Here is a 229,540-nt window from a genome sequence, read left to right on the forward strand (position 1 = left end):
CCGGCGGTGACCACCACGTGGTCGATCCGGCCGGTGGCGTCGAAGGCCGTCTTCAGCGCGGCCTCGACGTCGTCGGCCCGCTCCACGTGGGTGCCGGTGGTCGAGCGGCTGAACGGGAAGACCCGGGCGCCGAAGCTCCGCGCCAGCTCGGTCAGCTCCTGCCCGATGCCGTAGCTGCCGCCGAACACGACGATCGTGCGGCCGGTCAGCTCCTCGGTGTAGCCCCGGTGGTCGGCCAGCCGGTGCGCCTTGGCGGCGGCGAGTTGGAACAGCTTGTCCGCGAGGTGTACGTCGACCGGGTGGGTGACCTTGATGTTCTCGTCCGCGCCGTCGATCACCTTGATCGGCGTGCCGGGCAGGTAGCGCAGCACCACACCGCAGTCGTCGGTCGCGGCGAAGTCCGGATCGCCCTCGGCCCGCCGGTACGCCTCCCGGATGGTGCCGGACCGGAACGCCTGCGGCGTCTGGCCCCGGCGCAGCCGCGAGCGGACCGGGATGTCGGTGATGCAGTCGTCCGCGTCGACCTGGACGATGGTGTCCGCCGACGGGATGGCCACGTCGACGGCCGAGTACGTCCAGAGGGCGTTCACGCACTCCCGGATGATCCGACCGCTGAGCAGCGGGCGGACCGCGTCGTGGAAGAGGATGTTGCAGTCGCCGGGGCCGATCACGTCCAGCGCGAGGCGGGTGGTCGCGTTACGGGTGTCCCCGCCCTCGACGATCGTGGTGACCTTGCGGAAGCCGGCCTGCTCGACGATCCGCTCGGCGTCGGGGACGTGCCCGGCGGCCATCATCACGACGATCTCGTCGATCTCCGGAGCGGCCTCGAAGACCGCGATGGTGTGCTCGATGATCGGCTTGCCGGCCACCTTGAGCAGCTGCTTGGGGATGCCGAGACCGAGCCGGGTGCCGGTGCCGCCGGCCAGGATCACCGCCACGGTCCGGGTGGGTCGCCACGGGCCTTGGTCCGGCACGGTGGCCGGGTGCTGGGTCATGCGGGGCCTCACTGCTGTCAGGGACATGCTCTTCCGCGGGGAGCAACCCACGCCTGCCGGCGGGGTGCCCGGTCCTTCCGACGGCCGGGCGCCCGGGTCGTACGACCATAGCGCCCGGCCGCGCCGGAACCGTGCGGGCGGACCCCCGGTCGGGGGTGTCCGGCCCGCGCTACTTGGCGTTCGTGAACTCCTCGTACTGGGCCACGACCTCGCTGGTCGGCCCGTCGGCGCGGATCACGCCGGACTCCAGCCAGATCGTCCGTTCGCAGGTGTCCCGGATCGTGCCGATCTGGTGGCTGACGAGGAAGACCGTGCCGGCGCCCTCGCGCAGCTCGCGGACCCGCTGCTCGCTGCGCCGGCGGAACTGCCGGTCACCGGTGGCGAGCGCCTCGTCGATCAGCAGGACGTCGTGGTTCTTGGCGGAGGAGATCGCGAAGCGCAGCCGGGCGGACATGCCGGAGGAGTAGGTGCGCATCGGCAGCGAGGCGAAGTCGCCGCGGTCGTTGATTCCGGAGAACTCGATGACCTCGGGGGCCTTCCGGCGTACCTCCTCGGGCGAGAAACCCATCGCCAGCAGGCCCAGCGCCACGTTCCGCTCGCCGGTGAGGTCGTTGAGCAGGGCGGCGTTGACGCCGAGCAGGGACGGCTGGCCCTGGGTGTAGACGGCGCCCCGGGTCACCGGCAGCAGACCGGCGATCGTCCGCAGCAGGGTGGACTTGCCCGAGCCGTTGCTGCCGATGAGGCCGATCGCCTCGCCGCGGTACGCGGTGAAGGTGACGCCCTTGACCGCGTGGACCTCCCGGATGGTCGGGGCCTTCGCCCGGGTGACCAGCCGTCGCAACGCGTTGACCGGGGAGTGGCTGCCGGGTGTGCCGGCGCCGTGCACCCGGTAGATCACGTGGGCGTCGTCGACCACGACGGTGGGGATGCGCCGCCCGTCGGCGGTGGTGGTCGCCGAGGGGGCGAAGGTGGTGGTGGGGTCAGCCACGGCCGTACTCCATTTCGCCGCGCCAGAAGTAGATGAAGCCACCGAGCCCGACGACGACGGTCCAGGCGGTCGCCATGGCCCACAGCTGGGGTGCCGCCCCGGTGAGCGGGACGCCCTCCATCAGCGCGTGCCGGACGAGCTCGATGAAGATCAGCAGGGGGTTCGCGTGGACGATCTCGACCAGCGCCGGAGGCAGGTTCCGGGCGAACAGCTCGACGCTGTAGAGCACCCCCGAGCCGTACATCCAGGTGCGCAGGACGAACGGCATGAGCTGCTTGAGGTCGGTGAGCTTGGCGCCCAGCCGGGCCATCCCCAGGGCCAGCCCGGCGTTGAAGATCGCCTGGAGCGCCACCGCGGGCACCACGAGCAGCCACTCGACGGTGAGCGGTTCGCCGTCGACCAGCACGATCACGAACAGCACCACCATGGCGGTGATCAGGTGCTGCAGCTGGGTGAGCGTGACCGCCAGCGGCAGGGCGGCGCGCGGGAAGTGCAGCGCCCGGACGAGGCCCAGGTTGCCGCTGATCGCCTGCACCCCGCCGGAGACCGCGGTCGAGGTGAAGGTGAAGATGAACAGGCCGATGCAGAGGTAGGCGATGAAATTCTCGATGCCTCGGCTGGTGCCGAGGATCACACCGAAGATGAGGAAGTAGACGGCCGCGTTGGTCAGCGGTGTCAGCACCTGCCAGATCCGGCCGAGCTGGGCCCTGCTGTACGACGCCACCACCTTGGCGTTCGCGTACGCCACGATGAAGTGTCGGTAGGACCACAGCTGCCGCGCGTACGCGGCCAGAGTGGGCCTCTCCCCGGCGAAGCTCAGGCCGTACCGCGCGGCGAGTTGCGCCTGCGTCAGTCCCGAGTCCGGGTCGGCCACCGCCATGTGGGCCATGGGTAGGCGCTCCGATCTTCTTGTGTCTGGTATGAGCACGACAACGGAGGGTGGACGAAACGGTCGCCCCGCCCGATCGCTGGACGCAAAGTAGTGCACTCCGACGTCGCGACGCAACCGTACCGTCGCTGCGGTACATTGTTCCACGTGACGACCGAGAAGAGGCGCGCTCCGGCGGGTGCGGCGGTGCTCCGTGGCGAGATCACCACGGCCATCCGTCGTGCCGTCATGCAGGAACTCGCCGCGGTCGGGTACGGCCGGCTCTCCATCGAGGCGGTCGCCCGGCGGGCCGGGGTCAGCAAGACGGCGATCTACCGCCGGTGGAGTTCGAAACTGGAGCTCGTCCTGGAGGTCGTGTCGGCGGCCGCCGGGCAGCGGTTCCCCCTCCCCGACACCGGCGACCTCCGGGGCGACCTGGAGCTGGTCTTCCTGATCATGACCCGGGCGCTCGGGCACCCGCTGGCCGCGCAGATCGTTCCCGACCTGCTCGCCGAGGCCGCCCGCAACCCGCAGCTGGCCCAGACCCTGCAGCGGGTGCTGCAGACCAACCAGCGTGACATCGGTGGCCAGGTGGTCGGCCGCGCGATCGCCCGGGGCGAGCTGCCCCCGGACATCGACCTCGACACCGCCGTCGACCTGATCGTCGGCCCGCTCTACTGGCGGCTCGCCGTCGCCCGGACGCCGCTCGCGGTCGAGGACCTGCCGCGCCTGGCTACCGCGGTGGCGGCCGCGTTGGGGGTAGCATCCCGACCGGTCCCGGACGAACCGGACGGCGCGGCCGAACCGGACGTCCAGCTGTCCGGCGTGACCATCGCCGCCGATCACGGTAAGTCATGAGCACCGGTTTCCGACCGGCCGTCCCGGTCACATCTGAACCCGTTAGCATCGCGTCCCGAACGGACTCCCTGTCGACAGGAGGAAGCCCATGTCTGGGCTGAACGGAGATTTCATCCCACCAGCGAAGCCGGTGATCGGCGAGGCCGAGATCGAAGCGGCCGTGCGGGTGTTGCGTAGCGGCCTCGTCGTGCAGGGCCCGGAGGTCAAGGCCTTCGAGGAGGAGTTCGGCGAGCTGGTGTCGGGTCGGCACTGCGTCGCGGTGAACTCCGGCACCTCGGCGCTGCACCTCACCCTGCTGGCGCTGGGCTTCGGTCCGGGCGACGAGATCATCGTCCCGTCGTTCTCCTTCGCCGCGAGCGGCAACGCCGTCCGGCTGGTCGGCGCCGAGCCGGTCTTCGTCGACATCGAGCCCGGCAGCTTCTGCCTCGACCCGGAGGCCGTGGCCGCCGCCGTCACCCCCCGCACCGTCGCCATCATGCCGGTGCACCTGTACGGGCACCCCGCCGCGATGGACAGGATCATGGCGATCGCCGAGAAGCACGGCCTCGCCGTGGTCGAGGACGCGGCCCAGGCGCACGGCGCCAGCCTGAACGGCAAGCCGGTGGGCGCCTTCGGCACGGCCGGCTGCTTCAGCTTCTACCCGACCAAGAACATGCACTCGCTCGAGGGCGGCATGATCACCACCGCCGACGCCGGGCTCGCGCGTACCCTGCGGCTGCTGCGCAACCAGGGCATGGAGCAGCGGTACGCCAACGAGATCGTCGGCGCGAACATGCGGATGACGGACGTGGCGGCGGCGATCGGCCGCGTGCAGCTGCGCCAGCTTCCGGAGTGGACGGCGCAGCGGCAGGCGAACGCCAAGTTCCTCGACTCGAAGATCACCGGCGTGGTGACGCCGCCGGTGGCCGACGGCGCGGTGCACGTCTACCACCAGTACACGGTCCGGGTCCGCGGTGACCGGGACGCCGCCCAGAAGCGCCTGACCGAGCTGGGCATCGGCAACGCGGTCTACTACCCGACGCCGATCCACCGGCTCAAGCCGTACCTGACCGAGGACGGCCGGCCCGGCCCCTGGGAGCTGCCGGAGACCGAGCGGGCCGCCGCCGAGGTGGTCTCGCTGCCGGTGCACCCGTCGCTGAGCCAGTCCGACCTGGAGCGCATCGCCGACGGCGCGAACCTGGCCGGGGGTGCCCGATGAGCAGGAACCTCCGTGCCGGCCTGATCGGCCTCGGCGCCATGGGCCGCAACCACGCCCGCGTCCTCTCCGGCCTCGACGGCGTCGAGCTGGTCGGCATCGTCGACCCGGCCGGTGACACCACCGGCACGCTGCGCGCCCCGGTCCTGCCCGACCTGGGCGAGCTGCTCAAGCTCGGCATCGACTACGCGGTGGTGGCCTGCCCGACGGCCCTGCACGAGCCGATCGGCCTGGAGCTGGCGGCCAACGGCGTGTCCGCGCTGATCGAGAAGCCGCTGGCCCAGTCGGTGGCGGCGGCGACCCGGCTGGTCGAGGCGTTCGAGACCGCCGGGCTGGTCGCCGGGGTCGGTCACATCGAGCGGTACAACCCCGCCCTGCAGAACCTGCGCCTCCGGCTGGAGGCCGGTGAGCTGGGCGAGGTGTTCCAGGTGGTCACCCGGCGCCAGGGCCCGTTCCCGCACCGGATCGCCGACGTCGGCGTGGTCATGGACCTCGCCACCCACGACATCGACCTGACCAGCTGGGTGACCGGCCAGGAGTACGCCTCGGTGGCGGCCCGCACGGTCTCGCGCAGCGGCCGGCTGCACGAGGACATGGTCGCGGTGGTCGGCCAGCTGGCCGACGGCACGATGGTCAACCACCTGGTCAACTGGCTGAGCCCGCTCAAGGAGCGGTCGACGGTCATCACCGGCGACAAGGGCTGCTTCGTCGCCGACACGCTCACCGCCGACCTGACCTTCTACGCCAACGCCGCGATCGACACCGAGTGGGAGGCGCTGCGCGCGTTCCGCGGCGTGGCGGAGGGCGACATGGTCCGGTACGCCATCCCGAAGCGCGAGCCGCTGCTGGTCGAGCACGAGCGCTTCCGGGACGCGGTGGAGGGCAAGGAGAGTGACATCGTCACCCTCCGGCAGGGCCTGCGGACCGTGCAGGTGGCCTCCGCGCTGCTCCAGTCGGCGGGGGACGGCAGCACGGTCGCGGTGGCGTCGCCGACCGGGGGTGCCCGCTCCGGCTCGGATCGGGAGCAGGCGCGAGCGTAGCCTCGCCCTTTCTCGACCTCCTGGCCGCGGAGCCGTAGCGCGGCCGCTGTCAGCGTCAGCCCTACCCCCGGAGGATCCAGCAGCATGCCACCCCGCGCTCGTCAACCAAGGCTCGCGGTGATCGTCGCCAACGGAATCACCGGCGACTCCCGGGTGCAGAAGATCGCCATCGCCGCGGCGCGTGACGGGTGGGACGTCACCCTGATCGGGGTCGGTGGGGACCGTGTCAAGCGGACCAAGATGGGCCCGATCGACGTGATCCGAGTCCCGGTCCGTACCCACATGCGGCAACAGCTCGCGCCGCACCGATTCCGCCGCCGGATCACCCAGTTCGGGATCGCGGACAAGCAGGCGTTGGCCCGGCGGCGCGCCGCGCACCAGGCGTGGGTGCGGCAGGTCTCCGCACGGATCGGGTGGTTGCGCAGCGAGCAGGACGGGTCGTCCGTCCGGCGGATGCTGGCGCTGCCACCGAGTCGGGCGCTGGGGGCGGTGGTCCGGCTCGGCCGGGCCGGCCACCGCCTCCGCGAGCGCGCGTTCGGTTGGGAGCAGGCACAGCGGGAGAAGGCCAAGCCGACCGGTGACTGGCGTCGGGACTGGCCGCACCTGCTGGATCTCGACCTCGCGGTCGGGCCGGTGCTCGAGGAGCTGAAGCCGGACCTGATCCACGCCAACGACGTCACGATGATCAACACTGCGGCGCTCAGCGTCGCCCGGCTGCGGGCCCGCGGCGAGCGGGTGTCCTGGATCTACGACGCCCACGAGTACGTGCCCGGCGTCGACTGGCCCAAGCCGGCCATGGACAGCGCGTTCCCCGCTGTGGAGCGGGCGTTCATCGGCCGGGCCGACGCGGTGGTGACGGTCTCGCCGGAGATCGCGGAGCGGCTGCGGCAGGACTACCGCCTGCCGGAGCCGCCGTTGGTCGTCCGCAACACGCCGATCCGCGAGTCGGTCGGCGCCTCCGCCGCCCCGCCGTCGGTCCGCGCGGCCTGCGGGCTCGGTCCGGAGGTCCCGCTCCTGGTCTACTCCGGGTGGCTGTCGGCCGAGCGGGGCCTCGGCACGGCGGTCAACGCGCTGCCGCAGCTCCCGGACCATCACCTCGCGATCGTCTCCGGCCGCACCAGCGCCGAACTCGAGCTCCTGCTGGCCCGCGCCGAGGAGCTCGGGGTGCGCAAGCGGATCCACGTGGTGCCGTACGTTCCGCAGCACGCGGTGCCGGACTACCTGTCCACGGCCGACCTCGGGCTGATCTGTTCGAAGCGCACCCTCAACTACGAGCTCTCCCTGCCGACCAAGCTCGCCGAGTACCTCCACGCCGGCTTGCCGGTCGTGGCCAGTGACGTCAAGACGCTCGGGGAGTATGTGTCGCGGCACGGTGTGGGGGAGGTGTTCCGATCCGACGAGGTGGTGACCTTCGTCGAGGCCGTCGAGCGGGCCACCGCGCGGCGCGCCGAGCTGGCGGCGCACATCACGGAGCCGATCCTGCGGGAGCTCTCCTGGGAGGAGCAGAGCGCCGGCCTGATGGCCCTCTACCGCACGGTGACGAAGCTGGCCCCCGCGGCGCCGCCCGTCGAGGTCCCCTGGACCGTCGAGGAGTACGCCAGCCCGGCGCCGGCGACGACGGCCGACACCCCGGTGCTGGACCGGTGGCGCCCGCTCGGGCAGACCCGGGTCCGGTTGGGTCTCGGCCCGGCCAACTACGCCGGGCAGGCGGCGGCGTTCGCGCAGGCCATCTGCCGGGACAACCCGGAGGTCTCGGCGGAGGTGGTGATGCGCCGTGGCCCGTCCACCTTCCAGTACCCCGCCGACGTGTACCTGGACGTCGACCGGCTGGGGGACCTCGCCCTGCAGGTCGAGCAGGTCGAGCGGGTGATCGGGCGGTACACCCACCTGATCGTGGATGCCTTCATGCCGGTGTTCGGCTTCCTCAACGGGGACACCATCGAGGGCGACCTTCCCGCCCTGCGGCGCGCCAAGATCAAGGTGGCGGTCCTGGCGCACGGCAGCGAGGTCCGTCACCCGCTCCGGCACCTGGAGCGGCACGAGTTCTCGCTCTTCCGCGACGCCCCTGAAGGGACGGTGGAGCGGTTGACGGCCCGCGTGGAGCGCAGCCACCGGATCGCGGAAGAGTCCGGGCTGCCGCTCTTCGTCACCACCCCGGACCTGTTGGAGGACCTCCCCGGCGCCACCTGGGTACCGCAGGTGGTCGACGTGCACGCGTGGGCGAGCGACGAGCCGGTGATGCAGCGTCGCCGCCCGGTCGTGGTGCACGCCCCGTCCAGCCGGTGGACCAAGGGCACCGACCGGATCCTGCCGGTCCTCACCGAGCTGGATCAGCAGGGTGCGATCGAGCTGCGGCTGATCGAGAGCACTCCGTGGGCCGAGGTTCGGGAGCTGGTGCGGAGCGCGGACCTCGTCCTCGACCAGTTCGCCACCGGCGCGTACGGCACCTTCGCCGTGGAGGCGATGGCGGCCGGCCGACCGGTGGTGGCGTACCTCAACGAGAGCCTGCACCGGCGTTTCGGTGCGAACCCGCCGATCGTCAACGCCACGCCCGGCACCCTGCGGGAGGCGATCGAGTCCCTGCTGGACGACCGCGAGCGAGCGGTCAAGATCGGTGCGGAGTCGGTCGCCTACGCCCGTGAGGTGCACGACGGCCGCCGGACGGCCGCCGCCTTCGCCGAGTTCCTGGCGTAGCCGCCAGCCGCCGTGGTGGGGCCGACCCCCACCACGGCGGCTCCTGCGGCAGGGCGCCGTCGCCACCGTGACCGCCCGGTGGCCGTGCGCGTGGTCAGCCGAGCGGCGCGTCGAGGTCGTAGGCGATCCGGTTGGCGACCGAGCGCCGCCGGGCCAGGCGAGCGGCCACGGGTATCGACTGCGGATCGCAGATCACCACCACGTCGAACGCCGTCTTGGCGAGCACGAGGCGCCGGATCAACCGGTGTCGGTTGTCGCCCCTCAGCCACTCGTAGGTGGGCAGAAAGAGGCGGGCGTGGATCACGTCCGCGATCCGCCGCTCGTACGCCTCGCCGACCGGGCGGGACCACGACATCAGCGGGAGCCGACCGCCGCGCCGGTAGACCCGGCGGGGCAGGCCGTACAGGGCCTTTCTCGCCACCACCGTGGGCAGCGCCGCCGCCTGCAGCGCGGGAAGCTCGAACACCTTCACCCGGTTGGCGATTCGCTTCAGGCCGGGCCAGGCGGTGAGATCGTCGACGATCACGACGGCCCGACCGCCGTCCTCGACGACCTGGGCCGAGTCCTGGATGACCAGGCGTTGCCGGTCGCCGCCGAGCGCGAGGAAGAGCACGGTTTTCGCGGTCATGGTACTGGCTGCTCCGTGCCCCGTTCGGTGCGTGCGACGGCCGCCGCGGTCGCCGGCTCGGCGAACCAGGCGCGGTGATGCGCCGCGGCCACGGCCGCGAAGCCGTAGCGGGCGGACAGCACGCGTCGGGCCGCGGCCAGTTCGAGCCCGGCGGTGAACCGGGCCCGGAGCCGGCGGAACCCCTCGGCGAGCGAGGACGGGTCGTCCTCGACGGCGACGAACTCGGCGGTGGCGTCCTCGATGCCGGCGAGGGTCTCCTGCGGACCGTGGCAGCGGGTCACCAGTACCGGCATGCCGGCGGCCACCGCCTCGACGACGGTCATGCCGAACGTCTCGAACTGGCTGGGGTGCACCAGCAGGTCGTGCTCCCGCATGAGCCGCAGCGCCCGGTCGGGAACGACGGCACCGGTGTAGTGGACCGCCGCCGACACGCCCAGCTGCTCGCTGCGCGCCCGGAGCTGTCTCAGCAGCGGGCCCTCGCCGACCAGGGTGAGGGTCAGGGTCGGGTCCTCCCGGTGACACTGCGCGAACGCCTCCAGCAGCCGGAGGACGCCCTTCCGCTCGATGAGCCCGCCGACGAAGAGCCACCGCCGCAGGTCGGCCACCGGCGTGGGCCGCGCGGTGTCGAAGGAGACCGGGTTCGGGATGATCGAGATCCGGTGCGCGTGGTGGGGAAAGGCCTCGACCAGCGGGTCGCGCACAGCGCGGCCGACGGCGAAGAAGCCGCTGCACCGGTGCAGCAGTTCGTCGTACATCCGGCGGGCCTCGGGCTGGGCGAGCACCGCGGCCAGGAAGGTGGCGTGTTCGGTCACGAAGACCCGCGCGTCGGGCCGGGCGTTGCGCAGCGCGGCCCAGCCGCCGGGCAACCCCACGTGGGCGTGGACGACCGGCGCGTCGATCGGGCCACCGAGCCCGGCCCGGAGGGTGTCCGCGTGCCGCTGGGCGATCTCGGCGTAGGTGAGACCGAGCGCCAGCGGGACCGGAAGGCGCAGGAGCCCGGCGGCATGCTCGACGGGCTGTGGGCGCAGGATCCGGGGAAGCAGCGCGTGATGCGCCCGGGTCAGCTCGGCTTCCTCCGCCGGCGGGTAGGGACCGGCCCACTCGTCGCAGTGGTACACCAGGGTGCGGTGCGCTCCGGCCGAGGTCGCCTGCACCATCGCCCGGACGAAGGCGCCGAGGAACGGGCGGTGGCGGCTGGGATACCAGGGCGTGACGACGGCGACGTCGCTGGAGGACACTGCGTTCACGTGCGTCTTTATCCCCTTGGAGCCGTTGGGCGGACAGACGCTACCACGCATTCCTGCCGTTGTCGGGCCCCTGTTTTCCCCACCGCCCGACCCCTCGGTCGGCCGACCGCCCCGGCCGAGGGCCGGGCCCGGGCACCGGACCCGGCCGACCGTCCGCCGGCTCCGTGCGGACCTGTGCCCGCCGGGCGGAGCGCCGCCCTCAGCCGAGGCGCTCGGCGAGGATCCGCACGACCCGCTCGGCCGCGTGGCCGTCGCCGTACGGGGTGCCCCGGTCGGTGTCCGGCGCGGTACGGGTGGCCGTGGCGATCCAACCGGCCGAACCCAGCGCCCCCGGATCCGGCACCAGGTGGTTCCAGCCGTTCGCGAGGGTCTCCACCCACTCGGTCTCCGAGCGCAGCGTGGTGCACGGCCGGCCCAGCAGGTAGGCCTCCTTCTGCAGACCGCCCGAGTCGGTCACCACGCCGGTCGACCCGAGAACGGCCGCGATCAGGCCCGCGTAGCCCAGCGGCTGCCCGACGTGCACCGCGCCCTGGCCCACCTTCAGGCCGTACTGGTCGGCGCGGGCCAGCAGGCGCGGGTGCGCCAGCAGGGCGACCGGCACGGGAAGCTCCGCGAGCGCCGCCAGCAGCCCGGCCAGCCGCGCCGGGTCGTCCGTGTTCTCCGCCCGGTGGAGCGTGGCGAGCAGGTACGGGGCGTCCGGGTCGATGCCCTCCGGGAGGGTGGGCCGGGGGTGTTGCCCGTCCAGGACGGCGTCGCGGATGCGCAGACAGACGTCGACCATCACGTCACCGGCGAGTACCGTGCGCTCGGCCAGCCCCTCGGCGGCGAGGTGGCGCACGGCCTCCTCGGTGGGGGCCAGCAGCAGGTCGGCGCAGTGGTCGGTCAGCACCCGGTTGTGCTCCTCGGGCATCCGCCGGTTGAACGACCGCAGCCCCGCCTCCAGGTGGGCCACCCGGATGTGCTGCTTCACGGCGGACAGGGCGCCGGCGATGGTGGAGTTGGTGTCGCCGTACACCAGCACCCAGTCGGGGGCGTGCTCGGCGAGGACCGGGTCGATGGCGGCCAGCACGCCACCGGTTTGCACGCCGTGCGAACCCGAGCCGATACCCAGGTGGACGTCCGGGTCGGGAATCCCCAGTCCGGAGAAGAACACGTCGGAGAGGTTGGCGTCATAGTGCTGGCCGGTGTGCACGATGACGTGTTCGTGATCGGTCCGGGCGAAGGCCGCCGCGATCGGCGCCAGTTTGACCAACTGCGGACGTGCTCCGACGACGCTGACTACCTTCACAGCTCTGACTCCTGCACTTTCGGACGCTCAACGAGTGGCATTCGCATGTATGGGCGGTTGGAGAAGGCCGACGGCGAAGATCATCGGGCCCGCCCGAGGCTCGGCGGAACACACGATACGTCACCTCGCCTCGCCTCCGGTGGTGACTCCGGTGGGTTCTGGCGGGTATCCGGAGGGGTGGCGGTCGATTCCTTCGGGCGCGGGCTACATTGGCTCAACCGGTGTGCGGCCAGTGCCCAGCCGCCCGCGCGCTCCCACATCACGGCCCGACGCGTCTTCCCGGCCATTCACCACATTGCCGTACACTCGCCGGGGTTTCCGGCAAGAGTGCCTGAACGAGAGGAAGTACGACCACATGAGCTTGGGCGACGCTGTCGGTTCACGCGGCGGACGGGGCCGGGTGGTGATGCTGGTGGACAACGCGGTCAAGGGCGACTCTCGGGTACAGAAGGCGGCATTCTCGGCGGCGGAGGCGGGCTGGGAGGTCATCCTGCTCGGTCGTGGTCGCGCCGGCCAGCCGGAAACCTGGCAGCTCGGTCAGGCCGAGGTGCGGCTGGTGCCGATGGTGGCGCCCATGGCGAAGCACCGGCGGGAGCTGCGGCGGGTGTGGCAGCGCGGCCCGCTGGCCTACCCCCCGAACGGCGTCGCACCCTACCGGCAGCAGCAGATGTCGGCCTGGCGGGCGGATCTGCGCGTCCGTGAGGACGAACTCCGGCTGGCCGCCGCGGCCGGCCGGGACGACCAGCGCCTCCGCCTGCAGCAGCAGATGCTGCGCGCCGAACGCGCCGCGGCCCGCGTCGCCCAGAAGTGGGTCTCGTTCCGCCACTGGCAGCTGACGCAGGGGCAGAAGGCCCGGCGCAGGAGCAGCGGCCCGGTGTCCCGCGCGTCGACGTGGTTCTGGGAGACGGTCAAGGGCGACGGGGCGTGGCGCCGGCTGGAGCCGGGACTGTGGGACTACGAGCTGGCCTACGGCCCGGTCATCGACCAGCTGCGCCCCGACCTGATCCACGCGAACGACTACAAGATGCTCGGGGTGGGCGCGCGTGCCACGATCCGGGCACGAGCCGCCGGCCGGGACGTCAAGCTCGTCTGGGACGCCCACGAGTTCCTCCCCGGCCTCAACCCGGCACTGGCCAAGGGGACGTGGCTGCGGGCGCAGTGCGCCCACGAGCGGGAGTACGCGCCGGTCGCGGACGCGGTGGTCACCGTCTCCGAGGCGCTGGCCGACCTGCTGGTACGGGAGCACGGGTTGACCGAGCGTCCCGCCGTGGTGATGAACGCCCCCAGCGTCAGCGGCACCGGCCCGGTCGACCCGAGCGGTGCGGCCCTGGACCTGCGGGCGCGGTGCGGGATCGACGCGGACACCCCGCTGCTCGTCTACTCGGGCGGGATCGCCCCGGTCCGGGGGGTGGACGTCATGGTCGACGGGCTGCCCCAGCTCCCGGGTGTGCACATCGCCCTGGTGTCGGTGCCGCCGGGACGCCCCACCACGCCGTACATCGACGAGCTGCTGGCCCGGGCCGGCAAGCTGGGCGTCGCCGACCGGGTGCACGTCCTGCCGTACGTCGCGCACGACCAGGTCGCGCGGTTCCTGTCGGCCGCCGACGCCGCGGTCAGCCCGCTGCACCACCTGCCCAACCACGAGATCGCGTTGAGCAACAAGTTCTTCGAGTACTCGCACGCCCGGCTGCCGATCGTGGTCAGCGACGTGAAGACGATGGCCGAGATGGTGCGGACCACGGGTCAGGGCGAGGTGTTCCGGGCCAAGGACGTCGACGACTACGTCCGGGCGGTGCGGGCGGTGCTCGCCGACCCGGCCCGCTACCGGGCGGCCTACGACCAGCCGGGGCTGCTCGACGAGTGGACCTGGGAGACGCAGGCGAAGGTGCTCGACCAGGTCTACCGCCGGCTGGTCCCGGGCAAGGCGCCCGCCCTGCCGAGCGACGACGAGGCCCGGATGCTGGAGGTCAGCGCCTGATCGCCCGGTCGCGGAGGGCGTAGGTTCCCGCCGGTGCAGAATTGGCGGTGCGGTTGCCGTAGGTTCGCTGGTTCTCGTCCCAGTGGGCCGGTGTAGCGGAGGGGCGGAGAATGAAGGGCGATGGTGCTGTCGTGGCGCCGGAGGCTGGTCGTCGGGTCGTCATGCTGGTCGACAACGGCGTGCACGGCGACTCGCGGGTGCAGAAGGCGGCCCGGTCGGCGGCGGAGGCCGGCTGGGAGGTCATCCTGCTGGGCCGCTCGCCGGGTGGGCCGCCGCAGACCTGGCGGCTCGGCGGGGCCGAGGTGCGCCTGATCCCCGTACCGGACCCGCTGCACCGCCGGCGGCACGAGTTCCGCCGGGCCTGGCTGCGCTGGCCGCTGGCCTACCCGCCGAGCGGTATCGCCGCGCACCGGCAGCAGAGCGTCAAGGCGTGGCGGGCGGACATCGCGGTCCGCGCCGCGCAACTCGCCGTGGCCGACCCGGCGACGCCCCGGCTCGCCCTGCGCCGTCGGGCGCTGCGCGCCGAGGAGCTGGCCGCCCGGGTGGCCGCGAAGTGGGTGTCGGGACGCTACTGGATGCTCACCCAGGCGCGCCGCCGGCGTCGGCTGCGCAACCCCTGGGACCGGGCGTACACACTGTTCTGGCAGGCGGTCAAGGGTGGCGGCGCCTGGCGGAAGCTGGAGCCCAGCCTGTGGGACTGGGAGCTCGCGTTCGGCCCGGTGCTCGACGAGCTGCGGCCGGACCTGATCCACGCCAACGACTTCCGGATGCTCGGCGTCGCCGCCCGCGCCAAGCTCCGCGCCGCCGCGCGCGGCCACGACGTCAAGGTCGTGTGGGACGCCCACGAGTACCTGCCGGGCCTGCGGCCCCGGATCGACAACGCGCGCTGGCTGCCGGCCAACGTGGCGCACGAGCGGGAGTACGCGCCGGTCGCGGACGCGGTGGTGACCGTGTCGGAGGCGTTGGCCGACCTGCTGGTGCGGGACCACGGGTTGACCGAGCGTCCCGCGGTGGTGATGAACGCCCCCAGCGTCGCGGACGCGGCCCAGGGCGATGCCGGTGAGGTTCCCGACCTGCGGGCGCGCTGCGGGATCGACGCGGGCACCCCGCTGCTGGCCTACTCCGGCGGCATCGCACCGGTGCGCGGCGTGGACGTGGTGATCGACGGGCTGCCGCAGCTTCCCGGGGTGCACGTGGCCCTGGTCTCCCTGCCGCCGGGGAAGTCGTCCACGCCCGCCATCGACGGGCTGCTGGCCCGGGCCCGGGAACTCGGTGTCGCCGACCGGGTGCACCTGCTGCCGTACGTGCCGCACGACCAGGTGGCGCGGTTCCTGTCGGCCGCCGACGCCGCGGTGAGCCCGTTGATCCACCTGCCGAACCACGAGATCGCGTTGAGCAACAAGTTCTTCGAGTACTCGCACGCCCGGCTGCCGATCGTGGTCAGCGACGTGAAGACGATGGCCGAGATGGTGCGGACCACGGGTCAGGGCGAGGTGTTCCGGGCCAAGGACGTCGACGACTACGTCCGGGCGGTGCGGGCGGTGCTCGCCGACCCGGCCCGCTACCGGGCCGCGTACGACCGCCCCGGCCTGCTGGAGAGCTGGACGTGGGAGGCCCAGGCGCAGGTCCTCGACGCCGTCTACCGCCGGCTGCTGCCGGGCAACCCGTCCGGGCCGGGCCGGGCCGGCGATCCCGCTCCGGGTGACCCGCGGCCCGCGCTCGCGGTCGGCACGTGACCGCGCCCGACGTCACGGTCGTCACCGCGGTCTACAACACGATGCCGTACCTGACCCGGTGCCTGACCTCCCTGGTCGAGCAGACCATCGGACGGGACCGGCTGGAGGTCGTCGCCGTCGACGACGGATCCACCGACGGCAGCGGCCGTGAGCTGGACCGGTTCGCCCGGCTGTACCCGGGCACGGTGAAGGTGGTGCACCAGCCCAACTCGGGCGGCCCGGCGGCGCCGAGCAACCGCGGGCTGGAGCTGGCCACCGGCCGCTACGTCTTCTTCATCGGCTCGGACGACTACCTGGGGCCGGAGGCGCTGGAGCGGCTGGTCGCCGCCGCCGACCGGTGGGACTCCGACGTGCTGCTGGGGCGCCTGGTCGGGGTGAACAGCCGCTACATCCACCCGGCCGTCTACGCCGAGACCAGGGCCGACATCGACCTGTTCGACTCGGCCCTGCCGTGGTCGCTGTCGAACACCAAGCTGTTCCGGCGCGAGCTGATCGACCGGTACGGGCTGCGCTACCCGGAGGACATGCCGGTCGGCAGCGACCAGCCGTTCACGATCGAGGCGTGCGTCCGCGCCCGCCGGGTGTCGGTGCTCGCCGACTACGACTACTACTACGCGGTGCGCCGGCTCAACGCCCGCAACATCACCTACAAGAGCCGGCACCTGGAGCGGCTGCGCTGCGCCGAGGAGCTGGTCACGTTCGTGGCCGGGCTGATCGAGGCCGGCCCGAAGCGGGACGCGGTGCTGCTGCGCCACTTCACGTGGGAGGTCGCCAAGCTGCTGGAGAACGACTTCCTCCAGCTGGAGCGCGACGTGCAGGACCGGGTGGTGGCCGGGGTGCGGGCCCTCGCCGAGGCGCACCTGACCGACCGCATCCGCGAGCGCCTGCCGGTCGAGGCGCGGGTGCGGCTCGCGGCCGCCCGGTACGGCGACACCGACCAGCTGCTCGCGGTGATCCGGCAGGACGCCGAGTTGGGCATCCCGCCGGCCGTGGTCGACGGCGACCGCTGGTACGCCGGCTACCCCGGCTTCCGGGACCCGCAGCTGCGGGTCCCGGACGTCTGGTACGAGATCACCGACACCGCCGCCGACTGGGTGGCCCGGCTGGACACCGTCTCGGCGGCCTTCGACGGGGCCCGGTCGCTGCTGGTGACCGCCCGCAGTCCCCGCCCGGACCTGGCGGAGCTGGCGTCCGACGTCCGGCTCGCCGCCGGCGACGTCACCGGCCAGACCGTCTCGGTGGTACCGGACGCCACGGGCACGACCGTACGGGCCCGGATACCGTTGGACCGGTTGCTGGCCGGCGCCGGCCCGGGTGGTGAGCTCCGCACCATCCAGGCGCAGGTGGACGCGTTCGGCACCGTCGGCGTGGCTGCGCTGCGCGGGGCCCGGCGACCGGTGCCCCAGCGGGCCGTGCTGCGCCGGGGCGCCCGGCTGCACGTCCTGACCACCACCACCAACCACAAGGGCCAGCTCGTCATCGCCGTAGCACCTGTCACGCCGCGCCGGTTGATGGCCCGCCTGCGGCGCAGGCTTCCACTAGGAGGAAAGTAGTAGTCATGAACATCTGCGTCGTAGCCCTCGGGAAGATCGGGCTGCCGCTGGCCGTCCAGTTCGCGACGAAGGGGCACCGGGTGATCGGTGCCGACGTGTCCGAGCGGGTCGTCAACCTCGTCAACGACGGCGCGGTGCCGTTCCCCGGCGAGACCGACCTGGACGTCAAGCTCAAGGAGGTCGTCGCCGCCGGTCTGCTGTCGGCCACCACCGACACCGCCGCCGCGGTCGCCGAGTCCGAGGCCGTCGTGGTCGTGGTCCCGCTGTTCGTCGACGCCGAGGGCGTGCCGGACTTCGGCTGGATGGACGACGCGACCCGGGCGATCGCCCGCGGGCTCAAGCCGGGCACGCTGGTCAGCTACGAGACCACCCTGCCGGTCGGCACCACCCGCAACCGCTGGGCGCCGATGCTGGCGGAGGGCTCCGGCCTGACCGCCGGCACCGACTTCCACCTGGTCTTCAGCCCGGAGCGGGTGCTCACCGGCCGGGTCTTCGCCGACCTGCGCCGCTACCCGAAGCTCGTCGGCGGCATCGACGAGGCCTCCGCCGCGCACGGCGTGGAGTTCTACCAGGCGGTGCTGGACTTCGACGAGCGCCCGGACCTGGGCAAGCCCAACGGCGTCTGGGACCTGGGCTCCGCCGAGGCGTCCGAGCTGGCCAAGCTCGCCGAGACCACGTACCGGGACGTCAACATCGGCCTCGCCAACCAGTTCGCCCGGTTCGCCGACAGCGTCGGTGTGGACGTCCTCAAGGTCATCGAGGCGTGCAACACCCAGCCGTACAGCCACATCCACAACCCGGGCATCGCCGTCGGCGGGCACTGCATCCCGATCTACCCGCGGATGTACCTGTGGAACGACCCGGCCGCCACGGTGGTCCGCTCGGCCCGCGAGGCGAACGCCGCGATGCCGCAGTACGCCGTCGACCTGCTCGCCGCCGCGTACGGCGACCTGACCGACGTCGAGGTGCTGGTGCTGGGCGCCAGCTACCGGGGCGGGGTCAAGGAGACCGCGTTCTCCGGCGTCTTCCCGACCGTCGAGGCGCTGCGCGCCCGGGGCGCCAAGCCGTACGTGTCGGACCCGATGTACACCGCCGAGGAGCTGGTCGCGCACGGCCTGCCGCCGTACGAGGGGCAGCGGGTCAGCGCGGCGGTGATCCAGGCCGACCACGCCGAGTACCGCAACCTGGCCGCGAGCGACCTGCCGTCGGTGCGCGTGCTGGTCGACGGTCGGCGGGTCACCGACCCGGCCCGCTGGGCGGACGTGCGCCGGGTCGTCATCGGCGGCTGACCGGCCCCGGTCCACGCGACGGGCCCCGACCGTGGCGGTCGGGGCCCGTTCACGTCTCGCGCTCAGCCCTGGCTCAGGCCCGGCGGCGGGTTGTCGACGTCGCGCGAGATCACCTCGCCCTTGGCGTCGACCCAGCCCTTCGGGCGCGCCGGGTTCCCAACCACCAACTGGTACGGCTTGACGTCCTTCGTCACCACCGACCCGGCGGCGATCATGGCGTACTCGCCGATCTCGATCCCGCAGACCAGGGTGGCGTTGGCGCCGATCGACGCGCCCCGGCGGACCAGCGTCGGGGTGATCGTCCAGTCCGGGTTCTGGGCGCGCGGCCGGAAGTCGTTGGTGAAGACCGCGCACGGCCCGACGAAGACCTCGTCCTCGATCGTCACGCCCTGGTAGACGGAGACGTTGTTCTGGATCTTGACCAGGTCACCGACCGTCACCCCGGCGTCGACGTACACGTTGCGGCCGATGACGCAGCCCGCGCCAACCTTGGCGGTGGACCGGATGTGGGCCAGGTGCCAGACCTTCGTGCCGTCGCCCACCTGGGCGCCGGCCTCCACGTCGGCGGTGGGGTGGACGAAGACCGGCGGCCGGTCGTTGCTGTCAGTCATCGGCGTAGCATATCGATCCGCTCAGCCGAGGAGCGCCGCGACCGCGTCGGCGACCGGCACGTCGGCCGGCACGTCCCACTCCGTGGTGGCGAGCAGCTTGTAGATCACCCCCGCAGCCTACGACCTGGTTGTCGGCCGACCGGCCCTCCCGTTGGTCGCGAGCGTCTGTCACCATTCGTGGTCGGCGGCAGAGGAAATGGGGGAGCCGGGGTGCGGATCCTGCTGGTCGAGGACGACCGCCGGGTGGCTGCTGCGCTCTCCGCCGCCCTCACCCGGCGCGGGTACCAGGTGGAGCACGCCGCGACGGTCGCCGCGGCCCTCTCCGCCGCGCCCTGCGACCTGGTGCTGCTGGACCTCACCCTGCCCGACGGCGACGGCACCGACCTGTGCCGGGAGCTGCGGCGGCGCAGCAGCCAGCTGGGAATCATCGCGGTGACCGCGCGGGGGGAGGAGCGGGACCGGGTGCTGGGGCTGCGGCTCGGCGCCGACGACTACGTGGTCAAGCCGTTCTCGATGGTCGAGTTGCAGGCCCGGATCGAGGCGGTGCTGCGCCGGGCCGCCCACGCCGCCCCGGAGCGCAACCTGATCGAGGTGGGCCCGGTCCGGGTCGACGTCGAGGGCCGCACCGTGCACGTCGACGGTCGGGAGGTGGCGCTGACCCGCAAGGAGTTCGACGTGCTGCTCTCCCTGGCCCGGCAGCCGGGGGTGGCCGTGCCCCGCGACCGGATCCTGCTCGACGCGTGGGGCACCACCTGGGCCGACCGGCACACCGTCGAGGTGCACGTCGGGTCCCTGCGCGGCAAGCTGGGCGATCCCCGGCTGGTGGAGACCGTACGCGGCGTCGGCTACCGGCTGCGCGGCGGGTGACGCGCGGTGCGCCGACGCCTGGTGATCAGCTACCTGCTGCTGATGGTGCTGGTCCTGTTCGCCCTGGAGACCCCGCTCGCGGCGACGCTGGCCAGAGGGGAGACCGAGCGGGTCCGCGCCGACCGGCTCGCCGACGCCAACCGCTTCGCGTCGCTGGCCGGCCCGGCCCTGCGCGGCGGCACCACCGGCTCGATCAACAGCGAGCTGGAGAGCTACGACGACCTGTACGGAATCGGCGCGGCCGTCGTCGACCGGGACCGGCGGACCGTGACGTCGTCGGCGAGCTGGCGGCCCGCCCCGGGCACCCGGAGCGCCCTCGACGTGGCCCTGTCCGGGCAGCAGGCCAGCGGCCCCGAGTCGGTCCTGCCGTGGGTGGACCGGCCGATCGTGGTGGCGGTGCCGATCAACGACGGCGGTGAGGTGCTCGGTGCGGTGGTCACCACCACCCCCGTCGACCGGGTCCGGCGGACCGTCACCACCTGGTGGCTGCTGCTCGCCGGCACCGGCCTGCTCGCGGTGCTGGCCTGCGTGCTCACCGCGTTCGGGCTGGCCGGGTGGGTCCTGCGCCCGGTCACCGAGCTGGACGCCGTCACCCATGAGATCGCCGAGGGGGACCGGGGCGCCCGGGTGCAGCACCGGATCGGCCCGCCCGAGCTGCGCCGGCTCGCGGAGAGCTTCAACCACATGGCCGACGTCGTCTCGGACGTGATGGACCGGCAGCGCGCGTTCGTCGCCCACGCCAGTCACCAGCTCCGCAACCCTCTGACCGCGCTGCGGCTGCGGGTGGAGGAGCTGGGGCCGAGCCTCCACGATCCGCCGGGGCGCGCCGAGCACCAGCTGGCCCTGGAGGAGACCGACCGGCTGGCCCTCGTCCTGGACGCCCTGCTCACCCTGGCCCGGGCCGAGCGGACGGACAACCTGCGGGTCACCGTCGACGCGGCGGCGATCGCCGCCAACCGGGTCGCGGCCTGGACGCCGCTCGCCCGCCGCCGGTCGGTCACGCTGCACCTCGACACCCGCGACGCCCCGGCGTACGCGCGAACCGTGCCGACCGCCGTCGACCAGGCGCTCGACGCGCTCATCGACAACGCGGTGAAGTTCAGCGGCACCGGCGGCGAGGTCACCGTGGAGGTCCGGCGCGCCGCCGGCGGGACCACCCTGGAGGTACGCGACACCGGCCCCGGCATGACCGCCAGCCAGCTCGACCAGGCGACCGAGCGGTTCTGGCGGGCACCCGAGGTGCAGAACGTCGACGGCGCCGGGCTTGGCCTGACCATCGTCGCCGTCCTGGTCGACGCCTCCGACGGGAGGCTCACCATGCGTCCCAACCCGCCGCGCGGCCTGACCGCCCAGCTGTGGTTCCCCGCGCCCGCCGACGAGCCGGCGGCAGCCGAGCCCGGCGACGGAGGTTAGGCCGGGCTGGTGCGCCTACCGCGGCGTCGCGCAGGGGTCCCTACGGTTTGGTCGCCCGGTACCAGGCGACCGCGCCGGGGTGCAACGGCAGCGGAGTGGTGGTGATGGCCGAGCGGGGACTCATCCGGCCGGCCGCCGGGTGCGCCGAGGCCAGCTCCTTCCGCCGCTCCATGAGCAGCCGGGTCACGTCGCGTACCAGCTGCTGCGGCAGGTCGGCGCGGACGATCAGGAAGTTCGGGTTGGCCACCGTGGTCACCGGGTCCACCCCGTACACCGAGCGGGGGATGTCCCGGGACACGTAGAACCCGGGATGGCGGCCCCGCAGCGGCTCGGTCCACGCGCCCAGGTCGACCATCCGCACGTGCCGTTCCGAGGCCAGCGCCGCCACCGCCCCGACCGGCAGGCCACCGGAGAAGAAGAACGCGTCGATGCGGCCCTCGCGCATCGCGGCGACCGAGTCGTCCAGGCCGAGCCGCTCCCGCCGTACGCCGTCCCCGCCGAGCTGGGCCACGTCGAGCAGGCGGGAGACGGTGATCTCGGTGCCGGATCCGGGGGCGCCCACCGACACCCGCCGGCCGCGCAGATCGGCCAGGGTCCGTACGCCGCTGGCGGCCGTGGTGACGAGGTGCAGCAGGTCGTCGTACACCCGGGCCACGGCGGCCACCGACGGGTCGGTGCCCGGGGCCGCGGGCAGGACGTCGGCCTGCGTGAAGCCGAGTTCGGCCGCGCCGGAGCCGACCAGCCGCACGTTCTCGGCCGACGCGGCGGTGACCACCACGCTGGCCCGGACGTTCGGTAGTTCCCGGTTGAGGATCGCGGCCAGGGACTGCCCGAAGGCATGGTAGACGGCGGTCGGGCTGCCGGTGGCGATCCGGATCGTCACCGGCGGGCCGGCGCTCTCCCGGCAGCCGGCGAGGCCCGGCAGGACAGCCGTCAGGAGCAGCGCCAGCAGGGCCGCGACGGGTCGGCGGCGTCGGGTTCGGTCCACGGGCTGCACTCTGCGCCGTGCGGGTGGCTCACCGCAAGCCCGCACCCGGTGGCCCAGCCCGGCGTCGGCCCCGGTCACGGGGGCTCAGTCCGGGTCGCGGGGCGGGTCCAGCTCGACGGCGTCCAGGATCCGCTCCCGGTCCGGGCCGTACGCCACGCTGACCAGGAAGCACCCGGTGCCGGGGCGCAGCAGGGCCGGCACGTCCAGCAGGGCGGCACCCCGGACGAGGACCGCCGCCAGTTCCCGGTCGGTGAGGCGTACCCCGAGAATGTGCCGGCGCACGTGCCGCCCGCCGGCCAGCAGCGCGGCCCGCCAGGCCGCGGCGGCCAGCCGGGGCCGCCAAACCCGGCGCGGGGTCGACGCGCCCGGCACCGGAGCACCGAGCAACTCGCGGCGCCCCTGCCGCCAGCCGGCCTCCAGCCCGGTGGCGTACGCGAGCCGCCGCGCCGGTGGCACGGTCAGCCGGTGCAGCTCGTAGCGGCGGCGCAGGCCGCCGACGGCCCGCTCGTGCGTTACCGGGATGTCGAGCCGTTCGAGCAGCTGACGCATCCGCCGGGCGGCGTCCTCCCGGTTGAACTCTACGATCCCGGGCCGGTAGGCGGGTGCGACGCGGCGCGGCCCGGCCGGCGGGGTCACACAGCGCAGGAGGCACGCGGCCTCGAACGTGTCGGCCAGGGTCAGCCAGTCCAGCGGTGGCGGGACCGACGGCCGGGGCCGGTCGAGCAGGATCGGTTCCACCTGGGGACTCCTTCGTCGGGTTCCCCTACCGTGGCGGCTGCGTCCCGCTCGCGGAACCGATCCGGACGAGGCTTGAGGAAATCTTGCGCGTCCCAGCCGTCACAGTTCGGTGACCACCACGTCGAGTTGCCGGGGCCGGCCCGTCGGCGCCGGCTGCTCCTCGACGGTGTACTTGAGGTCCCGCAACGCCGTGACGAGCCCGTCGGCGGTGCGCGGGCGGGCGCCGGCGGTCAGCAGGTCGCGGACCAGCCGCCCCTTGGTCGCCTTGTTGAAGTGGCTCACCACCGACCGGACGGGCACGCCGTCGACCTCCCGTTCGTGCAGCACCCGGACGGTCACCGTCCGGGCCGCCACCGGGCCACGCGGGGTCCACGTCGCCGCGTACGCGCCGGAGCGCAGGTCCAGCACCGGCCGGTCGCCCGCCGCCGCGGTCAGCGCGGGCGCCAGGGCCCGCCGCCAGTACGCCGCCAGCGCCCCCGGCCCGGGCAGCTTCGCCCCGATCGGGCAGCGGTACGGCGGGATCCGGTCGGTGAGGCGCACCGCGCCCCAGAGCCCGGAGCTGATCAGCACCGACCGGCGGGCGGCCCGCAGCGCGGCCGGCGGCAGGGAGGCGAGGTCGAGGGCCTCGTACAGCACGCCGGTGTAGAGCCGCTCGGCCGGCGCGGTCGCCGCCTCCCGCAGCCGGGCGTTGCGGCGCAGCTCGCCGCGCTGCCCCGGGCTGAGGCCGAGGGCGCTCAGCGCCGCCTCCTCGGCGTCGGTGGCGGAGAGCGCGACCAGCGCCGCCAGCACCTCCTCGCGGGCCGGGGCCAGCTCCGGCAGCGACAGCCGGGCCAGGTCGAGCCGCCGGCCCGTGCCGGCGTCGGCCTTCCCCTCGGACGGCGGCAGCAGGATGAGCATCGGCGTACTCCTCGATCGGCCCGGCACCCGGGACCGCCAGCGTACGGCCACCCGCTACCGCCAGGGCCGGACCGGTGCCTCCGGGTGGTACACGCGATACCCGCCGACGTCGAGGACGGGCGCCGCGTCGGCCCGGTCCCGGAGCAGCCGGAGCAGCCGCCGCTCCAGCGTCGAGCCCGCCTCCACCACGTACCCCGGGCGCTCGGCGGCCGCCACCCGGTCCCAGTAGGGCGGATAGCGGTTCTGCCCCGGGGTGAACCAGTCGTCGAGCACCCCGCACACCACCTCCTCGGCGGTGTTGAAGACCAGGCGGTTGCAGGTCCAGTAGTCCCCGTACACCGCGTGCGGGCCGGTCGCCCGCAGCGCGTCGGCCAGCTCCCGGGCGGCCCGCTCCTCGGTCCGCGAGGCCGCGCTGCCGGCGGTCGCGAACAGCACCGTGACAGCCAGCGCGGTCGCGGCGAGGGCGGCCAGCGCGGCCGCGGCGGCGCCGCCGGCCAGCCGGCCGGCCAGCCCGGACGCGCCCCGTCGGGCGGCCACCGCCATCCGCCACAGCGGCCACAGCACCGCCGGCAGGGACAGTTGCAGCACGGCCAGGTAGCGGGCGTTGCCCAGCGGGTCGGTGGCGGCGAGCGGGCTGCGCGCGTACGACAGCAGGGTCAGCGCCGCGCCGACGACCAGCGCGAGGTGCACGACCGGGCCGACCCGCGCGGCCCGGTCGGCGGCCCGGCGGTACGCGACCACGGCGACCACCGCGGCGATCACCAGCAGCCCGGGGTAGAGCAGCCCGAACCACTCCTGCCAGCGGGCGCAGCCGTCCACCGGGCAGAGTCCGGTGGCCAGCGGTACGCCCTCCAGCACGCCACCGGAGACCCGTTGCGGCAACGGCGGTGGCGTACCCGCCTTGGTGCTGATCTCCCGGAGCACCGACAGCGAGTCCTCGCCCGGCGGGGCGACGAGGTTGTCCCGGATCATCGGGGCCACCCCGAGCGCGAACCCGGCCACCAGCAGCGCGCCCGCCCAGCCGAGCAGGTCCCGGCGGGCCGCCCAGAGCAGCGCGACGGTGGCGACGCCGACGTACGGCAGGATCAGCCAGTCGGACCAGACGGCGACCCCGGCGAGCAGGCCGAACAGGCCCACGGCGAGCCGGCGGCGCCGGATCGTGTCCCGGGCCAGGCCCACGACCACCAGCAGCATCACCAGCACCGCGACCTTGACCTCGGGGCGCCCGCCCACGACGGTCAGCTGGTCCCGCACCACCCGCTCGGAGCCGAGCGCCAGCAGGCCGACGACGAGCGTGGCGAACCAGGGCGAGCCGATCCGCCGGGTCAGCCGGTGGATCAGCCAGAGGAAGATCGCGTACAGGGCCAGCAGCGGCAGCCGCAGCACCGGCCAGCTCGGCCCGGCGAGCGCGACCAGGGGCGCGGCGAGGTACGACTCGAGCATGCCCATGTAGCGCTGCCCGTACAGGAAGACCGGCCATTCCCGGCCGTCGGCGATGTGCAGCGCGGCGAGCCCGAACGTCGCCTCGTCGCTGTTCGACACGGGGATCGTGTGCAGCGTGAGGACCAGCCGGTAGCCGACGCCGGCCAGCCCGAGCACCAGCGCGACGAGCGCCGGCCGGTCCAGCTGCGGGCGCCACCGCCCGCGGTGCGGCACAGGTTGCGACACGACCAACGCCCCCGTCGTCGTCCCGACCGGAGTCTGTCACGGCGCGCGGGTCGGGCGGGCCGGTTCGGCGGAGACCGGGGCCGGGTGGCGTGGTCGTCTCGCGTGGCCGGAGTCGACCCGCTGTGGCAGGGTTGCAACGTGCCACCGACTCCCGCCGGCCAGTTGGCCGTACCCCAACTGCACCGGGCCGCGCGGATCGAGGACGCCGTCCACAACCTGGTCGAACGCCGGCTGCGGCGGACCGGCTGGCGGACGAACATCGTCGCCTACGCCGGCTACGGCCGGCCCGGTTGGGTACGCGTGATGTGCCGGGTGCTGCTGGGGCGTCCGGACACCCGGCAGCGGGGGCGGCTGGAGAAGGTCCGTGGCTGGCGCAGCTTCACCACCCTCCCGGCCAAGTACGTGACCGTGACCATCGAGTCGGGCGGGGTGCGGCACGAGACGCGGACCGACCGCAGCGGCTTCGTCGACACGGTGGTGGCGGCGGACCTGCCGCCGGGCTGGGGGTCGGTGCGGATCAGCGTGCCGGAGGCGGAGCCGGTCGAGGCGCCGGTGCGGATCCTCGATCCGCAGGTGCGCTTCGGGATCCTCTCCGACATCGACGACACGGTGATGGTCACCGCGCTGCCCCGGCCGCTGCTCGCCGCCTGGAACACGTTCGTCCTCGACGAGCACGCCCGCGCGGCGGTTCCCGGGATGGCGGTGCTCTACGAGCGGCTGGTGACCGCGCACCCCGGCGCGCCGGTCTTCTACCTGTCCACCGGCGCCTGGAACGTCGCGCCGACGCTCACCCGCTTCCTGTCCCGGCATCTCTACCCGGCCGGGCCGCTGCTGCTCACTGACTGGGGTCCCACGGCCGACCGCTGGTTCCGCAGCGGCCGGGAGCACAAGCGGGCCACCCTGGCCCGGCTGGCGAAGGAGTTCCCGGAGGTGGAGTGGCTGCTGGTCGGTGACGACGGCCAGCACGACCAGGAGATCTACCGGGAGTTCGCGGCCGCGCACCCGGAGAACGTCGCCGGGGTGGCGATCCGGCGGCTGTCGCCCACCCAGTCGGTGCTCGCCGGCGGCCTGCCCCATGCCGTGGACACGTCGTCGACCGGCCCGGTGGGGCAGAAGTGGCTGTCCGCGCCGGACGGCGCCGGGCTGTGGACGCTGCTGCGCGAGGCCGGACTGGTCTGATCCGCGCCAGCGCGCCGGCCCGACCTGTCGGTCGGCGCTGCCGCCGCGCGGGAATCTCTGAAGATTACTTGCGCATTCACCCGCTGACATTGAATATCTTCTACATGCTGAGAGACTTTCGTCGATGTGTCCCGGTCCTGCTGCTGGCGACCGCGCTCGCCCTCGGCGGAAGTGTCGCCGCGTCCCGACCCGACCCCTCCGACGCCGTGCCGGCCGCCGCGCAGGCCGCCTGCGTGCCCGACCCGGCGACCCCGAAGCGGCAGTTCCGCGGCATGTGGCTGGCCAGCGTCGCCAACATCGACTGGCCGAGCCGCACCGGGCTCACCCCGGCCGCCCAGCAGGCCGAGTACCGGTCCTGGCTCGACCTGGCCCGGCAACGGCGGATGAACGCCGTCGTCGTGCAGATCCGCCCCACCGCCGACGCGTTCTGGCCGTCGACCTACGAGCCGTGGTCGCAGTGGCTCACCGGCACCCAGGGCGGCAACCCCGGGTACGACCCGCTGGCCTTCCTGGTGGCCGAGGCGCACGCGCGGAACCTGGAGTTCCACGCCTGGTTCAACCCGTACCGGGTGGCCAACCACACCGACCTCGCGGCGCTGGCCGCCAGCCACCCGGCCCGGAAGAATCCGGGCTGGACCGTCGCCTACGGCGGCAAGCTGTACTACAACCCCGGCATCCCCGCCGTCCGCGCGTTCGTGCAGGACGCCATGATGGACGCCGTCCGGCGCTACGACATCGACGGCGTGCACTGGGACGACTACTTCTACCCGTACCCGGTCAGCGGTGTGCAGTTCCCCGACCAGGCCACCTTCGCGCAGTACGGTGCGGGCTTCAGCAACATCGCCGACTGGCGGCGCAACAACGTCAACCTGCTGGTGCGGGAGATGGGGGAGCGGATCGGCGCGGCGAAGCCGTGGGTGAAGTTCGGGATCAGCCCGTTCGGCATCTGGCGCAACGCCGGCACCGACCCGCTCGGCTCGCGCACCACCGGCCTCCAGTCGTACGACGCCATCTACGCCGACACGCGCCGCTGGGTCAGGCAGGGGTGGATCGACTACATCGCGCCCCAGCTCTACTGGCACATCGGTTTCGCGACCGCCGACTACGGCGAACTGGTCCGTTGGTGGTCCGAGACCGTCACCGGCACCGACGTCCAGCTGCTCGTCGGGCAGGCCACCTACCGGGCGGGCGCGTCCGGGCAGGACGCGGCCTGGCAGGATCCGGCCGAGCTGAGCGATCACCTCACCCTCAACCGCGGGTACCCCCGGGTCGCCGGCGACATCCACTTCAGTGCCAAGGACGTACGCGCCGACCGGATCGGCGCGGTCAGCCGGCTGGCCGCCGACCACTACAGCCGGCCGGCGCTGGTGCCCGTCGCCGCCGGGCTGGGCGGTGCGGCGCCCGCCGCGCCGAACCTCACCTCGGCGGTCCGCGGCAGCGGCGGCGTGACGCTGACCTGGCAGCGCGGCGCCACCGGCAGCACCACCGCGTACGCGGTCCACCGGCTGCCCGGCGACGGCGCCGTCGACCCCTGCGACCTGGCCGACGCCCGGTACCTGCTCGGCGCGGTCCGCGCGTCGGGCGGCACCGGGACCTTCACCGACAGCACCGCGGCGGCGAACGGGACCTACCGCTACCTGGTGACCGCCCTGGACCGGCTGCACCACGAGAGCCCGGCCAGCAACGTCCGGGTGGTGACCGGCACCGGCTCGACCTTCAGCGTGATCGTGGACAACGCGTCGGGTGCCTTCACCGCCGGCAGCGCCTGGGGCACCTCGTCGTACTCCGCGCAGCGCCACGGCGCCGACTACCGGTACGCGAACCCGCAGGCGGTCAGCGACCCGGCGTGGTTCCGCGCCACGTTGCCGGCGACCGGCACCTACCGGGTCGAGGTCTGGTACCCGGCCGACGCCGGCTACAACAGCGCCACGCCCTACCTCGTGGCGACCAGCGAGGGCACCGTCAGCGTGACCGTGGACCAGCGCACCGGCGGCGGCCAGTGGCGGGTGCTCGGCACCTACCAGCTCACCGCGGGGGAGCGACAGGTGGTCGGGGTGAGCCGATGGACGAGCGGCTCCGGCTACGTCGTCGCCGACGCGGTACGGATCACCCGGCTCTGAGCCGGCCCGCCGCGCTGTCCGGCCGGTGCGCTGTCCGGGCGGGTCGCTGGGGCGGCGGCCCGGTGGACGTGCCGCGGGGCGCGGGCGGGACCCGACGGAGTGTCGAGCCCGGCCCGCGCCCCGCGGCCGGTCCGGTCGATGCCGCTATCCGGCCTGGCCGGTCCGGACGGTGTCCGCGGCGTTCCCGGCCGACGGGTCGGTCAGGCAGCCCGCCGGGCTCGGGTCCTCGACCATGACCGGGTCGGCCGCCCCGGCCTGCCCGTTGCCGTTCGCGTTGCCGTTGCCGTTGCCGTTGCCGTTGCCGTTGCCGTTGCCGTTGCCGTTCGCGTTGCCGTTGCCAGCGGCGTCCTCTTCGGCTCCCGCGTCCTCCTCGGCTCCCGCGTTTTCGTCGGCGCCCGCGTCCTCCTCGGCTCCTGGCTTGTCGCCGGCCTCGGCGGCTTCGCGGGCCTGCCGGATCTCCTGGACGAGCGCCCGGATCTCCTGGATCAGCGCCCGTACCTCGGCGAGCTGGGCCGCGACCTGGTCCGCCACCGCGTCCTGGCCGGCCGCCCCGTCCTGGCCCGCATCCGCGTCCGCGTCCGCACCAGCGTCGGCGTCGTCACCGGCGTCCGCCTCCTCGCCGGCATCGGCGTCCTGGCCGGCATCGGCGTCCTGGCCGGCTCCCGCGCCGTCGCCCGCCTCCTCGCCGGCTCCCGCGTCGGCGTCGGCTCCCGCGTCCTGACCGGTGTCCGCGCCCTCGTCGGCCTGGCCGGCGGCCTCGACCAGTTGGGCGATCTGTTGAATCAGGTCGCCGACCTGGGCCAGGATGGCCGCGGCCTTCTCGGCCCCGCCCCCCGCCGCGGCGTTCCCGCCGGCCGCGGCGTTTCCGCCGGCCGCGGCGTTTCCGTCTGCCGTGCCGTTCCCGTCTGCCGTGCCGTTCCCGCCGGCCGCGGCGTTTCCGCCCACGGCCGCGTTCCCGGCCGCACCCTTGCCAGCCGCTGTCGTCCCGGCCGCCGCCGCGCTCCCGGTCCTCCGCTGCTGGGCCCGCTCGCGCGCCTGGTCGACGATGCCGCCGATCGACTCGACGGCCCCGCCCAACTGCTGCACCCGGGCGGCGGTCGCCCGCGGGTCCTCGATCCGGCCGGCCCGCTCGGCGCGCATCCGCTCGGTGACGGCCCACGCGTTGGTCAGCCGGGCCGCGACGGCGACATCCCACGGCACCTCTGGGCAGACCGCGCCGGCGACCTCCACCTGCGCGGTGCAGCCGGCCGCCGCGCGGCGCTGCTGGATCAGGTCGACGACCGCCTGCCGGTTCGCGATCCGCGCCGCCGAGTTGGCGTCCGGGTTCTGCCGCTGGCCGGCGATGAAGGTGAGGTTGTTCCGCAGGGCGGTGTCGAGGCCCTGGCAGTTCTCCGCGGCCTGGCCGACGCCGGTCGCCACCGCGAAGGCGGCCCCGGTCGTCACCGCGATCGCGGCGATGCCGGCGACCTTCCGCTGCCGTGGTGTCACCGTCGTCGTGCTGCTCGTGCGTCTCCTCCAGGCCATCGAAGCTCCCTCCGCCTGTGTCCGTCAGGGGTGGCCGGCATCCGGTCAGCGGTACGGGTACGTAACGCCGGCCGGTTCAGCCCGACCCGCCGGAACGGCCGAAAGTTCGACGGAGAGTGATCGGATGAGGGGCTTACGGCACCGAGCGTGACTCTGGGAGAGGAGGACTCGGGGAAGAGCTATATGCCTGTGAGGCATATTTATGCCTGACAGGCATATAGCTGTGACGGGAGACCATCCGGCCGGCGCTACACGCCCGGGCGGGGCCGCCGACCAGAGCCGGGCCATGCTCGCCGTCGAAAGCCGTGCTGCCGACCAGGGCCGCGCTCGCCGACGAAAGCCGTGCTGCCGACCAGGGCCGCGCTGCTGGCCAGGGCCGCGCTGCGCTCGTCGCCGCGCCTGGAGCGATCAGGCCGGGCGGAGCCAGAGGACGCCGAGCGGCGGCACCCGCAGCGCCGCTGACGCCGGCATCCCGTGCCAGGGCACGTCCTCGGCGCGTACCTGCCCGAGGTTGCCGACGCCCGTCCCGCCGTAGTGCCCCGCGTCGGTGTTGAGCACCTCGGTCCACGTGCCGGCGGCCGGCAGGCCGACCCGGTAGTCCGCCAGCGGCAGCGCGGAGAAGTTCGCCACGCAGACCAGGGTCCCGCCGTCCGGGGCGATGCGGATGAACGAGACGGTGTTGTTGGCGACGTCGTCGCCGGCGATCCACCGGAAGCCGGCCGGGTCCGTGTCCTGCGCCCACAGCGCCGGGGTCTCCCGGTAGACGCGGTTGAGGTCGCCGACCAGCCGCTGCACGCCGGCGCGGGCCGGGTCGTGCAGCAGGTACCAGTCGAGGCCGCGCTCCTCGCTCCACTCCCGGTCGTCGGCCAGTTCGCAGCCCATGAAGAGCAGCTGCTTGCCCGGGTGCGCCCACATGTACGCGAGCAGGGCCCGCACGTTCGCGAGCCGCTGCCAGGTGTCACCGGGCATCTTCCCGGCCAGCGAGCCCTTCCCGTGCACCACCTCGTCGTGGCTGATCGGCAGCACGTAGTTCTCGCTCCAGGCGTACGCCAGCGAGAACGTGAGCTGATGGTGGTGGTGCTGCCGGTAGACCGGGTCCTTCGAGGTGTAGAGCAGGGTGTCGTGCATCCAGCCCATGTTCCACTTGAAGCCGAAACCGAGCCCGCCGCCGTCGGTCGACCGGGTGACGCCCGGCCAGGCGGTCGACTCCTCGGCGATCATCACCACGCCGGGATGGTGCCGGTAGACCGTGGCGTTCGCCTCCTGCATGAACGCGATGGCCTCCAGGTTCTCCCGGCCGCCGTGCTGGTTGGGCACCCACTGGCCCTCGCCCCGCGAGTAGTCCAGGTAGAGCATCGAGGCCACCGCGTCGACGCGCAGCCCGTCGACGTGGAACTCCTCGCACCAGTAGAGCGCGTTGGCCACCAGGAAGTTGCGCACCTCCCGGCGGCCGAAGTCGAAGACGTACGTGCCCCAGTCGGGGTGCTCGCCGCGCCGCGGGTCGGGGTGCTCGTACAGCGGGGTGCCGTCGAAGCGGCCCAGTGCCCACTCGTCGCGCGGGAAGTGCGCCGGCACCCAGTCGAGGATCACGCCGATCCCGGCCCGGTGCAGCGTGTCGACCAGGTACCGGAAGTCGTCCGGGTCGCCGAACCGCGAGGTGGGCGCGAAATATCCGGTGACCTGGTAGCCCCACGAGCCGCCGAACGGATGCTCCATCACCGGCAGGAACTCCACGTGCGTGAAGCCCAGCTGGGTCACGTACGCGGTCAACTGCTCGGCCAGCTCCCGGTAGCCGAGGCCGGGCCGCCACGAGCCGAGGTGCACCTCGTACACGCTCATCGGCTCCTGGTGCGGATGCCGCCCGGCCCGCGCGGCCAGCCAGTCGGCGTCGCCCCACGCGTACCTCGAACGGTGGACCACCGACGCGGTGGCCGGCGGCACCTCCGCGTACGCGGCCAGCGGGTCGGCCTTGTCCCGCCAGTGCCCGTCCGGCCCGAGGACCCGGTACTTGTACCGGGCGCCGGACCCGACGCCCGGCACGAAGACCTCCCACACACCGCTCGATCCCAGCGAGCGCATCGACCAGCCGTCGTCCGGCGCCCAGCCGGTGAAGTCGCCGACGACGCGCACCCCGCGCGCGTTGGGCGCCCACACGCTGAACGCCACGCCCTCGTCGAAGACCCGGGCGCCGAGCGCCTCCCACAGCCGCTCGTGCCGGCCCTCCCCGATCAGGTGCAGGTCCAGCTCGCCCAGCGTCGGCGGGTAGCGGTACGGGTCGTCGTGCGGCTGCCCGTCGACCTCGATCCGGTAGTCGAGCACCTCGCCCGGGACGACCGCCTCGAAGATGCCCGCGTCGTGCACCCGCTTCATCGGGTGCCGCTCGCCGTCGGCGAGCACCGCGACGTCGGCGGCGCCGCGGCGCAGCGTCCGGATCCTGGTGCGCCCGTCGGCCGGATGGGCCCCGAGCACCGCGTGCGGGTCGTGGGTGCGACCGGCGATCAGCTGGTCCATCGGGGTTCGTCCTTACGCGTGGGGGCGGTGCCGCCGGACAGGTCGTCGGGCACGCTCTCGACGGTCAGGTGGGCGGGCACGGTGGTCGCCGTCGCCTCCGGCGCGGGCGGGACCGGACGGCGGACAGTGAACACGTGCGCCGGCTGCAGATACGGGTCGAGGCGTACCGCGTTGCGCTGCCCCCAGTCGTAACTGGCGCCGGTCAGCTCGTCGTGCACGGTGAACCGCTCGTGCCAGTCGAAGCCCAGCGCCGGCATGTCGAGCGTGGTGTTGCCCCACTGGACGGTGCGGGAGTCGAAGGAGCAGACGACGACCACCGTGTTGCCGGTTTCCGCGTCGCGCTTGGACCAGCAGAGCAGCGCCGGGTTGTCGATGTCGTGGAAGACCAGGTTGCGCAGCTGGTGCAGCGCCGGGTTGTCGCGCCGGACCCGGTTGAGCGTGGCGATGAACGGGGCCAGCGAACGGCCCTGCGCCTGGGCGCCGGCCCAGTCGCGGGGGCGCAGCTCGTACTTCTCGTTGTCCAGGTACTCCTCCGCGCCGGGGCGGGCGACGTGCTCGAACAGCTCGTAGCCGGCGTAGATGCCCCAGGAGGGGGAGAGCAGCGCGGCCAGCACGGCCCGGATCTTGAACATCGGCGGGCCGCCGTGCTGGAGCGCCTCGTGCAGGATGTCCGGGGTGTTCGGCCAGAAGTTCGGTCGCATGTAGTCGGCCGCCGCGACCAGCTCCGCGCAGTACTCGCGCATCTCGGCGGCCGAGGTCCGCCAGGTGAAGTACGTGTACGACTGGGTGAAGCCGATCTTGCCGAGCCCGTGCATCATGGCCGGCCGGGTGAACGCCTCGGCCAGGAAGAGCACGTCCGGATCGACCTTCTTCACCTCGGCGATCAGCCAGTGCCAGAAGTCCACCGGCTTGGTGTGCGGGTTGTCGACCCGGAAGATCCGCACGCCCTCGCCGACCCAGTGCAGCACCACCCGCAGCACCTCGGCCCGGATGCCCTCCGGGTCGTTGTCGAAGTTCAGCGGGTAGATGTCCTGGTACTTCTTCGGCGGGTTCTCCGCGTACGCGATCGAGCCGTCGGCGCGGGTGGTGAACCACTCCGGATGCTCGGTGACCCACGGGTGGTCCGGCGCGCACTGCAACGCCAGGTCCATCGCGACCTCCAGGCCCTGCCCGGCGGCGGCGGCGACGAAGTCGCGGAAGTCCTCCGCCGTACCCAGGTCGGGGTGGATGGCGTCGTGGCCGCCCTCGGCGGCGCCGATCGCCCACGGCGAGCCCACGTCGTCGGGGCCGGCGACCAGCGTGTTGTTGCGGCCCTTGCGGTTGATCCGGCCGATCGGGTGGATGGGCGGCAGGTAGAGCACGTCGAAGCCCATCGCGGCGACGCCCGGCAGCCGTTCGGCGGCGGTGGCGAACGTGCCGGAGCGGGCCGGCGCGTCGACCGTGGCCGGGATCGCCCCCTCGGAGCGGGGGAAGAACTCGTACCAGGCGGAGAAGAGCGCGCGCTTCCGGTCCACCCACAGCCGGTACGCGTCGCCGGTGGTGACCAGCTCCCGGACCGGGTGCTCCCACAACAGATCGGCCAGCTCCAGCGCGGGGCCGACCCGGTGCGACAGCTCCGTGGACCCGTCGCGCAGGGCGGTGATCGCGGCCGCCACCCGCTTCCCGTCGGGCGTGGGCACCAGCTCGGCGGCGGCGGTCAGCACGCGTACGCCCTCGGCCAGGTCGTTGGCGAGATCCTCCGGGCCCTGGCCGGCGGCGATCTTCTTGGTCACCGCGTTCCGCCAGGTCAGGTACGGGTCGGCGAACGCCTCGACGGTGAAGGTCCAGTCGCCGACCGCGTCCGGCCGGATCGTGGCGTGCCAGCGGTCCTGGCCGGGCTCGCCCGGATGCATCCGGGTGAACGGGCGGGCCTGCCCGTCCGGCCCCAGCCAGACCACGTTGCAGCCCAGCGCGTCGTGCCCCTCCCGGTAGGCGCGGGCCGACACCGGGACCAACTCACCGACGACGGCCTTGGCCGGGTAGCGACCGCACGAGACGACGGGGGAGACGTCCTCGATGGGGAAGCGACCAGTCACCGCTTCAACCTACTGCGGAAGATCGCTCCCCGCGCGGCCAAGCGCCTCAGCCGGCGGCCCCCACCGAGCGGTACACCTCCAGCGTGCGCTGGGCGATCCTGTCCCAGGAGAAGTGCTCCTCGGCGCGCCGGCGCCCGGCCCGGCCGTACTCGGCGGCCCGCTCCGGAGCGGCCAGCAGCTCGTTGATCCGGGTGGCGAGATCGGCCACGAACCGCTCCGGGTGCAGCGGCCGGCCGGAGCCGTCACCGGCCTGCTCGATCGGCACGAGCAGCCCGGTCTCGCCGTCGGCGACGACCTCCGGGATGCCGCCGGTCGCCGTGGCGACCACCGCGGTCTCGCAGGCCATCGCCTCCAGGTTGACGATGCCCATCGGCTCGTAGACGGACGGGCAGACGAAGACGGTGGCGTGCGTGAGCACCTGGATCACCTCGTGCTTCGGCAGCATCTCGGCCACCCACACCACGCCCGAGCGGGTGGCCCGCAGCTCCGCGGCGAGGCCCTCCACCTCCGCGGCGATCTCCGGCGTGTCGGGGGCGCCGGCCAGCAGCACGAGCTGGGTGTCGGCGGGCAGCTCCCGGGCCGCCCGCAGCAGGTACGGCAGGCCCTTCTGGCGGGTGATCCGCCCGACGTACACCACGCTGGGACGCGCCGGGTCGATCCCGAGCCGGTCGACGACGTCGGTTGCCGGGTCCGGTGCGTACTGTGCGGTGTCGATGCCGTTGTGCACCACCCGCACCCGGTCCGGGTTCACCGCCGGGTACGCCGTCAGCACGTCCTGCCGCATGCCCGCGCTCACCGCGATCACCGCGTCGGCGGACTCCACCGCCGTCCGCTCGCACCAGGACGACAGCGCGTACCCGCCGCCGAGCTGCTCGGCCTTCCACGGCCGCAGCGGCTCCAGGCTGTGCACGGTCACCACGTGGGGCACGCCGTGCAGCAGCTTCGCGGTGTGCCCGGCCAGGTTCGCGTACCAGGTGTGGCTGTGCACCACGTCGGTGCCGGCGCAACCGGCGGCCATCTCCAGGTCGACACCCATCGTCCGCAGCGCCGGGTTCGCGTCGGCCAGGCCGACCGGTTCGGCGTACGCGGTGACGCCCGGCTCGGTGCGCGGCGCGCCGAAGCAGTGGACCCGCACGTCGGCGAGGCGGCGCAGCTCGCGGGCCAGGTACTCGACGTGCACCCCGGCCCCGCCGTACACCTCGGGCGGGTACTCGCGGGTCAGCAGGTCGACACGCAGCCCGGCGGAGTCGCTCATGACCTCGAACCCTAGTGCAGAACCCCACGTCGCACCGGCTGCGGAACTGTGCCCGTACGAGTGGTGAAGTGACGGCGGGGTCGATAGCGTCGGGACATGGCTGCCAAGGTGCTCGCGATCGTCCTGGCGGGTGGGGAGGGCAAGCGCCTGATGCCGCTCACCACGGACCGGGCCAAGCCGGCCGTCCCGTTCGGCGGGATGTACCGCATGGTCGACTTCGTGCTCTCCAACCTGGCCAATGCCGGGTACCTCAAGATCGTCGTCCTGACCCAGTACAAGTCCCACTCGCTGGACCGGCACATCACCAAGACCTGGCGGATGTCGACGCTGCTCGGCAACTACGTGACGCCGGTGCCCGCCCAGCAGCGCCGCGGCCCGTGGTGGTTCGCCGGCTCGGCCGACGCGATCTACCAGAGCTTCAACCTGATCAACGACGAGCAGCCCGACTACGTGATCGTCTTCGGCGCCGACCACATCTACCGGATGGACCCGCGGCAGATGGTCGAGGACCACATCGCGTCCGGTGCAGGCGTGACCGTGGCCGGCATCCGGCAGCCGCTGTCCACGGCCGACCAGTTCGGGGTGATCGAGGTCGGCGAGGACGGCCGCCGGATCCGCGCGTTCCGGGAGAAGCCCACCGACGCGGTCGGCCTGCCGGACGCACCCGACGAGATCTACGCCTCGATGGGCAACTACGTCTTCACCACGAAGGCGCTCTGCGAGGCGGTCGAGCGCGACGCCGAGGACAAGAGCAGCAAGCACGACATGGGCGGCAGCATCATCCCGATGCTGGTCGAGCGCGGCGAGGCCAACGTCTACGACTTCCGCGACAACGAGGTGCCGGGCAGCACCGACCGCGACCGCGGCTACTGGCGGGACGTGGGGACGCTCGACTCCTTCTACGACGCCCACATCGACCTGATCAACGTCCACCCGGTGTTCAACCTCTACAACTTCGAGTGGCCGATCTACACCGACCAGCCGCCGTACCCGCCGGCGAAGTTCGTGCACCAGTGGGGCGAGCGGGTCGGCCGCGCGGTCGGCTCGATGATCTCGCCCGGCGCGGTGATCTCCGGGTCGCTGGTGGAGAACTCGGTGGTCTCGCCGAAGGTGAAGGTCCACTCCTGGGCGCACGTCGACGGCGCGGTGCTGATGGAGGGTGTCGACATCGGCCGGCACGCCGTGGTCCGCCGGGCCATCCTGGACAAGAACGTGATCGTGCCGGAGGGCGCCGAGATCGGCGTGGACCTGGAGCGGGACCGGCAGCGCTACACCGTCTCCGACAACGGCATCGTGGTGATCGGCAAGGGCCAGAAGGTGGAACCGTGAGCGCGAGGAGTGAACTTGCGAGCCCCGCAGTCGCGAGCGAAAGGCAAGCACCGTGAGCAAGCACCCCCGCGCCGGGCAACCCGCCCAGCCGTCCGACCTGGTCGACGTGCCGATGCTGGTCACCGCGTACTACGCGGAGCACCCCGACCCGGAGGACCCGGCGCAGCAGGTCTCCTTCGGCACCTCCGGGCACCGGGGCTCGTCGCTGCGCAACGCCTTCAACTCCGACCACATCCTCGCGGTCACCCAGGCGCTCTGCGACTACCGGCGGGAGCGGGGGCTGGACGGCCCGCTCTTCCTCGGCCGGGACACGCACGCGCTCTCCGCGCCCGCCGCGGTCGACGCCCTGGAGGTGCTCGCCGCCAACGAGGTCACCGTCCTGCTGGACAGCCGCGACGGCTACACCCCGACCCCGGCCGTGTCGCACGCGATCCTCACCCACAACCGGGGGCGGACCAGCGGGCTCGCCGACGGCATCGTCATCACGCCGTCGCACAACCCGCCCGACGACGGCGGATTCAAGTACAACCCGACCCACGGCGGGCCGGCGGACACCGACGCCACGAAGTGGATCCAGGACCGCGCGAACACGATCCTCGCCGCCGGGCTCAAGGAGGTGCGCCGCATCCCGTACGCCCGGGCGCGCGCCGCCGGCACCACCGGGACGTACGACTTCCTCGCCCGCTATGTCGACGACCTGCCGGCGGTGCTCGACCTCGACGCGGTCCGGTCGGCCGGCGTCCGCATCGGCGCCGATCCGCTCGGCGGCGCCAGCGTCGCCTACTGGGGCGAGATCGCCGAGCGGCACCGCCTCGACCTCACCGTGGTCAACCCGACCGTCGACCCGACCTGGCGGTTCATGACGCTCGACGGGGACGGCAAGATCCGGATGGACTGCTCGTCGCCGAACGCGATGGCGTCGCTGATCGCCGCCCGCGACCGGTTCCAGGTCTCCACCGGCAACGACGCCGACGCCGACCGGCACGGCATCGTCACCCCCGACGCGGGGCTGATGAATCCGAACCACTACCTGGCGGTGGCGATCGCCCACCTGTTCCGCACCCGTACGGAGTGGGGTCCGGCCGCCGCCGTCGGCAAGACCCTCGTCTCGTCGTCCATGATCGACCGGGTGGCCGCCGACCTGGGGCGCCCGTTGCTGGAGGTGCCGGTCGGCTTCAAGTGGTTCGTGCCCGGCCTGCTCGACGGGGCGGTGGGTTTCGGCGGCGAGGAGAGCGCCGGAGCCTCCTTCCTGCGCCGGGACGGCCGCACCTGGACCACCGACAAGGACGGGATCCTGCTCTGCCTCCTCGCTGCCGAGATCATCGGGGTGACCGGGCGGACCCCGAGCGAGCACTTCGCGGAGCTGGCCGGGCGGTTCGGCGCGCCCGCGTACGCGCGGATCGACGCGCCGGCCACCCGGGAGGAGAAGGCCGTGCTCGGCAAGCTGTCACCCGATCAGGTGACGGCGACCGAGCTGGCCGGTGAGCCGATCACCGCCACGCTCACCACCGCGCCGGGCAACGGCGCCCCGATCGGCGGCCTGAAGGTCACCACGGAGAGCGGTTGGTTCGCCGCCCGACCTTCCGGCACCGAGGACGTCTACAAGATCTACGCCGAGTCCTTCCAGGGCCCCGACCACCTGACCCGGATCCAGGAAGAGGCGAAGGACCTGGTCTCCGCGGTGCTGGCGAGGGCCTGACCGGCCCCGGTCGGGCGACGCGCGAGGAGCCGCTCCGGGTGCGGTACCGGCCGTCCAGGGGGTGGTGCCCCCCTTTGAGTGCCCGCCGTGCCTTCCGGCCCGGCCGCTCCCGTCCGCCCGTCCGCACCCCGGCTAGGGCTCGGTCGGGGCCGCGCGATTCAGCGGGGTGGGGGGAGTTCGCGGCGGTTCAGCTGCTCGCGGAGGGATTCGGGGAGGAGTTCCCGGAGCTGCTCGGGCAGCAGGGGCAGGTCGAGCAGGCTCAGCTTGAGCTGGTTGCGCTCCTGGTAGCGGCGCGGGTCGAGGCGGACGACGAGGCCCGCGTCGCGGCGGTAGCTCACCTCGACCGCGCCCTCGGTCGCGGCGTCACGGATCACCAGGCCGTCCACCTCCACCGCGACCGGCGCGGAGCCCGGGGCCAACTCCAGGCGGATCCGCTCCTCCGGGGAGAGGATCACCGAGCGGGAGATGCCGGCCATCGGCGCGGACGGCGTCACCACCACCGCGTCGCTGGCCGGCGACACCAGCGGACCGCCGGCCGCGTAGCTGTACGCGGTCGACCCGGTCGGCGTGCTCACCACGAGGGCGTCGCAGCGGTAGTAGCCGTAGCGCTGCCCGTCCACCGCCAGGGTGGCGGTGACGAAGCCGGCGCCGGGCTGGCGGACCAGCGCGATGTCGTTGAACGCGACCAGGTCGTCGCCGCAGACGTCGCAGGCCAGGCAGCTGTGCCGCTCGATGGTGAAGTCCCTGTTCGCCAACCGTTCGAGCGCGGCCGGCAGCTCCGGCGGCTCCACCTCGACCAGGAAACCCAGCCGGCCCAGATGCACCCCGAGCACCGGCTTCGGGTCGTGGACGGCCGACCGCAGCGCGCCGAGCATCGTGCCGTCCCCGCCGATGCTGATCAGCGCGTCGCAGGATGGCGCCACCTCCTCGGCGGGGAGCGGTTCCACGGTCGCGGGCACCCGGTGCCGGTCCTCGACCCGCACCGCCAGACTCATCCGGTACCGGGCCACCCAGTCGGCGATGATGTCGACCACCTCGGAGACGTCCCGGGTCGGGTGCAGCACCAGCCCGAGTCGGATCCGATCCATGTCCCCAGCTCACCACATCCGCCGCCGCCCCCGGCGTCCTTCGGGCCGGTGTCGCCGTCCGGGGTGCGGCGGCAGCGGACCGGCACCCCGCGATCCAGGGCTTGTCGCTGCTCGTGGAGATCCACTGGTGTGCGACGAGCCCTGGATCGGCGGGCGCTCCGTCCCCGCGACGCCGTACCGGGCCGCGGGGACGGGGAGGCGACCGTCAGCGGCGACCCGGCCCGCTCAGGTGGGTCAGCGCCCGCTTGACCAGGTCGTCGCGGGCCGCCGGGGCGAGGCCCTCCAAGCCGAAGCCGAGGTAGACGGTGTCCTCGGTGACCACCGCGGAGCCCTCCTCGAACGCCTGCTGGCTGCGGGACCAGTCGCTGCTGTTGCCGGGCGAGCCCGGCGGCGGGCCGGCCACCGTCCAGCCGCCCAGGTCGGCCGTCTCGAACGACGTCTCGCTGACCGTCGCGCCGTCCACGATCACGCGGGCGTCGTCGAGGAAGACACCGAGACCCTGGGTGCCCCAGTCCGACACGTACGAGATCGACACCTCGACCTGCTTGCCGGCGTACGCCGACAGGTCGGCCACGAACTCCTGCCAGCCACCCGAGGCGCCGGTGGCGGCGTTCCAGCTGCCGGTCGTGCCGGTGGGCGAGCAGTCCGCACCCTGGTACCGGGCCAGCCACGGGTGGATCTGCTCCACCCAGCCCGAGGTGCAGCTGTTGCCGGTGCCCGTGCCGGTGCTGCCGTTGGCGTCCGGCAGCGTCGTCCAGGCGTCGCTACCCACCTCGTGCGCCTCGACGATCATGTAGTCCCAGTTCGGCTCGATCTCGTAGGACGTGTAGAAGCGCAGCTCAGCGCTGCTGGCGCCGGTGAGGTCGACGGTGCGGGTGAGCCGCTTGTACGACTCGTCGGCCTGCCCGCTCCACAGGTACCAGTCGCCGGTGCGCGGGTCGAACGGCGCCGCTCCGGGCCGTACCCAGCCGACCGGCGCCGAGCTCGCGAACTGCGGGAACCGGTCCCGGGGCAGGAAGCTCGACGTGGTCAGGAACGAGACGGTGTGGTCCTGGTTCTCCGCCGAGCCCGGCGCGTTCAGCGTGCCCTCGAAACCGGCGAACGCGCCGCCGACGCCGGTCAGCGCGTACGGCCCGTCGGTGCCGGTGCCACCGTCACTGACGTACGTGTACGCGCCGAGCCAGTACTGCTGGAAGTCGTTCAGCAGCGGCAGGCAGGTGGCGTCGTCCGGATCGGTGCACTCCGCCGGTGCGTTCGGCTGGTACGCGTACGAGCCGTTGGCGCCCTGGGCGAACAGCGCGTACTTGCCGCTGAGCAGGAGCTTGCCGCCCTCGTTCAGGTAGTCCCGGACGGCCAGCTCGGTGTCCAGCGCCGCCCGCGCGGCGGTGCCGGGCACCTGCCCCGGCTCGCGCAGGATCACGTCGTCACCGGTCTCCCAGAGCACCGTCTTGTAGTGCGACAGCACGCCCAGGTGGTGCGGGGCCTGACGACCCATCGCGTCGAAGTCGTACACGTCGCTGGTGCGTCCGGCCGCGGCCAGCGCCGCGGTCATCTCGTCGGCGTACTTCGCCGTGGTCGTGTCCTGGGTCGGGCTCAGCCCGGTCACGTCCTCCACCGCCAGCACCAGCACCTGGCCGCCGATGTCGTCGTGCACCCGGTACGTGAAGCGGTCACTGGTGACCTTGCCCTTGCCCGGCTTGTTACCGCTGAACCACACCTCGACCCGGTCGCCCGGTCGCGTCCCGGTCACCGTGCCGCGCAGCTCGGCGTAGTAGTCGTGGTGGGTGTCGCCGTACCGCTCGCCGCCCCGCCACTCGCGGACCTTGACGCTCTTCGCCCGGCCGCCGTTGACGGTGTAGTGCATCTGCACGTTCTTCAGCGCCCGACGGGTGATCGAAGCGACCTGCTGGGTGCGCCCGTACGACGTGTCGAACGCGTCCACCACGAAGTCCGCCGTGCTGCGACCCACCACCGAGACCGGGTCGTCCGGGTCCTGCGCCGACTTCGCCACCGCGAGGGCGAACGGCAGGTTCTTCGCCACCTCGGCGGCGATCAGGTCCTCGTCGTCCGGGAAGATGAAGGTGCTGACGCAGTCCTCCGGGCGCCACTCGTCGTCCGGGTCGGAGGCCGCCGCGGACTGGCAGGTCGACATCTCCGGGGTGAAGCCGAGCGTGCCGTACCGGACCGTGGCGTGCGTGTCGGTGTCGCCGTTGGTGGTGTACAGCTCGGCGGAGATGTCCGGGTCGTACCCCGGCACCGCCGGGTTCGCGTCGTCGCCGACCATCGCCTCGTAGATGACGTCGTCCGGGGTGGGCGTGCTCACCTGCCAGCCGACGCCGTAGAGCAGCAGCTGGGCAGCGGAGTGGTAGTTGACGAAGAACTCGAAGCCGACCCGGCGGAACAGCTGGTCGAGCGCCTTGGTCTCCGGCTCCGAGTTCGGCCCCGGCCCCCGGTAGGTGTCACCGTTCGGGTCGGGGGAGGAGCCCTCGTTGTCGTACCCCCACTTGTAGCTGAAGTTGCGGTTCAGGTCGACGCCGTCGGCGGTGGTGATCCGCCCGTCACCGTCGTTGTCCCGCAGGTTCTTGCGCCACAGCCGGTTGCCCGGGGTGAAGGTGTGGTCGTAGCCGTCCGGGTTGGCCACCGGCAGGAACCACAGCTCGGTGGTGTCCAGCAGGCGGGTGATCTCCCGGTCCTTGCCGTAGTTGTCGAGCACGTGGTGCATCAGACGCCGGTTCATCTCCGGCGTGATCCACTCCCGGGCGTGCTGCGCCCCGGCGTACAGCACGGCCGGCCGCTTGCCGTCGCGGACCTTCCGCGCATCCTTGGTGACCTTGAGGGCCAGGATCGGCTTGCCCTGGACCGTACGCCCGATCGTCTCCACCTTGGTCAGCTTCGGGTACCGGGCGGCGGTGGCGGTGATCTCGTCCCGGATGCCACCGGGCTCGCTGTAGGAGCGGAACGCCGACCAGCCGTTCGCGGCCTGCTCGCGCAGCGCCCGGCTGGCCTCCTTGCCGCGTACCTTCTTGACCTCCAGCCGCACGCCCTGGCCGGCCAACCGCGCCGCCTGCCGTTCGCTGAGCACCGTCTCGATGCGGGTGGCGCCGGAACGGTCGGTCTCCAGGTGTTCGTGGCCGAGGTCGACCCCGGCGTGGCGCAGCTTCTCCAACTGCTCCGGGTTCACCGTGCCGACGTACACCTCCAGACCGTCGCGGCCGTCCGGATCGGACGGAGGCCGCGCGCTTGCCGGTGCGGTCAACGCGAGCGCGCCGACCAGAGTGAACACGCCGGCGATCGCCAGCCGTGTGCGCCTCATTGCGCCTCCTGGGGTGGAAGGACCTGTGAGCGGAGCCTTCCAGCTTTGGTAGAGGAAGGTCAATGTCTCCTTAGTCGGAAGGTGGTCGGCTGGTCACCCGATGCGCTGGTGAACCGTCGGCTCAGCGCAGGTTCATGCCATCCTGCGCGGGAATCCACCGGCCCGCCCACACCCCGTCGACGATCAGGAAGTAGAGCACCCCGTTCATGACGGTCCGGCGACCGGTGTGCGCCTGCGACGCGCTTCGCAGCGTGAAGGCCTTCGCGGTTGCCCGTACCCCCAAGGAGTTGAAGGTGTAACCGGTGAAGGTCCCCTGGCGGAAGTTCATCAGCCGGACCGGCGTGAAGACGTAGGTCTCCACCGCGAGCTTGATGAAGGCGCGCCCGTAGGCCTCGCGGACCCAGTGCCCGGCCAGTGTCCCGGTGTTCACCTGCAGCCAGACTCCGGGGAGGCCCTCGAGCCGATGCCGTGCTCCGATCGTTACCGCCTCCGCCGTTCCAACCTCCATGATCCGCCCCTCGATGACTCTGCGCGCCGAATCGAGTCGGTAGACCTGGTGGCTGCCCGCGCCGACGTAGCCCTTGCCACCGTTCTGCGCGGCCGGGTAGTCCTCCAGCAGGCGATCGCCCCACGCAGCCAGCGCGGGTGCTCCGGTCATCTCATAGAGCTTGTGGACCTGCGCAACGTGGAGGGTGTGGTAATTGGTGTACGCGTACTGCGGGTGGCCGAGACAGTACCTGCTGAGCCAGCCGGGATCGCGGATCTCGTTCAGGTGCCCTTCGACCGCGGTGATACCACCTTGCACCAACTGCTTCGCCAGCTGTGACCCCGTGGTCCGGTAGTAGTCGTACAGCCCGTAAATGGCGAAGATGTGGCCGTTGAGCGCCCGGTCCGGGCCGGGATGCTTGGCGTACTCCTCGAACCACAGGTAGCCGTCACCGTCGATGTCGACCGTCCATGGCACGCCATCCTGCCGGAGCTGGTTGAAGCTCGCGAACAACTGCGCGGCGGCTTCCGCGTAACGCTGTTGCCCGGTCACCTCGTGAAGACGTACGAAGGCACTGAGCGCCTGCCCCTGCGCCATTGCGGAGTACCACGGCGGCACCATCATGTCCGAGGTGTCACCGTGCAGCGCCCAGTCGAAGGGGTACGGCAGGTACATGGCCCCCCGGGCAGTTTGCGCGTTGGACAGGAGGCGGTCGGCGTGAGCCTCGACGCGGGCCAGATAGGCCGGATCCCGGTTGTGGTGGTAGCTGGCCAGGCGCGTGAGCATGAACTGTGCCTGGAGGACCGGATGGTCGTAGGGGCGGCCGCCGATGTAGCGAACGGATACCCCGTGCTCGTCGTAGGTGCCTGACCCGTCCAGGGGACCTGCGGCGGCTGAGTAGTAGGGCAACTGCTGCACGGGCAGGTCGATGATCCGGTAGTCGGTGCGGTGGAAGGTGAGCGGCTCTGCAGCTGCGGTGGGGACGGCCACGGGTGCGATGGCCAGCGCCACTGCCGCCGCCAGCGCCACGACGGTGAGTCGTCGGATGGGATTGCGGTGCGGGTAGGACAACTCTTCCCCCTTTCCAGCGGTTCCGGTCAACCTCGGGACGCCGGCTCGCCGGCGGGCCGGCCGTCGCTGGATGCCTCGCCCGAGTTCGCGGATTCGGCGACCACCTCATCGAGCACCTGCTGCAGGCGGGCTGCCGTGGCTGTTCGGGACCGGTGTTGCTCGATGAACTGGCGACCCCGTGCACCCATCTCCCGGAGCTGCTCGGGCTGGCATTCGACCAGCTCGCGCAGTCCGACGACGAGCTTGTCCGGCTCGACCGCGGCGCCCGCGTCGGCCTCCCGGACAATGTCGTGGGGCTCGCCCGGGCAGTTGGTCACCACCGGCAGCCCGGCCGCCAGGTAGTCGTAGAGCTTGTTCGGGCTGGCGCCCAGCCGGAACACCTCCGCGTCCGCCAGCACGTGGACGCCGATGTCCGCCCCGCCAAGGATGCCGGCCAACTCGGTCTTCGGCACCGGGTCCAGGAAGTGGACGTTTGCGAGGCCCTCCGCGTCCGCCCGGGCCATCAGGCGCGGCTTGTCGATACCGTCGCCGATGAGGAGAAACGTGTGGTCTGGCAGTTCCACCGCTGCGTCCAGCAGCGCGTTCAGACCGTTCGCTGGCCCATGCGCTCCGGCGAACACGACCAGTCGGCCCCGCACCGGGAGCCGGTCGCGCAGCGGCGTGTACCGGTCGTGGCGCAGGGTGAACGACGAGGGGTCGGCCCCATTGCTGACCCAGCACAACATGGCCTCGTCAACGCCGAGCGACCGGAAGTACGAGCGCCAGCCGTCGGCCACCATCACGATCCGGTCGGCTCGCCGGTACAGCCACCGCTCGAGCGCGCACAGCATGAGGTGAAGGACCGAGCCTCGGCGCAGATAGCCGGTACCGACGATCGACTCAGGCCACAGGTCACGAACCTCGAGCACGAAGTGCGCCCGGCGCAGTCGTGCCAGCAGCCACCCGCCGATCGGCGCGAGGATGTGCGGCGTCGAGGCGTACACGATGTCTGGTCGGGGCTGCCGCATCCCGGCGAGGAACGCGTTCTTGGTGTAGGTGATCCAGCTCATCACTCGACGGTGGTCGTTGCCGCGATAGCTGGTCACCGGCACGCTGACGAAGTGCGGGTCGTCCGGCACATAGGTTCGGCGCGACGCGTGGTCCTGGCCGGCCACGATGATTGACCACTGCCAGCCCGACAGCCGGCCGAAGAGCTCGACGTGCCGGGTGCCGCCGGAATGGGACAGGGGCTTGGCGTAGTGGTTCAGAACGAGGACGCGGCGCGCCGTCCGCTGCTGTGGTGCCACGGTGCAATCTCCATCTGGTGTTGGGAACGGTTGTTCGTGGGGCGGGCCCGGAGCACGGCCACGACGGCGAGGATCCAGCAGAACCGGGTGTCGAAGTAGTCGCCGGAGAACATGCTGGCCAGCAGGATGTAGATGGCTCCCACGGCGCAGGCGACCTGCTCACCGGGAGCGGCGGACCACCGCCGTCCCTGACGCCACCAACTGCCGATGACGAGCACCGCCAGGAGGAGGGCGAAAAGCCCGGTCTCCGCCGCCAGCCCGGCGAAGTAGTTGTGCGGATAGCCGATGCCGACCTCGACGTGGAAGCTGTCCATTCCCGCGCCGGTGATCGGATTCCTGGTGAACATCTCCCAGGCGTGGGACAGCAGTTCCGGCCGCGCGGAGAAGTCACCCTGCTGGATCCCCGTGGTCGAGTAGCGGCGCTCCGCGACCTCCTCGAACCGGGCACCGACCAGGGACCAGACGCCCCAACTGACCGCACCGCCGATCACGAGGGTGCCCACCAGAAGGACGAACCGCCGGCGGGCGAACAGTACGAAGAAGGCCGTGGCGGCGCCCACGAGCGCCACCAGGCCACCCCGTGAACCGGAGAGCACGGCGGCGGCGGCCAGCAGCGGGAGCGGCAGAAGCAGCCACCACCTGCGGGAGATGGCGAACAGGCCGACCGACGCGATGATCCCCAGTGCCATGACCCGGACGAAGATGTTGGGTCCACCGCCGAAGGCGGAGTAGCGACCACCCAACTGGGGGCCGGCGACCAGGGCGGCGACGGCGTAGGCGATTCCGGCGGCGAGCATCAGGGCCAGGAGGATCCGCGCGGCCCGTCGCGGGTCACCGGCGGCGAGGACGACGGTGACCAGCACCAGGATCCACAGGCTGAGCAGATCCCAGGCGGCCTGCTCGATCCGCGCGCCGGACGGCGCCCAGAGGGCCGCCGATATCTGCAGGGCGATCAGCGCCGTGAAGAGGTGGAACATTCGCGGCCACTGACGGGCCTGCCCCCGCGCGGACTGAATGATCTGCCAGAGCAGCGCCGCGGCGAACAGCGCGGCGTAGCCGGGGATCCGCAGGTCCATGCCGCCGCCCACGGACAGGCCCAGTCGTTCCGGTGTGGCTCGCCCCGCGAGGGCCACGACGAAGAGGGCGGTCAGCAGGGCCACTGATGCTTGTGGCCGGGCCCGATGACGATGCGGGGGGCCGGTCGGCGAGACGCGATCACGCGGGATCGCGGTGGGCGTCGGGTACACCAGGTTTGCCATCCGTACGTCTCCTGGTCGGTCAGTCCCGGGTCGGCGACGGAGGTCGCGACCGGTCGTCGGCGAACTGTGCGTGGGAGCGCCGCTGCCGGCGCGAGGAGGTGACGGCGAGCGTGCTGGCCACCGCCAGAACCGCGGCGGCGCCGTAGGCGACCGCGGAGCCGACGGCGGCGCCCATGGCGCCGTGTCGTGGGATCAGGACGAGATAGGCGCCGAGTGCCACCACCATCGCCGGGATGTCGGCGATCAGCGCGCTGCGCGCGCGTTCGGTCGCCACCGCCAGCCCCACCGCCATCCTGCTCACGCTGTAGCCGATCGCACCGGCGGCGAGCGGAACGAGAAGGCCGGTGGACGAGGCGTACTCCGCGCCGAGGACCGGCACGATGAGCAGATGACCCGCGGCGATCAGCCCGGCCCCGGCGATGACGCCGTAGGCGGCGGCCGCGAGCAGCGGGCCGGACACGCGCAGGTCGCCTTGGAGGAAGCGCTGATGCCAGCGGGGAGCCTGTGCGTCCACGTACGACTGGACCGGCCAGATGGCGAGTTCGGCGACGGTCGCGACGACGATGTAGAGGCCCAACTGGTCGTAGGAGCCGAGCCACGGCAGCATGATCCGGTCGGCGCGGAGCGTGACCATGCTGGCGATCGCAGCTGGGAGCAGCCGCAGGCCGAGACGGCGGGCGGGGGCCAGGCTGTGCCGGTGCGCCGGGCGTGCCGGCGCGGTTCTGCGGAGCAGCCCGAACGCCACCAACGGGGCGACCGCGAGGCTGCCGCCGTAGGCGATCAGCCACACCTCGACGGATTCGACCTCGGCCACGGTGAGCACGGCGGCCGCCGCGACGAGGGTCACCTGACCGGCGACCGTGGCCGTGAGGTACGGACGGGCGACGCCGGAGGCAGCGGCACCGGTCCGCAGCGCCGAGTTCAGCGCGAGGACCGTGGCGACGAGCAGGAACCCCGACAGCACGGCGAGGTGGTGGGGCGTACCCGCGTCGATGATGAGGACGATCGGGCCGAGCGCCGCCATCGCCACCACGGCCGCTGGTGCGACGAGGCGCAGCATGTCGGCTGACGCGGCGCGCGCCCCCCGGTCCACCGGGACCGTCGCCGGGTAGGAACGGTCCGACCCGGCGACGGCCAGGAGGTTGACCACGTAGGTCAGCTGGAGCAACAGCGCCAGGCTGCCCCGGCCCGCCGGCCCCATCGACCGGGCCGCCAGGATGTTGATGACCAGGCTGGCTGCGCCGACCACCACCTGCGCCAGCACGAGGTGACCCACCGTCCGCACCACGGACCGGCCCGTCGTCGGAGCTGCCCTTCTCGCCATCCGGCCACGCCGCTCGGTCGCGACGGTCCGGGCCTCGACCCGGGACGGTTCGTCCTTCTGCTGATCGGTCACGGTGCCCCGGGTGCCCTTCCCGATGTCGTCCTGAACTGGTCCCGCTGGCTCAACGAGCGGAGCGTCCCGACGACTCCTTTTCGCAGGTCCAGCCCTCACGAGCCCGGCTGGCTGGACGATGTCGACCGGGACTCCGCCCGGGCCGAGGAGGTCAGCCCGGCCGGCAGCGGCGTGCGGCCGTCGCCGTCGACGAGCGACCGCATCGGCTGGGTGCAGAGCGCCGCCAGTTCGGCGATCAGCTTCTCCGCGTCGTCGTACGGGTCCAGGCCACTGACCTCCATCGGGTCGAGCGCCGGTACGGCGACGTGCGAGATGAGCGGGTGTAGCGGACGGGTGTCGACCTCCCCGGTGCCGAGCAGGTCCTCGTGCAGCTTCTCGCCGGGACGCAGTCCGGTGTAGACGATCGGCACGTGGCTGTCGGCCTGCTCGGCCATCTGCCGGGCGAGGTCGGCGATGCGCACCGGTTGGCCCATGTCGAGCACGAGTGCCTCCCCGTCGCGGCCGATCTCCGCGGCCTGGAGCACCAGGCGCACCGCTTCCTCGACGGTCATCAGGTACCTGGTGACGTCGGGGTGCGTGACGGTCAGCGGGTTGCCCGCCGCGATCTGCCGCTGGAACGCCGTGACCACCGAGCCGCGGCTGCTGAGCACGTTCCCGAAGCGGACGCTGAGGAAGGTGCCGGGAAAGCGGGACGCGGCGTGCGCCGTGAGCAGCTCGGTGATGCGCTTCGAGTAGCCGAGGACGCTGATCGGGTCGGCGGCCTTGTCGGTGCTGATGTTGACGAACTTGGCGACATCGCGGCAGGCGTCCAGCACCGAGAGGGTGCCCCAGACGTTGGTCAGGACGGCCTCGCCCGGGTGGCGCTGCAGGAGTGTGAGGTGCTTCAGTGCCGCGGCGTGGAAGATGACGTCCGGTCGGCGCTCCCGGATGATCCGCCGGATGCGCTCGTCGTCGCGAAGATCGGCAAGGATCAGCTCGGGACCGTCGAGCATGGCCCGCCCGTTCAGTGACATCTGCAGGGCGTGCAGGGCGGACTCGTCGCGGTCGAGCATCATCAGCTCGCCGGGGTCGGCCTTCATGACCTGGCGGCACAGTTCCGAGCCGATGGAGCCGCCGGCGCCGGTGACCAGCACCCGCAGGCCGGCCAGGCTGTTGCCGTTCAGCGGCAGGTCACCGACCACCTGCCGACGGCCGAGCAGGTCACCGATCTGCACGTCGCGTACGTCGGTCACGGTGATCCGGTGGTCGACCAGGTCGCGGACCGGGGGCAGCACCTTGAAGGCCGCGCCGGTCTGCAGGGTGGCCTCGCGGATCTGGCGGACCAGCGCGGCGTCCGCGTTGGCCACGGAGAAGATCACCGTGGTGGCGCCGGTGCGGCGGACCGCGTCGGCGATGTCGGCCCGGCCACCGAGGACGCGGACCCCGCCGATGCGCAGGTTGCGCTTGTCGGGGTCGTCGTCGAGCGCGCCGACCGGCAGGTACCGGCCGCGCGGGTCGCTGAGCATCGCGCGCAGCAGCCCTTGACCGGCGTCACCGAGGCCGAACAGCAGCACCGGCGTGGAGGAGCGCACGTCCGGGCGCATGGCGATGTCGCGGCGGTGCCGGTACGCGAAGCGGACGGCGAGCATGAACAGCAGCGCCAGGGCACCGCCGACCAGCGGGGTGCTGGCGGGCACCGGCCGGTCGGCCGACGGTAGCAGCCCGATCAGCAGGACGGCCGCGGTCGTGGCGACGGTGCCGGCGACGCCCTGCACCTCCTGGAGGCTGCCGAGCGGGTGCCGGCCGGAGTGGAGCCGGCGCACCGCGGCGACCGCCACGTACATCAGCGCCGCGATGCCGCCGGTGGTGGCCGCCCGGCTCAGCTGCCCGGGAGGCAGGTGGAACTCGTAGCGGGTCCAGACGGCGGTGACGAAGCCGCCCACCCAGGCCGCGGTGTCGTAGGCCAGGAAACCCAGGGCGCGGCGGCGTGCCCTGGTCCGGCGGACCCGCTGTTCGGCACGCTCGGCGCTTCCGGTGTCCTGCGGCATGTTCTGACTCCCGTCTTCGACCGGTTCCGCCCCACAGGGCAGAGGGGAATTTTTGTACCTTTTGTACTTGTTACAGCCTCGAACATGGTTTTTGGGCGTTTTTCTGGGTTCAGGGTCGACCGCCACAGTGGTGCCGTGAAAACAGGCCGGGATCAGCGCGCGGGTACGCCCTTGACCACCACGCCGTCGGGCACGTCCCGCACCACGCAGGCGCCCGCCCCGACCGTGCTGTCCCGCCCGACCCGCAGGTCCTCCAGCACCGCCGCCGTGGCTCCGATCAGCGCGCCCTCCGCCAGCTGGCAGCCACCGGAGACGGCGGCGAGCGGATGGACCGAGACGAAGTCGGCGAGCACGCAGTCGTGGCCGACCGTGGCGTTCTGATTGAGGTGGACGTGCCGGCCCAGCGTCACGTTCGTGGTGACGCGGGCGCCCGCGAAGGCGAGGAATCCGGGCCCGTACCGCGCGTCCGGCCCGATCGTCGCCGCCGGGTGCACGAGACTCGCGGCCGGCGTGCCGTACGAGTCGATCCGCGTGGCGACGGCCCGCCGTATCCGGGGGTCACCGATCGCGATGACGTGATGGGTGTCCGGTGGGGCGTCGTGCAGCCACCCGAGCCCGCCCAGGTAGGGCACTTCCAGCCGCTGGACCCGCTTCAGGTCTTCCTCGGCGGGCCGGTCGTCGACGAATCCGACCAGCCGCCAACGGGGTCCGCCGGCGACCGCCACGGCGCGGGCGATGGTCAGCACCTCCCGGCCGTGACCGCCGCAGCCCACGATGACCAGCGGCGTCACGCCGGCGTCACCTTCGACCGGCCGGCCAGGAACTCCTCGATCGTGCCGAGCACGGTGGCGATCTGCCGCTCGGTGCTGGCACTGCCGCTGGGCAGCGTCAGCCCCTCCGCGAAGAGGCGGTCCGCGGCTCCGGTGAGCAGGCTCTCGTGACCGGCGTACGCGGGCTGCCGGTGCATGGGCTTCCACACCGGTCGCGTCTCGATGTGGCGAGCCGCCAGGTGGGCGGCGAGGTCGGCGGCCGACCATCCGGAGCGGTCCGGCCGGACCCGGATGACGGTCAGCCAGCAGTTGGACTCCGCGTCCTCGGCGCCGACGAGTTCCACACCGGGCACCGGGGCGAAGAGCTTGGCGTAGCGGTCGCGCAGCTGGCGGCGACGGCCGATCATTCCGTCCAGCCGCACCAACTGGGCCCGGCCAAGCGCGGCCAGCAGGTTGCTGAGCCGGTAGTTGTAGCCGGTCTCCCGGTGCTCGTAGTGGACGGTGGGCTCCCGTGCCTGGGTGGCCAGGTGTCGGGCGCGGGCCAGCAGCGGCAGGTCGTCGGAGACGAGCATCCCGCCGCCGGAGGTGGTCATGATCTTGTTGCCGTTGAAGGAGAGGGCGCCGACCCTGCCGAACGACCCGGCCGCCCGGCCGCGGTGCGCCGCCCCGAGGGCTTCCGCCGCGTCCTCGATCACCGGCACTCCCGCGTCCCGGCAGGCCGGCAGCAGCGCCGTGTAGTCAGCGCAGCTTCCGAACATGTCGACCGGGACGACCGCGGCGACCCGCTGGCCGCGAGCGCGCAGCCGGTGCAGCAGCTCGGTGAGCAGCGGCACGTCGAGGTTGCCGGTACGCGGGTCGCAGTCCACGAAGACCGGCCGGGCGCCGGTGTACCGGACGGCGTTCGCGGTGGCCACGAACGTCAGCGTGGGGACGACCACGACGTCGCCGGGCTCGACGCCCACCCCGAGCAGGGCGAGGTGCAGCGCCGCGGTGCCGGAGCTGACCGCGACCGCGCCCCGCGTGCCGACCCGGTCGGCGACCTCGCTCTCGAAGGCGTCGAGGTCCGGGCCGACCGGTGCGACCCAGCCGGAGCGCAGGGCCGCGACGAGGTACGACTCCTCGAGCGGCCCGACATCCGGCGGGGAGAGATAAACGGTGTCCGTCATCGGTGTCCGCCCTGCTGAGCTGTCGCCACCGGTCGGCGTGCCGCCTCCCTCGTGCTGCCGAGGAATTCCGGCGCGGTGGCCATGCCGGCCGCCGAGATTCCCTCCCGGCGAAGTACGGTCCGCACCGTCGCGGCCAGGATCGACAGGTCGAGCCGGAGACAGCGGGTGTCGACGTACTCCACATCGAGGTCGAACTTCGCCTCCCAGCTCAGCTCGTTGCGACCGCTCACCTGGGCCAGACCGGTGACGCCCGGCCGCACCTCGTGCCGCCGGAACTGCGTCGGCGAGTAGCGGGGAAGGTACTGCGGCAGCAGTGGGCGCGGGCCGACGAGGCTCATGTCGCCCCGCAGCACGTTCCAGAGCGTGGGCAGCTCGTCCAGACTGGTGGAGCGCAGCCAGCGGCCGAGCGGCGTGAGCCGGTCGGCGTCCTCGACGAGGCCCCGGCGGGGATCCAGCGGACGCATCGTCCGGAACTTGACCAACTCGAAGGGCTCGCCGTAGCGGCCGGTGCGGTCCTGGCGGAACAGGACGGGGCGGCCCAGCCCCACGGCGACCACCAGCGCCACCGTGGCCAACACCGGCGCGAGCGCCGCGAGCAGGATGGCGGCCGCGACGACGTCGAGAGCGCGCTTCCCGCGGTCGGACCGGACTGGTCTCGGAGGACCCTCGGGCGTGATCACACCAGGAACCGGCACCGTTCCTACCTCCAGGATAATCGGACAAACAGCTCACAACGGTTGTATCAGGCACGGACGTGAGAGACATCTCAAACAGGCACAGTCGGTGCTGATCCCGTCGGAACAACGCGGAGGTGGACGCGAGGAAACGGCTAATCGCCGGGCTGGGGTGGGGTCTACGAACCGAACGACGCCCTGCTCAAGCCGAAGGTGCGACAGTCCTGGCGAGGTGGCTCAGCCGGCGTCGGCCAGCCGCCGGGTGAGCATCGTCCGCAGTGGAAGGGACTCACCGTCGCGGCCACCCGCGCCGACGACCAGCGGCGCCGGGCTGGGCTGCGGGTCCGCGCCGAACAGCCGGGCCCGCAGGCCACCGGGCACGGAAAGCAGGTGGAAGCGGCCGTCGACGTCGACCGCCCGGGTGCGGGCCCGGTCGACGTACCAGCCGCGCAGGCGCGTCCGGTAGCGCCCCCGGCCGTCGTAGGAGTGGGCCGTGAGGCGCTCAGGGGGCAGGCCGCGCCGGCGGGCCTCCGCCACGAACCAGGCGACCAGCTCGGCGGCCTCCGCGGCCTCGGCGGCCCGCCGGCTCTCGTCGGCCGCGGCGTGCGCGGCCACCGCCTGCCGTCGCTGCTCCCGCCAGTCCCGGCCGTCCCGCTCACCCACGACCGCGACGGTACGCCCGATCGTCAGTCCTCGTCCGTCGGGCTGGGGCGGTTCCTGGCAATCCAGGCCCGCACTTCCTTGCCGTCCCAGACGCGGCCCATCTTCAAGGTGGCGAGTGGGTCGGGGAATCCCTTGCGGCCCACGATGATCGTGGCGCGCTGTTTGCTGATTCCGCCGAGCAGATCACGGATCTCATCCAACCCAAGCAGCTCCACATGCTGACGGTATGGCCGGTAGGAGGTGCACCTAGGAGGTCTGGGTGAGACAACTCCTGAGGGGGTTGCCCAAGTACAACCACTTGTGATGCGATGAGTCAGTGACGGCCCACGGACCTGTTCTGCTCATCTGGACCTGTGCGGCGTGCGGCTCGCCCTGGCCGTGCCCCACCCCCCGGCGGGAGTTGCTGGCCGAGTACGACGGCGCCCCGGTGTCCCTCGCGATTTACCTGGCCGCACACCTGGTGTCTGCCTCGCAGGACATGGGTTGGGCCCCCGCCGGCGCTCTGCACCGCAGGTTCCTCGGGTGGCTGCCGTGAGCCGAGTCGATCCGGGAGACGAGAAGTTCCACTACTCCGACAACTCGCACAGGTGGATACCGCCGGACCCCGACTTCCCGCAGGAGGTGTGGGACGAGATGGTCCGGCAGCACAAGGAGAAGCACCTCCGGCCACCGAAGCGGCCTCGGATCATGCGCCGTTCGATCTGACCGTGACCCCGGTGCCGCCGCGGGCGGGCCGCTGCTTCCGGCCCGCCCGCGGCATCGGCTCCGGCTACGCCAGTCCGGCGCGGCGCAGCGCGTCCGCCATCGCGTCGTTGGTCGGGGGCGGCGTCGCGCCGCGACCCTGCCGCGGCTGCCCGCCGCGACCGCCCTGGCTGGCACCGCGCCCGCCCTGACCGCCGCGTCCGCCGGCGCCGCCCTGGCCACCGGGCCCGCCGGCGCCGCCGCGCCCGCCCGAGCCGCCCGGACCGCCGTCCCCACGCCGGCCACCACGGTCGCCGCCGCGCTCGCGTCGCCCGCCGTCCGCGCCGCCCCGGCTCGCGTCCGCGTCGTCGTCCAGGCGCAGGGTCAGCGAGATGCGCTTGCGCGGTACGTCGACGTCGAGCACCTTCACCTTCACCACGTCGCCGGACTTGACCACCTCGCGCGGGTCCCGGACGAAGGTGCGGGACATCGCCGACACGTGCACCAGCCCGTCCTGGTGCACGCCGACGTCCACGAACGCGCCGAAGGCGGCGACGTTGGTGACCACGCCCTCCAGGATCATGCCGGGAGAGAGGTCGGCGATCTTCTCCACGCCCTCGGTGAAGGTGGCCGTCCGGAACTCCGGGCGCGGGTCGCGGCCGGGCTTCTCCAGCTCGGCGAGGATGTCGGTGACGGTCGGGAGACCGAACGTGTCGTCGACGAAGTCGGTGGCCCGCAGCCCGCGCAGGATGCTGCTCCTGCCGATGATCGACCGCAGGTCCTGCTTGGTGGCGGTGAGGATCCGCCGCACCACCGGGTACGCCTCGGGGTGCACGCTGGAGGAGTCCAGCGGGTCGTCGCCGCCGGGGATGCGCAGGAAGCCGGCGCACTGCTCGAACGCCTTCGGGCCGAGCCGCGGCACCTTGCGCAGGTCGGCCCGGGTGCGGAACGGCCCGTTGGCGTCCCGGTGCAGCACGATGTTCTCGGCCAGCCCGGCGCCGATGCCGGAGACCCGGGTGAGCAGCGGCGCGGAGGCGGTGTTCACGTCGACGCCGACCGCGTTGACGCAGTCCTCGACCACGGCGTCCAGCGACCGGGACAGCTTCACCTCGGACAGGTCGTGCTGGTACTGCCCGACGCCGATCGAGCGCGGGTCGATCTTCACCAGCTCGGCGAGGGGGTCCTGGAGACGGCGGGCGATGGAGACCGCGCCGCGCAGCGACACGTCCAGCCCGGGCAGCTCCTGGGCCGCGTACGCGGACGCCGAGTAGACCGACGCGCCGGCCTCGGAGACGACGATCTTGGTGAGGTTGAGCTGCGGGTGCCGCTTGATCAGCTCACCGGCGAGCTTGTCGGTCTCCCGGCTCGCCGTGCCGTTGCCGATCGCCACCAGCTCGACGCGGTGGGCGGCGGCCAGCCGGGCGAGGGTCTCGATCGAGGCGTCCCACTGCCGGCGCGGCTCGTGCGGGTAGATCGTGTCGGTGGCGACGACCTTGCCGGTGGCGTCGGCCACCGCGACCTTCACCCCGGTCCGCAGGCCCGGGTCCAGGCCCATCGTCGGGCGGGCGCCGGCCGGCGCGGCCAGCAGCAGGTCACGCAGGTTGGTGGCGAAGACCCGGACGGCCTCCTCCTCGGCCGCCTGCCACAGTCGCATCCGCAGGTCCGCGCCGAGGTGGATGAGGATCCGGGTACGCCACGCCCAGCGCACCGTGTCGGCCAGCCACCGGTCGGCCGGGCGGCCCTGGTCGCCGATCCCGAAGCGGCCGGCGATGGCCGCCTCGTACCGGGTCGGGCCGGTCGCGACCGGGTCGGAGTCGCCCTCCGGCTCCGGGTCCATCGTCAGGTCGAGCACACCCTCCTTCTCGCCCCGGAACATGGCGAGGATCCGGTGCGAGGGCAGCCTCGGGTACGGCTCGGCGAAGTCGAAGTAGTCGGCGAACTTGGCGCCGGTGCTCTCCTGACCCTCGCGTACCCGGGAGACGAGCCGGCCCCGCGACCACATCTGCTCCCGCAGCGTGCCGATGAGGTCGGCGTCCTCGGCGAACCGCTCGATGAGGATGGCGCGGGCGCCGTCCAGCGCGGCGGCCGCGTCGGCGACGCCCTTGTCGGCGTCGACGAACCCGGCGGCCGTCTCGCGCGGGTCCCGCGACGGGTCGGCGAGCAGCGTCTCGGCCAGCGGCTCCAGGCCGGCCTCCCGGGCGATCTGCGCCCGGGTCCGCCGCTTGGGCTTGTACGGCAGGTAGATGTCCTCCAGCCGGGACTTCGAGTCGGCCGCCATGATCTGCGCTTCCAGGGCCTCGTCGAGCTTGCCCTGGCCGCGGATCGACTCCAGGATCGCGGCGCGTCGTTCGTCCAGCTCCCGCAGGTACCGCAGGCGCTCCTCGAGGGTGCGCAGCTGCGTGTCGTCGAGCAGGCCGGTGGCCTCCTTGCGGTAGCGGGCGATGAACGGCACGGTCGCGCCGCCGTCGAGCAGCTCCACGGCCGCGCGTACCTGGCGCTCGGCGACGCCGAGCTCCTCGGCGATCCGCTGATGAACAGTGAGGGTCACGATCTCGATCCGCCTTCAAGAGTGGTTTCCGCCGTGCATTCTGCCGCGCTAGCGTTGCGATCATGGAACCACCTGCGGAGCCCCGGGCGCGCCGGCTCTTCGGCGGCAGCGCGCGGACGCTGGGCGACCTGGCCGCGAGCCCGTTCCGCGCCGACCGGGACCGCATCGTCGGCTCGCCCTTCTTCACCCGCTTGAACGGGGTGACCCAGGTGGTCAGCCCCGGCGGTTCGGGGCTGCTGGTGCACAACCGGCTCACCCACAGCCTCAAGGTGGCGCAGGTGGCCCGGGCGATCGCCGAGCGACTCACGGCCGACGACCGGCACCGCGACCTGCTGGAGAAGCTGGGCGGCTGCGACCCGGACGTGGTGGAGGCGGCGGCGCTCGCCCACGACCTGGGCCACCCGCCGTTCGGGCACCTGGGGGAGCGGGTGCTGGACCGGCTGGCCCGCCAGCGGCTCGGGCTCGCCGACGGGTTCGAGGGCAACGCCCAGTCGTACCGGATCGTCACCTCCACCGAGATCCGCGGCGCCGCGACCACCGGCCTGGACCTGACCGCCGCGGTGCGGGCGGCCATGCTCAAGTACCCGTGGACCCGGCTGGACCACCCGGATCCGCACCCGCGCCTGCTCGACCCGGCCCCGCGCGGTGCGGCCCCGCCGCCGGACGACCCGGCCAGCGGGTCGACGAAGTTCGGGGCGTACCGGACCGAGCTGGACGACCTGCGTCAGGCGCGGGAGCCGTTCGCCGGGCGGATCGCCGACTGGCAGCAGACCGTCGAGGCGTCGGTGATGGACACCGCCGACGACATCGCGTACGCGATCCACGACGTGGAGGACTTCTACCGGGTCGGCGTGCTGCAGCAGGGCGCGGTGGCCGCCGAGCTGACCGCGTGGCAGCGCGACTGCGGCCACCTGCGGGCCATCACCGAGCCGGCGCTGGCCAGCGCCGCCCGCCGGCCCGGCTCGGCGATCGAGCGGCTGCGCCGCCAGCTGCACCGCAAGGACGGGTGGATCGCCGACGACGAGGCGTTCGCCGCCGCCGTCGAGCACGTCCGCGAGGAACTGGTGGACGGGCTGCTGGCGGTGCCGTTCGACGGGTCGATCGAGGCCGAGCAGTACGTCGCCCGCTTCTCCGCCCGCTGGACGACCCGGTTCGTGGACGCGATCACCGTGGTGGAGGCGCCGTCGGTGCGTTCCGGCCATGTCCTGCTCGCCCCGGCGCAGTGGCACGAGGTGCAGGTGCTCAAGTTCGTGCACCACCGGTTCGTGCTGGCCCGGCCGGACCTGGCGCTGCATCAGCGCGGCCAGGCCCGGCTGCTCGGCACGTTGGTCGAGGCGTTGCTGGACTGGCTGCTCGACCCGGAGGAGGAGTCGCGGTTGCCGCGCCGGCTGCACGACCTGGTCGAGCTGGCCGAGGCGGAACTGCACCCGAGGACACCGGACCGGATCGGCAAGGCCCGGGGCCGGGCGATCGTCGACTTCGTCGCACAGCTCACCGACGGTCAGGCGGTGGCCATGCTGGACTCGCTCTCCGGCCGCTCCGGCGCCCTCTGGACCGACGCCTTCGTTCTCTGACCGGAAATCGGCTGTTCCTTGATGTTTGTCTGGTTTGATGCTCCCGTGGCCATTGGAGCAGATGATGGCGCAGTGCCCTCTGCTGCCGGAGGGCAAGCTGTAGACGAAGGGAGCCAGAGATGACGAAACGGATCGTCTGGATCAGTTTCGACACCGCCGCCAAAGCGTGCCTGGAGGCCGCCGCGGAGGTGGGGGCGGAGATCGCCGGTATCGTCACGCTGCCAGGCCCGGTACGTCCGGAGGTCTCCGGCATGTGTTGTTACGACGACGCCGCTGAGCGGTTCGGGGCGCGACTCATCGAAACCCAGAACGTGAACAGCCCGGACTGCATAGCCGCGATACGCCGGCTGGAACCGGACATGGTCTGGGTCGTCGGCTGGTCGCAACTCGTCCGTGAGGAGCTGCTCGCGGTGCCGCCCGGCGGCACGTACGGAATGCACCCGACGCTGCTGCCGCGGCACCGTGGTCGGGCACCCGTCGCGTGGGCGATCCTGAACGGGCTCGCCCGCACCGGTGTCACCCTGTTCGAGATCCCCGACGCCACCGCCGACTCCGGCGACATCGTGGGCCAGGTGCCCATCAGCGTCGCACCCGACGAGACCGCCACAACCCTCTACGCCAAGGTGGCAGAGGCGGAACTCGAGCTCGTTCGTACCTACTTCCCGCAGCTCGCGGCCGGGACCGCCCCGCGGATTCCGCAGGATCCGAAGCGGGCCAGCAACTGGCCCAAGCGCGTCCCCTCCGACGGGCTGATCGACTGGGAGACGCGGTCCGGTTACCTCGACGCCTGGGTCCGGGCGCAGACCCGGCCGTATCCGGGCGCGTTCACCTGGCTCGGCGACCGTCGGATGACCATCTGGAGCGCCCGTCCCGAACCGACGGCGGAGCCGGCGCCGGCCGGCACCGTGCTGGCCCACCGTCCCGACGGCGTCCTGGTGGCCGCCGGCGAGGGTGCCCTGCTGGTGCGCGAGGCGTCGGTCGACGACGGGCCCGACCTGCGCGACGTCGAGCTGCACCCGGCACTCGCTGTCGGGACGGTGCTCGGATGAACGCGCGACGAGTCCTCATCGTCGCCGCCCATCCCGACGACGAGATCCTCGGTATGGGCGGAACCATCGCCTGGCACACCGACCGGGGCGACGCGGTGCGCATCTGCTGCGTCACCGACGGATCGTCCACACAGTACGCCGGCGACCTGGAAATCCTGCAGCAGAAGTGCCAGGAGGCGCGCAAGGCGGCGGAGGTTCTCGGGGTCAGCGATTACGTCCATCTCGACCTACCCGACATGCGGCTGGACACCCTTCCGCACGTGGACGTCAATCGGGTCGTCGAGCGGCAGATCGCGGAGTTCCGACCGGACACCGTCTACTCGGTGCAGGGCGACGTGAACCTCGACCACCGGACGGTGTTCGAGTCGGTGGCGGTGGCCACCCGCCCGGTGCCGGGCCAGTGCGTGCGGCGGGTGTTCACCTACGCCCCCACGTCGAGCACGGAGTGGACCCCCGCCCCGGTCACCTGGTGGCAACCGAACTGGTTCGTCGACATAACCGCCACCTTGGAACGCAAACTCGAGGCATTCGGCCACTACCGGTCGGAGTGGCGGAACTGGCCGCACCCCCGCAACGACCGCGCCCTGCGCACACACGCGGAACACTGGGGCACGGTGATCGGGCGGGATGCCGCCGAGCCGTTCATGCTGATCCGCAACGTCGAGAGCGACTGGTAGCCGCGACCTTCCGCGGCCACCGGTCGTGTCCACCTCCGCCGTGGCCCGGATGAACGGGCCGCGGTGAAGGCGGCACGCGTCGTGCACAGACCGCCGCCTCGACCATGCCCACGGTCGGGCCGCCTGCTCCGCCGTGCGCCGACTCAGGCCACCGCCTGCCACCAGCCGTCCACCGGCGGCGGGTCGTCGACCACCACCCGCTCGCCCGGCCGGGGCACCGCCAGCCGTACGTCGCGGGCCTTCGCCTCGGCCCAGAGCCGGTCCACCGGCTCGGACCAGTCGTGCAGCGCGAGGTTGAAGGTCGCCCAGTGCACCGGGATCAGCAGCCCGCCCCGCAGGTCCAGGTGGGCGCCGACGGCCTCCTCCGGAAACATGTGGATGCTCGGCCACGCGCGGTCGTACGCGCCGATCTGCATCAGCGTCACGTCGAACGGCCCGTACGCGGCGCCGATCGCCCGGTACCCGTCGAAGTAGCCGGAGTCGCCGGTGTAGAAGACGGACCGGTGGGCGCCCGCGATCACCCAGGAACTCCAGAGGGTGCCGTCGCGGCGCAGGCCCCGGCCGGAGAAGTGCTGAGCGGGGGTGGCGGTCAGCCTCAGCCCGCCCGCGTCGTGCCGCTCCGACCAGTCCAGCTCGACGATGCGGTGCGCCGGGACGCCCCACCGGTCGAGGTGCGCGCCGACGCCGAGCGGCACGACGAACGGCGCGTCCTGCCGGGCGGTCAGCTCCCGCACGGTCGCCAGGTCCAGGTGGTCGTAGTGGTCATGGGAGATCAGGATCGCCGTGAGCGGGGGCAGCTCGTCGAGGCGTACCGGTGGCTCGTGCAGGCGTTTCGGGCCGACCAGGGCGGACGGTGAGCACCGCTCGCTCCACACCGGATCGATCAGCACGGCGTGCCCCTCGATCTCGATCAGCGCGGAGGCGTGCCCGTACCAGATGACGTTCAGCTCGGGGTGCGAGTCCGGGTTCGCCGGCGCCGGCGGCGGGCGCAGCAGCGGCACCGGTGCGCCGGGATGCCGTTTCTGCTTGCCGAAGATCAGCTCGCGGACGAGGTTCCGGTCCGGCGCGCCGGCCATCGAGCGGCTGCTCGCCGGGTTGCGGAACGTGCCGTCGCGGAACTGCGGGGAGCGGGCCGCCCGCTCGGCCCGGGCGCCGGTCAGCCGGCCGCCGAGCGCCAGCGGCACGTCCCGGGCCACCCACGCGAGGCCGGCCAGCGCGGCCAGTCCGGCCGCCCCGCCCAACCGCCGGCCGACGGGCGTACGCCGACGCCCGCGCTCCGCTGCTTCCCCCATCGCCGTCCCTCCCGCCGAGTCCCGGGTACACGGTAGCCGGACGTGTTAAGCCGGGACCCCTGCTCCGCCGCAGGCGTTGCGAAGGGGCCCTTCCTCACCCACGCCAGCCGCCGTGGAGCTGCTCGCTGGTCGGGTCGGGAGCGAACACGACCCCGTCGTGCGGCTCCACCGTCCGCTCGGTGAGCCCGGCCGCCCGCATCAGGGGCCCGACCAGGAGGTCGTACACGCCGGGCAGGACGGTGAACCCGAACCGCATGACGACGTTGGCCCGGCCCACCGAGACCTCGCGCCGCGGATGGTCGGCGAGGTCCACGATGGCCCGGGCGACCCGCTCCGGCGTGGTGACCGGCAGCGGCGGCCGGCCGAGCCGGCGCAGGTGGTTCGCCGCCCGCTGGTAGATGGGTGTGTCGACGCTGCCGGGGGTGACGACGCAGACGTGTACGCCCGGCGTCTCCCGGGCCTCCTGCTGGAGCGCCCGGGCCAGCCCCTGCACGCCCCACTTGCTCGCCACGTACCCGCTCATGTAGGGCGCGGTGATGTGCCCGAGCACCGATCCGGTGAGGATCAGGGTGCCTCCGCCGGAGGTGCGGAAGTGGCGCAGCGCCGCCCGTGCCACCGCCGCCGTCGCGAGCAGGTCGGTGCGGATCACCTGCTCGAAGACCTCCTCGGGCGTCTCGTCGAAGCGTCCGTACGCCATCACCGCCGCGGTGTGCGCCCACACGTCGACCCCACCGAACTCGGCGACGGCGGCCTCGACGATCGCCGCCGGCGCGCCGGGCCGGGCCAGGTCGGTGGGCACCGCCAGCGCGTGGACTCCGGCGGCGATGCACTCGGTGCGTACCTCGTCGAGGGACTCCGGTGCGCGGGCCGCGAGGACCAGGCGGTCCCCGCGGCCGGCGAACTCCCGGACCGCCGCCCGACCGATGCCGCTGGTCGCGCCGGTGACGACCACCGTGCGGCTCACGGTGTCAGCACGACCTTCACACACCCGTCCTGCTTCTTCTGGAACATCTCGTACGCCCGCGGCGCGTCGGCCAGCGGCAGTTGGTGGGTCCGCAGGTCCGTCACGCCGAGCGGGTCGTCGTCCCGGGCGAGCAGCGGGATGATCTCGTCGGTCCAGCGCCGGACGTGGCACTGGCCCATCCGCAGCTGGACGCCCCGGTCGAACATCTCCATCAGCGGCAGCGGGTCGACCTCGCCGCCGTACACACCGGAGATCGAGACGGTGCCGCCGCGCCGGACGGCCTTGAGCGCGGCCTTCAGTACGACGAGGCGGTCCACGCCCACCTTGTCGGTCATGGTCTGGGCCAGCTTGTCCGGCAGCAGCCCGGCGGCGGTCTGGGCGAGCTTGCCGAGCGGTGCGCCGTGCGCCTCCATGCCGACCGCGTCGATCACCGCGTCCGGGCCGCGCCCGTCCACGAGGTCGATCAGGGTGCCCGGCACGTCGTCGAGTTCGGTGACGTCGAGCACCTCGACGCCGTGCCGGCGGGCCATCTCGAGGCGTTCCGGCACGAGGTCCAGGCCGATCACCCGGTTGGCGCCGAGGTGCCGGCCGATCCGCGCGCAGAACTGACCCACCGGGCCGAGCCCGAAGACGGCGAGCGTGCCGCCGGGCGGGGTGTCGGCGAACTTCACCGCCTGCCAGGCGGTGGGGAGGATGTCGGAGAGGTAGAGCCACCGCTCGTCCGGGCCGGTCTCCGGGATCTTGATCGGGCCGAACTGCGCCTGCGGGACCCGCAGGTACTCCGCCTGCCCGCCGGGAACCGACCCGTAGAGCTTCGTGTAGCCGAACAGGGCGGCGCCCTTGCCCTCGGCGGTGACCTGGGTGGTCTCGCACTGGGCGTAGAGCTGGCGGTCGCACATCCAGCAGGAGCCGCAGGCGATGTTGAACGGCACCACCACCCGGTCGCCCGGGCGGAGCCGGGTCACCCCGGGCCCGACCTCCTCGACGATGCCCATCGGCTCGTGGCCGAGCACGTCGCCGGGTTTGAGGAACGGCCCGAGCACCTCGTAGAGGTGCAGGTCGGAGCCGCAGATCGCGGTGGAGGTGATCCGGACGACGGCGTCGGTCGGCTCCTCGATGCGGGGGTCGGGAACCTCCTCGACCCGTACGTCCCGCTTGCCCTGCCAGGTCACTGCCTTCATGTCCGGATGTCCCCTCTCGGTGGCCTCCGGGAGGGTGCTACCCGCACAGCGCCGCTTGAACCGGGCACGGGGACGAATCGGGCCGCCGCACCTCGCGGGTGCGGCGGCCCGTTCTGGTCCCGGCGCGAGCCGTCAGGAGCCGGGCGTGTTGTCGCGCCCCTTGGCGGTGGCGGCGAGGTAGTCCCGGTTGAGCCGGCCGATGGTGTTCAGCGGAATGCCCTTCGGGCAGACCACCGTGCACTCGCCCGCGTTGGTGCAGCCGCCGAAGCCGGCCTCGTCGTGCGCGTCCACCATGCCGATCACCCGGGTGTACCGCTCCGGCTGGCCCTGCGGCAGCAGCGAGAGCTGGGTGACCTTGGCGGCGGTGAAGAGCATGCCGGAGCCGTTCGGGCAGGCCGCCACGCAGGCGCCGCAGCCGATGCAGGCCGCCGACTCGAAGGCGGCGTCCGCGTTGGCCTTGGCCACCGGCACCGAGTGCGCCTCCGGGGCGCTGCCGGTCGGGGCGGTGATGAAGCCGCCAGCCGCGATGATCTTGTCGAACGCGTTGCGGTTGACCACCAGGTCCTTGATGACCGGGAAGGCCCGGGCCCGCCAGGGCTCGATGTCGATCGTGTCGCCGTCGGAGAACTGCCGCATGTGCAGCTGGCAGGCGGTGGTGCCGCGCTGCGGCCCGTGCGCGTTGCCGTTGATCATCAGGCCGCACATGCCGCAGATGCCCTCGCGGCAGTCGTGGTCGAACGCCACCGGTTCCTCGCCGGCGAGGATCAGCCGCTCGTTGAGCACGTCGAGCATCTCCAGGAAGGACATGTCCGGGGAGATGTCCTCGACCTGGTAGGTCACCATCCGACCCTTGTCCTCAGGGCCCTTCTGGCGCCAGATGCGCAGGGTCAGGTTCACTTGTAGCTCCGCTGCGTGGGGTGGACGTATTCGAACTTCAGGTCTTCCTTGTGCAGCACCGGCTGCTCGGCGCCGTACTCCCAGGCCGCCACGTACGCGAACCGCTCGTCGTCGCGCTGCGCCTCGCCGTCCTCGGTCTGGTGCTCGGCGCGGAAGTGGCCGCCGCAGGACTCCTCGCGGTGCAGGGCGTCGATGCACATCAGCTCGGCCAGCTCGAAGAAGTCGGCCACCCGGCCGGCCTTCTCCAACGACTGGTTGAGCCCGTCGGCGTCGCCGATGATCCGCACCCGCTGCCAGAAGTCGTCGCGCAGCGTCCGGATCTCGTCGATCGCCTTGCGCAGGCCGGCCTCGGAGCGCTCCATGCCGCAGTGCTCCCACATGATCTGGCCCAGCTCCCGGTGGAACGAGTCCACGGTCCGGTCGCCGTTCACCGCCAGCAGCCGCTGGATCCGGTCCTCGACGGTGCGCCGCGCCTCGACCGCCGCCGGGTGGCTCGCCTCGACCCGGTCGAACGGGCCGCCGGCCAGGTAGTTGGCGATGGTGTTCGGCAGGACGAAGTAGCCGTCGGCGAGGCCCTGCATGAGCGCCGAGGCGCCCAGCCGGTTCGCGCCGTGGTCGGAGAAGTTGGCCTCGCCGATCACGAACAGGCCGGGGATGGTCGACTGGAGGTCGTAGTCGACCCAGAGGCCGCCCATCGTGTAGTGCACGGCGGGGTAGATCCGCATCGGGACCTCGTACGGGTCCTCGCCGGTGATCCGCTCGTACATCTCGAAGAGGTTGCCGTACTTCGCCTCGATGGCCTTGCGGCCGAGGCGCTGGATCGCGTCGGCGAAGTCCAGGTAGACGCCGAGCCCGCCGGGGCCGACGCCGCGACCCTCGTCGCAGACGTTCTTCGCGGCGCGGGAGGCGATGTCCCGGGGCACCAGGTTGCCGAAGGAGGGGTAGATCCGCTCCAGGTAGTAGTCCCGCTCGTCCTCGGGGATCTCGCGGGGGTCGCGGTTGTCGCCCTTCGTCCTCGGCACCCACACCCGGCCGTCGTTGCGCAGCGACTCGCTCATCAGGGTCAGCTTCGACTGGTGGTCGCCGGAGACCGGGATGCAGGTCGGGTGGATCTGCGTGTAGCAGGGGTTGGCGAAGTACGCGCCCTTGCGGTGCGCCCGCCAGGTGGCGGTGACGTTGCAGCCCTTGGCGTTGGTGGAGAGGTAGAAGACGTTGCCGTACCCGCCGGAGGCGAGCACCACCGCGTCCGCGAACTCGGTGGTGATCTCGCCGGTGACCAGGTCCCGGACGACGATGCCCCGGGCCCGGCCGTCGACGACGATCAGCTCCAGCATCTCGTGCCGGGCGTTCATCTCCACGTTGCCGAGGCCGATCTGCCGCTCCAGCGCCTGGTACGCCCCGAGCAGCAGCTGCTGGCCCGTCTGGCCCCGCGCGTAGAAGGTGCGCTGCACCTGCGCCCCACCGAAGGAGCGGGTGTCGAGCAGGCCGCCGTACTCGCGGGCGAACGGGACGCCCTGCGCCACGCACTGGTCGATGATGTTGACGGAGACCTCGGCCAGCCGGTGCACGTTCGACTCCCGGGAGCGGAAGTCGCCGCCCTTGACGGTGTCGTAGAAGAGGCGGTGCACCGAGTCGCCGTCGTTGCGGTAGTTCTTGGCGGCGTTGATGCCGCCCTGGGCGGCGATGGAGTGCGCCCGGCGCGGGCTGTCCTGGTAGCAGTAGGACTTGACCTGGTAGCCCTGCTCGGCGAGGGTCGCCGCCGCGGAGCCGCCGGCCAGGCCGGTGCCGACCACGATCACCGTCATCTTGCGCCGGTTGGCCGGGTTGACCAGCTTGGCCTCGAAGCGGCGACGTTCCCAGCGGGTCTCGATCGGGCCGTCGGGAGCCTTGGCGTCGGCGATCGGGTCGCCTTCGGTGTAGAGAACCATGATCAACGCACCAATCCGGTGAGTACGGCGAACGGGACCACCAGGTAGCCGGCGCTCAGCGCGACGGCGAACACCAGGGCGAGGCTGCGGGCGCGCGCCTCACCCTTCGGCGTCTGCTGGCCCAGGCTGCGGAAGGCGCTGAACGCGCCGTGGCGCAGGTGGAAGCCGAGGGTGACCACCGCGAGCGTGTAGAAGAGGGTCACGTACCACCGCTCGGGGGCGAAGTCCGCGACCACGTTGGCCTGCGGCCGGGTCGGGTCGCCGACCGGGTTCAGGTGGCCGGTGGTCAGGTCCAGGATGTGGTAGACCACGAACAGGGCGATGATCACGCCGCCCCACCGCATGGTGCGCGCGGCGTAGCTGCCCTGGACCTTCTTGCGGTGGGCGTACCTGACCGGGCGGGCGGCCCGGGCCCGCAGCGCCAGCACGGTCGCCGCCCAGATGTGCGCGACCAGCGCGACCAGGAGCACGCCGCGCTGCAGCCACAGGTACCAGCCGTACGGGAGCAGCGGCTCGCCCAGCTCGCGCAGCCAGTGGGCGTAGTGGTTGAAGTCCTCGGACCCGGTGAAGATCTTCAGGTTGCCGAGCATGTGGGCGATGAGGAACAGCACCAGCAGAATGCCCGTCACCGCCATGACGGCCTTGAGGCCGACATTGGAGCGGATGGGCGACCGGGTTCTCGTCGTGACTACCACCCGACCGACGCTAGGAGCAGTTTGATCAGTCGTCCAATGCATCGACCTCGCAGTCTTGATAGCCATAGGCTATCCAGATGCAGCTGCATCAGCTCCGGTACTTCGTGGCGGTCGCAGAAGTACGACATTTCACCCAGGCGGCCGACCTGGTCGGCATCACCCAGCCCTCGTTGAGTAAGCAAATTCACGCGCTGGAGACCGACCTCGGCACCCCGCTCTTCGAGCGGGTAAGGGGCAAGATCGGGCTGACCACGGCGGGGGAGGTGCTGCTGCCGCTCGCCAAGCGGATCCTCGCCGACGTGGACACCGCCACCCGGGAGGTCCAGGAACTGGTCGGTCTCCGGCGCGGCCGGGTCCGCCTCGGCGCCACCCCCAGCCTGGCGACGTCGCTGGCCCCGCCGGTGCTGCGCCGCTACCGCGACGCCCACCCGACGGTCGACCTGCGGGTGGAGGAGGGCGGCTCGCAGGACCTGGTGCGCGACCTGCTCCGCGGCGACCTCGACCTGGCGCTGATCATCGCGCCGGCGGCGGGCGCCGACCCGGGGCTGCGCACCGACGCGGTCCTGACCGAGCGGCTGGTCGTCGCCAGCGTCGACCCGCTTCCCGGGGCGTCCCCCGGCGGCGAGGTGCGCGTCTCGGACCTGCGCGACCAGCCGCTGGTCATGTTCCGGGAGGGCTACGACCTGCGCGAGGCGACCCTGCAGGCCTGCCGGGACGCCGGTTTCGAGCCCCGGATCTCCGTCGACGGCGGGGAGCTGGACGCCGTGCTGAGCTTCGTCGAGGCCGGGCTGGGTGCCGCCCTGGTGCCCGGCAGCGTCGTGGCCCGCCGCCCCGGCGTCCACGTCACCCGGCTCGCCCCGCCCGGCGTCCGCCGTACCATCGCCGTGGCCCGCCGCCGCGATGTGGTCCCGACCCACGCCGGCCGCGAACTCCGCCGCATCCTGCTGGAGTACGTCCACGACGCCACCGCCGCCGCCCGACTCCCCGACGGCGTGGAACCCCTGTGACGGCTCCGCTCCCGCCCCCGGCGATCTTGCACTTTCCGCCCCGGCAAAAGCCGCGGAAAGCCCATATCGAGGGCATTAACTGCAAGATCGCGGGAGAGCGGGGGTGGGTCAGCCCGCCTCGGCGTCGTCCATGGCGCGATAGATGCGCTGCTCGCTCACCGGGTACGGGGTGCCCAGCGCCTGGGCGAAGACGTTCACCCGCAGCTCCTCGATCATCCAGCGGATCTGCCGGACGGCGGCCGACTGCCGTCTGGTGGGCGGCAGCGCGGCCAGCAGGTCCGCGTACTCCTTCTGCACGACCGCGATCCGGTCCTGCTGCTGTTTGTCGCGGGCCGGGTTGCCGGGCAGCCGGTCCAGCCGGCGCTCGATCGCGGTGAGATAGCGCAGCAGGTCGGGCAGGCGCGCGTACCCGGTCTCGGTGATGAAGCCGGCGTGGACCAGGCCGCCCAGTTGCGCCCGGATGTCGGCCAGCGCGGCCACCACGGCCAGGTTCCGGGTCGCGCCGAGGCGCTGCTCGACGGCGTACGCGGCGGCGAGCACCTTCCGGACGCGGTCCATCACCTCGACGACGGTGTCCACCAGATTGGCGCGGACCGTGTCGCGCAGCGCCGCGAAGCCCTCGGCGTCCCAGGCCGGGCCGCCCGCGTCGGCGATCAGCTTGTCGATCGCCGCGCCGGCCGCGTCCTCGATCAGCGCCTGCACGCCGCCGTGCGGGTTACGGGACAGCGCCAGTTTCGCCTCGTTCGACAGCCGGCCCTGGAGGAACTTCGCCGGCGCGGGCACGGTCAGCCGGAGCAGCCGGCGGGTGCCCGCCCAGTGCGCGGCCTCCTGCTCGGCGGGGGAGTCGAACACCTTCACCCCGACCGTCGCGCCGTCGTCCACCAGCGCCGGGTACGCCGTCACCGCGTACCCGGCCCGGACCTGCTCGATCGTGCGGGGCAGCGGGCCGATGCTCCACCCGGTCAGCCCGGTGCGGGCCACGTCCGGCGCGGCGGCCGCCACCACCTGGCGTACCTCCGCCTTGAGCTGGCGTTGCAGGGCCGGCAGGTCCTTGCCCTCGGCGACCGGCTCGTCGTCCTCGCCGAGTACCCGGAAGGTGACCCGCAGGTGCGGTGGCAGCTTCGCCACGTCCCAGGCGTCCCGGGGCACGGTCACGCCGGTCATCCGCCGCAGCTGCCGGGTCAGCGCGTCCAGCAGCGGCTCCTCGCCGGCGGGCAGCGCGGCGAGGGCGGCCCGGGCGTAGTCCGGCACCGGGACGAAGTTGCGCCGGATCGCCTTGGGCAGCGAGCGGATCAGCGCGATGACCAGGTCCTCGCGCAGCCCCGGCACCTGCCAGTCGAAGCTCTCCGCCGGCACCTGGTTGAGCAGCGGCAGCGGGATGTCGACCGTCACCCCGTCGGTCGGGGTGCCCGGGTCGAACGTGTACGTCAGCGGCAGGCGCACCCCGTCGGCCCGCCACTCGTCCGGGTAGTCGGCCTCGTCCAGCCCGCCCCGACCGGCGTTGACCAGCAGGTCGCGGGTGAACGTGAGCAGATCCGGCCGCTGCCGCCGCTCCTTGCGCCACCAGGCGTCGAAGTGCCGCCCGGAGACCACGTCGGCCGGGATGCGCTCGTCGTAGAACTGGAAGATGGTCTCGTCGTCGACCAGGATGTCCCGCCGCCGGGTCCGGTTCTCCAGCTCCTCCACCTCGTTCAGCAGCCGCTGGTTGTCCGCCCAGAACCGGTGGTGGGTGGACCAGTCCCCCTCGACCAGGGCGTGCCGGATGAACAGCTCGCGGCTCAGCGCCGGGTCGATCCGGCCGAAGTTGACCTTGCGGGAGGTGACGACCGGGATGCCGTACAGCGTCACCTTCTCGTAGGCCATGACGGCCGCCTGCTTCTTCTCCCAGTGCGGCTCGCTGTAGCTGCGCTTGACCAGGTGCTGGGCGAGCGGCTCGACCCACTCCGGTTCGATCCGCCCGTTCACCCGCCCCCACAACCGGGTGGTCTCCACCAGTTCGGCGGCCATCACCCAGCGCGGCGGCTTCTTGAACAGCGCCGACCCGGGGAAGAGGGCGAACTTCGCGCCACGCGCCCCCAGGTACTCGTGCTTCTGCGCGTCCTTCAGGCCGACGTGCGACAGCAGCCCGGCCAACAGGGACCGGTGCACCTTCGGGGTGTCGATCTCCTCCGGCAGGTCCGCGCCGGCGCCGCGGCCCCCGCCGCCGCCGTCGGGCGCGGCCTCGCGCCGACCGCGGGCGTTCTCCGGGGCACGCAGCACCTGCCGGAGCTGGCTCACGATGTCCTGCCACTCGCGCACCCGCAGGTAGTTGAGGTACTCCGCCTTGCACATCCGCCGGAACGCGCTGGACGACCGGGCCCGCTGCTGCTCGCGCAGGTACCGCCACAGGTTCAGGTACGCCACGAAGTCCGACTCCTGGTCGGCGAACCGGGCGTGCGCCTGGTCGGCCTGGGCCTGCTTCTCCACCGGCCGCTCGCGCGGGTCCTGGATCGACAGCGCCGCGGCGATCACGACCACCTCGGTGGCGCAGCCGTTGCGCTCGCCCTCCAGGACCATCCGGGCCAGCCGCGGGTCGACCGGCAACTGGGCCAGCCGCCGGCCGAGCGGGGTGAGCCGCTTCGCCGGGTCCGGCTCGGCCGGGTCCAGCGCGCCCAGCTCGTGCAGCAGGTTGACGCCGTCGGTGATGTTGCGCCGGTCGGGCGGGTCGATGAACGGGAAGGCGGCGATGTCGCCGAGCCCGATCGCGGTCATCTGGAGGATGACCGACGCCAGGTTGGTACGCAGGATCTCCGGGTCGGTGAACTCCGGCCGGGCCAGGAAGTCCGGCTCGTCGTAGAGGCGGATGCAGATGCCGTCCGAGGTGCGCCCGCAGCGGCCCTTGCGCTGGTTGGCCGACGCCTGCGAGACCGGCTCGATGGGCAGCCGCTGCACCTTCAGCCGGTTGGAGTAGCGGGAGATCCGGGCGGTGCCCGGGTCCACCACGTACTTGATGCCGGGCACGGTCAGCGAGGTCTCCGCGACGTTGGTGGCGAGCACCACCCGCCGCCCGGAGTGCGGGGCGAAGACGCGGTGCTGCTCGGCGGTGCTCAACCGCGCGTACAGCGGCAGGATCTCGGTGCCCAGCAGGGACCGCTTCTGCTGCACGAGCTTGCCGAGCGCGTCGGCGGTGTCCCGGATCTCCCGCTCACCGGAGAGGAAGACCAGGATGTCGCCGGGCCCCTCGGCGGCCAGCTCCGCCACCGCGTCGCCGATCGCCTGGATCTGGTCGCGGACGTTCTCCTCGTCCGCGTCGTGCTCGTCCTCGGTCTCCGTGACCTCGACCAGCGGCCGGTACCGCACCTCGACCGGGTAGGTCCGGCCGGAGACCTCGACGACCGGCGCCGGGTTGCCCTCGGCGTCGGCGAAGTGCTTCGCGAACCGGTCGGTCTCGATGGTCGCCGACGTGATGACGACCTTCAGGTCGGGACGGCTTGGGAGCAGCTGCTTCAGGTAGCCGAGGATGAAGTCGATGTTGAGGCTGCGCTCGTGCGCCTCGTCGACGATGATCGTGTCGTACTGGCGCAGCATCCGGTCGGTCTGCAGCTCGGCGAGCAGGATGCCGTCGGTCATCAGCTTGACCAGGCTCCGGTCGCCCACCTGGTCGGTGAAGCGCACCTTGTAGCCGACCACGTCACCCAGCTCGGTGCCCAGCTCCTCGGCGATCCGGTCGGCGACCGTACGCGCGGCGAGCCGGCGCGGCTGGGTGTGCCCGATCAGGCCGTGGACGCCCCGGCCCAACTCCAGGCAGATCTTCGGCAGCTGGGTGGTCTTGCCGGAGCCGGTCTCGCCCGCGACGATCACCACCTGGTGGTCGCGGATCGCCGCCGCGATGTCGTCCCTGCGCTCGCTGACCGGCAACGCCGGCGGGTACGTGATCGCCGGCACCGCGGCCCGCCGGCCCGCCAGCCGCTCCTCGGCCCGGGCCACGTCCGCGGCGATCTCGGCCAGCGCCGACTCCCGGCGCTGCGGGTCGCGCAGCTTCCGGACGCCGTCCAGCCGCCGCTGCAGGCGGCGCTGGTCGCGGAACATCAGGGGGCCCAGCCGGCGGTGCAGGTCGCGGACGGCGTCGGGCGCGGCGGAGGTGGCTTCTTTCGGCATGTCGCCGCCAAGGATAGGCAGCCGGGCCCGCCACCGCCCCCGGGTTACGGCGGGCGCGGCACCCCCGCCCGGTACGGCGCTCTAGAGTGGGGCGCCGACGTCGACCACGGGGGGCGCGGGACCATGACGATGCGGGACACCGACCGGGCGCTGCTGCAGGCGGCCACGGCGGTGGCGAAGCTGCGCTGCCGCAGCGCCCACCACACGGTGGCGGCCGCCGCGCGGACCGCCGACGGGCGGGTTGTCAGCGGGGTGAACGTCCGTCACGAGGGCGGCGAGGCCTGCGCCGAGATCGTCCTGGTCGGCACGGCCGCCACGCAGGGTGTCACCGAGCTGGAGACGATCGTCGCCGTCGGGGACCGCGGGCGGGAGATCCTCGCGCCCTGCGGGCGCTGCCACCAGGTGCTGCGCGACCACCATCCGGCGATCCGCGTGATCGTCGGCCCGCTGGACGCGCCACGCGCCGTGCCGGTCGACGACCTGCCCGGGTAGGACATCTCTCCCGGGCCGGCGGCCGCCCGCGCCGAGCCCGTCCGCCCGCCCCGGGCGCGGACCTCAGTCGCCGGCGGCGGCCTCCAGCATCGAGCGGGGGAGGGGGACGCTCTCGAAGCGGAGGATGCCCTCCGGCACCATCCAGCTCATCACCCGTACGGCCAGCCGGCCCGCCCGGACCGCCGGGTCGTTCGCGTACAGCTCGCGCGCCTCGTCGGGCGAGATGGAGAGCACCACGAAGCCGCGCAGCCGTTCGTCGTCCGCGTCCAGGAACGGCCCGGCCGCCAGGACGAGGCCCTGCTCCGCCAGCCCGGCCTGGTGGGCCAGGTGGGCGTCCTGAATCCGGTCGAGGGCGTCCTGCGGCAGCTCCGGTGCGTCCGCCGGGCGCACCAGAAGTACGACCGTGTGCTGGTCGAATCGCATCCCTTCAGAGTAGGGGGCGCCCGGCCGGGGCGTCGGCTCGATCGACCGGCGCCGGTTAGGCGCAGCCCACGGGGTCAGCTAAGGTAAGGCGAACCTAACCCCTGGTAGGAGACCTGTGACCACCCTCGCCGCCCGGCCCGCCCCGGCGGGATCCACCACCCGTGGGCGCGTCGGCCGTCGGTTGGCGGTCACCGGCGTCGCGGCGCTCGCGCTGGTGCTGGCCGTGCTGGCGAGCTTCGCCCTCGGCAGCCGGCCGATCCCCGTGGACCAGGTGTGGAACGCGCTGGTCGCACCGGACGGCGGCGAGGCCAGCACGATCGTCCGGGAGCTGCGGCTGCCGCGCACCGCCCTCGGCCTCGCCGTCGGGCTCGCGCTCGCGGTGGCCGGGGTGCTGCTCCAGGCGCTCACCCGCAACCCCCTCGCCGAGCCGCGCATCCTCGGCATCAGCGCCGGCGCCTCGCTCGGCGTCGTACTGGCCATCTCGGTCTTCGGGATCTCCACCCTCGCCGGGTACGTCTGGTTCGGCATCGCCGGGGCGCTCGGCGCCGGCGTACTCGTGTTCGCCGTCGCCACCCGCGCCCGCGAGGGCGCCAGCCCGGTCACGCTCGCGCTCGTCGGCGCGGCCCTCGACGCCAGCATCGCCTCCATCGTGTACGCCCTGCTCAGCATCGACGCGCGCACCTTCGAGGAGTACCGGTTCTGGGTGGTCGGCGGGCTGACCGGCCGGGACGTGTCGGTCGCCGGGCAGGTGCTGCCGTTCGTGCTCGCCGGCCTGGTGCTGGCCGCCCTCGTCGCGCGGGGCCTGGACGCGCTCGCCCTCGGCGACGACGTCGCGCGCGGGCTCGGCCACCGGATCGGGCTGATCCGCCTCGGCGGCGGAGCCGCCGCCGTGCTGCTCACCGGCGCCGCGGTCGCCGCCGCCGGGCCGATCGCGTTCGTCGGGCTCGCCGTCCCGCACCTCGCCCGCGCGCTGGTCGGCGCGGACCACCGCTGGACCCTCGCGGTCTCCGCCCTGCTCGGACCGGCGCTGCTGCTCGGCGCCGACGTCGTGGGCCGCCTCGTCGACCCGCCCGGGGAGGTGCCGGCCGGCATCGTCACGGCGCTGATCGGCGCGCCCCTGCTGGCGATCATGGTCCGCCGGGCGAAGGTGGTGACCGCGTGAGCGCCCCTGACCGCGCTGCCGGCCGCCCGCTGGTCACCGCGCCCCGCCGGCGGCCGGGGGTGGCCCGGTGACCGCCACCACCAGCGCGCTGCCCGGGCGGTCGCTGCTGCGGATCGGGCCGGTCGCCGTGCAGGTCCGCCGCCGCTCGGTGCTGGTCGCCGCCACGCTCCTGGCGCTGCTGCTCGCGGCCGGCGTGCTCAGCCTCTCCCTCGGCACCCCGTTCGTGGCCGCCGGGGACGTGCTGCGCGCGCTCTCCGGCGCCGGTACCCCGTACGACCTGGTGGTCCTCGACCTGCGACTGCCCCGGCTGGTGCTCGCGGCGGCGGCCGGCGCGGCGTTCGGAGTGGCCGGAACCCTCATCCAGAGCGTGGCGCGCAACCCGCTGGCCAGCCCGGACGTCATCGGCATCACCCAGGGCGCGGGTCTCGCCGCGACGGTCGCCCTGACCAGCGGGGCCGCCGCGGTCCTGGTCGCGCCGAGCGCCCTCGTCGGCGGGCTGGTCGCCGCCGGCCTGCTGCTCGCCCTCGGCGCCCGGCACGGCCTGGCCGCCCAGCGGTTCGTGCTCGCCGGGGTGGCGGTGGCGTTCGCGTTCCGGGCGCTCACCGAGGTGGTCATGCTCACCGCCGACCCGATCGACGGCCTGCGGGCGCAGATCTGGCTGATCGGCACCCTGGCCGGCAAGGGCTGGACGGAGACGGCGTGGATCGCCGTGACCCTGCTGGTGCTGGCACCGGTGCTGGCCTGGGCCGGCTGGGCCCTCAACAGCAGCGCCCTGGACGACGACACCGCCCGCGGGATCGGGCTGCGGCCGGTCGCCCGCCGGATCGGGCTGGCCGGCACCGGCGTGCTGGTCGCCGCGATGGTCACCGCGCAGGTCGGCGCGGTCGACTTCGTCGCGCTGGTCGCGCCGCAGCTGGCCCGGCGGCTGGTCCGCGCCGAACGCCCGCCGATGGTGTGCTCGGCGCTGCTCGGCGCGCTGCTGCTGGTGCTCGCCGACCTCGCCGGGCGCCGGCTGTTCGCGCCCACCCAGTTGCCGGCCGGGGTGCTCACCGCCGCCATCGGCGGCCCGTACCTGATGTTCCTGCTGCTCCGCGGTCACCGGAGGCCGTCGTGACGACCCCTGATGTCCCGCGCCGACGCCCTCGGAAGGAGGCGTGATGCTCTCCACACGCGACCTGGTCGCCGGGTACGACGAGCGGACCGTGCTGGACGGGCTCGACCTCGACCTGCCCCGCGACGCGTTCACCGTCATCGTCGGGCCCAACGCCTGCGGCAAGTCGACGCTGCTGCGCACCATGGCCCGGCTGCTCACCCCCCGCCGGGGCGCGGTGCTGCTCGACGGGGCCGCCATCCGCGACCTGCCCACCCGCGAGGTCGCCCGGCGGCTCGGCGTGCTGCCGCAGAGTCCGCTGGTGCCCGAGGGGGTCACCGTCGCGGACCTCGTCGGGCGCGGTCGGCAGCCGTACCAGCGGTGGTGGCGGCAGTGGTCGGCCGAGGACCGCGAGGCCGTGGACCGGGCGATGACCCTCGCCGACGTCGCCGGGCTGGCCGACCGCCCGGTCGACACCCTGTCCGGCGGGCAGCGACAGCGGGTCTGGATCGCGATGACGCTCGCCCAGGACACCGAGGCGCTGCTGCTCGACGAGCCGACCACCTTCCTCGACCTGGCCCACCAGGTCGAGGTGCTGGACCTGCTGCATCTGCTGCGTGCCGAGGGAGGCAGGACCGTCGTCGCCGTGCTGCACGACCTCAACCAGGCCGCCCGGTACGCCGACCACCTCGTCGCCATGCGGTCCGGTGCCGTGGTCGCGGCCGGGCCGCCCCGGGACGTCCTCACCGCCGACCTCGTCCGGGACGTGTTCGGGCTCGACTGCGTCGTCGTGCCCTGCCCGGTGACCGGCGCCCCGCTGGTGGTGCCCAACCTCACCAGCCCGTCCCTCGGGCGGCCCACCACCCGCGGCGGTCCGGCCGCCGGCGTGGACCCCTCCGCCCATTCCGTCGTGGCGGGCGCCGCTCCGGCGGCCCGTCCCTCCGCCGACGACGCGGCTCCGCCGCGCGCCGGCTCGTACCCCTCGAAAGGACACTGATGCGTCGTCTCGCCGCCGCCCTCACCGCGGCGCTCGCCCTCGGCGTCGGTCTCACCGCCTGCGGTGCGAGTGACCCGGTCGCCGGCACCGCCACCGGGGAGACCCGGGAGATCACCCACGCCATGGGCACCACCAAGGTGCCCGCCGACCCCAAGCGTGTCGTGGTGCTCGACACCGACAAGATCGACACCGTGCTCTCGCTCGGCGTCACCCCGGTCGGTGCCGCGACCGCCGGCGAGGCGAAGAGCTGGCCGACCTACTTCGGCGAGGACAAGCTCGCCGGCATCAAGGAGGTCGGGGTGCTCACCGAGCCCGACCTGGAGGTCATCAACGCCCTGAAGCCCGACCTGATCCTGGGCAGCAAGTTCCGCCAGGAGAAGTTCTACGACGAGCTGGCCGCGATCGCGCCGACCGTCTTCACCGAGAAGGTCGGCATCACCTGGAAGGAGAACTTCCTCCTCGACGGCGCGGCGCTCGGCAAGGAGCAGGAGGCGAAGGACCTGCTCGCGGCGTACGAGAAGCGGGCGGAGGACTTCGGCGCCAAGCTGGGCAACGCGGCCGACCGCAAGGTCTCGATCGTGCGCTTCGTGCCGGGCAACATCCGGGTGTACGGGCCGGACTCGTTCTCCGGCATCGTCATCGGCGACACCGGCCTGGGCCGGCCGGAGCGGCAGCAGCTTGCCGACAAGGAGGACAAGCGCTTCGACCTGGTCAGCCCCGAGCGGATCAGCGAGGTCGACGGGGACGTCATCTTCGTGACCGCGTACGGGGAGAAGGCCGCCGCCGAGCAGACCAAGCTCACGGCGGGCACCCTGTGGCGGGGCCTGCCCGCGGTCAAGGCCGGCAAGGCGCACGTCGTCTCCGACGAGATCTGGATGACCGGCATCGGGGTCGGCGCCGCCAACAAGATCATCGACGACCTGGAGAAGTACCTGACGGCGTGACCGACCCGCGCCGCGCGTGGCTGTGCGCGCCGCGTGTGGTTGTGCGCGCCGCGCGTGGCTGTGCGCGCCGCGTGGATCCCGCAAGATCGTGCTGGATGTGCGAAGTAGTGGCCTCGCTGCGACTATGCGACTGCGAAGCCACTACTTCCGCGTTGTAGCACGATCTTGACGGCCCCGCGCAGTCACGCGCGGGCGCGACTGCGGAGGCCGCGGGCGGCCAGTGCGGCGCGGACCTCCGCGGAGCGGTGCCGGCGGGGTGGCTGGCCCGCCCGGTGTCAGGCGGCGGTGGCCCAGAGGGACTTGAAGGCGGCGGCCTCGCCGGCGAGCCAGCGTTCGAGCTCCTCCGGCTTCGCCGTCGTGGGCATGCGGTGGGCCTGGCCGCGGCGGACGTCGACCAGCACCGGCTCGGCGTGCGGCAGGATCGCGTCCATGTGGCGGGCCATCAGGTGCAGGGTGGCGAGCACCGCCTCGTCGCTGGGCGGAGCCTCGTCGAAGTGCAGGCGGACCGCCTCGGCGTGGCCGTCCGCGTAACGGACGCCGAACTGCGGATTGATCTTCACGGGCAGGTCACCCAGCAGGGCGAGCGCGTCCCTGGTCTGGGCCAGGTCGACCGAGCGCGGCTCGCCCAGGGAGCGCAGCCAGGCCGTCGCGCCCGGCACCAGCGCCTGGTAGAGCGGTCGCCACCGGGGCTTGACGGTGTCGACCACCTGGTCGAGGTGGGTGCCGCCGGTGTGGAAGGCGATGTCGGCCTTGAGCGCCTTCACGAACTGGCCGTGCGGGTTGAAGCCGGAACGGCTGGCCCGCTGCTTGCGCAGGCCGCCGACGAACGTGGCCTTGGTCGGGCCGGTGCGGTCCACGTACCGGGTGAAGCCGAGCAGGGTCGTGTAGGGGGCGAGGGGTGTGCCGGAGGCGGGCGCGGTCACGAGCATCCTCCCAGGTCAACAGCTTGATTAGTACATACATTCTAATCGACGGGGCTGACATCGCCCAGTGGTTGACCCGGTGGCTGCCGCCGTCGTCGAAGTGCCGCTGCGGGTCCCGGCGGGCGACGAAAGATTTCTTCCTGCCATGTTCATGCATGGAAAGGTATTGACGGGCGGTTGGCCCCGGGGTGAAGGTGACCGCATCGTCCGAGCGTCCGACCAGGGGGTCCGATGCAGTTCTCCAGGAGATCGAGGAGCAGGCGTACCCTGCTCGCCGCCGCCACCGCTCTCGCCGTGGTGGTCACCCCGTTCACCGGCGGCCCCGCCGCCGCCGACCCTCCCGACCGGCAACAGCAGTACGCCGCCGCGGCCGCCGAGTTCGGCGTGCCGGAGAGCGTCCTGCTCGCCGTGTCGTACCTCGAATCCCGCTGGGACACCCACCCCGGGAAGCCGAGCACCAGTGGCGGCTACGGCCCGATGCACCTGACCGACGCCACCCACGTGACCGCGCAACCCGCCGGCGGTCACGTCGACGAGGGCGAGGATCCGCGCGGTGACGAGGCCCGGCCGCTGAGCGTCGCCACGCCGGGCGGAGCCGAACCCGCCCCGGCCGACGCCGGGCCCGCCCCGGTCGCCCCGGCCGACGCCGCGCTGCAGACCCTCCAGGCCGCTGCCGCGCTCACCGGCGCCAGCGAGGAGGCGCTGCGGTCCGACGCCACCGCGAACATCCGCGGCGGGGCGGCGCTGCTCGCCGCGTACCAGCGGGAACTCGGTGGGCCGGTCGGCGCGACCAGCGACCCGGGCGCCTGGTACGGCGCGGTGGCCCGCTACTCGGGCGCCGGCGCCGAGGACACCGCGGCCGCCTTCGCCGACGAGGTGTACGCCCAACTGCGCGCCGGTGCGTCCCGTACCACTGACGACGGGCACCCGGTGACCCTCGCCGCGCGGGCGGTCCACCCGGACGAGTCGACCCTGCACCGGCTGGGGCTGCGCCGCGCCGAGCGGCCGGACGGGCTGGAGTGTCCGGTCGGCCTCGGCTGCGAGTGGATCCCGGCTCCGTACGAGCAGTACGGCCCGGGCGCCGGCGACTACGGCAACCACGACCTGGGCAACCGGCCGGCCCAGCAGAAGATCGAGTACATCGTCATCCACGACACCGAGGGGTACTTCGGCCCCAGCGTCGACCTGGTGCGGCGGGCGGACTACCTGGGCTGGCACTACACGCTGCGCTCGGTGGACGGCCACATCGCCCAGCACGTCAAGACCAAGGACGTCGGCTGGCACGCCGGCAACTGGTACGTCAACGCCAAGTCCATCGGCCTGGAGCACGAGGGCTTCGCGGGCCACGGCACCTGGTACACCGAGGCGATGTACCGCACCTCGGCCAAGCTGGTCCGGCACCTGGCGCTGCGGTTCGGCATCCCGCTGGACCGGCACCACATCATCGGGCACGACAACGTCCCGGGCACCGTGCCGTCGACCGTCGCCGGGATGCACTGGGACCCGGGGCCGTACTGGGACTGGTCGCACTACTTCGACCTGCTGAAGGCGCCGTTCCGGTCCACCGGCACGCCGCGCACCGGCCTGGTGACCATCGACCCCGAGTTCGCCGACAACCAGCCGGCGTTCACCGGGTGCTCGCGCCAGCCCCCCGGTGTGCCGAACCCGCCGCCCCCGGTCACCGACCCCTGCCCGCTGCGTGGCTCGTCGGCCGTGCTGCTGCGCAGCGCGCCGAGCCACGACGCGCCGCTGGCCGTGGACCTCGGCGAGCACCCCGACGGGTCCCCGGGCACCATGTACGTCCCGGACCACAGCGCCCGGGCGTCGGCGGGCCAGACGTACGCGGTGGCCGAGGTGCGGGGCGACTGGACGGCCATCTGGTACCTCGGCCAGAAGGCCTGGTTCCACAACCCCGCGTCGGCACGCGCCGGCAAGTGGGCCACCGGCTTCGTCGTGACACCGAAGCCCGGCAAGGCCAGCATCCCGGTCTACGGGCGGGGCTACCCGGAGCAGGCCGCCTACCCGACCGGCGTGCCCTACCAGGCGATCACCCCGTTGCAGTACACGCTCGCCGCCGGCCAGCGGTACGCGGTGGGCGGGGTGCTGCCGAGCGAGTACTACCGGGCGGTCACCTTCGACGGATCGTCGCCGGGGGACTGGACCGTGATCCGCGGTGACCTGCGCTACGTGCAGGTCCAGTTCGGCCACCGGATCGGCTACGTGAACCTGGACGACGTCCTGGTCCTGCCGTCCGTGATCGGCGCGCCACGGTGAGCCGTCCGGGCTGAGCCGGGGTTCGGCACCGAGCCGCCTGGAGGGAACGCCGAGGGCCCGCGGTCGACCGACCGCGGGCCCTCGCGCGCCGGCGCACCCGGCGCCGGCTCAGAGCTGTCCGACCGAGGTGATCCGCACGACCGCGGCGTCCGCCTCGTCGGACGCGGCGAGGTCCACCTCGGCGCTGATGCCCCAGTCGTGGTCGCCCGCCGGGTCGTCCAGGATCTGCCGCACCGTCCAGGTCGAGGGACCCTGGTCGATCATCAGCAGCGCGGGGCCGCGGGCGTCCGGCCCGGTGCCGACCGACTCGTACGCCTCGAAGTACGGCTCCAGCGCGTCGGCCCACGCGTCGGCGTCCCAGCCGTCCGCGGCGTCCAACTCGCCGAGGAGATCCCAGCGGCGCAGCGCGGCCAGCTCCACCCGGCGGAACAGCGCGTTGCGCACCAGCACCCGGAACGCCCGGGCGTTGCGGGTCACCGCCGCCGGCCGGTCGTCCAGCGCGGCGGCGACCTCCTCGACGTCGGACGGGTTGCGCAGCCGCTCCCACTCGTCGATGAGGCTGGAGTCCACCTGGCGGACCAGCTCGCCCAGCCACTCGATGAGGTCGACCAGCTCCTCGGTCTTGGCGTCCTCCGGGACGGTCTGCCGCAGCGTCTTGTACGCGTCGGCGAGGTACCGCAGCACCAGGCCCTCGGAGCGGGACAGCCCGTAGAACTGCACGTACTCGGCGAAGGTCATCGCCCGCTCGTACATGTCCCGGACGACGGACTTGGGGGAGAGCTGGTGGTCGGCCACCCAGGGGTGCCCCTGCCGGTACATCTCGTACGCGCTCTCCAGCAGGTCCGCGAGCGGCTTCGGCCAGGTCACCTCGTCGAGCAGCTCCAGCCGTGCCTCGTACTCGATGCCCTCGGCCTTCATCGCGGCGACCGCCTCGCCGCGGGCCTTGAACTGCTGCGCGGACAGCACCTGGCGCGGGTCGTCGAGGATCGACTCGATCACGCTGAGCACGTCCAGCGCGTAGGACGGGGAGTCGGCGTCGAGCAGTTCGATCGCCGCGAGGGCGAGCGGGGACAGCGGCTGGTTGAGCGCGAAGTCGAGCTGCAGGTCGACGGTGAGCCGGACCCGGCGGCCGGTCTCGTCCGGCTCGGGCAGCTCCTCGACGACGCCGCCGGCGCGCAGCGCGCGGTAGATCGCGATCGCCCGGCGGATGTGCCTGCGCTGGGCGGCCCGGTCCTCGTGGTTGTCGGTGAGCAGGTGACGCATGGCCGCGAACGCGTCGCCCGGGCGGCCGATCACGTTGAGCAGCATCGAGTGGCTGACCTGGAAGCTGGAGGTCAGTGGCTCCGGCTCCGCCTCGACCAGGCGCTCGAAGGTGGGCTTGCCCCAGCCGATCGAGCCCTCCGGCGGCTTCTTGCGCACCACCTTGCGGCGCTTCTTCGGGTCGTCGCCGGCCTTGGCGAGGGCCTTCTCGTTCTCGATCACGTGCTCGGGGGCCTGGACGACGACCCGGCCGAGGGTGTCGAAGCCGGCCCGCCCGGCGCGCCCGGCGATCTGGTGGAACTCCCGCGCCTTGAGCAGCCGCGTCCGCGTGCCGTCGTACTTGGACAGGCCGGTGAAGAGCACGGTGCGGATCGGCACGTTGATGCCGACGCCGAGGGTGTCCGTGCCGCAGATGACCTTGAGCAGCCCGGCCTGGGCGAGCGTCTCCACCAGGCGGCGGTACTTGGGCAGCATGCCGGCGTGGTGCACGCCGATGCCGTGCCGCACCAGCCGGGACAGCGTCTTGCCGAAGCCCGAGGTGAACCGGAAGTTGCCGATCGCGGCGGCGATCATGTCCTTCTCGGCCCGGGTGCAGACGTTGACGCTCATCAGGGCCTGTGCGCGTTCCAGGGCGGCGGCCTGGGTGAAGTGCACGACGTACACCGGGGCCTGCTTGGTCTCCAGCAGCTCCTCCAGGGTCTCGTGCAGCGGTGTCATCGCGTACGAGAAGAGGAGCGGGACCGGCCGCTCCGCCGTGCGCACGACGGCGGTCGGCCGGCCGGTGCGCCGGGTCAGGTCGTCGACGAAGCGGGTGGTGTCGCCGAGCGTCGCGGACATCAGGACGAACTGCGCCTGCGGCAGCTCGATCAGCGGCACCTGCCAGGCCCAGCCGCGGTCCGGCTCGCTGTAGAAGTGGAACTCGTCCATGATCACCTGGCCGACGTCGGCGCGGGCGCCCTCCCGCAGGGCCAGGTTGGCCAGGATCTCGGCCGTGCAGCAGATGACCGGGGCGTCCGGGTTGACGCTGGCGTCGCCGGTGAGCATGCCGACGTTGTCGGCGCCGAAGACCTCGCAGAGCGCGAAGAACTTCTCCGACACCAGCGCCTTGATCGGGGCGGTGTAGAAGGTCGTCCGGTCGTCGGCCAGCGCGGCGAAGTGCGCCGCGATCGCGACCAGGCTCTTGCCGGAGCCGGTCGGCGTGTTCATGATCACGTTCGCGCCGGAGACGATCTCGATGACCGCCTCCTCCTGGTGCGGGTAGAGGTCGAGGCCGCGCGCGGACGCCCAGCCGGCGAACGCGTCGTAGAGGGTGTCGGGGTCGGCGCTGGCCGGCAGCGCGGCGGTGAGTGTCATGGCGCGTCCATGGTGCCTGGATCATGGCCGCGCGCGCCAACCGGGTTCGGTGCCGTTGTCGACCGGAACCCTTTCACCCCGCCGGTCGGCGCGCCGGCACCCCTCCGTTCACCGGCGCCGGTGGATCAGGTCGGCGACCGGGCGTCCGGCGGTGAGGGCGCGCCGCTCGAACTTCGTCACCGGCCGGTGCGCCGGGCGCGGCGCGAAGCCGTCGTGGACGTTCACCAGCCCCGGGTCGGCATCGAGGGTCGACCGCATCGCCTCGGCGTACTCGGCCCAGTCCGTCGCGCAGTGCAGCGTCCCGCCGGGGGCCAGCCGCGAGCGCAGCAGGGCGACGTGGGTGGGCTGGATGATCCGCCGCTTGTGGTGCCGGGCCTTCGGCCACGGGTCGGGAAAGAAGACGTGCACCGCGTCCAGCGACGCCTCCGGGAGCCCGGCGACCAGGTCCAGCGCGTCGCCCCGGGCCACCCGGACGTTGCCCAGGCCGCGCCGCTCCACCAGGTCGAGGAGGTTGGCGATTCCGGGCGTATGCACCTCGACCGCCAGATAGTCTCGATCCGGGTCGGCGGCTGCCATCGCGGCGGTGGTGTCGCCCATCCCGGAACCGATCTCCAGCACCAGCGGGGCCCGGCGGGGGAACAGGCCGGCCGGGTCGACCGGTGTGCCGGGCACGTCCGGGACGGTCAGGCCGTACCGCGGCCAGAGCCGCTCCAGCGCCGCGGTCTGGCGCGGGGTCATCCGGCCGCGACGCGGATGGAAGGTGCGGATGCTCCGCGCGGTCGCGGCAGCGTGGAAGTCGGTGGCGGTCACAGCGATCCGAGCGTACGCGAGGACCGCGCCGGATCGGATGTGATGTGCGACGGGGGATGAGAGGATCCACCCGTACGGCAGACCGGGCGTCTGTGGTGCCCGGCTCGGCACGCCGGGAGGGGGTTGTGGTGGCGGTGACCCGCGGTTCCCTGGCGCTGTCGATCGCGGCCGCGATCGCCGGCCCGCTGCTCACCGCCGCGCCCGCGCTGGCCGCTCCCGTCGCGGCGCCGATGTTGTCCGCCGGGGCAGGGTCCGCGCTGGCCGTGCCGGTGTTGTCCGCCGGGGCAGGGTCCGCGCTGGCCGTGCCGGTGTTGTCCGCCGGGGCAGGGTCCGCGCTGGCCGTGCCGGTCGCGGCGCCCGCGCCGTCCGGGGCGCCGCAGCCGCAGCCGCCGAACGTCTTCGTCGAGGTGAGCCCGAGCACCGTCGAGCCCGGCTTCCTGGTCGGCATCCGGGCGAGCTGCCGGGACAATTCCGTCCCGGCCATCGTGTGGTCCGACGCGTTCGGTCGCGTCCAGGTGCGGCCGCAGCACGGGCTGCTGACCGCGGCGCCGATGGTGCGGGAGCGCACCCTGCCCGGCAACTACCGGGTCAAGCTGGAGTGCCGGGGCGGGGAGAGCGCGTCGACGATGCTCCAGGTCGTCAAGTCGGTCCGGCCCAGCCGTGGCCCGGCCACCGGGTTCGGTGGGGCGGCCGGTGACGTGCCCGGCGGGCTGCTGGTGCCGGGCGGGATCGCGCTGACCGTGGCCGGCCTGGTCGTGTGGTTCGTGTCCATCCGTCGACCCCGTGGCGCCGCCCGCCGCTGACCACGACGATGGCCCCGTCCCGCGCCTCCCAGCCGGCCGCCCGAGCGGGCCGCCGGCCGGCCGGCCGCAGCCCGTGGTCGATCCCCCTCGCGGTGGTGCTGGTGCTGGTCGGGGTGTTCGCGACCGGCGCCGGGCTCGGCCAGACCGTCGGCCCGCTCGACTGGGCCGACACGGCCGGCAACGAGCGACCGTCCCGCAGCGAGCGGGAGGGCCTGGCCGCCAGCCGGCCGGTCCGCCTCGCCATGCCGACCATCGAGGTCGCCGCGCCGGTGGAACCGGTGGGGCAGGCCCGGGACGGGACGATCGCCGTACCGCCGCTGGAGCGGGCCGACGAGACCGGCTGGTACGACCGGGGGCCGACCCCGGGCGAGCCCGGGCGGGCGGTCATCGTCGGCCACGTCGACACGAAGCGGGGACCGTCGGTCTTCTACGACCTGCACCGGCTTGGCCCCGGGGACACGGTCGAGGTGACCCGCGCCGACGGTTCGGTGGTGGAGTTCCGGGTCGACTCGGTGGAGCACTTCCCCAAGGACCAGCTCCCCGCCGACCGCGTGTACGGCGACGACGGGAAGCCCACGCTGGTCCTGATCACCTGCGGTGGTGACTGGGTGGGTGGCCGCACCGGCTACGCCGACAACGTGATCGCCTTCGCGACGATGACCACCTCCCGCGACACGTGACCCCCGCCACCACGTTGATCAAGAGGTTTTGGGGTTACGGCACGCTCCCCCGTGTCCCAAACCTCTTGATCAACTATCGGCTCCGGCGCGGCGGGATCAGCTGCGCGGGGGTACGGACTGGATCACCTCGAACTCGAGCAGGGTGGCGCCAGTGGACACCGGCTTGCGGGGTTGTTCGCCGGGGGCGGCGGCGTGGGCGGCCCGGGACGGGCCCTTGGCCCAGGCCTGGTACGCCGCTTCGCTCTCCCAGCGGGTGTAGACGAAGTACCGATTCTCGCCGGCGACCGGGCGCAGCAGCTCGAAGCCGAGGAAACCGGGGGAGTTCTCCACCGCGCCGGCCCGGGCCGCGAACCGCTTCTCCAGCTCCTCGCCGGCGCCGGGCGGGACGTCGATCGCGTTGATCTTCACGACTGCCATGGCTCCACCCTACGGGCGCGGGTGGTCAGAACGACTCGACGGCCGGGACCAGGTCGGTGTCGACGACGATCGGGGCGTGGTCGGACGGGCCCTTGCCCTTGCGGGCCTCCCGGTCCACGTACGCGGAGCGGACCGCGCGGGCGAACGGCGCCGACGCGTACACCAGGTCGATCCGCATGCCCTTGTTCTGGTGGAACATCCCGGCCCGGTAGTCCCAGTAGGTGTACGGGTGGGGGCCCTTCATCGGGGTCGGCACCACGTCGGACAGCCCCAGGTCCCGCAGCGCCGCGAGGGCGGCCCGCTCGGCGGGCGTGACGTGCGTGGAGTGGGCGAACAGCGCCGGATCCCACACATCGGCATCGGTGGGGGCCACGTTGAAGTCGCCGCAGACCGCCAGCGGCAGCGCGCCGGTCAGCTCGACCTCCAGCGCGTCCCGCAGCGCCGCGAGCCAGGCCAGCTTGTACGCGTAGTGCGGGTCGTCCGGCGTCCGGCCATTCGGCACGTACACGGACCAGACCCGCAGCCCGTCGCAGGTGGCCGAGATGGCCCGGGCCTCCGGGTCGGGGAAGCCGGGCTCGTCGGGAAACCCGACCGTGACGTCGGCCAGCCCGACCCGGGACAGGATGGCGACCCCGTTCCACCGGCCGTCGCTGTGGCTGGCCACCGTGTAGCCCAGCGCGCCGACCTCGGCGACCGGGAACGCTCCGTCCGGGCACTTCGTCTCCTGCAGACAGACGACGTCCGGCTTGGTGCCCTCCAGCCAGTCGAGCAGCCGGGGCAGGCGGGCCTTCACGGAGTTGACGTTCCAGGTCGCCAGGCGCATGCCTCCAGCCTGCCTGATCCGCCGCCGACCCGCCGCCCGGGTGCGGCGCGTGTCGCACGCCGGGACGCGCAGACCGCTGGCCCCGGCGGGCCGGGGCGCATCTGCCCGCGGCCCGGGACGCGCTGCGGGCGCAGGTGTCAAGAAGGGGTCCCTCCCATGCGCGGGGCGTTACCGAGGGGCCCTTCCTCACGCCTCTGGCGGGCGGGTCTGCTCGGCCAGGAAGCGCTCCAGTTCGGCGCCGAGTTCGTCGGCGGTCGGCAGGGAGCCGGTGTCGGGGGCCAGGAGATTCTTCTCCCGGCGTCCGCGGGCGAAGGCGTCGTACTGCTCCTCCAGCGCCTGGACCAGCGCGGCGGCGTCCTCGGTCTGGGCGACCTGCCGGTCGATCTCCACCCGTACGACCTCGGCGGCGGCCCGCAGGCCGTCGCGGGGCAGGAGCAGCCCGGTGCTGCGGGAGACGGAGGCGAGCAGCACCTCGGCGGCGGCCGGGTACTCGGTCTGGGCGACGTAGTGCGGCACGTGCGCGGCGAAGCCCAGCGCGTCCCGGCCCTGCTCGCCGAGGCGGTACTCGAGCAGGTGGCCGACGCTGCCCGGCACCTGGACGCGCTGCAGCCACGGCTCGTACCCGGCGATGAGGTCGCGCCGGGTGGCGTGCGCGGTGACGCCGGTGGGGCGGGTGTGCGGCACGGCCATCGGGATGGCGTTGAGCCCGACGGTCAGCCGGACGTCGAGCCGCGTGGCGAGCCCGGCGACGGCAGCGACGAAGCGCTCCCACTGCAGGTCCGGTTCGGGCCCGGTGAGCAACAGGAACGGCGTCTCGTCGTCGTCCCGGAGCAGGTGCAGCTCCAGGGCCGGGGCGTCGTACGACTCCCAGTGGTCCTCGACGAAGGTCATCACCGGCCGGCGCGAGCGGTAGTCGAAGAGCTGGTCCAGGTCGAACCGGGCGATCTGCCGCGCCTCCAGCGAGGTGAGCAGCTGCTCGCGGGCCAGCCGGGTGGCGTTGCCGGCGTCGACGAAGCCGGACAGCGCCTGGATCAGGACCGGCTGACCGAGGTCAGGCAGATCGTCGGCGAGTTCGTAGAGCTCGTGTGGGTCGAGCACCGGTGCGGACCTCCCTGGAAACGTGCCTGCGGGCCACCGCGCGGACGGCACCCGGTTGAGGGAACGTACCCGTAATCCTGATGCATTCCGCCACGGCCCTCTCCAGGGACCGTCCGGGCCCGGTCGACCGGAAGGTTGAGGCGGTAATCCCTCGAACGGGCAGCAACCGGACCGTACGGTAACCTCCCGCCCGCCACAGTGGACGGTTGTTCGCCCGGCGTCCGGGGTACAGACGTTGTCGCTGCGAGGTACACATGGATGCAGGCAGCACGACAGGAGGACGAGATGTCTCTCATGCGCCGGGTCAGCGCGTTCCTTCGTTCGCCCAAGGGGCAGCAGCTGATCGACCGGGGCCGCCGGGAGTTGGCCAAGCCGTCCACCCAGCGGAAGTTGAAGGGCCTCGCCGCCAGGCTCCAGCACCGCCGCTGACGCCCGTCCGCCGACGCCAGGCCCCTCGGGAGATCTCCGTGACCGATGCCGTGCCCACCGACGGCCAGCCCGTCGCCCTCCCGCCGCAGCCGCCCGCGGGGGCCCCGACCCCATCGCCCGCCAACGCCCCGGGCCCGCCGACCGCGGGGGCGTCGGTGCCGCCGCCGGCGCCGTCGGGGGCGCCCGAGGCGCCACCCGCCGGGCTCTGGGACCGGATGCGGGACGACCCGCAGTACGCCCCGGAGCATCTCGCCCTGGAGGCGGTGCGCCGGTTGGGGCCGGAGGCTGCGCAGTGGGCGGAGCGGGCCCGCGCCGAGCAGCCCGGGGTCTCCGCCGAGGTGCTCGCCGAGCAGGCGGTCCGCAAGTTCGTCAACCACGCCCGGCTCTCCGGCGCGGTCTCCGGCGTCGCCGGGCTGCCCGGCGCGGTGATCGACGTGGGCGTGCTCGCCTGGACGCAGGCCCGGATGGTGCTGCACATCGCCGCCGCCTACGGGGTGGACGCCACCCAGACCGACCGCGCCACCGATCTCCTCCTGCTGCAGAAGGTGCACAAGGTGGCGCAGAGCGCCCGGCTCGCGCTCGGGGTGGCCGCCGGCCGGGAGCGCGCCGGCGCGCTGTTCGGCTCCCGCAGCCACGCCCCGCTCGGCCGGGTGATGCTCCGCCTCGGCGTCCGGCTGGCCCAGATGGCCGGCGTACGGGCGGCGAAGCGGGTCGTCGCGAAGGTGGTGCCCGGAGCCGCCATCGTCCTGGGCACCTGGGCCAACTCGTCGGCCACCAAGGATCTGGCCGCGCGCTCGCGGGCGCTGTACCGGCAGCACGGCGGTGGTGACCTGCCGGAGCAGCGGCCCGGGTGAGCCGTCCGGTCAGGTGGCCCGCCCCCAGGCCCGCCAGGTGACTGCGGCGATCCGGTCCTGCCCGGCCGCGTTGGGGTGGAACCGGTCGAGCATGTTGACCTGGTCGAGCGTGAAGCGCACCCGGTGCAGGGCGCCGTTGTCGTAGCGGCACCGGGACCCGTACGCCTTGCATGCGGCGGCGAGTTGGGCGTTGTAGGCGTCGACCCGTTCCCGCACGGTCGCCCGGCGGGCCCGGTCGAGCGGGTCCGTCGAGGTCGGGTTCTTCAGCAGGGCCGGGCAGATCCCCTGGTTCCAGACCCGCACCGTCCGCTCGTCGGTGTGCCCGATCTCCCACAGCCGGTACAGGTCGGGGATGCTCACCACCAGCACCCGCGTCTTCGGCCGCTTCTTGCGTAGCACCCGCAACCCCCGGTCCACCTGGCTGCGGAACGTCGGGACCGGCGTCATCGCCTCGACCCCGCCGCGGCAGACGTCGTTCGCGCCGATGAGCACCGTCACCCGGTCCGGCCGGTCCCGGACCGCCCGCTCCGCCTGGGCGGCCAGTTCGCCGGCCCGGGCGCCCGGTCGGGCGTGGTTGTACGCACGATCGCGCACCGCCGGGTTCTGGTCGAGCAGCCGCCGGTAGTGGCTGTCCACCCGCAGGCTGTTCCCGGTGGACCAGGAGTTGCGCTGGCAGGAGGTGAGCACCAGGCAGGAGCCGAAGCCGGTGGTGATCGAGTCGCCGAGGGCGGCGATCCCGCCCGCCCCGGGCGGGGTGGCGCCCCGGGTCGGTCGGGGCGCCGCCTCCCCGCCGCCCTCGCAGGCGAGCGCGACGAGTGCGAGCAGGCAGGCGACGGCGGTGACCCAGCGTCGAGGCATGACCCTTCCCCAGTCGGCCAAGCGGAGAGCGACAGCGCGGTAACTCTATGCGTACGCCGACGGGCTCACCCGATGGTGTCGTCTATGCGGCAGACGAGTGCGGTCGCCGCCCTCGGCGTGCTATGGCAGACATCGGCCGGTCCGGCGGGTGCGCGGGGATTAGGCACCCCGCCGCGCGGGTAGGTCGGGGTGATGACGAGATCGCAGCCCCGGCGTGCCCGTGGCACGGTCGGCCACGCCTACAGCGCGCTCAACCTCCGCCTCGTGCTCGCCACGTTCGGCCTGGTGACCATGACCGTCTTCGCCGTGCTGGCGTTCCGGGCCGACCTGGCCTGGCTGGGCGTGCTCTGCGCCGTCCTCGCGGTGGTCGCCGTCGTCGACCTGGTGATCATCCAGCGCCGTCGTGCCGCGCGCCGCCGGGAGGAGCCGGGCGTGCGGCACTCGCTGTTCGAGTGACAGGAGTACGACATGGCCATCGCCACCATCAACCCCGCCACCGGACAGACCCTCAAGACGTACGACGCGATGTCGACCGAGCAGGTCGACGCCGCCATCGGGCGGGCGGACCTCGCGTACCGGCAGCTGCGCGACACCACGGTCGAGCAGCGCGGGCGGTGGCTCACCGCCGCCGCCGACCTGCTGGAGGCCGAGCGGGACGACACCGCGCGGCTGATGACGACGGAGATGGGCAAGACGTACGCCGCCGCGCAGGCCGAGGTGACCAAGTGCGCCGCCGCCTGCCGCTTCTACGCGGCGGAGGCGCCCGGGTTCCTCGCCGACGAGCCCGCCGACGCCGGCGCCGTCAAGGCCGCCCGGGCGTTCATCCGGTACCAGCCGATCGGGCCGGTGCTCGCGGTGATGCCCTGGAACTTCCCGCTCTGGCAGGTGCTGCGCTTCGCCGCCCCGGCGCTGATGGCGGGCAACACCGGCCTGCTCAAACACGCCTCCAACGTCCCGCAGACCGCCCTGTACCTGGAGGACCTGTTCCGCCGGGCCGGCTTCCCGGAGGGCGCGTTCACCACCCTGCTGGTCGGCTCCGACGCGGTGGACGCCATCCTCAGCGACTCGCGGGTCCGGGCCGCCACCCTGACCGGCAGCGAGCGCGCCGGGCGCTCCATCGCCCAGATCGCCGGCCGCGAGTTGAAGAAGACCGTGCTGGAACTGGGCGGCAGCGACCCGTTCGTGGTGATGCCCTCGGCCGACCTGGACCGGGCCGCCGAGGTCGCCACCACCGCCCGCTGCCAGAACAACGGCCAGTCGTGCATCGCCGCCAAGCGTTTCATCGTGCACGCCGAGGTGTTCGACGCGTTTGCCGAGAAGTTCGCCGCGCGGATGTCCGCCCTGCGGGTCGGTGACCCGATGGACGACGCCACCGACGTGGGCCCGCTGGCCAGCGAGGGTGGCCGCGACGAGATCGACGCCCAGGTACGCGACGCGGTCGACCAGGGCGCGACCGTCCTCTGCGGCGGCGCGAAGCCGGCGGGGAAGGGCTGGTACTACCCGCCCACCGTCGTCACCGACCTGACCCCGCGGATGCGCATGTGGGCGGAGGAGGTCTTCGGCCCGGTCGCCGGGTTGTACCGGGTGTCGTCGTACGACGAGGCGATCGAGGTGGCCAACGGCACGGCGTTCGGTCTCGGCTCCAACGCCTGGACCCGGGACCCGGACGAGCAGGAGCGCTTCGCTCGCGACCTGGACGCCGGCAACGTCTTCGTCAACGGCATGACCACGTCCTTCCCGGAGCTGCCGTTCGGCGGCGTGAAGAACTCCGGGTACGGGCGGGAGCTCTCGGCGCTGGGCATGCGCGAGTTCTGCAACATCAAGACCGTCTGGGTCGGCGGCGAGGGCGGGGCCACCGCCTCGGCCGGGGCGCACGCCGAGTGAGGCGTTGAGAAGGGGCCCGGCTTACCGGCGGGGCCGGGTGGGTACGGAACGACGCCATGACGGTGTTCGGGTTCCACGCGTCCCACGAGCAGATCCATCCCCGCGCCCTGCTGGACGCGGTGGTCCACGCGGAGCGGGCCGGCTTCGGCGCGGCCATGTGCTCGGACCACTTCGCCCCGTGGAGCACCCGGCAGGGCCACTCCGGGTTCGCCTGGTCCTGGCTCGGCGCCGCCCTCCAGGCCACGAACCTGTCGTTCGGCGTGGTCAACGCGCCCGGGCAGCGGTACCACCCGGCGATCGTCGCGCAGGCCGTCGGCACCCTCGCCGCCATGTACCCGGGCCGCTTCTGGGCCGCCCTCGGCACCGGCGAGGCGGCCAACGAGCACATCACCGGCGACGGCTGGCCCCGCAAGGACGTCCGCAACGCGCGGCTGCGCGAGTGCGTCGACGTCATCCGCGCGCTGCTCGCCGGCGAGGAGGTCAGCCACGACGGTCTGGTCCGGGTCGACCGGGCACGGCTGTGGACCCGGCCGGAGGAGCCGCCGGCGCTGGTCGGCGCGGCGGTCAGCGTCGAGACCGCCCGCTGGTGCGCCGGGTGGGCCGACGGGCTGATCACCGTCAACGCGCCCGTCGAGCACCTGCGGCGCATGATCGACGCGTACCGGGGCGCGGGCGGGCGCGGACCCCTGCACCTGCAGGTGCATCTCAGCTGGGCGCCCGACGAGGCCGAGGCCGAGGCGACCGCGTACGACCAGTGGCGCAGCAACGTCTTCGCCCCGCCGGTCTGCTGGGACGTGGCGACCCCCGAACACTTCGACGTGATCTCCGCCGACGTGCCGATGGCGAAGGTGCGCGAGGTCGTCAACGTCTCCGCCGACCTGGGCCGGCACGTCGGCTGGCTGGAGGAGTACGTCGAACTCGGCTTCGACCAGATCGCCCTGCACCACGTGGGACAGGAACAGCGGGGGTTCGTCGACACCTTCGGCGCGGAGGTGCTGCCGAAGCTGCGTACCGCCGGCTAGTCCAGCCGCCGGGCCAGCACCTGCCCGGGCCAGGGTTCGCGGCCCGGGCGCTGCACCGTGAACGGCTCGGTGCGGGTGAAGCCCTGCCGCTCGTACCAGCGCACCAGCGCGCCGCCGCTGCCCGCGTAGCAGTCCACCCGCAGCAGGTCGACGCCGCGTTCCCGGGCCAGGTCCGCCGCGTGCGCCAGCAACCGGCCACCGATCCCGCGCCCGGCGTACGCCCGGTCGGTGACCAGCAGGTTCACGTACAGCTCGGGCTCGGTGGCGGGCGGCACGTACTCGGTGGCCGCACCGACGACGAGAGCGCCCACCGGCCGCCCGGCGAACTCGGCGAACCACAGCCCGCCGCCGGTGGCCCAGGCCCGCGCCTGGTCGACGCGCCGCGGGTCGGTCGACGCCGGCTCGGTGCCCCACTGGCCGGTACGCCCGTGCGCGACGAGCCACGCGGTCGCCCCGTCGAGCAGCCGCAGCACGGCGGGAGCGTCCGCCGGCCCGCCCGGCCGCAGAAGAAGATCATCGTCCACGACCCCATCCTGCTACCACCTGCCGAGCGCCCCCGCCGCGCCCCGGCTGTCGCGCCCACCGCCGCTTCCCGCCCGCCGGCCAGGCCGCTGCCGCTTGCGGTGCGGCCGCACCCGGGTGGCTGCGCCGCCCGGCGCCGACGGGGTGCCGAAGCCCTCGAAGGCCGTGCGGCTTCCTACGGGGTCACTGCGGGGCGGGTCGCGAGGGCGCGGCGGGTGAGCGCCGGTACCGCCAGGCCGGTGATCGCGAACAATCCGCCGAGGGCCAGCCAGCCGACCGTGCCGCCGTCGAGCACCACGGCCGTGAGCAGCACCGGGCCGACCGCGCGCCCCAGCCCGGCGAGCAGGCCGTCGAGGCCCTGGTAGGCGCCGATCGCGCCCGGGGCGGCGAGGTCGTAGGCGAGTGCCGCGCCCGCGGTGCCGTGCCAGAGGTCCCCGATCGTGTAGCCGGCGGTGGCGGCGAGGAGCAGCGCCACCGCGAGCGGTGCGCCCGGGCCGGCGGTCACGGCGTACACCGGCATCACGGCGGCGAGCACCAGCCCGGCGCGGCGCATCGCGGTGGCGGCCGTGCGCGCCCGGTTCGCGTGTCGGCCGAGCGGCACCGCCAGCAGCACGGTCAGCACGGTGTTGACCAGCAGCACGGCCGACACCGTGACCGGCGGCGCGCCGGTGTGCCCGACCACCCACAGCGGCAGGATCAGGGTGAGCACCACCCAGTGCAGGGAGAGCACCGCCGATGCGCCGCTGACCGCGAGGAAGGGCAGGTCCCGCAGGGGCCGGCCGGACCGTCGCGGCCCGGTTCCCCGCCGTGTCGGGTACGCCGGCAGTCGCAGCAGCAGCGCCGCCGAGATCAGGAAGGTGGCGGCGTTGCCGACCACCAGCAGGCGGTACGCCGTCGGGGTGTCCGCCGCCAGCGCGATCCCGGCCAGCCCGGCACCGACCGCGACGCCCACGTTCGCCACCGCGCGCAGCGTCGCGAAGGCGTGCACCCGCCCGTCCGGTCCGCCGACGGCGGCGACCAGCGCGGCGCGGACGGCGAGGTTGCCGGAGACCAGCAGCGCGTCCAGCACCGCCACCGCGACGAAGCTCGGGACCGAGTCCACCAGCAGGTACGCGGCGGCGACCGCGGCCTGGAACACCTGGATCGCGGCGCGCAGGGTCCGCGGGTCCCGCCGGTCGGCGAGGCTGCCGAGCGGAACGCTGGCGGCGAGCCCGACCAGACCGGCGACGCTGAGCCCGGCCCCGACGGTCGCCGGGCTCAGCCCGACCACGCGGGTCAGGTAGAGCGCCGAGCCGGCCAACCACAGCCCGGTGCCGACCGTGTTCGCGAGGGTGGCCCCTGACAGGGTGCGCAGTTCGCCCGGCGGCGGCACCGGCAGCACCGCCGACCACCGGCCGCTCAGCACCGGGCGACCGGGTCGGTCGTCATGGCTCGACCGTAGGCGGGACGCTGGACGGGTAGGGTGCCCGCCGGACGCGACCTCGGTCACAGTGGAGGTGCGATGATCGCGCAGGTACGCCCGGCCCGACCCGACGACGCGGCGGCGGTCGCCACCCTGATGGCGGACGATCTCGGCTACCCGGTGGCGACTCACGAGGTTTGCCGGCGGCTCGCGACGCTGCCACCCGGGCATGCGGTGCTCGTCGCCGTCGACGGGGAGCGGGTGGTCGGCTGGGTGCACGCCCGGCGCGGCCTGAGCCTGGTGCACGGTGACCGGCTCGAGATCGTCGGCTTGGCCGTCGCCGCGGACCGGCGCGGCTCCGGCGCCGGCGGGGCGCTGGTGGCCGCCGCCGAGGAGTGGGCGCGTGGGCGCGGGCTGACCGCGGTGCAGGTGCTCTCCGGCAGCGAGCGGCTCGACGCGCACCGCTTCTACCGCGGGCGCGGCTTCCGCGAGTTGAAGACGGAGCAGGTGTTCGTGAAGTCGCTGGCGGACCGCGACATCGTGCTGGATGGCTGAGGTAGTGGCCTCGCGGCGCTCCGCGAGGCCACTACTTCAACGTTCGAGCGTGATCATGGAGGACCCCGACCGGCGTCCCCCGCGTGGGGTCAGGAGGTGCAGGGGCTGCCGTTGAGGGTGAACAGGCCCGGCTTCGGGTTGGCGCCGCCGGTGGTGGCGCCGTTGAAGCCGAACGTCACCGAACCGCCCGGTCCGATCTTCGCGTTCCACCGTTCGTTCGTCGCCGTGACCGTGGCGCCGGCCTGGCTGACCGTCGCCGACCAGCCGTGGTCGACCTCCTGGGCCCCGGTGAAGGCGAACCGCAGGTGCCAGCCGTCGATCGTCGTGGTGCCGGTGTTGCGTACGGTCACCTGGGTGGTGAAGCCGCTCGGCCAGCTGCCGTGCGTCGTGTACGTGACGGCGCACGTCGCCGGCGGCACCGCCCCGGCGTCGCCCTGGTCGGCCAGGAACGACGCGATCCAGGTCAGCGCCGAGTTCCAGTTGATCGCGACCTCGTTGGTGGCGTACGAGTTGATGTCGTCGACGTAGCAGAACATCGGCTCGCAGCCGGCGAGCAACTGCGCGGCGAACGGGTCCTGCAGGGCGGCGTTCGGTCCGCCGGCGAGGGAGCCGGCCGGCGGCTTCGGCAGGTTCGGGTCGAGCTGGTGGCCGAAGATCCGGCTGTGCTGGTTCTCGGCGGCGTGCTCGCCCCACCCGGTCACGTACGAGATGTTCAGCGCGTTGCGGCCGAGGATGTAGTCCATCGCCTGCACCGCGCCGTCCCGGTAGGACGGATCGCCGGTCAGGTCGAACGCGGTCGCCAGCACGACCGCGTTGTTGATGATGTTGCTGTTGCCGCCCCAGAAGTAGCTGCCCGGGTCGCCGGGCAGCGGCAGCCCGTACGCCTGCCGCTCGATTTCGGCGAGGTACGCGTCGGCGGCCTCGGTGACGGACGCCCGGATCCGCGCGCGCTCGGCGGCGGGCAGCCCGCTCGGCACGGTGGCCAGGTCGAGCCGGCCCAGCGCCGCCGCGCCCTGCCAGCCGAAGCCGCGCGGGTCGAACACGTCCCCGGTGTGGTGCGGCGACCCGGTCAGGTCGGCCAGGTACGTCGCCGCGCCGGTGGTCAGGTAGAGCTCGGCGGCCGCCCAGTAGAACTCGTCGGTGACGTTCGTGTCGTCGTACGCGCCGCCGCCGGTGCTGTCGGCCGGGCTCGCGTACCGGTCGGGGTTGGCCTTCGCCGCGGCGTAGGCGGTCTTCGCCGCGGTGCCGCAGCGGCCGGCGAACCCGGCGTCGTACGGGGCGAACAGGCGCGCGCACTGGGCGGCGACGGCGGCCAGGTTGAGCGTGGCGGCGGTGGACGGCGGGTGCAGCTCGCGCGGCTGCGGGTCGTCGTGGGGTTGCAGCGGCAGGCCGGTCCACTGCCGGTCGTGGATCTTGTGGTGGGCCATCCCGGCGAGCGGCTGGCCGGCCGGGACCTGCATCCGCAGCAGGAACTCCAGCTCCCAGCGGGCCTCGTCGAGGATGTCGGGCACCCCGTTGCCCTGCTCGGGTACGCGCAGGGAGCCGTCGCCGAGCGCGGTGCCGAACGACGCGGTGGCCGCGGTCTTGGTCCGCTCGAACGTACTCAGCAGCTGGTACGTGGCGATACCGCCGTTGACCACGTACTTGCCGTGGTCGCCGGCGTCGTACCAGCCGCCGCGCACGTCCAGGGTGTAGTCGCAGACACCCGGCTGGCAGGGGACCTCGGTGTCGCCCTGGTTCGGCGCCACGCCGACGTGCCCGGCGGGGCGGGCGTACTCGTCGCCGAGCAGGTCCCCGTCGATCTCGATGCCGCTGCGCTGGGCGTAGAAGAACTGCGCGGCGTCGGCGCGGAGCCGGTCGTACAGGGTGCCGGAGACGTCGAACGGGTGGCTGGTCTCGCCGTCGGCGACGAGGGTCAGCCCGGCGGCCGGCGTGCGGTAGCCGGTGAAGTCGATGGTGTGCACGTTCTGCCCGGAGGCCTCGTCGACCCCGCGCGGGGCGGTGTCGCCACTGGCCACCACCGCGCCGTCGGCGGCACGCAACTGCCACGGCACCGATTCGGTGGCGTCGGTGACGAGGGTGGCGTTCTTCGGCCCGCCGGGCAGGTAGCCGACCTGGTTGACCCGGACCCGGGGCCCGGTGTCCGGCACGTACGGCTCGGGCGGGTTGCCGCCGCGCAGCGAGACGTTGTCCAGGCAGACGGTCTGCTCCTCGGCACTGCCGCCGACCTGGAAGATCAGCTGGGCGGTGGGGTTCTCCGCGGGCGAGGTGAAGGTGTGCTCGACCCGGGCGGCGGTGCCGGTCGCGTTCGCGTCCACCGTGGCGTACGCGGTGTAGGGGGCGCTGCCGAGCTGGAGCACCGCCCGGACCGGTGTGCCGGGGGTGGCGGAGACGTCGAACGCGAGGGTGTACTCGGCGCCGGCGACCAGCGGTACGCCGTCCTGCCCGATGCCGGCGTCCCACGGGTTGGCCAGGCCGGCCGGGACGGTGGTGCAGAGCCGGCCGTCGGTGACGCCGAGCGGGCCGGTGCCGTACGAGAACCAGGGCGACACACCGGCGCTGAAGTCGCCGTTGTCGATCTGCTCGGGGGCGTCTGGTGGTGGGTCGGCCTGGGCGGGACCGGCGGCGGCGCCGGTCAGCGCCACGGTGGCCGCCGCGGCGAGCAACGCGAGGCGGCGTCGGGATGGCGTCACGGGACTTCCCTCCGGGACGGACGGGGTGGTGGGGGTGGAACCTGGGAGCGCCTGTCTGGGGCGACCTGGGAGCGCTCCCAGGATCGCATCGATGTTTCCAGTGCCCGGGTGTCCTTGTCAATCGATTCGGCTGGATGATCCCGCCGGTGCGCCGGCCGTGAGATTCGCCGCGCCACGCCCGGTCGTCCCATCTCCTAGAGACAACCGCACCCTCGGCCTGGCAGGCTGCCTCCCATGACCTTGAAGCTGCGTTCGTTCGGCACGAGCGACCGTGGTCTGATCCGCAGCGGGAACCAGGACGCCCTGTACTCGGGCACCTGGCTCGTCGCCGTCGCCGACGGCATGGGCGGCATGGCCGCCGGCGACCTGGCCAGTGCCGTCGCGATCGACTCGATCGCCCCGCTGGACGTGGCGACCCCGGAGGAGTCGCTGGTCGCCGCGCTGCAGCGCGGCATCCAGGTGGCCAGCACCCGGATCCGGCAGGCCGTCAGCGAGGATCCGGAGCGGCAGGGCATGGGCACCACGTTGACCGCTCTGCTCTTCGCCCGCACCGGCACCTGTCTCGCCCTGGCCCACGTCGGCGACTCGCGGGCGTACCTGTTCCGGGAGGGTGTGCTCAAGCAGATCACCCGGGACGACACCTTCGTGCAGATGCTGGTCGACCAGGGCGTCATCACCCCCGACCAGGCGAGCAGCCACCCGCGGCGGGCCGTCGTCACCCAGGCGTTGCAGGGCGACGAGGTCTCCCCGTCGTACGCGACGATGGTGCCCTGGGCCGGTGACCGCTGGCTGCTGTGCAGCGACGGCCTGTCCAACGTCGTCCGCCCGGACACCCTCGCCGAGGTGCTCGCCGCGTACCCGGACCGGGCCACCTGCGCCCGCAAGCTGATCGACCTGGCGCTGCACGCCGGCGGCCCGGACAACGTCACGGTCATCGTCGCCGACGTGGTGGAGGAGTGACTTGAGGGCCGGTGTCGACACCGGCCCTAGCGACGGCGCGGGGTGGCGCGCCGGGTCGGCTCGGCCGTCGTCGGGTCCTCCGGCCACGGGTGGCGCGGGTAGCGCCCGCGCAGCTCCGCCCGCACCTGGGGATAGCCGGACCGCCAGAAGGAGGCCAGGTCGGCGGTGACCGCGACCGGTCGGCCGGCTGGCGAGAGCAGGTGCAGCCGGACCGGCACGCGGCCCCCGGCGATCCGGGGCGCCTCGCCCCAGCCGAACGTCTCCTGCAGCTTGACCGCCAGCACCGGCGCCGCCGGATCCGTGTAGTCGACCCGGATCCGGGAGCCGCTGGGCACGGTGAGCCGCTCCGGCGCCAGCTCGTCCAGGCGGGCGGCGAGCGGCCACGGCAGCAGCCGGCGCAGCGCGGCGGCCACGTCGATGCGGGCCAGGTCGGCCCGCCGGCGGGCGCCGACCAGCTCCGGCGCGAGCCAGACCGGCGCCGCGTCGAGCAGCGCGGCGTCGCCCACCTCGGGCCACTCGTCGCCGAGGGCCGCGCGGCAGAACGCCAGCCGCTCCCTGAGCGCCCGGGCCGCCGGACTCCAGGTCAGCAGGCCCAGGCCGGTCCGGCGCAGGCCGTCCAGCACGGCGGCGGCCAGCTCGCCCGGGTCGGCGTCGGTCAGCGGGCGCTCGACGAGGTCGAGCGCGCCGAGCCGGATCATCTCCCGCGCGATCACGTCCGTCCCCGACCAGGCCACCTCCCGGGACGTGGTGAGCAGCGGCCCGCCCGCCTCCCGGGCGGTCGCCTCGTCCACCGGGGCGGCCAGCCGGATCCGCGCGGACGGCGCGCCGGGGGAGCGGTCGGCCACGGCGACCGCCAACCACGCCGAGCCGGCCAGTCCCGACCCGGGCGCCAGCTCCGCGGCGGTCCCGCCGGTCATCAGGTACGCGGGACCGCCCGGCCGCCGCGCCCGGGCCAGCCGTTCCGGGTACGCCAGGCCCACCACCAGCCCGGCGGCGAGGTCGTCGGGCAGGCGCTCCCCCGGCGGGCCGGCGCCGTCCGGCACGGTGGCGCGCAGCCGGCGTACCTCTGCCCGCCAGCGTGCGGTGGTGGCGGCGTCGACACCCGCGCGGAGCCGGCGCCAGGCGGCGGTCAGGTCGTCACCCGGGCCGGTGAGCCCGTCCTCGGCGAGCAGCGCGACGACCTCGGCGGTGCGGTCCGGGCCGACCCGGGCGGCGCCGTCGAGGAGGGCGCGACCCAGCCGGGGATGGGCGCCGGTGGCGGCGATCGCCCGACCGCGCCCGGTGACCCGGCCGTCCGCGTCGATTGCCCCGAGCGTGGTGAGGGTCTCCCGGGCCACCGCGAGGGCGGCCGGTGGCGGCGGGTCCGGCAGCGCGAGACCGTGACCGTCGGGTGCGCCCCAGGCCGCGAGGTCCAGCGCGAACCCGGTCAGGTCGGCGGTGACGATCTCCGGCTCCGGCTGCGCGGCCAGCCGCTCGTGCGTCGCGGCGGACCAGCAGCGGTAGACGTGGCCGGGCCCCTCCCGGCCGGCGCGCCCGGCGCGTTGGGTGGCGGCGGCCCGGGACACCGGGACGGTGACCAGCGCGCCCAGCCCACGGGTCAGGTCCGTGCGGGCGACCCGGGCGAGGCCGGAGTCGACCACGACCCGCACCCCGGGCACGGTCAGGCTGCTCTCCGCCACCGAGGTCGCCAGCACCACCCGGCGGGGCGGGACCGCGCCGGTGTCCGGCGGGGCGGACGGTGGCCGGAGCGCGGCGTCCTGCTCGGCCGCCGGCTGCCGGCCGTGCAGCGACCCGATCGTCACCCCCGGGCGCAGGTCGGCCAGGCGACCCGCGACCGCGGCGATCTCGCCGGCCCCGGGCAGGAAGACCAGCACGTCACCGTCCTGCTCGCGCAGCGCCCGGCGGACCGTGGCCGCGACGTGGTCGAGCAGCGCCGGGTCGACCCGCCCACCACCGGGCGGGGCGACCGGCCGGGGCGGGGGCGCCCAGATCCGGGTGACCGGGTGCAGTGCCGAGGACGCCCGCACGACCGGCGCGGGCGAGGCGCCGCCGAGCAGCGCCGCGATCCGTCCGGTGTCCGGGGTCGCCGACATCCCCAGCAGCCACAGGTCGGGGCGGAGCGCCGCGCGGGCCTCCACGGCGAAGGCGAGCGCCAGGTCGGCGTCGAGGTGCCGCTCGTGGATCTCGTCGAGCAGGACGGCGTCGGTACCGGCCAGCTCCGGGTCCCGGTGCAGCCGGCGGACCAGCAGGCCGGTGGTCACCACCTCCACCCGGGTCCGCGAGCCGGCCCGGCGGTCGCCGCGCACGGCGTAACCGACCCGCTCGCCCACCCGCTCGCCGAGCAGCGTGGCCATCCGGCGGGCGGCGGCCCGGGCCGCCACCCGGCGCGGCTGCGCCACCAGCACCCGGCCGGCCACCTCGCCGGCGACGGCCAGCGGGACCAGGGTGGTCTTGCCGGTGCCCGGCGGCGCCACCAGCACCCCGGCGCCGGTGTCGCGCAGGGCCGCCAGCACCGCCGGCAGGGCCGGCCGGACCGGCAGGTCGAGGGGTACGTCGGAGAGCACCGCTGGAGTCTCGCACCGCCGCCGGGCGGCCGGTCAGCCGGCGCGTACCCCGTCGATGCCGGCCACGAAGGAGCGCCAGGCCGACGGCGCGAACGCGAGCACCGGGCCGCGCCGATCCTTGCTGTCCCGGACCGCGACCCGACCGTCCACCGTGGCCACCTCGACGCAGTTGCCGTTGCCCACACTGCGGCTGCTGGTGCGCCACTCCGTCCGGTCGAGCGCCGTCATCGCGTACCTCTCGTCTGTGCCGGCGTGCCGCACCATCGGTCACGCAAAGTTACGAGAAGCCTCCGCGAGGCGTGCCTGGGACGCCTCCGGACCGAGCGCCAGACGGCGCAGCTCCTCGTGCACAAGGCTATACCCGGCCACGTGCCCGGCCTCCTCCAGTGCCAGGCCTGTCGTGAGATTTTCCAGGTAGACCACGGTAGCGTCGGCGGCGTCGGCGAAGGTCAGGATGACGTACGGGGCACCCATCGCGGGGTGCCCGCCGGCCGAGAACGGTAGTACCTGCACGATGACGTTGGGTAACTGAGCGACCTTCGCGATGTGCGCCAACTGGTCGGCCATCACGGCGCTCCCGCCGACCGGCCGGCGCAGCACCGACTCGTTCAGCACGACCGACAGCTCCACCGGGTCGTCGCGGCGCAGCACCTCCTGCCGGCGCAGCCGCGCGGCGACCTTCCGTTCGATGCCCTCCTCGCCGGCCGTGCGCCGGAAGACCTCCCGCGCGTACGCCTCGGTCTGGAGGAGGCCGGGCACGGCCTCGGCCTCGTACGTGCGCAGCGTCGCCGCCTCCGCCTCGAGTCCGACGTAGAACTCGAACCACTCCGGCAGCACGTCGCTGTAGTTCTGCCACCAGCCCCGTTGCTGTGCGCCACGGGCGATTTCGATCAGCGCCTCGGCGTCCGCGCCAGTCACCTGGTAGAGGGCCAGGGCGGCGCGGACGTCGCGCGGCTTGATGCCGATCTGGGCGTTCTCGATGCGGGACAGGTTGCTCTTGGACATGTCCAGCTGCCGCGCGGCGACATCCAGGGTCATGCCCGCGCGCTCGCGTAGCTGGCGGAGTTCACGGGCGATCCGGCGGCGGCGGACGGTCGGGCTCGCGGTCACCCCCCGAGTCTGTCACGACAAGATCCGCAGGTCGCGCGGGTGCGAACTGCAACCTGCAGAACCGGGAGTTGCATTGCAGTTCGGCTCGGTGCATTCTTGGCCGGTTGCGATCACTGTGGACGCTGCGACGGGGAGGGACCGGTTGCGGATCGCCGACGAGTTCTTCCTGATCGCCCACAACGACATCCGGGGCAGGGCGAAGCTGCACCCGGCCGCCACCGGCCTGGGGCTCGCCGGTGGTCTGCTGGCCGAGCTGGTGCTGTACGGGCACCTCACGGTGTCCGCCGGCGCAGTCACGGTCGTCAACCGCCGTCCGCCGGCGGACGCGCTCGCCCACACCGTGCTCGACCAGCTTCTGGGCGAGTCGCAGCACCGGTCGGTACGCACCTGGCTCAGCTTCCTCGCCCAGACCGCCACGACGTCCGTCGGCGAGCGGCTGGCCCGGGCGGGCGTGCTGCGCCGCCAGGAGAGCCGCCGGCTGCTGCGGACCAGCGTCACCTACGCGCCGATGGATCCCAACGCGGCCGCCTGGCCGGCCACCCGCCTGCGGGTGCTGCTGGAGCGGTCCGAACCCCCACCCACCCTCGCCGACGCGGTGGTGCTCGGCTTGCTCACCGCGACCGGCCTCAGCCGGGAGGTGCTGTGGTCCGCCGCGCCGCGCGCCCACCACCGGCTCACCGGGCTGGTGGCCGCCCTGCCGCCGCCGTTGAAGGAACTGGTCGCGCACACCGAGGCCGCCGTCGGCGCCGCCGTGCTGCGCGGCGTCCCGTGACCCCGGAACCCCTCATCCCCTCCCCTCAACCGGAGCCGCGCATGTCCTCGTCAGCAACGATCGAAAGGCCCAGCAACGTCTCCGAGGCGCTGGCCCGTGGCCGGCTCGGCGTGCCATCGGTGATCTTCTTCGTCCTCTCCGCCGCCGCGCCGCTGACCGTCGTCGCCGGCGTGGTGACGACCGGCTACGGCGTCGTCGGCGTTCTCGGCATCCCGCTGGCCTTCCTCGCGGTCGCCGCCGTGCTCGCCCTCTTCTCCGTCGGCTACGTGGCGATGGCCCGCCGGCTGACCAACGCCGGCGCGTTCTACTCGTACGTGTCCCGCGGCCTGGGCCGGCCGGCCGGCGTCGGCGCGGCGTGGGTGGCCCTGATCGCGTACAACGCCCTGCAGGTCGGGTTGTACGGAGCCATCGGCGCCGCCGCCGAGCCGGTGCTGGACCGCCTCTTCGGCGTCACCGTGGAGTGGTGGCTGGTGGCGCTGGCCGCCTGGGCGGTGGTCGCCGTGCTGGGCGTGCTCCGGGTCGACATCAACGGCCTGGTGCTGGCCGCGCTGCTGATCGCCGAGATCGCGGTGATCCTCGTGTTCGACCTGGGCCAGCTCGGCAATCCGGCCGACGGGCAGGTCAGCTTCGCGGCGCTCGCCCCGGACAACCTGTTCGTCCCCGGCGTCGGCGCGGTGCTGGTGCTCGCGATCCTCGGCTTCGTGGGATTCGAGTCGGCCGTGGTGTTCAGCGAGGAGAGCAAGGATCCACGCCGGACGGTGCCGATGGCCACCTACCTGTCCATCGCGATCATCGCCGCGGTCTACGCGCTCTCGTCGTGGAGCATGACGGTCGCGGTCGGCCCCGACCGGATCGCCGAGCAGGCCGGGGAGCAGAGCGTCGCGCTGATCTTCAACCTGGCCGGCGAGCACCTCGGCGACACCGTGGTCACGATCGGCCAGGCGCTGTTCCTGACGTCGGTGGTCGCCGCGATGATCTCGTTCCACAACACCACCGCCCGGTACGCGTTCGCCCTCGGCCGGGAGCGGGTGCTGCCGGCGGTCTTCGGGCGGACCTCGCCGCGCACCGGCGCGCCCCGGGCGGCGTCGCTCGCGCAGAGCGCGCTCGGTCTGGTGGTGATCCTGCTGTACGCGGTCAACGGGTGGGACCCGGTCGTGCAGCTCTTCTACTGGTGCGGCACCAGCGGCGGCTTCGGGGTGCTGCTGCTGATCGCGACGACCTCCGTCGCGGTGATCGTCTACTTCGCGCGCAGCGGCGTCGCCGAGACGCCGTGGCGGCGGGCGGTCGCGCCGGGAATCGCCGCGCTGGCGCTGGCCGGTGTGGTCACCCTCGCCGTGATCAACTTTGCCGATTTGCTCGGTGTCGCGCCGGACCACACGCTGCGCTGGGCGGTCCCGGTGGCGTACCCGGTGGCCGCGCTGCTCGGTGCGGTCTGGGCCCTGGTGCTGCGCTCGAACCGGCCCGACACCTATGCCCGGATCGGCCTCGGCGCGGAGAGCTCCGCCGCCGCGGTCCTGCCCGAGACGGCGCCGGGTATGGAGCGCACGGAGGTGCGGCGGTGAGCGACGTGCCGGTCGAGCGCCTGGGCCCGGCGGAGACCCGGCTGGTCGCCGAGCGGATCGCCGAGGCGTTCCTGGTGCTCGACGCGCCGCGCTGGCTGGTGCCCGAGGAGGACCGGCGGGAGAAGGTGCTCGCCGGGCAGTTCGAGATCGTGGTCGACCACGCCATGCGGCACGGCCTGGTGTTCGGCACCGCCGACCGGGCCGGGGTCGCCGTGTGGTTTCCCTCGGTGGGCGACCCGGCGCCGCCGCCGGAGGACTACGACGCCCGGCTCGCCGCGGCGTGCGGCGCGTACACCGAGCGGTTCGCCCACCTCGACGAGCTGTTCGCCGCGAACCACCCGCACCCCGATCACCACCACCTGGCCCTGCTCGCCGTCCGGCCGGACCGGCAGGGCCAGGGGCTCGGCAGCACCCTGCTGCGGCACCACCACGCCTGGCTGGACGCCAACGGGCTGCCGGGTTATCTGGAGGCCGCCAGCGAGGTCGGCGTCAAGCTGTACAGCAAGCACGGATACCAGGTCCGCGAGCCGTTCCGGCTGCCCGACGGTACGCCGTTCTGGCCGATGTGGCGGGAGCCGCTGAGCTGAACGGAACGGGGTCCCGGTCCTGGTGGGGCCCCGTCGACACCGCCGGCATGACACGACGGTGGCCGGGCCCGCCGACCCGGCCACCGTCACGCCGCTGACTCAGTACGTGCCGTCCAGCTGCCCACGCAGCTTGGTCAGCGCCCGGGCCAGCAGCCGGGACACGTGCATCTGGGAGACACCGATCTGCTCGGCGATCTGGGACTGCGTCAGGTTGCCGTAGAAGCGCAGGGTGAGGATCTTCTGCTCGCGCTCGTCGAGGGTGGCGAGCGCCGGGCCGAGCGCGACCCGCAGCTCCGCCAGCTCGAACTCGCCGTCCTCGTTGCCGAGCAGGTCGCCCAGCTCGGTGGCGCGGTCACCGTCGCCGGTCGGGGTGGAGAGGGACACCGCGTTGTAGGCGCGGGCACCCTCCAGGCCCTCCAGCACCTCCTCCTCGGTGAGCTTGAGGTGAGCGGCGATGTCGGCGACCGTCGGCGAGCGGCCGAGCGTCTGGAGCAGGGTGCTGTTGGCGTCGGAGATGGCCAGCCGCAGCTCCTGGAGCCGGCGGGGGACCCGGATGTCCCAGGTGCGGTCCCGGAAGTGCCGCTTCAGCTCGCCGATGATGGTGGGGATCGCGTAGCCGGCGAAGTCGACTCCACGGGAGGGGTCGAACTTGTCGATCGCCTTGATGAGCCCGACCGCCGCGGTCTGGGCCAGGTCGTCGGTGGGCTCGCCGCGCCCGCTGTAGCGGTGCGCGAGGTGGTTGGCGAGCGGCAGCCAGGCCTCGATCGCCCGGTCGCGGAGGGCGGCGCGGGACGGGTGGTTGGCCGGCAACGCGGCCATCGCGTTGAGCAGGTCGGCGGCGCTGTCGGTGAGCGCGCGCGGGTCGAGCTTTCCGGTGGCGCTCGGTGCGGCCGTCGTCGCGTGGTCGCTGATCGTTGGCGCGGTCATGGGTGGTCCTCCCTGCACCTCGTCCGCAGACAAAAGACGTGACGCTTTGGTTTAGCTACAGATGTACGTTCGGAAGTCACCTTAGCCCGATCGTCTTGGCAAAATCTAGCCGAACGGCTGATGTACTTAAGGGATCCCGCGGGATGTAGAACGCAAAAGCGGATGAAACTTCATCAGGTTGTGAGGCTGATCATCCACTTCTTCGTCCGAGTGGCCCTGGCCCAGACGTCGGTACCGGTCAACCGGACGGTCCGCGACCGGCGTCGGGCGGTCGGCCGGGGGTCACACGACGGGCTTCCGGTGTCGACTTTCCGTCCTTGTCCCGCTGACAGGACCAGCCGTAGCGTCGCGGGTGACAGCAGTCGTACGGAGGCATCGTGCTGGACCCGTCCGCCCCGCAGCTTGTGGTCAACTGCCGCACGCTCTACTTCAGCTGGCTGCCGGCGGATCCCGACGCGGTGGCGGCGACGGTGCCCGCCGGGCTCCGGCCCCGCCCGGACCGGCAGGTCTTCATGAACCAGTACGTCGTCGACGACGCCAGCCAGACCTCCGGCTTCGGGGCGTACTCGCTGGCCTACCTGGGCGTCTCGCTCGTCGGCGTGGACGCGCCGGGTGGGGAGAGCCCGGGCGGCTGGTGGACGCACTACGTCACGTCGAGCGAGCGGGTCCGGCAGTACGCCCTCGCCCGGGGCGCGCCGGCACTCCGGGGCCGGACCGTCATCGGCAACGAGGACGGCCTGCTCGTGGCCGAGACGGAGATCGACGGCGTGCCGGTGATCCGGGCCCGCTGCCAGATCGGCGAAGCCGGCCGGATGGTGAGCAGCGGCCACCACCGCTACTTCACCTCCCGGAACGGGCGGCTGCTCAGCTCCGTCTTCCCGTACGTCGCCGAGCCGGTCACCCCGTTCGTGATCGAGTCGGTGGAGTTCCTGGCCCCGGCCCACCCGATCTACGCCCTGCGTCCGGAGAACCCGCTCACCATCGGGTTCGGCTTCTACGCCCCCCGCGCGTCGTTCGCGTACCCCGGCGGGCTGACCGAGCACGTGTCCGGTCCCGAGCCGGTCGGCGTGGGCGCGACCCGCGAGGTCCCGGCGCTCCGGGCCGCGAGCGGCCTGCGGCCCGGTTCGTAGCCCGGCGGCGCGCCGAAGCGCGCGGGTGGACCAGGGCGGCAGGGTTGCAGCCGTCCCGGCGGGGGCGTACCACCGTCGCAACGCTCCGACCATCGAGCGGCGCCGAGCGGCGCGCCTGGGCAGCCGGACCGCCGTTTGCCGCTTCGCCGCAAGTTACCCGTCCGGCAAGGTTTCCGCTGGTCCATACGGGTAACTCAGACCTCGGGGTCGGCACGTTCGCCAGCGGAGCAGAACCACGTCCGGGTGCCACGCCCTGCCGAGTCGGACGACCGGAACCCCGCGCGGGTGCCCGGCCCGCCGGCCTGACCGGCGGCCGTCCCCACGGCACACATCCACCGATCTTGACGCGACACACCGAGGAGGCCACACCATGCCCGGCGAGACGACGAACTCCGTGACCGACTACCGCGAGCAGGCGGTCGAGAGCGAACGGGGGGCGCTGGTGGCCGTGTTGGTGATGGTGATCCTGGGCGTCGCCGGCATATTCGCCGTGTCCTGAGGCGGACCTTGACGGCGGGTGCCCCGGGCGGGGCACCCGCCGTCACGTGCCGGTCAGGGGCGCGGACCCGACCCGTCGGTGTGCGGGAGCCGCTTCGCGGGGATCACGCCGAGCCGTCCGGCCTGGAAGTCCTCGAAGGCCTGGATCAGCTCGTCACGGGTGTTCATGACGAACGGGCCGTAGTGCGCCACCGGCTCGCGGATCGGCTGGCCGCCCATGATGTACAGGTCCAGCGCGGGCGTGCGGGCGTCCTGGCGGGCGTCCGCGGCGAACCGCAGGGCGTCACCGGGCCCGTGCACGGCCAGCTGACCGGTGTGGAAGGGCCGTTGCTCGGCGCCGACCCGCCCGCGCCCGCCCAGCACGTACACCAGCGCGTTGAAGTCGGGCCGCCAGGGCAGGTCGACCTGCGCGCCCGGCTCCACCGTCACGTGGGTGACGGTGATCGGCGTGTGGGTCGAGCCGGGCCCGCGGTGACCGGCGATCTCACCCGCGATCACCCGCACCAGCGCCCCGCCGTCCGGCGTGGTGAGCAGCGCCGACTCCCGGCCGCGGATGTCCTGGTAGCGGGGCGGGATCAGCTTGGCGACCCGGGGCAGGTTGACCCAGAGCTGCGTGCCGTGGAACAGCCCGCCGCTCATCACCAGGTGCTCCGGCGGTGCCTCGATGTGCAGCAGGCCGCTGCCGGCGGTCATCCACTGGGTGTCACCGTCGGTGATGGTGCCGCCCCCGCCGTGCGTGTCCTGGTGGTCGAAGACGCCGTCGATGATGTACGTGACGGTCTCGAAGCCCCGGTGCGGATGCCACGGCGTTCCCTTCGGCTCGCCCGGCGCGTAGTCCACCTCGCCCATCTGGTCGAGGTGGATGAACGGGTCCAGCTCGCTGAGCGGCACCCCGGCGAATGCCCGGCGCACCGGGAAGCCCTCGCCCTCGTACCCGCTCGGCGCGGTGGTCAGCCGGCGGACCGGCCGGTAGGTGGTGGCCTCGTCGAGCCGCGGCAGGCGGGGCAGGACGAGGACGTCGTCGACGGTGACGGCGGGCATGGCGGGCTCCTTAGCTCTCGCTGGGGCGGGCCGACCGTTCGGCGCGCAGCCGGCGGCCGAGCCGGTCGAAGATCCGGGTGAGGGCGGCGACCTCGTCCTCGTCGAGGTCGTCCATCAGGTGCGTGCGGACCGACGCCAGGTGGTGCGGTGCCGCCTCGCGCAGGGTCAGCAACCCGGCGGCGGTGAGCACCGCCTCGCTGCCCCGCCGGTCGTCCGGGCAGGCCTCCTTGGCGACCAGGCCGCGGCGCTGCATCGAGGAGATCTGGTACGTCAGCCGGCTGGGGGAGAAGACCAGGCGGTTGGCCAGCTCGCCCATCCGCAGTCGCTGCCCCGGCGCCTCGGAGAGCAGCACCAGCACGTGGTAGTCGGCGAAGCTGAGCGCGCTGTCGGCGCGCAGGTCGTCCTCCAGCTGGGTGAACAGCCGCTGGCTCGCCTCGATGTACGCCCGCCAGGCGGCCAGTCGGTGCGGCTCCAGACTCTCGGTCACGCTCCCGAGAGTAGCACTACTTCAAATTTTGAGTAAAGATCTCGTTGGCTGCTGTGCTGAGTGCCAATGGCAGAGTCCAGCCGCATTCGTCGGGATTTGAACGGTCGTCGTCGCACACGCCGACGCACCCCGGGCGCGGTCGCGACCGGGGTGCGTCGTTCGTGCTCGGCGGTCAGCCTCGCTCGTGCTGTGGTGCCGGCATGTGCATCCGGCCCAGGAGCTGGCGGGCCTGCTCGGCGTACTGCTGGTCGACGATGACGGCGTACTGGCTGGCACGCAGCGAACTGGCCGACGTGAAGTCGCGCCGGCCGCCGGTCATCGCGTGCGCGACCGCCCCGAACACGGCACCCCAGATCGCACCGATCACCAGACCGGCGAGGACCACGGCGAACCAGTTGCCCGTTGTGAAGATTCCGAACAGCAGTCCGATGAAGAGACCGAACCACGCGCCCGAGCCGGCCCCGACCAGCGCCGCCCGCCCGGTGGTCATCCGCCCGAGGACGGTCTCGACCAGGGTGAGGTTGGTCCCGACGATGGCGGTGTGCTCCACCGGGAAGCGGTTGTCGGCCAGATAGTCCACGACGCGCTGCGCGGACGGGTAGTCCGGGTACGAGCCGATCGTCACGGTCGGCGGGCCCATCCCCGGCCCGTTGCCGTCACCGCTCGGGGGCGAGGGGTGACCGGCGGGACCGGACGGGAAGGTGTCGCCGCCCGGCATCCCGGGACGCCAGGCGGAGGTGGGGCTCGACGGTGTGGTCATTGGGTCTCCTCCTTCGTCAACGACACACGTTCCCCGTCGACGGGTGCGCGTAACGCCGGTGGAGAGCCTGTTGAAAAGGGGGCCCCTCCGCTCCGCCAGGCGTTGCGAAAGGGCCCCTTCCCGGCAGCTCAGCAGGGGGTGCCGTTGAGGGTGAACGAGGTGGGGACGGGCAGGGTGGCACCGGTGTAGGTGCCCTGGAAACCGAGCGAGACGGTGCCACCGGTCGGCAGGGCGGCGTTCCAGGCGGCGTTGCGGGCGGTGATCTGGTCGCCGGACTGGCTCCACTCGCCGTTCCAGCCGTTGGTCAGCCGGACCCCGGCGCCGGCGGTGAAGGCGAGCGTCCAGCCGTTGAGGGCGCTGCCGCGGTTGGTCACGCGCAGCTCGGCGGTGAAGCCGCCCGGCCACGAGTTCGGCGTGAACGTCACCGTGCAGCCGCCGGTCGGCGGGGGAGTGGTGGGCGGCGCGGTGGTCGGGGGTGCGGTGGTGGGCGGTGCGGTGGTCGGGGGTGCGGTGGTCGGGGGTGCGGTGGTGGGCGCGCCGGTCGTCGGTACCGGGCCCGCCGCGATCGCCAGGTCGTACGCCCGCTGCGGCACGAACTGGCCGGCCGCCGCGATGCAGCCGTCGGCCTCGCCGGGCAGCTTCACCCAGAGGAACGCGTCGATGGCGGCGTCGCCGGTGTTCGTCGTGCTGGGCGTGCCGATCGCCCGGCCGGGCGGGTCGCACCACTCCGAGCCGGCCGGCCCGTTGCCGTTGCGGCTGGTGTCGATGACCGCCTTGAGCCGGGACACTCCGGTGGCGGCGATGATGGACTTGGCGTACGCGACCTCGTCGGCCGTGCGCCGGTAGTTGGAGACGTTGAGCGAGATGCCGTCGGCGCTGTTGGCGATGTCCGCCCCGACCAGCCGGGACGCCGCTTCGCCGGGGGCGAGCCACGCCGAGTGCCCGGCGTCGAAGTAGACCTTGGCGGCCGAGGAGCCGGCCTTGAGCTTCTTGCCGGCGTACGCCATCGAGGCCTTCGTCTCGGCCTGCTGCGCGGCGTTCTGGCAGCTGGTCATGATGGGCAGCACGTCGGGCTCGAGGATGATGGTGGCCGGCCGTCCGGCCAGCCCGGCCGCGACCTGGTCGATCCACTGCCGGTAGGTCGCGTGGTCCGGCGCGCCGCCGCTGCTGGCTCCGCTGCAGTCCCGGTTGGGGATGTTGTAGACCACGAGGATCGGGATCTTCCCGGCCGCGGCGGCCGCCCCGACCAGGGCGTCCACCTCGCCGCGTACGGTCGAGGTGTTGGTCCGGGTGAACCACCGGCCCTGTGGGACGGACGCGATCCGGTCCCGGATGACGGCCGCCCGCGGGTCGCTCGGGTTGGCGGCCACCCAGGCGGCGGCGGCAGTGGCCGGGTCCACGTAGAAGGCGGAGTCGGCGGCGGCCGCCGCCGGGGCTCGGACCAGCCCGACGGCGAAGGCGCCGGTCACGGCGAGGGCGGTCGCGGCGACGGCCGCGAGCGTCGATCTGGCTCGCATGAAGTCTCTCCCTGTATCGACGGTTAACTCTGGAAGCGCTCCCACGTATGGCCGTCAAACTACGGGTTCATTGCCGCCCTGTGAAGAGCCTTGGCCGAAGGAAGGGAACCTCGGCGACGCCGGGCGGTGTGGAAGAGGTCCTCTCCGGGCACCCCGCCGGGCGGGTCGGACGGCGCAGAATGGCGGCATGCAGCTGGTCATCACCGCCGACACCCACGTACCGAAGCGGGCGCGGGACCTGCCGGCGCCGCTCTGGGCGGCGATCGACGCGGCGGATGTGGTGCTGCACGCGGGGGACTGGGTCGACGAGGCCCTCCTCGACGCGATGGCCGCCCGGGCCCGCCGCCTGGTCGGCGTTCACGGCAACAACGACGGTCCGGCGCTGCGCGCCCGGCTGCCGGAGGTCGCCCGCGTCGACCTGGCCGGGCTGCGGGTGGCGGTGGTCCACGAGACGGGGCAGAAGGCCGGGCGCGAGGCGCGCTGCCAAGCCCGCTTCCCGGACGCCGACCTGCTGGTGTTCGGCCACTCCCACATCCCGTGGGACACCGTCGCCCCGAACGGGCTGCGGCTGCTGAACCCCGGTTCCCCGACGGACCGACGCGCCCAGCCGTACGCCACCTACCTGACCGCCCGTGCCACGGCCGGACGGCTCGTCGACGTCGAACTGCACCGCCTGCCGCGGCGCTGAAGCCGCGCGGGGCCGGGCGCCGGCACCCGCCGGCCCGGGCCCGGTTCACCGGCCGCGGCCGTGGGTCAGGGGGTGGCGGGTTGGGGGGCCAGCGGGGTCGGGGAACGGGTGGGGGTGCGGGTGCCGGCGTGGTCCAGCAGCTGCATCACCGGGGTGGCGGCGATGCCGTGCACCACGACGGAGACCACCACGACCAGGCCGACCGTGGCCCACAACAGGTCGGCGCGCGGAAAGTCGGCCTTCGTGGTGGCGTACTCCAGGTAGTAGAACGAGCCGACGCCGCGGATGCCGAACAGGGCGATCACCCAGTGCTCGGCCGGGCGGCCCGGCGCACCGCGCAGCGACAGCCACCCGACCAGCGGACGCACCACGAACACCAGCGCCAGACCCACCGCCGCGGCCGGCCAGGTGAGCGGACCGAGCAGCCCGCCGACCACCGCACCGCCGAAGAGCAGCAGCAGCAGGACCGTGAGCAGCCGCTCCACCTGCTCGGCGAAGTCGTGCAGCACCGAGTGGAACTCGTGGGTACGCTCGGCCGCGCGGATCGCACGCGCGGCCACGAAGACCGCCAGGAAGCCGTACCCGCTCACCACTTCCACGAGCCCGTACGCGAGGAACGTGGCCGCCAGCGCGAGGAAGCCCTCGGCGTGCCGAGCCAGCCGCAGGTGGCTCGGGGCGCGGAAGAACAGCTTGCCGAGCAGCCACCCGACCAGCCAGCCGCCGCCCACCCCGGCGAGGATCTTCCACAGCAGGTCGACCGTCACCCAGTGGGCCAGCCAGTCCGCGGGGGCGAGGCCGGTCGCGGCGACGGCGATCGCGGCGTACACGAAGGGGAAGGCGAGGCCGTCGTTCAGCCCCGCCTCCGAGGTGAGGGCGAAGCGCACCTCGTCCTCGCCGTCCTCGAGGTCGGTCGGCTCGCCGACCTGCACGTCGGCGGCGAGGACCGGGTCGGTGGGGGCGAGCACCGCGCCGAGCAGCAGCGCGGCGGCCGGGACGAGACCGGCCCACCACCAGCCGAGCAGCGCCACCGCCGCGATGCACACCGGCATGGCGATCGCCAGCAGCCGCCAGGTCGACGACCAGCGGCGCCAGCTCAGCGGCCGGTCGATCTTCAGCCCGGCCCCCATCAGGGCCACGATGACGCCGATCTCGGCGAGGTGGGTGGCCACCTCCCGGTGGCGGAGTGGGTCCGGTTCGGGCAGGCCGGCCGGAAGAAGGAAGATCAACATGCCCAGGCCGAGGAAGGCGATCGGCATGGACAGCGGGCGGCGTTCGAGCACGCGCGGCAGGATCCCCGCCAGCAGCGCACCCAGGCCCACCACCGCGAATGCGACGTCGAACGGCTCCACGGCACCACCTCTCCGGCGCGCCCGTGGCGTACGGGCGGCGGGCGAGAAGTGCCCCCGACGCCCGTTCGCTATTCCTGTGTCGCCCTGTCGGGTTCAGGCGGCTGCCGCTCGGTCACCCCCGGCCCAGGCGGCTGCCGCCCCGTCGCCTCCGCTGGCGGTCAGCGTGGTACGGCGAGTGGCGAGTCGGCCAAGGTGTCCAGCAGCGCGGCCGGGTCCTCGTAGACCGCCACCGCGCCCGCGCCGGCCAGCTCGCCCCGGCTGGTGCCGCCGCAGGCGAGGCCGATGCAGGGGATTCCGAGCTTCCCGGCGGCGGCCACGTCCCAGACCGAGTCACCGACGAAGACCACCCGGGCGGCGTCGAGACCGGACTGCTCGAGCGCGGCCCCCAGGATGTCCGGGGCCGGTTTGCTCTCCTTCGCGTCGGCCGACGAGGTGACGGCGTCGATGACGTCGTCCGCGCCCAGGGCCCGGCGCAGCGCCCCCACCTCGTGCTCGGCGGCCGAGGTCGCCAGCACCACCCGCAGCCCGCGGTCCGCGCAGGCCCGCAGCAGGTCGGCGGCCCGGGGGAGCGGCTGCAGCCGCTCCCAGTACTCGCCGTAGAGGGTGTCGTGGGCGTCCCGCAGCGTCCCGTCGGCGCCGCGGTCCCGCTCCGGCCCGAGCAGGTGATCCAGCAGCTTGTCCGAGCCCATCCCGATCGCCCGGTGGATGGTCGCCATCGGCACCGGCCGCTCGGCCTGGCGCAGCGCCTCCCACCAGCTCACGGTGTGCAGGTACGGGGTGTCGACCAGGGTGCCGTCCACGTCGAACAGGACCCCGGAGGCGTTGTCGTGCGGCATGGGCGTCCTTCCTACCCGCCGGGGCGGGCCCGACGCCCGCCGTCGCCGATCGGCGGGCCCGGCGCCCGCGGTCACCGGCCGGGGAGGAGGATCTCGAACCAGACCGTCGAGCCCCGGACGGTGGGATCCGTGCCCCACGCGTCGCTCAGCTCCTCGATCAACCCGAGCCCCCGGCCCCGGCTGCTCAACGTGTCGGTCTGCGCGCGGGTGACGGTACCCCGGGTGCCCGAGTCGGCGACCGACACCAGCAGCCGCTCCGCGCTCAGGTCGATCTCGACCCGGGCGGCGGTGCCCGCGTGCAGCAGGGCGTTCGTGGTCAGCTCACTGGTGCACAGCACCGCCGCTCCGACGATCGACTCCGGCACCTGCCATTCGACGAGCTGCCCGGTCATCCAGTGGCGTACCCGGCTGGGCGCCGTGGGCTCCGCCGGCACCTCCATGCTCGCCGACCGGCTCGGCCGCAACGCGTGCTCGACCGCCAGCACGGCGACATCGTCCTCGGTGGCACCGGACACCGCGGCGGTCGCGACCGCGCACAGCGCACGCGGGTCGGCGCTGCCGGCCGCCGCCACCGCCGTCGACAGGGCGTCCAGGCCGGTGCCCAGCCCCTGGCGGCGCCGCTCCACCACGCCGTCGCTGAACAGCAGCAGCGTGTCGCCGGGGGAGAACCGGAGGGTGGTGGTCGCCGCCCGGTAACCCAGACCGAGCGGGGCGCCCGTGGGCACGTCCGCGTACTCGGCGTACGGTTCGCCGGCGGCGGTGCTCCGGCGGACGAGGGGCGGCGGGTGGCCCGCGCTGGCGATGGTGAGCCGGTGCCGGTCGGCGTCGATCACGCCGAGCACCACCGTGACGAACAGCTCGTGCGTGGCCCCCTCGGCACCCAGGCTCGTCACGAGCCGGTCGAGCCCGCCGAGCACCGCGTCCGGCCGCGGGTCGGCCAGGGCCAGGGCCCGCAGCGCCGCCCGGACCTGGCCCATCCGGGCGGCGGCCTGCACGTCGTGCCCGGCGACGTCGCCGAGCACCACCGCCAGCCCGCCGGTGGGCAGCAGGAACGCGTCGTAGAAGTCACCGCCGGCGGCATTGCCGTCGACACCGGGGTCGTAGCGGGCGGCGATGCGCAGCCGGGGCAGGTCCGGCAGGTGCGCCGGGAGCATGCTGCGCTGCAGGAGCTGGGCGGTGCCGTGCTGGGTCTCGAACCGGCGGGCCCGTTCGGCCGCCTGGCCGATCAGCTCGGCGGCGGCGTACAGCAGCGCCCGCTCGGCGGGCGACCAGGGGTGCGTGGCCTGGTAACCGACGGTCAGGCCGCCCCGCAGCGCCGCGCCGCGCAGCGGCACCACGGCCAGGGCGCGGATCTTCTGGTCGTGCCGGTCGACCGCCATCTCCCGCAGGGGTTGGCCGTCGTCGGTGAACCGGGACACCCCGTCGCGCGCCGCGGCGACGACCGGTGCGGTCGAGTCCGCCCGGAAGCGCCGCCACAGCGGCGGGAGCCGCTCGTCGGCCTCGTCGATCAGCTCGCCCCGCAGGCGGCGGACCATCCGCCAGCCGCCGCCACCCTCGTCGACGGCGAAGGAGACCCGGTCAGCGTCGAACGAGGCGAGCGAGTGGCGTAGCGCGACCCGCGCGACGTCGTCGAGCGTGAGCGTGCCGGCGAGCGCGGCGGCCAGGTCGCTGAGGCTCTGCAGCTGCCGCGTGACCTGGGTGGTCTCGGCGGCCACGGTGAGCACGCCGACGATCCGGCCCCGGCTGTCGTGGACGGCCGAACAGCCCCGCGTGAAGACGGCGTGCTCCACCGCGCCGGCGCGGCGCCGCCGCAGCGGCATCGTGGTCTCCCGCTCGAGAAACGACTGGCCGGTCCGGTAGGTGTGCTCGATGGCGTCCCCGAAGCCGGGCCGCTCCCACAGCTCCGGGAACACCTCCGCGGCCGGTCGCCCGATCGCCTCCGGATGGCGGTCGCCGATCAGGTCGGCGTAGCCGTCGTTGTAGAGCAGCAGGAACTCGTCGCCCAGGGTGAGGACCATCGGGACCGGGGAAGCGAGCACCAGCTCGGCCGCCGCGCGGACGGCCGGGTCCCAGCTGGGCCACGGGCCGAGGGCGGTGCCGGCCCAGTCGTGGCCGGCGACGCTGGCCGCCGCTCCGGCCGGAGCGGACGCGCCGGAGACCGGTGCTGGCGGCGTGGGCACCTGTCCGACCGTTCCTGGCATGACCGCAGCCTAACGGGAGCCTTCACCGGTACGTTCCGATCATGCGGCGAGCCTCGCAGCGCGGCTACGTTTGTGCAGCTCAGGGCCGGTCTGCGACCACCTGTCGGGAAAAGCGGGGGACCGGGACGGCGTGCCGGTGCGGTGACCGGGTATGCGCGCGGCGTAGACCATGCGACAGGAGGGACGTCATGCCGGAAACCCTCGCGGCCAGGCAGGTCGACATTGGCAACGCCTGGGCCGACTTCTGGAGGTCGGTGCTGCTGTTCATACCGAGAGCAATCGCGTTCATCGCGATCCTCGTGATCGGATGGCTCGTCGCCAGAGCCGTCCTCAAGGTCGTGGACACGGTGCTGGAACGGGTGAACTTCGACCGCGCGGTGGAGCGCGGCGGCATCAAGAAGGCGTTGGAACGGACGAAGTACGACGCCAGCGACATCCTGGCGAAGCTCGCGTACTACGCGGTGCTGCTGTTCACGCTGCAGTTCGCGTTCGGTGTCTGGGGGCCCAACGCGATCAGCGACCTGATCAGTGGCGTCGTGTCCTGGCTGCCGCGGGCGTTCGTGGCCATCGTGATCATCGTCGTGGCCGCCGCCATCGCGAACGCCGTCCGCGACCTGGTGACCGGCTTCCTGGGCGGCCTCTCGTACGGCCGGATCCTGGCCAACCTGGCGGCCGTCTTCATCCTGGCGCTCGGTGTGATCGCGGCGCTGAACCAGGTCGGCATCGCCACCACGGTCACCACGCCGGTACTGATCGCGGTGCTCGCGACGGTCGCCGGCATCCTGATCGTGGGCGTCGGCGGTGGTCTGGTGAAGCCGATGCAGGACCGCTGGGACGGCTGGTTGAACCGGATCAGCGAGGAGTCCCGTGCCATGCAGCAGAACCGCCAGGCGCAGGGCGCCGGCCGCAGCGACGTCGAGCGGCAGATGGCCGACCGGACCGGGGCGCAGCCGACGCCGGCGCCCGAGTCGAGCATGGCCGGTGGGCGCGGCACCTACCAGTCGGGAAACGTGAGCGACGAGACGCAGCAGTTCCGCCGCTGACCGCCGACCACGCGAACGGAGGGTGTCCGCCCCGGCGGGCACCCTCCGTCGTGCCGGCGGGGAGCGGTCGCGGGGGCGTCGGCGCAGGGCGGGGGGAGCGGTCGCGGGGGCTGCCGGGTCAGAGCGGAGGCAGCGGCGCCGGCTTCGGGGCGCCCAGCGACCGGGCCAGGGCGGCGACCGCGAGCAGGCGGGTGACCAGCCAGTCCGGCGCCGACCAGTCCACCGGACCGGCCGGCAGGTGCCAGTCGTGCTCCAGCGCGGCGGCGCGTACCCCTTCGGCGTAGCCGGCGAGCGCGGCCGCCGTCAGCGGCCGGCGGTCGCCGCCGAGGCTGTCCCGGACGGCCGCGGCGTGCTGGTCGACCAGCGCGAGCAGCCCCGGTCGCGCGGCGGCCGCCGCCAGCCCGTCGGCACCCACGGTCGCGAACAGGGCGGCCAGCGTCGAGCGGGCGGCCCCGACGGCGGTACGGGGGGTGACCTGGTTGAACGGCACGCGCATGGGGAACGAGGCTAATCGGCCGGACCGGCCGTCGACCTCGGCCGGTCGGCGGTTTCTGCTCCTCAACCGGTTGGTCGACCGGGCGGAGGTATCGACCGGGTACGGGCCGGGCAGGAAAGAGCGCCCGGAGCGGCACGCCGAGCACGCGGAGGTAGGGATGGCGCCAGACCTGGACGGACCGGACGAGCGGCACCGGCGGCCGGCCGGGGTGAGCGACGGGACGGTCGCCGCACTCGGCAAGCTCAGCGAGGCGCTCGAGTGCGTCGAGCGGGTACGCGGCCACCTGTACTCGCTGCACCAGCTCGTCGGGCACGCCGACCTCATGCTCGACGACGCGGTGGAGCTGTTCCGGGCCGCCGGCCACGACGCCATCGCCGACCGGATCGACACCGAGCTGCTCGGCCGCAACGTCATCGCCGGCCGGTGGACGTTCCAGATCGTGGAGGACTTCGACGACGGCTACTACGCGCTCTTCCGGGACGTCGACCGACAGGCCCGGGAGGCGCTGGCCGGCGGCCGTCGGCACCTCTACGAGGCGGAGATGAAGGAGCGGCGGCGTACGCGGGGCCGGCCGGGTCACGAGGCGCGGCCCGGCGCGGCCGGGTGACGCCGGCCCGGGTTCAGTCGCGGGAGCGGGCCTCGGCTGGGCGTCGGCGGGCCGCGTCGTCGGCGATGATCACGGTGGCCACCATCAGCGCGACGCAGAGGCTGAACAGCCAGGAGCTGTCGGAGACCAGCTTGGCCGAGACCGGGGCCTGGACGGCGGCGAGCAGGAAGCCGAGCCAGGCGAGGCGGCGCTGACGGGTGGAGAGGATGCCGTTGCCCTGTTGCATCCCGAAAGTCTTGCGCGCGGCACCGGGGTTGCCGTCAGCCGAACGGCCGATTCTGGCCGAGCTGTCCGCATTCCCGTCTGTACGGACGGTGATTTCCGTACCGACGGGGGAGGTCGGGCGGCCAGCGGCCGAAGCGCGTCGACCGGCCGCCGCGACGAGCGTCACATGCTGTCCGGGCCGGTCCGTCCGGTCGTCGAGGGGCGGTACGCCCGGTCCGGGTCGGTCGGCTCCCGGCCGGCGCCGGCCGCTTGACCGCCGCGGTCGGCCGCCTCCGGCCCGTGCCCGAACGCGGCCTCCTCGCCGGCGTCGTTGCCGGTCACGTCGTCGGCCTGGCCGTCCAGCGTCGAACGGGCGACGGCCCGGTCCAGCTCCTGGAGCGGGGTCCGCTCCTCGTCGCGCCACACCCTGTTCTCGTCGGTCATGCCTCCTGCGGTACCCGACGCCTACCGCACGAAACCCGGTACGGCGACGGCCGCCGGCGGGTGCCGGCGGCCGTCGTGAGTCGGGATCGGGGGTCAGGGCTGGGGGCGGTCGACCTTGCCGCGCCAGGCGCTGGTCTCCTGACCGCGCCGCTCGATGAACTGCTTGAACCGCTGCAGGTCGCCCTTGGCGCGCCGGTCGACGACACCGAGCTTGGCGCCGGCCTGCTCGATCGCACCGTGCGGCTCGAACTCGAGCTGCAGGGTGACCCGGCTGCTGTTCTCGTCGAGCCGGTGGAACGTGACCACACCCGCGTGCTGCGTACCGCCGGTCGAACGCCAAGCGACCCGCTCGTCCGGCAACTGCTCGGTGATCTCGGCGTCGAACTCGCGCTTCACGCCGGCGATCTCGACCGTCCAGTGGGTCATCGTGTCGGACAGCTGGCGTACCTCCTGCACGCCCTCCATGAAGTTCGGGAACTCCTCGAACTGGGTCCACTGGTCGTACGCGGTGCGCACCGGGACGGACACGTCCACGTGCTCCATGACGCCTTTCATCCGGGCTCCTCCTCTCCGCCGGCGGTCAGGTCCGGATCGCGGGGGGATCCGGTCACCAGCGGGTCGTCTCGTTCTTGTGGCCGAGCGCCGCCCAGACCTCCGAGACCGTCTGGTAGCGGGTGCCCTCGGGCAGGCGCTCCAGCTCGGCGACGATGTCGGCCGGCGCGTCGTTGTCGCGCGCGTTGGCGACCAGGGACTCCCGGTCGCCGGGCAGCGCCGACAGCGTGATGAAGCGGCCGAGCCGGCTGCGCTGCTCGACGTCCGCGGAGCTCATGCCCTGCGGGGCGCCGCTGCGGTACTCGCCGGCAGGGGCCGTGGTCGGCTCCGGCTGGTCCTCGCCCGCCGGCTCCGGCACCCGGGCCTCGTCGACCCGCGAACCACCGGTCCCCGGCCCCTGCACGAGGCCGCTGACCTCGCGGCTCATCTGCTCGTCGAGCCTCGGTCCGTGCTTGCTGCTGCCACGTTCCATGCCTTCTGCGCTACCCGGTGGGGTCCCCGGTAAACCGGCCGGAGATCACGTGGCGGCGGGCGCCTTGGGCGGCAGCACCGGCTCCGTCGGGTCCTCGGCGCCGGCCTGCAGCGCCCGGCCGCGCTGCAGTTCCGCGTTGATCTGGACGCCCAGCATCAGTGCGGAGTTGGACAGGTAGAGCCAGACCAGGAAGGCGATCACCGCGCCGAGGCTGCCGTACGTCACGCTGTACGAGCCGAAGTTCGCCACGTACAGGCCGAAGCCCGCCGACGCGACCGCCCAGGCCAACAGGGCGACCGCCCCGCCCGGGGTGAGCCAGCGGAACCGGGGCTGCTGGACGTTCGGGGCGATCCAGAACAACAGGCTCAACAGCGCCATCATGATCAGAGCCAGCACCGGCCACTTGACGATGCCCCACACCGTACGGGCCAGCCCGCCGGCGCCGATCAGGTCGCCGACCGCGTCGGTCACCGGCCCGCTGACGATCAGCCCGACCGCGACGATCGCCAGCAACAGCAGCGACACCGCGGCGAGCCCGATCTGCAGCGGTCGTAGCCGCCAGAACGGCCGCCCCTCGTCGACCCCGTAGACCCCGTTCGAGGCGCGGGTGAACGCGCCGATGAACCCGGAGGCCGACCACAGGGCGCCGAGCAGGCCGAAGCTCAGCAGCACACTCGCGCGGCCCTGCTCCGCGACGACCTCCCGGACGACGCCGACGAAGCCCTCGTTGGCCACCACCGAGCCGGCGCCCAGGTCCCGGGCCAGGTCGAGCACGGTGTCCACGGTCCGTTCACCCTCGGAGACCAGGCCGACCAGGGCGACCACCACGATGGTGGACGGGAAGAGCGCCAGCACGCCGTAGTAGGTCAGCGCCGCCGCCCAGTCGGCGCAGTTGTCCCGCAGGAAGTTCCGGGCGCTGCGCACCAGCACACCGCGCCAGGTCCGCCAGCTCAACTGCCGGACCCGGCGGGGCAGGCGCAACCGTGCCAGCTCGTCGAGGGTCGCACCGGGCTCCGCCGCCGTCATGCCCGCTCCCTTGCCCCTGGCCGCCGGACGTCGGGGTACCTCCGGTGTCGCCGCGCTCCGCCGGTACCCCGGCCCGAAAATCGACAAACCCGGCACCCGGTTTGCCGGTCGGCCGTGGGGGAACGGTCAAACCAGAGGCCATCGACGCGGAGGAGGACGAGATGCCCGGGCGCGAGGACATGCCCAGCACGCTGCGACGCTCCCCGGACAAGGCGCAGCGCACCTGGGAGAAGACCCACGACTCGGCCGTGCAGACGTACGGCGAGGGGGAACGGTCCCACCGCACCGCCTTCGCGGCGGTCAAGCACCAGTTCGAGAAGGTCGGCGACCACTGGGAGCCGAAGGGCCGCAAGGGACCGAGCGACCGGCAGGCCGCCGGCGGCGGACCGCAGCGCCGCGCGCCGACGGCGGGCGGCGTCGACGCGAACGCCACCAAGGACCACCTGATGCAGGTGGCACGGAAACTCGACGTGCCCGGCCGGTCCCGCATGACCAAGCCGGAACTGGTCAAGGCGATCGAGAAGGCCAACAACCGGGCGACCGCCAAGGCCCGCGAGAAGGGCCGGAACCGCTGACCGTGATGCGCGGAGGGGCCGTCCCGGATCCGGGACGGCCCCTCCGGCATACGGCTCACCAGTGGCCGCCGCCGGGGGCCTCGATGTGGACCGCCTTCGTGGCGGCGAACTCGTCCAGCAGCTCCGGGCCGTACCCGAAGCCCTGGCCACTGCCGCGGCGCGGATGTGCGGCACCGCCCGGCGCCCCGCCGAAGACCGCGTTGATCTTCACGGTTCCGACCGGCAGCTCCCGCCAGGCGCGGTGCGCGTGGCTCATGGAGCCGGTCAGCACGGTCGCCGCCAGCCCGTACGGCGAGTCGGCGGCGCAGCGCAGCGCCTCGGAGAACGAGTCGACCACCACGATCGGTGCCACCGGCCCGAAGGTCTCCGCACGGACGAGGGGCATGTCGTGCCGGCAGTCCGCGACCACGGTCGCCGGGTAGAACGCGCCCGGCCCGTCGGGCAGGGTTCCGCCGGTACGGAGCCGCGCCCCCTCGGCGACCGCCGCCGTGACCTGACCGTGCACGTGGTCGCGGTGCCGCCGGTCGACCAGCGGGCCCAGTTCGGTCGCCGGCTCGGCGCCGGGGCCCACCCGCAGCGCCTGAGCCCGCTCGACCAGGGCGTCGGTGAAGTCCTCGGCGACGTCGCGGTGGACGTAGACGCGCTCCACCGCGACGCAGATCTGCCCGGAGTTGGCGAACGCGCCGACCGCCGCCTGCCCCGCCGCCCAGACCGGGTCCACGTCGCCGTCGACGATGAGCGGATCGCTGCCGCCGTTCTCGAGCAGGACCTTCGCGCCGGTCCGGGCCGCCGCGGCGGCGATCGCGCGGCCGCTGGCCGTCGAGCCGACGTGGGCGACCACGTCGACCGGCTGGGCGGCCAACGCCGCGCCCACCTCGGGCCCGCCGGTGAGCAGCGACAGCACCCCGGCCGGCAGCGCCCCGTCCAGCGCCTTCGCCAGCAGCCAACCGGTCGCCGGGGTCCGCTCGCTCGGCTTGTAGAGCACCACGTTGCCGGTGACCAGGGCCGCGCCGAGCAGGCCGCAGGAGACCGCCACCGGGTCGTTCCACGGGGTGATCGCGGCCACCACGCCGCGCGGCTGCGGGGCCATGAAGTCGATCGCGTGAGTGCCCCCGTGCAGGGTCCGCCCGCCGCGCACCGGGGCGAGTTCGGCGTACTGGCGCAACGTGCCGATGCCCGCGTCCACCCCGCCCCGGGCGTCGCCGAGCGGCTTGCCCATCTCGGCGGTGGTGGCGCGGGCCAGCTCGTCGGCGACCGCCGCCACCGCGTCCGCCGCCCGGTGCAGCGCGGCGGCCCGCTCCGCCGGCGGCGTGGCCGCCCAATCCGCGGCGGCTCCCCGGGCCGCCTCCACCGCCTTGCCGACCTCGTCCGCCGTCGCCATCGGCACCGAACTGACCGGCGAGCCGTCGGCGGGGTCGTGGACGACCAGTTCGCCACCCTCGCCGCCCGCCCCCCACACTCCACCTATGAGTTGCGCAACCGTGTACATGCGGCAGTGGATGCCCCGGCCCGCCGGAGGCAAACGCGTTTCGCCCGGTTCCGGGTCGGGTAGGCGGGTCGGATGAGTTCGACCGGCGCGGAGCGCGCGGACGCCGTCGTCATCGGGGCCGGCCACAACGGGCTGGTCGCCGCGAACCTGCTCGCCGACGCCGGCTGGGACGTCCTGGTGCTGGAGGCGACCGAGACGCCCGGCGGCGCGGTCCGCTCGGCCCAGGTGACCGCGCCCGGCTACCTGAGCGACCTGTACAGCTCCTTCTACCCCCTGGGGTACGCGTCCCCGGTGCTGCGCGACCTGGGGCTGGAGCGGTACGGGCTGCGCTGGCGGCACGCGCCCGACGTGCTGGCGCACCTGCTGCCGGACGGGCGGGCGGCGGTGCTCAACCGTGACCCGGAAACCACGGCCGCCTCCCTGGACGCGTTCGCGGCCGGCGACGGGAAGCGGTGGCTGACCGCGTACGACGACTGGTGCCAGGTCGCCGGGCCGATGCTGGACGCCATCACCACCCCGTTCCCGCCGGTACGCAGCGGCCTGGCCCTGCTGCGAAGGCTGCGGGTCGGCGGGGCGCTGCGGCTGGCGCGGCGGCTGGTGGTGCCGGTCCGCAAGCTCGGCGACGAACTCTTCGCCGGCGAGGGCGGGCCGGCCCTGCTCGCCGGCTGCGCCCTGCACACCGACCTGTCCCCGGAGGATGCCGGCTCCGGCGTGTACGGCTGGTTGCTGGCGATGCTCGGCCAGCAGGTCGGCTGGCCGGTGCCGGACGGCGGCGCGCAGCGGATCACCGACGCGCTGGTGGCCCGCCTGGCCGACCGGGGCGGCCGGATCTTCTACGGCGCCCGGGTCGACCGGGTGCTCACCGCCCGGGGCCGCGCGATGGGCGTGCGTACGTCGGGCGGCACGATGTGGCGGGCCCGGCGTGCGGTGCTGGCCGACGTGCCGGCGCCCGCACTCTACCTGGACCTGGTCGGTGCGGCGGTGCTGCCGCCGCGGCTGGTGGAGGACCTGGCGCACTTCAAGTGGGACGGCTCGACCCTGAAGGTCGACTGGGCGCTCTCCGCGCCGGTCCCGTGGACCAACCGGGCGGTCGCCACCGCCGGCACCGTCCACCTGCGGGCGAACCTGGACGGGCTGACCGGCTACGCGGCGGCCCTGGCGCGCGGCGAGGTTCCCCGGGACCCGTTCCTGCTGGTCGGCCAGATGACCACCGCCGATCCGAGTCACTCGCCGCCGGGCACCGAGTCGCTGTGGTCGTACACCCACCTGCCGTTCCGCCGACACTGGCGGGCCGAGGAGATCGCCGAGCAGGTGGAGCGGATGGAGCAGGTGCTGGAGGAGGCCGCGCCGGGCTTCCGCGGCCTGGTGGTGGGCCGGCACGTGGCCGGTCCGGCCGACCTCGAGGCGGGCGACCCGAGCCTGGTCGGCGGGGCGCTCGGCGGCGGCACGGCCGCCGCGTACCAGCAGTTGTTCCTGCGCCCGATCCCCGGCCTCGGCCGTGCCGACACGCCGGTGGACCGGCTCTTCCTGGCCAGCTCGTCGGCTCACCCCGGTGGCGGTGTGCACGGCGCTCCCGGGGCGAACGCGGCGCGCGCCGCGCTGGCCCGCGACCGCGCGCTGACCGGCGGCCTGTACGCGAGCGCGATCGACGCCGCGCACCGCACGATCTACCGCTGAGCGGGCGTTCGACCGGCGGCGTGGGTAGCGGGGGCGGCGGTGGCGCGCCGCCCCACGGGCCGGGACCGGAGCCGGTCAGCGGCTGACGTTGCGGTGCTTGCTGCGCAGCCGGAACGGCATCAGCGCACTTTCGATCTTGGTGGCGGTGGTCATCTTCGACGCCCCGTCCCGTCGCTCCTCGAACCGGATCGGCACCTCGAGGATGGTGTGCCCGAGTTTCGTGGCCAGGTAGTGCATCTCCACCTGGAAGCTGTAGCCGTTGGACTGCACCCGCTCCAGACCGATGTCGCGCAGCGCGTCCGCCCGCCAGATCTTGAAGCCGGCGGTGAGGTCGCGGATCCGGACACGCAGCAGGGTGTGCACGTACAGGTTCGCCCAGCCGCTGAGCGCGCGCCGGTACAGCGGCCAGTTCTCGTCCAGCTCGCCGCCGGGGACGTACCGGGAGCCGATCACCACACCGGCCTGGGTGGACAGCAGCGCGCCCAGCATGCCCGGCAGCGCCGCGGGCGGGTGCGACAGGTCGGCGTCCATCTGCGCGACGAACTCGGCGCCGCCGTCGAGGGCGCGCCCGATGCCGTCGACGTACGCCCGGCCCAGGCCCTCCTTGCCGGGCCGGTGGACGACCTCGATCCGCTCGGGGTGCTCGATGGCCAGCTTGTCCGCCACCTCGCCGGTGCCGTCGGGCGAGTTGTCGTCGGCCACGAGGACCTTCAGACCCGGCAGCGGCAGCGCGAGCAGGCGTTCCACCAGGACCGGGAGGTTGCCCGCCTCGTTGTAGGTCGGTACCACCACGGTCAGGCGCGCGTCCCGCCAGGGCGACGGCAACTGCACGGGTTCAGTCATGTCGGACATCCTCGTTTCGCGGACTTGGCTACCTGTGAGCGTAGCCAGTGCCTCGCGCGTCGTGTTATTGCTCCCCTGCCCCGGCCGTCACAGGGGGCACCGGGGCAGCCGCCGACCGTCACCGCGACCAGCGGGAGAGCGCGGCCAGCGCGACGGACAGCCCGCCGACGGCGAGGGCGGAGACGGCCGGCTTGTGTGTGCCGATCCACAGGGCCGGGGAGCGCCGCCGGGCGCGGTCGACGAAGTCGCCCGCCGCGCCGTGGTCGCGCTCGTCGTCCCCCGGCCGGTACAGGTTGTCCCGCCAGGTCGCGGGGTCGACCGGCGCCGCCGTCTGCTGGCTGTCGTACCCGTCCCGGGCCAGCTTCCGCTCCAGCAGGCCGGGGACGAGGACGTCGGCGATCCGCGCCCGCCAGGTGGGGCCGCCGACGTTCAACTCCCGCGGCCCGTGGTCGGCGGCCCAGAGGATCGCCCGCGCGGCGACCTCGGGCGCGAAGATCGGCGGCACCGGCTGCGGGTGGCGGGGCAGCCGGGTACGCACCCAGGAGAACTGCGGGGTGTTGACCGCCGGCAGCTGCACCATCGTCAGCCGCACTCCCGGGCAGTCGTGCAGGAGCTCGGCGCGCAGTGAGTCGTTGAAGCCCTGGATGGCGTGCTTGGTGGCGCAGTACGCGGACTGCAGCGGGATGCCCCGGTAGGCGAGCGCCGACCCGACCTGGACGATCGTGCCCCGCCCGTGCGCCCGCAGGTGGCGCAGCGCGGCGAGCGTGCCGTGGACCGTGCCCAGGTAGTTGACCTCGGTGACCCGGCGGAACTCCGTCGCGGGGATCTCCCAGGCGGGCGCGAAGACCGAGACCATCGCGTTGTTGACCCAGACGTCGAGCCCGCCGAAGCGGTGCACCACGTCGTCCGCCGCCCGCTGCACCGCGCCCGCGTCGGCGACGTCCACCCGGTACGTGCGGACATCGGCCGCGCCCCGGTCCCGGCAGTCCCGCTCGGCGGCCGCCAGGCCCGCCGCGCCACGGGCGAGCAGCGCGAGGCGGGCACCCCGCTCGGCGTACGCCCGGGCGACGGCCCGCCCCACCCCGGCGCTCGCGCCGGTGACCACGACCGTCTGCGTCACGCGTCGTCCTTCTGCCGGGTGGCGATGTCGGACAGCCGGCGCAGGGTCTCCTTGTTGCGCTGGTGCAGCACCAGGTCGTTGAGCTTGGTGCGGATCCAGCGCAGCGGACCGGCGGCGAAGTCCTCGCCGATGCGCACCCGGGTGGCTTCCGTGCCCACCGGCTCCAGGGTGAAGACCACGATCGCCTCGCCCGCCGGCCAGAGGCCGGCCCGGATGATCAGCTTGTGCGGCGGTTCGCAGCCGAGCACTGTCGAGGAGTCCTCCAGCGAGAACGGCCACGGGCCGGCCCGGTGATGCAGCTCGGCGCCGACGGCCGGCCAGTGGTCGTCCACGTCGCGCACGTGCACGGTGCCGACCACCCAGTCGCTGTACGTCCACCCGTCGGCCAGGACGGCCCAGACCTGCTCCGGTGGAGCGTCGATCACTTTCTCCACAATTGCCACTGGGCCCTCATACCCTGGCGAGCGCCGTAGCTAACGGACGGCCCGGGTTAGCTTCTCGGGGGCTGCGGGTAAGGCCACCGCGGGCCGGCGTGCCGACACCGCCGGCGGTGCGGACGGTGGCGCCGCGATGATGATGTTTACTCCCCGGGGCGCCGGGAACCCGCCCGCTGTGCGACAGCTGGAGCCGGATCAGTGCAGGTCAGCCCGGGTCGGTGCCCGCGCCGGCCGGGGCGGTCCGGGTCCGCGGCTGTTCGATGCGGTGTTGTTCGACCGGGACGGGACGTTGGTCGAGGACGTGCCGTACAACGGGGATCCGGAGAAGGTGCGGCTGGTTGCGGGTGCGCGGGCGGCGGTGGAGGCGGTGCGGGCGGCGGGGTTGCGGCTGGGTGTGGTGACGAATCAGTCGGGTTTGGCGAAGGGGTTGTTCAGCCGGGCGCAGTTGCGGGCGGTGCATGCCCGGGTTGAGCAGTTGTTGGGGCCGTTCGATGTGTGGGTGGTGTGTCCGCACGACGAGGGTGATGGGTGTGGTTGCCGTAAGCCGGCTGCGGGGTTGGTGCGGGAGGCGGCCCGCGAGTTGGGCACGGTGCCGCAGCGGTGTGTGGTGGTGGGGGATATCGGGCGGGATGTGGGGGCGGCGCTTGCCGCGGGGGCGCAGGCGGTGTTGGTGCCGACGCCGGTGACTCGGGCGGAGGAGGTGGATGCGGCGCCGTGGGTGGCGGTGGATCTGCCGGCGGCGGTGGCGCAGATTTTGTCCCGGCAGGCGGCGGTGGTGGCGGGTGAGTCGCGGCGGGCGGGCACGGTGTTGGTGGTGCGTGCCGATTCGGCGGGGGATGTGTTGGTGACCGGGCCGGGTATCCGGGCGGTGGCTGCGGGCGCGCGGCGGGTGGTGTTGTTGTGCGGGCCTCGTGGTCGGGCGGCTGCGGGGCTGCTGCCTGGTGTCGATGAGGTGATCGAACACCGGTTGCCCTGGATCGATCCCGATCCGGGGCCTGTCGATCCCGCCGACATCGCCGCGCTCACCGGCAAACTGGCCGCCGTGGGCGCGGACGAGGCGGTCATCTTCACCAGCTACCACCAGTCTCCGTTGCCCTTGGCTCTGCTGCTGCGCACCGCCGGCGTCGGCCGGATCGCCGCGATCAGCGACGACTACCCGGGCAGTCTGCTCGACGTCCGCCACCGCGTCCCGGTGGGCGTCCCCGAACCCGAACGGGCCCTGTCCCTCGCCGCCGCCGCCGGCTTCGCCCTGCCCGACCACGACGAGTTCGCCCTGCGGCTGCGGCCGGCACCGGCGCCGCCCCCACAGGTCGGTGAACCGGGTTACGTGGTGCTGCACCCCGGCTCGGCGGCGCAGTCCCGGGGCCTGCCGGCGGAGCTGGCCGGGGACATCGTCCGGGAGTTGGTCGGCGCGGGCCACCGCGTCGTGGTCACCGGCGGGCCGGAGGAGGCGGAGCTGTGCGCGCGGGTCGCCGGCGGTCTCGCCGTGGACCTCGGCGGCGGGACCGGGCTCGCGGAGCTGGCCGGGACCGTTGCCCGGGCCGCCGCGGTGGTGGTCGGCAACACCGGCCCCGCCCACCTCGCCGCCGCGTACGGCGTCCCGGTGGTCAGCCTCTTCGCCCCGACCGTCCCGTTCGGACAGTGGGGCCCGTGGCGGGTGCCCGTCGTCCGGCTCGGTGACGCCGGCGCCCCCTGCCGGGACACCCGAGCCGCGACCTGCCCGGTGCCGGGCCACCCCTGCCTGAGCCGGATCACGCCCCGGGAGGTCCTGGAGGCGCTGACCCGGCTCGGCGTACCGCCCCCGACCCCGCCGACGGCGACGGCGATCCGGGCCGTCGTCGCGGTGGGCCGGAGCGGCCGATGAACGTCCTGCTCTGGCACGTGCACGGCTCGTGGACCACCTCCTTCGTCCACGGCAAGCACCGCTACCTGATCCCGGTCACCCCCGACCGCGGCCCCTACGGCCTCGGCCGCGCCCGCACCTACCCCTGGCCGGACAACGCCGTCGAAGTCACCCCCCACGAGCTGGCCACCACCGACGTCGACCTGGTGATCCTGCAACGCCCCGAGGAACTCGACCTCGCCACCCAATGGCTGCGCCGCCGACCCGGCCACGACCTACCCGCGATCTACGTCGAACACAACACACCCAAGGACGGCGACGTCCCCAACAGCCGACACCCGATGGCCGACCACGACGACCTGCTCATCGCCCACGTCACCGCGTTCAACCAGCTCTACTGGGACACCGGCGGCACGCGGACCACGGTGGTCGACCACGGCGTCGTGCCGCCGGCGGTCGAGTACACGGGCGAGCTGGAGCGGCTCGCCGTCGTCATCAACGAGCCGGTACGCCGCTGGCGGGTCACCGGCACCGACCTGCTGCCCCGCTTCGCCGAGATCGCCCCGCTGGACGTCTTCGGCATGAAGGTGGCCGGGCTCGCCGACCACCTGGGGCTGCCGGCCGACCGGATCACCAGCCACGACGACCTGCCCCAGGCCCGCATGCACGCCGAGCTGGCCCGGCGGCGGGCGTACCTGCACCTGTGCCGGTGGACCTCGCTCGGGCTGAGCCTGATCGAGGCGATGACGATCGGCATGCCCGTCGTCGCGCTCGCCGCGACGGAGGCCGTGATGGCGGTGCCGCCCGAGGCCGGCGCCCTCTCCACCCGGGTCGACGACCTGCTCGACGCCACCCGCCGCCTGCTGGCGGACCCGGCGCACGCCCGCCGGGTGGGCGCCGCCGGCCGGGCGACCGCCCTCGACCGGTACGGCCTCGACCGTTTCCTCGCCGACTGGGACCGGCTGCTGGAGGAGGAAGTATGCGGATCGCGATGATCTCGGAGCACGCCAGCCCGCTCGCCGTTCTCGGCGGAGAGGACGCAGGTGGCCAGAACACCCACGTCGCCGAGCTCTCCGCGGCCCTCGCGGCGGCCGGGCACGACGTGCGGGTCTACACCCGCCGCGACGCCGTCGACCTGCCGGTGACCGTCCGCTGCCCGGACGGGTACGAGGTGGTGCACGTGCCGGCGGGCCCGGCCGAGCCGGTCGCCAAGGACGCGTTGTTGCCGCACATGAAGGAGTTCAGCCGCTGGCTGGTGGACCGCTGGCGGGGCGGCGACTGGGTTCCGGAGGTCGTCCACGCGCACTTCTGGATGAGCGGCCTCGCCGCGCTCGCCGCGAGCCGGCAGGTCGGGGTGCCGGTGGTGCAGACGTACCACGCGCTCGGTGTGGTCAAGAAGCGGTACCAGGGGGTGCAGGACACCAGCCCGGCCCGCCGGATCGGCTACGAGCGGGAACTGGGCCGGTCGGTGGACCGGGTCATCGCCCAGTGCCGGGACGAGGTCGGGGAGCTGGTCCGGATGGGGGTGCCCCGGTCCCGGATGACGGTCGTCCCGTCCGGGGTCAACCTCACCACGTTCGCCCCGCTCGGCCCGGCCGCAGAGCGCGAGGAGGGGCGGCCCCGCATCCTCACCGTGGGGCGGCTGGTGGAGCGCAAGGGCTTCCAGACCGTCGTGCGGGCGATGGCCCACATCCCGGACGCCGAGTGCGTGGTGGTCGGCGGGCCGCCGGCCGGCCTGCTCGAGACCGACCCGTACGCCCGCCGGCTGCGGGCCCTGGCGCACACCTGTGGCGTCGCCGACCGGGTGAAGCTGGTCGGCGCGGTGCCCCGCGAGGAGATGGGCCGCTGGTACCGGTCCGCGGACCTGCTGGTGGCCGCACCCTGGTACGAGCCGTTCGGGCTGACCCCGCTGGAGGCGATGGCGTGCGGCGTACCCGTGGTGGGGACCGCGGTCGGCGGGATCCGGGACACCGTGGTCGACGGGGTGACCGGTGACCTCGTGCCGGCCCGCGATCCGCGGGCGCTCGCCGGCGCGGTGCAGCGGCTGCTGGACGACCGGATCCGCCGGTTCGCGTACGCGACGGCGGCGCAGGAACGGGCCCGGGAACGCTACTCGTGGGCCGCCACGGCCGAGCGGCTGGCCGAGGTCTACGGCGACGTGGTCGCCGTGGGCCGGGCCACCCGGGTGGTGGCCGGATGACCGGACGCTCGCTGCTCGACGTCCATCTGGCCAACCTCGCCGCCGCTCTGGTGCCCTACCGGCGGTGCGAGGAGCAGCTGGCGCGGTGGGGGGAGACGCTCGCCCGCCGGCTCGTCGAGGGCGGGCGGCTGTTGGTGGCCGGCAACGGCGGCAGCGCCGCCGAAGCCCAACACCTCACCGCCGAACTCGTCGGCAAACTCCGCAACGACCGCCAACCCCTGTCCGCCATCGCCCTCCACGCCGAAACCAGCGCCCTCACCGCCATCGCCAACGACTACGGCTACGACCACGTCTACGCCCGCCAAGTCCACGCCCACGGCCGACCCGGCGACATCCTCCTCCTACTCACCACCAGCGGCACCAGCCCCAACCTCCTGCACGCCGCCCACGCCGCCCACCACACCGGCCTACACACCTGGGCCCTCACCGGCCCCACCCCCAACCCCCTCGCCGACCTCTGCCACGACACCCTCGCCGTCCCCTCCCCCGACCCCCAGGTCGTCCAGGAACTCCACCTCGTCACCAGCCACCTGCTCTGCGAATACGTCGAGCGGGCGTTGCCGGCGGCCCCGGCCACCGCCGACGGCGCGGCGTCGACGTCCGCCCCGCCGGTCGAGGCGCCGTCCGGTCCGCCGGCCGCGGGGCCGGTGCGGACCGGGGTCGAGGTGGTGGTGGACGGCGGGCAGCAGCTGGAGGCGCGATGAGGAGGGAAGCGTGAGGGGACCCCTGGTGGTGCTCGGTGACACCCTGCTCGACCGGGACGTGGAGGGGGTGGTGAACCGCCTCTGCCCGGATTCCCCGGTGCCGGTGCTGGACGAGACCTCGTACACCGACCGGCCCGGCGGGGCCGGCCTGGCGGCGATGTTCGCGGCGGCGGCACCGGATGCCGAGGTGGTCCTGGTGACCGCCCTGGCCGACGACGCCGGCGGTGCGCGGCTCAGCTCGCTGCTCACCGCCGCCGGGGTCCAGGTGTACGCGCTCGGGCTGGCCGGCGGGACGCCGGAGAAGATCCGGCTCCGGGCGCGGGGCCGGGTGCTGCTGCGCCACGACCGGGGCGGCGCCCCCGGGGAGCCGGGTGCCCCCTCCGACGCGGTGCTGCGGGTCATCGCCGGCGCCTCCGCGGTGCTGGTCAGCGACTACGGCCGGGGGATGGCCCGGCATCCGGCGCTGCGGGCGGCACTGGCCGACGTCCGCGCGCCCGTGGTGTGGGACCCGCATCCACGGGGACCGGCGGCGGTGCCCGGGGTGCGGCTGGCCACGCCGAACGAGGCCGAGGTGCGTGAGCTGGCGAAGGTGGCTCCCGGCGCGACCCGGCTGGCGACCGCCTCGCGGGGCGCCCAGGGCCTGCGGCGGCGCTGGCGGGCGGGTGCGGTCGCGGTGACGCTGGGCGGCGACGGCGCGCTGCTCTGCCCCGCCGGCTCGACACCGCTGATGGTGCCCGCGCCGACGACCGCGGAGGGGGACACCTGCGGGGCGGGCGACCGGTTCGCCGCCACCGCCACCCTCGCCCTGGCCCGGGGCGCGCTGGTCTCCGAGGCCGTGCAGGAGGCGGTGGCCGAGGCGTGCGCGTATGTGGCCGGCGGGGGAGTGGCGACGGCGCTGCCGCCACCGGTCCGGCCGCTGCCCCCGATGGTGTCGGGCGTCGCGGCCGAGCGCATCGGCCTGGCCGCGGCCGCGGCGGTGGTGTCCGAGGTACGCGCGGCCGGCGGCACGGTCGTCGCCACCGGCGGCTGTTTCGACCTCCTCCACGCGGGTCACGTGGCGACGTTGCAGGCCGCCCGGCAGCTCGGCGACTGCCTGGTGGTCTGCCTGAACTCCGACGCGAGCGTCGCCGCGCTGAAGGGGCCCGACCGCCCGGTGATGACGCAGGGCGACCGGAGCCGCCTGCTGGCGGCCCTGAACTGCGTCGACGCGGTCATGATCTTCGACGAGTCGACCCCGCACGCGGCGCTGACCTGGCTGCGCCCCGACATCTGGGTCAAGGGTGGCGACTACGCCGCGGGCGGGGGCGAGCCGGCGTTGCCGGAGGCGGATCTCCTGCGGCGCTGGGGCGGGCACACGGTGGTGGTGCCGTACCTCGACGGGCGCTCCACCACCGAGCTGATCGCCGCGGCCCACGAGCGGGGCCGCCCGTCGCGGCTGACCGACCGGGTGCCGGCCGCCGACGCTCTGGGGTGTCCGCCGTCCGGCGCGTCGACCGCGTCCCGTCCGGCGGACGGTATGCGATGAGGGCCGGGTCGACGGTGCTGGTGACCGGCGGGTCGAGCGGCCTGGGGGCGGCCGTGGTCGCCGCCGTCGCCAGGGCCGGGGGGCGGCCACTGGTGCTGGACCGCCAGGCACCGGCGGACGGGGTGCCGTGGGTGGAATGCGACCTGGCCGACGCGCGGGCCGCCGAGGCGGCCACCCGGACCCTGGCCGAGCGCTCCGGCGGGTTGGACGCGGTGGTGACGGCGGCCGGGATGGACGTGCCGGGCCGGCTGGCCGACCTGCCGGGGGAGACCTGGGACCGGATCGTGGCGGTCGACCTGCTCGCCACCGCCGCCGTGGTCCGCGCGGCGCTGCCGTTCCTCGAGGCGTCCCGGGGGCGGATCGTCACGGTCGCCTCGACGTTGGGGGTGAAGGCGGTCAGTGACGCGACCGCGTACTGCGCCGCCAAGTTCGGCGTGGTCGGCTTCACCCGCGCCCTGGCCGCCGAACTCGCCGGCACCATCAACGTGACCCTGCTCATCCCCGGCGGCATGCGCACCGCCTTCTTCGACAACCGCGACCCCCAGTACAAACCCGGCCCCGACGCCATCCTCAACGACCCCGACCACACCGCCGCCGCCATCCTCTTCGCCCTCACCCAACCCACCGGCTGCGCCATCCGCGAACTCGTCGTCTGCGCCGAACAGGAAACCTCCTACCCGTGATCCTCGCCCTACGCGCCCTCGGCGTCGGCGACCTCGCCACCGCCGTACCCGCCCTACGCGCCCTACGCCGCGCCCACCCCCACCACCACCTCACCCTCGCCGCCCCCCACTGGCTCGCCCCCCTGATCACCCTCATCGGCGGCATCGACCACCACCTCCACACCCCCGGACTCAACCCCCTCACCTACCCCGGCCCCACCCCCGACCTCGCCGTCAACCTGCACGGCCGCGGCCCCCAGTCCCACCACCTCCTCACCACCACCCGACCCCGCCGACTACTCGCCTACGCCAACCCCGACACCAACCACCACGACGGCCCGCACTGGCGCGACGACGAACACGAGGTCGACCGCTGGTGCCGCCTGCTGGCCTGGTACGGCATCCCCGCCGATCCGGGCGACCTGAACCTGCTGCGGCCGGCCCCCGGCCGGGCACCGACCGGCGTCACGGTGCTGCATCCCGGCTCCAAGATCCGGCAGAAGCGCTGGCCGGCCGGGCGGTTCGCCGCCGTCGCCCGGCACCTCACCGCCGCCGGCCACCACGTCGTCATCACCGGCGACCCCACCGAACAACCCCTCGCCCACCACGTCGCCCACCTCGCCGGGCTGCCCGACGACACGGTCCTCGCCGGCAAGACCGACCTGCACCACCTCGCCACCCTCGTCGCCCACGCCCGACTGCTCATCAGCGGCGACACCGGCATCGCCCACCTCGCCACCGCCTACCACACCCCCTCCGTCGTCCTCTTCGGCCCCGTCCCGCCCGCCCGCTGGGGACCACCACCGGGCCGGCCCTACCACCGCGCGCTGTGGGCCGGCGCACGGGATTGTCCGAGGTGGGACGGGGTAGGAACGGATCCGACGTTGGCGGCCGTGGACGTCGATGAGGTGCTGGCCGCCGCCCAGGAGGTGGAACAGGCGGTGCGGACGACCGGTGCGGTTGCGGCGTAGTGATCCGGGCAGGCCGGGGTACCGGCGGTGCCGGCGCGGCAAGGGCTGGGTGTTCCTGGACCCGGCGGGCCAGCCGGTCCGGGACCCGGACCAGTTGGCGCGGCTGCGGGACCTGGTGATCCCGCCCGCGTGGCAGGCCGTGTGGATCTCGCCGTACCCGAACGGGCACATCCAGGCCACCGGCGTCGACGCCGCCGGCCGCAAGCAGTACCTGTACCACCCCGAGTGGCGGCGCAAGCGCGACGAGGCGAAGTTCGACCACGTGCTGGAGGTGGCCCACCGGCTGCCGACGCTGCGCGAGCGCATCGCGCACGACCTCGACGGGCGGGGACTGAACCGCAGCCGGGTCCTGGCCACCGTGGCCCGGCTGCTCGACCTGGGTGCGTTCCGGGTCGGCAGCGACCAGTACGCCGCCGGCGACGACCCCACCTTCGGCGTGTCCACCCTGCGCCCGGAGCACGCGCGGTCTCGGCGGGGGTGCGTGGTCTTCGAGTTCCCGGCCAAGGGCGGCATCGAGCAGATCCGCCGGATCGAGGATCCGGAGCTGTGCCGGGTGCTCACCAACCTGCGCCGCCGCCGCCGCGCGGCCGACCGGCTCTTCGGTTACTGGGACGGCCGGGCCTGGCGGGACGTGCGCAGCGACGAGGTCAACGACTACCTCCGCGACGCCAGCGGGGGCGAGATGACCGCGAAGGACTTCCGTACCTGGCACGCCACCGTGCTGGCGGCCACCGAGCTGGCCACCGTGGGCCGGCAGCGGTCGGCCACCGCCCGCCGCCGGGCGGTGGCCGCGGTCATGCGGGCGGTGGCGGAGCTGCTCGGCAACACGCCCACCGTGGCGCGCGCCTCCTACGTGGACCCGAGGGTGGTCGACCTCTACCACGACGGCGTGGTGGCGCCGGTCGACCCGCGGACACCGCGTGAAGCGGCCGAGCGGGTCGTCCTGGAACTGCTCCGGGAGGCGTGACCGGCCCCGCCGGCGGTCCTGGGGGAAGCCGCGGCGGAGCCGGCAGCCACGGGTCGATCCGGGCGCCGCCGGGCGACCGCCCGCCGCCGTGATGGCGGCGGGCGCCCCGCCACGGCCCCCGTTCGGCGGGCCGCCCGTGCCGGATCGGCGTCCGGAGGGGGCGGCCGCTTCGGGCTCCAGTCTGCCCCGGACGGGTTGACCCTGGACGCCGTCCGGTTGACTATCCGTGCCTACCCGCGTGTGATCTGCCGCCAGGTCTGCGGCGTCATCCCGTACGCCGCGCGGAACCGGCGACTGAAGTGGGCCTTGTCCGGAAAACCCCATCGCGCGGCGATGGCCTGGACGGGCTGGTGACGGAGCGCCGGGTTCGCGAGATCCTGCCGGCACCGGTCCAGGCGCAGCCCGCGGATGTACGACGCGACGGTCGTCTCCTCGGCCTCGAAGAGCCGGTGCAGCGACCGCAGCGAGATGTGGTGGGCGTCCGCGATGGCCCGGGGAGTCAGCGTGGCCTCGCCGAGGCGCCGTTGAATGTACGCCTGCACCTGCGTGAGCAGGGCCCGGCGGCGGATCTCCGCCGGGATGGCGTCCTCCGCGACCAGTTGCCGGCCGAGCATCGTGCTGACCAGGTCCAGCGCGACGGTGCCGAGGCGGCTCGCATCCGCCGCGTGGTACTGCTCGGGACGGGCGGCGATCTGGGTCAGGAACTGTGCCACCAGGGCCCCCACTCCGTTGGTGCCCGGCATGCGGCCACCGAACAGCGGCGCGAGCCGCTGTGGTGGGAGCGGCAGGGCGGCGTGCGGGATGATCAACGCGATGGAGCGGGCGGGGGTCCGGCCGTCGTCGTCGCTCTGGTGGCGTGCCTCGTGCGGGCGGGAGGCGTCGTAGAAGGTGAACTCGCCCGCGCGGCCGGCGCTCTGCTGGCCGTCCTGGGCGGCGGCGCTGCGCCCCGCGACGGTCAGCGCCAGCAGGTGGATCTCGGGGTCGGACTGGCGGACCAGCTTCGGCGTGCGGAAGCAGTCGAGCGACGGGTACCGGTAGCTCACCAGGTGGAGCGGGCCGAGCTCGATGAACTCGGCCCGCGCGGTGAAGTCGTCGGTGTGCTTGGTCTGGATGTGTAGCGGCGCCGACGTGCGGGCCACCAACTCCAGCCACATCTCGAAGCGGTCCGCGGCCGCCACCTGTGCCGTGTCGACGACGGTCGGTTCCAGCATCGTCCCTCCCTGTCGAGCCATTCTGCGGACCGTCGGCTCCGGGAGCCAGGCGCCGCGGGGTTGTCGATCCGGGCGGCACCGCGGCTGCCGCCCTGACTGACCGATCAGTCAGGGGTGCGGTCGGATCGACCGTCGGGCGGCGGCAGGTGCACCTCCCGGTAGGCGCGCGGGCTCACCCCGTACGCCGCGCGGAAGGCCCGGCTGAAGTGGGCGGGATCGGTGAGGCCCCAGCGTCGGCCGACCTGGCGTACCGGCACGTGTCGCAGCGCGGGGTCGACCAGGTCGGCGCGACAGCGATCGAGCCGCCGCCGGCGGATGCGGCCGGCGACGCCCTCCGGCTCGTCCTCGAACAACCGGTGCAGCGTCCGCAGGGACAGCCGGTGCGCCTCGGCCACGGCACACGGCGTGAGCGCGTGGTCATCGAGGTGTCGGTCGATGAAGGCGGTGATCTGGGTCAGTGTGGCCCGCTGCCGGATCTCGGCCGGAAGGTCGTCCTCGATGTCGAGGTGATGGGCGAGCAGCGCGGCGATCAGGCTGAGTGTGAGATCGGCCAGTCGGGGCGCGTCAGCGACGCGGAACTGCTCCGGGTGCCGGGTGAGGTGGTTGAGGTGCTGCGCCAGCAACGCCCCGGGCCCTTCGATGCCGGACATCAGCGCCGCGGTCGCCCGCTCGACGCGGTCCGGGGAGATGGGGAGCAGCGCCCGGGGAACCGTCGCGGTCACCGAGGAGGCGAGTTCCCGCCCGCCCAGGACACTGCGGTGCTCGATGCGGTGCGGCCGGCTCCAGTCGAGGAGGGTGAAATCGGACCGGGCCATGGTGGTGGACCGGAGCCTTGTGTTGATCTCGCTGGCGCCGCTGGTCACCATGGCGACCTGGAAGATCTCCGGATCCGCCTGGCGGATCAGCCGGGGCGTCCGCCAACCGGTGAGCGACTGGTAGCGGAATCGGGTGAGCTGGACGGTGCCGAGGTCGATCACCCGGGACGTCGCCCGGAAGTCCGCCACGTGGTCGCTGGCCAGTGCCACCCGTGCCGCGGCCCGTTCGGCGATGTCCACGAAGAACGGCCAGCGGTCGGCCGGCGGCATCCGGGTGGTGTCGAGAAGGTCGGCCGGCAGCGCGGTCATCGGCGGCTCCGGATCAGGACCTCGACGCCGTCGAGCAGGCGGTCCAGGCCGAACTGCCACTCCGCGTCGAAGTCGTCATCCTCGTCCTCCCCGGCCCACTCGGCGAGCAGTTCCCGGATCGCCGGGAAGCCGCCGGCCCGGGTGAGGTGTTCGAGGTGCTGCCAGTAGCGGACTCCGGCCTCGTGTGGGCTCTCGCCCGACTTGGCGGAGGCTTCGGCGAGGTCCACCGTGAGCGCGGCCCAGTAGCGGGCGTACCCGCTGACCAGCAGGACCGTCGACAGGCGCTCGGTGGGGCGCAGGGCGGTGTCGCGCAGACAGGCCAGGCCCTGCTCCATCCAGCGCACGCTGTTGGGGCGGATCGGCGGGCCGCTGATCCGCAGGTGCCGCAGCCACGGGCGGTGGTGGATGGCGGCGACGTTGCCGCCGGCCCAGCGGGCGAGGGCCGCCCGCCATCCCTCGTCCTGGCCACGGGCCGGCGGGGGATCGCCGAAGGCGGCATCGATCATCAGCTCGACCAGGTCGTTCTTCGTCGACACGTACCGGTACAGCGACATCGTGGCGACGCCCAGTTCGGCGGCGACGCGACTCATCGAGACCGCGGCGAGCCCGTCGGCGTCGGCCACCTTGACGGCGGCGGTCACCACCTGCTCCAGGCTCAGGCTGCGCTTCGGGCCCTTGCCGGGACGTTCCCGCAGGCCCCAGGCGATGGCGACGCTGTCGGGCAGGTCGTCGGGCGGCTGGCTCATCCTCACCTCTCGGTCGCGGTGTTGACCGTCATCCTATCTTCTGCGTATGGTCTACGCAGTGAAGCGTATGGCATACGCAGAAGACGGAGGGTGAGGGAACCATGGGGGATCCGATGACACCGGCGGTGGAGACCGCCGGGCTGCACAAGTCCTTCGGGGCGGTGACGGTGCTCGCCGGACTGACCCTGCGGGTCTCCCCGGGCACCGTGCACGCCCTGCTCGGGCCCAACGGCGCGGGCAAGACCACCACCGTGCGCATCCTGGCGACGCTGACCGCACCCGACGGCGGCGCCGCCCGGGTGCAGGGCCACGACGTGGTCCGGGACCGGCGCCGGGTGCGCCGGGTGATCAGCCTCGCCGGTCAGCACGCGGCGCTCGACAACGCGCAGACCGGCCTGGAGAACCTGACGATGATGGCCCGGCTGGCCGGTCTGCCGCGCCCGGCCGCCCAACGCCGCGCCGCCGCCCTGCTGGACCGCTTCGACCTGGCCCCCGCGGGCGGCCGGCGGGTGTCCACGTACTCCGGCGGGATGCGCCGCCGGCTCGACCTGGCCGCCAGCCTGGTCGGCGAGCCGTCGGTCATCTTCCTCGACGAGCCGACCACCGGCCTCGACCCGCGCAGCCGCCAGTCGCTCTGGGAGGTCGTCGGTGAGCTGGCCGCCGGCGGTGTCACCGTGCTGCTGACCACGCAGTACCTGGAGGAGGCCGACCGGCTGGCCGACCGGGTGGCGGTCCTGCACGGGGGCCGGCTCGCCGCCGAGGGGACGGCCGATGAGCTGAAGCGGCGGTTCGGCGCCCACCGGCTGGAGCTGACGATGCACGACGACGACCGCTTCGCCGCCGCCGCCCGGCATCTCGGCGACCGGGTGGCCCACGCCGACGCCGCGCGGCGCGAGCTGGCCGTCCCGATCGACGGGGACGCGCCGCAGGTCCGCCGGTTGCTCGACGAAATCGACCCCGACCGGCGGGGCGTCGAGCGTTTCCACCTGCGCACCGCCACCCTCGACGACGTCTTCCTGACCCTGACCGGGCAGCCGACGGCCGCCGCCGAGCGGGAGGTGGCCGGTGTCTGAGCTGACCGCCCGGCGCGTCGAGCTGTCCGTCCTGGTGGGACGCTGCGTACGGCTGTCCCGCCGCAACGTCGACGCGCTGCTCACCTCGCTGCTGCTGCCGGTGATCCTGATGCTGCTCTTCGTCTACCTCTTCGGCGGCGCCATCGACACCGGCAGCGCGTACGTCACCTACGTCGTCCCCGGCGTGCTGCTGCTCTGCGCGGGGTTCGGGGCGGCCGGCACCGCGGTCAGCGTCACGATGGACCTGACCGAGGGCGTCATCGAGCGGCTCCGGACGATGGACGTCGCCGCCACCGCGATCCTCGGTGGCCACGTCGTGGCCAGCGTGCTGCGCAACACGGTCTCGACCGTGCTGGTCCTCGCGGTGGCCGTGGCGATCGGGTTCCGCCCGGTGGTCGACCCGGCCCGCTGGCTCGCGGCGGCCGGGGTGCTGCTGCTGTTCCTGCTCGCGGTGTCCTGGCTGTCCGCCGCGTTCGGGCTGCTGGCCCGCACCCCGGAGGCGGCCAGCGGGTTCACCTTCCTGGTCATGTTCCTGCCGTACCCGAGCAGCGCCTTCGTCCCGGTGGAGACCATGCCGACCTGGCTGCGCGGCTTCGCCGACCACCAGCCGGTGACCCCGGTCATCGAGACGCTGCGGGCGCTGCTGCTCGGCACACCGGCCGGCACCGCGCCGGCCGCGGCGGTCGCCTGGTGCGTCGGGATCCTGCTGGCGTCGGTGGTGCTCGCCGCGGTGGTGTTCCGACGCCGGGTCGGGTAGCCGGCCGCGCGGACGACGGCGGCGGTGATCCCACCGGGACCACCGCCGCCGCCGTCGGTGTCAGTCGTTGAGGATCTGGGCGAGCCGGTCCCGGAAGCGGCGCTCCGAGCTGGTGACCACGTCGGCGCCGAGGCCCAGGATGCCGCCGGTCGGGGCCGCGACGACCACCTGCTCGGCGATCTCCACGAGCCAGTGCTTGTACGCACCGGCCTCGCCCTCGTCCACCCTGTTGGCGAGCAGCGCCGCCGCCTCCGCCGCCCGGCCCAGCACGTCCTCCAGCAGCGCGCGCGGGTCGGCGGGCTCGATCACCGGCAGCTCCGCGCCGGCCTCGGGGTCCCCGACGCGGGAGACGACCTCGCCGGCGACCGCCGCCACCAGCGGGCTCGCCGACTCGCGCCCGGCCGAGATGGTGTCCAGACCGGCCGCGTTCTCGGCCATCGTGCGCCGGGTGCCGTCGGACTCCGCGGCGCTCGCCGCCGTGAGCACCGACTGCGGCAGGCCGACCAGCAGCCCCCACTCCTCGTCGGTGAAGCCGAATCCGGTGTACGCCGGCTGCTCGATCACGGCACCGCTCCTTCTCTCGATCCTGCGCCGCCACGGCGCGGCAGTCGCAGCCGGGGTGGCGCTCCTGGCCGCCACCGGGCGGCCGCCTCAGGCTAGTCGAGCGTCAGCAGTCCCTGTTCGGACACCACGCTGACCGACAGCGTCTTGTACCCCACCTCGTCGAACAGAACCGTCATGCGGTCCTCCTCGTAGCTGAGCACCAGGCCGGCTCCCCACTCGGGGTGGCGCACCTGGCTGTGCACCGGGAACGGGCCGACCGCCCCGTCGTCGGCCGTGCTGGTGCCGGCATGACAGCTGTCGCAGTGCCCGCAGACCGCCGTCATCCGCTCGCCGAAGTACGCGAGCAGTGTCTGCCCGCGGCAGGCGGTGGTCTCGGCGAAGGCCCGCATCATGTCGGTGCGGGAACGGGTCACGGTCTGCTGCCGCTCCGCCTCGGCGAGGGCGGCGGCGGCCGCGTCGACCGGGGTGGGGGAGTAGCGCGGCGCGCCGATGCGCTGCCGTCCCCGCGGTTCGGCCGCCCCGGCCTGCTCCAGCAGGGCCAGGTACTGCCCGAGCTTGCGGGCGCCGAGGCCGGTCAGCTCCCGCAGCTCCTTCTTGGTGGCGGGTCCGCGCCGCAGCAGCGCCGACAGGTCGCGCAGTTCGTTCTCGTCCGGCAGGCCGCCGGTGAAGTAGCGCTGCAGGCCGACGTCCTCGGCCTGCCACAGCAGCAGCACCCGGGCCGGCTGGCCGGCCCGCCCGGCCCGGCCGATCTCCTGGAAGTAGCTGTCCGGCGAGTCGGGCAGCGCCATGTGCACCACCCAGGCGATGTTGGGCTTGTCGATGCCCATGCCGAACGCCGAGGTGGCGACCATGATGGGCACCCGGTCGGCGAGGAACGCCGCGTGCAGTTCGGAGCGGGCGCCGGCCGGCATGCCGCCGTGGTAGTGCTTCGACGGGAAACCCGCCTCGGTCAGCCGTGCCGCCAGCTCCTCGGCCGCCCGCCGGGTCGGGACGTAGATGATGCCCGGCCGCTCGTCCTCGCGCAGCAGCGCGATCAGCCGCCGCCACCGGTAGTCCTCGGTGGGGCAGTGGGCCACCTCGAGGAAGAGGTTCGGCCGGTCCAGCCCGGACACCACGATCTCCGGCTCTCGCAGCCGCAGCCGGGCGACGATGTCGTCGCGGACCGGCGGGGAGGCGGTGGCGGTGAGCGCGACCACCGGCGGCCGGCCGATGCCCTCGACCAGGTGGCCGAGCGCCAGGTAGTCGGGACGGAAGTCGTGGCCCCACGCCGAGATGCAGTGCGCCTCGTCGATCGCGACCAGGGCCGGCTTCAGCGACCGGACCTCGGCCATCCGGTCCGGGTTGGCGAGCTGCTCCGGAGTGATGAAGAGGAACTCGGCCCGCCCGGCGCGGATCTCCTCGATCGCCTCGGCCTGCTGGGCCGGCGACTCGTCCGAGCTGATCCGGACCGCCCGCAGCTCGGGTCGCTGCCGCTCGTTGAGCGCGGCGATCTGGTCCTGCTGGAGCGCCAGCAGCGGTGAGATGACCACCGTCGGGCCGGGGATCAGGCTGGCCGGGATCTGGTAGATCGCCGACTTGCCGGCGCCGGTGGGGAGTACCACCAGGGCGTCGCGGCGCTTCATCACCGCCCGCATGGCGGCGAGCTGATGGGGCCGCAGGGCGGTCCAGCCGAAGAGGCTCTTCGCGGCGCGGCGCAGGTTCCTGGAGTGCGTCGACAGCTTCATCGAGGCCCGGAGGTACCCCGGGCGATCACCGGCGAAACCGGGCGCGGGCCGCCTCGCGCGGGTCACCGGACGCGGGGGAGCACCTCGCGCCGGTAGAGGTCGAACAGCCCTTCCCAGTTCGGGCCGACGTTGGCCACGTACACCTCGTCGAAGCCCGCCTTCGCGTACTCCTCGATCTTGGCCACGTGCGCGTCGGCGTCGTTGCCGCAGACGAACGCCGACTTCATCATCTCCTGCGGCACGATCCGGGCCGCCTGCTCGAAGTGCCGCGGCGACGGCAGCACCTGGGACAGCTCGCCCGGCACACCCGCGTTCGGCCAGCGCTCGTACGCGATCCGCGCGCCCTCGTCCACGCTGTCCGCGTACGCCGCCTTGAAGCCGGCCTGGACCGGCTTGTCGCCGCCCCCCGCGGAGCGGAACCGCCGCACCAGCTCGGCGTCGGGGGACGTGTTGATGTATCCGTCGCCGATCCGCGCGGCGACGTCGACCGCCTTCGGGCCGAAGCCGGAGACGTACACCTTCGGGGGCCGGTCGGGCAGGGTGTAGATCCGGGCGTGCTCGACGGTGTAGTGCCGGCCGCGGTGGTTGACGAAGTCCCCCCGCCACAGCTCGCGCATCACCGCCACGGCCTCCTCCAGCATCTCCAGCCGGGTGTCGGTGTGCGGCCAGGCGTCGCCGAGGATGTGCTCGTTGAGCGCCTCCCCGGTGCCCACGCCGAGCACGAATCGTCCCTCGTGCAGCACCGCGCTGGTGGCCGCGGCCTGGGCGACGACGGCCGGGTGGATCCGGACGGTGGGGCAGGTGACCGCGGTGGTGACCGGCAACCCGCACGCCTGGCTGAGCGCCCCGATGACGGACCAGACGAACGGGCTCTGCCCCTGGGCGTCCGTCCAGGGGTGGTAGTGGTCGGAGATCCACAGCGCCTCGAAACCGGCCCGCTCGGCGCCGCTGGCCTGTGCCAGCAGCTCGGCCGGCCGGAACTCCTCGCTGGAGAGGAAGTAACCGATCCGCATCGTCGCCCCCTTCGCCGGGAAACCGTCGAAGGGCCGGTACCCGGAGGAGCGCCGCCGAACCCCGCCGGGCCGCGCGGGGCGGGCGGCCCGGCGGGGTCCGGCGTTCACCGGCGGAACATCGCGCGGATCGCGGCCAGCAGCAGCAGGCCGCCCACCACCACGCCGAGCAGGCGTACGCCGGGGATGTCGGCCGGGCTCGTCGCGTCGGCCAGCAGCACGGGGTCCATCCCCGCACTGTCCCGGTCGATGTTCGTCCCAGCAACTGTAAGGTTTATTGACTATTCCGTCGCGCGGTGTGACCATGGCAGCACCGCCGCCGGTGGCGGGGCCACCGAGGTGCGCAGAGACGGGGGGACGACCACGCATGAGCGAGCGTTTCGAGGAGCAGCCCGGGGTGGGAGCGTGACCATGCCCGAGGGGAATCTCGCGTCCCTGGCCGCCGCCGTCCTCCAACCCGGCTTCCTCGGCACCACCCCGCCACCCTGGGTGCGCCGCTGGCTCGGCGAGGGGCTCGGCTCGGTGGTGCTCTTCGCCCGCAACGTCGTCGACCCGGAGCAGGTCGCCGGCCTCACCGCCGCCCTGCGCGCGGAGCGGCCGGACGTCATCGTCGCCATCGACGAGGAGGCCGGCGACGTGACCCGGATCGAGTCGCGGCACGGCAGTTCCCGACCGGGCAACCTCGCCCTCGGCGCGGTCGACGACCCCGAGCTGACCGAGGAGGTGGCCCGCGACCTCGGCGGGGAACTCGCCGCCCTCGGGGTGACGCTGAACTACGCGCCCGACGCCGACGTCAACTCCAACCCGGACAACCCGGTGATCGGCGTGCGGTCCTTCGGCGCCGACCCGGCACTGGTCGCCCGGCACACCGCCGCCTGGGTACGCGGCCTCCAGGCCGGCGGCGTCGCGGCCTGCGCCAAGCACTTCCCCGGGCACGGCGACACCCGGGTCGACTCGCACCACGACCTGCCCCGGATCAGCGGCGAGCGGGCCCGGCTGGACGCCGTGGAACTGGCGCCGTTCCGCGCGGCGGTGGCCGCCGGCGCGCAGGCGGTGATGACCGGCCACCTGCTCGTGCCCGCGCTGGACCCGGAGCTGCCGGCCACCCTCAGCCGCCGGATCCTCACCGGACTGCTCCGCGACGAACTGGGCTTCTCCGGGGTCGTCGTGACCGACGCGGTGGAGATGCGGGCGGTCGCCGACCGGTACGGCTTCGCCGGCGCGGCGGTGCGTGCCCTCGCCGCCGGCGCCGATGCCATCTGCGTCGGGGGCGAACACGCCGACGAGGAAGCGCCGCGCCGCCTGCGGGACGCGATCGTCGCCGCCGTCGCCGCCGGTGAACTGCCCGAGGAGCGGCTCATCGAGGCCGCGAAACGGGTCGGCCAGTTGGCGGCGTGGACCGTCGCCGGCCACGCCGGCCGGCCGGGTCCGCACCCGGCCGGCGGCTCGGCGATCGGGTTCGCCGCCGCCCGGCGCGCCGTCCGGGTCACCACGAGCCGGGCCGGGCTGGGCGTGCTGCCGCTGGCCGGGCCCGCGCACGTGGTCGAGTTCGAGCCACCGCGGAACATCGCGATCGGCTCGGAGACGCCGTGGGGCCTCGCCGCCCCGCTCACCGACCTGCTGCCGGGCACGACCGCCGTCCGGTACGCCGAGCCCGACGTCCCGGACGACCCCACCACCGGCGCCGGCCGCCGCTGCCTCGTCCTCGTGGTGCGCGACCTGCACCGGCACCCGTGGATGCGGGCGGCGGTGGCCCGCGCGCTGGCCGCCCGCCCGGACGCCGTGGTCGTCGAGCTGGGCGTGCCCAAGCTGGTCACCGGAGCGGTGCACGTCGCCACCCACGGCGCGACCCGCGCCGCCGGCCGCGCCGCCGCCGAGATCCTGACCGGGGCCGCCTGAGCCGACCGCAGCGGGTCAGGGCCGGTCGGTCACCAGATCGGCGTACTCGGGGTGGCGCTCGATGAAGGCGGCCATGAACGGGCAGCGGGGGACCACCTTCGCGCCGCGTTCGCGAAGCTGGTCGAGGGTGCCCCGGACCAGCGCCGCGCCGACGCCCATGTTCTGGAACCGGTCGTCCACCTCGGTGTGCGTGAAGATCAGGTAACCGTCCCGGGGCAGGTACGCGGTGCAGCCGGCCAGTGCGTCGTCGACCAGGATCTCGAAGCGGTGCCTGGCGGGGTTGTCCTCGACGAGGGTGCTCACCCGGCCATTCTGCCCCCGGCGGCGTCCAGGTTGCCCAGTTCGGTGAGCAACCGGTCCACCTCGTCGGCCGTGTTGTAGTGGTAGACGCTCGCCCGCACCGCGCCGCCGCTGTCCCGCAGACCCATCGTCCGGAAGTACTCGTAGGCGTAGTAGTCCCCGGCGGACAGGCAGAGCCCGGCCGCACCGAGCGCCTCCTGGGTGGCCGCCGGGGACACCCCGGCCAGCCGGAAGGAGACGGTGGGGCAGCGCCGTGCCGGCGCGCCGAGGACGGTCACCCCGGGCAGCGCGGCCAGACCGTCGAGCAGCCGGGCCAGCAGCCCCTCCTCGTACGCCTGGGCGGCGGCCAGGCTGGCCCGCAACCGGTCCCGCCGGCTCCCGGTGGCCGCCGGGTCCAACCCGGCGAGGTGGTCGACGGCGGCGGTGACGCCGGCCAGCAGGGGGAAGCCGGGCGTGCCGTACTCGAACCGGTCGGGCACCGCGTCGGCGGAGGGCAGCAGCTTCGCCGGGCGCAGCCGCTCCCAGCGCGCCGGGTCGGCGACCATCGCGGCCAGGTGCGGCCCGGACCACTTGTAGGCGCTGGTGACGAGGAAGTCGGCGCCGAGCGCGCCCAGGTCGGTGGGGCCGTGCGGCACCGCGTGCACGCCGTCGACACAGACCAGCGCGCCGGCGGCGTGGGCGGTCTTGGCGATCGCCGGGACGTCCGGCACCGTCCCGATCGCGTTGCTGCCGGCGGTCACCGCCACCAGCCGGGTCCGCTCGCCGACCAGGTCGGCGTACTGGCCGGCCGGCAGCTCGCCGGTGCGCCCGTCGAACTCGGCCCAGCGCACGGTCGCGCCGGCCGCCTCGGCGGCCTGGACCCACGGGCGCACGTTGGCGTCGTGGTCGAGTCGGGACACCACCACCTCGTCGCCGGGCCGCCAGCTGGCGCCGAGCGTGCGGGCCAGCGTGTACGTGAGCGCGGTCGCGCTCGGGCCCAGCACGACCCCCTCCGGAGCCGCCCCGAGCAGATCGGCGACCGCGGCCCGGGCCGCGTCCACCAGGTCCAGCGACCGCCGGCCGGGCAGGTTGCCGGCGCTGCGGTTGCCGAGCGCCGTCCGCATCGCGTCGGCCACCGCCTCGATCACCGGTGCGGCGGTCTGCGTGCCGCCGGCGCCGTCGAAGTGGACGTGGCCCTCGGCCAGGGCGGGGTACGCGGCCCGGGTGCGGGCGATGTCGAACGGCATGACCCGGACCCTAACCCGCTACGTGATCACGGCGGGCGGCCGGTGTCGCGGCCGTCTCGTACCCTTGGCCGGGTGACGAACCGACGCACCGACCTCCCCCCGACCCCCGTCCGCCGGGCCGCCGGCCTGCTCGCCGGGCTGGCCCTCGGCGTGGCCGTGCTGGGCGGCTGCAGCTCCGAGGGCGCCTCCACGGACTGCTCGCTGGCCGGTTCCTGCACCGTCACCTTCGACCGGGGGGTCGACGCATCGGCCAGCATCCTCGGCGTCGAGGCCAAGCTGGTCGGCGCCGAGGGCGACCGGGTGACCGTGGAGGTCGCCGGCGAGCAGGTGACGCTGACCAGCGGCCAGCAGGCCGTCCAGGTCGGCGACTTCGCGGTCACCCTGGAGAGCGTGACCGACCAGGAGGTCAAGGTCCGCGTCGCGGCCAACGCCGGCGGCTGAGCCGCGCCCGGCGGCGGTGGCCCACGTTTGGAAATCTTCGCGTTCGGAGATTGAGGCGCCATGTCTCTCACCCGGAACGCCGAAGCCACCGCCGCCCGCACGGCGAACAGCAGGTGGCTCGAACTCCTGGCCCGGGCCGGTTTCATCGGCTACGGGGTCGTGCATCTCCTCTTCGCGTGGCTGGCGCTGCAGATCGCGTTCGGCAACCCGGCCGCGGACGGGGACCAGTCCGGTGCCCTGCGCACACTGGCCGCCCAACCGCTGGGCGCCTTCCTCGTCGGAGCCATCGCCGTCGGCATGCTCGCCATGGCGATCTGGCAGGCGTTGGAGGCACTGGCCGGCCACCACGGCGAGGGCCGTGACCGGACCAGGGAGCGCCTCTTCTCGGCGGGGCGCACCGTCGTCTACCTCTGGCTCGCCTGGACCGCCTACAAGGTCGTCTCGAACGCCAACGCCGACAGCGCCAGCCAGCAGGAGGAGCTGACCGCTCGGCTGATGCAGTCGTCCGGCGGCCGGTGGCTGGTCGGCCTCGCCGGTCTGGCGTTGGCCGGCATCGGCGTCGGCATGGCGATCTACGGCATCAGGAAGAAGTTCCTCAAGCGCCTGAAGACCGGCGAGATGAGCCCGGGGACGCTCCAGCTGGCCCGTCGCCTCGGCGTCGCCGGCTACGCCGCCCGGGGCGTGGCCTTCGCCATCACCGGTCTGCTGGTCGTACTGGCCGCGGTCAACTACGACCCGGAGAAGGCCCGTGGCCTCGACACGGCACTGCGGACGCTGCGGGACCAGTCGTACGGGCCGATCCTGCTCACCCTGGTCGCCCTGGGCATCGCCGCCTTCGGCGTCTACTGCTTCCTCCAGTCGCGCTACCGGAAGGTCTGAACTGGCCGATTCCCGCGGTCGCCGGCACCATGGGGCCCTTGCCCGACGCACCGACGCCCGGAGGAGAACAACCAGTGCAGAGCTATCTCGGGACGATCGTCGCCGTGCTCGTCGCGGCGGCGATCGCCCTTTTCGCGGTCGAGGTCGTGCACCGGGTGGCACGACGGCTCGGCCAGCGTTCGCTGCTGATGACCGAGCTGGCCCAGCACGCGCACCGCTCGTTCCAGGTCGCGGCCACGGTCCTCGCCGTGCAGTTCGCCGTCCGGTTCAGCACCGGGTACGCGGTCGGCACCGGGTGGCGGCAGATCCTGCTGCACGTGCTGGTGCTCGCCGTGATCGCCACGGTCGCCTGGCTGGTCGCCGCGCTGCTGGTGGCGGCGGAGGACACCGCGCTCGCGCGGTTCCGCGTCGACGTGCCCGACAACCGGCACGCCCGGCGGATCCGCACCCAGGTGGTGATGCTCCGCCGGCTGACCATCGCGGTGATCGTCGTCCTCACCCTCGGCGTGATGCTGATGACCTTCCCCGCCGTCCGCGGGATCGGCGCCGGCGTGCTGACCAGTGCCGGTGTGGTCGGTGTGGTGGCCGCGCTCGCCGCGCAGAGCCTGCTGGGCAACGTCTTCGCCGGCCTCCAGCTCGCGTTCAGCGACGCCGTACGCCTCGACGACGTCGTGGTCGTCGAGGGGGAGTGGGGCCGGATCGAGGAGCTGACCCTCAGCTACGTGGTGGTGCAGATCTGGGACGACCGGCGGCTGATCCTGCCGACCTCGTACTTCACCAGCAAGCCGTTCCAGAACTGGACCCGCACCGAGGCGGCGGTGCTGGGCACCGCCGAGTTCGACGTCGACTGGTCGGTCCCGGTGCAGCCCATGCGGGAGGAGCTGCGCCGCGTGGTGGAGAACAGCGAGCTGTGGGACGGGCGGGTCTGCGTCCTGCAGGTCACCGATGCCACCGGCGGCATGATCAAGGTCCGTGCGCTGGTCAGCGCCGCGAACGCCGGAAGCCTGTGGGACCTGCGCTGCCTCGTCCGCGAGCACCTGGTCGCCTGGATCCGTGACCAGCGGCCGACGGCGCTGCCCCGGATGCGCGCCGAGGTCGGCGACTCCGGCAGCGAGCTGGCGTGGCAGTGGGTGCAGCCCGGCCGCCCGGCCCGCCCGCCGGCGGGTCGGATCGCCGACGGGGAGGTACCGGACGACGCGCGGGTCTTCGGCGGCAGCGACGACGGCGCCGCCCGCAGCGAGGCCTTCGTCGGCCCCGAGGAGACCGCGACCCCCCGGCGCTGACCAGGCCCGCGTGACCTCGGGTCGCGGTGGGCGTTGGGCGAGGTGGAACGCGGCCGCCGGGGAGGTTTGGGAGGGCCGTCCGGGGGGAACGGCTGCCCGACGCTTTCGCGGCTTCCGTCGTGTGCGGTCGCGGGTGCGTGCGGCGGCGAGCCCCGCGTACCGGGCGAGGATTGACGGGCGGCGAGTCCGGGCATACAGCGCGGTGATGATGAAAGGAGGACAGCATGGCTGACGTGGCGAATGCCCGCACGACCCGGACCGGGAGCGAGCCGTCCACCGCCGAGCTGGTGCAGCGGGCCACGGAGCAGGTCTCCCGTCTGGTCCGCGACGAGCTGGCGCTGGCCCGTGCGGAGCTGACCCAGAAGGGCAAGCACGCCGGCATCGGCATCGGCCTCTTCGGTGGCGGCGGGGCGCTGGCGCTGTACGGCCTCGGTGCGCTGGTGGCGACCGCGATCCTGCTGCTCGACCTGGTCCTGCCCGCCTGGGCGGCCGCCCTGATCGTCGCGGTGGCGCTCTTCCTGGTCGCGGGCATCCTCGCCCTGGTCGGCAAGAAGCAGGTCAGCCAGGCGGTCCCGCCGGTGCCGGCGGCCACGGTGCGCAGCGTCCGCGCGGACGTCGACACCGTCACCGCCGCGGTGAAGGATGGAAGAGCCGCGGCGAAGGACGGGAGACGGCCATGACGGGCAACGGGCGGGGCACCGGGGACACCGATGCCCTCCGCGAGGAGATCCGGCGGACCCGGGTCGAGTTGGGCGAGACGATGGAGGCGCTGGCCGCCAAGGCGGACGTGAAGAAGCGCTTGAAGTCCTCGACCGAGCAGGCGAAGGAGCGGATGCGCGAGCAGGCCACGATGACGGTCGCCCGGATGCGCGGGCAGGCCCGGCAGCGGGGCGACCGGGTCCGGGCCAACCCACGGCCGTTGGTCGCGCTGACCGCGGGCGCGCTGGCCACGGCCGTCGTGCTGATGATCGTACGGGGGAGGCGTCGGTGAGCGGCGGCATCGGACGGGTGGCGTACCGGCCGGTCGGCGTCCTGATGGGCATCGCCGCCGGCGTCGTCGCGGGCGCCATCTTCCGGCAGGTGTGGAAGGTGACCGCCGGCGACGGCGAGGCGCCGAGCGCCACCGACGAGGACCGTGGCTGGGGCGAGGTCCTCGCCGCGGCCGCCTTGCAGGGAGCCATCTTCTCGGTCGTCCGCGCGGCCGTCGACCGGGGCGGCGCGGTCGGCGTACGCCGGTTGACCGGCCGGTGGCCGGACTGACCCGACGGCCGACCCGGGCCCCTTCGCCGAAGCCCGGCGAGGGGGCCTTTCCGCCGGTCGCCGCGCACCTTGCGGGCTGATCTCCGGCAACCGACAGGTCACATGTCGGAGAATTTCGTCCGGTAGGCTGTGCAGAGTTTTTGCGTACGTGGTTTGCTGATCCACGCTGTTGTAGAGATGGCGTGGGTTGAGAGAAGTCTCCTTCGTGGGGGCCGCCTCAAGCGCCGCTGCTCGAAAACGGCCAACCGGCCGCACGGCGTGCTCGGCCGCCAGTTTTAGAAGGAGATACACATGGCGCAGGGAACCGTGAAGTGGTTCAACGCTGACAAGGGCTTCGGCTTCATCACCGTCGACGGCGGGGGTGCTGACGTGTTCGTCCACTTCTCGGCCATCCAGACCAGCGGCTACCGCACGCTGGAGGAGAACCAGCGGGTGGAGTTCGAGATCGCCCAGGGTCAGAAGGGTCCGCAGGCCGAGCAGGTCCGCCCCCTCTGAGTGGTGCCGGCCGGCGACCACCGGCCAGTGGGCGGTCCGGCCACACGGATCACATGCGAAGCCCCGTATCCCGTCCGGGATGCGGGGCTTTCCCGTTGCGGGCCCTCCCGGGTCGGCTCGGCGACGGGTCGGGCCCGGTGCCGGGCGGCGGGTCGGCTCAGCGCCGGTCGGCGGGCCCAGCCCCGGGGCCGGCCCGGCGGCGGTTGCGGGCGCGCAGGCCGAGCCAGAGCAGGACCAGCCCGCCGAGCGCGACGACCGGGCCGACGACGGCCCAGAGCCGTACGCCGGTCATCACACTGCCGCCGACGTGCCCGAGCCCCTGCAGCGTCCAGAGCGTACCGAGGACCACGGCCAGCAGGCCGAGCGTCAACGACAGCCAGCCCTTCATCATGCCCTCCCGTCCCCGGCCGCCCGGGGCGCCCGTCCCGTTCACCACCGGTCGTGCACCTGCGGCCGGATGAGTTCGTCGTACACCTCGGCGACGACCGCGCGCTCCTGATCGGACAGCGCGGGCTGCCCGGCCACGGCGGCGTTGGCACGGGCCTGCGCCGCGTCCCGGGCGCCGGGGATCACCACGGTGACGCCGGGCTGGTCGACGACCCAGCGCAGTGCGAACTGCGCCATCGTCCTATCCGGACCGACCAGCGGCGCGAGCCGCCGGACGGCCGCCAGGCCCAGGGTGAAGTCGACGCCGGAGAAGGTCTCGCCGACGTCGAACGCCTCGCCGTGCCGGTTGAAGGTGCGGTGGTCGTCGGGCGCGAAGGTGGTGTGCTCGTCGTACCGCCCGGAGAGCAGCCCGCTCGCCAGCGGCACCCGCGCGATGACGCCCACCCCGGCGGCGGCCGCCGCCGGAAGCACCCGCTCCAGGGGCTTGTGCCGCAGCGCGTTGAGGATGATCTGGACGCTGGCCACCCCGGGCCGGGCGATCGCGGTGAGCGCCTCGTCGCAGGTCTCCACGCTGACGCCGTAGCCGGCGATCCGCTCCTCGGCGACCAGCGTGTCGAGGGCGTCGAAGACCGCGTCGTCGGCGAACACCGGCGTCGGCGGGCAGTGCAGCTGCACCAGGTCGAGCCGGTCGACGCCGAGGTTCTTCCGCGACCGGTCGGTCCACTCCCGGAAGTTGGCGAGCGTGTACGCCTCGGGCCGCTGCTCGACCCGCCGGCCCATCTTCGTGGCCACGGTGAGGCCGGCCCCGGGCCGGGAGCGGAGGAACCGGCCGATCAGCGCCTCGCTGCGCCCGTCGCCGTAGACGTCGGCGGTGTCGAGGAAGGAGACGCCCGAGTCGACGGCGGCGGCGAGGACGCCCGTCGCGTCGTCCTCGGTGACGGTGCCCCAGTCGGCGCCGAGCTGCCAGGCGCCCAGGCCGATCACGCCGACGGTCCGGCCCAGCCGGGGGAACGTGCGCTGCTGCATGCTCCGAGCCTAGTGATCCGTTTGCGGCGGCGCGCGGCGGGCCGTACGTTAAACAAGACGGACGTACGGTTTGGGAGGCGCTGATGTGGGATCCGACGACGTACCTGCGCTACGGCGACGAGCGGTCCCGGCCGTTCCACGACCTCCTGGCCCGCGTCCCGGCCGCCCGGCCCCGCGCGGTGGTCGACCTCGGGTGCGGGCCCGGCACGCTCACCGCCACCCTCGCCGACCGCTGGCCCGCCAGCCGGGTGACCGGCCTCGACTCCTCCCCGGAGATGATCGCCCGGGCGACCGCGCTGGGCACCCCGGCGCGGTTCGCCGTCGGCGACGTCCGGCAGTGGCGCCCCGACCCGGACAGCGACGTCGTCATCAGCAACGCCGTGCTCCAGTGGGTGCCCGGCCACCGGGACCTGCTCACCCGCTGGGCCCGCGAGCTGCCCGTCGGCGCCGTCGTCGCGGTGCAGGTGCCGGGCAACTTCGACGCCCCCTCGCACCGGGCGCTGCGCGCGGTGGCCGGCCAACCCGCGTGGCGCGACGTGCTCGGCCCGCTGCTGCGGGAGGCGCCGGTGGACGATCCGGTCGGCTACGCGCGGTTGCTGGTCGACGCGGGCTGCGCGGTGGACGCCTGGGAGACTACCTACGTGCACCTGCTCCCGGCCGAAGCCGACCACCCCGTGCTGCGCTGGATGGAGGGGACGGCGCTGCGCCCGGTGCGCGCCGCGCTCGACACCGCCGGCTGGGCCGACTTCCGGGCGGAGCTGGGCGTACGGCTCGCCGAGGCGTACCCGGTCCGGCAGGGTCAGGTGTACTTCCCGTTCCGACGCGTCTTCTTCGTGGCCCGAACCGGCGCCCGTGCAGAGGAGAACCTGTGACCGACCTGCCCACCTTCATCGCCGGCCTGCCCAAGGTGGAGCTGCACGTGCACCACGTCGGCTCCGCCTCGCCGCGCATCGTCGCCGAGTTGGCCGCCCGGCACGAGGGGCGCAGCCCGGTGCCGGCCGACCCGGCCGCCCTCGCCGACTACTTCGCCTTCCGCGACTTCGCCCACTTCATCGAGGTCTACCTGAGCGTCGTGGACCTCATCCGGGATCCGGAGGACGTCTGGATCCTCACCCACGAGGTCGCCCGCGAGCTGGCCCGCCAGCAGGTCCGCTACGCCGAGCTCACCGTCACGCCGTACTCGCACGTGCACCGGGGCATCCCGGCGCCGGCGTTCTGCGAGGCGATCGAGGACGCCCGCAAGCGCGCCGCGGCGGACTTCGGCATCGAGCTGCGCTGGTGCTTCGACATCCCGGGCGAGGCCGGCCTGCCGTCGGCCGAGGAGACCCTGCGGATCTGCCTGGAGGAGCGCCCCGACGGCCTGCTCAGCTTCGGGCTGGGCGGCCCGGAGATCGGCGTGCCCCGGCCGCAGTTCAAGCCGTACTTCGACCAGGCCCGCGCGGCCGGCCTGCGGTCGGTGCCGCACGCCGGGGAGACCACCGGGCCGCAGACCGTCTGGGACGCGCTGCGCGACCTCGGCGCCGAGCGGATCGGGCACGGCATCGCCGCCGCCGAGGACCCGCAGCTGCTCGCGTTCCTGGCCGAGCGGCAGATCGCCCTGGAGGTCTGCCCGACCTCCAACGTGCGCACCCGGGCGGTGCCCCGGATCGAGGACCACCCGCTGCCCCGGCTGGTCGAGGCCGGGCTGCTGGTCACGATCAACTCCGACGACCCGCCGATGTTCGGCACCACCCTCGACGACGAGTACGCGGTCGCCGCCCGGCTGCTCGATCTCGGCCCCGAGGGCCTCGCGGCGCTGGCCCGCAACGCGGTGACGGCGTCGTTCCTCGACCCGGGGGCGAAGCGGCGGATCAGCGACGAGATCGACGCCTACCTGGCGGTGGCGGCGCGCTGACGAGGAGTGGCGCGCGGCGGGAGGAGGTGTGGGGGGACCGATTCTCCCGCCGCGCGCACGGCCCCACCGGCCGCGGGTGCGCGGGGCAGGTGGCCGGTGGAACTGATGGGTTCGTGTCTAGATCCTGGCAGCCGCCGACCCGATCGTCGCCGGTGTTAACCGGGATCTAAGGAGAACTTGCGCCAGCCCACAGGCCGGTGCGGATCAGCCGTCGGTCGCGCGCTGGCGGGGCCAGCGGCGACCCCCGCCCTTCTGGTCCCGGACGTCCCGGGCCATCCGGCCCACCAGGCCGAACCGGCTCACCTGACGCGGCGTCGCGTCCGGGTCGGCCAGGAGCATGACCACGCTCGCCCCGCCCAGCCGCGCCCGGTCGATGCTGACCGATCCGTTGGCCTGCAACGCCACCCGCTTCGCGATGTCCAGGCCGAGGCCGGTCGAGCCGCGGTCGCTCGCGCCCCGGCGCAGCGCCCGGTCCGGGTCCGCGATGCCCGGCCCGGCGTCGTCGACGCGGATCGCCACGTACCCGTCCCGGCGGGAGACCGCCACCTCGAACGCGGTGCCCTGCGGCGTGTACCGGAACACGTTGCCGATCACCGCGTCGAGCGCGGCGGCCAACTCGGCGCGCGGCACCGGCGCCGGAATCCGCAGCTGCGCCCCGGTCACCCGGTGCGGGCGGTTCTGGTCCCCGGCCAGGGCGGACCAGAACACCATCCGCTCCCGGACCACCTCGCTCACGTCGCAGCTGGCGGGCGCGGTCTCCTGGGTGACCGCCTTGCGGGTCGTCTTGATCAGTTGGTCGACCTCGCCCTCGAGGGTGGCGATCGCCTGCCGGATCCGCCGGATCCCCCGCCGACGGTCCAGCTCCGCCTCGCTGAAGGTCCCGATGCTGGTGTCGTCCGGGTCGAGCGCCTCGGCGTCGAGCCGGAGCGCGGTCAGCGGGGTGCGCAGCCGGTGCGACAGGTCGGCCACCAGTTCCCGCTCGTCGGCGCGGGCGGCGACGAGGCGGTCGGCCATCCGGTTGAACGCGTACCCGGCCTCGGCCAGTTCCCGCGGACCGGTCGGCTCCACCCGGACGTTGAGGTCGCCGGCCCCGAGGGCCAGGGCCCCCTTGACCAGATTGCGGGCCGCGTCGACCGCCCGGGCCGCCACCCGGTCGACCAGCAGCACCGCCGCGCCCACCAGGGCGGCGGTCACGCCGAGCAGGAGCAGCCAGCGGCTGCCGGCGCCGGTGGAGAGCGCGGACTCCGGAACGAAGACCTCGACCACGGCGGTCCGGTCGCCGAGCACCACCGGGTCGAGCCGGACGACGCCGCCGTCCACGTCCACGACGAGTGACCGACCCTCCGTCCGGGCCTGCTCCAGGTCCGCCGCGTCCGCGCGGCCACCGGACGCGCCGTCGGCCAAGCCGTGCACGACCGGCCGGGTGGCCGGATCGTCCCCGCTGGCGGCGACGGCCCGCTCCACCACCTCCGGCACGGTGCTCACCGCGAGGGCACCGGTGACCAGCGCACTGCGGCGGGCCGCGTCGGCGATCGCCTCCTCGCGGGCGCGCTCGCCGAGGCTGGCGGAGAGCGGCACCAGGAACGCGAGCGCGACCAGGGTGCACATGCCGGCCGTGACCAGGGCCAGGGACCGCCTCAGTCCGGAGCTACCAGCCGGAAGCCCACCCCCCGCACGGTGCGCAGGTAGCGCGGCTTCGCCGCGGACTCGCCCATTTTGCGCCGTAGCCAGTAGAGGTGAACGTCGATGGTCTGGTCCTCGCCGACCGACGGTTGCCGCCATACCTCCTCCAAGAGCTCCCGGCGGGACACTACCCGGCCCGGGCGGGCCGCGAGATACGCCAGCAGGTCGAACTCCTTGCGGGTCAGCGCCAGTGGCTCCCCGTCGAGGTGGGCGCTGCGCTCCCCGACGTCCACCCGCAGCCCACCGACCACGTGCACGCTCGGCTGGACCGTCCGGCTGGCCCGGCCGGCGCGGCGCAGCACCGTCGTGATCCGGGCGTCCAGGTGGGCGCCGGTGAACGGCTTGACCATGTAGTCGTCGGCACCCGCCCGCAGCAGCCGGACCACCGACTGCTCGTCGTCCCGGGCGGTGGCGATGATGATCGGCACGTCGGTGATGCCGCGCAGCATCCGCAGCGCGTCCGAGCCGTCGAGGTCGGGCAGGCCGAGGTCGAGCACCACGAGGTCGGGGGTCTCCGCCGCGACCCGGCGCAGGGCTTCGAGGGCGGTGCCGACGGCGTGCACGGCGTGTCCCCGGTCGGCGAGGGAGCGCAGCATCGCGCCACGGACGACATGGTCGTCTTCGACCAGGAGCACGGTGGCCACGCCAAGACGGTACTCGTCATGGCAAGTTGATCGCGTTGCGGTACCCCCGCAAACCCGGCAAGCTGGTACAACGATGTCCTTCACCCTCTTCGCCGACACCCGACTCGCGCTCGCCCGGGACTCCCTGGCCGGCCTGTCGGTCGGTGACGCGCTCGGCGCCCAGTTCGCCGTCCCCGGCCGGCGTCCGGCCGACCTCGCCGCCGGGCGGCTGCCCCCGCCGCCCTGGGCGTGGACCGACGACACCGAGATGGCCTGCTCCGTCGTCGCGGCGCTCGCCGAGGCCGGACGGATCAACCGGGACGCGCTCGCTCTCGCGTTCGCCGAGCGGGCTGAGCCACGCCGCGGCTACGGGCCGGGGGCGGTCGCCATCCTGCGGCTGATCCGCACCGGCACGCCGTGGCCGGTGGCCGCCGCGTCGGCCTTCGACGGGCAGGGCTCGTGCGGCAACGGCGCCGCCATGCGGATCGGCCCGCTCGGCGCGTACTTCGCCGACTCCACCACCCGGACGGCGGCCCAGGCCCGGGCGGCGGCCGAGGTGACCCACGCCCATCCGGAGGGCGTCGCCGGCGCGGTCGCCGTCGCGGTGGCCGCGTCCCTGGCCGCCCGGGGACGCCTGGACGGTCACCGCCCGGAGCCCGACCGGCTGCTCGCCGGCGTGGCCGCCGCGCTCGACCCGGCCAGCGACGTGTGCCGGGGGATCCGGCGGGCCGCCGGCCTGCTCGGGCACCCGCTGGCGGAGGCCGTGGCCGCGCTCGGCAACGGTTCCCGGGTGACCGCCCAGGACACCGTCGCGTTCACCTGCTGGGCCGCCGCCGGGCACCTGCACGACTATCCGGCCGCGATCCGGGCCTGCGTCGCGGCGGGCGGCGACGTCGACACGACGGCGGCGATCGTCGGTGCGATCGTCGCCGCGTACACGGGTGTCGGGACGCCGGGCGGCGTGCCGACCACGTGGGTCGACGCCCGCGAGCCGCTGCCCGGCTGGCTCCCGTAACCGGGTTCCGGCGGCCGGGGCGCCGGACCGCCCCTGGTCGGGCCCGGCGCGCCGGCCCCCCGGCCCTGCGCCGCGCCGAGACCCGACCCCCCGCCGGGCGGCCTTTGCTCTGCTTCAACCAGCGCAAGAAAATCGGACCAGATCTGTTGCGTGCGTTGAAGCAGAGCAAAGGGGCGGGCGGAGGTCGGCGCCGGTGGGTATCCGGCAGCCCGCTGGTGCTCGCAGCAGGAGGTCAGGGCGTCCGCGCCACCGCCTCCGCCCGTGCCGACTCGTCGGCGCGCGGCGTCTCGTCGGCGCGCGGCGTCTCGTCTGGCTTGGCGGCCGGGCTTTCCGGTTGCGGCGGGTCGGCGGGCGGGTCGGCGTCCAGGACGGCGCGAAGATCGCTCCGCTCGCCGGCCTCCCCGCCGCGGCGGCGCCGGCTGAGCAGCCAGCCGCCCGCCACGCCCGCGCCCAGGCCGGCGAGCAGGCCGGCGGCGAGCAGGGCGTTCGCGTTGCCACGGTCCGGCTCCGGCGCGTCGGCCGTACCCGCGGGCTCGGCGGCGCCCGGCGCGCCCGGCGCCGCGCCGTGGCGGTGCCCGCCCCCGGGCGCCGCGCCCGGCGCGGGCGGCAGCAGCGTGATCGCGGGCGCCGCCTTCTCGCCCACCGGGCCCGACCAGTTGACCACCGTGCCGTCGGCGTACGTCTGGCGCACCTCGAAACTCAACCGGTCGACCTGCGGCAGCGGGCCCACCGACAGGGTGAGCCGGGCCGGGCCGGCCGGGGCGTCGGGCATCCGGATCCAGGTCACCGAGCCGGTGACCGTGGTCAGCATGGACGAGTGGACGCCGGGGATCGGCTTGTCGAGTTCCCGGGTGTCGATGCGTGGCGCCCAGCCGGTGACCGACATCGGGTAGACCTCGGCGATCGGCGCGTCGGCGGGCAGCCGGATCTCGATCCGGTCGGTGCGGGTGCCGGCGCGCTCCTCCGGCACCACGAACTCGAGCTTCGCCGGGTCGCCCTGCCGGGCCTGTGCCGGCTCGACCGTCACCTCTACCGCGTACGCCGTGCCGGGCCAGGCCAGCACCGTGCCCGCGACCAGGGCGGCGACCGCCCCGGCCCGGCGTACGCGCCCCTCGCGCGTCCTCGCCATGGTCGTCCCCATCCGTGTCCACGCGGCCGGAACCGGCTCCGACCACACCCGGTAGTTCGGACGCGGCGACCGAAAGGTTCAACGTGCTGGCGGTCAAGAACGGACCGTTCCACTGCCGGAGGCGTCAAGAAGGGGCGCTTCCTTACACCGCGGCCGGTACGGATCGGGACGACCGATAGCATCGGCAGCATCCGTACCGCCTGCCGTGAGGAGTCAGCGTGTCCGCACCCCGTAACCCCGTCGTGGCCGACCCTGTCGTCGTCGCCGCGGGGACGACGGCGGCCGACGCGGTGGCGGCGGCCGGCCTGCCGGTGAGCGGGCCGAAGGCGGTCGTCGTCGTCCGCGACCCGCAGGGTCAGCTGCGCGACCTGGACTGGACCCCGGCGGACGACACCCCCGTCGAACCGGTGGCCATCGACACCCCGGACGGGCTGGACGTGCTGCGGCACTCCACCGCCCACGTGCTCGCCCAGGCCGTGCAGGACGTCTTCCCGGAGGCGAAGCTCGGCATCGGCCCGCCGATCGAGAACGGCTTCTACTACGACTTCGCGGTGGACAAGCCGTTCCAGCCGGACGACCTGGCGAAGATCGAGAAGCGGATGCAGGAGATCATCAAGTCCGGCCAGCGGTTCCGCCGGCGCCGCTTCCGCAACCTGGACGAGGCGCGGACGGAGCTGGCCGCCGAGCCGTTCAAGCTGGAGCTGATCGACCTCAAGGGCGACGGGCTGGACTCCTCCCAGGTGATGGAGGTGGGCGGCGGCGAGCTGACCATCTACGACAACCTCGCCGCCGACGAGGACAAGGTCTGCTGGTCGGACCTGTGCCGGGGCCCGCACCTGCCGAACACCCGCCTGATCGGGGCGTTCAAGCTGATGCGGTCCGCCGCCGCGTACTGGCGGGGCTCGGAGAAGAACCCGCAGCTGCAGCGGGTGTACGGCACCGCGTGGCCGACCCGCGACGAGCTGAAGGCGTACCTGAGGCTCCTCGAGGAGGCCGCCCGGCGTGACCACCGCAAGCTCGGCGCGGACCTGGACCTGTTCAGCTTCCCCGACGAGATTGGCTCCGGGCTGCCGGTCTTCCACCCCAAGGGTGGGGTGCTCAAGCGGGTGATGGAGGACTACGTCCGCGCCCGCCACATCGAGGAGGGCTTCGAGTACGTCGGCACGCCGCACATCTCGAAGGAAGGCCTCTTCCACACCTCCGGGCATCTGCCGTACTACGCCGACGGGATGTTCCCGCCCATCCCGTTCGAGGGCACGGACTACTACCTCAAGGCGATGAACTGCCCGATGCACAACCTGATCTACCGGTCGCGCGGGCGGTCCTACCGCGAGCTGCCGATGCGACTGTTCGAGTTCGGGTCGGTGTACCGGTACGAGAAGTCGGGCGTCATCCACGGGCTGACCCGGGTGCGCGGCTTCACCCAGGACGACTCGCACTCGTACTGCACGAAGGAGCAGGCGCCGGCCGAGGTCAAGCACCTGCTGGCCTTCGTGCTCGGCCTGCTGAAGGACTTCGGCATCACCGACTTCTACCTGGAGCTGTCGACCCGCGACGAGTCCAAGCCGGACAAGTTCGTCGGCTCCGACGAGGACTGGGCGACGGCGACGGCGGTGCTCGAACAGTGCGCGCTGGACACCGGGCTCGAACTGGTGCCCGACCCGGGTGGCGCGGCCTTCTACGGCCCGAAGATCTCGGTCCAGGCCAAGGACGCCATCGGTCGCACCTGGCAGATGTCGACGATCCAGTACGACTTCAACCAGCCGAAGGGCTTCGGCCTGGAGTACCAGGCGGCCGACGGCAGCCGGCAGCAGCCCGTCATGATCCACTGCGCCAAGTTCGGGTCCATCGAACGCTTCATCGGCGTGCTCACCGAGCACTACGCCGGCGCGTTCCCGGCCTGGCTGGCACCGGTGCAGGTGATCGGCATCCCGATCCGCGAGGACCACGCCGACTACCTGCACGGCTTCGTCGCCGCGCTGCGCGCCGAGGGGGTCCGCGCCCAGGTCGACACCGGTGACGACCGGATGCAGAAGAAGATCCGTACCGCCCAGCAGCAGAAGATCCCGTTCATGGTGATCGCCGGCGACGACGACGTCGCGGCCGGCACGGTGTCCTTCCGGTACCGGGACGGCTCGCAGCGCAACGGCGTACCGATGGCCGAAGCGGTCACCCACGTCCTCGACGTGGTGACCTCCCGCTCCAACCTCGGCCCGACCGCCGCCGAGGTGTAGGGAAGGGCTCCTCCCGGCGCCCCCGGTCGACCCGCCCGCGCCCGGTCCGTCCCCGTGGCGGGCCGGGCGCCGTGCCGATCGGCGGGGCATCGCGCCGGGTCGTAGGATCGCTGCTGTGACTGGGGCGGAGGGACACACCGACGGCGGCATGGCGGACGGCCTGGACCGACTCTGGACGCCCCACCGGATGACCTACATCTCCGGCGAGGACCGGCCGGCGGGCGGGTACGAGAAGCCCACCGGTTGCCCCTTCTGCCTCGCGCCCGGCCGGCCGGAGTCGGAGAGCCTGGTCGTGGCGCGCGGCGAGCACGTGTTCGTGGTGCTCAACCTCTACCCGTACAACCCGGGGCACCTGCTGGTCTGCCCCTACCGGCACGTGGCCGACTACACCGACCTGGACGGCCCGGAGACGGCCGAGCTGGCGACCTTCACGCAGACGGCGATGCGGGTCATCCGCAAGGTCAGCAGCGCGCACGGCTTCAACCTCGGCATGAACCAGGGCGGCGTCGCCGGCGCCGGTATCGCCGCGCACCTGCACCAGCACGTGGTCCCCCGCTGGGGCGGGGACGCCAATTTCATGCCGGTGATCGGCCGCACCAAGGTCCTGCCGCAACTGCTCGGCGACACCCGGAAGCTGCTGGCCAGCGCCTGGCCCTCCTGACGCCCGAACCGCCCGCGGCGGCCGACGCCGACCCGCCGGCCCGGGCGGCACCGGGCCCGGATCGTCCCCCTCCGGCCGTCCCGGGATGACAGGATGCGTCGATGGCAGTCATCACGCGGACGCTGGGGCGCAGCGGCATCGAGGTGAGCGCCCTGGGCATGGGGTGCTGGGCGATCGGCGGCCCCTGGGCGGAGGGCGACCAGCCGCTGGGCTGGGGCGTCGTCGACGACGACGAGTCCGTCCGGGCGGTGCGTCGGGCCCTCGACCTGGGCGTCACCTTCTTCGACACGGCCGACACGTACGGTGCCGGGCACTCGGAGCGGATTCTCGGGCGGGCGCTGGCCGGACGCCGCGACGAGGCGGTCGTCGCCACGAAGTGGGGCTACACGTTCGACGAGCGGGCGCGGCAGGCGACGGGGGAGGACGCGTCCCCGGCGTACCTGCGGCGGGCGGTGACCGACTCGCTGCGCCGGCTGGACACCGACCGCATCGACCTGTACCAGCTGCACCTGGGCGACCTTCCGGTGCCGCGCGCCGAGGCCCTGGTCGGCGCTCTCGAGGACCTGGTCGCCGACGGGCTGGTCCGCGCGTACGGCTGGAGCACCGACCGGGTGGACCGGGCCGCCGCCTGGGGTCAGGCCGCCCGGTGCGCGACCGCCGTCCAGCACACCCTGTCGGTCCTGCGCGACGCGCCGGAGCTGATCGCCGTCTGCGACAAGTACGACCTGGCCAGCGTCGCCCGGTGCCCGCTCGGCATGGGCCTGCTCACCGGCAAGTACACGACCGGCTCCACGCTGCCCCGGGACGACCTGCGCGGGCACGCCCCGGGCTGGCTGGAGTGGTTCCGCGGTGGCCGGCCGGCGCCGGAGTGGCTGCGCCGGGTCGGCGCGGTCCGGACCGCCCTGACCGCCGACGGGCGCACCCTGGCGCAGGGGGCGCTGGGCTGGATCTGGGCGCGCAGCGACCGGACCGTGCCGATCCCCGGCTGCCGTACCGTCGCGCAGGTCGAGGAGAACGCGGCGGCGCTGCAGCGGGGACCGCTCACACCGGACCAGTTCGCCGAGGTGGAACGCCAGTTGGCGGCCCTGCGGGCGGCCGCGCTCCGCGAAGCCGACCGCCCCTACTGGCCCAGCCCCACCCTGCCCCAGGCCCGCCCCTGACACCCCCACTGCCGCCGTGCGCCGCGCAACGGGCCGGAGTGGGGAGCGTCAGGCGTGTTCCTTGCGGATCTGGTCGGCCAGGTGGGCCGGCATGGGGTCGTAGCGGACGAACCGGCGCTGGAACGTGCCGGTGCCGGAGGTCATCGACCGCAGCTCCACCGCGTACCGGACCAGCTCCGTCGCGGGCACCTCGGCGCGGACCAGGGTGCGGCCCTCGCTGGAGGTGTCCGGCTCGGTGCCGAGGACCCGTCCGCGCCGGCCCGACAGGTCGCCCATCACGGCGCCGACCGATGAGTCGGGCACCCGGATGACCACCTCGTCGACCGGCTCGAGCAGGGCCGGCTGGCCCTTCTCGGCGGCGTCCTTCAGCGCCAGCGACCCGGCCGTCTGGAAGGCCGCGTCCGAGGAGTCGACGCTGTGCGCCTTACCGTCGAACAGCGTCACCCGCAGGTCCACCACCGGGAAGCCGGCCACCAGGCCGCGCTCCATCTGGGCCCGGACCCCCTTCTCCACGGACGGGATGTAGTTGTGCGGCACGGCCCCGCCGACCACCCGGTCGACGAACTCGAAGCCGGCACCGCGCGGCAGCGGCTCGACCTCGATGTCGCAGACCGCGTACTGACCGTGGCCGCCGGACTGCTTGACGTGCCGGCCGTGCCCCTTGGCCGCGGCGGTGAACGTCTCCCGCAGCGCCACCCGCACCGGCTCGGTGTCCAGCTCCACGCCGCCGCTGCGCAGCCGTTCCAGCACCACGTCCGCGTGCGCCTCGCCCATGCACCAGAGCACCAGCTGGTGGGTCTCGGCGTTGCGGTCCAGCCGCAGGGTCGGGTCGCCGGCCACCAGCCGGGCCAGGTTGCGGGCGAGGGCGTCCTCGTCGGAGCGGCTGCGCGCCACGATCGCCACCGGCAGCAGCGGCTCCGGCATCTCCCACGGTGCGATCAGCAGCGGGTCGTCCTTCGCCGAGATGGTGTCGCCGGTCTCCGCGCTGCCGGACTTGGTGATCGCGCAGATGTCCCCGGCCACGGCGGCGCTGACCTCCCGCAACGTCGCGCCGAGCGGGGAGTAGAGGTGGCCGACCCGCTCGTCGGCGTCGTGGTCCGGGTGGCCCCGCTCGGCCATGCCGTGCCCGGAGACGTGCACGGTCTGCTCCGGGCGCAGCGTGCCGGAGAAGACCCGGACCAGGGAGACCCGTCCGACGTGCCGGTCGACGGTGGTCTTCACCACCTCGGCGACCAGCGGACCGTCCGGGTCGCAGGTCAGCGGCGGGCGTGGCGCGCCGTCCACGCCGGTCACCGCGGGCAGGTCGTGCTCCAGCGGCGACGGGAAGCCGGCGGTGAGCACCTCCAGCAGAGCGTCGAGCCCCACGCCGGTCTCCGCGCAGACGGGCACCACGGGGTAGAAGTGGGCCCGCGCGACCGCCTTCTCCAGGTCCTCGATGAGGATGTCGGTGCCGATGTCCTCGCCCTCGAGGTACCGGTCCATCAGGGTCTCGTCCTCGCTCTCGGCGATGATGCCCTCGATCAGCTCGTTGCGGGACTCGCCGATCGCCGGCAGGTGCTCCGGGTCCGGCTCGCGCACCTCGGCCGGCAGGCCGCCGGTGTAGTCGAAGACGCGCCGCGTGATCAACCCGAGCAGGCCGACGGTGGAGATGCCGTCGTCGCCGAGCATCGGCAGGTAGAGCGGGAGCACGTTGTCGCCGAAGACCCGCTGGCAGAGCGCGACCGCCTCGTCGAAGTCCGCGCGGGGGTGGTCGAGCCGGGAGACGGCGACCGCCCGGGGCATGTCCACGGCCGCGCACTCCTCCCACAGCGCGGCGGTGGCGGCGTCCATCCCGTCGACGGCGGAGACGACGAACAGCGCGGCGTCGGCGGCCCGCAGGCCGGCGCGCAGCTCGCCGACGAAGTCCGCGTACCCGGGGGTGTCCAGCAGGTTGACCTTGATGCCGTCGTGCAGGAGTGGCGCGCAGGCGAGGCTCACCGATCGCTGCTGGCGTACGGCGGCCGGATCGTGGTCGCAGACCGTGGTGCCGTCGGTGACGCTGCCGGCGCGGCCGATCGTGCCGCTCGCCGCGAGCAGCGCCTCGACCAGCGTCGTCTTGCCGGCACCGGAGTGCCCGACGAGCACCACGTTGCGGACCCTGCCGGGGTCGGTCACCACCGGCACGCCGCCGGTGACCCCCTTCTCCTGATTCTTCTGCGCCATGGGGCGCACCTCCCTCAGCCGGTGGTTGGTGGCGACCGCCGCGCGCTACGGGAGCGGCCCGGGGCGAGTGCGCGGCGATATCCTCCGGTGGTCTGCTGCCAAGCGGGAACGGGACGGGCGGACCGGTGAGCTGCCTCACCTTCCAGGGTCGATCAGACACCCGTTGTCCGGGCGGCACAAGCCTCTGCCGCGCGGGTCGCCGAGGTGGCCGTACCGCGGCCGGGCGGGGGACCGTTATCGTGGGACCGCCATGGCGAAGATCTTCCAAGTGACGGCCCGCGCGGGCATGACCCGCGTCGTCGAGCCGGTCGCGCGCCGCCTGCTCCGCGCGGGCGTCACACCCAACGCGGTCACCGTGACGGGCACCCTCGGTGTGCTCGTCGGCGCGCTCGGCTTCGGCGCGCGCGGCCACCTCGTCGCCGGAGCGCTGATCGTCACGGTCTTCGCGCTCACCGACCTGCTCGACGGGACGATGGCCCGGATGAGCGGTGGCTCCACCCGGTTCGGGGCGTTCCTCGACTCCAGCATGGACCGGGTCGCCGACAGCGCCGTCTTCGGCGCGGTGGCGTACTACCTGGCCACCGAGGGCGACCGCGGGGGCGTCGCCGCCGCGCTGGTCTGCCTGGCGGCCGGGGGCCTGGTCTCGTACGTGAAGGCGCGGGCCGAAGGGCTCGGCATGACCTGCAACGTGGGCATCGCCGAGCGCACCGAGCGGCTGCTCATCGTCGGCGTCGGCGGCCTGCTCGCCGGGCTCGGCCTGCCGGTCGCCCTGCCGGTCGCGCTCTGGCTGCTCGCCGCTGTGTCGATCTTCACGGTGGGGCAGCGGATGGCGCACGTGTACCGGCAGGCCCGCCAGGTGCCCACCGCCCCGGGCGGCCAGGGGTGAGGGCGGCGGGGGGCCGGCTCCGGTGACCCCGACCGAGCTGGCCTACCTGGCCGGGTGGCGCGCCGTCCGCGCGCTGCCCCGGCCCGTCGCGGCCGCGGCCTTCCGGGCGGGCGCCGACCGCGCCCACCGGCGCGGCGGCGGGGGTACGGCCCGACTCCGCGCCAACCTGCGCCGCGTGGTCGGCCCCGACGTGCCCGAGCCGGAGCTCGACGCGCTGGTCCGGGCGGGCCTGCGCTCCTACGCCCGGTACTGGCTGGAGGCGTTCCGCCTGCCCGGGCTCAGCCGGGCGGAGATCCTGGCCGGGTTCCGGCTCGACCGGGCGGAGGTGCTCGCCGCCGACGTGGCCGCCGGCCGGGGTGCGGTCGTCGCCCTGCCGCACGCCGGCAACTGGGACGCGGCGGGCGCCTGGGTCGCGGCGATGGGCTGGCCGATCGCCACGGTCGCCGAACGGCTCAAGCCCGAGGGCGTCTACCAGCGCTTCCTCACCTTCCGGCGGAAGCTGGGCATGGAGATCCTGCCCACCCACGGCGGGGAGCGGCCGGCCTTCGACGTGCTGGTGGACCGGGTCCGCGCCGGTTTCGTCGTCCCGCTGCTCGCCGACCGGGACCTCTCGGCCCGCGGCGTGGAGGTCGACTTCTTCGGTTCCCGCACCCGGATGCCCCCCGGCCCCGCGCTGCTGGCGCTCCGCACCGGCGCGCCGCTGTACGTGGCCTCGATGTGGTACGAGCCGGACGCCGCGTGCGCCACGATCGAGGGACCGCTGCCCGTGCCCGGCCCCGAGGAGGGCCCGCTCGACCAGCGTGTCCGGACGCTGGCCCAGCGGATCGCCGACGGTCTGGCGGCGGGCATCGCCCGGCATCCGGAAGACTGGCACATGTTGCAGCGGATGTGGCTGGACCAGCAGGCCACACCGAACGGCGCGGCCCAGCCCTCGCCGGCCACCGGACAGGTCTGAGGGAAAGGGCGCCAACGTGCGGATCGGCATCGTGTGCCCGTACTCCTTCGACGTGCCGGGCGGCGTGCAGAACCACGTGATGGACCTGGCCGAGGCGCTGATCGGGCTCGGGCACGAGGTGAGCGTCCTCGCCCCCGCCGACGAGGACTCGCCGCTGCCGCCGTACGTGGTGCCGGCCGGGCGGGCGGTTCCCCTGCCGTACAACGGCTCGGTGGCCCGGATCGCCTTCGGCCCGGTCTCGACCGCCCGGGTCCGCCGGTGGATCACCCGCGGCGACTTCGACGTGCTGCACGTGCACGAGCCGCTCACGCTGAGCCTGTCGATGCTGGCCGTGCTCTCCGCCCGCGGCCCGGTGGTGGCCACCTTCCACACCGCGATGACCCGCTCCCGGGTGCTCGCCGCCGCGCAGGGCGTGCTGCAGATCGTGCTGGAACGCATCACCGCCCGGATCGCGGTCAGCGCGCTGGCCCGCAAGGTGCAGGTCGAGCACATGGACGGCGGTGCGGTGGAGATCCCGAACGGGGTGGCCGTCGCGAAGTTCACCGGTGCCGAACCACTGCCCGGCTGGCCGGGGGAGTGCGCGCCGGGCCGGGGCGGGACGATCGGCTTCCTCGGCCGGTTCACCGAGGCGCGCAAGGGCTTCCCCGTGCTGCGGGACGCGTTCCTGCGGTTGGCGCCCGAACGCCCCGGGCTGCGGCTGCTGGTCGCCGGTCCCGGCGACCCGGAGGACCTGTTCGACCCGTTCCCGGCCGAGCTGCGGGACCGGGTCACCTTCCTCGGGCTGGTCTCCGAGGAGGACAAGGCGCGGATGCTGCGCAGCGTCCACCTCTACGTGGCGCCCAACACCGGGGGCGAGTCGTTCGGCATGATCCTCACCGAGGCCCTCGCCGCCGGGACCGCCGTCGTCGCCAGCGACCTCGACGCGTTCCGGCGGGTTCTCGACGGCGGCCGGGCGGGCCGGCTGTTCCGCACCGGTGACCCGGTGGCGCTGCGCAGCGCGCTCGTCGACCTGCTCGACGACGCGGACGCCCGGGCCGAGCTGACCGCCTGCGGCGACCAGGTGGTGGCGAATTTCGACTGGCCCGTGGTTGCCCGCCGGGTTCTGGAGGTATACGCAGCCGCGATCGAGGCAACCGACGGGCGGGTCATCGACCAGGAGTGGGTGGGGCTGGGCTGACCGGCGGGGCCGGTGGTGCCGGACGGGCGGCGGTCGGCCCCGGGCCGGCGGAGACGGAACGGAGCGGCACTACGATGCCGGGCATGTGGTGGGTGGTGGGCGGGACGCTTGTCGTCGCGCTGCTGGCGGCGTACCTCGGGTGGACCGCCGGCCGGGTCGAGCGGCTGCAGGCCCGGGCGGAGCTGGCGGCCCGCGCGCTCGACGCCCACCTGCTGCGCCGCGCGGCGGCGGCCGCGGTGCTCGCCGAGCGCCGCTACGGCGTCGAGCTGTACGCGGCGGCGCGGATCGCGTTGGACGCCCGCCCGGACGAGCGCGAGGCCGCCGAGAACGACCTCACCCGGCAACTGCGCTCGGTGCAGCTGGACCCCGGCGATCCGGACGCCGAGGCCGTCATCGCCGCCAGCCGCCGGCTGGCCCTGGCCCGGCAGGTGCACACCGACCTGGTTCGGGACGCCCGCACGGCCCGTGGGCGGCCACTGGTACGGCTGTTGCGAATGGGGCGTCGCCGGCCGTGGCCGCGCTACTTCGACATCGACGATCCGACGCTGACCACGCCGGCCGACGTGCCCGCGAGCTGAGCCGCTGATCCGGTGCCGCCGGCGCGGCCGATCCGACCGTGATGTGGGCCACAAAGCAGGCCACCGTGGGCCTGATTGGCTGTCGGCGGCGCGTTCAGCCCGTCGTAGCATCGGCCCAGCCACCCCCCGAGCACGTCTCTAGGAGCGATGAACCGTGCCCGAAACCACTTCCCGGAACACCGCGGCCACCCCCGTCACCGGCACCGCCCGCGTCAAGCGGGGCATGGCCGAGATGCTCAAGGGCGGCGTGATCATGGACGTGGTCACCGCTGAGCAGGCCAAGATCGCCGAGGACGCCGGCGCCGTGGCCGTGATGGCGCTGGAGCGGGTGCCCGCCGACATCCGCGCCCAGGGCGGCGTCTCCCGGATGAGCGACCCGGACATGATCGACGGGATCATCAACGCGGTCTCCATCCCGGTCATGGCCAAGGCCCGCATCGGCCACTTCGTCGAGGCGCAGATCCTCCAGTCCCTCGGCGTGGACTACATCGACGAGTCCGAGGTGCTGACCCCCGCGGACTACGAGAACCACATCGACAAGTGGGCGTTCACCGTCCCCTTCGTGTGCGGCGCCACCAACCTGGGGGAGGCCCTGCGCCGGATCAACGAGGGCGCGGCCATGATCCGCTCGAAGGGTGAGGCCGGCACCGGTGACGTCTCCAACGCCACCACCCACATGCGGCGGATCCGCAGCGAGATCCGCCGGTTGCAGTCGCTGCCGGCCGACGAGCTGTACGTGGCCGCCAAGGAGCTGCAGGCGCCGTACGAGCTGGTCAGGGAGGTCGCCGAGACCGGCAAGCTCCCGGTGGTGCTGTTCACCGCCGGTGGGATCGCCACCCCGGCCGACGCCGCGATGATGATGCAGCTCGGCGCCGAGGGCGTGTTCGTCGGCTCGGGCATCTTCAAGTCCGGCAACCCGGCCCAGCGGGCCGCCGCGATCGTCAAGGCCACCACCTTCCACGACGACCCGGACGTGCTGGCGAAGGTCTCCCGGGGCCTCGGCGAGGCCATGGTCGGCATCAACGTCGACGAGATCCCGCAGCCGCACCGCCTGGCCGAGCGCGGCTGGTGAGGTGACGGAGGGGCCCGCCTCAGGGCCCCTTCCCGCCCTCGGAAGGGAGCGAAGTGACGGCACCCGTGATCGGCGTGCTCGCCCTCCAGGGCGACGTACGCGAGCACGCCGCGGCCCTGGTCGCGGCCGGCGCGGAGGCCCGGCCGGTCCGTCGCCCTGCGGAGTTGGACGCGGTCGACGGTCTGGTCGTCCCGGGCGGTGAGTCGACCACGATCAGCAAGCTGGTCGACATCTTCGAGCTGCGCGGACCGATCGACAAGCGCATCGCGGACGGCCTGCCCGTCTACGGGTCGTGCGCGGGCCTGATCATGCTGGCCGGCGAGGTCCTCGACGGCCGGCCCGACCAGCGCGGCTTCGCCGGCATCGAGATGACCGTCCGGCGCAACGCGTTCGGTCGGCAGGTCGACTCGTTCGAGGCGCCGGTGGAGGTGGCCGGCGTCGGGGGAGGGCCGTTCCACGCGGTCTTCATCCGTGCGCCGTGGGTCGAGCGGGTCGGTGCCGGCGTCGAGGTGCTGGGCACCGTGACGCAGGGGCCGGCGGCCGGGCGGATCGTCGCGGTCCGCCAGGGCAACCTGCTGGCCACGTCGTTCCACCCGGAGCTGACCGGCGACCGGCGCCTGCACGCGTACTTCGTCGACCTGGTCCGCACCGCCGGCTGATCCCGGCCGGCACTCCGTCGATCATGAAGTGAGCGGTCCGGGGAAGCGCTTTCCTCGGCGAAAACCTCATGATCGACGGGGGCGGGCGGCGGCGGGGCGATTCTGCGGACGGTCCGGGGCGGGGTGCGGCGCGTGTCGGGAGCCGGCCGCGCCGGTAGGATTGCCGCGATTCGGCAGGGCCATCTGCCCGCCTTCCGCCAGAGCTGACCGGCACCCTTCCGTGTGCGCCGGCGGGAGCGGAGCGAGTGGGATGCGGTCGAAGCAGACGGCGGGTAGCAACGGAGGTAACAGATGTCCGGCCACTCAAAGTGGGCGACGACCAAGCACAAGAAGGCGGTCATCGACGCCAAGCGCGGCAAGATGTTCGCCAAGCTGATCAAGAACGTCGAGGTGGCGGCGCGCACCGGCGGCGGTGACCCGGCCGGCAACCCGACGCTCTACGACGCCATCCAGAAGGCCAAGAAGAACTCCGTCCCCAACGACAACATCGACCGGGCGGTCAAGCGCGGCTCCGGCCTGGAGGCCGGCGGCGCCGACTACCAGACGATCATGTACGAGGGGTACGGCCCGAACGGCGTGGCCCTGCTGATCGAGTGCCTCACCGACAACCGCAACCGCGCGGCCACCGAGGTGCGCACCGCGCTGACCCGCAACGGCGGTTCGTTCGCCGACGCCGGCTCGGTGTCCTACCTGTTCTCCCGCAAGGGCGTGGTGATCGTGCCCAAGGCCGACACCACCGAGGACGACGTGATGCTGGCCGTCCTCGACGCGGGCGCCGAGGAGGTCAACGACCTGGGCGAGGCGTTCGAGGTGGTCTCCGAGCCGGGCGACCTCATCGCCGTCCGCACCGCGCTGCAGGATGCCGGCATCGAGTACGAGTCGGCGGAGTCCTCGCTGGTCCCGAGCGTCAACGTGCCGCTGGACGAGGAGGGGGCGCGGAAGGTCTTCAAGCTGATCGACGTCCTGGAGGACTGCGACGACGTGCAGAACGTCTACGCGAACTTCGACGTCAGCGACGACGTGATGGAGGCCGTCGGCTGAGCCGCCGCCCGGCATCTGGTCGGTTCCCCGCTGACGCTTCTGGTGGGGAACCGGCTACTGCCGTCGAGCCTTCCGCAGCGGCGCACCTCGCCGACGAGGGCGTGCAGGTACGTCGGGCGGCACTCATGGTTGGCGACTGCCGGCCGCCACCCGCCCGGCTAGACTGCGCCGATGGATGGGACACCCGCACAGTTGGTCGGCCGTGCCGGCACGCTGATCGCCGTCGTCGGCGCCGGCATCCTCCTGCTGCACCTCGCCACCAAGGCGCTCGACGCGGGACTCCGGCTCACCGGCGCGCTGCTGGTGATCGGCGGGCTGCTGGTGCGCCTGGTGACCGCGCTGCGGGGGAGCGGGGAAGCACCACCGGACTCCCGGCCGTCCCGCTGACCGTCTCCCGCCGGCGCGGCTCCGGCGTCGGCCGATCCCGGGTCGGGCCGGTCCTCAGCCGACCGTCTCCCGGGACCGCCACGCCGTGCCGATCGAGGTGCGCCCGTTGGTGCGCAGCAGCGAACCCTCGTACACGCGGGCCCCGGCGACCAGGAACGCGGCCGCCGCCACCACCAGCACGGCCAGTGACACCAGCGGTTCCCAGCCGGCCGCGTCACCGGTGAACAGCCGCAGCGGCATCGCCGTCGGCGAGGAGAACGGCAGGTACGACAGCACCCGCATCGCGGTCTCGTTGTCGTTGAGGAAGATCACCGCGAAGAACGGCAGCATCACCGCGAACTGCACCGGCATCGACACCCCGGCGATGTCCTCCTGCCGGTTGACCAGCGCCCCCGCCGCCGCCCACATGGCCGCGATCAGCACGAAGCCCAGCAGGAAGAACGGCAGGAACCAGCCGATCGCCGGCCCCAGCAGGGTGAGCAGCCCGCCGCTGTCGGCGAACCGCATGCCGACCACGGCGACCAGGGCGATCAGCGCGATCTGCCCGAGCGCCAGCACGGTGCCGGCGACCAGCTTGCCGGCCAGCAGCGCCCGCACCGGCACCGCGGCGACCAGGATCTCGACCACCCGGGTCTGCTTCTCCTCCACCACGGACTGCGCGATCTGCACGCCGAACGTCTGCGAGGTGAGGAAGAAGACGAACGCGAACGCGAACGGCACCAGGAACGCCACCACCGGGTCGACGGCGTCCGGGTCGAGCAGCCGCACCTCGGGTCGGGTGCTCAGGGCCGCCACCACGTCGTCCGGCGCCTCGTCCATGGCCAGCACCGCCGGCCCGGCGACCACGGCGGCGTCCACGTCGCCGGCACGGACGGCCTGCTCGGCGGCCCGGTCGTCCGGTACGGTCCGCACCTCCAGGCCGGCGTCGCGCAGCGGCCCGGCCGCCGCCTCGGTCACCGCGACACTGGCCGGGCCACCGGACAGCAGCGACGGCAGTACGGTCGCCGCCGCGGCGAAGAGCAGGAAGAACAGCGTGCTGAACAGGAACGTGCGGTCGCGCAGCCGGACCCGGATCTCGCGGGCGGCGACCAGTTGGGTGGCCTGCGTGGTGTTCACTGGGCGACCTCTCGGAAGATCTCGGTGAGGGAGGGGGCGACCGGGCGGAACGCCCGGACCGGACCGCGGGCCAGCGCCGCCTGCAGCACCGGCTGTTCGTCCGCACCGGGAGCCAGATCGAACACGGCCCGGGCGCCGTCCAGGTCGACCAGGGTCACCCCCGGCTGGTCCCGGAGCCAGCCGGCGTCCGTGTCCACCCTCAGCTCGAAGCGGGGCGAGGTGTACGCGGCCCGCAACTGCTCGCGACTGCCGGCCGCCCGGATCACCCCACCCGCGATGATCACGAGGTCGTCGCAGAGCCGCTCGACGACGTCGAGCTGGTGGCTGGAGAAGAGCACCGGCACCCCGGCGGCGGCCCGCTCGCGCAGCACGGCCACCACCGTGTCGACGGCCATCGGGTCGAGACCGGAGAACGGCTCGTCGAGCACCAGCACCTCGGGATCGTGCACCAGTGCGGCGGCGATCTGGGCGCGCTGCTGGTTGCCCAGCGACAGCGTCTCCAACTGGTCGCCGGCGCGTTCGGCCAGCCCGACCCGCTCCAGCAGGGCGTCGGTGCTGCGCCGGGCCGCCGCCGCCGTCATGCCGTGCAACTGGCCCAGGTACGCCACCTGCTCCCGGACGCTCATCTTCGGGTAGAGGCCGCGTTCCTCCGGCAGGTAGCCGAACCGCCGGCGGACCTCCCGGGTCAGCGGCTCACCCCGCCAGCTCACCTGGCCGGCGTCGGCGGCGAGGACGCCGAGGATGATCCGCATGGTGGTGGTCTTGCCGGCGCCGTTGCCGCCCACGAAGCCGGTCATCCGCCCGGCGGGCACGTCGAAGGACACGTTCTGGAGCACCCGGCGGTCGCCGAAACTGCGGTCGACGCCGTCGAGTCGGAGCATGTCGGTCACGATGATCACGCTAGTTCCGCGCCGGGCGGTCGCCGTCCGTCCGGCGGTGGAACCCCGGGATCCTCCTGCGGGCGGACGCGGTCACCCGCCGGGCCGCACCACACCGTGCTCGTACGCGAAGACCACCGCCTGCACCCGGTCGCGCAGGCCGAGCTTGGCCAGCACCCGGCTCACGTGCGTCTTCACCGTCGCCTCGCCCAGGTGCAGGTCGGCGGCGATCTCGGCGTTGCTGGCGCCCCGGGCCACGAGGGCCAGCACCTCCCGTTCCCGGGGGGTGAGCTCGCGCAGCGCCGCCTCGGGGGACGCGCCGCCGGCGCCCGCGCCGCCGGGGCGGGCGAAGGTGGCGATCACCCGCCGGGTGAGTTCCGGTGCGAGCAGCCCGTCGCCGCGGGCCAGCACCCGGATCGCCTCGACCAGCGCCTCCGGGGTGCCGTTCTTCAGCAGGAAGCCGCTGGCCCCGGCGCGCAGCGCGGCGAACAGGTAGTCGTCCCGGTCGAAGGTGGTGAGGATCAGCACCGCGGGCCCGCCCGGCCCGTCCTGGTCGGCGGTGATCCGCCGGGTCGCCTCCAGCCCGTCGACACCCGGCATCTCCACGTCCATCAGCACCACGTCGGGACGCAGCGCCCGGACCATGCCGACGGCGCGCTCGCCGTCCGCGGCCTCCCCGACCACCTCGATGTCGTCCTCCACCTCGAGGATGACCCGGAAGCCGGTGCGGACCAGGTGCTGGTCGTCGGCGAGCAGCACCCGGATCGGCCCGCCCGCCGCCGCCCCGGCGTTCACGCCGCGGCTCCGCTACGCCGCGTGCCGCCGTGCGGCCCGGCCGCGCTGGTTCGGGCGATCGGCTCACCGGGTCCGCTCACGCCGGACGCTCCGCCGCCACCGGGAGCGGGAAGCGGGCGCGTACCCGCCAGCCGCCGCCGGCCCGCGCGCCGACCTCCAGCGCGCCGCCGTGGGTGGCGACCCGCTCGCGCATGCCGATCAGACCCACCCCGTCCGGGTTGGGCGGGCGGGTGGGCCGTCCGTCGTCGGTCACATCGACCTCCACCTCGTGGGCCAGGTAGCGGATCCGTACGTCCAGGACGGTCGCGCCGGCGGCGTGCTTGAGCACGTTCGTCACGGCCTCCTGGACCACCCGGTACGCCGCCTGGGACAGCGACTCGGGCAGGGGCGCCGGGTCCCCGTACACCCCGAGGGTGGCCCGCAGGCCGGCCTCGCGGGCCCGGTCGACCACGGCGGCGATCTGGTCGATCCCGCCGGGGCCGGCCGGTCCCGGGCCGCCGGTGTCGGCGTCCCGGGCGCGCAGCACGCCGAGCATCCGGCGCAGCTCGTCGACCGCCCTGCGGGCGGTCTCCTCGATCGCGCTCAGCGCCGTGCGCGCCTTGGCCGGGTCCCGGTCGAAGACCCGCCGGGCGGCGGCCGCCTGCACGCCCATGACCGACACGTGGTGGGCGACGACGTCGTGCAGCTCCCGGGCGATGCGGACGCGCTCGTCGACCACCGCGTGCTCGCGTATCTCGGCCTGGGACCGGCGCAGCTCCTCGGCCTGGGTGCGGAGGTCGTGCTGCCGGCGGGCGGCCAGCCAGGCCGTCTCGCCGAAGAAGTACGCGAACCCGAAGTAGAGGACGTTGACCAGCACCCCGCTGACGATCGCGGCGAGCACCGGGGGCACCGGCCCGACCGCGCGGGCGAAGGCATCCGGCGGGATGCTGCCGATGGTCGTGGCGTAGTAGACGCCGAGCCAGACGAACATGGTGGCGATGACGCCGATCCGCAGCCGCCGGGACAGCCGGCGGTCGCGGCCCCAGGCGCCGAGCGTGTAGATGGCCGCGAACAACGCCCACCCCGACAGCTGCGTCTCCGGAGCGGAGCGCGCCTGCGCCGCGATGAACGCCGCCGAGATCACCAGCGTGACGGTGGCGGGGAAGCGGCGTCGCCAGATCAGCGGCAGGACCACCGCCACGGTCCAGAACACCTGTTCCGGCCCGGAGGGCGGCGGCCCGAGCAGGAACGCCCCGGTGCTGCGCGCCAGGGTGAGGCTGAACAGCGCCAGCACCGTGGCGGCCAGCCCGACGTAGACGTCGAACCGCTGCTGCTCCCGGGTGGGTCCGGGGCGCCGCCAGTCGTCCTCCGCCTCGATGCTCATCCTGGTGAGGATCTCATCCGGCCGGCGGCCCCGGTGCGGTACCCGGCCGGAGGCCCGCTCCGGCGGCCGCGCAGGGGCACGCCGGGGTACAGCCGTGCTGCGGCCCGGCACCCGTTCGAGGGGGCCGGGCCGCAGCGGAGGGGGGCCTCAGCGGTTGGCGCGGTACGCTTTGACGGCGCTGTCCACGGTGTCCCAGAGCGTGATCAGGATCGTGCTGACCACCACGATGGTGGCGACGACGTCCAGGTTGCGGCCCTCGCCGAGCCAGTCGAAGCGGGCCACGAGATCGGGGTTGAGCAGCCGGTCGGTCGACATCAGCCAGATCACCGGCACCGCGAACGCCAGGTTGAGCGCCGCGTTCACCGCGACCAGCGGCCAGGTCCAGCGGCCGGCCCGGTACTTGGCGATCTCCAGGCCGACGGTGGCGACCAGCACGGCGATCAGGAAGGGCAGCCAGAAGCTCCACAGGGCCGGGTCGAGGATCGGCAGGTTCCCGGTGCCGTCGGCGGGGACGAACGACCGGAAGTGCTGCAGCGGCAGATAGGCGATGAAGAGCGCCAGGAAGCCGATCGCGGCGGCGGTGTCGGTCAGGGTGATCTGCCGGTTCACCGGGCCTGCCGGCAGTTGGTCGACGTTCCAGGCGGGCAGGTTCAGCGGGGTGTTGGTCCGCTCCAGGACCGCGAAGACCAGGGTGACCCAGAACGCGATCTGGAGGGCCACGGTCAACGCGGTCGTGATCCCCTGCCCGACGGCCCCGCCGACATTCTCGCCGTCGGTCGCCGCCAGCAGGCCGACGATGACGCCGACCGTGGCCGGCACGAAGCTGAGCAGGAGCTTCAGCAGTCGTTCCCAGGCCAGGTAGTAGGTGGGGCCGATGAGTTGCAGGCGGCGGTCGGCGTAGCGGGCGGCGAGCTGCGCCGGGTCGCCCAGCTCCGTGAGGACCTCCCGCTCGGCGGCGGTGGTGTCCTCTCCGGCGGCGGCCCGGCCCTCGATCATGTCCTCGATCGAGGCGCGCAGCTCGGTGGCGATCTCCTCGCGACGGGCGGTCGGCACCGAGCGCAGGGCCGCGGCGACGTAGCGGTCGGTCAGGGAGGTCATCGGTCGACTCCTTCGAGCAGGGCGGTCATGGAGGTCTGGACGGCGGCGAGGTCGGTGAGGAGCCGGTCGAGCACGGCCTCGCCGTCGGGGCTGGTCCGGTAGAACTTGCGCGGCCGGCTCTCCTCGGTGTTCCACTCGCTGGTCAGCAGCCCCTGGTCCTCGAGGCGGCGCAGCAGCGGGTAGAGCGTGTTGGCGTCGACGGGGAAGCCGTGCCCGGTGAGGCGTTGCAGCAGCGCGTAGCCGTAGTCGGGGCGGCGCAACGCGATGAGGCTCGCCACCACGACCGTGCCCCGGCGCAGCTCCTGCAGGTGGGTCCGGAGGATCTCTTCGCTGACCATGCATCACACGATACTGTGCGGCACACACTGTTGTCCAGCGCCACTCTGCTGTGTTGGGCAGCATAGTTGTTGGCGGTACAGCAGTGTGGGGCGTCCGGGCCAGCCCGGACGCCCCACGACCCGGCCGGCCGGGGTGACGCCCCGCACCGCCGGAGAGCGCTCAGCAGGCGCTGCCCTGCCGGAACGCCCGCTCGACGAAATCGGCCCGACCGGCCGCGTAGTAGCCGACGCCGGACCGGATCGGGTGGCCGGTGTAGAGCTCGACCCGGTCACCGAACCGGACGAGGTACGCCGACTCGTCCCCGGCGTCGTTGCGGATCATCGACCCGCGCCGGCCGTAGATCTCCTCCAGCTCCGCGAAGGACATCCCGACGGACCCGCCCGCCGGTGAGCGCGGGGGCACGGTGGCGGTCCCCACCTCGACCAGCCGGCCGTGCCGGAACACCAGCAGGATCGTCCCGGCCCACCCACCGGTCACCCCGGCGTGCAGCACGCCGCCACACAACTCGACCGACCAGTCGATGAGGCCGGCGGCGGACAGCCGGGACAGGCGGGCCCCGATGCGGAACGGCCCGGCGCCCCGGACGCTGAGGACCTCGACGCCGCCGACGGCGGGGCGGGCCGGTGCCGTCGCCGTGCCGGCCGGACCGGCGGTGCTGGCCCGCATTCCGGCGGCAGCCGAGCCGGCACCGGCCCGGGTCGGGTCGGCGGGCGGGGCGGCGAGCGGCCGGCCTGCGGCGCCGGGGGTGGCCACGGTGGTGGAGAACGCGAGCGGCCGCGCCGAGGCCGGGGCGGCCTGGAGAGCCGGCAGGACGGCGGCCAGGGCCAGCGCGCCGGCGAGAGCGGTGGACGGGAGACGGTTCATGGCGATGCTCCTCAAGGGTGAGTCGGGGTCTCCTGTGCCCTGTTGGTCTCCGCGTCGACGACATCGGTTCGTCAGGTTCCCGACCGGTCGCCACCACCGGCCCGGTTCGCCGGGGGATCCCGCCCGCCGGCGCCGGCGGCTACCGTCGGAGGCGGGGGTGACGTCGTGGGCACTCCGGGCCGGATCGGCGCGTACCGGATCGAGCGGCTGCTCGGCACGGGATCGTTCGCGACCGTCTGGCTCGGCCACGACGCCGTCCTGGAGTCCCGGGTCGCGATCAAGGTGTTGGCCGAGAACTGGAGCCATGACCTGCGGGTCCGGGAACGCTTCCTGGACGAGGCCCGGCTGCTGCGGCGGCTCGACCATCCACGGCTGGTGCGGGTGCACGGCGTGGGGGAGTTGCCCGACGGCCGGCCGTACGCCGTGCTGGCCTGGGCCGACGGGGGGAGCCTGCGGGACCGGCTGGTTGCCGGTCCGCTGCCGGTCCCGGCCGCCCTGGCGCTGCTCGCGGAGATCGCCGACGGTGTGGCGGTCCTGCACCGGCACGGTGTGGTGCACCGGGACCTGACCCCGGGCAACATCCTGTTCGCGTCCGGGCCGCACCGGGAACGGGTGCTCATCGCCGATCTCGGTCTGGCCAAGGCGCTCGCCGCCGCGTCCGGGCTCACCGCCCGGGCCGGTACGCCCGGCTACATGGCTCCCGAGCAGGACGACCCGGCGGCCGTCGTGGACACCCGCGCGGACGTGTTCGGCCTGGGCCGGCTCGGCGTACGCCTGCTGGCCGAGCCGGGCGACGCGCTGCCCGGGCCGCAGGCGAACGGCCCGGACCGGCCGCCCGAGCCGGCCGCCACCGAGGGTGCGCCCCGGCCGACGGCGACCTGGCGGGACGGCTCCGGCCGGGTGTCCCGGCGGCGGTGCCGGCAGTGCTGCGCCGGGCCACCGCCCGCCGTCCGGCCGACCGCTACCCCGATGCCGCCGCGTTCGGCGCCGCGCTCCGGCACGCCGCCACGACCGCACCGCTCCGGGACGCCGCCGCGGCGGCGCCGGCCACCGCGCTCCGGCCGGCGTCCCCGGGCGCGCGGACCGCGCGCCGGCTGCGGTGGGCGGTAGCCGGCCTGCTCGCGTTCGCCCCGCTCGCGGTGACCGCCGCCGACGGTACGCCGCGTGCGCGGCACGGCGGCAGCGGGCCGCTCACCGTCACCTTGCCGCCCGGCTGGCGGGCGGCGGGCACCGGCTGGGCGGGACAGTACGGCAGTGACGGTGCCCTCGAACCGGCGTTGGTGGTCTCGCCGGACCCCGACCGGTGGGCCGCCGATCCCACCGTGCCGGGCGCCTTCGTGGGCCTCTCCCCGAGCACCGGGGGGCGGACCACTCCGGAGGGGTTCCTCGCCGAGCGCCCGCACGCCGACTGCCTCGCCGAGCCCGTCCGGCGCACCCGCCAGGCTGGCGTCGACTGGGTCGTGGCGGCGTACGCGTGCCGGGCCGCACGACCGGTGATCGTCGAGGCGGCCGGGCTCGCCCCGGCCGGGCTGCTCTACGCGCAGGTCGTGCCGCCCGCAGAGGGCGCCGCGGCGTTCGTGGACGCCCTGCTCGCCGGGGTGCGGGCGGACCGGCCCGCCTAGACCGCCACGACGGTGACCCGGTGGTCCGTGCCGTGCTGCGGGATCGTCACCACGACCGTGCCGGCGCGGACGAACCGGATGTCCACCACGCCGGCCTCGTAGCTGCGGGAGACCAGGTCCTCCCGGTCCACGCGGACCTCACCCGGCCCGATGCCGATGAGGCGCAGCACCCCGCCGGTGGCGAAGCAGAGCGACCGCAGCAGCGCCAGCTCGGTCTCGGCGAGCACCACGTCGTACCGAACCGGGCCGAGGCACGCGCCCGGCAGCTCGCTGGGCGACGGCGATCTCGTACCGGAGCCGCGGGTCGGCCGGGCCGGTGTCGGCGCGCGTACCGTCGCCGGGGCCACCGCCGGGGCGGTCGGCGGCGGCGTGGGCGGGGTGGTGCCCGCCGCGCCGGTGGTGGCCGCGACCGGTGGTCGCACCGGCAGCGGGGCGACGGGGGCATCGTCGCCGCACGCCGCGAGCAGGGCCGCGCACAGCGCCAGGACGCGCAAACCCCGGCGCCCGTCCTCAGCCATCGGACAACCGCTGCCGTACCTGCTGGCGGGCCTCGTGCAGGCGGGACTTGACGGTCCCTTCGGGCAGGCCCAGCGCCTCGGCGATCTCGCGGTAGCTCAGCCCGAGGACGTCACGCAACGTGACCGCCTCGGCGAACTCGGGGCGCACCGCGTCGAGCGCGTCGAGCAGGTCCAGCCGGGTGCCGGCGACCACACTGGTCCGGCGGGGATCGGGCGGTTCCGGTAGCGGAACACCGGCGGCCTCCACCAGCCACCGCCGGCGCAGCACCCGGTAGGTCGAGCGGGAGCGGTTCGCGGCGAGCCGGTACAGCCAGGTGTGGAACGACGACCGGCCCTCGAACCGGCCGATCCCGGCGGCCACCGCGAGCAGCGTGTCCTGGCAGGCCTCCTCGGCGTCCTCGCGGTTGGGCAGCAGGCGCCCGCAGAGCCGCAGCACCTCCGGGCGGACGGTGGCCAGCAGCGCGTCGACCGCGCCCGGATCGCCTCGCGCGGCCGACCTGGCCAGGTCGTCGACACTGTCCGCGAGGGGCATCACGCCGTCCCCGTTCCCGCCGGTTCGCCGTGCCGTCCACGTTACGCGCGGGGCCGGGGCGGGTGCCCGGCGAGTCCGGCAGCCGACTCGGCGGGCCGGCGGGGAGATCCGTGCCACCCGGCGGTGATCTGTCCGCGCGGCTGCTGGAGGTGCGTTCCAGGGCGGGGATAGGGTGGGCCGACCGACTTCTCTCCAGCCACGAAGCCGACCCGGGGGGCGCCACGCATGGGCGATTCGTTCGCGCATCTGCATGTGCACACGGAGTACTCGATGCTCGACGGCGCGGCCCGGCTCAAGGACCTGTTCGCCGAGGTCGGCCGCCAGGAGATGCCGGCGGTCGCGATGACCGACCACGGCAACATGCACGGCGCGAACGACTTCTACAAGCAGGCGATGGCCGCCGGGGTGAAGCCGATCCTCGGCGTCGAGGCGTACGTCGCCCCGGAGTCGCGGTTCCACAAGCAGCGGGTCAAGTGGGGCCGCCCCGAGCAGAAGAGCGACGACGTCTCCGGTAACGGCGCGATCACCCACATGACCATGTGGGCGCAGAACAAGGCCGGACTGCACAACCTCTTCAAGCTCAACTCGCTCGCCTCCATCGAGGGCCACTACATCAAGTGGCCCCGGATGGACATGGAGCTGATCGCGGAGTACGCCGAGGGGATCATGGCCACGACCGGCTGCCCCTCCGGTGCCGTCCAGACCCGGCTGCGGCTCGGGCAGTTCGACGAGGCGCTCAAGGTCGCCGGCGCGTACCAGGACATCTTCGGCCGGGAGAACTACTTCCTGGAACTGATGGACCACGGCCTCGACATCGAGAAGCGGGTCCGCGACGGGCTGGTCGAGATCGCCCGGAAGCTCGACATCCCGCCGGTGGTCACCAACGACTCGCACTACACCCGCGAGGAGCAGGCGGAGGCACACGACGTGCTGCTCTGCGTGCAGACCGCCAGCAACATCGACGATCCGAACCGGTTCCGCCTGGAGGGCGGCGGCTACTACATCAAATCCGCCGACCAGATGCGCGGGGTCGACACGTCCGAACTGTGGCTGCGGGGCTGCCGCAACACCCTGCTGGTCGCCGAGAAGGTCGACCCGACCGGCATGTTCGAGTTCCGCAACCTGATGCCCCGCTTCCCCGTGCCGGAGGGGGAGACCGAGGAGTCCTGGTTCCGCAAGGAGACGTTCAAGGGGCTGGCCCGCCGCTTCCCGGACGGGATCCCGGAGACCCACGCCCAGCAGGCCGAGTACGAGCTGGGCGTCATCATCCAGATGGGTTTCCCGTCGTACTTCCTCGTGGTCGCCGACTTCATCCAGTGGGCGAAGAGCCAGGGCATCGCGGTCGGTCCGGGCCGGGGCTCGGCGGCCGGCTCGCTGGTCGCGTACGCCCTGGGCATCACCGACCTGGACCCGCTGCCGCACGGCCTGATCTTCGAGCGGTTCCTGAACCCCGAGCGGGTGTCCATGCCGGACGTCGACATCGACTTCGACGAGCGTCGGCGCGGTGAGGTCATCAAGTACGTCACCGAGAAGTGGGGCGAGGACAAGGTCGCGCAGATCGCGACCTTCGGCACGATCAAGGCGAAGGCCGCGATCAAGGACTCGGCCCGGGTGCTCGGCTACCCGTACGCGGTGGGCGACCGGATCACCAAGGCGATGCCGCCCGCGGTGATGGGCAAGGACATCCCGCTGACCGGCATCTTCGACCCGAAGCACCCGCGCTACGCCGAGGCCGGCGAGATCCGGGGCCTCTACGAGTCGGATCCGGACGTCAAGAAGGTCATCGACACCGCACGCGGCATCGAAGGGCTGATCCGGCAGACCGGCGTGCACGCGGCGGGCGTCATCATGTCCGCCGAGCCGATCATCGAGCACATCCCGCTGATGCGCCGCGACGCCGACGGGGCGATCATCACGCAGTTCGACTACCCGACCTGCGAGTCGCTCGGGCTGCTGAAGATGGACTTCCTCGGCCTGCGCAACCTGACCATCATCGACGACGCCCTGAAGAACATCGAGAGCAACCACGGGCGCAAGGTCGACCTGCTCAAGCTGCCGCTGGACGACAAGCCGACGTACGAGCTGCTGGCCCGCGGCGACACCCTCGGCGTCTTCCAGCTCGACGGCGGGCCGATGCGCTCGCTGCTGCGGATGATGAAGCCGGACAACTTCGAGGACATCTCCGCGGTCCTGGCGCTGTACCGGCCCGGCCCGATGGGCGCCAACTCGCACACCAACTACGCCCTGCGCAAGAACGGGCTCCAGGAGATCACCCCGATCCACCCGGAGCTGGCCGAGCCGCTGGAGGAGATCCTCGGCCCCACCTACGGCCTGATCGTCTACCAGGAGCAGGTGCAGCGCGCCGCGCAGAAGCTCGCCGGCTACTCGCTCGGCCAGGCCGATCTGCTGCGCCGGGCGATGGGCAAGAAGAAGAAGGAGGTCCTCGACAAGGAGTTCGTGCCGTTCCGCGACGGCATGCGCGCCAACGGCTACTCCGACGAGGCCATCCAGACGCTGTGGGACATCCTGGTCCCGTTCGCCGACTACGCGTTCAACAAGGCGCACACCGCCGGGTACGGGCTGGTGTCGTACTGGACCGGCTACCTGAAGGCGAACTACCCGGCCGAGTACATGGCCGCGCTGCTCACCTCGGTGGGCGACGACAAGGACAAGATGGCGCTCTACCTGTCGGAGTGCCGCCGGATGGGCATCCAGGTGCTCCCACCGGACGTGAACACCTCCGCCGGCCCGTTCACCCCGGTCGGCAAGGACATCCGCTTCGGCCTGGCGGCGATCCGCAACGTCGGCGCCAACGTGGTGAGCTCGATCATGCGCTGCCGCGAGGAGAAGGGCGCGTACACCGACTTCTACGACTTCCTGTCCAAGGTGGACGCGGTGGTCTGCAACAAGAAGACCGTGGAATCGCTGATCAAGGCCGGGGCGTTCGACTCGCTGGGGCACCCCCGCAAGGGTCTGCTCGCGGTGCACGCCGACGCCATCGACGCGTTCGCCGACGTCAAGCGCAAGGAGGCCGTCGGCCAGTACGACCTGTTCGGCGCCGGGTTCGGCGACACCGACGCCGGGGGGAGCACCACGGTGATGCCCACCATCGCCGAGGGGGAGTGGGACAAGCGCGACAAGCTCGCCTTCGAACGCGAGATGCTCGGCCTGTACGTCTCCGACCACCCGCTGTTCGGCCTGGAGCACATCCTGAACGCCGCGGCGGACACCACGATCGCCGCGCTCGCCGAGGACGGCGCCGTGCCCGACGGCGCCGTGGTCACCCTGGCCGGCATCCTCTCCGGCGTGCAGCGCCGGGTCACCAAGCAGGGCCGCGCCTGGGCCTCGGCCACCCTGGAGGACCTCGCCGGCGGCGTGGAGACGCTGTTCTTCCCCAACACCTACGAGGTGATCGGGCAGTACATCGCCGAGGACGCGATCGTGGTGGTCAAGGGGCGGGTCGACCGCCGCGACGACACCCCGCGGATCATGGCGATGGACATGTCCATGCCGGACATCAGCAGCAGCGCGGCCAACAAGCCGGTCACGCTCACCATCCCGGTCACCCGCTGCACCCCGCCGCTGGTCGAGCGGCTGAAGGAGACGCTGGTGCTGCACCCCGGCGACGCGGAGGTGCACGTCAAGCTGCTCAACGGCAGCAAGGTGACCCGGCTGCGACTGGGTCCGTTCCGGGTGGCGCCGACCACCGCGCTGATGGCCGACCTGAAGAGCGTCCTCGGCCCGGCCAACGTCAGCTGAGCTGGCGGCGGGCGGCGGCACGCCGGAGCCGCGGACCCGGGATTGGCCGTCCCGTCCCGCCGCCCGGGTCGCTAGCGTCGGTGCGGTGGAGATCGAGAAGGCACAGCAGCTCTGGCAGCCCCACCCGGGTTGGCTGAACACCGCCAGCTACGGCCTGCCGCCCGAGCCGGCGTGGGAGGCGTTGCAGGAGGCGCTCGCCGGCTGGCGGGTGGGACGCATGCCGTGGGAGGCCTGGGACACCTCGACGACCCGGACCCGCGCCGCGTTCGCCCGCCTGGTCGGGGTGGCGGTGGCGGACGTCGCGATCGGCAGCGCCGCGTCGCAGCTGCTCGCCCCGGTGGCGGCCGCGCTGCCGCCGGGCGCGACCGTGCTGGTTCCCGACGTCGAGTTCACCTCGAACCTCTTCCCCTGGCTGGTGCAGGAGCAGCGGGGCGTCCGCGTGCGCACGGTCCCGCTCGCCGGTCTCGTCGACGCGATCGACGCCGGCACCGACCTGGTCGCGTTCAGCCTGGTGCAGTCGTCCGACGGGACGGTGGCCCGGTACGCGGACATCGTCGCCGCCGCCCGCGCGCACGGCGCGCTCGTGGCGGTCGACGCCACCCAGGCGGCCGGGTGGCTCCCGTTCGACGCCGGGCACGCCGACGCGGTCGTGGTCGCGGCGTACAAGTGGCTGCTGGCGCCGCGCGGCGCCGCCCTCGCCTACCTCGCGCCCGAGCTGCGCGAGCGGATGCGCCCCGACGCGGCCGGCTGGTACGCCGGCGCCGACCCGCACGCCTCCTACTACGGCCCGCCGCTGCGGCTGGCGGACGACGCGCGCCGCTTCGACATCTCCCCGGCCTGGTTCAGCTGGATCGGGGCCGCTCCCGCGCTGGAACTGCTGCTGGACGTGGGGCTGCCGGCGGTCCGCGCGTACGACGTGGCGCTGGCAAACCGGTTCCTCGCCGGCCTGGGCCGGCCGCCGGGCGACAGCGCGATCGTCACCGTCGACGTGCCGGGCGCGCAGGAGAAGCTGGAGCGGGCCGGGGTGCGGGCGGCGGTGCGTGCCGGCCGGGTCCGGGCCTCGTTCCACCTCTACTCCACCGAGGACGACGTCGACCTGGCCCTCGACGCGCTGACCGGCTGAGCGGTCGCGCGGTCCGGGCACCGGCGATCCCGACGCCCGGCCCGCGCGCCGGTCACTTGGCGCCGGTGACGATGCCCGGGTTGATGCACAACCCCGGGTTGCTGCCGTTCTTCTCGGCGATCTCCAGGCAGCGGGTCACCTTGTCGACCTTGGCGTTGGTCTCGGTGATCTGCTTCTGGATGTCGGCGTTGCGGCGGTCCTGTTCCAGGTTGCGGGTCTGCGCGAGCTTGTCCTGGAAGACCTTGATGTTCCCCTCGGTCTTCTCGTCGTGGTTGACCCGGGTGATCGTCACCGACAGGATGTCGACGTCCTCGGCGAGCCGGGCCTCCGCGCTCGTCTTGATGTTCTCGGCGAACGGCTTCAGGTCGACGTTGAGGTTCCCGGTGTTGTCGTCGATCTTCTCGAGGGGATTGTAGGCGGCGAAGGCGTCGTTGACGGCGCTGTCGAGTTGGACGCCCACCCGCTGGCCCCGGAAGCTGTCGAAGTCGCCCTTGTAGTCCATGAACTGCTTCGGTGCGTTCTCCGGCTTCACCTGCCACTCGACGAGCACCTCGACGCACGCGTCGGCGAGGGTTCCGGTGCGGACGCGGACGCACCTGTCGCCGCCGATGTGGTCGTACTTCTGGCGGCCGGCGTCCCACTCGCCGACCTTCTGCCAGGGGGCCACCCACTTCAGCCCGGAACCGGTGACCTCACCGGTCGGCTTGCCGAAGCTGGTGACGATGCCCACCGAGCGGATGGGCACCGAGTGGGCGCTGGTGCCGGCGGTGGTCAGGACGGCCAGCGCGAGGCAGGCGAGCGCCAGCAGCGCGGCCGTGCGTCGCGCCGCGCGGGCCGGCAGGACCAGCGCCAGGACGGCGGCGATCACCAGGGCGATCGCGAGGATGATGGCGACGGCGAAGCCGAAGGGCATGGGGACGGGCACCTCTCGTCGGGGCGGATGGTGATCAACACCGTAGGGGAGGGGGGCAACGGCCGGCCGTGGGAGGCCCACATGGCGGCCCGCCCGGTCGCCCCGACGGTCAGCGCCATCGATGGATCACGTTTCGGTTTCGGCCACCCGGATGGATGCCGGGCACGCCTCCGGGCCCCTGATTGTGGCTCCGTTCGACATAGCTCGGCCTCGAAGTCCGAACGTAGGTTTCCTGAACGCGACGGCCATGTGACCACGGTCACCGCACCGACCGTCGCCGATGACCTGCGGAGGATGTGGCGATGGCCGGGCAAGCACTCCTGTCGGCTCGCGGGCTGACCCGTGACTTCCGGGGCTTCCGGGCGGTCGACGGCGTCGACCTCGACGTCGCGGCGGACACCGTGCACGCGCTGGTGGGCCCGAACGGCGCGGGCAAGACGACACTGTTCAACCTGCTCACCGGCTTCCTGCCGGCCAGCGGCGGCCGGATCGAGCTGGGCGGCCGGGACATCACCGGGCTGCCGCCGGAGCAGGTGGCCCGCCTCGGCGTGGCCCGCTCGTTCCAGATCACCAGCCTCTTCCCGCAGCTGTCCGCGCGGGAGCACGTCGAGTTGGCGCTGCAGAGCCCGAGCGGGCTGGGCTGGCGGTTCTGGCGCTCGGCGACGCTGATGCGCCGCTACACCGACCGGGCCGGCGAACTGCTGGACATGGTCGGCCTGGCCGACCTGGCCGAGGCGCCGGCGGAGGCCCTCGCGTACGGGCGCAAGCGCGCCCTGGAGCTCGCCCTCGCCCTCGCCCTCGACCCGAAGGTGCTGCTGCTGGACGAGCCGACCGCGGGCATGGGCCTGGAGGACGTCGACCGCACCGTCGACCTGATCGCCCGGGTGCGGCAGGGCCGGACCGTGGTGATGGTCGAGCACAACATGAGCGTCGTCGGGCGGCTCGCCGACACCGTCACCGTCCTGCAGGCCGGCAAGGTCCTGGTCGAGGGCCCGTACGAGCAGGTCCGCGCCGACGAGCGCGTGATCACCGCCTACCTGGGAGCCGCTGATGCTGCGCATTGAGAACCTGTCCGCCTGGTACGGCGAGGCGCAGGTGCTGCGGGAGGTCGGCCTGGAGGTAAAGGCCGGCGAGGTGGTCACCCTGGTGGGCCGCAACGGCGCCGGGAAGTCCACGTTGCTGCGCTGCGTCATGGGCCTGCACCCGGGCCTTCGGGGGACCGTCGAGCTGGACGGGCGGGACGTCGGGAAGCTGGCGGCGCACAGGCGGGCGCGGCTGGGGCTCGGCTGGGTCCCCGACGACCGGGGCAGCTACGCCACGCTGACCGTGACGGAGAACCTGACCCTGCCGCCGACGGTGGGGCCGGACCCGTGGTCGCTGGAGCGGGTGTACGAGGCGTTCCCCGCCCTGTACGAGCGCCGTGACTCGGCCGCGACCATGCTCTCCGGCGGCGAGCAGCAGATGCTGGCCCTGGCCCGGGTGCTGCGGATGGGCGCCCGGCTGCTGCTCTGCGACGAACCGACCGAGGGGCTCTCGCCGCTGCTCGTGCAGCAGGTCGGCGACCTCCTGCGGGAGGCCAAGCGGCACGGCGTCACCGTGCTGCTGGTCGAGCAGAACCTGCACTTCGCCACCGGCGTCGCGGACCGGCACTACCTGCTGGCCGAGGGACGCATCGCGGAGGCGATGGACAACTCCGAGGTGCGGTCGCGGGAACGTGAGCTGCTGTCGTACCTCGGGATCTGAATTCTCCTCTCACGACGAAACCCCGCGCGGCGCGCGGACGAAAGGGATGGGCATGCGTAGGACGGTGAGTGTGGTCGCCGCGTCGGCGGCCGCGGTGATGGTTGTCGCCGGCTGCGGCGGCGGTGGTCCCCAGTCGGGCGGGGACGAGAAGCTGACCGGTGGCAAGATCGTGTTGGGCGTGCTCAACGACCAGTCCGGGGCGTACTCCGAGCTGTCCGGCAAGAACTCGGTCAAGGCCGTGGAGATGGCCATCGCCGACTTCAAGGCCAAGTACGGCGACAAGGCGGTCGCGAAGGACATCTCCGTGGAGACGGCCGACCACCAGAACAAGCCGGACGTGGCCAACAGCAAGGCGCAGGAGATGTTCGACCGGCAGGGCGTCGACCTGATTCTGGACGTGCCGACCTCGTCGGCGGCGCTTCGGGTGGCCGACGTGGCGAAGGAGAAGAAGAAGCTCTACTTCAACATCGGCGCGGCGACCACCGAGCTGACCGGCAAGAGCTGCAACAAGTACACGTTCCACTACGCGTACGACACGTACATGCTGGCCAACGGCACCGGCAAGGTCACCACCCAGCAGGTCGGCAAGAACTGGTACATCCTGTACCCGAACTACGCCTTCGGCCAGGACATGGAGAAGAGCTTCACCGCGGCCATCACCGCCGCCGGCGGCCAGGTCGTCGGCAAGGACGGGGCGCCGTTCCCGAACACCAGCGGCGACTTCTCGACCTTCCTGCTCAAGGCGCCGACGCTGGACCCGAAGCCGCAGGTGCTCGGCACCATGCAGGCCGGCGCCGAGCTGGTCAACGTGGTGAAGCAGTACAACGAGTTCCAGCTGCGGGAGAAGGGCGTCGGGCTGGCGGTCGGCCTGATGTTCATCACCGACATCCACTCCCTGACCCCGGCGGCGCTGGCCGGCACCACGTACACCGACGCCTGGTACTGGAACTTCGACCAGCAGAACCGCGAGTTCGCCGACCGGTTCCAGAAGGAGACCAGCACCCGGCCGTCCTTCGCGCACGCGGCCAACTACTCCGCGGCGATGCAGTACCTGGAGGCGGTCCAGGCGGCCGGCACCGACGACGCCGACACGATCGTCAAGGAGTTGGAGGGCAAGGAGGTCAACGACGTCTTCCTGCGTAACGGCAAGATCCGGGCCGAGGACCACCGGGTGGTCCACGACGCGTACCTGGCCCAGGTGAAGCCGCAGTCCGAGGTCACCGAGCCGTGGGACTACGTGAAGGTGCTCGAGACCATTCCCGCGGCGGAGGCGTTCGCCGCTCCGTCGCCGGACTGCAAGCTGTGACGAGCTTTCTCCAGAACACGTTCAACGGGTTGGTGAGCGGGGCGTTCTACGCCCTGCTCGCCCTCGGTCTCGCGGTCATCTTCGGGATGCTGCGGGTGGTCAACTTCGCCCACGGCGCGTTCTACATGCTCGGGGCGTTCGGCGCGTACGTGCTGCTCACCGAGGCGGGCGTGCCGTTCTGGGCGGCCCTGGTGATCATGCCGCTGGGGCTGGCGCTGCTCGGCATGGCGCTCGAGCGGGCCTTCATCCACCGGCTCACCCGGCTCGACCCGCTCTACAACTTCCTGCTCACCTTCGGTCTCACGCTGATCCTGCAGGACCTGGTGAAGCTCCGGTACGGGGTGCAGTCCAGCCCGTACGAGACCCCGTCCGCGCTCAGCGGCTCGGTGAACTTCGGGCTCTTCGACTTCCCCACGTACCGGGTGTTCATCCTCGGCTTCGCGGTGGCGGTCTGCGTCGGGGTGTGGTGGGCGCTGACCCGTACCCGGGTCGGCATGGTCGTCCGCGCGGCCACCGAGCGGCCCGAGCTGACCCGGGCCTTCGGCATCAACGTCGGGCGGTGGGTCACCCCGGTCTTCGGCTTCGGCATCGGCCTGGCCGGGTTGGCCGGCGTGCTGGCCGCACCGATGCGGGCGGTCAACCCGCTGATGGGCGCGGACCTCATCATCGTGGTCTTCGCGGTGGTGGTGATCGGCGGCCTGGGGTCGATCTTCGGCTCGGTCGCCGCCGGCTTCGGCATCGGGCTGGTGCAGGCATGGGGCGAGGCGTACCTGTCCGACTTCCCGATCGTGTCGCAGACGATCGTCTTCATCGTGATGGCCGTCGTGCTGCTCTGGCGCCCGGCCGGCCTGTTCGGCCGTGAGGAGGCACCGGCATGACGAGCACCGTGGACAGCAAGGCCGACGCGGCCCGTCCCGCCGTTCCGTCCGGGCTGGTCACCGTCGCCCGCGCCCCCGGCTGGGTCCGGTACGCGCTGCTCGCGACCGGCCTGGTGGTGGCGCTCTGGCTGCCCAACGGCCTCTACCCGGCGGTGGCGGTGGACATCCTCTGCTGGGCGCTGTTCGCCGTCGCCGTGGACCTGCTGCTCGGCTTCACCGGGCTGATGTCCTTCGGCCACGCCGCGTTCTGGGGCGCGTCGGCGTACGTGACCGGCCTGGCGGCGATCCACCTCGGCGTGCCGTTCCCGGTCGCGGTGCTGGCCGGGGCGCTCACCGCGGCGGTCCTCGCCGTGCCGATCGGCCACCTGGCGGTGAAGCGGACCGGCATCTACTTCGCGATGGTCACCCTGGCGTTCGCGCAGATGTTCTACTACATCGCCAACGAGTGGCGGTCGGTGACCCAGGGCGAGAACGGCCTGCAGGGCATCCCCCGGTCGTTCTTCGGGCTCGACCTCACCGACGACTACTACTTCTACTACGCGATCCTGCCGGTCGTCCTGCTCGGCCTGGCCGGTGCCTGGCGCATCGTGCACTCGCCGTTCGGCCGGGTGCTGGTCGGCATCCGGGACAACCCGGCCCGGGCCCGCGCGCTCGGCTACCCGGTGCACCGCTACAAGCTGACCGTCTTCGTGCTGTCCGGCTTCATCGCCGGCCTCGGCGGCGGGCTGTTCGCCGTCAGCCACCGGTTCGTCTCGCTGGAGGTCCTGCACTGGACCACCTCCGGCAAGGCGGTGATCGTGGTGGTGCTCGGCGGCATCGGCACCCTGTGGGGCGGCGTGCTCGGCGCGGGCATCGTGGTCCGCCTGGAGGACTGGCTGTCGTTCTCCGGCTTCGAGGCGATCGGCCTGGTCACCGGCGGCATCTTCGTCCTGGTGGTGCTGCTGTTCCGGCGCGGCATCTGGGGCACGGCCGCCGCCCTGGCCCTGCGCTGGTGGACCACCCGCCGCCGCCGGTAACCCCCTCGGGCCCGGCCGTACGCCTCCGGCGTCCGGCCGGGCCCGCTCCGTCGATCATGGAGTCGTGGCGGGCGGAATGCCAGGTGATGCCGGTTCTGTCAGGCACCACAAGTCCATGATCGACGTCAGTTGGACGCCGTGCGGAGGCGGTGCAGGCGCAGGGCGAGCTGGACCTCCAGGGCCCGCTCCGGGCGCTGCCAGTCGGCGCCGAGCAGCTGGCCGACCCGCTCCAGGCGCTGGGTGACCGTGTTGACGTGCACGTGCAGTTGCTCCGCCGCGCGGGCCAGGCTGCCGCCCACCCCGAAGTAGGCCTCCAGAGTCTTCACCAGCGCGGTGCCCCGGCGGGCGTCGTACTCGACCACCGGCCCGATCGTGGCGTCCAGGAACCCGGCCACGTCCTTGTCGCCGCCGTCGCCGACCGCGCCCAGCAGCAACCCGACGAAGCCCAGCTCGTCGGTGCCGGCGCCCTGCCCGGCCCGGCCCAGCGCGCCCAGCGCGGTCAGGCAGCGGTCCGCCTCGCGGAACGTCGCGGCCAGGGAGGACGGGCCGGTGGACGGCCCGCTCCCGCCGGCGGTCACCGGCCGGCCGGTCACCCGGGACAGGTCCCGGGCCACCGCCCGCGCGGCGCCGCCCGCGTCCTTGCCGGGCAGCATCAGCACCACCCGTCCGTCCCGCGCCGCGGCCAGCCCGCCGCGCGTCGAGGCGTACGTGGTGGCCCAGGACAGCACCCGCTGGCGGGCCGAGCCGGTCGCGGCGATGGCGTCGTCGCCGACGCAGACGAGCACGTGCGGGGCGTCCAGGTCCACGCCGAGCCGGCGGGCCCGGCTACGCAGCGCGTCGGTGTCCCGCAGCGGGCGGGCGATCAGGTCGTCGAGCAGCTCGCCCCGGACCCGCCCCTCCGCCTCGGCGACGGTCCGCCGGAACAGCAGCAGCAGCGCGGTCACCAGGGCCGCCCGCTCCAGGATCCGCTGGTCGGCGTCGACCAGCTCGCCGTCCGGGCGCAGCACCAGCGCGCCCAGGTTCTCCGCGCCCGCGACCACGGCGGCGTACCAGAGCCGCCCCCGGCGGACGCTGCGCCCCTCGGTGCGGGACGCCGCCACCGCCTCCACGATGTCGGCCCGCTCCGGCTCGGCCGCCTCGCCGACCCGGGCCAGCAGCCGGCCCTCGGCGTCCAGCGCCAGCAGCGCGCCGCCGAGCACCTCGGTCACGGCGGCGGCGACGTCCTCGACGCCGCCGCCGCGCAGCACCAGCGCGGTCATCCGGTCGTGGGCCGCGGCGGCCCGCTCCACCGAGACGCTGTGCGCCCGGATTGTCGTGTTCGCCGCCGACAGCTCCTCCAGCGCGGCGCGGGTCTCGGCGAGCAGCCGGGCGGTGTCGATCGCCACCGCGGCGTGCGCGGCGAGCGAGACCAGCAGCGCGACCTCCTCCCGCGCGAACGGCCGGGCCGAGCGGTTGGCCGCGTAGAGCACGCCGATCGAGGTGGAGCCGAGCCGCAGCGGTACGCCGAGGATCGCCACCAGGCCCTCCTCGCGCACCCCGGCGTCGATCTCGCCGGTGTGGTGGAAGCGGTCGTCCTCCGGGTAGTTCGCGGTCACGTACGGGGCGCCGGACTGGGCGACCAGGCCGCCGAGGCCCGCGCCCATCGGCAGCCGCAGCCGCTGGAACCGGGCGGACACCGACCCGTCGGTGACCCGCATGTACGTGTCGCCGCGCTCGTCGTCGTTGAGGGTCATGTACGCCACGTCGGCGTCGAGCAGGTTGCGGGCCCGGTGCACGATCGCCCGCAGCACGTCGTCCAGGTCGCGTAGCCCGGCCAGGTCGCTGACCGTGTCGTACAGGCCGGACAGCTCGGTCTCCCGCCGGCGCCGGCGCTCCAGCAGCGCGCGGACCCGCAGCGCGACGGTCTTGGCCTGCTCCAACTCGGCCAGCCGTTCGGCGGGCAGGCCGGCGGCGCGCGCGGCGACCAGCGGGCCTTCGAACTCCACCGCGGCCGCCTCGCGCGCGAGCAGCTCCAGGAACTCCACCGGCGAGGACATGACCGACATTGTGCGGGTCGCCACTAGTTCGCCGTCCAGCCCCCGTCGAGGGCGATGGACGCGCCGGTGATGAACGCCGCCGGCGGCGAGCACAGGTACGCCACCAGCTCGGCGACCTCCTCCGGCTCGATCAGCCGCTTGATCGCGGCCCGGGCCAGCATGATCTTCTCGACGACGTCGGTCTCCGGGATGCCGTGGGTGGCGGCCTGGTCGGCGATCTGGCTCTCCACCAGCGGGGTACGCACGTACGCCGGATTGACGCAGTTGGCGGTGACGCCGTGCGGCGCGCCCTCCAGCGCGACCGTCTTCGAGAGCCCCTCCAGGGCGTGCTTGGCCGAGACGTACGCCGCCTTGTACGGCGAGGCGCGCAGCCCGTGCACCGAGGAGATGTTGACGATGCGGCCCCAGCCCGTGGCGTACATGTGCGGCAGCGCCCGCCGGATGATCAGGAACGGGGCCTCGACCATCACCCGGTGCAGGTACTCGAAGCGTTCGACGGAGAACTCCTGGACCGGCGCGACGTGCTGGAGGCCGGCGTTGTTCACCACGATGTCGACGTCGGCGTCGAGCCGGTCGACCGCCCCCGGGTCGGCCAGGTCGATGCCCTCGGCCCGCCCGCCCGCCTGGGCGGCGACCTCCTTGGCCGCGTCGACGTTGCGGTCCACCACGAGGACCTTGGCGCCGGCGGCGCCCAGCCGCAGGGCACAGGCCCGCCCGATGCCACTGCCGCCCCCGGTCACCAGCGCGGTGCGACCCGCGAGATCGACATGTACGACGTGGGGGACCGCCACGCGTTCAACCGTCATGGCGCAAGAAACTACGAGCTGTGTGGCCGGGCGCACATGGGGCAGCGACACATACTCGCCCCGGAGGCTGTGTGGCCGGACCCGACACCGGGCGCGCTCCCAGGGCGGCGGCCCGGACGCGACCGGTCGGCCCTACGTCGCTAGGCCGCGGTCCGGGGCCGGTGCGGGCCGCGCCGGGAGCCCGGCGTGTCCCGGGGCGTGGCGCGGTCGGGGCCTCGGTAAGGTGTCGAACACACGTACTGCTGGCGGTCGGGGAGGAGGCGGCGTGCGCGTGCTCGGCGTCGACCCGGGCCTGACCCGGTGCGGGGTCGGCGTGGTCGAGGGGGTGCCGGGGCGGCCCTGCACGCTCGTCGCCTACTACGTCGTCTACACCGATCCGGCGGACGAGTTGCCGGTGCGCCTGCTGCACCTGGACCGCTCGCTCACCGACCTGGTCGCCGAGCACCGGCCGGACAGCGTCGCCGTGGAGCGGGTGTTCAGCCAGCACAACGTGCGTACGGTGATGGGCACCGCGCAGGCCAGCGGGATCGCGGTGCTCGCCGGGGCCCGGGCCGGGTTGCCGGTCCAGACGTACACGCCGAGCGAGGTGAAGGCGGCGGTGACCGGTTCCGGCCAGGCCGACAAGGCGCAGATGACGGCGATGGTGACCCGGCTGCTGCGGCTGCCCGAGCCGCCCCGCCCGGCCGACGCCGCCGACGCCCTCGCCCTGGCGATCTGTCACGTGTGGCGCGGCGGCACCCGCTCGAAGCTGGCCGCTGCGGCCGACCGCGTACGACGAGGAGGAGGCGCCCGATGATCGCCAGCGTCCGGGGCGTGGTGACCGCGACCGGTCCCGACCACGCCGTGATCGAGGTCGGCGGGGTGGGCCTGGCGGTGCAGTGCGCGCCCGGCACGATCGCCGAGCTGCGGGTCGGCCAGCCGGCCCGGCTCGCCACCAGCCTGGTCGTCCGGGAGGATTCGCTGACCCTGTACGGGTTCGCCGACGACGACGCCAAGACCCTGTTCGAGTTGCTCCAGACCGCCAGCGGGGTGGGCCCCCGGCTGGCCCAGGCGGTGCTGGCCGTGCACACCCCGGACGCGGTGCGCAAGGCCATCGCCAACGCCGACACCGCGGCGCTGACCCGCGTACCGGGGATCGGCAGGAAGGGCGCCGAGCGCCTCGTGCTGGAGCTGCGGGACCGGGTCGGCCCGGTCCCGGTCGGCGTGGACGGCACCGCCGGCGTCACCACCGGCACCTGGCCGGAGCAGGTGCGCCAGGCCCTGGTCGGGCTCGGCTGGACGGCCGGGCAGGCCGACCAGGCGGTGGCCGCGGTCGCGGAGACCATCGACGGGGACGTGCCGCCCGTGCCGGTCCTGCTCAAGCAGGCCATCCGGCTGCTGGGCCGGACGCGATGACGGGCGAAAACCTGGTCTCGGCCTACGTCAGCGACGCGGAGCTGGACGCGGAGGCCAGCGTCCGGCCGCGCCGGCTGTCCGAGTTCATCGCCCAGGACCGGGTTCGCGACCAGCTCGATCTGCTGCTCCAGGGCGCGCTGCGGCGCGGCAGCCCGCCCGACCACATCCTGCTCTCCGGGCCGCCCGGCCTGGGCAAGACCAGTTTGGCCAACATCGTCGCCGCCGAGCTGGGTACCGGCATCCGGGTGACCAGCGGCCCGGCGATCGAGCGCTCCGGCGACCTGGCCGCGATCCTGACCAGCCTCGCCGAGGGCGACGTGCTCTTCATCGACGAGATCCACCGGATCGCGCGGCCGGCCGAGGAGCTGCTCTACAGCGCGATGGAGGACTTCCGGGTCGACGTGGTGGTCGGCAAGGGCCCGGGGGCGACCGCGATCCCGCTGGACGTGGAGCCGTTCACGCTGGTCGGCGCGACCACCCGGTCCGGGCTGCTCACCGGCCCGATGCGGGACCGGTTCGGCTTCGTCGCGCACCTGGACTTCTACGCCCCGGCCGACCTGGAGGCGCTGCTGCACCGCTCGGCCCGCATCCTCGGCGTGCCCATCACCGAGGACGGGGCGGCCGAGATCGCCGGCCGGTCCCGGGGCACCCCCCGGATCGCCAACCGGCTGCTGCGCCGGGTGCGGGACTTCGCCGAGGTCCGGGCCGACGGCGTGGTCGACCGGGCGACCGCGCGGGCGGCCCTGATCGTGTACGACGTGGACGCGCTCGGGCTGGACCGGCTGGACCGGGCGGTGCTGACCGCGCTGGTCGACTCGTTCCGCGGCGGCCCGGTGGGCCTGTCGACCCTGGCGGTGGCGGTGGGGGAGCAGCCGGACACCGTGGAGGAGGTCTGCGAGCCGTTCCTGGTGCGGGCCGGGCTGCTCGCCCGTACGCCGCGTGGGCGGATCGCGACCGAGGCTGCCTGGCGACACCTGGGGCGTACGCCACCGAATGGTACATTCGGGTCAGACACCCCTCCCGTGCCCGATCTGTTCTCCGTGGAGCCCGATCAGCCGTGATGCGAACGTGATCTGTGCCGCATTCGGCGTTCCCAGGTGCAGGGACTAGACTCGCCGCGGTCTGTACAGGACGTGAGAATCCGCCTCCGCTCCGGCGCCCCTCTTGCCGGCCGGAGGCCAATGGGAAGGTCTAACACCGTGCTTTACGCACAAACGGCCGGCGGTGCCGGCGGCTTCACGCCCATCCTCATGATCGTTCTGCTGTTCGGCGTCATGTACTTCATGATGATCCGTCCGCAGCAGAAGCGGCGCCGCGAGGCGGAGGCCATGCAGTCCTCCCTGGGTCAGGGCGACGAGGTCGTCACCATCGGCGGGCTCTACGGCACGGTCATCGGCGTGGAGGACGACACGGTCCTGCTGGAGGTCGCGCCCGGCGTGCAGACCCGGTACGCCCGCCCCGCGATCGCGCGGGTCGTCACGAAGGCCGAGCGCCCCACCGAGCCGGCCGCCGACGACGCGGACGCCGTCAAGGAGTGACCCGTCGCCCGCCCCGGCCACCGGCCGGGGCGGCGCACGCGACGGGACAAGTGGATAGTCGGGCCGACATGGCATGTCGGCACGCGTACGGCCGGTCGGCGTCGTCCGCCGGTGCCCGCGTGCCGGCCGTCGTGCCGGCTCCCAACCGACCGTCGACCGGGAAGCCCGGCCGACAGCCGCCGCCCGCAGCGGTGGCGTGACCGTACAGGGAGACAAGACAGCCGTGGCACCACCACCTCAGGGACAGATGCGCCCCGGGCGGCAGTTGGCCGTGCTCGGGTTCATCTTCGTGGTCCTCTACCTTCTGGTGTTCTTCGGAGGCGGCGCCAGCGGCGGCTGGAAGGACCGGCTCGAGCCCAAGCTCGGCCTCGACCTCGTCGGCGGCACCCGGCTGACGCTGGAGGCCACCAACTCGGTCGACGGCCGGGCCCCGACCGCGGACAACCTGGAGGAGGCCCGGCGGATCATCGAGAGCCGGGTCAACGCCTTCGGTGTGGCCGAGGCCGAGGTGGTCACCGAAGGCGACCGGAACATCGTGATCTCCCTGCCCGGTGAGAACCGGGACCTGACCGAGGTCGGCAGCGCGGCCGAGCTGCGTTTCCGTAAGGTGCTCAAGGTCGCCGACGGCAGCGGCGCGTCGGCGAACCCGGCGCCGGCCCCGACGGCCACCCCGTCGGGCAGCGCCGCGCCCACCCCGTCGGGCAGCGCCGCGCCCACCCCGTCCACCAGCGCGGCGGCGACCGCGTCGCCGAGCGGTGGCCAGGGCGGCGGCGCCCCGGCGCCGAGCGCCAGTGCGACGCCGTCGGCGTCCCCGAGCGCCAGCACCGAGCCGGTTCCCGCCAGCGTCGAGGAGCAGCGCAAGGCGGTCGAGCAGAAGGTCGGCGCCGCCTCGTGGGCGGCGGCCAACGGCCTGCAGGCCCCGGCGGACGTCACCGCCGACCCCTCGCTGGCCGAGAAGCTCAAGCCGTTCGCGTCGCTGAGCCCGCGCGAGGTCGCCGTGCTGCCGGCGCAGATGCAGTTCAACGTCCCGCAGATCACCTGCGAGCAGCTCGACAACCGTCCGCCGGCGTCGATCTCGGTCCCCGAGGAGCAGGTCGTCGCCTGTGAGGACGGCGCCCTGAAGTACCTGCTCGACCAGGCGAAGGTGCTGGGCACCGACGTCGACGACGCCAGCGCGGTGCTCGACCAGACCAACCAGTGGGTGGTCAGCCTGGACTTCACCGGCACCGGGCAGGACAAGTGGACCAACCTGACCCGCGAGGCGTTCAACAACGAGGGCCAGGCCTGCGACGCCGCCGCGCTCGGTGACACCGGCAAGTGCCGGGTCGCCGTCGTGCTGGACAACGAGGTCATCTCGTCGCCGGAGATCCAGGGCGTGCTGACCGGCAACTCCCAGATCACCGGCAACTTCACCCAGCGCGACTCCAGCGAGCTGGCCGGTCAGCTCCGCTACGGCGCGCTGCCGCTGACCTTCGAGCCGGCCGAGCAGCAGAACGTGACCGCCACCCTGGGGGCCAGCCACCTCCAGGCCGGCCTGCTCGCGGCCGCGATCGGCATGCTGCTGGTGATCATCTACTCGTTCTTCTACTACCGCCTGCTCGGCTCGGTGATCTTCCTGAGCCTGGTGCTGTCGGGGCTGCTGGTCTTCGGTGCGCTGGTGGTGCTCGGCCGGCAGATCGGCTTCACCCTGACCCTCGCCGGCATCGCCGGCATGATCGTCTCGCTCGGTGTGGCGGCGGACTCGTTCGTCATCTACTTCGAGCGGCTCAAGGACGAGATCCGGGAGGGCCGGAGCCCACGCAGCGCGGTCTCCCGCGCCTGGGTGCGGGCCCGCCGGACGATCATCTCGGCGAACGCCATCACCATCATGTCGGCGGTGGTGCTCTACATCGTCAGCGTCGGCGCGGTGAAGGGCTTCGCCTTCGCGCTCGGCCTGGCGACGGTGCTCGACCTGGTCGTGGTCTTCCTCTTCCGGCACCCGATCATGACGATGTTCGCCCGGACGCGGGCGTTCCTGTCCCCGCGGGTGAGTGGTCTGGGCCGGGCGCTGCCAGCCCGGACCGAGCAGGCCACGCCCCGCAACCCGCGCGTGAAGGAGGCCTGAGATGGCCGGAAGTGGTCTGGCTAGCCGCCTCTACCGGGGCGAGGCGGGCCTCAACGTCGTCGGCCGCAGCAGGATGTGGTTCATCACCGCGGCGGTCCTCGTCCTGCTCGCCCTGGCGAGCTTCCTGATCAAGGGGTTCAACCCGGGCATCGAGTTCGCCGGTGGCAATGTGCTGCGGGTGCCCGCCAGCGTCGGCACGCTCGACGAGGCGGAGGCCCGCGCCAACGCGGTCCTCGCCGAGGACGCCGGCGCGTCCAAGGTGGTCACCGCGCAGAAGGTGGGCGGCGGCACCGGGGGCGAGATCTACGAGCTGAAGACCACCCAGCTCAGCGCCGAGCAGGACGCGGCCGTCCGGGCGGACCTGGCCGAGTCGTTCGGCCTGCCGGTGGACCAGATCTCGGGCGACCGGGTCAGCAAGGCCTGGGGCGACCAGGTGACCGACCGGGCCCTGCTGGGTCTGGTCATCTTCCTCGTCGTCGTGTCGGTCTACCTGGTGCTGCGCTTCGAGTGGCAGATGGCCGTCGCCGCGATCACCTCGCTGCTGATGAACCTGCTCCTCACCGCCGGCATCTACTCGCTGGTCGGCCTGGAGGTCACCCCGTCCACGGTCATCGGCTTCCTCACCATCCTGGGCTTCGCGCTCTACGACGTCGTGGTGATCTTCGACAAGGTGCAGGAGAACACCCGGGGGATAACCGCCAACAACAACCAGACGTACGGCGAGGCCGCGAACCTGGCGCTGAACCAGAGCCTGATGCGTTCGATCAACACCTCGATCGTGGCGCTGCTCCCGGTCGGCTCGATCCTGTTCATCGGCGCGTTCCTGCTCGGCGCGGGCACCCTCAAGGACCTCGGTCTGGTGCTCTTCGTCGGTATGGCGGTGGCGTTCCTGACCTCGATCACGCTGGCCACCCCGCTGCTGGTGGCGCTGAAGGGCCGCGACCCGCGGATCCAGGCGCACAACAAGCGGGTCGCCGCGCGGCGTTCCGCGCTGGCCCGGGGCGAGACCCCGGGCAAGCCGGCGCCCCGGGCCGCCGAGGCCGCGAAGCCGGAGCCGGTCGACGCCGGGGCGGCGGCGCTTGCGGGTTCGGCGCCGAAGGTGGGCGCGCGGCCCAGCGGCAAGCGCTCGTCCGGCGGGCGGGGCGGACGCCCCGGCGGCGGCGGGAACCGTCCGGGCGGCAAGCGGCGCTGACCCGGCGCGTAACGGTCTGACGGCGTCCTTCATGCTGTGCGAGCAGCAGGGAGGACGCCGTCGTCTGGAGAGGAAACGAAACTGCCGTGACGGAGACCCACAGCACCCAGGTACGGGGTGACAGCGGCCGCGAGGTCGCCGAGCTGGTGGCCAGCCGGGTGCTGGACGTGCCGGACTTCCCGAAGCCCGGTGTCATGTTCAAGGACCTGATGCCGCTCTTCGCCGACGGTGCGGTCTTCCGGGAGGTGATCGACGGGATCGTGCGCCACCACGGGCGGGACTCGTTCGACACGGTCGCCGGGATCGAGGCGCGCGGGTTCGTGATCGCGGCGGCCATCGCGTACGCGGCGGGCGTCGGTGTGGTGCCGGTACGCAAGGCGGGCAAGCTGCCCCGGGCGGCGTACTCGGCCTCCTACGACCTGGAGTACGGCGAGGCGACCCTGGAGGTGCACCGGGACGCCTTCACCGCCGGGCACCGGGTGCTGGTGGTGGACGACGTGCTCGCCACCGGCGGCACCGCCCAGGCGACCCTCGACCTGGTCGAGCGGGCCGGTGGCACGGTGTCGGGTTTCACCGTGCTGCTGGAGCTGAGCTTCCTCGGCGGTCGCGAGCGGCTGGCCCCGCGTCCGGTCCATGCCCTGTTGACCGTTTGAGCAGGCCGCCCGTCGGGCGGACCCGGCGCGGTCCGTCCGGCGGAGCGGCGGGGTACCGTGCGTGCGAGTAGCATTGCCCTTTGCTGACCGGGCGGGTGACCGTCCGGCGGCGGAAGGACCGCCGGTCGGGGCCGGCGGGGGGAACAACACCGGCCCGGCGGCCGGTTGAACATGACGTCGGCCGCACGGCCGGCGCATTTCCGGCGAGCGGTGAGGAGGCCGGTGTCCCACGATGTCGCCCCTCCGGTGGAGGGCACGGTGCACCCGACAGGCGACGGCTCGGTGACCGACCGGAACGGTGACCCCCGGGTGACGGCCCCCGGCAACGGCTCCGGCGCGACGGACGCCATCCGCCCCGGCGCGACCGCCGGGAGCGAGGGGGTCGTCGTACCGATCCGCGGCACCGACCCCTCGTCGGGCGGCGGGTTCGCGCTCTCCAACGCGCCCACCGGGCGACGGGTCCGGGCCCGGCTGGCCCGGTTCAACGCGCCCTGGCAGTCCTCGCAGGTCAGCGAGGTGCTGGAGCCGCTCATCGCGACCCACCGGGACGCCCACCCGAAGGCCGACGCGCGGCTGCTGCAGCGCGCCTTCGACACCGCGGCCCGCTGGCACTCCGGCCAGTACCGCAAGTCCGGCGACCCGTACATCACCCACCCGCTCGCGGTGGCCACCATCCTCGCCAACCTGGGGATGGACACCACGACGCTGGTCGCGGCGCTCCTGCACGACACCATCGAGGACACGGAGTACACGCTCGACCAGATGCGCGCCGACTTCGGCGGCGAGGTGGCGCTGCTGGTCGACGGCGTGACCAAGCTCGACAAGGTCAAGCTGGGCGACGCCGCGAAGGCCGAGACGATCCGCAAGATGGTCGTGGCCATGGCGAAGGACCCGCGGGTCCTGGTGATCAAGCTGGCCGACCGGCTGCACAACATGCGTACCCTGACCTTCCTGCCCCGGCCGAAGCAGGAGCAGAAGGCCAAGGAGACGCTGGAGATCCTGGCTCCGCTGGCCCACCGCCTCGGTATGAACACGATCAAGTGGGAGCTGGAGGACCTGGCCTTCGGCACCCTGTTCCCGAAGCGGTACGAGGAGATCAACCGCCTGATCGGGGAGCACCAGCCCCAGCGGGAGGCCCTGCTGCGGCAGGTCACCCAGAAGGTCGGCACCGACCTGAAGGCCGCCAAGATCAAGGCGGAGGTCACCGGCCGGCCGAAGCACCTCTACTCGATCTACCAGAAGATGATCGTGCGGGGGCGGGACTTCAACGACATCTACGACCTGGTCGGTGTGCGGATCCTGGTCGACACGGTGCGGGACTGCTACGCGGCGCTGGGCGTCATCCACGCCAACTGGCAGCCGGTGCCGGGCCGGTTCAAGGACTACATCGCCATGCCCAAGTTCAACATGTACCAGTCGTTGCACACGACGGTCATCGGGCCCACCGGCAAGCCGGTGGAGATGCAGATCCGCACGTACGCCATGCACCGCACCGCCGAGTTCGGCATCGCCGCGCACTGGAAGTACAAGGAGCACAAGGGCACGCAGATCGTCGGCCCGCCGGCGCACATCGACGAGATGACCTGGCTGCGGCAGCTGCTGGACTGGCAGCGCGAGGCGGCGGACCCGAGCGAGTTCCTCGACGCGCTGCGCTTCGACCTGTCCAGCCAGGAGGTGTACGTCTTCACCCCGAAGGGTGACGTCATCCCGCTGCCGACCGGGTCCACGCCGGTGGACTTCGCGTACGCGGTGCACACCGAGGTCGGGCACAAGTGCATCGGGGCGCGGGTCAACGGCAAGCTGGTGCCGCTGGAGTCGACGCTGTCCAACGGCGACGTGATCGAGATCTTCACGTCGAAGTCCGACACCGCCGGCCCCACGCAGGACTGGCTGGGCTTCGTCAAGAGCCCCCGCGCGCGCACCAAGATCCGCCAGTACTTCAACAAGGAGCGGCGCGAGGAGGCGATCGAGGCCGGCAAGGACGCGATCGTCAAGGCGATGCGCAAGCAGGGCATGCCGCTGCAGCGGATGCTCACCTCCGACGCGCTGATGGCCATCGCCCGGGACCTGCACCTGGCCGACGTCGCCTCGCTGTACGCGGCGGTCGGCGACAGCCAGGTCTCCGCCCAGTCGGTGGTGCAGAAGCTGATGGCCGCGTACGGCGGCGAGGAGGGCGCGGCGGAGGACATCGCCGAGACCGCCGTCGCCACCCGGCCGCCGCGCAGCCGGCAGAGCAGCAGCGACCCGGGCGTCGTGGTCCGGGGCGTCAGCGACGTCTGGATCAAGCTGGCCCGTTGCTGCACGCCGGTACCGCCGGACGCCGTCTTCGGCTTCGTCACCCGCTCCGGCGGGGTGAGCGTGCACCGGGACGACTGCGCCAACGCCGAGGACCTGCGCGCGCAGAGCGAGCGGGTGGTCGAGGTGAGCTGGAAGCTGACCTCCGCCTCGACGTTCCTGGTCGCCATCCAGGTGGAGGCGCTGGACCGGCACAAGCTGCTGGCCGACGTCACCCGGGTGCTCTCCGACGAGCGGGTCAACATCCTCTCCGCGACGGTCACCACCACCCGGGACCGGGTGGCGGTGAGCCGGTTCAGCTTCGAGATGGCCGACCCGAAGCACCTGGGGCACCTGCTGGCCGCCGTGCGCAAGGTCGACGGCGTCTTCGACGCGTACCGCGTGACCTCCGGCGCCTGACCGCCGCCCCCGGCCCACGTCGATCCACGGCGGGGGTGGGAGGGGCGCGCCCGGGGGTGGGGTATGGCAGCGCCCCCGGGCCGGGACGGGCCGGGGGCGCTGATGGGCTGGGGTCAGCTCATGGTCAGGTCGGTGATGACGATCTCCTTCTTCGGGTGGCCACCGCCGGCCTGCTGCGCGAAGGCCTTGTCGTCGCCGGCCGCCGCGACCTGCTTGACGATGTCCATGCCGCCGGTCACGGTGCCCAGCACCGTGTAGTTCGGGTCGAGCGGCGAGTCGCCGTAGACGATGAAGAACTGGCTGCCCGTGCTGCCCGGCTGGCCCGAGTTGGCCATGGCGATGACCCCCTCCGGGTACGGGGGCCGCTTGTCCGTCGGCAGGTTCTCCTCCATGAGCCGGTAGCTCGGGCCGCCGGTGCCGTCGGTCTCCCGCCAGCCCGTGCCGGTCGCGCTCGGGTCACCGCACTGGAGCACCTTGATGCCCTCGGTGACGAGCCGGTGGCACTTGGTGTTGTCGAAGAAGTTCTTCTCGGCGAGGTGGTTGAAGCTCGCCGCGGTGCACGGCGTCCGGTACCGGTCGACCTTGGCGGTGATCTGCCCCAGGTTGGTATCGATCGTGAGGGTCTGTGTGCCCGAGTTCGGCTGCTGGTTGCCCGGCAGGCCGACGTCCTTGATCTGCGGGGTCCGCTGGTCCTCCGGGATCGGGGTGAAGGCGCACTGGGCGGCGCCGGACTGCCCGGCGGTGTCGGTCGCCGAGTCGTCCTCGCCGAGGGCGGACACCAGCCAGACCGTGCCGGCGACCACCAGCAGGAGGGCCGCGCCGGCCCCGACGATCGCCGTGGTCTGCCGCCGCCGGCGGGCCTGGGCCGCCCGCTCGGCCATCTCCTTCTCGAGCCGGGCGCGAGCCGCCGCGCGCCGCTCTCTGGTGGACGTCACGCCTGGATCCTCCTGGGCTGTGTCGGGTTCGGTTGGTCGGCCGCGGTCAGCCGGCGCTGGGGCTGGCTGTCGGGGTCGCCGACGCCGTGCCGGTCGGCGTCGCGGCCGGGCTCGGCGCCGGGTCGGTGACCGTCAGGCTCTGGATGACCACGTCGTCGTCCTTGGGCTTGACCTTGGCGCCGTTGCCATTGTCCACGGTCGGCAGCGCGCCGATCTTCTCGATCGTCTCCAGGCCGGAGGTGACCCGCCCGACGACCGAGTACGTCGGGTCGGCCGTCGTGAAGTCCTTGAAGAAGATCAGGAACTGGCTCCCGTTCGCGCCGGGCGTGCTGCCGACCATCGCGACCGTGCCCTTCGGGTACGTCGCGGGCTGGCCGGGCGAGGGGCTCGCCGACGGCGACGGGGACGCGGCGTCCGGGACGTTCTCGTCGTAGAAGGAGTACGTCGGGCCGCCCAGGCCGGTGCCGCTCGGGTCGCCGCAGCGCACCGCGCCCTCGGCGGTGATCTCGTGGCACTTGGTGTTGTCGTAGAACGAGCGGCCCGCCAGGTGGGAGATGCTGGCCGCGGCGCACGGCGCGGCGGCGACGTCCAGCTCGGCGGTCACCGGGGCGCCCTGGTTCGTCACGATCGTCATCGTGCGGACGCCATCGGTCGGCAGGCCGGTGGTGGCGGGGGTGCCGACGTCCTTGAGGTTGGTGTTGGCGCTGCCGTCCTGCGGGGTCCAGAGGCAGATCTCCTCGGCGGCGGTGTTCTCCGCCGGGTCACGGTCGAAGGCGCCCAGGGCCCAGGCGGTGCCCGCCACGATCAGCACGAGGACGACGGCGACGCCGACACCGGCCTGGATCTGCCGGCGACGACGGAGCCGGGCCGCCCGGCGCGCCATCTGCCGGTCGAGCTTGGCCCGCGCCAGTTTGCGCTGCCGGTCCCTGCTGGAAGCCACCCGTGCTCCCCTTTCCTCTACCCTGGTTCCGTGGCGGACGGGCGGCCTGCCCGTCTGGTGGGCACGTGCGCCACGCCACACGCCCGCCAGAGTGTACGGCCAGCGGCTGGGAATGTCGTGTACGAGGTCGGGCCCGCGGCTATCGGGGTCCGTCACTGTCCCCGGCGACGGCGGGTCGGGTGGCCCGCGAACGCCACCCGGCGGAACCCGGATGCGCCGGCGACTAGGCTCGGGGACGGACCCGACACCTCGACGGAAGGGGAGCGGACGTGCTCGTGGCCGGCTTTCCCGCGGACGCCTTCGGCACCAACTGCTACGTGGTGGCCACCGCGCCGGGGGAGCAGTGCGTGGTGGTCGACCCCGGCATCGGCGTGCTCGACCGGCTCGACGCGCTGCTGGCCGAGCACCGGCTGCACCCGGCCGCGGTGCTGCTCACCCACGGCCACCTCGACCACACCTTCTCCGTCGCGCCCGTCTGCGGTGCGCGGGGCATCACCGCGTACGTCCATCCCGCTGACCGGGAACTGGTAGCCGACCCCGCGAAGGGGCTGTCCGCCGACCTCGCCGCGCTCTTCGGGGGCCGCCTGCCGTACACCGAGCCGGAGGACGTCGCCGAGCTGACCGACGGTGCCACGCTGAGCCTCGCCGGGTTGGAGATCACCGTCGACCATGCGCCCGGCCATACCGGCGGGTCGGTGCTCTTCCGGTTGCCCGGCGCGGGCTCCCGCTGGGAGGCGGACGAGATCTGCCTCTCCGGCGACGTGCTCTTCGCCGGCTCGATCGGCCGCACCGACCTGCCGGGCGGCAGCCTCCCGGCGATGCTGGCCAGCCTGCGGAGCAAGGTCCTCCCGCTGGCCGACGACACCGTCGTGCTGCCCGGCCACGGCCCCGCCACGACCATCGGCCGTGAGCGCGCGACCAATCCGTACCTCATCGAGGTGGCGGAGGGCGACGACGCGCGACCGGCGGCCCCGGCCCGCGGCCTCTGAGCCGCCCACCACCGTCTTCCCCGCGCCGGCGCGCGCGGGTCCCGTGAACGGAGCATCATGAGCAAGCCCACGCCCATCTCCGGCTTCCCGGAGTGGACGCCCGCGCAGCGGATGATCGAGCAGTATGTCCTGGACCGGATCCGGAGCACCTTCGAGCTGTACGGGTTCGCTCCGCTGGAGACGCGCGCGGTCGAGCCCCTCGACCAGTTGCTGCGCAAGGGGGAGACCTCCAAGGAGGTCTACCTGATCCGGCGGCTGCAGGCCGACAGCGACGGCCCGGCCGGCGACGACGCGCTCGGCCTGCACTTCGACCTGACCGTGCCGTTCGCCCGCTACGTGCTGGAGAACGCCGGCAGGCTGCAGTTCCCGTTCCGCCGCTACCAGATCCAGAAGGTGTGGCGCGGCGAGCGGCCGCAGGAGGGCCGCTACCGGGAGTTCCTGCAGGCCGACATCGACATCGTCGACCGGGACACCCTGGCCCCGCACCACGAGGCGGAGATGCCGCTGGTGGTCGGCGACGCGCTGCGCTCGCTGCCGATCCCGCCGGTGCGCATCCAGGTCAACAACCGCAAGATCTGCGAGGGCTTCTACCGGGGGATCGGGATCGGCGACCCGGAGGCCGCGCTGCGCGCCGTCGACCGGCTGGACCGGATCGGCCCGGCGAAGGTCGCCGAGCTGCTGGCCGAGACCGCCGGCGCCAGCGAGGCGCAGGCCAAGGCCGTGCTCGCGCTCGCCGAGATCTCCGCCCCGGACGCGTCGTTCGCCGACGCGGTGGCCGCGCTCGGGGTCAGCCACCCGCTGCTCGACGAGGGCGTCGAGGAGCTGGTCCGGGTGGTGGAGACCGCCGCCGAGCACGCACCGGGCCTCTGCGTGGCCGACCTGCGCATCGCCCGCGGCCTCGACTACTACACCGGCACCGTCTACGAGACGCAGATGATCGGGTACGAGCGCTTCGGTTCGATCTGCTCCGGGGGCCGGTACGACAACCTGGCCAGCGCCGGCGCCGTGTCGTACCCGGGGGTCGGCATCTCGATCGGCGTGACCCGGCTGCTGGGCCTGCTCTTCGGCGCCGGGGAGCTGACCGTGTCCCGGGACGTCCCGACCTGCGTCCTGGTGGCGGTGGTCAGCGAGGAGCAGCGGGCGGCGAGCAACCGGGTCGCCGAGGCGCTGCGCGCGCGCGGCGTCCCGACCGAGGTCTCGCCGAGCGCGGCGAAGTTCGGCAAGCAGATCCGGTACGCCGAGCGGCGCGGCATCCCGTACGTGTGGTTCCCGGGCGTCGAGGGCGCCCCGGACGAGGTGAAGGACATCCGCTCGGGCGAGCAGGTGCGCGCGGAGTCCGGCGTGTGGACGCCACCGGTGGTGGACCTGAAGCCGCTGGTGAGCTGACCGCCGTGGGACTCCGCTGGCGCTGACGGACGATCAGACCTACGGTAGCGTAAGTTACGCCACCGTAGGGAGATCGTCGTGACCATCCTCAGCGAGACCGCACTGCTGCACGAACTCGAGGTGGTGGTCGAGAAGAACCTCGACCGGCACCTGTCGATGGCGAAGGAGTGGTTCCCGCACGAGTACGTGCCATGGAGCGAGGGGCGCACCTTCGACGGGCCGCTGGGCGGGGAGGCGTGGTCTCCGGAGGACTCGACCCTCCCCGAGGTGGCGCGCACCGCGCTGATCGTCAACCTGCTCACCGAGGACAACCTGCCGTCGTACCACCACCAGATCGCCACGCTCTTCGGGCGGGACGGCGCGTGGGGCACCTGGGTGCACCGGTGGACGGCCGAGGAGGGGCGGCACGGCACCGCGATCCGCGACTACCTGACCGTCACCCGCGCGGTCGACCCGGTCGCCCTGGAGCGGGCCCGGATGACGCACATGTCGACCGGCTACCGCAACGCCCACGAGGAGGAGATGCTGCAGTCCCTCGCATATGTGTCGTTCCAGGAGCTCGCCACCCGGATCTCGCACCGCAACACCGGTCGGGCGACCGGCGACCCGGTGTGTGAGGCGCTGTTGGCGCGGATCGCCGCCGACGAGAACCTGCACATGATCTTCTACCGCAACCTGCTCGGCGCGGCGTTCGAGCTGGCGCCCGGTCAGACGATGCGGGCGGTGGCCGACGTGCTGGCGGCCTTCCAGATGCCGGGCAACGGCATCGAGGGTTTCGCCCGCAAGTCGGTGGCGATCGCCCTCGCCGGCATCTACGACCTGCGCCAGCACCGGGACGAGGTGGTCGTGCCGGTGCTGCGCCAGTGGGACGTCATGAACGTGACCGGGCTGGACGCCGACGGCGAGGCCGCCCGTGAGCAGATCGCCGCCCACCTCGACGACCTGGAGCGGGCCGCCTCCCGCTTCGAGGAGAAGCGCGAGGCCCGCCGCGCCCGCGAAGCCGCCCGCACCTGACCCCCCGAGTCCCCCGCTCCCCGCGCTCCCCGCGCTCCCGCCCCTGCCCGCCCGGCCCCCGGGCGCGCCCGTCACCGGCTCTCGGAAGCGACGGCCGCGCCCGGGGTGTTCCTGCGGTCGATCATGGAGTTGTGGTGGGCTTCCCGTCCGCTTTCGCGCCCTTTGCGGGGCACCACAACTCCATGATCGACGGGGCGGGGGTGGCGGGGCGAGGGGTGGGGGTGGGGGTGGGGGTCAGGTGGGGGAGGTCAGTGGGAACAGGAGGCAGGTCGAGGTGGCGTGGGCGACCAGGCGGTTCCGTGCGTCGGTCAGGCGGGCCTCGGCCAGGGCGGTGCGGCGGCCGCGTTGCAGCACCGTGCCCTCGCAGCGCAGGGTGCCGGAGTCCACGGTGACCGGGCGGAGGAACTTCACGCTCAGGTCCAGCGAGGTGTAGCCGACGCCGGCCGGCAGGGTCGTGTGCACGGCGCAGGCCGCGGCCGTGTCCAGCAGCGTGGAGATGACCCCGCCGTGGACGGTGCCCAGCGGGTTGTAGTGGAACTCCTGTGGCACCAGCTCGACGGCGACCCGCCCCTCGTCGGCCTCCATCCGGCTCATGTCGAGCAGGTGCATGACCGGCGGGGCGGCCAGCTCGCCGGCGATCATCGCGCGCAGCAGGTCGAGGCCGCTGCGCCTGCCGAGCTGGGCCGCGTTGATGCCGGGGTCGGACCAGGAGAAGGTGCGGCTGCGCTGCTGCGTCTGCGTCATGGACCCAGCCTTGCAGTCGTTTGCTGAGTCTGTCAATAAGACCTAGCCTGGCGACATGAAGCCCGCGGCACTGGACTGGTCGATCGAGAACTGCACCATCGCGCGCGCGATGGAGGTTCTCGGCGAGAAGTGGACCCTCGTGGTGCTGCGCGAGGTCTTCAGCGGCGTCCGGCGCTTCGACGACATGCGGGTCCGGACCGGGATCCCGCGGCAGGTGCTCACCAACCGCCTGGCCACCCTGGTCGCCGGGGGCGTGCTGCGCCGTGAGCCGTACCGGGAGCCGGGCAGCCGGCTGCGCCACGAGTACCGGCTGACCGCCAAGGGGCTCGACCTGTGGCCAGTGCTGGTCGCCGTGCTCGCCTGGGGTGACCGCTATCTCGCCGATCCGGAGGGCCCGCCGCTGCGCGTCGAGCACCGGGGCTGCGGCGGGGAGGTGCGGGTCGCGCTGCGCTGCGAGCGCGGCCACGGGGTCGACGAACCGCGTGACGTGGTGCCGCGGCCGGGCCCCGGGGCGCACCGTCGGGCCGACTGACCCCGACGTCCGGTCGCGGCCGTGTTCGGCTCCGTGCCGCCGGCGCGGCGGCGTCCGGCGGCTGCGGATCGCCATGTCCCGGGCATCGAGTCGATCGTCTCGGGGCGGCCCTCCCGCGGTGTGACGCCGCACGGCTACGGGTGTGTCCACGGTGTTGCATCGTTGTGACGGATCAAGCTCGGGTGATTCGGGCGAATCCAGGTCTTGCCAAGGATCTTAAGTATGTGAATACTTCGGTGCAGCCCGACCGGTTCCCCCAGCTCGGCCGGGTTGCCCCAGCGGCCCCGCTGCCCCGGCGTGGGCCGTCACCCCCCTCTCACGGAGGTTGTTACATGCGACCCACGAGGTCCACGTTCCGCCGTGCCGCCACCCTCGTCGCGGCCGGAACCCTGGTCGCCGGAACGCTCATGGGCGCTCCGGCCCAGGCCGCCCCCGCCGCCTCGCCGGAAGCCGCCACCACCCTCGCCGAGCGGCTCGGTGACCGCGCCGCCGGCACGTACGCCGGCGCCAACGGCAAGATGGTCGTCGCCGTCACCGACGCCGTCGCCGCCCGTCAGGTCGCCGCCGCCGGCGCCACCCCGAAGATCGTCAAGCGCGGCGCCGCCGAGCTGAACCGTGCCACCGCGGAGCTGGAGCGCACCGCCAAGATCCCGGGCACCGCCTGGTGGGTCGACCCGGCCACCAACCAGGTCGTCGTCTCGGTCGACAGCACCGTGACCGGCGCCAAGCTGGAGCGGGTCAAGGCCGCCGCCGCGCGGGCCAACGGCGCGGTGCGCATCGAGGCCGAGGCCGGTGTGCTGAGCCTGCGCATCTCCGGTGGCCAGGCCATCTACGCCGGTGGCGGCGGGCGCTGCTCGCTCGGCTTCAACGTGCGCTCCGGCAGCACCTACTACTTCCTGACCGCCGGCCACTGCACCAACATCTCGTCGAGCTGGTACTCGAACTCGTCCCAGACCTCGCTGCTCGGCACCCGCGCGGGCACCAGCTTCCCGGGCAACGACTACGGCATCGTGCGGCACAGCAACTCCGCCAACGCGGCCGGCAACGTCTACCTCTACAACGGCAGCTACCGGGACATCACCAGCGCCGCCAACCCGTACGTCGGCCAGTCGGCGCAGCGCTCCGGCAGCACCACCGGCCTGCGCAGCGGCTCGGTCACCGCACTGAACGCCACGGTGAACTACGCCGAGGGCTCGGTCTCCGGCCTGATCCGCACCAACATCTGCGCCCAGCCCGGCGACAGCGGCGGCTCGCTGTTCAGCGGCTCCGTCGCCCTCGGCCTGACCTCGGGCGGCAGCGGCAACTGCAGCACCGGCGGCACCACCTACTTCCAGCCGGTCGTCGAGGCGCTGAACCGCTACGGCGTCAGCGTCTTCTGATCCACCCACCCGAGCGGGCCGCCGGATTCCTCCTCCGGCGGCCCGCCGGCAGGTGAGGAAGGGTCCCTTCTCAACACCCGTGCGTTAAGAAGGGACCCTTCCTTGCACCCGTGGAACGCGGCAGCGGCTCCCCTGACAGAATGCCGGGGCAGAGACATTCCGCAGACGAGGGAGACGCACGCCGTGATCCGTACCCATGACGCCGGCAGCCTGCGCGCGACGGACGCCGGCAGCACGGTGACGCTCGCCGGGTGGGTGGCCCGCCGGCGCGACCACGGCGGCGTCATCTTCGTCGACCTGCGCGACGGTTCCGGTGTGGTCCAGGTCGTGTTCCGCGAGGAGGACGCGCACGCGCTGCGCAACGAGTTCTGCGTGCGGGTCGTCGGCGAGGTGACCCGGCGGCCGGAGGGCAACGAGAACCCGGACCTCGCGACCGGCGAGATCGAGGTGACCGCCGCCGAACTGGAGGTGCTGTCCGAGGCCGCGCCGCTGCCGCTGCCGGTGGACGACCAGGTGGAGGCCGGCGACGACGTACGGCTCCGCTACCGCTACCTGGACCTGCGCCGCAGTGGTCCGGCGCAGGCGATGCGGCTGCGCTCCCGGGCCAACCAGATCGCCCGCACCGTGCTGCACGAGCGCGACTTCCTGGAGATCGAGACCCCGACGCTGACCCGGTCGACGCCCGAGGGCGCGCGCGACTTCCTGGTGCCGGTGCGGCTGCAGCCCGGCACCTGGTACGCGCTGCCGCAGTCGCCGCAGCTGTTCAAGCAGCTGCTCATGGTCGGCGGCATGGAGCGGTACTACCAGATCGCCCGCTGCTACCGCGACGAGGACTTCCGCGCCGACCGGCAGCCGGAGTTCACCCAGCTCGACATCGAGATGTCCTTCGTCACCGAGGACGACGTGATCGACCTCGGCGAGGCGATCGTGTCCGCGCTCTGGACGGAGCTGGCCGGCCACGAGGTCAGCCGCCCGATCCCGCGGATCACCTGGCACGACGCGATGGCCCGGTACGGCTCGGACAAGCCGGACCTGCGCTACGGCGTCGAGCTGACCGAGCTGACCGGGTACCTGCGCGGCACCCAGTTCCGGGTGTTCGCCGGCGCGATCGACGCGGGCGGCTACGTCGGCGCGGTCGTCATGCCGGGCGGTGCGGCGCAGTCCCGCAAGGAGCTGGACGGCTGGCAGGACTGGGCCAAGGCGCGCGGTGCGAAGGGCCTCGCGTACGTGGTGCTCGACGCCGAGACCGGCGAGGCGCGCGGCCCGGTGGCCAAGAACCTGTCCGAGGAGCACCTGGCGGGCCTCGCCGACGCGGTCGGCGCGAAGCCCGGCGACGCCATCTTCTTCGCCGCCAGCACGAACACCCGGGAGGCACAGGAACTGCTGGGCGCCGCCCGGATCGAGATCGCGAAGCGCGCCAACCTGGTCGACGAGAGCGCGTGGGCGTTCTGCTGGGTGGTCGACGCGCCGATGTTCGAGCGCACCGACGAGGGTGGCTGGACGGCCGTGCACCACCCGTTCACCTCGCCCAACGCCGAGTGGGTGGACCGCTTCGAGGAGGCGCCCGACCGGGCCCTCGCCTACGCGTACGACATCGTCTGCAACGGCAACGAGATCGGCGGCGGCTCGATCCGTATCCACCGCGGCGACGTGCAGCGGCGGGTGTTCGACCTGCTCGGCATCACGCCCGAGGAGGCGCAGGACAAGTTCGGCTTCCTGCTGGAGGCGTTCAAGTACGGCCCGCCGCCGCACGGTGGCATCGCGTTCGGCTGGGACCGGGTGTGCATGCTGCTGGCCGGCGCCGACTCGATCCGCGAGGTCATCGCGTTCCCGAAGACGCGCGGCGGCTTCGACCCGTTGACCGGCGCACCGACGCCGATCACCGCGCAGCAGCGGGCCGAGGCCGGCATCGACGCCAAGCCGAAGCCCCCGGCGACGGCCCACACCGGCACGGCCGGTCCCGCCGCCCCGGTAGCGGACCCCACCTGACCCCGGCGGCCGGCCCGCGTCGAGCACGCGGCCGGCGGGGAGGTCGATCTCCGGCGCTGCCGCTAACCTCATGATCGACGGTGAGGGGGCGGGATGAGGCTGCTCGTGGTCGGGGCCAGCGGTTTTCTCGGTGCTGAGGTGTGCCGGCGGGCGGTGGCGGCGGGGGAGTCGGTGGTCGGGACGCACCACGCCGGGGCCGTCGCCGTGCCGGGCGTCGCGGCCCGCCGGCTCGACGTCACCGACCGGTCCGCCGTGCGCGCGCTCCTCGCCGAGGTACGCCCCGACGCCGTGGTCGCCACCCCCTACCGGTACGACGACTGGGCGGTCACCGCCGACGGGGCGGCCCACGTCGCGTACGCGGCCGCCGAGGTCGGGGCACGGCTGGTGCACCTGTCCAGCGACGCCCTGCACGCCGGGCGCCCGACGCCGTACCTCGACGACGAGCCGCCCACCCCGGTCTTCCCGTACGGCGCCGCGAAGGCGGCGGCCGAGACGGCCGTCCGCGCGATCGACCCCGCCGCCGTGCTGGTGCGGACCTCGCTGATCGTGGGGGAGGGCAGCAAGCAGATCCAGCTCTGCCTCGACGCGCTGGCGGGCCGGGCCACGCTGTTCACCGATGAGCTCCGCTGCCCGGTGGACGTGACCGACCTGGCGGCCGCGGTGTTGGAGCTGGCGGCGTCCGGGTACGCCGGCCCGCTGAACGTCGCCGGCCCCGAGGCGGTCAGCCGGGCCGAGATGGGGCGGCTGGTCGCCGCGAAGTTCGGCCTGGACCCGGCGGGCCTGAAGACCGGCACGGGCGCCGCGGCCGGCGTCCGCCGCCCCACCGAGGTACGCCTCGCCTCGACCCGGGCCGCCGGGCTGCTGCGGACCCGGCTGCGCGGCATCTCCGAACTCCTGGCCGGCTGATCTCTCCGAGTCACCCGCACAGAACCTCTGCAAAGAACTTGTGCACAATTACTGTGCACAAGTATTGTGCATCTATGGCAGGCAATCAGGAGGAGACCCGACCGGCCCCGCGCGCGGTCCGGATCGACCACCGGCAGGTCCGGGTGCTGGCGCACCCGCTGCGGATCCGGCTGCTCGGCGCCCTGCGGGTGCACGGGCCGGCGACCGCCACCGCGCTGGCCGAGCTGCTCGACACCAACAGCGGCGCGACCAGCTACCACCTGCGCCAGCTGGCCGAGGTGGGGCTGGTGGTGGAGGACCCCGACCGGGGCCGCGGCCGGCAGCGCTGGTGGCGTTCCGCCCACGACGTCACCAACTTCGAACCCACCGACTTCGACGACGACCCGGACGCCCGGGCCGCCGTCGACTGGATCCAGGGCGACCAGGTCCGCCACCTGGTCGAGGTGGCCGAGCGGTGGTTCGCCGTCCAGCACGAGTGGTCACCGGAGTGGCGGGACGCCTTCGGCATGGACGACGTCTTCATGGCCCTGCCGCCGGAGCGGCTGGCGGACCTCCAGCGGGAGGTCTACGCGGTGCTCGAGCGGTACCGGGACGAGGCGGAACCGGCGCCGCCGGAGGCCCGGAAGGTGCACATCGTCCTCGCCGCCTATCCACTGCTGAAGGGGAAGTGATGGCCGCGCTGTCCGTACGCCAGATCCGCCTCCGCTACCTCGTCCTGCACGGGCTGCGCTGGCTCCCGGTCGGCCTGCTGATCCCGGTGATCATCCTGCTGATGCAGGAGCGCGGCCTCACCCTCACCCAGATCGGCCTCGCCGCCGCGGCCCAGGGTCTCGTCGTCCTCGCCCTGGAACTGCCGACCGCCGGGCTCGCCGACGCGCTGGGCCGCAAACCCGTGCTGGTGGTCGCCTCGCTGGTCAACCTCGCCTCCGGGGTGCTGCTCGTGGTGGCCGACTCGTTCGCCCTGCTGGTCACCGTCTGGGCGCTCCAGGGCGTGTACCGGGCACTCGACAGCGGCCCCCTCGAGTCCTGGTACGTCGACTCGACCCTCGCCGTCGACCCCGACGCCGCGTACGAGAAGGGGCTGGGCCAGGGCGGCACGGTGCTCGGCCTGGCCATCGCCGCCGGGGCCCTGCTCGCCGGCGGCCTCGTCGCGCTCGGCCCGGTCGGGCCGGTCAGCGCCCTCACCACTCCGGTGCTGGTCGCCATCGGGCTGCACCTGGTTGCCCTGGTGGCGCTCCTGGCGCTGCTGCGGGAGACCCGTCCGGTGGCCGGCCCGGGCGCGCTGCGCGCGTCGGTCGCCCAGGCGCCCCGGATGATCGGCGAGGCGGTCGGGCTGCTGCGCCGGTCCCGGGTGCTGCTCGCCCTGGTGGCGGTCGAGCTGTTCTGGGGCTTCGGCATGGTCACCTTCGAGAACCTGCTGCCGGTCCGCCTCGCCGAGGTGCTCGGCTCGGCCGACCGCGCGGCGGCGCTGCTGGGCCCGGGCAGCACGGTGGCCTGGCTCGCGTCCGCCGGCGGCGCGGCCCTGACACCGCTGCTCATCCGGTGGCTGGGTGCCGCGCCGGGCGCCGCGCTGCTGCGGATCGTGCAGGGCGCCACGGTGGCCGCGATGGGCCTGCTGGCCGGTCCGGTCGGCGTGCTCGTCGCGTACGTCGCCTGCCACACCGTGCACGGCGCGTCGAACCCGCTGCACATGGGTCTGGTGCACCGCCAGGTCGACGGCCCGTACCGGACCAGTGTGGTGTCGCTGAACTCGATGGTGGCCATGCCGGCCGCCGCCCTCGGCGGGATCGTGCTCGGCCTGGTCGCCGACCGGGCCGGCGTGACCACCGCGATGCTGGTCGGCGCGGTCGTGCTCGCCGTCGCCGCTCCGCTCTACCTGCCGGCGTGGCGCTCGGGGCGCGGCAACGGGGCGGCGCCGGCCGGTCCGGTGGACGGCACCGTGCCGGCCGGGGCGGCGGCCGCCTTCCCGACCGGCGGCGACGCTGACCTGGGCAGGGTGCCGGGCCAGCGCGACGTCGCGCCCGCGGTCGGCGTGGACGCCCCCGGGCGGCAGCGTTAGGGAAGGAGCCCCTTCCGTTCCAGGGTGGAGATTGACGGACGGACCGATTGGGTACATCCCGCGCCGACCTACTGGGACCCCCCTTACCGGAGGAATGCCATGCTCGCCATCCTCGCGGCGATCGTTTTCGGATTCGCCCTGCTGCTCGACCTGATGGACAGCAACCTCGGTGCGCCCGACCTGTTCAACTGGCAGACGCTCACGCTGATCGGGCTGCTGCTGCTCTCCCTGTACCTGGCCGGGGTCGGCAGCGGGCCGGGCGGCAGCGGCCGGGGCCGCTGGTACTACGGCCGGCGGCCGGGCCGGGGCTGACCGGAACGGATCAGGACGGGCCCGTCCGGCGGCGCTGATTCCGGCGTCTCCGGCCGGGCCCGGTACTGTTCCCGTGATGGAGTCCGACGCCCTCTTCTCCCTCGGGGAACCCGCCGCCGCGCCCTCCGCGCCCGCGGGTCCGGTCGGCGTGGACGGCTTCACGCCGGTCGGGGAGGATTCGCCCCTGGCTGTCCGGATGCGCCCGACCAACCTCGACGAGCTGGTCGGGCAGGACCACCTCCTCGCCCCGGGCGCCCCGCTGCGTCAGCTCGTCTCCGGCGCCGCGCCGATGTCGGTGATCCTCTGGGGGCCGCCGGGCAGCGGCAAGACCACGATCGCACACCTGGTCGCCCGCGCCACCGACCGCCGCTTCGTGGCGATGTCGGCGCTGAACGCCGGCGTCAAGGACGTCCGCGCCGTCATCGAGACCGCTCGCCGGCAGCGCCGCGCCGGCGGTCCGCAGACCGTGCTCTTCATCGACGAGGTGCACCGCTTCAGCAAGACCCAGCAGGATTCGCTCCTCGCCGCCGTCGAGGACCGCACCGTCACGCTGCTGGCGGCGACGACCGAGAACCCGTACTTCTCGGTCATCTCGCCGCTGCTGTCGCGGTGCGTGCTGCTCACCCTGCAGGCGCTCGACGACGCCGCGGTGCGGGACCTGCTCCGCCGGGCGGTCGCCGACGAGCGCGGCCTGCGTGGCGCGCTCGCCCTCGACCCCGAGGCCGAGGACCACCTCGTCCGGCTCGCCGCCGGGGACGTCCGCAAGGCGCTCACCGCGCTGGAGGCGGCCGCCGCCTCGGCCGCCGCCGTCGGGGCCGACCGGATCGACCTGTCCACCGCCGAGCAGGCGGTGGACACCGCCGCCGTGCGCTACGACCGCGACGGTGACGCGCACTACGACGTGACCAGCGCCTTCATCAAGAGCATGCGCGGGTCCGACGTGGACGCCGCGTTGCACTGGCTGGCCCGCATGCTGGTCGCCGGGGAGGATCCCCGGTTCATCGCCCGGCGGCTGGTGATCTTCGCCAGCGAGGACGTCGGCATGGCCGACCCGGGAGCGCTCGGCGTGGCGACGGCCGCCGCCCACGCGGTCGAGTACGTCGGCCTGCCGGAGGCCCAGCTCAACCTCGCCCAGGCGGTCATCCACCTGGCCACGGCACCCAAGTCGAACTCGGCGACCACGGCCATCGGGGCCGCCCTCGCCGACGTCCGCGCCGGCCGGGGCGGGTCGGTGCCACGCGGCCTGCGGGACGCGCACTACGCCGGCGCCAAGGGTCTCGGCCACGGCGCCGGGTACCGCTACCCGCACGACGACCAGCGGGGCGTGGTCACGCAGCAGTACGTGCCCGACGACCTCGTCGGCATCGACTACTACCGGCCCAGCCAGCACGGTGCGGAGCGGGCCGTGGCCGAGCGGCTGCCGCTGCTGCGCCGGATCGTCCGCGGGCTTCCGGCCCCGGTCGCCCGCCAGCAGGTGGCGGCGACCACGGGTGGCACGGCAGGCAACGGCCGGCGCACCGGGGGGTCGGGCGACGGCGGGGCGCACGAGGGCGGCACGGACGCCGCCGAGGAGGGTCAGCAGTGAAGTCGCGTGGGCCGGAGGGACCGGAGGACGGCGCCGACGAGCGGCGCACCAAGGGTCGCCGCTGGGGGCGGGGCAAGGCCGAGGCCGAGCCGGAGCCGATCAGCGGTGAGGAGTTCGGCTGGATCGACGACCTGCGCACGGCCAAGGCGCAGCGTACGGAGCTGGGCCCGGGGGACGTCGCCGGCCACCCCGGGCCGCCACCCGGCACCGACCCGGCCGCCCGGCCGGCCACCCCGCCGACGCGCCGCGGCGAGGCCGAACCGCCACGCGCGCGGCCCGGCGCCGGTCCGTGGCCCGGGTCGCCGGAGCCACCCAATCCGGTGCCACGGGGTGACGGCCCCCCGCCCGGTCCCCGGCCCGGCCAGCCCGCCGAGGCGGGACGCCGGGCGGCGGGCTGGCCGCAGGGCGGGCCCGACGGGCCCGAACGCGCCCGCCCGGTCTCCGGGCCGGCGACGCCGGCCGCCCCGCCACTGCGGTCCCAGCCGCCGGCCGCCCCGCCACTGCGGTCCCAGCCGCCGGCCGGTCCGCCGCCGGCCGCCGCCCGGCGCGGTGCACCCGCCGGCCCGCCGCCCGGCCGGCAGGTCCAGCCGGACCAGCCCACTCAGCCCGGCGTCGTCCCCGGCCGGTCCGGTGGCCGCGGCGCCGTCCCCGGCCCCCAGGCGGGTCCCCGGGTCGGCCCCCCGCCGGCGCCGGTCGCTCCCACCGGCTCGCCCGTCGCACCGCCCGGCCCCGGTGGCGCACCGCCCGCCCGGCGTCCGGAGGCCCGGGGTCCCGGGCCGGCCGACGGCTACCGGTCCGGCGATCTGACCGGCTCGGCGGCCCGGGCCCGGCTGCCCCGACCCGGGCCGGGCCAGCCGCCCGGTGCCGACGCGGCATCCCGCCCCGGCCCGGTCCACTCCGGGCCGGCCGACGTCGACGCCGGCTTCGGTCGACACCCCGGCGACGTGTCCGGCGACATTCCCGCCGCGGGCGGTCGTGGGCGCTCCCGTAACCGTCCACCGGCGCCCGCCCGCGGCCCGGCCGGTGCCGAGCCGGTCGTGCCGCGCAGCGGCAACGCACCCCCGTTGCCGAACCCACCGCCGCCGGCCGGCCGGTCCGACCGGCGTGCCGCGGCGGCGGAACCGGCCGGGCCCCGGGGCCCGCTGCGCGACCGGCCCGGCGAGACCGGTGACCCGACCGGCGGGGCCCGTCCTCCCGTGCCCGGGCGTCGCGGGCTGCCGGAGGCGGGCCGGGCAGCCGCCCCGGACGGCGGCACCCCGCCCCGTGGCCGGCGGGCCGTGCCGGACGAGGGCCGTGCCGCGCCGCGTGGCCGGCGGGCGGCCCCCGAGGAGGACGTCGCCACGCCCCTCGGCCGGCGGGCCGTGCCGGACCCCGCCGCCGGTGCCTCCCGCGCGCCGGGCACCGAGGCCGCGGGCTCCGGCCCGCGCGCGGACGGAGCCGGCCGGCCGGGCGCCGAGGGCCGCCGCGCCCGACCGGAGCGACCGGCCGACTGGCTCCGCCAGGCCGGCCGTACCCCGCACCACACCGATCCCGCGCTGCGCACCCTGAACTCCCCGGCGACCTCGCCCGGCTCGCCGGTGACCCCGCAGAGCGCTCCGCCCGCCGGACGGCGGGCCGCGGACGCCGGCCGGGCACCCGACGGGTCCCGGCCCGGGCACGATCCGGCCGGCGGTCCGGACACCGGCCGCCCGCGGGGCGGCGGCGCCCGCCCGGTGGACGGCGCCCCGGCGGGGCCGGGCGCCGGTCGCGGTGCCGTCCGGCCGTCCGGCCCGATCCCCCCGGCCGGCGAGTCCGGGCGACCGCACCCTCCGGCGGGGCCGGCCGCCGAGCGGCCCCGTCCGTCCGCCGCCGCCGCGGGCGACCCCCGTCCCGCCGGTCCGGGCGGCGCTGCCCGGCCCTACCGGCCGGACGTGCCGCCGCACGCCCGCCCCGAGACCGGACCGGTCCGGGGTGCCGCTGTCCCGCCGCCCGGCGCGCCGCTTTCCGGCGGTCCCACGCCGCCCACCGCCCGTCCCGGCAGGCCGCCCGGGCCGCGCGGGGCGGCGACCCCACCGGGCGTGGCCCGCCCCGGCGCAGCGCCGGCCGGGCCCCGGGGTGCCGCGACCCCACCCGGCGTCGCCCGACCCGGTGCCGCGCCCGACGCGCGCCCCGGTCGGCCGCCGGCTGGGGAGGCGTTCCCGGAGCCGACCTCCGGTGCGCCACGTCCACCCGCCGGGGTGGCGCGGCCGGCCGGCCCTCGACCCGCGCCCGACGACCGGGCGCCCGGCCGGGCTCTCCCGCCGCAGCGGGAACCCGGTCGGCCGGAGCCCAGCGGAGTGCCGCCGGTGCCGCCACCGGCCGGGCCCGCCGACGTCGCGGTGGCCCGCGCGGCCGTCGCGCCCGCCGTCGCGCCGCCGCCGGACGCTCCGCCGCTGCGGCGACCCACGCAACCCGCCGCCGACGACAGCGCCGCCGCGGGCCGGCTGAGCGGCGCCCGCTCCGAGCTGCGCCGGCAGATGCGCGAGCGACGGCGGCTGCGTACCGGCGTCCTCGCACTGGTCAGTGTCCTGCTGCTGGGCGCCGTGCCGCTCTTCTTCGGGGCCAAGACCCTGAGCCGGGACCCGGTGTTCGACACGCTCGACCAGTTGGACGTGCCGAGCTGGGCGGCGGCCGAGCCGGTCGATGCCGTCAGCGGCAACCGCTGGTGCCTGCTGGACTGCCGGCTGCGCGAGCGCACCGTCGAGTCCGAGCGGTCCCCGGACGAGACCGCCCAGGTGTACGAGGCGGCGCTGGTCAGGGACGGCTGGCGGCCGTGGCAGGTGACCCGCTGCCCCGAGCAGGAGGCGAAGGGCAGCTACACCTGCTGGCGGCGCGACGAGCTGACCCTCGACCTGTGGGTACGCGAGCCGACCTGCGTGCCGCCTCCGGTGGACGGGGAGCCCGCGGTCGTCCCCTCGCCCGACCCGTCGACCGCAGCGCAGGAGTGCACCGGCTCGTTGGTGTCGGTGAAGGTCCGCAACGCCATCGACGACGACCGTACGCGCCCGCAGCCGAGCACCGACCCGTCGCTGACCGGAGAGGATCCCTTCCCGACGCTGTCGGAGGATCCGCTCGGCGAGCTGACACCCTCACCGTCCTGAGCCGGTTTCCATCACGGACGGTAGGGTCTGGTGCTGGCAGGCCCGCCTGCTCCCGTTCGATCCCGGTGCGGGGGCCGCGCGGCGTGGTTGCGGGTCGACGGTCGCGCGTTCCGGGACGTCCGGCGCCCGCGGATTCGCACTGAGGAGGACAGGCGTGGACTTTGGAGAGGTCGCGGCCCTGATCGCGGCGATCGCGTTCGCGATGCTGGTGTTGATCCTGATGCTGCCCATCCTGCGGCTGCGGCACACGGTCGACGCCGCCACCCGGATGATCAACGACCTCAACGACCGCACGGAACCGCTGCTCGGCGACGTCAACACCACGGTGAAGAACGTCAACACGGCACTGGAGCAGGTGCAGACCTCGCTCGACGGGGTGAACCTCCAGCTCGCCAAGGTCGACAACATGACCAGCCACGCGCAGAACGTCACGGCCAACATCGCCAACCTCGCCACCGTCGTCTCCGCCGCCGCCGCGAATCCACTGGTGAAGGTCGCCGCCTTCGGCTACGGCGTCCGCCGCGCCGCGGCCGCCCGCCGGCACGCCGAGACCGAGCGTGAGGTTCGCGACACCATCAAGCAGCAGCGGCGGGCCGCGCGGCGCGGTAACCGCTGACCTGGCCGGCGGCGAGCAGGAGGATGAGAGCATGAGGCGGTTGTTCTGGCTCGGCATCGGGCTGGCCGTGGGCGTGCTGGTGGTCCGCAAGGCCACCCGGACGGCGCAGGCGTACACACCGGCCGGCATCGCGACCGGGCTGTCGGAATCCGCTGGCAGCTTGGTCGAGTCGGTGCGTAGCTTCGTGGAGGACGTCCGGATCGGGATGGCGGAGCGCGAGCAGGAGATCCACGAGGCCTTCGCCCGCGGCGAGACGTTCGACGACCAGTTCGCCGACCTGCGGGAGGACCCGCGCATCGGCGACCGAGAGATTTTCCCGGAGGAACACGAGCGATGAAGACGGCGGAGATCAAGCGGCGGTACCTCGCGCACTTCGAGGCGAACGGCCATGCCGTGGTGCCGTCCGCTCCGCTGCCCGCCATCAGCGACCCGAACCTGCTGTTCGTCAACGCCGGCATGGTGCAGTTCGTCCCGTACTTCCTCGGGCAGCAGACCCCGCCGTACCGGCGGGCCGTCAGCGTGCAGAAGTGCATCCGTACGCCGGACATCGACGAGGTCGGCAAGACCAGCCGGCACGGCACGTTCTTCCAGATGAACGGCAACTTCTCCTTCGGGGACTACTTCAAGGACGGCGCGATTCCGCTGGCCTGGGACCTGGCCACCAAGTCGGTCGAGGCGGGCGGCTTCGGGCTGGACCCGGAGCGGATCTGGCCGACGGTGTACCTCGACGACGACGAGGCGTTCGCGATCTGGCGGTCGGTCGGTGTTCCGGCGGAGCGGATCGTGCGCCGTGGCAAGGCCGACAACTTCTGGTCGATGGGCATCCCCGGCCCGTGCGGCCCGTGCTCGGAGCTGTTCTACGACCGCGGCCCGGCCTACGGCCTCGAGGGCGGCCCGGCCGTCGACGAGGACCGGTACCTGGAGTTCTGGAACCTCGTGTTCATGCAGTTCGAGCGGGGGCCGGGCACCGGCAAGGAGGACTACCCGATCCTCGGTGAGCTGCCGGCGAAGAACATCGACACCGGCATGGGCCTGGAGCGGATGGCGTCGATCCTGCAGGGTGTGGACAACCTGTACGAGATCGACGAGGTCCGGCCGATCCTGGACCGGGCGGCCGAGTTGACCGGCAAGCGGTACGGCGCGCACTCCGGTCACGTGGCCGCCGAGTCGCACCCGGACGACGTGCGGCTGCGCGTCGTCGCCGACCACGTCCGCACCGCCCTGATGCTGATCGGCGACGGCGTGACCCCGAGCAACGAGGGGCGTGGCTATGTGCTGCGCCGCATCATGCGTCGGGCGATCCGCGCGATCCGGCTGCTCGGCTGGCAGGAGCGGGCGCTGCCCGAGCTGCTGCCGGTGGCCCGCGACTGCATGGCCCCGTCCTACCCCGAGCTCGCCACCGACTTCGACCGGATCGCCGACTACGCGTACGCGGAGGAGGACGCGTTCCTCGCCACGCTGCGCGCCGGCACCACGATCCTGGACACCGCCATCGCCGAGACCCGCACCGCCGGCCGGGCGGCGATCACCGGCGAGAAGGCGTTCCAGCTGCACGACACGTACGGCTTCCCGATCGATCTGACCCTGGAGATCGCCGCCGAGCACGGCCTGCAGGTCGACGCGGAGGGTTTCCGCCGGCTGATGGCCGACCAGCGGGCCCGGGCGAAGGCCGACGCGCAGGCCCGCAAGACGGGGCACACCGACCTGTCGGCGTACCGGGGGGTGCTCGACGAGGGCGGTCCGGTGACCTTCACCGGCTACCACGAGGTCTCCCGGGAGTCGACGGTACGGGCGGTGCTGGGCGCCGGCGGGGCGCGCCTCGCGGCGGTCGAGGGGGACACGGTCGAGCTGGTGCTCGACGCCACCCCGTTCTACGCCGAGGGCGGCGGCCAGCAGCCCGACCTCGGCATGATCACCGTGGGTGGCGGCCAGGTCGAGGTCCTCGACGTGCAGCAGCCGGTGCCGGGGTTGATCGTGCACCGGGCGCGGGTGGTCCGGGGCGAGGTGCGGGTCGGCGAGACCGGCTTCGCCGAGATCGACACCAGTCGTCGCCGGGCGATCTCCCGCTCGCACACCGCGACCCACCTGGTGCACCAGACCATGCGCAACTTCCTCGGCGAGTCCGCCACCCAGGCCGGCTCGCTGAACGCGCCCGGGCGGCTCCGGTTCGACTTCAACACCCCGACCGGGGTGGCGCCCAGCGTCCTGCGCGACGTCGAGCAGCAGGTCAACGAGGTGCTCCTCGCCGACCTGGAGGTGCACGCGTTCATCACCTCGCTGGAGGAGGCGCGGCGGATCGGCGCGATGGCGCTGTTCGGCGAGAAGTACGGCGAGCAGGTGCGGGTCGTCGAGGTCGGCGACTACGCCCGGGAGCTGTGCGGCGGCACGCACGTCGCCCGCTCCGGCCAGCTCGGCCTGGTGAAGATCCTGTCCGAGGCGTCCATCGGGTCCGGCGTCCGCCGGGTCGAGGCGCTGGTCGGCATGGACGCGTTCAACTTCCTGGCCCGTGAGCACCTGCTGGTCGCCCGCCTCGCCGAGCTGTACCGGGTGCCGTCGGACCAGGTCGCCGACCGGGTGGAGCAGACCGTCACCCAGCTGCGGGACGCGGAGAAGGAGCTGGAGAAGCTCCGGGCCCAACTGGTGCTCGGCGGTGCGGCCGCCCTCGCCGCCCAGGCGAAGGACGTGCGCGGCGTCGCGTACGTCGGCACCGAGGCCCCGGAGGGCGCGGCCGGCAACGACGTGCGGACCCTCGCCCAGGAGATCCGCGGCAAGATCGACCCGGCGCGGCCGGCGGTGGTCGCGGTGGCGGCGCGGGCCAACGGGAAGGCGTCGCTGGTGGTGGCGGTCAACCCGGCCGCCCGCAGCCGCGGCCTGTCGGCGGCCGACCTGGTCAAGGCGGCCTTCTCCGGCCGGGGCGGGGGCAGCCCGGACCTGGCGCAGGGCGGCGGCCTGCCCGCGGCGGAGGCCCCCGGACTGCTGCTCACGGTCGAGAAGGCGGTCGCCGAGGCGTGAGGTGCCGGCGTACACGGCCAGGGCGGACCGGTCGGTCCGCCCTGGCCCGTTTCGGCGGGGGAGTGACTGTCGGTGACTGAGCGGTCCCGTGGTGTCCGGCTCGGCGTGGACGTCGGGCAGGTGCGGGTCGGGGTGGCCCGGTCGGATCCGCACGGCGTGCTGGCCACCCCGCTGGTCACCCTCGCCCGGGACCTGGCGGCGGCGCCGGAGGCGGTGCCCAGCGACATCGCCGAGCTGGCGGCGCTGGTGGCGGAGCACGAGGCGGTCGAGGTGGTGGTCGGCCTTCCGGTCAACCTCGCCGGCAAGCACGGCCCCGCCGCCGTCCACGTGAAGGCGTACGCTGGCCGTCTGGCCGATGTAATAGCGCCCGTGCCGGTAACGCTCACCGACGAGAGGATGTCCACCGTCGTGGCTAGTCGTAGGCTTGCCGAGCGTGGCGTCCGAGGGCGGCGACAACGCGCGGTGGTCGACCAGGCCGCCGCGGTGGAGATTCTGCAGAGCTGGCTGGATGCGCAGCGGAGGCGGACGGAATGACCGACGACTGGGACCTCGGTTTCGATGAACAGGACAGGGGGGAGAAGGGCCGGCATCGGCGCGGCTACGTACGCAAGCGCAAGAACGGCTCCGGCGGGGGCCGCGGCAAGACCGTGCTGGCCCTGCTGCTCGCACTGGTCCTGCTCGGCGGTATCGGCGGCGGTGCGTTCTACGGCTTCGACCGGATCCAGAGCTTCCTCGTCACGCCCGACTACGAGGGCACCGGCACCGGCGAGGTGACCGTCGAGGTCAAGCAGGGCGCTCTGATCGCCGACATGGCGGTCGCGCTCTACGAGGCGGGGGTCGTCAAGAGCGCCAAGGCGTTCATCGAGGCCGCGGAGGACAACGCCCGCAGCAAGAACATCCAGCCCGGGCTGTACAAGCTGCGCAAGCAGATGAGCGGCGAGAGCGCCGTCGCGGCGATGCTGGACCTGAAGAACCGGGTCGTCAACGGGTTGACGATTCCCGAGGGGCGCAGCGCGAAGAACATCTACAAGCTGCTCGCCGAGAAGACCAAGATCCCGGTCAAGGAGTTCGAGGCCGCCGCGAAGGACCCGATCGCGCTCGGCGTGCCGGACTGGTGGTTCAACCGGGGCGACGGCAAGAAGTCGCCGAAGTCGATCGAGGGCTTCCTGTATCCGGACACCTACGAGATCCCGCCGAACCCGACCGCCGAGTCGATCCTCAAGATGATGGTGGAGAACTTCGTCGCCGTCACCGGCGAGTTGCAGTTCGCCGACAAGGTGCAGAAGGACCTGGGTGGGGTCAGTCC

At 73.6% G+C, this 229,540-nt stretch carries 207 protein-coding genes (2 of these 207 cut by a window edge); 110 read left to right on the plus strand and 97 right to left on the minus strand.

What is annotated here, in order from left to right; translation table 11 throughout:
* The 3 genes from EV376_RS14855 to EV376_RS14865 form a co-directional block, all read right to left on the minus strand.
* Window positions 1-995 carry the 5' portion of a bifunctional cytidylyltransferase/SDR family oxidoreductase gene (locus EV376_RS14855; RefSeq protein WP_130323690.1) on the minus strand. The gene continues 526 nt to the left of window position 1, outside the view, so only the first 995 of its 1,521 coding nucleotides appear in the window; its start codon is at window positions 993-995; its stop codon lies beyond the left edge, outside the window.
* A gap of 169 nt (window positions 996-1,164) precedes the next feature.
* Window positions 1,165-1,983: an ABC transporter ATP-binding protein gene (locus tag EV376_RS14860; protein WP_130323692.1), complete on the minus strand. Its 819-nt coding sequence runs from the start codon at window positions 1,981-1,983 to the stop codon at window positions 1,165-1,167.
* A complete protein-coding gene (locus tag EV376_RS14865) occupies window positions 1,976-2,872 on the minus strand; it encodes an ABC transporter permease (RefSeq protein WP_130323694.1) in 897 nt (298 codons plus the stop codon). Before EV376_RS14865 ends, EV376_RS14860 begins: the two co-directional genes overlap by 8 nt.
* Before the next feature lie 186 nt (window positions 2,873-3,058).
* Here EV376_RS14865 and EV376_RS14870 point away from each other — a divergent pair, with 186 nt between their 5' ends.
* The 4 genes from EV376_RS14870 to EV376_RS14885 all read left to right on the plus strand — a co-directional run bounded on the left by EV376_RS14870 (window position 3,059) and on the right by EV376_RS14885 (window position 8,638).
* On the plus strand, window positions 3,059-3,709 hold the full coding sequence (locus EV376_RS14870; RefSeq protein WP_130328666.1) for a TetR/AcrR family transcriptional regulator: 651 nt from the start codon (window positions 3,059-3,061) through the stop codon (window positions 3,707-3,709).
* Between the two features lie 88 nt (window positions 3,710-3,797).
* Entirely contained in the window at window positions 3,798-4,907 is a 1,110-nt protein-coding gene (locus EV376_RS14875) for a DegT/DnrJ/EryC1/StrS aminotransferase family protein (RefSeq protein ID WP_130323696.1), read from the plus strand.
* Entirely contained in the window at window positions 4,904-5,944 is a 1,041-nt protein-coding gene (locus EV376_RS14880; RefSeq protein ID WP_130323698.1) for a Gfo/Idh/MocA family protein, read from the plus strand. The genes EV376_RS14875 and EV376_RS14880 overlap by 4 nt, the downstream gene beginning before the upstream one ends.
* A 117-nt stretch (window positions 5,945-6,061) precedes the next feature.
* A complete protein-coding gene (locus EV376_RS14885) occupies window positions 6,062-8,638 on the plus strand; it encodes a glycosyltransferase (RefSeq protein ID WP_486482639.1) in 2,577 nt (858 codons plus the stop codon).
* Between the two features lie 94 nt (window positions 8,639-8,732).
* On the opposite strand, the gene EV376_RS14890 is transcribed toward EV376_RS14885, so the two are convergent.
* The 3 genes from EV376_RS14890 to wecB all read right to left on the minus strand — a co-directional run bounded on the left by EV376_RS14890 (window position 8,733) and on the right by wecB (window position 11,801).
* Entirely contained in the window at window positions 8,733-9,266 is a 534-nt protein-coding gene (locus EV376_RS14890; RefSeq protein WP_130323702.1) for a hypothetical protein, read from the minus strand.
* On the minus strand, window positions 9,263-10,513 hold the full coding sequence (locus EV376_RS14895) for a glycosyltransferase family 4 protein (protein WP_486482640.1): 1,251 nt from the start codon (window positions 10,511-10,513) through the stop codon (window positions 9,263-9,265). The genes EV376_RS14890 and EV376_RS14895 overlap by 4 nt, the downstream gene beginning before the upstream one ends.
* 199 nt (window positions 10,514-10,712) lie before the next feature.
* Window positions 10,713-11,801 (minus strand): non-hydrolyzing UDP-N-acetylglucosamine 2-epimerase, encoded by a 1,089-nt coding sequence (wecB, locus tag EV376_RS14900; protein WP_130323704.1) that lies wholly within the window; start codon window positions 11,799-11,801, stop codon window positions 10,713-10,715.
* A 355-nt stretch (window positions 11,802-12,156) separates the two neighbouring features.
* On the opposite strand from wecB, the gene EV376_RS14905 reads away from it, so the two are divergent.
* The 4 genes from EV376_RS14905 (at window position 12,157) to EV376_RS14920 (ending at window position 18,357) form a co-directional block, all read left to right on the plus strand.
* Complete coding sequence (locus tag EV376_RS14905) at window positions 12,157-13,779, plus strand: glycosyltransferase family 4 protein (protein ID WP_486482641.1); 1,623 nt, start codon at window positions 12,157-12,159, stop codon at window positions 13,777-13,779.
* Between the two features lie 110 nt (window positions 13,780-13,889).
* Window positions 13,890-15,515, plus strand: coding sequence for a glycosyltransferase family 4 protein (locus tag EV376_RS14910; RefSeq protein WP_486482642.1), 1,626 nt, complete (start codon window positions 13,890-13,892; stop codon window positions 15,513-15,515).
* Window positions 15,512-17,068, plus strand: coding sequence for a glycosyltransferase family 2 protein (locus EV376_RS14915; RefSeq protein WP_130323706.1), 1,557 nt, complete (start codon window positions 15,512-15,514; stop codon window positions 17,066-17,068). The genes EV376_RS14910 and EV376_RS14915 overlap by 4 nt, the downstream gene beginning before the upstream one ends.
* 5 nt (window positions 17,069-17,073) lie before the next feature.
* A complete protein-coding gene (locus EV376_RS14920; RefSeq protein WP_130323708.1) occupies window positions 17,074-18,357 on the plus strand; it encodes a nucleotide sugar dehydrogenase in 1,284 nt (427 codons plus the stop codon).
* Window positions 18,358-18,419: 62 nt separating this feature from the next.
* Here the strand turns inward: EV376_RS14920 and EV376_RS14925 are convergent, their stop codons facing one another.
* A complete protein-coding gene (locus tag EV376_RS14925; protein ID WP_130323710.1) occupies window positions 18,420-18,968 on the minus strand; it encodes an acyltransferase in 549 nt (182 codons plus the stop codon).
* A gap of 210 nt (window positions 18,969-19,178) precedes the next feature.
* Between EV376_RS14925 and EV376_RS14930 the strand changes: the two genes are divergently transcribed.
* Complete coding sequence (locus EV376_RS14930) at window positions 19,179-19,835, plus strand: response regulator transcription factor (protein ID WP_130323712.1); 657 nt, start codon at window positions 19,179-19,181, stop codon at window positions 19,833-19,835.
* A gap of 6 nt (window positions 19,836-19,841) precedes the next feature.
* A complete protein-coding gene (locus EV376_RS14935) occupies window positions 19,842-21,248 on the plus strand; it encodes a sensor histidine kinase (protein WP_130323714.1) in 1,407 nt (468 codons plus the stop codon).
* A gap of 40 nt (window positions 21,249-21,288) precedes the next feature.
* Here the strand turns inward: EV376_RS14935 and EV376_RS14940 are convergent, their stop codons facing one another.
* From EV376_RS14940 to EV376_RS14955, 4 genes are all read right to left on the minus strand, one after another.
* A complete protein-coding gene (locus EV376_RS14940; protein WP_486482643.1) occupies window positions 21,289-22,245 on the minus strand; it encodes a TAXI family TRAP transporter solute-binding subunit in 957 nt (318 codons plus the stop codon).
* A 75-nt stretch (window positions 22,246-22,320) separates the two neighbouring features.
* Complete coding sequence (locus EV376_RS14945) at window positions 22,321-22,974, minus strand: hypothetical protein (protein ID WP_130323716.1); 654 nt, start codon at window positions 22,972-22,974, stop codon at window positions 22,321-22,323.
* Window positions 22,975-23,073: 99 nt separating this feature from the next.
* A complete protein-coding gene (yaaA, locus tag EV376_RS14950) occupies window positions 23,074-23,871 on the minus strand; it encodes a peroxide stress protein YaaA (protein ID WP_130323718.1) in 798 nt (265 codons plus the stop codon).
* 54 nt (window positions 23,872-23,925) lie between these two features.
* On the minus strand, window positions 23,926-25,539 hold the full coding sequence (locus tag EV376_RS14955) for a hypothetical protein (RefSeq protein WP_130323720.1): 1,614 nt from the start codon (window positions 25,537-25,539) through the stop codon (window positions 23,926-23,928).
* A 138-nt stretch (window positions 25,540-25,677) separates the two neighbouring features.
* Between EV376_RS14955 and EV376_RS14960 the strand changes: the two genes are divergently transcribed.
* Complete coding sequence (locus tag EV376_RS14960) at window positions 25,678-26,718, plus strand: phosphatase domain-containing protein (protein ID WP_130323722.1); 1,041 nt, start codon at window positions 25,678-25,680, stop codon at window positions 26,716-26,718.
* Between the two features lie 104 nt (window positions 26,719-26,822).
* Window positions 26,823-28,838: a family 10 glycosylhydrolase gene (locus EV376_RS14965; RefSeq protein ID WP_165438010.1), complete on the plus strand. Its 2,016-nt coding sequence runs from the start codon at window positions 26,823-26,825 to the stop codon at window positions 28,836-28,838.
* 144 nt (window positions 28,839-28,982) lie between these two features.
* Here EV376_RS14965 and EV376_RS30490 read toward each other — a convergent pair whose 3' ends face one another.
* The 4 genes from EV376_RS30490 to glgA all read right to left on the minus strand — a co-directional run bounded on the left by EV376_RS30490 (window position 28,983) and on the right by glgA (window position 36,203).
* A complete protein-coding gene (locus tag EV376_RS30490; protein ID WP_207228160.1) occupies window positions 28,983-30,362 on the minus strand; it encodes a hypothetical protein in 1,380 nt (459 codons plus the stop codon).
* Between the two features lie 408 nt (window positions 30,363-30,770).
* Window positions 30,771-32,873 (minus strand): 1,4-alpha-glucan branching protein GlgB, encoded by a 2,103-nt coding sequence (gene glgB, locus EV376_RS14975; protein ID WP_130323724.1) that lies wholly within the window; start codon window positions 32,871-32,873, stop codon window positions 30,771-30,773.
* Window positions 32,861-34,948 carry an alpha-1,4-glucan--maltose-1-phosphate maltosyltransferase gene (locus EV376_RS14980; RefSeq protein ID WP_130323726.1) on the minus strand — a complete coding sequence of 696 codons (2,088 nt, stop codon included), beginning with the start codon at window positions 34,946-34,948 and terminating at the stop codon, window positions 32,861-32,863. Before EV376_RS14980 ends, glgB begins: the two co-directional genes overlap by 13 nt.
* A 46-nt stretch (window positions 34,949-34,994) precedes the next feature.
* Window positions 34,995-36,203 (minus strand): glycogen synthase, encoded by a 1,209-nt coding sequence (gene glgA / locus EV376_RS14985; protein WP_130323728.1) that lies wholly within the window; start codon window positions 36,201-36,203, stop codon window positions 34,995-34,997.
* 96 nt (window positions 36,204-36,299) lie between these two features.
* Between glgA and glgC the strand changes: the two genes are divergently transcribed.
* Together glgC and pgm are read left to right on the plus strand one after the other, a co-directional pair.
* Complete coding sequence (gene glgC / locus EV376_RS14990) at window positions 36,300-37,532, plus strand: glucose-1-phosphate adenylyltransferase (protein WP_130323730.1); 1,233 nt, start codon at window positions 36,300-36,302, stop codon at window positions 37,530-37,532.
* 52 nt (window positions 37,533-37,584) lie between these two features.
* Complete coding sequence (pgm, locus tag EV376_RS14995) at window positions 37,585-39,231, plus strand: phosphoglucomutase (alpha-D-glucose-1,6-bisphosphate-dependent) (protein ID WP_130323732.1); 1,647 nt, start codon at window positions 37,585-37,587, stop codon at window positions 39,229-39,231.
* A gap of 158 nt (window positions 39,232-39,389) precedes the next feature.
* Here the strand turns inward: pgm and EV376_RS15000 are convergent, their stop codons facing one another.
* The 12 genes from EV376_RS15000 to EV376_RS15055 form a co-directional block, all read right to left on the minus strand.
* Window positions 39,390-40,319, minus strand: coding sequence for an NAD(+)/NADH kinase (locus EV376_RS15000; protein ID WP_130323734.1), 930 nt, complete (start codon window positions 40,317-40,319; stop codon window positions 39,390-39,392).
* A 205-nt stretch (window positions 40,320-40,524) separates the two neighbouring features.
* Window positions 40,525-43,632 carry a M14 family metallopeptidase gene (locus tag EV376_RS15005; protein ID WP_130323736.1) on the minus strand — a complete coding sequence of 1,036 codons (3,108 nt, stop codon included), beginning with the start codon at window positions 43,630-43,632 and terminating at the stop codon, window positions 40,525-40,527.
* A 121-nt stretch (window positions 43,633-43,753) separates the two neighbouring features.
* Entirely contained in the window at window positions 43,754-45,190 is a 1,437-nt protein-coding gene (locus EV376_RS15010; protein WP_130323738.1) for a D-glucuronyl C5-epimerase family protein, read from the minus strand.
* A gap of 26 nt (window positions 45,191-45,216) precedes the next feature.
* Window positions 45,217-46,476, minus strand: coding sequence for a glycosyltransferase family 4 protein (locus EV376_RS15015; RefSeq protein WP_130323740.1), 1,260 nt, complete (start codon window positions 46,474-46,476; stop codon window positions 45,217-45,219).
* A complete protein-coding gene (locus EV376_RS15020) occupies window positions 46,434-47,735 on the minus strand; it encodes an O-antigen ligase family protein (protein ID WP_130323742.1) in 1,302 nt (433 codons plus the stop codon). The genes EV376_RS15015 and EV376_RS15020 overlap by 43 nt, the downstream gene beginning before the upstream one ends.
* Window positions 47,736-47,754: 19 nt before the next feature.
* Entirely contained in the window at window positions 47,755-49,131 is a 1,377-nt protein-coding gene (locus EV376_RS15025; RefSeq protein ID WP_130323744.1) for an MATE family efflux transporter, read from the minus strand.
* Between the two features lie 95 nt (window positions 49,132-49,226).
* Complete coding sequence (locus EV376_RS15030) at window positions 49,227-51,158, minus strand: nucleoside-diphosphate sugar epimerase/dehydratase (RefSeq protein ID WP_130323746.1); 1,932 nt, start codon at window positions 51,156-51,158, stop codon at window positions 49,227-49,229.
* 152 nt (window positions 51,159-51,310) lie between these two features.
* Entirely contained in the window at window positions 51,311-51,949 is a 639-nt protein-coding gene (locus tag EV376_RS15035) for an acetyltransferase (RefSeq protein ID WP_130323748.1), read from the minus strand.
* A complete protein-coding gene (locus EV376_RS15040; RefSeq protein WP_130323750.1) occupies window positions 51,946-53,094 on the minus strand; it encodes an aminotransferase class I/II-fold pyridoxal phosphate-dependent enzyme in 1,149 nt (382 codons plus the stop codon). Before EV376_RS15040 ends, EV376_RS15035 begins: the two co-directional genes overlap by 4 nt.
* On the minus strand, window positions 53,091-53,789 hold the full coding sequence (locus EV376_RS15045) for a sugar transferase (RefSeq protein WP_486482644.1): 699 nt from the start codon (window positions 53,787-53,789) through the stop codon (window positions 53,091-53,093). Before EV376_RS15045 ends, EV376_RS15040 begins: the two co-directional genes overlap by 4 nt.
* Window positions 53,790-54,005: 216 nt before the next feature.
* Window positions 54,006-54,431, minus strand: a complete 426-nt coding sequence (locus tag EV376_RS15050) for a hypothetical protein (protein WP_207228162.1) — start codon at window positions 54,429-54,431, stop codon at window positions 54,006-54,008.
* 23 nt (window positions 54,432-54,454) lie between these two features.
* On the minus strand, window positions 54,455-54,646 hold the full coding sequence (locus tag EV376_RS15055; protein ID WP_130323754.1) for a hypothetical protein: 192 nt from the start codon (window positions 54,644-54,646) through the stop codon (window positions 54,455-54,457).
* 316 nt (window positions 54,647-54,962) lie between these two features.
* Here EV376_RS15055 and EV376_RS30195 point away from each other — a divergent pair, with 316 nt between their 5' ends.
* On the plus strand, window positions 54,963-55,136 hold the full coding sequence (locus tag EV376_RS30195) for a hypothetical protein (RefSeq protein WP_165438011.1): 174 nt from the start codon (window positions 54,963-54,965) through the stop codon (window positions 55,134-55,136).
* 64 nt (window positions 55,137-55,200) lie between these two features.
* On the opposite strand, the gene EV376_RS15065 is transcribed toward EV376_RS30195, so the two are convergent.
* A complete protein-coding gene (locus EV376_RS15065) occupies window positions 55,201-57,660 on the minus strand; it encodes a Tex family protein (protein WP_130323758.1) in 2,460 nt (819 codons plus the stop codon).
* 62 nt (window positions 57,661-57,722) lie between these two features.
* Here EV376_RS15065 and EV376_RS15070 point away from each other — a divergent pair, with 62 nt between their 5' ends.
* The 3 genes from EV376_RS15070 (at window position 57,723) to EV376_RS15080 (ending at window position 60,960) form a co-directional block, all read left to right on the plus strand.
* A complete protein-coding gene (locus EV376_RS15070; protein ID WP_130323759.1) occupies window positions 57,723-59,234 on the plus strand; it encodes a dGTP triphosphohydrolase in 1,512 nt (503 codons plus the stop codon).
* A gap of 119 nt (window positions 59,235-59,353) precedes the next feature.
* Window positions 59,354-60,283, plus strand: coding sequence for a methionyl-tRNA formyltransferase (locus tag EV376_RS15075; protein WP_130323761.1), 930 nt, complete (start codon window positions 59,354-59,356; stop codon window positions 60,281-60,283).
* Window positions 60,280-60,960: a PIG-L deacetylase family protein gene (locus tag EV376_RS15080; RefSeq protein WP_130323763.1), complete on the plus strand. Its 681-nt coding sequence runs from the start codon at window positions 60,280-60,282 to the stop codon at window positions 60,958-60,960. The genes EV376_RS15075 and EV376_RS15080 overlap by 4 nt, the downstream gene beginning before the upstream one ends.
* Window positions 60,961-61,103: 143 nt before the next feature.
* Here the strand turns inward: EV376_RS15080 and EV376_RS15085 are convergent, their stop codons facing one another.
* The 6 genes from EV376_RS15085 to EV376_RS15110 form a co-directional block, all read right to left on the minus strand.
* Complete coding sequence (locus EV376_RS15085; RefSeq protein WP_130323765.1) at window positions 61,104-62,252, minus strand: MBL fold metallo-hydrolase; 1,149 nt, start codon at window positions 62,250-62,252, stop codon at window positions 61,104-61,106.
* 94 nt (window positions 62,253-62,346) lie between these two features.
* Entirely contained in the window at window positions 62,347-63,216 is an 870-nt protein-coding gene (locus EV376_RS15090) for an SDR family NAD(P)-dependent oxidoreductase (protein WP_130323767.1), read from the minus strand.
* Window positions 63,213-64,397, minus strand: a complete 1,185-nt coding sequence (locus tag EV376_RS15095) for a zinc-dependent alcohol dehydrogenase (protein ID WP_130323769.1) — start codon at window positions 64,395-64,397, stop codon at window positions 63,213-63,215. The genes EV376_RS15090 and EV376_RS15095 overlap by 4 nt, the downstream gene beginning before the upstream one ends.
* Before the next feature lie 132 nt (window positions 64,398-64,529).
* A complete protein-coding gene (locus EV376_RS15100) occupies window positions 64,530-65,294 on the minus strand; it encodes a succinate dehydrogenase/fumarate reductase iron-sulfur subunit (RefSeq protein WP_130323771.1) in 765 nt (254 codons plus the stop codon).
* Window positions 65,291-67,222, minus strand: coding sequence for a fumarate reductase/succinate dehydrogenase flavoprotein subunit (locus tag EV376_RS15105; protein WP_130323773.1), 1,932 nt, complete (start codon window positions 67,220-67,222; stop codon window positions 65,291-65,293). The genes EV376_RS15100 and EV376_RS15105 overlap by 4 nt, the downstream gene beginning before the upstream one ends.
* Before the next feature lie 2 nt (window positions 67,223-67,224).
* Window positions 67,225-67,917, minus strand: coding sequence for a succinate dehydrogenase cytochrome b subunit (locus tag EV376_RS15110; RefSeq protein ID WP_130323775.1), 693 nt, complete (start codon window positions 67,915-67,917; stop codon window positions 67,225-67,227).
* A 71-nt stretch (window positions 67,918-67,988) separates the two neighbouring features.
* Here EV376_RS15110 and EV376_RS15115 point away from each other — a divergent pair, with 71 nt between their 5' ends.
* On the plus strand, window positions 67,989-68,924 hold the full coding sequence (locus EV376_RS15115) for a LysR substrate-binding domain-containing protein (RefSeq protein WP_207228555.1): 936 nt from the start codon (window positions 67,989-67,991) through the stop codon (window positions 68,922-68,924).
* Window positions 68,925-69,032: 108 nt separating this feature from the next.
* Here EV376_RS15115 and hrpA read toward each other — a convergent pair whose 3' ends face one another.
* Window positions 69,033-73,061: an ATP-dependent RNA helicase HrpA gene (gene hrpA / locus EV376_RS15120; RefSeq protein WP_130323779.1), complete on the minus strand. Its 4,029-nt coding sequence runs from the start codon at window positions 73,059-73,061 to the stop codon at window positions 69,033-69,035.
* A 123-nt stretch (window positions 73,062-73,184) separates the two neighbouring features.
* Between hrpA and EV376_RS15125 the strand changes: the two genes are divergently transcribed.
* Window positions 73,185-73,553: a cytidine/deoxycytidylate deaminase family protein gene (locus EV376_RS15125; protein WP_130323780.1), complete on the plus strand. Its 369-nt coding sequence runs from the start codon at window positions 73,185-73,187 to the stop codon at window positions 73,551-73,553.
* A gap of 63 nt (window positions 73,554-73,616) precedes the next feature.
* On the opposite strand, the gene EV376_RS15130 is transcribed toward EV376_RS15125, so the two are convergent.
* A complete protein-coding gene (locus EV376_RS15130; RefSeq protein ID WP_130323781.1) occupies window positions 73,617-73,976 on the minus strand; it encodes a YciI family protein in 360 nt (119 codons plus the stop codon).
* Between the two features lie 115 nt (window positions 73,977-74,091).
* Between EV376_RS15130 and EV376_RS15135 the strand changes: the two genes are divergently transcribed.
* The 4 genes from EV376_RS15135 (at window position 74,092) to EV376_RS15150 (ending at window position 78,169) form a co-directional block, all read left to right on the plus strand.
* A complete protein-coding gene (locus EV376_RS15135; protein ID WP_130323782.1) occupies window positions 74,092-75,138 on the plus strand; it encodes an iron ABC transporter permease in 1,047 nt (348 codons plus the stop codon).
* 67 nt (window positions 75,139-75,205) lie between these two features.
* Window positions 75,206-76,252, plus strand: coding sequence for an iron ABC transporter permease (locus EV376_RS15140; RefSeq protein WP_486482645.1), 1,047 nt, complete (start codon window positions 75,206-75,208; stop codon window positions 76,250-76,252).
* Between the two features lie 43 nt (window positions 76,253-76,295).
* Window positions 76,296-77,225 carry an ABC transporter ATP-binding protein gene (locus EV376_RS15145; RefSeq protein ID WP_130323783.1) on the plus strand — a complete coding sequence of 310 codons (930 nt, stop codon included), beginning with the start codon at window positions 76,296-76,298 and terminating at the stop codon, window positions 77,223-77,225.
* The gene (locus EV376_RS15150) at window positions 77,225-78,169 is read left to right on the plus strand and encodes an iron-siderophore ABC transporter substrate-binding protein (protein WP_130323784.1); all 945 of its coding nucleotides are present in this window, start codon (window positions 77,225-77,227) and stop codon (window positions 78,167-78,169) included. The genes EV376_RS15145 and EV376_RS15150 overlap by 1 nt, the downstream gene beginning before the upstream one ends.
* A gap of 275 nt (window positions 78,170-78,444) precedes the next feature.
* Here the strand turns inward: EV376_RS15150 and EV376_RS15155 are convergent, their stop codons facing one another.
* Complete coding sequence (locus EV376_RS15155) at window positions 78,445-79,092, minus strand: hypothetical protein (RefSeq protein ID WP_130323785.1); 648 nt, start codon at window positions 79,090-79,092, stop codon at window positions 78,445-78,447.
* A gap of 231 nt (window positions 79,093-79,323) precedes the next feature.
* Between EV376_RS15155 and EV376_RS15160 the strand changes: the two genes are divergently transcribed.
* Entirely contained in the window at window positions 79,324-81,366 is a 2,043-nt protein-coding gene (locus EV376_RS15160; protein WP_130323786.1) for a peptidoglycan recognition protein family protein, read from the plus strand.
* 108 nt (window positions 81,367-81,474) lie between these two features.
* Here the strand turns inward: EV376_RS15160 and EV376_RS15165 are convergent, their stop codons facing one another.
* Both EV376_RS15165 and trmB read right to left on the minus strand, forming a co-directional pair.
* The gene (locus EV376_RS15165; protein ID WP_130323787.1) at window positions 81,475-83,979 is read right to left on the minus strand and encodes a DEAD/DEAH box helicase; all 2,505 of its coding nucleotides are present in this window, start codon (window positions 83,977-83,979) and stop codon (window positions 81,475-81,477) included.
* 108 nt (window positions 83,980-84,087) lie between these two features.
* Window positions 84,088-84,789, minus strand: coding sequence for a tRNA (guanosine(46)-N7)-methyltransferase TrmB (gene trmB / locus EV376_RS15170; protein ID WP_130323788.1), 702 nt, complete (start codon window positions 84,787-84,789; stop codon window positions 84,088-84,090).
* Window positions 84,790-84,914: 125 nt separating this feature from the next.
* On the opposite strand from trmB, the gene EV376_RS15175 reads away from it, so the two are divergent.
* Both EV376_RS15175 and EV376_RS15180 read left to right on the plus strand, forming a co-directional pair.
* Window positions 84,915-85,592 carry a hypothetical protein gene (locus EV376_RS15175; RefSeq protein ID WP_130323789.1) on the plus strand — a complete coding sequence of 226 codons (678 nt, stop codon included), beginning with the start codon at window positions 84,915-84,917 and terminating at the stop codon, window positions 85,590-85,592.
* Between the two features lie 8 nt (window positions 85,593-85,600).
* On the plus strand, window positions 85,601-86,272 hold the full coding sequence (locus EV376_RS15180; RefSeq protein ID WP_130328674.1) for a class F sortase: 672 nt from the start codon (window positions 85,601-85,603) through the stop codon (window positions 86,270-86,272).
* A 96-nt stretch (window positions 86,273-86,368) separates the two neighbouring features.
* Here EV376_RS15180 and EV376_RS15185 read toward each other — a convergent pair whose 3' ends face one another.
* The 3 genes from EV376_RS15185 to EV376_RS15195 form a co-directional block, all read right to left on the minus strand.
* Complete coding sequence (locus EV376_RS15185; protein WP_130323791.1) at window positions 86,369-86,689, minus strand: antibiotic biosynthesis monooxygenase family protein; 321 nt, start codon at window positions 86,687-86,689, stop codon at window positions 86,369-86,371.
* 25 nt (window positions 86,690-86,714) lie between these two features.
* The gene (locus EV376_RS15190) at window positions 86,715-87,512 is read right to left on the minus strand and encodes an exodeoxyribonuclease III (RefSeq protein WP_130323793.1); all 798 of its coding nucleotides are present in this window, start codon (window positions 87,510-87,512) and stop codon (window positions 86,715-86,717) included.
* Window positions 87,513-87,698: 186 nt separating this feature from the next.
* Window positions 87,699-88,610, minus strand: coding sequence for a PAC2 family protein (locus EV376_RS15195; protein ID WP_130323795.1), 912 nt, complete (start codon window positions 88,608-88,610; stop codon window positions 87,699-87,701).
* A gap of 258 nt (window positions 88,611-88,868) precedes the next feature.
* Between EV376_RS15195 and EV376_RS30200 the strand changes: the two genes are divergently transcribed.
* On the plus strand, window positions 88,869-89,039 hold the full coding sequence (locus EV376_RS30200; RefSeq protein WP_165437924.1) for a hypothetical protein: 171 nt from the start codon (window positions 88,869-88,871) through the stop codon (window positions 89,037-89,039).
* A 38-nt stretch (window positions 89,040-89,077) separates the two neighbouring features.
* On the plus strand, window positions 89,078-89,893 hold the full coding sequence (locus tag EV376_RS15200; protein WP_130323797.1) for an EcsC family protein: 816 nt from the start codon (window positions 89,078-89,080) through the stop codon (window positions 89,891-89,893).
* Window positions 89,894-89,902: 9 nt separating this feature from the next.
* Here EV376_RS15200 and EV376_RS15205 read toward each other — a convergent pair whose 3' ends face one another.
* Entirely contained in the window at window positions 89,903-90,751 is an 849-nt protein-coding gene (locus EV376_RS15205) for an SGNH/GDSL hydrolase family protein (RefSeq protein ID WP_130323799.1), read from the minus strand.
* A gap of 192 nt (window positions 90,752-90,943) precedes the next feature.
* Between EV376_RS15205 and EV376_RS15210 the strand changes: the two genes are divergently transcribed.
* The 3 genes from EV376_RS15210 to EV376_RS15220 are packed head-to-tail and all read left to right on the plus strand — an operon-like array spanning window position 90,944 to window position 93,657.
* On the plus strand, window positions 90,944-91,207 hold the full coding sequence (locus EV376_RS15210) for a DUF6343 family protein (RefSeq protein WP_130323801.1): 264 nt from the start codon (window positions 90,944-90,946) through the stop codon (window positions 91,205-91,207).
* A gap of 12 nt (window positions 91,208-91,219) precedes the next feature.
* Window positions 91,220-92,635, plus strand: coding sequence for an NADP-dependent succinic semialdehyde dehydrogenase (locus EV376_RS15215; RefSeq protein WP_130323803.1), 1,416 nt, complete (start codon window positions 91,220-91,222; stop codon window positions 92,633-92,635).
* A 56-nt stretch (window positions 92,636-92,691) separates the two neighbouring features.
* On the plus strand, window positions 92,692-93,657 hold the full coding sequence (locus tag EV376_RS15220; RefSeq protein WP_130323805.1) for a TIGR03885 family FMN-dependent LLM class oxidoreductase: 966 nt from the start codon (window positions 92,692-92,694) through the stop codon (window positions 93,655-93,657).
* Here EV376_RS15220 and EV376_RS15225 read toward each other — a convergent pair.
* Both EV376_RS15225 and EV376_RS15230 read right to left on the minus strand, forming a co-directional pair.
* Entirely contained in the window at window positions 93,654-94,181 is a 528-nt protein-coding gene (locus EV376_RS15225) for a GNAT family N-acetyltransferase (RefSeq protein ID WP_130323807.1), read from the minus strand. The two genes, EV376_RS15220 and EV376_RS15225, sit on opposite strands and share 4 nt — an antisense overlap.
* Before the next feature lie 173 nt (window positions 94,182-94,354).
* Entirely contained in the window at window positions 94,355-95,584 is a 1,230-nt protein-coding gene (locus EV376_RS15230; RefSeq protein WP_486482646.1) for an MFS transporter, read from the minus strand.
* A gap of 96 nt (window positions 95,585-95,680) precedes the next feature.
* Between EV376_RS15230 and EV376_RS15235 the strand changes: the two genes are divergently transcribed.
* Window positions 95,681-96,136 carry a GNAT family N-acetyltransferase gene (locus EV376_RS15235; protein ID WP_130323811.1) on the plus strand — a complete coding sequence of 152 codons (456 nt, stop codon included), beginning with the start codon at window positions 95,681-95,683 and terminating at the stop codon, window positions 96,134-96,136.
* An 89-nt stretch (window positions 96,137-96,225) separates the two neighbouring features.
* Here the strand turns inward: EV376_RS15235 and EV376_RS15240 are convergent, their stop codons facing one another.
* Window positions 96,226-98,829 (minus strand): glycoside hydrolase family 9 protein, encoded by a 2,604-nt coding sequence (locus EV376_RS15240; RefSeq protein ID WP_130323813.1) that lies wholly within the window; start codon window positions 98,827-98,829, stop codon window positions 96,226-96,228.
* 234 nt (window positions 98,830-99,063) lie between these two features.
* Between EV376_RS15240 and EV376_RS15245 the strand changes: the two genes are divergently transcribed.
* Window positions 99,064-99,789 (plus strand): protein phosphatase 2C domain-containing protein, encoded by a 726-nt coding sequence (locus EV376_RS15245; protein ID WP_130323815.1) that lies wholly within the window; start codon window positions 99,064-99,066, stop codon window positions 99,787-99,789.
* Between the two features lie 26 nt (window positions 99,790-99,815).
* Here EV376_RS15245 and hrpB read toward each other — a convergent pair whose 3' ends face one another.
* From hrpB to EV376_RS15260, 3 genes are read right to left on the minus strand one after another with little or no spacing between them, the layout of a single operon-like run.
* Window positions 99,816-102,353, minus strand: a complete 2,538-nt coding sequence (gene hrpB / locus EV376_RS15250) for an ATP-dependent helicase HrpB (RefSeq protein ID WP_130323817.1) — start codon at window positions 102,351-102,353, stop codon at window positions 99,816-99,818.
* Window positions 102,354-102,386: 33 nt separating this feature from the next.
* The gene (locus tag EV376_RS15255) at window positions 102,387-102,581 is read right to left on the minus strand and encodes a DUF397 domain-containing protein (RefSeq protein ID WP_130328675.1); all 195 of its coding nucleotides are present in this window, start codon (window positions 102,579-102,581) and stop codon (window positions 102,387-102,389) included.
* 39 nt (window positions 102,582-102,620) lie between these two features.
* Window positions 102,621-103,463 carry a Scr1 family TA system antitoxin-like transcriptional regulator gene (locus EV376_RS15260; RefSeq protein ID WP_130323819.1) on the minus strand — a complete coding sequence of 281 codons (843 nt, stop codon included), beginning with the start codon at window positions 103,461-103,463 and terminating at the stop codon, window positions 102,621-102,623.
* A gap of 142 nt (window positions 103,464-103,605) precedes the next feature.
* Between EV376_RS15260 and EV376_RS15265 the strand changes: the two genes are divergently transcribed.
* From EV376_RS15265 to EV376_RS15275, 3 genes are read left to right on the plus strand one after another with little or no spacing between them, the layout of a single operon-like run.
* Window positions 103,606-104,235 (plus strand): GOLPH3/VPS74 family protein, encoded by a 630-nt coding sequence (locus tag EV376_RS15265; protein WP_130323821.1) that lies wholly within the window; start codon window positions 103,606-103,608, stop codon window positions 104,233-104,235.
* A 41-nt stretch (window positions 104,236-104,276) separates the two neighbouring features.
* Window positions 104,277-105,797, plus strand: a complete 1,521-nt coding sequence (locus EV376_RS15270) for an APC family permease (RefSeq protein WP_130323823.1) — start codon at window positions 104,277-104,279, stop codon at window positions 105,795-105,797.
* On the plus strand, window positions 105,794-106,384 hold the full coding sequence (locus tag EV376_RS15275; RefSeq protein WP_130323825.1) for a GNAT family N-acetyltransferase: 591 nt from the start codon (window positions 105,794-105,796) through the stop codon (window positions 106,382-106,384). Before EV376_RS15270 ends, EV376_RS15275 begins: the two co-directional genes overlap by 4 nt.
* Window positions 106,385-106,483: 99 nt before the next feature.
* Here EV376_RS15275 and EV376_RS15280 read toward each other — a convergent pair whose 3' ends face one another.
* Window positions 106,484-107,311, minus strand: coding sequence for a SigB/SigF/SigG family RNA polymerase sigma factor (locus EV376_RS15280; protein WP_130323827.1), 828 nt, complete (start codon window positions 107,309-107,311; stop codon window positions 106,484-106,486).
* A 377-nt stretch (window positions 107,312-107,688) separates the two neighbouring features.
* Between EV376_RS15280 and EV376_RS15285 the strand changes: the two genes are divergently transcribed.
* Both EV376_RS15285 and EV376_RS30895 read left to right on the plus strand, forming a co-directional pair.
* Complete coding sequence (locus EV376_RS15285; protein WP_130323829.1) at window positions 107,689-108,441, plus strand: acetoacetate decarboxylase family protein; 753 nt, start codon at window positions 107,689-107,691, stop codon at window positions 108,439-108,441.
* A 370-nt stretch (window positions 108,442-108,811) separates the two neighbouring features.
* On the plus strand, window positions 108,812-108,940 hold the full coding sequence (locus EV376_RS30895) for a hypothetical protein (protein WP_486482647.1): 129 nt from the start codon (window positions 108,812-108,814) through the stop codon (window positions 108,938-108,940).
* 53 nt (window positions 108,941-108,993) lie between these two features.
* On the opposite strand, the gene EV376_RS15290 is transcribed toward EV376_RS30895, so the two are convergent.
* The 4 genes from EV376_RS15290 to EV376_RS15305 all read right to left on the minus strand — a co-directional run bounded on the left by EV376_RS15290 (window position 108,994) and on the right by EV376_RS15305 (window position 112,744).
* Window positions 108,994-109,980, minus strand: coding sequence for a pirin family protein (locus EV376_RS15290; protein WP_130323831.1), 987 nt, complete (start codon window positions 109,978-109,980; stop codon window positions 108,994-108,996).
* 10 nt (window positions 109,981-109,990) lie between these two features.
* Window positions 109,991-110,467 carry a MarR family transcriptional regulator gene (locus EV376_RS15295; RefSeq protein WP_130323833.1) on the minus strand — a complete coding sequence of 159 codons (477 nt, stop codon included), beginning with the start codon at window positions 110,465-110,467 and terminating at the stop codon, window positions 109,991-109,993.
* 172 nt (window positions 110,468-110,639) lie between these two features.
* The gene (locus EV376_RS15300) at window positions 110,640-111,107 is read right to left on the minus strand and encodes a YflT domain-containing protein (protein WP_486482900.1); all 468 of its coding nucleotides are present in this window, start codon (window positions 111,105-111,107) and stop codon (window positions 110,640-110,642) included.
* Window positions 111,108-111,355: 248 nt separating this feature from the next.
* Window positions 111,356-112,744 (minus strand): glycoside hydrolase family 6 protein, encoded by a 1,389-nt coding sequence (locus EV376_RS15305; protein ID WP_130323837.1) that lies wholly within the window; start codon window positions 112,742-112,744, stop codon window positions 111,356-111,358.
* Between the two features lie 187 nt (window positions 112,745-112,931).
* Between EV376_RS15305 and EV376_RS15310 the strand changes: the two genes are divergently transcribed.
* On the plus strand, window positions 112,932-113,432 hold the full coding sequence (locus EV376_RS15310; RefSeq protein ID WP_130323839.1) for a YfcE family phosphodiesterase: 501 nt from the start codon (window positions 112,932-112,934) through the stop codon (window positions 113,430-113,432).
* Window positions 113,433-113,497: 65 nt separating this feature from the next.
* Here EV376_RS15310 and EV376_RS15315 read toward each other — a convergent pair whose 3' ends face one another.
* The 3 genes from EV376_RS15315 to EV376_RS15325 form a co-directional block, all read right to left on the minus strand.
* On the minus strand, window positions 113,498-114,781 hold the full coding sequence (locus EV376_RS15315) for a cation:proton antiporter domain-containing protein (protein ID WP_130323841.1): 1,284 nt from the start codon (window positions 114,779-114,781) through the stop codon (window positions 113,498-113,500).
* A gap of 158 nt (window positions 114,782-114,939) precedes the next feature.
* The gene (locus EV376_RS15320; protein WP_130323843.1) at window positions 114,940-115,617 is read right to left on the minus strand and encodes an HAD family hydrolase; all 678 of its coding nucleotides are present in this window, start codon (window positions 115,615-115,617) and stop codon (window positions 114,940-114,942) included.
* 71 nt (window positions 115,618-115,688) lie between these two features.
* The gene (locus tag EV376_RS15325; protein ID WP_130323845.1) at window positions 115,689-117,818 is read right to left on the minus strand and encodes a SpoIIE family protein phosphatase; all 2,130 of its coding nucleotides are present in this window, start codon (window positions 117,816-117,818) and stop codon (window positions 115,689-115,691) included.
* A 188-nt stretch (window positions 117,819-118,006) separates the two neighbouring features.
* Between EV376_RS15325 and EV376_RS15330 the strand changes: the two genes are divergently transcribed.
* Complete coding sequence (locus EV376_RS15330) at window positions 118,007-118,861, plus strand: mechanosensitive ion channel family protein (RefSeq protein ID WP_130323847.1); 855 nt, start codon at window positions 118,007-118,009, stop codon at window positions 118,859-118,861.
* A gap of 118 nt (window positions 118,862-118,979) precedes the next feature.
* Here EV376_RS15330 and EV376_RS15335 read toward each other — a convergent pair whose 3' ends face one another.
* Complete coding sequence (locus tag EV376_RS15335; RefSeq protein WP_130323849.1) at window positions 118,980-119,357, minus strand: DUF6401 family natural product biosynthesis protein; 378 nt, start codon at window positions 119,355-119,357, stop codon at window positions 118,980-118,982.
* Window positions 119,358-119,514: 157 nt separating this feature from the next.
* Between EV376_RS15335 and EV376_RS15340 the strand changes: the two genes are divergently transcribed.
* Window positions 119,515-119,964, plus strand: a complete 450-nt coding sequence (locus tag EV376_RS15340; protein WP_130323851.1) for a hypothetical protein — start codon at window positions 119,515-119,517, stop codon at window positions 119,962-119,964.
* Window positions 119,965-119,977: 13 nt separating this feature from the next.
* Here the strand turns inward: EV376_RS15340 and EV376_RS15345 are convergent, their stop codons facing one another.
* The 5 genes from EV376_RS15345 to EV376_RS15365 all read right to left on the minus strand — a co-directional run bounded on the left by EV376_RS15345 (window position 119,978) and on the right by EV376_RS15365 (window position 122,662).
* Complete coding sequence (locus EV376_RS15345) at window positions 119,978-120,190, minus strand: hypothetical protein (protein WP_130323853.1); 213 nt, start codon at window positions 120,188-120,190, stop codon at window positions 119,978-119,980.
* A gap of 161 nt (window positions 120,191-120,351) precedes the next feature.
* Entirely contained in the window at window positions 120,352-120,612 is a 261-nt protein-coding gene (locus EV376_RS15350) for a hypothetical protein (RefSeq protein ID WP_130323855.1), read from the minus strand.
* Between the two features lie 93 nt (window positions 120,613-120,705).
* Entirely contained in the window at window positions 120,706-121,167 is a 462-nt protein-coding gene (locus EV376_RS15355; protein WP_130323857.1) for an SRPBCC family protein, read from the minus strand.
* A 52-nt stretch (window positions 121,168-121,219) separates the two neighbouring features.
* Entirely contained in the window at window positions 121,220-121,636 is a 417-nt protein-coding gene (locus EV376_RS15360) for a DUF2795 domain-containing protein (RefSeq protein ID WP_130323859.1), read from the minus strand.
* Window positions 121,637-121,681: 45 nt separating this feature from the next.
* Window positions 121,682-122,662 (minus strand): YihY/virulence factor BrkB family protein, encoded by a 981-nt coding sequence (locus EV376_RS15365; protein WP_130323861.1) that lies wholly within the window; start codon window positions 122,660-122,662, stop codon window positions 121,682-121,684.
* Window positions 122,663-122,823: 161 nt separating this feature from the next.
* Between EV376_RS15365 and EV376_RS15370 the strand changes: the two genes are divergently transcribed.
* A complete protein-coding gene (locus EV376_RS15370; RefSeq protein WP_130323863.1) occupies window positions 122,824-123,237 on the plus strand; it encodes a ChaB family protein in 414 nt (137 codons plus the stop codon).
* Between the two features lie 55 nt (window positions 123,238-123,292).
* Here the strand turns inward: EV376_RS15370 and EV376_RS15375 are convergent, their stop codons facing one another.
* Entirely contained in the window at window positions 123,293-124,726 is a 1,434-nt protein-coding gene (locus tag EV376_RS15375) for an aldehyde dehydrogenase family protein (protein WP_130323865.1), read from the minus strand.
* Window positions 124,727-124,798: 72 nt separating this feature from the next.
* Here EV376_RS15375 and EV376_RS15380 point away from each other — a divergent pair, with 72 nt between their 5' ends.
* Complete coding sequence (locus EV376_RS15380; RefSeq protein ID WP_130323867.1) at window positions 124,799-126,403, plus strand: phytoene desaturase family protein; 1,605 nt, start codon at window positions 124,799-124,801, stop codon at window positions 126,401-126,403.
* A 75-nt stretch (window positions 126,404-126,478) separates the two neighbouring features.
* Here the strand turns inward: EV376_RS15380 and EV376_RS15385 are convergent, their stop codons facing one another.
* The 3 genes from EV376_RS15385 to EV376_RS15395 all read right to left on the minus strand — a co-directional run bounded on the left by EV376_RS15385 (window position 126,479) and on the right by EV376_RS15395 (window position 128,791).
* Window positions 126,479-127,246: a polyprenol monophosphomannose synthase gene (locus EV376_RS15385; protein ID WP_130323869.1), complete on the minus strand. Its 768-nt coding sequence runs from the start codon at window positions 127,244-127,246 to the stop codon at window positions 126,479-126,481.
* Between the two features lie 118 nt (window positions 127,247-127,364).
* The gene (locus EV376_RS15390; RefSeq protein WP_130323871.1) at window positions 127,365-128,366 is read right to left on the minus strand and encodes an SDR family oxidoreductase; all 1,002 of its coding nucleotides are present in this window, start codon (window positions 128,364-128,366) and stop codon (window positions 127,365-127,367) included.
* Window positions 128,363-128,791, minus strand: coding sequence for an SRPBCC family protein (locus EV376_RS15395; RefSeq protein ID WP_486482648.1), 429 nt, complete (start codon window positions 128,789-128,791; stop codon window positions 128,363-128,365). The genes EV376_RS15390 and EV376_RS15395 overlap by 4 nt, the downstream gene beginning before the upstream one ends.
* A 187-nt stretch (window positions 128,792-128,978) precedes the next feature.
* Here EV376_RS15395 and EV376_RS15400 point away from each other — a divergent pair, with 187 nt between their 5' ends.
* Genes EV376_RS15400 through EV376_RS15435 form a run of 8 tightly spaced genes read left to right on the plus strand, consistent with a single transcriptional unit; the run spans window position 128,979 to window position 137,675 of the window.
* Window positions 128,979-130,667: an HAD-IIIA family hydrolase gene (locus tag EV376_RS15400; RefSeq protein ID WP_130323875.1), complete on the plus strand. Its 1,689-nt coding sequence runs from the start codon at window positions 128,979-128,981 to the stop codon at window positions 130,665-130,667.
* On the plus strand, window positions 130,664-131,641 hold the full coding sequence (locus EV376_RS15405; protein ID WP_130323877.1) for a glycosyltransferase family protein: 978 nt from the start codon (window positions 130,664-130,666) through the stop codon (window positions 131,639-131,641). The genes EV376_RS15400 and EV376_RS15405 overlap by 4 nt, the downstream gene beginning before the upstream one ends.
* Window positions 131,626-132,846 (plus strand): glycosyltransferase, encoded by a 1,221-nt coding sequence (locus tag EV376_RS15410; RefSeq protein ID WP_130323879.1) that lies wholly within the window; start codon window positions 131,626-131,628, stop codon window positions 132,844-132,846. Before EV376_RS15405 ends, EV376_RS15410 begins: the two co-directional genes overlap by 16 nt.
* Window positions 132,843-133,550, plus strand: coding sequence for an SIS domain-containing protein (locus EV376_RS15415; RefSeq protein WP_130323881.1), 708 nt, complete (start codon window positions 132,843-132,845; stop codon window positions 133,548-133,550). The genes EV376_RS15410 and EV376_RS15415 overlap by 4 nt, the downstream gene beginning before the upstream one ends.
* A gap of 10 nt (window positions 133,551-133,560) precedes the next feature.
* On the plus strand, window positions 133,561-135,075 hold the full coding sequence (locus tag EV376_RS15420; RefSeq protein ID WP_130323883.1) for a PfkB family carbohydrate kinase: 1,515 nt from the start codon (window positions 133,561-133,563) through the stop codon (window positions 135,073-135,075).
* Window positions 135,072-135,758, plus strand: coding sequence for an SDR family oxidoreductase (locus EV376_RS15425; protein WP_130323885.1), 687 nt, complete (start codon window positions 135,072-135,074; stop codon window positions 135,756-135,758). Before EV376_RS15420 ends, EV376_RS15425 begins: the two co-directional genes overlap by 4 nt.
* Window positions 135,755-136,708: a glycosyltransferase family 9 protein gene (locus EV376_RS15430; RefSeq protein ID WP_130323887.1), complete on the plus strand. Its 954-nt coding sequence runs from the start codon at window positions 135,755-135,757 to the stop codon at window positions 136,706-136,708. The genes EV376_RS15425 and EV376_RS15430 overlap by 4 nt, the downstream gene beginning before the upstream one ends.
* Entirely contained in the window at window positions 136,692-137,675 is a 984-nt protein-coding gene (locus EV376_RS15435) for a DNA topoisomerase IB (RefSeq protein ID WP_130323889.1), read from the plus strand. Before EV376_RS15430 ends, EV376_RS15435 begins: the two co-directional genes overlap by 17 nt.
* Before the next feature lie 230 nt (window positions 137,676-137,905).
* Here EV376_RS15435 and EV376_RS15440 read toward each other — a convergent pair whose 3' ends face one another.
* From EV376_RS15440 to EV376_RS15450, 3 genes are all read right to left on the minus strand, one after another.
* Window positions 137,906-138,886 carry an AraC-like ligand-binding domain-containing protein gene (locus tag EV376_RS15440; RefSeq protein ID WP_130323891.1) on the minus strand — a complete coding sequence of 327 codons (981 nt, stop codon included), beginning with the start codon at window positions 138,884-138,886 and terminating at the stop codon, window positions 137,906-137,908.
* 104 nt (window positions 138,887-138,990) lie between these two features.
* On the minus strand, window positions 138,991-140,010 hold the full coding sequence (locus tag EV376_RS15445) for an AraC-like ligand-binding domain-containing protein (RefSeq protein ID WP_130323893.1): 1,020 nt from the start codon (window positions 140,008-140,010) through the stop codon (window positions 138,991-138,993).
* Entirely contained in the window at window positions 140,007-140,756 is a 750-nt protein-coding gene (locus EV376_RS15450) for a TetR/AcrR family transcriptional regulator C-terminal domain-containing protein (protein ID WP_130323895.1), read from the minus strand. The genes EV376_RS15445 and EV376_RS15450 overlap by 4 nt, the downstream gene beginning before the upstream one ends.
* Window positions 140,757-140,857: 101 nt before the next feature.
* Here EV376_RS15450 and EV376_RS15455 point away from each other — a divergent pair, with 101 nt between their 5' ends.
* Together EV376_RS15455 and EV376_RS15460 are read left to right on the plus strand one after the other, a co-directional pair.
* Window positions 140,858-141,829 carry an ATP-binding cassette domain-containing protein gene (locus tag EV376_RS15455; RefSeq protein WP_130323897.1) on the plus strand — a complete coding sequence of 324 codons (972 nt, stop codon included), beginning with the start codon at window positions 140,858-140,860 and terminating at the stop codon, window positions 141,827-141,829.
* The gene (locus tag EV376_RS15460) at window positions 141,822-142,586 is read left to right on the plus strand and encodes an ABC transporter permease (protein WP_130323899.1); all 765 of its coding nucleotides are present in this window, start codon (window positions 141,822-141,824) and stop codon (window positions 142,584-142,586) included. Before EV376_RS15455 ends, EV376_RS15460 begins: the two co-directional genes overlap by 8 nt.
* A gap of 60 nt (window positions 142,587-142,646) precedes the next feature.
* On the opposite strand, the gene EV376_RS15465 is transcribed toward EV376_RS15460, so the two are convergent.
* The 4 genes from EV376_RS15465 to EV376_RS30900 form a co-directional block, all read right to left on the minus strand.
* Complete coding sequence (locus tag EV376_RS15465; RefSeq protein WP_130323901.1) at window positions 142,647-143,150, minus strand: hypothetical protein; 504 nt, start codon at window positions 143,148-143,150, stop codon at window positions 142,647-142,649.
* Window positions 143,151-143,242: 92 nt separating this feature from the next.
* Window positions 143,243-144,874, minus strand: a complete 1,632-nt coding sequence (locus tag EV376_RS15470; protein ID WP_130323903.1) for a RecQ family ATP-dependent DNA helicase — start codon at window positions 144,872-144,874, stop codon at window positions 143,243-143,245.
* A gap of 62 nt (window positions 144,875-144,936) precedes the next feature.
* A complete protein-coding gene (locus EV376_RS15475; protein WP_130323905.1) occupies window positions 144,937-145,887 on the minus strand; it encodes a TIGR03557 family F420-dependent LLM class oxidoreductase in 951 nt (316 codons plus the stop codon).
* A gap of 104 nt (window positions 145,888-145,991) precedes the next feature.
* Entirely contained in the window at window positions 145,992-146,114 is a 123-nt protein-coding gene (locus tag EV376_RS30900) for a hypothetical protein (protein ID WP_350653198.1), read from the minus strand.
* Window positions 146,115-146,289: 175 nt separating this feature from the next.
* On the opposite strand from EV376_RS30900, the gene EV376_RS15480 reads away from it, so the two are divergent.
* Window positions 146,290-147,783, plus strand: a complete 1,494-nt coding sequence (locus tag EV376_RS15480; protein WP_207228164.1) for a glycoside hydrolase family 3 protein — start codon at window positions 146,290-146,292, stop codon at window positions 147,781-147,783.
* Between the two features lie 15 nt (window positions 147,784-147,798).
* On the opposite strand, the gene EV376_RS15485 is transcribed toward EV376_RS15480, so the two are convergent.
* Together EV376_RS15485 and EV376_RS15490 are read right to left on the minus strand one after the other, a co-directional pair.
* Window positions 147,799-148,086 carry a GNAT family N-acetyltransferase gene (locus EV376_RS15485; RefSeq protein WP_130323909.1) on the minus strand — a complete coding sequence of 96 codons (288 nt, stop codon included), beginning with the start codon at window positions 148,084-148,086 and terminating at the stop codon, window positions 147,799-147,801.
* Window positions 148,083-149,309: a cysteine desulfurase-like protein gene (locus tag EV376_RS15490; protein ID WP_130323911.1), complete on the minus strand. Its 1,227-nt coding sequence runs from the start codon at window positions 149,307-149,309 to the stop codon at window positions 148,083-148,085. Before EV376_RS15490 ends, EV376_RS15485 begins: the two co-directional genes overlap by 4 nt.
* A 72-nt stretch (window positions 149,310-149,381) precedes the next feature.
* Here EV376_RS15490 and EV376_RS15495 point away from each other — a divergent pair, with 72 nt between their 5' ends.
* From EV376_RS15495 to EV376_RS15525, 7 genes are all read left to right on the plus strand, one after another.
* A complete protein-coding gene (locus EV376_RS15495) occupies window positions 149,382-149,750 on the plus strand; it encodes a hypothetical protein (protein WP_130323913.1) in 369 nt (122 codons plus the stop codon).
* A gap of 60 nt (window positions 149,751-149,810) precedes the next feature.
* Entirely contained in the window at window positions 149,811-150,629 is an 819-nt protein-coding gene (locus tag EV376_RS15500) for a DUF1206 domain-containing protein (protein WP_130323915.1), read from the plus strand.
* Between the two features lie 74 nt (window positions 150,630-150,703).
* Complete coding sequence (locus EV376_RS15505) at window positions 150,704-151,912, plus strand: mechanosensitive ion channel domain-containing protein (RefSeq protein ID WP_130323917.1); 1,209 nt, start codon at window positions 150,704-150,706, stop codon at window positions 151,910-151,912.
* Between the two features lie 224 nt (window positions 151,913-152,136).
* Window positions 152,137-152,592 (plus strand): phage holin family protein, encoded by a 456-nt coding sequence (locus EV376_RS15510; protein ID WP_130323919.1) that lies wholly within the window; start codon window positions 152,137-152,139, stop codon window positions 152,590-152,592.
* Window positions 152,589-152,903, plus strand: a complete 315-nt coding sequence (locus EV376_RS15515; protein ID WP_130323921.1) for a DUF3618 domain-containing protein — start codon at window positions 152,589-152,591, stop codon at window positions 152,901-152,903. Before EV376_RS15510 ends, EV376_RS15515 begins: the two co-directional genes overlap by 4 nt.
* Window positions 152,900-153,172 (plus strand): DUF4235 domain-containing protein, encoded by a 273-nt coding sequence (locus EV376_RS15520; protein ID WP_130323923.1) that lies wholly within the window; start codon window positions 152,900-152,902, stop codon window positions 153,170-153,172. Before EV376_RS15515 ends, EV376_RS15520 begins: the two co-directional genes overlap by 4 nt.
* Before the next feature lie 291 nt (window positions 153,173-153,463).
* Complete coding sequence (locus EV376_RS15525) at window positions 153,464-153,667, plus strand: cold-shock protein (RefSeq protein ID WP_011905669.1); 204 nt, start codon at window positions 153,464-153,466, stop codon at window positions 153,665-153,667.
* A gap of 157 nt (window positions 153,668-153,824) precedes the next feature.
* Here EV376_RS15525 and EV376_RS15530 read toward each other — a convergent pair whose 3' ends face one another.
* Window positions 153,825-154,103, minus strand: a complete 279-nt coding sequence (locus EV376_RS15530) for a hypothetical protein (RefSeq protein ID WP_130323925.1) — start codon at window positions 154,101-154,103, stop codon at window positions 153,825-153,827.
* A complete protein-coding gene (locus EV376_RS15535) occupies window positions 154,097-155,080 on the minus strand; it encodes an aldo/keto reductase (RefSeq protein WP_130323927.1) in 984 nt (327 codons plus the stop codon). The genes EV376_RS15530 and EV376_RS15535 overlap by 7 nt, the downstream gene beginning before the upstream one ends.
* An 83-nt stretch (window positions 155,081-155,163) precedes the next feature.
* Here EV376_RS15535 and EV376_RS15540 point away from each other — a divergent pair, with 83 nt between their 5' ends.
* Together EV376_RS15540 and EV376_RS15545 are read left to right on the plus strand one after the other, a co-directional pair.
* Window positions 155,164-155,952, plus strand: a complete 789-nt coding sequence (locus tag EV376_RS15540; RefSeq protein WP_130323929.1) for a trans-aconitate 2-methyltransferase — start codon at window positions 155,164-155,166, stop codon at window positions 155,950-155,952.
* Entirely contained in the window at window positions 155,949-156,974 is a 1,026-nt protein-coding gene (locus tag EV376_RS15545) for an adenosine deaminase (protein WP_130323931.1), read from the plus strand. The genes EV376_RS15540 and EV376_RS15545 overlap by 4 nt, the downstream gene beginning before the upstream one ends.
* A gap of 204 nt (window positions 156,975-157,178) precedes the next feature.
* On the opposite strand, the gene EV376_RS15550 is transcribed toward EV376_RS15545, so the two are convergent.
* Both EV376_RS15550 and EV376_RS15555 read right to left on the minus strand, forming a co-directional pair.
* Window positions 157,179-158,582, minus strand: coding sequence for a sensor histidine kinase (locus EV376_RS15550; protein WP_130323933.1), 1,404 nt, complete (start codon window positions 158,580-158,582; stop codon window positions 157,179-157,181).
* Between the two features lie 29 nt (window positions 158,583-158,611).
* Window positions 158,612-159,301 (minus strand): response regulator transcription factor, encoded by a 690-nt coding sequence (locus tag EV376_RS15555; protein WP_130323935.1) that lies wholly within the window; start codon window positions 159,299-159,301, stop codon window positions 158,612-158,614.
* Window positions 159,302-159,374: 73 nt separating this feature from the next.
* Between EV376_RS15555 and EV376_RS15560 the strand changes: the two genes are divergently transcribed.
* Window positions 159,375-160,295 carry an ADP-ribosylglycohydrolase family protein gene (locus EV376_RS15560; RefSeq protein ID WP_130323937.1) on the plus strand — a complete coding sequence of 307 codons (921 nt, stop codon included), beginning with the start codon at window positions 159,375-159,377 and terminating at the stop codon, window positions 160,293-160,295.
* A gap of 232 nt (window positions 160,296-160,527) precedes the next feature.
* Here the strand turns inward: EV376_RS15560 and EV376_RS15565 are convergent, their stop codons facing one another.
* The gene (locus EV376_RS15565) at window positions 160,528-161,424 is read right to left on the minus strand and encodes a YcnI family protein (RefSeq protein ID WP_130323939.1); all 897 of its coding nucleotides are present in this window, start codon (window positions 161,422-161,424) and stop codon (window positions 160,528-160,530) included.
* A 218-nt stretch (window positions 161,425-161,642) separates the two neighbouring features.
* On the opposite strand from EV376_RS15565, the gene thrS reads away from it, so the two are divergent.
* The 3 genes from thrS (at window position 161,643) to EV376_RS15580 (ending at window position 165,479) form a co-directional block, all read left to right on the plus strand.
* The gene (gene thrS / locus EV376_RS15570; protein ID WP_130323941.1) at window positions 161,643-163,658 is read left to right on the plus strand and encodes a threonine--tRNA ligase; all 2,016 of its coding nucleotides are present in this window, start codon (window positions 161,643-161,645) and stop codon (window positions 163,656-163,658) included.
* Between the two features lie 148 nt (window positions 163,659-163,806).
* Window positions 163,807-164,319: an HIT family protein gene (locus EV376_RS15575; RefSeq protein ID WP_207228556.1), complete on the plus strand. Its 513-nt coding sequence runs from the start codon at window positions 163,807-163,809 to the stop codon at window positions 164,317-164,319.
* A gap of 101 nt (window positions 164,320-164,420) precedes the next feature.
* Window positions 164,421-165,479, plus strand: a complete 1,059-nt coding sequence (locus EV376_RS15580; RefSeq protein ID WP_130323944.1) for an aldo/keto reductase — start codon at window positions 164,421-164,423, stop codon at window positions 165,477-165,479.
* A 48-nt stretch (window positions 165,480-165,527) separates the two neighbouring features.
* Here the strand turns inward: EV376_RS15580 and EV376_RS15585 are convergent, their stop codons facing one another.
* Window positions 165,528-167,681, minus strand: coding sequence for an elongation factor G-like protein EF-G2 (locus EV376_RS15585; RefSeq protein WP_130323946.1), 2,154 nt, complete (start codon window positions 167,679-167,681; stop codon window positions 165,528-165,530).
* Between the two features lie 250 nt (window positions 167,682-167,931).
* Between EV376_RS15585 and pgsA the strand changes: the two genes are divergently transcribed.
* The 8 genes from pgsA to EV376_RS15625 all read left to right on the plus strand — a co-directional run bounded on the left by pgsA (window position 167,932) and on the right by EV376_RS15625 (window position 174,436).
* The gene (pgsA, locus tag EV376_RS15590; protein WP_130323948.1) at window positions 167,932-168,567 is read left to right on the plus strand and encodes a phosphatidylinositol phosphate synthase; all 636 of its coding nucleotides are present in this window, start codon (window positions 167,932-167,934) and stop codon (window positions 168,565-168,567) included.
* A gap of 22 nt (window positions 168,568-168,589) precedes the next feature.
* Entirely contained in the window at window positions 168,590-169,522 is a 933-nt protein-coding gene (locus EV376_RS15595) for a phosphatidylinositol mannoside acyltransferase (RefSeq protein ID WP_130323950.1), read from the plus strand.
* A 16-nt stretch (window positions 169,523-169,538) separates the two neighbouring features.
* A complete protein-coding gene (locus EV376_RS15600) occupies window positions 169,539-170,699 on the plus strand; it encodes a glycosyltransferase family 4 protein (RefSeq protein WP_130323952.1) in 1,161 nt (386 codons plus the stop codon).
* An 83-nt stretch (window positions 170,700-170,782) separates the two neighbouring features.
* Entirely contained in the window at window positions 170,783-171,277 is a 495-nt protein-coding gene (locus tag EV376_RS15605) for a hypothetical protein (RefSeq protein ID WP_207228166.1), read from the plus strand.
* 154 nt (window positions 171,278-171,431) lie between these two features.
* Window positions 171,432-172,349 (plus strand): pyridoxal 5'-phosphate synthase lyase subunit PdxS, encoded by a 918-nt coding sequence (gene pdxS, locus EV376_RS15610; RefSeq protein ID WP_130323956.1) that lies wholly within the window; start codon window positions 171,432-171,434, stop codon window positions 172,347-172,349.
* Window positions 172,350-172,402: 53 nt separating this feature from the next.
* Complete coding sequence (gene pdxT / locus EV376_RS15615; RefSeq protein ID WP_130323957.1) at window positions 172,403-173,008, plus strand: pyridoxal 5'-phosphate synthase glutaminase subunit PdxT; 606 nt, start codon at window positions 172,403-172,405, stop codon at window positions 173,006-173,008.
* Between the two features lie 291 nt (window positions 173,009-173,299).
* The gene (locus EV376_RS15620; protein WP_130323959.1) at window positions 173,300-174,049 is read left to right on the plus strand and encodes a YebC/PmpR family DNA-binding transcriptional regulator; all 750 of its coding nucleotides are present in this window, start codon (window positions 173,300-173,302) and stop codon (window positions 174,047-174,049) included.
* A 171-nt stretch (window positions 174,050-174,220) separates the two neighbouring features.
* Window positions 174,221-174,436 carry a hypothetical protein gene (locus EV376_RS15625; protein ID WP_130323961.1) on the plus strand — a complete coding sequence of 72 codons (216 nt, stop codon included), beginning with the start codon at window positions 174,221-174,223 and terminating at the stop codon, window positions 174,434-174,436.
* A 54-nt stretch (window positions 174,437-174,490) separates the two neighbouring features.
* Here EV376_RS15625 and EV376_RS15630 read toward each other — a convergent pair whose 3' ends face one another.
* The 7 genes from EV376_RS15630 to EV376_RS15660 all read right to left on the minus strand — a co-directional run bounded on the left by EV376_RS15630 (window position 174,491) and on the right by EV376_RS15660 (window position 180,889).
* Window positions 174,491-175,552 carry an ABC transporter permease gene (locus EV376_RS15630; protein ID WP_130323963.1) on the minus strand — a complete coding sequence of 354 codons (1,062 nt, stop codon included), beginning with the start codon at window positions 175,550-175,552 and terminating at the stop codon, window positions 174,491-174,493.
* Window positions 175,549-176,433 carry an ATP-binding cassette domain-containing protein gene (locus EV376_RS15635; protein ID WP_130328676.1) on the minus strand — a complete coding sequence of 295 codons (885 nt, stop codon included), beginning with the start codon at window positions 176,431-176,433 and terminating at the stop codon, window positions 175,549-175,551. Before EV376_RS15635 ends, EV376_RS15630 begins: the two co-directional genes overlap by 4 nt.
* A gap of 90 nt (window positions 176,434-176,523) precedes the next feature.
* On the minus strand, window positions 176,524-177,225 hold the full coding sequence (locus EV376_RS15640) for a response regulator transcription factor (RefSeq protein ID WP_130323965.1): 702 nt from the start codon (window positions 177,223-177,225) through the stop codon (window positions 176,524-176,526).
* 76 nt (window positions 177,226-177,301) lie between these two features.
* Window positions 177,302-178,588 (minus strand): sensor histidine kinase, encoded by a 1,287-nt coding sequence (locus EV376_RS15645; protein WP_130323967.1) that lies wholly within the window; start codon window positions 178,586-178,588, stop codon window positions 177,302-177,304.
* 147 nt (window positions 178,589-178,735) lie between these two features.
* The gene (locus EV376_RS15650; RefSeq protein ID WP_130323969.1) at window positions 178,736-179,686 is read right to left on the minus strand and encodes an HAAS signaling domain-containing protein; all 951 of its coding nucleotides are present in this window, start codon (window positions 179,684-179,686) and stop codon (window positions 178,736-178,738) included.
* On the minus strand, window positions 179,683-180,024 hold the full coding sequence (locus EV376_RS15655; protein ID WP_130323971.1) for a PadR family transcriptional regulator: 342 nt from the start codon (window positions 180,022-180,024) through the stop codon (window positions 179,683-179,685). Before EV376_RS15655 ends, EV376_RS15650 begins: the two co-directional genes overlap by 4 nt.
* 160 nt (window positions 180,025-180,184) lie before the next feature.
* Window positions 180,185-180,889: a hypothetical protein gene (locus tag EV376_RS15660; protein WP_130323973.1), complete on the minus strand. Its 705-nt coding sequence runs from the start codon at window positions 180,887-180,889 to the stop codon at window positions 180,185-180,187.
* A gap of 165 nt (window positions 180,890-181,054) precedes the next feature.
* Here EV376_RS15660 and EV376_RS30905 point away from each other — a divergent pair, with 165 nt between their 5' ends.
* Together EV376_RS30905 and EV376_RS30910 are read left to right on the plus strand one after the other, a co-directional pair.
* Window positions 181,055-181,999: a serine/threonine protein kinase gene (locus EV376_RS30905; RefSeq protein WP_486482649.1), complete on the plus strand. Its 945-nt coding sequence runs from the start codon at window positions 181,055-181,057 to the stop codon at window positions 181,997-181,999.
* A gap of 29 nt (window positions 182,000-182,028) precedes the next feature.
* Window positions 182,029-182,511, plus strand: coding sequence for a hypothetical protein (locus tag EV376_RS30910; protein WP_486482650.1), 483 nt, complete (start codon window positions 182,029-182,031; stop codon window positions 182,509-182,511).
* Here the strand turns inward: EV376_RS30910 and EV376_RS15670 are convergent.
* Entirely contained in the window at window positions 182,508-183,029 is a 522-nt protein-coding gene (locus tag EV376_RS15670) for a hypothetical protein (RefSeq protein WP_130323975.1), read from the minus strand. The two genes, EV376_RS30910 and EV376_RS15670, sit on opposite strands and share 4 nt — an antisense overlap.
* On the minus strand, window positions 183,022-183,561 hold the full coding sequence (locus EV376_RS15675; protein ID WP_130323977.1) for an RNA polymerase sigma factor: 540 nt from the start codon (window positions 183,559-183,561) through the stop codon (window positions 183,022-183,024). Before EV376_RS15675 ends, EV376_RS15670 begins: the two co-directional genes overlap by 8 nt.
* A 225-nt stretch (window positions 183,562-183,786) precedes the next feature.
* Between EV376_RS15675 and dnaE the strand changes: the two genes are divergently transcribed.
* Window positions 183,787-187,320: a DNA polymerase III subunit alpha gene (gene dnaE, locus EV376_RS15680; RefSeq protein WP_130323979.1), complete on the plus strand. Its 3,534-nt coding sequence runs from the start codon at window positions 183,787-183,789 to the stop codon at window positions 187,318-187,320.
* Between the two features lie 85 nt (window positions 187,321-187,405).
* A complete protein-coding gene (locus tag EV376_RS15685) occupies window positions 187,406-188,443 on the plus strand; it encodes an aminotransferase class V-fold PLP-dependent enzyme (RefSeq protein WP_130323981.1) in 1,038 nt (345 codons plus the stop codon).
* A 52-nt stretch (window positions 188,444-188,495) separates the two neighbouring features.
* Here the strand turns inward: EV376_RS15685 and EV376_RS15690 are convergent, their stop codons facing one another.
* Window positions 188,496-189,356: an SPFH domain-containing protein gene (locus EV376_RS15690; RefSeq protein WP_130323983.1), complete on the minus strand. Its 861-nt coding sequence runs from the start codon at window positions 189,354-189,356 to the stop codon at window positions 188,496-188,498.
* Between the two features lie 302 nt (window positions 189,357-189,658).
* Here EV376_RS15690 and EV376_RS15695 point away from each other — a divergent pair, with 302 nt between their 5' ends.
* The 5 genes from EV376_RS15695 to EV376_RS15715 are packed head-to-tail and all read left to right on the plus strand — an operon-like array spanning window position 189,659 to window position 194,299.
* On the plus strand, window positions 189,659-190,420 hold the full coding sequence (locus tag EV376_RS15695) for an ABC transporter ATP-binding protein (protein WP_130323985.1): 762 nt from the start codon (window positions 189,659-189,661) through the stop codon (window positions 190,418-190,420).
* Entirely contained in the window at window positions 190,407-191,099 is a 693-nt protein-coding gene (locus tag EV376_RS15700) for a branched-chain amino acid ABC transporter ATP-binding protein (protein WP_130323987.1), read from the plus strand. Before EV376_RS15695 ends, EV376_RS15700 begins: the two co-directional genes overlap by 14 nt.
* 46 nt (window positions 191,100-191,145) lie before the next feature.
* The gene (locus EV376_RS15705) at window positions 191,146-192,405 is read left to right on the plus strand and encodes an ABC transporter substrate-binding protein (protein ID WP_130323989.1); all 1,260 of its coding nucleotides are present in this window, start codon (window positions 191,146-191,148) and stop codon (window positions 192,403-192,405) included.
* Complete coding sequence (locus EV376_RS15710) at window positions 192,402-193,283, plus strand: branched-chain amino acid ABC transporter permease (protein WP_130323991.1); 882 nt, start codon at window positions 192,402-192,404, stop codon at window positions 193,281-193,283. Before EV376_RS15705 ends, EV376_RS15710 begins: the two co-directional genes overlap by 4 nt.
* Window positions 193,280-194,299, plus strand: coding sequence for a branched-chain amino acid ABC transporter permease (locus EV376_RS15715; protein ID WP_130323993.1), 1,020 nt, complete (start codon window positions 193,280-193,282; stop codon window positions 194,297-194,299). The genes EV376_RS15710 and EV376_RS15715 overlap by 4 nt, the downstream gene beginning before the upstream one ends.
* Before the next feature lie 125 nt (window positions 194,300-194,424).
* On the opposite strand, the gene EV376_RS15720 is transcribed toward EV376_RS15715, so the two are convergent.
* Both EV376_RS15720 and EV376_RS15725 read right to left on the minus strand, forming a co-directional pair.
* A complete protein-coding gene (locus tag EV376_RS15720; RefSeq protein ID WP_130323995.1) occupies window positions 194,425-196,344 on the minus strand; it encodes a helix-turn-helix domain-containing protein in 1,920 nt (639 codons plus the stop codon).
* Between the two features lie 14 nt (window positions 196,345-196,358).
* Window positions 196,359-197,141 (minus strand): 3-hydroxybutyrate dehydrogenase, encoded by a 783-nt coding sequence (locus EV376_RS15725; RefSeq protein ID WP_130323997.1) that lies wholly within the window; start codon window positions 197,139-197,141, stop codon window positions 196,359-196,361.
* Between the two features lie 265 nt (window positions 197,142-197,406).
* Between EV376_RS15725 and ruvC the strand changes: the two genes are divergently transcribed.
* The 8 genes from ruvC (at window position 197,407) to EV376_RS15765 (ending at window position 206,717) form a co-directional block, all read left to right on the plus strand.
* Entirely contained in the window at window positions 197,407-197,937 is a 531-nt protein-coding gene (gene ruvC, locus EV376_RS15730; protein ID WP_130323999.1) for a crossover junction endodeoxyribonuclease RuvC, read from the plus strand.
* A complete protein-coding gene (gene ruvA / locus EV376_RS15735; RefSeq protein ID WP_130324001.1) occupies window positions 197,934-198,536 on the plus strand; it encodes a Holliday junction branch migration protein RuvA in 603 nt (200 codons plus the stop codon). Before ruvC ends, ruvA begins: the two co-directional genes overlap by 4 nt.
* Complete coding sequence (gene ruvB, locus EV376_RS15740) at window positions 198,533-199,597, plus strand: Holliday junction branch migration DNA helicase RuvB (RefSeq protein ID WP_130324002.1); 1,065 nt, start codon at window positions 198,533-198,535, stop codon at window positions 199,595-199,597. The genes ruvA and ruvB overlap by 4 nt, the downstream gene beginning before the upstream one ends.
* A gap of 138 nt (window positions 199,598-199,735) precedes the next feature.
* On the plus strand, window positions 199,736-200,074 hold the full coding sequence (gene yajC / locus EV376_RS15745) for a preprotein translocase subunit YajC (RefSeq protein WP_207228168.1): 339 nt from the start codon (window positions 199,736-199,738) through the stop codon (window positions 200,072-200,074).
* A 247-nt stretch (window positions 200,075-200,321) separates the two neighbouring features.
* Window positions 200,322-202,178: a protein translocase subunit SecD gene (secD, locus tag EV376_RS15750; RefSeq protein ID WP_130328678.1), complete on the plus strand. Its 1,857-nt coding sequence runs from the start codon at window positions 200,322-200,324 to the stop codon at window positions 202,176-202,178.
* A 1-nt stretch (window position 202,179) separates the two neighbouring features.
* On the plus strand, window positions 202,180-203,370 hold the full coding sequence (gene secF / locus EV376_RS15755) for a protein translocase subunit SecF (RefSeq protein WP_130324004.1): 1,191 nt from the start codon (window positions 202,180-202,182) through the stop codon (window positions 203,368-203,370).
* 86 nt (window positions 203,371-203,456) lie between these two features.
* Window positions 203,457-204,023 (plus strand): adenine phosphoribosyltransferase, encoded by a 567-nt coding sequence (locus tag EV376_RS15760; RefSeq protein ID WP_130324006.1) that lies wholly within the window; start codon window positions 203,457-203,459, stop codon window positions 204,021-204,023.
* A gap of 246 nt (window positions 204,024-204,269) precedes the next feature.
* On the plus strand, window positions 204,270-206,717 hold the full coding sequence (locus EV376_RS15765; protein ID WP_486482901.1) for a RelA/SpoT family protein: 2,448 nt from the start codon (window positions 204,270-204,272) through the stop codon (window positions 206,715-206,717).
* 113 nt (window positions 206,718-206,830) lie between these two features.
* On the opposite strand, the gene EV376_RS15770 is transcribed toward EV376_RS15765, so the two are convergent.
* Both EV376_RS15770 and EV376_RS15775 read right to left on the minus strand, forming a co-directional pair.
* Window positions 206,831-207,598, minus strand: coding sequence for a peptidylprolyl isomerase (locus EV376_RS15770; RefSeq protein WP_207228557.1), 768 nt, complete (start codon window positions 207,596-207,598; stop codon window positions 206,831-206,833).
* A 100-nt stretch (window positions 207,599-207,698) separates the two neighbouring features.
* Complete coding sequence (locus EV376_RS15775) at window positions 207,699-208,592, minus strand: peptidylprolyl isomerase (protein WP_130324012.1); 894 nt, start codon at window positions 208,590-208,592, stop codon at window positions 207,699-207,701.
* Window positions 208,593-208,861: 269 nt separating this feature from the next.
* On the opposite strand from EV376_RS15775, the gene EV376_RS15780 reads away from it, so the two are divergent.
* The 3 genes from EV376_RS15780 to EV376_RS15790 all read left to right on the plus strand — a co-directional run bounded on the left by EV376_RS15780 (window position 208,862) and on the right by EV376_RS15790 (window position 211,981).
* Window positions 208,862-209,581 (plus strand): MBL fold metallo-hydrolase, encoded by a 720-nt coding sequence (locus EV376_RS15780; protein WP_130324014.1) that lies wholly within the window; start codon window positions 208,862-208,864, stop codon window positions 209,579-209,581.
* A 57-nt stretch (window positions 209,582-209,638) separates the two neighbouring features.
* On the plus strand, window positions 209,639-210,967 hold the full coding sequence (hisS, locus tag EV376_RS15785) for a histidine--tRNA ligase (RefSeq protein ID WP_130324016.1): 1,329 nt from the start codon (window positions 209,639-209,641) through the stop codon (window positions 210,965-210,967).
* Window positions 210,968-211,045: 78 nt separating this feature from the next.
* The gene (locus EV376_RS15790; RefSeq protein WP_130324018.1) at window positions 211,046-211,981 is read left to right on the plus strand and encodes an acyl-ACP desaturase; all 936 of its coding nucleotides are present in this window, start codon (window positions 211,046-211,048) and stop codon (window positions 211,979-211,981) included.
* 234 nt (window positions 211,982-212,215) lie between these two features.
* Here the strand turns inward: EV376_RS15790 and EV376_RS15795 are convergent, their stop codons facing one another.
* Window positions 212,216-212,725, minus strand: a complete 510-nt coding sequence (locus EV376_RS15795; protein ID WP_130324020.1) for a PaaI family thioesterase — start codon at window positions 212,723-212,725, stop codon at window positions 212,216-212,218.
* A gap of 55 nt (window positions 212,726-212,780) precedes the next feature.
* Here EV376_RS15795 and EV376_RS15800 point away from each other — a divergent pair, with 55 nt between their 5' ends.
* The 14 genes from EV376_RS15800 to mltG all read left to right on the plus strand — a co-directional run.
* Window positions 212,781-213,257, plus strand: a complete 477-nt coding sequence (locus EV376_RS15800; RefSeq protein ID WP_130324022.1) for a winged helix-turn-helix transcriptional regulator — start codon at window positions 212,781-212,783, stop codon at window positions 213,255-213,257.
* Window positions 213,258-213,589: 332 nt separating this feature from the next.
* Window positions 213,590-214,636 carry an alpha-lytic protease prodomain-containing protein gene (locus tag EV376_RS15805; RefSeq protein WP_130324024.1) on the plus strand — a complete coding sequence of 349 codons (1,047 nt, stop codon included), beginning with the start codon at window positions 213,590-213,592 and terminating at the stop codon, window positions 214,634-214,636.
* Between the two features lie 183 nt (window positions 214,637-214,819).
* Window positions 214,820-216,625 (plus strand): aspartate--tRNA ligase, encoded by a 1,806-nt coding sequence (gene aspS / locus EV376_RS15810; protein ID WP_130324026.1) that lies wholly within the window; start codon window positions 214,820-214,822, stop codon window positions 216,623-216,625.
* A gap of 93 nt (window positions 216,626-216,718) precedes the next feature.
* Window positions 216,719-217,531: a sugar nucleotide-binding protein gene (locus EV376_RS15815; RefSeq protein ID WP_130324028.1), complete on the plus strand. Its 813-nt coding sequence runs from the start codon at window positions 216,719-216,721 to the stop codon at window positions 217,529-217,531.
* A 74-nt stretch (window positions 217,532-217,605) separates the two neighbouring features.
* The gene (locus EV376_RS15820) at window positions 217,606-218,202 is read left to right on the plus strand and encodes a winged helix-turn-helix domain-containing protein (RefSeq protein WP_130324030.1); all 597 of its coding nucleotides are present in this window, start codon (window positions 217,606-217,608) and stop codon (window positions 218,200-218,202) included.
* Window positions 218,202-219,590, plus strand: a complete 1,389-nt coding sequence (locus EV376_RS15825) for an MFS transporter (RefSeq protein ID WP_130324031.1) — start codon at window positions 218,202-218,204, stop codon at window positions 219,588-219,590. Before EV376_RS15820 ends, EV376_RS15825 begins: the two co-directional genes overlap by 1 nt.
* Window positions 219,591-219,689: 99 nt before the next feature.
* The gene (locus EV376_RS15830) at window positions 219,690-219,902 is read left to right on the plus strand and encodes a hypothetical protein (RefSeq protein ID WP_130324032.1); all 213 of its coding nucleotides are present in this window, start codon (window positions 219,690-219,692) and stop codon (window positions 219,900-219,902) included.
* Window positions 219,903-219,978: 76 nt separating this feature from the next.
* Window positions 219,979-221,487, plus strand: coding sequence for a replication-associated recombination protein A (locus tag EV376_RS15835; RefSeq protein ID WP_130324033.1), 1,509 nt, complete (start codon window positions 219,979-219,981; stop codon window positions 221,485-221,487).
* Window positions 221,488-223,982: 2,495 nt separating this feature from the next.
* Window positions 223,983-224,606 carry a hypothetical protein gene (locus tag EV376_RS15840; RefSeq protein ID WP_130328679.1) on the plus strand — a complete coding sequence of 208 codons (624 nt, stop codon included), beginning with the start codon at window positions 223,983-223,985 and terminating at the stop codon, window positions 224,604-224,606.
* 154 nt (window positions 224,607-224,760) lie between these two features.
* The gene (locus tag EV376_RS15845) at window positions 224,761-225,222 is read left to right on the plus strand and encodes a DUF948 domain-containing protein (RefSeq protein WP_130324035.1); all 462 of its coding nucleotides are present in this window, start codon (window positions 224,761-224,763) and stop codon (window positions 225,220-225,222) included.
* Window positions 225,223-225,253: 31 nt separating this feature from the next.
* Entirely contained in the window at window positions 225,254-225,559 is a 306-nt protein-coding gene (locus EV376_RS15850; protein WP_130324037.1) for a hypothetical protein, read from the plus strand.
* The gene (gene alaS, locus EV376_RS15855) at window positions 225,556-228,234 is read left to right on the plus strand and encodes an alanine--tRNA ligase (protein ID WP_130324039.1); all 2,679 of its coding nucleotides are present in this window, start codon (window positions 225,556-225,558) and stop codon (window positions 228,232-228,234) included. Before EV376_RS15850 ends, alaS begins: the two co-directional genes overlap by 4 nt.
* Before the next feature lie 72 nt (window positions 228,235-228,306).
* Entirely contained in the window at window positions 228,307-228,768 is a 462-nt protein-coding gene (gene ruvX / locus EV376_RS15860) for a Holliday junction resolvase RuvX (RefSeq protein ID WP_130324041.1), read from the plus strand.
* Window positions 228,765-229,540, plus strand: partial view of an endolytic transglycosylase MltG gene (mltG, locus tag EV376_RS15865; protein ID WP_130324043.1) — the 5' portion only. 427 nt of this gene lie beyond the right edge of the window; 776 of the gene's 1,203 nt are visible here — the first part of the coding sequence; the start codon lies at window positions 228,765-228,767; its stop codon lies off the right edge, out of view. Before ruvX ends, mltG begins: the two co-directional genes overlap by 4 nt.

This window comes from Micromonospora sp. CNZ295 (assembly GCF_004217535.1).

Bases quoted from the DNA above. Each gene is read 5' to 3' on its own strand.
- glgB (WP_130323724.1), bottom strand. From the start codon at position 32,873: ATGGACCAGCTGATCGCCGGTCGCACCCACGACCCGCACGCGGTGCTC.
- EV376_RS15840 (WP_130328679.1), top strand. From the start codon at position 223,983: ATGCGCGAGCGACGGCGGCTGCGTACCGGCGTCCTCGCACTGGTCAGT.
- EV376_RS15475 (WP_130323905.1), bottom strand. From the start codon at position 145,887: ATGCGGATCGGTTACTTCCTCTCCAGCGAGGAGTTCCGGCCGGCCGAG.
- secD (WP_130328678.1), top strand. From the start codon at position 200,322: ATGCGCCCCGGGCGGCAGTTGGCCGTGCTCGGGTTCATCTTCGTGGTC.
- EV376_RS15650 (WP_130323969.1), bottom strand. From the start codon at position 179,686: ATGACCTCCCTGACCGACCGCTACGTCGCCGCGGCCCTGCGCTCGGTG.
- EV376_RS15635 (WP_130328676.1), bottom strand. From the start codon at position 176,433: ATGCTCCGACTCGACGGCGTCGACCGCAGTTTCGGCGACCGCCGGGTG.
- EV376_RS15655 (WP_130323971.1), bottom strand. From the start codon at position 180,024: ATGGTCAGCGAAGAGATCCTCCGGACCCACCTGCAGGAGCTGCGCCGG.
- EV376_RS15300 (WP_486482900.1), bottom strand. From the start codon at position 111,107: ATGGGCCCGCCGACCGTGACGATCGGCTCGTACCCGGACTACCCGTCC.
- ruvB (WP_130324002.1), top strand. From the start codon at position 198,533: ATGACGGGCGAAAACCTGGTCTCGGCCTACGTCAGCGACGCGGAGCTG.
- EV376_RS14920 (WP_130323708.1), top strand. From the start codon at position 17,074: ATGAACATCTGCGTCGTAGCCCTCGGGAAGATCGGGCTGCCGCTGGCC.
- EV376_RS15125 (WP_130323780.1), top strand. From the start codon at position 73,185: ATGACGATGCGGGACACCGACCGGGCGCTGCTGCAGGCGGCCACGGCG.
- EV376_RS15030 (WP_130323746.1), bottom strand. From the start codon at position 51,158: ATGCCGCAGGACACCGGAAGCGCCGAGCGTGCCGAACAGCGGGTCCGC.
- EV376_RS15675 (WP_130323977.1), bottom strand. From the start codon at position 183,561: ATGCCCCTCGCGGACAGTGTCGACGACCTGGCCAGGTCGGCCGCGCGA.
- EV376_RS15805 (WP_130324024.1), top strand. From the start codon at position 213,590: ATGCGACCCACGAGGTCCACGTTCCGCCGTGCCGCCACCCTCGTCGCG.
- EV376_RS15210 (WP_130323801.1), top strand. From the start codon at position 90,944: ATGACGAGATCGCAGCCCCGGCGTGCCCGTGGCACGGTCGGCCACGCC.
- EV376_RS15820 (WP_130324030.1), top strand. From the start codon at position 217,606: ATGGCAGGCAATCAGGAGGAGACCCGACCGGCCCCGCGCGCGGTCCGG.
- EV376_RS15835 (WP_130324033.1), top strand. From the start codon at position 219,979: ATGGAGTCCGACGCCCTCTTCTCCCTCGGGGAACCCGCCGCCGCGCCC.
- EV376_RS15160 (WP_130323786.1), top strand. From the start codon at position 79,324: ATGCAGTTCTCCAGGAGATCGAGGAGCAGGCGTACCCTGCTCGCCGCC.
- EV376_RS15325 (WP_130323845.1), bottom strand. From the start codon at position 117,818: ATGCCAGGAACGGTCGGACAGGTGCCCACGCCGCCAGCACCGGTCTCC.
- EV376_RS15040 (WP_130323750.1), bottom strand. From the start codon at position 53,094: ATGACGGACACCGTTTATCTCTCCCCGCCGGATGTCGGGCCGCTCGAG.
- EV376_RS15700 (WP_130323987.1), top strand. From the start codon at position 190,407: ATGCTGCGCATTGAGAACCTGTCCGCCTGGTACGGCGAGGCGCAGGTG.
- EV376_RS15770 (WP_207228557.1), bottom strand. From the start codon at position 207,598: ATGGCCGAGCGGGCGGCCCAGGCCCGCCGGCGGCGGCAGACCACGGCG.
- EV376_RS14890 (WP_130323702.1), bottom strand. From the start codon at position 9,266: ATGACCGCGAAAACCGTGCTCTTCCTCGCGCTCGGCGGCGACCGGCAA.
- EV376_RS15540 (WP_130323929.1), top strand. From the start codon at position 155,164: ATGTGGGATCCGACGACGTACCTGCGCTACGGCGACGAGCGGTCCCGG.
- EV376_RS15455 (WP_130323897.1), top strand. From the start codon at position 140,858: ATGGGGGATCCGATGACACCGGCGGTGGAGACCGCCGGGCTGCACAAG.
- EV376_RS15490 (WP_130323911.1), bottom strand. From the start codon at position 149,309: ATGCCGTTCGACATCGCCCGCACCCGGGCCGCGTACCCCGCCCTGGCC.
- EV376_RS15445 (WP_130323893.1), bottom strand. From the start codon at position 140,010: ATGACCGCGCTGCCGGCCGACCTTCTCGACACCACCCGGATGCCGCCG.
- EV376_RS30490 (WP_207228160.1), bottom strand. From the start codon at position 30,362: ATGGCCTGGAGGAGACGCACGAGCAGCACGACGACGGTGACACCACGG.
- EV376_RS15670 (WP_130323975.1), bottom strand. From the start codon at position 183,029: ATGGCTGAGGACGGGCGCCGGGGTTTGCGCGTCCTGGCGCTGTGCGCG.
- EV376_RS14905 (WP_486482641.1), top strand. From the start codon at position 12,157: ATGAGCTTGGGCGACGCTGTCGGTTCACGCGGCGGACGGGGCCGGGTG.
- EV376_RS15320 (WP_130323843.1), bottom strand. From the start codon at position 115,617: ATGCCGCACGACAACGCCTCCGGGGTCCTGTTCGACGTGGACGGCACC.
- EV376_RS15690 (WP_130323983.1), bottom strand. From the start codon at position 189,356: ATGCCCTTCGGCTTCGCCGTCGCCATCATCCTCGCGATCGCCCTGGTG.
- dnaE (WP_130323979.1), top strand. From the start codon at position 183,787: ATGGGCGATTCGTTCGCGCATCTGCATGTGCACACGGAGTACTCGATG.
- EV376_RS15095 (WP_130323769.1), bottom strand. From the start codon at position 64,397: ATGAAGGCAGTGACCTGGCAGGGCAAGCGGGACGTACGGGTCGAGGAG.
- EV376_RS15185 (WP_130323791.1), bottom strand. From the start codon at position 86,689: ATGGCAGTCGTGAAGATCAACGCGATCGACGTCCCGCCCGGCGCCGGC.
- EV376_RS15565 (WP_130323939.1), bottom strand. From the start codon at position 161,424: ATGGCGAGGACGCGCGAGGGGCGCGTACGCCGGGCCGGGGCGGTCGCC.
- EV376_RS15150 (WP_130323784.1), top strand. From the start codon at position 77,225: ATGCGTCGTCTCGCCGCCGCCCTCACCGCGGCGCTCGCCCTCGGCGTC.
- EV376_RS15345 (WP_130323853.1), bottom strand. From the start codon at position 120,190: ATGCAACAGGGCAACGGCATCCTCTCCACCCGTCAGCGCCGCCTCGCC.
- EV376_RS14865 (WP_130323694.1), bottom strand. From the start codon at position 2,872: ATGGCCCACATGGCGGTGGCCGACCCGGACTCGGGACTGACGCAGGCG.
- EV376_RS15270 (WP_130323823.1), top strand. From the start codon at position 104,277: ATGTCCTCGTCAGCAACGATCGAAAGGCCCAGCAACGTCTCCGAGGCG.
- EV376_RS15800 (WP_130324022.1), top strand. From the start codon at position 212,781: ATGAAGCCCGCGGCACTGGACTGGTCGATCGAGAACTGCACCATCGCG.
- EV376_RS15165 (WP_130323787.1), bottom strand. From the start codon at position 83,979: ATGACACTCACCGCCGCGCTGCCGGCCAGCGCCGACCCCGACACCCTC.
- EV376_RS15620 (WP_130323959.1), top strand. From the start codon at position 173,300: ATGTCCGGCCACTCAAAGTGGGCGACGACCAAGCACAAGAAGGCGGTC.
- EV376_RS15330 (WP_130323847.1), top strand. From the start codon at position 118,007: ATGCCGGAAACCCTCGCGGCCAGGCAGGTCGACATTGGCAACGCCTGG.
- EV376_RS15625 (WP_130323961.1), top strand. From the start codon at position 174,221: ATGGATGGGACACCCGCACAGTTGGTCGGCCGTGCCGGCACGCTGATC.
- EV376_RS15470 (WP_130323903.1), bottom strand. From the start codon at position 144,874: ATGAAGCTGTCGACGCACTCCAGGAACCTGCGCCGCGCCGCGAAGAGC.
- EV376_RS14875 (WP_130323696.1), top strand. From the start codon at position 3,798: ATGTCTGGGCTGAACGGAGATTTCATCCCACCAGCGAAGCCGGTGATC.
- glgC (WP_130323730.1), top strand. From the start codon at position 36,300: ATGGCTGCCAAGGTGCTCGCGATCGTCCTGGCGGGTGGGGAGGGCAAG.
- EV376_RS15605 (WP_207228166.1), top strand. From the start codon at position 170,783: ATGTGGTGGGTGGTGGGCGGGACGCTTGTCGTCGCGCTGCTGGCGGCG.
- EV376_RS15080 (WP_130323763.1), top strand. From the start codon at position 60,280: ATGAACGCGCGACGAGTCCTCATCGTCGCCGCCCATCCCGACGACGAG.
- EV376_RS15525 (WP_011905669.1), top strand. From the start codon at position 153,464: ATGGCGCAGGGAACCGTGAAGTGGTTCAACGCTGACAAGGGCTTCGGC.
- EV376_RS15220 (WP_130323805.1), top strand. From the start codon at position 92,692: ATGACGGTGTTCGGGTTCCACGCGTCCCACGAGCAGATCCATCCCCGC.
- EV376_RS14910 (WP_486482642.1), top strand. From the start codon at position 13,890: ATGAAGGGCGATGGTGCTGTCGTGGCGCCGGAGGCTGGTCGTCGGGTC.
- EV376_RS15660 (WP_130323973.1), bottom strand. From the start codon at position 180,889: ATGAACCGTCTCCCGTCCACCGCTCTCGCCGGCGCGCTGGCCCTGGCC.
- EV376_RS15005 (WP_130323736.1), bottom strand. From the start codon at position 43,632: ATGAGGCGCACACGGCTGGCGATCGCCGGCGTGTTCACTCTGGTCGGC.
- EV376_RS15340 (WP_130323851.1), top strand. From the start codon at position 119,515: ATGGCGCCAGACCTGGACGGACCGGACGAGCGGCACCGGCGGCCGGCC.
- EV376_RS15000 (WP_130323734.1), bottom strand. From the start codon at position 40,319: ATGGATCGGATCCGACTCGGGCTGGTGCTGCACCCGACCCGGGACGTC.
- EV376_RS15560 (WP_130323937.1), top strand. From the start codon at position 159,375: ATGTCCTTCACCCTCTTCGCCGACACCCGACTCGCGCTCGCCCGGGAC.
- EV376_RS15815 (WP_130324028.1), top strand. From the start codon at position 216,719: ATGAGGCTGCTCGTGGTCGGGGCCAGCGGTTTTCTCGGTGCTGAGGTG.
- EV376_RS15370 (WP_130323863.1), top strand. From the start codon at position 122,824: ATGCCCGGGCGCGAGGACATGCCCAGCACGCTGCGACGCTCCCCGGAC.
- EV376_RS15305 (WP_130323837.1), bottom strand. From the start codon at position 112,744: ATGCGAGCCAGATCGACGCTCGCGGCCGTCGCCGCGACCGCCCTCGCC.
- EV376_RS15385 (WP_130323869.1), bottom strand. From the start codon at position 127,246: ATGACTGAACCCGTGCAGTTGCCGTCGCCCTGGCGGGACGCGCGCCTG.
- EV376_RS15350 (WP_130323855.1), bottom strand. From the start codon at position 120,612: ATGACCGACGAGAACAGGGTGTGGCGCGACGAGGAGCGGACCCCGCTC.
- EV376_RS15380 (WP_130323867.1), top strand. From the start codon at position 124,799: ATGAGTTCGACCGGCGCGGAGCGCGCGGACGCCGTCGTCATCGGGGCC.
- EV376_RS15825 (WP_130324031.1), top strand. From the start codon at position 218,202: ATGGCCGCGCTGTCCGTACGCCAGATCCGCCTCCGCTACCTCGTCCTG.
- EV376_RS30900 (WP_350653198.1), bottom strand. From the start codon at position 146,114: ATGGACCCCGTGCTGCTGGCCGACGCGACGAGCCCGGCCGACATCCCC.
- hrpA (WP_130323779.1), bottom strand. From the start codon at position 73,061: ATGCCGAAAGAAGCCACCTCCGCCGCGCCCGACGCCGTCCGCGACCTG.
- hisS (WP_130324016.1), top strand. From the start codon at position 209,639: ATGAGCAAGCCCACGCCCATCTCCGGCTTCCCGGAGTGGACGCCCGCG.
- EV376_RS15205 (WP_130323799.1), bottom strand. From the start codon at position 90,751: ATGCCTCGACGCTGGGTCACCGCCGTCGCCTGCCTGCTCGCACTCGTC.
- EV376_RS15190 (WP_130323793.1), bottom strand. From the start codon at position 87,512: ATGCGCCTGGCGACCTGGAACGTCAACTCCGTGAAGGCCCGCCTGCCC.
- EV376_RS15085 (WP_130323765.1), bottom strand. From the start codon at position 62,252: ATGGGGGAAGCAGCGGAGCGCGGGCGTCGGCGTACGCCCGTCGGCCGG.
- EV376_RS15020 (WP_130323742.1), bottom strand. From the start codon at position 47,735: ATGGCAAACCTGGTGTACCCGACGCCCACCGCGATCCCGCGTGATCGC.
- EV376_RS15280 (WP_130323827.1), bottom strand. From the start codon at position 107,311: ATGACCGCGCCAACGATCAGCGACCACGCGACGACGGCCGCACCGAGC.
- glgA (WP_130323728.1), bottom strand. From the start codon at position 36,203: ATGAGCGACTCCGCCGGGCTGCGTGTCGACCTGCTGACCCGCGAGTAC.
- EV376_RS14925 (WP_130323710.1), bottom strand. From the start codon at position 18,968: ATGACTGACAGCAACGACCGGCCGCCGGTCTTCGTCCACCCCACCGCC.
- EV376_RS15075 (WP_130323761.1), top strand. From the start codon at position 59,354: ATGACGAAACGGATCGTCTGGATCAGTTTCGACACCGCCGCCAAAGCG.
- EV376_RS15180 (WP_130328674.1), top strand. From the start codon at position 85,601: ATGGCCCCGTCCCGCGCCTCCCAGCCGGCCGCCCGAGCGGGCCGCCGG.
- EV376_RS15410 (WP_130323879.1), top strand. From the start codon at position 131,626: ATGCGGATCGCGATGATCTCGGAGCACGCCAGCCCGCTCGCCGTTCTC.
- EV376_RS15290 (WP_130323831.1), bottom strand. From the start codon at position 109,980: ATGCCCGCCGTCACCGTCGACGACGTCCTCGTCCTGCCCCGCCTGCCG.
- EV376_RS15585 (WP_130323946.1), bottom strand. From the start codon at position 167,681: ATGGCGCAGAAGAATCAGGAGAAGGGGGTCACCGGCGGCGTGCCGGTG.
- EV376_RS15850 (WP_130324037.1), top strand. From the start codon at position 225,254: ATGAGGCGGTTGTTCTGGCTCGGCATCGGGCTGGCCGTGGGCGTGCTG.
- EV376_RS30895 (WP_486482647.1), top strand. From the start codon at position 108,812: ATGCCCGGCGAGACGACGAACTCCGTGACCGACTACCGCGAGCAGGCG.
- EV376_RS15130 (WP_130323781.1), bottom strand. From the start codon at position 73,976: ATGCGATTCGACCAGCACACGGTCGTACTTCTGGTGCGCCCGGCGGAC.
- EV376_RS15105 (WP_130323773.1), bottom strand. From the start codon at position 67,222: ATGGTTCTCTACACCGAAGGCGACCCGATCGCCGACGCCAAGGCTCCC.
- EV376_RS30200 (WP_165437924.1), top strand. From the start codon at position 88,869: ATGCAGGCAGCACGACAGGAGGACGAGATGTCTCTCATGCGCCGGGTC.
- EV376_RS15245 (WP_130323815.1), top strand. From the start codon at position 99,064: ATGACCTTGAAGCTGCGTTCGTTCGGCACGAGCGACCGTGGTCTGATC.
- EV376_RS15725 (WP_130323997.1), bottom strand. From the start codon at position 197,141: ATGACGGTTGAACGCGTGGCGGTCCCCCACGTCGTACATGTCGATCTC.
- EV376_RS15450 (WP_130323895.1), bottom strand. From the start codon at position 140,756: ATGAGCCAGCCGCCCGACGACCTGCCCGACAGCGTCGCCATCGCCTGG.
- EV376_RS15335 (WP_130323849.1), bottom strand. From the start codon at position 119,357: ATGCGCGTGCCGTTCAACCAGGTCACCCCCCGTACCGCCGTCGGGGCC.
- ruvA (WP_130324001.1), top strand. From the start codon at position 197,934: ATGATCGCCAGCGTCCGGGGCGTGGTGACCGCGACCGGTCCCGACCAC.
- EV376_RS15405 (WP_130323877.1), top strand. From the start codon at position 130,664: ATGAACGTCCTGCTCTGGCACGTGCACGGCTCGTGGACCACCTCCTTC.
- EV376_RS15360 (WP_130323859.1), bottom strand. From the start codon at position 121,636: ATGGAACGTGGCAGCAGCAAGCACGGACCGAGGCTCGACGAGCAGATG.
- EV376_RS15375 (WP_130323865.1), bottom strand. From the start codon at position 124,726: ATGTACACGGTTGCGCAACTCATAGGTGGAGTGTGGGGGGCGGGCGGC.
- EV376_RS14880 (WP_130323698.1), top strand. From the start codon at position 4,904: ATGAGCAGGAACCTCCGTGCCGGCCTGATCGGCCTCGGCGCCATGGGC.
- secF (WP_130324004.1), top strand. From the start codon at position 202,180: ATGGCCGGAAGTGGTCTGGCTAGCCGCCTCTACCGGGGCGAGGCGGGC.
- EV376_RS15830 (WP_130324032.1), top strand. From the start codon at position 219,690: ATGCTCGCCATCCTCGCGGCGATCGTTTTCGGATTCGCCCTGCTGCTC.
- EV376_RS15715 (WP_130323993.1), top strand. From the start codon at position 193,280: ATGACGAGCACCGTGGACAGCAAGGCCGACGCGGCCCGTCCCGCCGTT.
- EV376_RS15235 (WP_130323811.1), top strand. From the start codon at position 95,681: ATGATCGCGCAGGTACGCCCGGCCCGACCCGACGACGCGGCGGCGGTC.
- EV376_RS15535 (WP_130323927.1), bottom strand. From the start codon at position 155,080: ATGCAGCAGCGCACGTTCCCCCGGCTGGGCCGGACCGTCGGCGTGATC.
- EV376_RS15425 (WP_130323885.1), top strand. From the start codon at position 135,072: ATGAGGGCCGGGTCGACGGTGCTGGTGACCGGCGGGTCGAGCGGCCTG.
- pgsA (WP_130323948.1), top strand. From the start codon at position 167,932: ATGGCGAAGATCTTCCAAGTGACGGCCCGCGCGGGCATGACCCGCGTC.
- EV376_RS15355 (WP_130323857.1), bottom strand. From the start codon at position 121,167: ATGAAAGGCGTCATGGAGCACGTGGACGTGTCCGTCCCGGTGCGCACC.
- EV376_RS15510 (WP_130323919.1), top strand. From the start codon at position 152,137: ATGGCTGACGTGGCGAATGCCCGCACGACCCGGACCGGGAGCGAGCCG.
- EV376_RS15575 (WP_207228556.1), top strand. From the start codon at position 163,807: ATGGCGGACGGCCTGGACCGACTCTGGACGCCCCACCGGATGACCTAC.
- EV376_RS15500 (WP_130323915.1), top strand. From the start codon at position 149,811: ATGTCTCTCACCCGGAACGCCGAAGCCACCGCCGCCCGCACGGCGAAC.
- EV376_RS15695 (WP_130323985.1), top strand. From the start codon at position 189,659: ATGGCCGGGCAAGCACTCCTGTCGGCTCGCGGGCTGACCCGTGACTTC.
- yaaA (WP_130323718.1), bottom strand. From the start codon at position 23,871: ATGCTCATCCTGCTGCCGCCGTCCGAGGGGAAGGCCGACGCCGGCACG.
- alaS (WP_130324039.1), top strand. From the start codon at position 225,556: ATGAAGACGGCGGAGATCAAGCGGCGGTACCTCGCGCACTTCGAGGCG.
- EV376_RS15645 (WP_130323967.1), bottom strand. From the start codon at position 178,588: ATGAGCATCGAGGCGGAGGACGACTGGCGGCGCCCCGGACCCACCCGG.
- EV376_RS15070 (WP_130323759.1), top strand. From the start codon at position 57,723: ATGGAACCACCTGCGGAGCCCCGGGCGCGCCGGCTCTTCGGCGGCAGC.
- EV376_RS15705 (WP_130323989.1), top strand. From the start codon at position 191,146: ATGGGCATGCGTAGGACGGTGAGTGTGGTCGCCGCGTCGGCGGCCGCG.
- EV376_RS15365 (WP_130323861.1), bottom strand. From the start codon at position 122,662: ATGACGGCGGCGGAGCCCGGTGCGACCCTCGACGAGCTGGCACGGTTG.
- EV376_RS15255 (WP_130328675.1), bottom strand. From the start codon at position 102,581: ATGACGGCGCTCGACCGGACGGAGTGGCGCACCAGCAGCCGCAGTGTG.
- EV376_RS15795 (WP_130324020.1), bottom strand. From the start codon at position 212,725: ATGACGCAGACGCAGCAGCGCAGCCGCACCTTCTCCTGGTCCGACCCC.
- EV376_RS15720 (WP_130323995.1), bottom strand. From the start codon at position 196,344: ATGTCGGTCATGTCCTCGCCGGTGGAGTTCCTGGAGCTGCTCGCGCGC.
- EV376_RS15310 (WP_130323839.1), top strand. From the start codon at position 112,932: ATGCAGCTGGTCATCACCGCCGACACCCACGTACCGAAGCGGGCGCGG.
- EV376_RS15145 (WP_130323783.1), top strand. From the start codon at position 76,296: ATGCTCTCCACACGCGACCTGGTCGCCGGGTACGACGAGCGGACCGTG.
- EV376_RS15440 (WP_130323891.1), bottom strand. From the start codon at position 138,886: ATGCTGGAACCGACCGTCGTCGACACGGCACAGGTGGCGGCCGCGGAC.
- EV376_RS15215 (WP_130323803.1), top strand. From the start codon at position 91,220: ATGGCCATCGCCACCATCAACCCCGCCACCGGACAGACCCTCAAGACG.
- EV376_RS15550 (WP_130323933.1), bottom strand. From the start codon at position 158,582: ATGTGCACCCTGGTCGCGCTCGCGTTCCTGGTGCCGCTCTCCGCCAGC.
- EV376_RS15415 (WP_130323881.1), top strand. From the start codon at position 132,843: ATGACCGGACGCTCGCTGCTCGACGTCCATCTGGCCAACCTCGCCGCC.
- EV376_RS15580 (WP_130323944.1), top strand. From the start codon at position 164,421: ATGGCAGTCATCACGCGGACGCTGGGGCGCAGCGGCATCGAGGTGAGC.
- EV376_RS14965 (WP_165438010.1), top strand. From the start codon at position 26,823: ATGCTGAGAGACTTTCGTCGATGTGTCCCGGTCCTGCTGCTGGCGACC.
- EV376_RS15515 (WP_130323921.1), top strand. From the start codon at position 152,589: ATGACGGGCAACGGGCGGGGCACCGGGGACACCGATGCCCTCCGCGAG.